The following is a 230,686-nucleotide window of genomic DNA, read 5'->3' as shown; positions in this document are numbered from 1 at the left end:
CCTCACAGATTGAACGGCCGGCTTGACGTCCCCGGCCCTTTGTGCCACGCTGGCACCTGTCATGCGATGGGACGCTGCTGCCCGTGCCTGGACCGCGCTCGCCTGCCTCATCTGCGGGTTCGCGCTGGCACGCACTCTCGGCCTCACAGATCCCACCCCCTGGCTGATCCTCGCCGCGCTGCTCGCCTTCGCTTCATGCTTCATCAAGCGCCGCGCATACGCCTCATCCGTCATCATCGCGGCCCTCACACTCGGTGCCTCATGGTGGACCCTTCGCATCAACGCCCACCTCGCGAGCACCAGCGACGAGACAACCGAACTCCGTATCGTCCGCGGCACCGTCGCCGATGAACCTCGCCTCATCGATCCACGCGGCCCCATCTCCTTCGGTCCCGCCCTCCGCCAGTTCTTCACGCTCCGCACCGATGGCGGCTCCGTTCGTGTCCGCGTCACGGGTCGCCTCGAATCGCTGCGCATGGGCGATACCGTCGAGGTCCAAGGTCGCTGGATCCCGCTCCAGGGACCTCTGAACCCCGGCGAGCCCGACGCCCGCATCCGCGCCGCGCAAGACCGACGCCTCGGCAGCATCGAGACCACGCCCACACTCGTCCAGCACATCGCGCACACACCGACGCCGCGGGATAGTCTCGCGCACCTCGCATCACGCCTCAGAGCCCGCTCGCTCGCCGCGCTGACGCCATCCAAAGACGAAGACGAGAGCCCTTCGCAAGGGCTCGCCCTGACGCGCTCGCTCCTGCTCGGAGAAGACGAGACCGCGCTCGAGCCAGCCCGAGATGCCTTCACGCGCGTCGGCCTCTCGCACGTGCTGGCCATCTCCGGCTTCCACCTCGTCGTGCTCGTCTGGTCGATCACGCTCGCGCTCCGCACCCTGGGCGACAGAGGCCCGCTCGAGCCGCTCTGCGTCGCCGCACTCGTCGTGTTCTATCTCATGGTGGTCCCCGCCGAAGCGCCGATCCTCCGCGCCGGGGCGATGGCGATCTGCTTCCTGCTCGCCGACGCGCTCGGACGACGCCACGATCGCCTCGCGCTGCTCGGCTGGATCGCGTGCGCCCTGGCCCTCTGGAGACCCGCGGACGCGTTCTCACTCGGCTTCCAGCTCTCGGTTGGCCTGACGGCAACCCTGCTCTGGCTCGGCACATCGACTCACGATCGGCTCTGGGGCCCGCGCCTGAAAGGCACCGTCACCACCCCCGACCCCACGATCCCCGGCCGCCTGCTCGAAGGCGCAAAGTCGCTCGTATCGGCCTCTCTGCTCTGCTGGCTCGTCGGGCTCCCGATCATCGCGTGGCACACCGGCAACATCAGTCTGCTCGCGGTTCCCGCCACGCTCATCGTCGTGCCGATGTGCATCATCCTCATGTGGATCGGCTTCCTCGCCGTCATGGCTGGGCTGCTCTCGCCGTCGCTCGGGCACACCCTCGGCGGCATCATCGACTCGCTCGGAGGGTGGATCACCGACGTGGTCATCTGGTTCGACGAATCACCCTTCTCGCTCGTTCGCATCGCGCCGATCTCCATCCCGCTCGCCGGAGCAGCGGCCGCCCTCGCGCTCTGGTGGTGCGCCTCGGGCCGCTGGCGAAGCACCCGCCACTGGATCGCCACCCTGCTCCTGATCGCCTGGACCGGTCTCGAACTCCGAACCACATCCACGCTCCCGCGCGGCGTCGTCCTCCGCCTCGACTCGCTCGCCGTCGGAGACGGCTCGTGCCACATCGTCCGCTCCGGACGCGACGCCCTGCTCTGGGACTGTGGCTCTCTCTCCCGCTCGGACATCGGATCACGCACGCTCCCCCGCGCCGCCCGCGCACTCGGCATCACGCGCATCCCCCTCGCCATCCTCACCCACCCGAACATCGATCACGCCAACGGGCTCGTGGATGCCGCGCGGACCATGGGGCTCCGCACCCTCCTCATCGGTGACGCAACCATCGAGCACGCCGACGCATCACCACGAGGCCAGATCGCCCGCACCCTCGCCGAGCTCGAACGCCGAGGCGTGGCGATCCGTCGTATCAGCGCCGGCGATTCCCTCACCCTCGGAGACTCAATCGTGCACTTCATCTGGCCCGAAGATGGCTTCACCTCCAGAGAACCGAACGAACGCTCACTCGTCGCAGTCGTCCACCCGTTCCACCCGCCCTCCACACCCCCCACTCCCCTGAAGGCCGAAGCGCCCGCGTCGCTCCTCCTGACCGGCGACATCCAACAAGAGGCGATCACACGCATCATCGCCTCGCACCCCGGGCTGCGAGCCCGCGTGCTCGAAATGCCCCACCACGGCAGCGCGATCCGCGAGGCCGTCGATCTTCTCTTTCACACCGAGCCCGAAAGCGTCCACCAATCAACCGGACAGAGAAGATCCGCCGACCCGCGCATGCAGCACTGGCGCGGCATCTGGCTCGACGAAGGACGATCGTGGGGCGTCACCGCCACCGATGGCTGGATATGGAGCGAATCACTCGTGAACGGCGCGACAAGATCAGGAACGAACGCCGAGGCACGCGCTCGCACACGATAAGTCCGCCCGTCGCACGCGGACCGCTCGTTCAATCACGGCACCGCGACCAGAATATCCCGATCCGCCGTCGAGCAGTGCGTCGCCAGCCCCGGCAGGGCCGCAGTCAACCGCTTCGCCAGTCGCTTGAGATACCCGCGCTCCGTGTTCGTGTGGCCCGCCAGCAGCACGCTGCACCCGGCGTTGAGCATCTCCACCACCTCGTGGTGCTTCATCTCGCCCGTCACAAACACCTCGCACCCCTCACGCACAGCGGTCATCGCCAGTTCCGCGCCCGCCCCCGCCACCACGCCCACGTGCGTCAGCGGCTTGTCGCTCTCCACCAGCGCCATCCGCAGACGCACACGATCAAGATGCCCGCGCAGCCGATCACCCAGCTCCGCGATCGTCGCCGGACGATCGAGCACAAGCCGACGACCGACGCCGACATGACGCTCGGGCACACCCGTCAACTCGTACACATCGATCGCGGGCGTCTCATACGGATGGAACGACCGCAGCGTCTCCACCACCAGCGGCACCGCGCTCCGCGAGCAGACCATCTCAAGCCGCACCTCGCGCACGCTCTCCAGCCGCCCCGGCTCGCCGATCACCGGCTTCGAGCCCTCGCCCCCCAGAAACGTCCCCACACCCTCCGCGCCGAACGAACAGACGCGGTAGTTCCCGATGATCCCCGCACCGGCTGATGCCATCGCGTTCCGCAGCTTCTCCATCGCATCGCCCGCGGGCACGAACGTCACGATCTTCATCTCCTGCGTCTCGCTCGGCACCGAGCGAGGCGTCAACGCCCTCGAGTCGCCGTGGATCACGCCCTCCCCGTCCTTCGCACCCACATTCCCGCTCAACCCCTCGCACAACCAATCCGTCAGCCCGCCCGGCGCGGCATCCAGCGACGTGTGCGGCGAATAGATCGCGATCCCCGCCCCCGCCGCACGAAGAATCACACGCCCCTTCGGCGTCTCGTCGGTGATCCGCTCCAGGGGCTTCCAGATCGGCGGGTGGTACGCGATGATCGCGCCCGCCCCCATCCCCATCGCCTCGTCCATCACCTTCTCGGTCAGATCGATGCAGAACAACACCGGCCCGCGCAGCGCCTCACGCGGCGAGCCCACCATCAGCCCCACCTTGTCCCACGGCTCGGCATTCGACAGCGGGGCAATCCTCTCCAGCGCATCGATCAGGTCCTGCACGAGCATCGTTGTTCTCCGGTCGGTGTCCCCGATCGTAGGGAAACCGCGGAGCCATCGGAGCCGAACGAACCGCCCCGACATCCCCACGAATGGAGCAATGCCGGGGCGGTCAGAAGGGCTTCAAACGATGATCCGGACGCCCAAACCATCAGCGCCTGCGTCGCGCCGCAACACACCCGGCCGCGCCCAGCAACGCCAGCGAACTCGGCGCGGGAACATCCCAGATCCGGAACTCGCTGTTGATGCACGAAACCAGCGGAGCACCGCCGAAGGCGGTCGAGTAGAAGCCGAAGACCGTATAGCCGCCCGCAACCAGCGACTCATGCGACCACGTGAGGCGGTACGTTCCGGCCGGGATCGTGCCGCTCCTGCTGAAGTATTCGACCCAGTCGCCGGATCCGTTGATCGAAGCACGCGCCTCATTGACATAAGCGAAGCCCGTCCCGAGATCGATCAACTCATGAATCGCGGAGACCTCGTTGTACGCGCCCGTGTTGTAGGTGTTCCCCTGCCACCCGCCGATCCAGGACCAGTTCATCGGCCGAGAGATAGAAAACTCGATATGCCCGTTGGCCCAGCCCCACGCCACTTCAAAGTCGTGCTGCGTGACCCCGCTGCCGATATCCGACGCAAAGACCTCCGCAGAAGTGCATGCGTCGAGGATCGCGCCACTGAACGGACCGCCGAGGCCCGGACTCGATGGGAGATATGTCGCCCCCAGATGAGCGAAACCCCTCGCCTCAAAGCCGTCATCCCACATCCAGTGGTCCTGAATCGCGGAATAGTTCGTGCCCCGGAAAGTGTCCGGGGTCAAGCCCCATCTGTCCGTGTACGGACCGCCCGCTGAGTACCGCACCCCCGCCCCCGTTCTGTTGTCGGTCCATAACAGCGTGCCCTGTGCCGATGCGAGCAAGGGCGACAAACCGAAAAACGCGACGAACAGAGCAAGTGATCGAGATCTCATTGTCAGCCTCCTGGGTAAAGACACTCCATCACGCGGCCACAGAAGGAGTTCGCGTCCCGCACCCCAATCTCTCACCCCGACGCAATAAAAACAGCCCGTGCATCGCAACGCACGGGCCGGGAAGCGCCAACCACTCTTTCCAACACCGAACCGCCGACCCGATCACTCCCGCGCCAGCAGGTCGATCTGATACCGCATGAACGCCGGCGCCTCAAGCCCCGTCACGATCCGCCAGAACGGCTCCGCGTCGTGCTCGCTGAACCATGTGCGGCACTGGCCCGAAGGGTCCTCCGCGTACATGTCCATCGCCGGCCCCCCCACCAGAACCACCCGATGGATCAGCAACAGATCGTCGCTGGCATACTCTGACTCCGCGGCAACCCCCGCCATCGCATCAACCAGACGCCCGAACAAGCGGTGGTTGCGCTTCAGAAGCGCGTCCGCATCGTTCCATATGTAGTAGCGAAACTTCGAGGCCGGACGCCCACGCAGCGTGTGCCGATGCCGGAGGAGCGCCGTCACACCCCGAGAACCGTCGATCTTCCGCTCCAGCGTCGGACCGGGAACAAGCCGCTCCAGCTGATCGCAGAAAGAATCGAGATCCGTGATGTGCTCGCCCATCAGCGGGCAAACTTCAGTGTCCCGCATGCTTCCGAGGAACTGCCCGAGCGCGGCTGCGAACTGACTTCGCCGGCGCGGCGCGTCCGACCACGCCACCAGATGGGACTCATCCATCAACTGCGTGACGGACGGCTCCCAGTCCGTGACGGCAAAGAGCAGATCGGTTTGTCGGGTGATCGCGCTCATCGCCGGTACAACTCCCCGAGGCCAGGGATTGGCGACACACCGATACCCGTCGAACCGAGCGTACACAGCCCGATCCAATCGCTTTCAGCGGACGCACCGAACGTAGTGTGCCTCACGGTTTGAGTTTGGCCACCCATATGGCCGCGCCAAACCGCAAATCCTGCCGACAAAGGTCCGATTCCGTGAATTGACCCCATCTCTTGCTGGCTCCGCCAGTTCCATCTCGCGCCGACAGCACCAACGGGCACAACCAGACCCGCTGCGCCACCGTCCCGTGCGCTCCATCGCCGAGACCTCAATCCGCGGCACATGCCGCCGAACGCGGCGACAGAATAGGGATCCCCTACCTGTCACGCAAGTTATGGGACGATGAAACCGCTTCGCCTGAGCTCGCGCCCAGCCGGCTCGACCCGTGATCAAAGGCCTTGCGCGAATGAACCCCATCCCACCGTGCGATCGCGCAACTCGCCAAGCCGTGCGCGATACGCCGACGCCGGGATCTCCCGTGCCCCGAATCGTGCCAGGTGCGGATTCCAGATCTGCGAATCCAGCAGCTCAAACCCGCGCTCGTTCAGATGGCGGATCAGATGGACCAGACACACCTTCGAGGCATCCGTTCCACCCTCACCCGGCCTCGAGAACATCGACTCACCGCAGAAGACAGCCCCGACGGCGACCCCGTACAACCCACCCACAAGCAACGCCCCCTCAGGCCCATCCACCCACGCTTCCACCGAGTGCGCGTGAACGCCGTCACGCTCGCCGCTCACATGCAGCGCGGTATACAACGCAGCAAGAGGCGGAGAGATCCACGTCCCACCCTCACGCTCCTCCGCGCACGCCTCGATCACCCGACCGAAGCACACGTCGCTCGTGATACGAAACCGGCCGGAACGCACACGCTGACGCAGCGAACGAGGGATCCGCAGACCCTCCTCCTCACGCAGCGGCACAATCGCCCGGGGATCCGCCTCATACGCGTTGATCTCCCCACGTTCCTCGTCGGCCATCAGAAACATGCCGCGCCGATAGAGATCACGCAGCATCGCGACCGCATCGCTCCTCTCACGCTCTGCGCGCTTCGGTTCCACAGCGCATGAGCGTAGCGAGCACCTCGCGGAAAGCCCCGAACTCAGAGTCGGCGGCGACTCACGCCGCGGGCGTGCCCTTCACGGACTGGGGCTTCGGCGCATCCTCCGGGCTCTCCGGCCCGGGGTCGGGCCGACCCAGCGCGCGAGCGACAAGTCCGCCTCGCGTCGAAGCGTTCAACTTGCGATGGAGCGACTTCACATGGTCATGAACCGTGTGGGGGCTCCTGCCGAGAACACCCGCGATCTGCTTGACCGACCGCCCCAGGATCAACTGCTCGAGCACCTCCTGCTCACGAGCGGTGAGCCACGGCGCACTCTCGCACGGCGCGTTCCCGAGCGCCATCGAGGCCCGGCGAGCCAGAATCGGCGCACCCGCGTCGAGCGCGTGCGCGATCTCATCGATGCTCGACGCCCCGGACTCCGGAACCGCCACAAACAGCACCAACGAACACCCTGGCGCGGCACCGGGCAGATGGATGAACGAAACCACCACGCGCGAGGCGGGCGCATCCAGCGCATCCGTCGGCAGCGGGGCTCGCGTCACCTCAGAAACCGGCAGAGCGCTCAGACGCCCGCTCACATGCCCGGACGCGGCATGCTCGCCGGGGCTGAACCCGATCGATGCCAGCCGCTCCATCCGCGACCGCGCCGAGACCTCTTCGTTTGAACGAATATTGATCGCGTGCGTCGGACAGGCCGCGTAGCCGCTCGTCTCAGAGGCCACGATCCGCCCGCTCGGCTCCACCATCGCGACGATCGCGCCTGCCCGAGAGCCGGGGCAGAGGCCAGCCGCAGCCGAAGCAACACGCTGGCACCAGTCCGGAGTCGCAACCGCTGGCAACTCGCAAAGCGTCGCGACATACGAGGCAACACGGCTGTACGCGTTCATGGAAATATCTGATGGCGTCATGGTGTAATGCGATGCGTTCAGTGTGCCTGGAACCGTGGAGAAAGCGGATGATCCGGTCGGGATATGCATACATTCCCCCATTTTAAGGTGGATGCTGATGCGGTCTTTTTTGTGGCCGCTATCCCAGATCGCGTCATCCCATGACCAGACCCGCAACGATCGGACACCTCTTTCAGGTCCAACCGCCGCCCAAGAGGGCGTTCTCCGATGCAGCCGCACCACAATAGCCACATACCGCTGCTGGTGTATGCTCGTGTGGCACCGATTGGGTACAGAACACCGAACCACGCGAAAATGGATAGGCAGGTTGGGTTATGAACGGTATTCTTCAAAATGCCTCCCGCGGCTGAGGACTGGATACCGCTCGTTCCATCGCCCCGCCCGTTCGCCAACGACCGCGCTAACCTACACACTGTCCGACACCACGGACGAGGTCAGGGGCGAGTATCAGAGGGGCCGGCGAAGGTCTGCCAGGACCGAGGCCACCCGATCTCCCCCATACTGCGGAGCAGTCATGGATCGACGTTCAGCCGGAGGCCCGGGACGGGTCGTCATCATCGGTGCTGGCCCCACAGGACTCGGTGCCGCGTACCGACTCCGTGAACTCGGACACGAGAACTTCATCGTTCTCGAACGCCACCCCTACATCGGAGGCCTCGCCTCGTCGTTCACCGACGAGAAGGGCTTCACATGGGACATCGGCGGCCACGTCATGTTCAGCCACTACCCCTACTACGACCGCCTCTTCGAGAAGGTCATGGGGGACGACTTCACGCTCAACGACCGCGAGTCCTGGGTCCGCATGTTCGACACCTGGGTCCCGTACCCCTTCCAGAACAACATCCGCTACCTGCCCAGGGAAGCCGCGTGCGAGTGCCTCGTCGGGCTCGTACAGGCCCAGTCCGGCAAGGGCAAGTTCAAGAGCCACACCGAGGCGACCAACTTCGGCGAGTTCATCGACGCCGTCTTCGGTGAGGGAATCGCCAAGCACTTTATGCGCCCGTACAACTTCAAGGTCTGGGCCTATCCCCCGGAGCGCATGAACAAGCAGTGGATCGGTGAGCGCGTCGCCGTGCTCGATGTCGACCGCGCTATCCGCAACATCGTCCTTGAGAAAGACGACTACGGCTGGGGACCCAACAACAAGTTCAAGTTCCCGCTCAAGGGGGGAACAGGCGAGTTCTACCGGCGCATCGGCGAGCGCGTGAAAGACAAGATCAGACTCAACGCCGCCGTCGCCTCCATCGACGTTGACGCCAAGCTCATCACGCTCACCGACGGCTCGCAGGAGAAGTACGACACGCTCATCAGCGCCATGCCCGTCGACGTCCTCTGCAAGGACATCCTGAAGGGCAACGTGCCCGCGAACGTCCGCGACGAATCACAGCGACTCCTCCACTCCAGCGGCTACATGGTCGGCATCGGCATCAAACGACCCTGCCCCTCCACCAAGTCCTGGATGTACTTCCCCGAATCCAACTGCCCCTTCTATCGCGTCACCTACCTCTCCAACTACTCCCCCTACATGACCCCAGAGCCATACACCACCGACGCGACGGGCCGACGCAACGGCTCGCACTACTCGCTCCTCTGCGAAACCAGCCAATCCGACGCCAAGCCCGTCGATGGCTCCCGAATCATCGAGGACACGATCACCGGCCTCGAGAACGCAGGCCTGCTGGCGCCCGGCGAACGCAACGACATCGTCAGCACCTGGGTCTACCACGCCGACTACTCGTACCCCACGCCCAGCGTCGAGCGCGACGAGATCTTGAGCGTCGTGATCCCCTGGCTCGAATCCCGCGCCATCTACTCACGAGGCCGCTTCGGCCTCTGGAAATACGAAGTCTCCAATACCGACCACACCCTCATGCAAGGCGTCGAAGTCGTCAACCGACTCATCCTCGGCGAAGCCGAAGTGACCACAGGCATCGTCTACGCGACGACGGAGGACGGGCGCGAAGCCGCGACACACGAGCGCAGCTCACTCGCCGGCTCCGGCGAGAAGAAGCTCACCGCCGCGCCACACGCCGCCCAGAACGGCCAGAACTGCTCCAATGCGTCGCAGCCGGAGATCGTCGTCAAGGCCAACGTCTCCAAGTCCCCCAAGGCCGACGCCGACCACTCCGAAGAAGAACTCGGCGTCGGGGGCGGGTGATTCACGCGCACGCCACTCGCCGCACTTCACCTACACATACCCCGCCTCGCGCATCGCCTCCCCCGCGGCATCCATCCACACGCGCTCATCCTCCGCGCTGAAATACGTCCGCCAATCCCCCGCGATCCCCTTGCGCGTCTTGGCCAGAGGGTCCGCTTCACCACGCTCGCGCTTGGTCCTCGCCTCAAACCTGTGCCGCTCAACGATCTGCGCCACCAGCTCACCCCGCGCATCCAGCCCGAGGAAGCCCAGCACCCGCGCGAGCTCCTCCGCCGTCCGCTCCAGCACGCGCTCGTAGCGAACCTCGATGAACCGCTCCTGATAGAGCGTCCGCGCCCTCGCCGCGCCGCGCACGCACGCGCCCCACACGCCCGCGAAGTACCTCAGCGACTCCTCGCAGAACAGCGCCACGCGCTCACCCTCGCCCAGCGCATGGAACCGATACGCACGCTCCATGTGCTCGCGTGCCCCCGCCGGCAGCACCTCAAACTGCGAAGGCCCCTCCCTGCTCCGGAACTTGAACAGATAGAAGCAGTGCGACACCGCCACGTCGCGCCCGTCGCGCAGCGCGTGAACGAACCTCGCATCGGGGAACAACCGATGCAGCGCATCCACTCGATCACAATAGTAAAACGTCGTCTTGTCGCCGATCGCGCGGACGCGCTTCCCCTCGTGCGCTGTCGCTGCCGCCGCCCGCATCACACCCTCGACCGCGCCCCTCGTCGCAACCCGCGCCACCTCTTCCGCATCACCGATCCGCTCGGCCCACGCGTTGTGGCCGGTGTCGCGCCAGCGCGCGATCGCGTCGCGATCCACCCAGTGCTCCGCGCCGTGCCCCTTGTCATTCAGCATCCACCCCTCGTCGAGCACGAACGCCTCCGGGTGCGCGTTGAGCATGTCACGCAGCCACGTCGTCCCGCTGCGATAACTCCCCGCGATGAAGAAGAACATTGCGTCCGGCGCGACACGATGCCGCCCGCCCCCCACGCCCCCCACGCCCTTCACGCCCTTCACGCCCTTCACGCCCTCCTCATCGCTCGTGCCCATCCCCAAGCATAGAGCCGCTTCAAACTGGGAAACCGGATCGCAAGCGATGCGTCAGCATCGTGTCAAGAGTGCGCAAATCCCCCTCCGACTTCGCGCCGTCTTGACACTCCGTCCACGCTGGCATGCTTGACTGATGCCCCTTGCCGAGAGCGGCGTGCGTGACACCGACCGGCACGGATTCGTTCCACACACGAGAGAGAAACGGAGACATAGACATGAAGAGCACCATCGCCATCATCATCGCCGCCGGAGCCGCGGCGATCGCCTCAGCCGACATCCGCATCACCGAGTGGATGTACGACGGCACCGGCGGCGAGTTCGTTGAACTCACCAACGTCGGCGCCGCCCCGATCGATCTCACCGGCTGGTCCTACGACGACGACAGCCGCCTCCCCGGCGTCTTCGACCTCTCCGGCTTCGGCACCGTCGCCCCCGGCGAGAGCGTGATCTTCACCGAAGTCTCCGCCGATGCATTCCGCACCAACTGGGGCCTCTCCGCCTCCGTCAAGGTCCTCGGCGGCTATACCAACAACCTCGGCCGCAACGACGAGATCAACATCTACGACGCCTCCAACACCCTCGTCGACCGCCTCACCTACGGCGACTCCGTCTTCGCCCCCGGCACCATCCGCACCCAGGGCACCAGCGGCAACGCCTTCCTCGCCGACCTCGGCACCAACAACGTCGCCGCCTGGTTCTTCTCAGCACCCGGCGACCTCTTCAACTCCTACTTCTCCAACGCCGGCACCTTCGGCAACCCCGGCTTCTACTACATCCCCGCCCCGGGCGCACTCGCCCTCGCCGGCCTGGCCACCCTCGCCGCGGGCCGCCGCCGCCGCTGATCGCATCGAGCACGATTCCTCCGGCCACACGCCGGTGGAGTGAGAGAGAGAACCCCACGCGGGCCGGGAGAAATCCCGGCCCGTGTTCGTTGCGCGGCTCATAGACTCGCACCATGCCCAACCCCTCGGACATCAAGCTCCTCACACCCATCCGCGCCGGCGCGCTCGACACACCCAACCGCGTCTGGATGGCACCGCTCACACGATCCCGCGCCCACATGCCCGGCAACATCCCGCACGAACTCAACGCCACTTACTACACCCAGCGTGCCGCGGGTCTGGGCGGCCTCCGCGGCGCAGGCCTCATCATCAGCGAAGCAACGCCCATCTCCCCACGCGCCCACGGCTACTACGCAACTCCCGGCATCCACACCGACGAACAAGTCCGCGGCTGGCGCCTCGTCACAAACGCCGTCCACGCAGCCAACGGCCTCATCGTCTGCCAGCTCTGGCACGTCGGACGCGTCAGTCACAGCGCGCTCCAACCCAACAATGAGCCCCCCCTCGGCCCCACCGATGTCCCCAGCCGCTCCAAGACCTACATCGACGCCGATATGAACCGCGTCGAGGCCAGCGCCCCCCGCGCCCTCCGCACCGAAGAGATCCCCGAGATCGTCGAAGAGTTCCGCGCCGCCGCGCAACGCGCCAAAGACGCGGGCTTCGACGGCGTCGAGATCCACGGCGCCAACACCTACCTCCTCGACCAGTTCACCCGCAGCGGCATGAACCTCCGCACCGATATCTACGGCGGCTCGCTCGCCAACCGGCTCCGTTTCCCCATCGCCGTCGCCGAAGCCGTCTGCGCCGTCTGGGGCGCCGATCGCGTCGGCTATCGCATCAGCCCCCTCAGCGACCATCACGACGCCCGCGACGACAACCCCCGCGAGACCTTCACCGAACTCGCACACCAACTCGGCTCGCTCGGCCTCGCTTACCTCCACGCCGTCGAAACCTGGAACCGCCAGGCACTCGACCCCAGAATCCCCGAAGTCATCCCACCGATCGCCGACGCCTTCCGCGCCGCCTCGCCACGAGCCATCTACGTCGCCAACGGCGACTACTCCGCAGACCTCGCCGAACGCTCCATCTCACGCGGCTGGTGCGACGCCGTGTGCTTCGGCCGACCCTTCATCTCAAACCCCGATCTCACACACCGCATCGGACTAGCCGCACACTCGCGAACCACCCGCAAACAGCACGCAGAGGACGCGCCACTCTCCCCCCAACTCACGCCCTGGGACCAATCCACCTTCTACGGCACGCCCCGCGGCACCGACGGCTCCAAGGGCTACACCGACTACCCCGCCGCTTCGTAAATCCACTCCCCTCTTCTCCGCGTTCCTCCGCCACCTCGGCGTCCTCTGCGTTCTCTTCTCTTCGTGCCTTCCTGACGCCGTGACTTTCGGTCTTCCTGTCCTCACTACTACGTCACTCTGTCACTGTGTCACTCCGTCACTTCCCCCAAAAAACAAACCGGGCACGGTCTCTCGACCATGCCCGTCATTGACATCGCATTCATTCCGGCGGCTCTCGCCGCCGCCACTCCGACTCAAGCAGCCGATTCACTCACGCCGCCGTCGGCCGGTCGTCCTGCGGAAACAGCGGGATCGGATCAAGCATCCCCGACAACTCGTCGAGCTGCTCCTTCATCCGATCGATCGTCCCCAGAAGCTCGTGCTCAAGATCACGCGAAGAAGACTCCGCGGCTCTCCCCGCCACACGACCCCACTCACGCGGAGCAATCCGCTCGCCGATCCGCCCCCCGATACGTCCGCCGACAGGGCCCTCAAGCCCCGACGCCAGAGAGGTCGGAAACGGGATGATGTCCTGCAAACTCGGGTCGTCCTTGATCAGACGCAACTTCGGCATGTCGCACTCCTGTCCCAGCGGCACCAGCCATGATCGGCTCTCCGCCCTCGGAGCTTGCCGCCCACACCCGCCCATCGAGCATCCATGCCCTCGAACGGTTGCGAAACCGGCACACCTTGCGCGGCTTCAGGTCCGCTTCAACGTGCTCCACCGGTTATCGGCTAACAACACCGACTCAACACAACTTGCAAAGAACCGGGTAAACGCCCGAGAACCCGCGCAAATCCGGCGCGAAGCCCCGCCACACCACCCACCAACCGCGCTCACCCACCCGGCTTCGCCTTCTTCTCAAAGCGCGGCTCGGTCCCCGCCAGCGTCCGCCTGATGTTCCCGCGGTGCTTCCACACCACCATCGCCGCAAGCCCCATCGCCACCACCAGGTGGGGCACCCTCCACCTCAGAGACTCATCGATCACCCCAAGCCCCACCACGCCGAGCGGCACCACGACCGCAGCGATCACCGACGCGATCCCCACCATTCGCCCGACCCTGAACACCACGATCCACGCCACGAGCGCGAGCAGCACCGCGCACGTCATCAAAGGCCACACACCCAGCAACGCGCCAAACGCCGTCGCAACGCCCTTCCCACCCTTGAACCCCGCGAGCGGCGTAAACATGTGCCCCAGGATCGCCGCCACACCCGTCCCCAGGTGCAGCCAGACGTGCGACTCAGGCGCATCCCCCGGCCCAAAGTCCTGAAACCCGCCCAGGCCGAACGTCCCCAGAAGCGCCCCCGCGCCCAGCGACGGCACAAGCCCCTTCAGCACATCCAGCGTGAAGCAGAGCATCCCCGGCCCGCGCCCGAGAACCCGCCACACGTTCGTCGCGCCGATGTTCCCGCTCCCGTGGGCGCGGATATCAACGCCCCGAGCCCTTGCGATCCACAGCCCGAACGGGATCGAGCCGCACACGAACCCGGCCAGAGGATAAAGAAGCCAGAGCATGCCGAAGACTCGTCCTCTCGCTCGATCGCCCGACCGCCAAAGCAACCCATCACACCCGCATCACCACACCCGGTGGCTCAGCCGCGTCGCGCGATTGTATCGGACGCTCCCCCACCCCACGAGTGCCGGCTCGCCTCGACACCGCCCCCGCGCGCCGGTTATCGCGCCCTCCTCTCGCCCCAGCAACATCACTCTGGGTGAACCTTGGGGCTCGCGCCGACGCGATCACCACCTTCGATCCCTTCTCTCCCTCCCGCGCCGGGCCTTCTCCCGTTCCTATTGCATGCTGTAGCCAGCATCAGAACCAATCCCTACAGCCACGGAGAGACGCACATGAGGAACGCACGCAACGCCATCGCCGCCATCGCCATCGCCTCGACCGCAGGGCTCGCCTCCGCCGATGTCTTCTTCGGCGATGTCGCGGGCAGCGCGGAACAGACCGGCGCAACCTATTCCGGCAACCTCGTTTACGAGCACATCGCCGGTTCCGTCGGCGAACTGACCATCACCCTCACCAACGACACCCCCGCCTCAGTCGGCGGCCGCCTCACAGCCATCGTCTTCCGATTCGACACCGTTGACGGTTCCGCATGGACCTCCCTCATCTCGAGCACCATCAGCGGGATGACGAACACAGGAACCGTCAACGGCTCTCCCTACGGCACCTTCAAGGGCGGTGCGGGCACCGGCGGCCAATTCGAAGGCGGTGGACCCGCATCAAACGGCCTCGCAATCGGCGCCACCGCCACCTTCGTCTGGAAGATCAACGCCTCCGACGCCGCGTCACTCAATGAGATGTCATTCCTGAACGCCTCCAACGCGCCCGGCATCCTCGCCCGCTTCCGAGGCCTCACCGACGGCGGCTCCGACAAGGTCCCCGGCGTGATCCCCGCCCCCGCCCCGATCGCCCTGGCCGGGCTGGCCGGCCTCGTCGCCACCCGTCGCCGTCGCAACTGATCCGAGCCACCCATCACCCTGATCCACCAACGGGCAGCGGTCTCCGAGCGAGGCCGCTGCCCTCTCCATTCTCGCACACAACCGCGCGCATCCGCACGCTTCCGATCGATTCTCGCCGACTCATCGCAACACGCTCAACTCACCCCGCCGCTCGTGCGATGAATGGCCCCGACACCTTCAGCGTTTGACTCCTTCAAGGCATGGGCAGTGCTCGGATTGGTCCCCGAACACTGCCCTTCTCGCTGGCCCTCATCTGACTCGCCGATACCGAGCCAATCCACTGCTTCACGAACAAACGGCTCCACGCGTCGCCGGAGTCAACGTTCCGAGATAACCCTGGGTCGCTCTGCGATGTGGCCGCACGACCTAACTACTTCTGGCCGAGCACCTTGCGAGCTTGCTAGAAAATTCTGGAATGGTGTTGCGAAATCTCACTTGACATCCGCTTTGAAACTGGTTCTCATACACACGGTTCCATTGCTGCGTAAGGAGGACATCACAATGCTGGATCGTCTGTGTGCGTGTGTACTCAGCTCATTTGTCACCCTCTTATCATTCGGTCAGAACGTTGTCACCGAGCGAGGGTGGGTCGCCGACCATGGCGACTGGCTGTTCTTCGCAGCTATCGACGAGACTCAGGTCGTCGGCTTCCTCGCCGTCGCGAAGCCGGGCGTGGCACAAGGCGACAATCTGAGTGTCGTGTGGTATGCGCGTGAGGACGTGAACGAATGGTCTGCGTGGACGTGGGTCGGCACCGAACTGGCGGAGATTGTTTCATACGTTCGTGGCGCAACTGCCATCCCAGATCTCTGGCAGAATGACGACGCCATGAAAGCGATGGTCGGTGACGGTCCAATCGACTTTCCTGTTGAGCCCGTTGAGCTCTTCAACGGACTCATCGAAGGCGATCCTCTGGCCACGATTCTTCCACTACTCCCAGATCCAGTCGCATCAATGCTCTCCCTTATCGAGTCCGGGTATGCTGCCGCTCCGGAACTCTCGCCCTCGGCATTGGCGTCGGGATCCGCATCCGCGTGCGAGGCCCTCGATGCCGTTGTGCCAGTCATGCGAGCGATGCTGAATCGATTGACTTGGGAGGCCGAAACAGACCACTTCGGTGGGTCCACGATCACCACTAACGAAACCTGTGCCTCGTATTGCTCCGGATGCAAGTCTGTGACGACGGTGATCACCGGTGCATGGGGGGTGACGAGCAGCGGCACCATCGGGAGCGCCAAGCACTGCAACTACTCAAGATCGGTGACGAAGATCGTAGCCAAGTCTGGACTGACCCGCGTGCTATGCGATCCGTGCGCGGCACTCGGCTACCAATGCACCGTCACACAGGCCGGCACCATCACAGTGCTTCCAGATGAGCCCTGTCCCCCAGCGCCAGCGACGGTCTTCCCGCGGCCTCCATTCCCATGCTGAACAACATCGCTCGACATGATGCCGCAGCATCGATCTTCAAGTCTCTCCTGCGAGCGGGACTTGCAACGGCCATTCTGGCGATCATTGCCGGGTGCTGCATCACGCTCCTCAGGAGTGAACCGGCCTGGAGCACTGTCTACAACGGCTTCCAAGCCCTGAACTACCACCCTCTTGGCGACAGTCTCATGGGCGGAAGCATGCTAGACCCTTCCAATGATGCGCCGGTCTGGCGAGCGAGACCTTTGGTAGGTTCGGGAATGGTCTCCCAGACCCTCCTTGTGGCCGCGTGGCTCTTCACGATTCATTTGCTCTTGCATGCCGGCATCTTCGGCCTGTACGGCTGGCGCGGGAGACCTCGCTTGATCCATTCTGCGTGCGTCGGATCTGGCGGCGTGCTCTCAATAGCCGCCAGATCTACTGTCGTATCGGCCGCGATGGGTCTTTCGATCCCCGTCATGTGGTATGCGCTGTGGATGTTCTGGGGCGCCGCGTGCGAACCCATGCGCGGCGACACCACCGTGGTTCGGACCTTCCGAGTGATCGCTATCACCGATAGCCCCACTTTCATCGCCACGTCGCTCCTCGGCGCTCTGGTATGTCACGCCCTGCTCGTCGCATGGCAGATCCGGCGGACAGCATCACGCTATCGAGCACGTCGATCCGCGGACCACCCCCAGACAGTGTGCGACCACTGCATGTATCCACTCCCGGACCAAAGGCGATATCCGTGCCCCGAATGTGGAGCTTGCCCCAGCGCTCCCAACAGCCCACCCGTTCTTTCACTCGCAACATGCCCGAGCGGATCCCGCTCAAGGCGGTGGGTCGCCACGCTCGCAGGCGTGTCGGTAGCTCTGACACTCTTGCTTGCCCCGCGACTCTCCATGCTCGCTCTGAATGCGATTGAAGACGTAACGGGCAACTCCAAAGCGATGGTCGCCGTCGGGTCGTTCACCTACAAAGCCGACGTGTTCATCGTTCGACTGCTTGGGTACCCCTGAAGATCTCAGGAGACGCGATCGGGACCCCTCCCGAACGAGACTTCGTACCCTCGGGCATCACGGGCGGCGGCCTCTCCAACGGGGCCGCTGCCCTGTCCATTCATCCCCCAATCCCGCGCGCCCGCACCCATCCAACCGATTCTCACCGACTCATCGCAACCCGCTCAACTCGACGTGCGACACGTGCGATGAAAGGGCCGCAAGACTCCTTCAAGGCATGGGCAGTGCTCGGATTGGTCCCCGAACACTGCCCTCTGCCTTTTTCCACGCCCCCCTCTGCCCCTCTACCTCCCTGTGCCTCCTACTCCGTCTCCAACCAGTCCTCCCGTCGCCATCCCACAGTCTGGCCCTTTGCCATGTGCTATTTGGCCCTTTGCTCCTCACCCTCCGCCCCTTTGCCCCTCCCCCTGTGGACACCCTGTGGAAGATCAGGGTCTCTCCCTCACCTTTCACGGATCCGTCGCCGGGCTCACCGCCGTAAGATAAAGTCTCTGCCCCGCGCCCCCTCCCGGGCCGCGCGGCACAAACGGCCCCCAGACGCGCCCCACGGCGCGTTCCAGCCCCGGAGTCCACGACCATGGCCAAAATGTTCTACACCCTCGAAGAAGCCGCCGCCAAACTCGGGAAGAGCCCCGATGATGTCAAGGCCATGGCCGAGAGCGGCCAGCTCCAGGAGTTCCGAGACCGCGACCGCATGATGTTCAAGGTCGATCAGGTCGATCTCCTCGCCGGACACCACGACGATGAGATGATCCCCCTCGCCGACGATCTCGAGCCCATGTCGCTCGCCTCCTCCGGCTCCGCTCCCTCGCTCTCCCTCGACAACCCCAAAGAGCAGACCGGCATCTCCATCTTCGAAACCGAAGACACAGACTCCGCCGACCCTATGGCGGCCACACAGATCACCACCTCACCCGCCGCCGGCTTCTCCCCCGGCGACGCGGGCGGCTCCGGCTCCGGCCTCCTCGACATGACCCGCGAGGCCGACGACACCTCGCTCGGCGCCGACCTCCTCGAAGATGTCTACGGAGGTGAGACACAGGCCGAGACCGCACTCGGCTCCACCAGCCCCGGCGGCACAGGCGAAGCCGCCGCACTCTTCGAGTCCACCTCCGCCGCCTCCGACATCACCGCCGCCGCAGCAGCAGCAGCACCCGTCATGGTCCTCGCCGAAGTCATCGACGGACCCGGCTCCGGACTCGCCGCAGGTCTGGCCATCGGCATGGTCCTCGCACTCGCCTTCACCGCCGTGGTCGTCCTCATGGCCATGACAGGCGGCGGCGCGGCAATCCTCGGCCTCGTCGCCGGGAACTTCATGGCCATCGTCGGCGGACTCGCCGGCGTCTGCGTCATCGCCGCTGTCGTCGGCTTCCTCATGCTGAAAAACGCCCGCTAACCGCTCACATCACATAGCACCCAATCAACTCTCCACCCCAGAACCCACGGATTGAATCCGTGGGTTCTTCGCTTCCGTGACCCCTTCCCGCGCCTCTACCATGCCCCATCACCCCAAAGCCAACGGAGCCCCCATGTCCTCAGCCCAGTACCTCGCCGCCGCACGCCACGCCGTCACCCAGGCCTCGCTCGTCTGCCGCGTCGTGCAGAAGAACCTCGAAGCCGTCAAGGCCGTGACCAAGGACGACAAGAGCCCCGTCACCGTCGCCGACTTCGCCTCCCAAGCCATCGTCGCCCACGTCCTCACCGAGCAACTCGGCAAGGTCATCCTCGTCGGCGAGGAAGAATCCAACTCACTCCGCGAAGACGCCACGCTCCTCGCCGCCACGCTCGCCGCCGTGCAGGAAGTCTGGCCCGAGTGCACCGAAGAATCTCTGGTCTCTTCCATCGACATCGGGCGGGGCGACACCGACCACGCCGGCTACTGGACCCTCGACCCCGTCGACGGCACCAAGGGATTCCTCCGCAACCAGCAATACGCCGTCGCCCTCGCCTACATCGAACGGGGCGCGCCCACCGTCGGCGCCCTCGGCTGCCCCAACCTCCCGATGGACTTCAGCACCAGCATGGACACCCCCGACCCCAGGGGCTGCATCTACCTCGCCCTCCGGGGCGACGGTGTCTCCGAAGTCCCCGCCAACGACCCGACCGCCCACCCCCGCCGCATCACGCGCCTCGACCACGCCAAGGGCGAGCCCATCCGCGTCTGCGCCTCCGTCGAATCCGGCCACTCCAACGCCGACGATACCGACCGCATCCTCGCCCACATCGGCGAGTCCTCAAGCCCCATCCGACTCGACAGCCAGGCCAAGTACGCCGTCGTCGCGCGGGGCCAGTCCGATGCCTACCTCCGCCTCCCCACCAAGAAGGGCTACGTCGAGCGCATCTGGGACCACGCCGCGGGCGCACTCGTCGCCGTCGAGGCCGGCTGCTTCGTCACCGACATCCACGGCAACCCGCTCGACTTCTCGCACGGCCGAGGCCTGGAAAAGAACAAGGGCATCGTCTGCGCCCCGCCCCGCGTCCACGGCCTCATGATCGGCGCGATCCGCGACCTGGGCATCGGCAAGGCCTGATCAACACGCACAAACCCCCCACCACCCCACACCCCCCCACCAAGCCACCGGCTTGAACTTCCACCCCCCTCTTCCCATACTGATGATGTGAGCCACGGCACACCAACCAGCGCGGGCCACCCCCGAAGCGAGCCACGCGCCGACCCGGCCCGCGGCACACCACTCGCCCACGCCTCCGAAACCATCCGCGCAGGCGGCCTTGTCTTCTTCCCCACCGAAACCCTCCACGGTGCAGGCGTCCGGGCCGATCGCCCCGATCCCGTCCAGCGTCTGGCCCACCTGATCGACCCCGCACCCGAACCACGCCCCTTGGGCGCAACCCTCCACCTCCCGGATGTCGGCTCGCTCCTGCGGATCGGCGAGGCGATGGCCGGCGATGGAGACGGGTTCATGCCCGGCCACCGCCGCCTCATCGATTCGCTCCTCCCCGGCCCCTTCCGTCTCCTCATCGAGATGACGCCCCAGCAACTCTCACGCGTCCGCGCCACGCTCGGCCTCATCGCGGGCGCCGCAGAGGTCGGCTCCGCCCTCGCCGTCCGCGTCCCCCGCCACCCCGAAGCCGCCGAGTTCCTCGCCGCCGCCCGCGTCCCGATCGTCGCCGTCTCCGCGCGGGCGCTCGGCACACGCACCAACGATGCGCTCGCACGCACATGGGGCGAGCCGGGGCTCGCTCGGATCGGCTCCACCGAATCCGAAGACGCCCGGCGTCTCCCCTCAACAACCGTGACACTGACCATCGCAGGAGGCGTAATCGTGAGCGAAGACGGTGCCGCCGGAGCCCGGGATGTCGCACGCGCCATGGAGCGACACGTGCTCTTTGTCTGCACCGGAAACACCTGCCGAAGCCCCATGGCCGAGGCCATCGCCAAGCGCATCGCCGACACCGCCGATCCGAGCCCCATCCGCGTCATCGTCGGCTCCGCCGGCACCTCCGCCGGACCCGGACCCGCCACGCGAGAAGCCGCCGAAGCCGCACGCATGATGGGGCTGGACCTCTCCGCCCACCGCTCCCGACCCCTCACGCGCCAACTCATCGACGATGCCGACGAGATCTACGCCATGACCGCCTCCCACGCCCGCGCTGTCGTCGCCATCGCCCCCCACGCGGCACACAAGGTCCGCGTGCTCGACCCCGACGGACGCGACGTCCCCGACCCCATCGGCTCACCCCTCGACGAATATCGCCGTGTCGCGTCCGAGATCGAGCGAATGATCCTGCGACGGTTCGCGGAGCCCCGCGCGCCACGGAGTGATGACGCATGAAGATCGCCATCGGTGCCGACCACCGCGGGTCCACCGCCGCAAAGATGCTCGCCGACAAACTCCGCACCGAAGGGCACGAGGTCTCCATCGCCGGCGCGCTCGACAACGCACCGTGCGACTACCCCGAAAGGGCGTACGAAGTCGGACACACCATCTCCTCCGGCAAGGCCGACGCGGGCATCCTGATCTGCGGCACCGGCATCGGCATGTCCATCGCCGCCAACAAGGTCGCCGGCATCCGCGCCGCCGTCGTCCACGACGAACTCACCGCCGAGCTCTCGCGCACCCACAACAACGCCAACGTCATCTGCCTCTCCGCCGACCTGCTCGGCCAGCGCATCATGGAAAAAATCGTCGACTCGTTCATCGGCTCGTCATTCCAGGGAGGCCGCCACGAGCGACGCCTCCGCAAGATCGCAATGATCGAACGCGGAGAAGACCCCTCAACGCTCAAAGAGTGAGCCCCGCCCGCGGCTCACGGCGCGGGCGCGCCGATCACCATCGTCACGCCCCCCGCGCTCACAAGGATCCGCCCGTCCAACACGCCCAGCCCGTCCGGAGGGACGAGCAGCGCAATCTCGCGAGAGGCGATCAGCCGCGCGCTCGTGTTGTCCATCACGCTCAGCGTGTACGTCCGCCTCCCCTCGGCGGACTCCGTCGCGCGCGTGTCGATCGTCACCAGCACATCCGCGCAGAACCTCGCGGGAATCAGCGAGTCCATCGCCCCGATCGCGTCCGAGCCGATCCGCCTCCCGTCCGCCCCATAGATCACAACGCCCCGCGCCGAGACAAACGCCACACGATCACCCAGAACCCGCCCCACAATCCGCTGACGCGTGCTCAGCCGATCATCCGTCCGCAGCGGATCATCCGCGATCTGGCCCGTCGCCCCGTCCGCGATCCAGATCAGCCGCGCATTATCCATCAGGAAGATGCTCCGCCCCAGCACCCACGCATCCACAAAGCGATCCGCTGGATCCCTGAACCGGACCCAGTTCCGCCGCCCGCTCTCGGGAGCCATCGACAGGATCCCCTCGTCGAATCCCGCCAAGAGGTTCGCGTTCCCGTCCACGCGCATCCACGCGACATCACCCGGCAGATCCCGCGACACGCTCAGCGTCCGCAGCGTGCTCGCATCCAGAGCCGCCAGCACCGGCGAGAGCTCCACTGGCTGATCCAGCGCGGCCTGACGCTCCGACGCCCCGCCCACCAGCAACATCCCACCCCCGAGCGCAACCTCATACACGCGATCAACCGCCGTGCGCGTCGTGTAACGAACCCGACCCGTCGCCGCGTCGATCGAAGCGATCCGGCCGCCACGCTCCGCCAGCGCGAGCGTTCCGCCATCGAGCGCAACAAGCAGATCCGTCAACGCAACCGGTCCGGCCGTCGGCGTCGGGATCGTCTGCGGCCTGCCGATCGGATCGAGCAACCGACGCTGCGCCAGCGCATCCAGCGGAAAGAGCGTGCGAAGCGTCGGCGACACCCACACACCCTCGCCCGTTCTCGGATCGATCCGCTCGATCGTGCCCCCCTCAAGGCCGCCCCACTGAACATAGATCGCGCGCGCATCGTGCCAGAGCACCCGCGGAGCCGCGTCGCAGTCGCGCTTCCAGAGCTGCTCCACGCCCGATCCCGACTCCAGCGTGCCATACCCCGCGATCGCCCGCCCATCCGCCGCCACAAGCAACGCAACCGTCGGCGAGCCGTCCCGCTCCGCCGAGATCGATCGCGCCAGCGTCCACCCGACCAGCGCCTGCGCAACATCCGCACCCGCCGGCGCTCCGACCCGCGCCAGACGCGACCGCTCCGCCGCCCGCGCGCTCGCCTCGCGAACCGCCGACTCCGCATCCACCCCCCGCCCCTGCGCCACCGGCACGACCCCGCCCCAGCGCCGCACCCGATCACGCGTCGCTGCGAGCGCATCCACCTGCTCCGCATCCGCGAGCGTCACCAGAAGCAACCCCGCAACCTCCGACGCCTCGGCGACATCGATCGGCACGCCCGTGAGCATCGCCCAGTCGATCAACCCCGCCGCGCTCCGCAGATCCGAGATCGCCCCGAGTCGATCGCCCGCCGCGAGCCGCGCCGTCGCCGCGCGACGCAGCGCGCCCACAGACGCCGCCGACGCCGGATACCTGTCCGCCGTCGCACGCAGCCGCGCCGGATCGCCCGACGACTGCGCCACCGCGCCCCGAGCTTCCAACTCAAACGCGTCATACGCCCTCGGCCCGGCCACCTGCAACACCTCGCGCAGGCGGACCGTCGCCTCCGTCGCCGCACGCAGCGAGAGCCCCGGCGTCCGGTATGTCGCCTCGGCGAGCACCGGCTCCGCCAGCACGCGCTGGTACACCTCGATCGCCTCCGAGATCCGCGACTGACCCGTCCGCAGACGCCCGAGCATCATCGCGTGCAGCACCTGCTCCTCCGGCGATGAGCAGACACGCCCGAGACGATCCACCAGCACGTCCAGCAACGCCAGATCATCGATCCGAGGTGTCGCGCCCGGCACATCCGCCGACGCACTCCCAACGTTCCACCCGATCGCGCTCGCGCCCAGCAGCGAGCCCAGCAGCGTCACGATCCTCACACGGGCCGGCTCAACCACGGGCGAACCCGCGCCGCGCTCAACAATCGTGATCGCTCGATCGAGCGCGGGCGCCACGTCCTCCCACCGCCGCGAACGCGACGCCAGACCCGCGAACGTGATCGCCGGACTCGCATCATCCCCCGCACGCTCCATCCGCTCGCGCAGCATCGCCGACGCCACGTCCCACACCAGATAGTTGTGCAACTCCCGGTGATCCGCGACGATCACCTGCCCACCCGCGATCGCGAGATTCCCGCTCCGCTCCAGTGGCACCACGATCGGCTCGCGTGGATTCGCCGGATCGATCAGCGTCAACCCCGAACGCGTCGGCACCGCAAGCAGGCCCCCCGCGTCGAACGCGCGGCCAGACATCGCCCCAGAGTCCCCCTCGAACGCACCGCTCGTCCGCACCGGCGCGCTCTCGAACATCGCAAAGTCAACGAACGCGATCCGGCGGTCCCCGATCGCCGCAAGATCACGCCCGATCCGCACCAGATACCGGGGCTGCTCCAGCGAGCCCGACGAGCGGCTCGCAAGCAGGCGTCCCGTGCGAAGATCCAGACGCACCACATCCAGCCGATCGGGCGTCAGCGTCACAAGACCCCCGGCCGACCCGTCCGCCCCCTCGTCGATGATCGGGATCACCGTCCCCCATGGCCAACCCATCATCGTGTTCATCAACGCCGCAGAAGGCGCACGCCGGATCCACACGATCCGACCGCTCGACGCCTCCACCGCGCTGATCACGCCGACCTCGTCCGTTCGATACACGATCCCGCGATGCAGCGTCGCGCCCTCCGCCGATCGCCCCCCGCGGCTCGTCGTCTGGATCCCCGCGCTCCCGATCGTCGTCGCCCACCGCAGACTCCCGTCCTCAAGATCCAGCCCCACAAGCGCAACCGACATCAGCCGCCTCTGCGGCACGTGCTTGCGAACACTCACGATCACCGTCGTGCCGTCCACCAGCAGCGGCCCGCGCACCGAACCGCCCGACAACTGCGGATCGAGATCCGACACGTCCACCGACCAGATCACCCGCCCCGTCGCCCGATCGATCGCGTGCACACGCGGATCCCCCGAACGCCCGTTGCCCGTCGCCACACCCGTCGTCGCCAGCACGACCCCGCGCGTCAGGAGAACCGAACTCCCATCATCGAATCCACGCGAGTACGCACGCTCATTCGGACGCCGACCAAACTCCAGCGGCTCGTACCGGCCCTGCGCATCCATCGGGCGCGTCCGCCAACGCTCCTCAAGCGTGAATCGATCCAGCGCGGCGATCGTCGCCCCGTCATTGATGTACACCATCTCCCCGACAATCGCGGGAAACGCCCACGCCGGCTCGACGATCGGCTGCTGCCCCGCCGCACGACGCACCGCGTCGAGCGCGCCCGCACGCTCCTCCGCGACCCGCGATGCAAACGGCGCCGAACGAATCGGCGTCCACACCATGTCGCCGATCACCGGCCGCTCCCCGCGCGTCAACGCCGAGGAGTGCCGCTCAAACAACCCCTGCGGCGCATCGATCACGCTCCCCCGCACACCCGGATCAAGCCCCGCTCGTGCGCGAAACGCGCCCGCCCACGCCCACACCTCGGGACGATCCAGATACCGCGCCACCTGAGCCGCAAGCGCCGCCGCCGGCCCCGCCACGCTCGCCGCCCTCGCGTCCGGATGATCCGAGAGCGCATCGAGAGAGATCCGCGCCGCCTCGAACCGCGCCGCCTCAAGATGCGACTGCGCCACCCGCAGCGTCGCGATCGCCCCCGCGCTCGTCAGGAAATACGACGTCTCGACCCGTGCATGCTCGCCGCGCGAGAGGTGCAGATCCGCCACCGGCCCCTGCACCTGCCGATACATGTCCAGCAACGCCGCATCGCTGCGCAGCGCATCGTGAACCCGCCGACGCACCGTCACAAAGATCTCCGAGTCCCCGGGCAGCTCCAGCGCGCGATGCGCCTCGCCATCAAGAAGCCGCTGCAACGAACGCACCGACTCGCCCAGGTTCCCCACCGCGACCAGATCCAGAAGCCGCGCCAGCGTGTCGCGGGCCGCCGTCGAGTCGTCCACATACACCGGGTTGACCCCCTGAGGCCTCGCCGAGAGAGCCCCGATCAGGATCAACACTGCGGCTATCGGACCTCGCACGCCTTCAGTCCTCCTCTTCACACACCGACACAGACCCCGCCACAACGCTAGATCATCCCATCGGAATCTCCGCAGGCCACCCTGAGACGGATCGCTCAACCCGGACTCCCGACCGCCCGAATGGCTCATCGTGACCCGCGCAGCCCAGCCACTGCCGCACCCGCCCGTCGCGAGCCGCCCCGCGGGCACTCGCGCCTCCCGCGTCCTCTGGCTCGTCGGGCTCACCGTCACCGTCGCCTTCGCCGACCTCTACATGACACTCATCCACGCCACCTCGGTCGGGCTCCACGAGGCAAACCCGCTCGCACGCGCGCTCATGCTCTACAACTGCCCGTGGGTCGTCGTTGCGTTCAGGTCGCTCACCATCATCCTCTTCGCACTCGTCCTCATCCGCGCACGAACACGACCCAGCGCAGAGATCGCGGCATGGACCTGCGCACTCGTCATGGTCTGGCTCCTCTTCCGCTGGGATGAGTACAACTCAAACGCCCAGGAACTCACCACCGCACTCGCCCTCATCGACGAGCACAACCTCACCGACTTCGTCTCCATCGGGCCCAGAGACAAGTAACACGGGCCATCTCGCCGGCTCACGCCCCGAACCATCGGGCGTGGTACCCTCTCCGGCGATGATCTCCATCCGACTCCACACAATCCCGCTCCTCGCAGCAGCACTCCTCCTTCTCACCGGCTGCTCATCCTCCAAGCCACCCACCTTCAAAGTCACTGGCGTCCAGCTCCGCGAGCAGAACGAACGCGCCAGCGAGTTCCTCTTCCAGATCGAGGCCGCCAACCCCAACGGCCGCGAAGTCCCGCTCTTCGAAGCCAACTACACCCTCTCGATCGAAGGCCGAGAGGTCTTCCGCGCCATCCGCACCCCCGAAACCACCCTCCGACGCTACGGCGTCCAACGCTTCGCACTCCCGGTCGTCATCCCCGCCGAGGACATGCCCTCTTCCTTACAAATACCATATAATCTCAACGGCACCATCACCTATCTCATGCCCGGAGCACTCGCCGAGATCCTCTTCGATCGCGAGATCCGGCGTCCGAAGGCCACCATCTCCGACAGCGGCACCCTCGACCTGACCACCGCCCTCTCACCCACACCCCCTACCACCCCCACTCATTCCCCCGACCCGGACACCTCAAACGCCCTCGCCTCCACCCCCCTCTCCACCCCCCGCTGAGCCGCGCGATCGCGCCCTCTCTGGGGCGTCTGCCCCATCATCATCCGGTTGAACAACGGGTGGATTGGATTCGACGCCTTGACGTGGCGGCCTCTTGACGCGACACTTGCCACCCCTCGGGCACATACCGCCCGGGTTCACGACGGGCGGGACGGATCCCCCCACGCATCTGATTCGTACAGTTCGCTCAGGCCCGTGTCGGACGCGGACCAGAGCGGTGTGAGATTCGCGAGGCGCGCCATCCGTTGTGGCCGCCTGTCATGAACGTTCTTCACGTCGGCGCGAACGCCGGCGCAACTCCTTCGGAGCGAGGCAGCTATGGCGGGTCGAGGCGGCGCGGGCGTGGGAATGATCGTCACGGTTTCGGTGCTCGGCGTGCTCGCGCTGACGCTGTTCGTGCTCACCGTTGTCTTCTACGGCAACTACCAGGGCGCCAAACGCGAACTCGACGCGAACGTCGCGCAGATGTCCGACTTCGTCCGCCCGGACGAACGCGAGCGCGACGACATCCGCTCGGTCAGGGCCGCTGCGAACCAGTCGCGCAAGAGCGTCGTCGGCTACCTGCAGGACTCCATGCAGGGCACCATGCGCCGCGTCACCGGCTCGCCGCGTGACACCGTCGCCCAGCTCGAAGAGCGCATCGCCAGAATCCCCGGTGCCGAGGGCTCGTCGCTCCTCCAGGTCATCCAGGACCAGAACGCGTCGATCTCCCGCCTCCGCGACGAGGTCACCCAGGCCGATGCCGATCGCCAGCGCGCCCTCGAAGACCTCCAGAACGAGTCCGAGCGCGTCGCCAGAATGCAGCAGAGCCACAACAACGCCGTCGCCGCCCTCAACGCCGAGATCGGCACCTACCGCTCCGAGGTCGACAGCTACCGCGAGGGCATCAACGACACCCGCAAGGACATGGACACACGCGTCGAGCGCCTCCTCACCGACTCACGCGACAACGAGGCCAAACTCTCCGAGCGCATCCGCCAGCTCCAGGATCAGAACCTCGTCCTCCAGAACCAGGTCTCGCAGCTCCGGGGCGAGAAGAACAAAGACATCCTCAAGCCCGAGGACGAGTACGCACTCGTCGACGGACAAGTCGCCGGGCTCGACAACGCGGGCGGGCGCGTCTTCATCAACCTCGGCCGCAACCAGAAGGTCCGCCTCGGCATGACCTTCGCCGTCTACAACAACGCCACCGAGATCCGCCCCGACGACCAGGGCAACTACCCCCGAGGCAAGGCCTCCATCGAGGTCATCGCCGTCGACGAGAACTCCTCCGCATGCCGCGTCCTCGTCGAGAGCAGGGGCAACCCCGTCGTCAAGGGCGACGTCATCGCCAACGCCGTCTATGACCCGCGCAAGACCTACAAGTTCCTCGTCTGGGGCAACTTCGACGCCGACCGCGACGGAAGACGCACGCCCCAGGAGAAGATGGACATCGAGGCCATGATCCTCGCATGGGGCGGCGAAGTCGTCGAAGAACTCACCGGCGATGTCGACTTCCTCGTCCTCGGCGAGCGCCCCATCCTCCCCCCGCCCCCGCGCCCCGGCTCCCCCATCGAGATCATGCAGGAATACATCCGCCTCGATCGCACCGTCCAGCGCTACAACGACCTGCAGAACCAGGCCGCCGCCACCGGGCTCCCCGTGCTCAACGAGAACCGCCTCTACACCCTCATCGGCCGCTACTGAAAGCTTCCCTCCATCACCACCACGATCCCCACGCGGACCCCGAGCAATCGGGGTCCTTTCTTTCCCCCAGTCGCCCCACCCGATCGCCCCGTCTTCCCGACCATACACTCGCCGAAGCAGCGCGACCGAACCCGCGCGAGAAACCCGCATGGGAAAGAAAGGGCCGCCCCAGGCCCTCCACATTCCGCTCTACTACGCCATGCGTGCCGCCACGTCGCTCCCGCTCGTCGCGGGCGCATCCAACGCCATGGGCGTTGCACGCGCCATCGGGTCCGGCTTCGCCCGACTCCCCTCAAACCGCAAACGCCTCCGACGCGCCATCGAGAACCTCGAACAGGCGTTCCCCGATGCCGCACCCGAACGACGCGAACGCATCGCCATCCACGCCTACCAGCACCTCTTCGAACTCGCCGTCGAGGTCCTCTACACCCCGCGCCTCCTCTCCGAAGACGCATGGGTCAGGCACGCACGCATCGACGGTGTCTTCGGAGCCATCCGCGACCTCGTCTCAGGAAGACCAACCCTCCTCCTCTGCGGGCACTGCGGCAACTGGGAAGCACTCGGCTACATCATGGCGCTCCTCGGCTTCCCCATGCACGCCGTCTACCGCCCCCTCGACATGAAACCCCTCGACCAGTGGGTCCGCGACGTGCGCGGGCGACGAGGCCTCGTCCTCGTCGACAAGTTCGGAGCCATGAACTCCCTCGGAGACACCATCACCGCAGGTGCGCCCGTCGGCTTCGTCGCCGACCAGAACGCAGGCGACCGAGGCATCTTCGTCCCCTACTTCGGCCGACTCGCCAGCACCTACAAGTCCATCGGACTCCTCGCCATCCACACCGACGCAACGATCGTCGTCGGCTCGTGCATCCGCACCCGCCGCGATCCGCCAGCCCACAACGCCACCGACCTCGATCCTCCCACCCCGGCCCACGACGGCACGCAGCTCGGAGGCGAGGCGTGGTTCAGCCGCGACGGACTCCGCTACGAGGTTCGCATCTCCGACGTCTTCGGCCCCGACACCTGGAAGCACACCGAAGATCCCCTCTACTACATCACCGCGCGCTACCGACGCGCCATCGAACAGACCGTCCGCTGGGCCCCCGAGCAATACCTCTGGATGCACCGCATCTGGAAGAGCCGCCCCCCCCACGAACGCAACGACAAACCCTTCCCCGACTCGCTCCGCCGAAAGATCGCCGCCCTCCCGTGGATGAGCGATGCCGACGTCCAGTCCGTCGTTGATCGCTCCGATCGCGATCGCCAGATCCTCCGCACCTCGGAACAGAAACGGTTCTGACTCCGCCCCCCCACCCCCACCACACACACCACGCTCCCCTACACAGCACCTCCTGCCCCCTCGCCCCCCGAAACCGCCGTACCATCAGCCGATCGCAGGCGATGGGGCCAACCGACCCCGGAGACGAACCCACGGGGAATGACGGAGAGGAACGATGTCGGCACCACGCCTCGAGAACGCCCGAATCCTGATCGTCGACGACGATCCCGATGTCCTCGAATCCATCGAAGCCGCCCTCGAGTCAGAGGGCGCGCTCACCATGACCGCCATGGACGGCAACGAGGGCGTCGAGCTCTGCCTCGAACACAAGCCCGACCTCGTCGTGCTCGACATGATGCTCCCCAGCCGCTCCGGCTTCCTCGTCCTCGAACGCATCAAAGGACGGGGCGACAGCCCCATGGTCATCATGGTCACCGCCAACTCCGGCAAACGCCACCAGGCCTACGCCGAGACACTCGGCGTTGACGGATACCTGCTCAAGCCCTTCCCCCTCGAACGCCTCCTCGACAAGGCGGTCGAACTCCTCAAGCGACGCGCCGACGAGCAGCGCGTCTGAACCTCAATGGCTCGCCCCCGCGCGATCGCCCCAACCCAGACCCCGTGAGGACAACGTGGCGTCAAAGCGACTACTCGTACTGGTTCCCGCACCCGAGAACGGCGCAACCGGCTCCAACACCCCCACACACGCCGCGCCCTCGCTCGGAACCGCAAAGGACATCCGCGCCACACTCGCACGCTTCAACACCGCACCCGACGGCGGCACCAAGAAGTCCCTCGGCACCGAGATCCTCCACGGACCCGGCATCCTCGTCGAACTCCCCAGCGGCCAGGACCTCGTCAACCAGGCCCTCATCACCGTCGTCGAAGAAGACATCGCCTGGCCCGTCCTCATGCGCCTCTGCCGCACACAGAACTGGGCCCTGCAAGACCCCAGCACCGGACGCATCTTCGGCGCGCAGCACATGTGATACGGACAACAGGACGCCCGGCGATGCCAGTAATATGGGTGTTGACACGCCCCCCCCCCGTTATCATGGCGTCTGTATCATCACACCATGTAAAGGGAGATCTGCTATGAAGCGTGATGGGCTGACCAAAGTCGCGGGTATCGTGTCAGTGCTTTTCTCATCGGTTGCTTTCGCTGTAACCATGGAAACTGGTGCTGACTGCGGTGATAAGAACTGCAAATCCGCAAAGAGTCAGGGCACCGTGGCTTGCTACACATGCTGCAACAACAACTGCACGGACAAAGTCGGCTGCCAGAACTGGTGCGATACCCGTCCGGCAGATCCGCCCTCAAATCCCTGATCCTTACGATGAGCGACGAGCATCTCGCGTGCGCAACCGGCCGCTGCGAGCGTTCTCGTAGTGCCTTTCTACGGTATGTGCTGTACCGAAAGGCGTGTTTTGTTATCATACATGAAGATTGAAAAGCGGAGGAATCTGCATGAAAGGCGGCACACGCTTCGGAGTCGCACTCGCGGCAATCGCGCTCGTTGTCTCCGCCGCGACGCTGGCCATGAGCATCTGGAACACAACCGTTCGCCCACATCGCCACCCGCTCCCCGCGCTCCAGAGCACCGCCGCCACTTCCTCCGGCTCCGGCTGCGGGAACTGCGGCTCAGAACCACAGGGAACCGACATCGGCGTTCAACTGACCGAGGCAGAGGTCCGCCTTGCCCACCTGCGCGACGAACTCGAACCCAGGAACAAGATCGCCCCCGACGAGGCACTTCTCTACTACGAGACCGTGCACGGGTTCGACGACATCGTCGTCAGCCGCTGGGCGCTCGCGTATGTGGCGGATCGACTCGCGACAGGACGATTCGCGCCGGATTCTCGCGCGACCCTCGAACAGGCCGTATCTGACGCGCTCGACAGCCCCGATTGGCGACTGCGAAGAGCCGCGATGAACGCCGCGATAAAGGCGGGAATGCTCAACAACCCACAGGTCGCATCCTCCATCCGTGCGCTCAGGCGAGACGAGCATCCCGAGGTCGCGGAGCACGCCAAGATGATCACCCTGCCAGGCGAGCCGCAGCCCACACCGGCTGCGCCGCTCCAGTCTGACGGGCGGCGCCAAGGAACTCCATGAATCCGAGCGCGAGAGAATCCGCGCGGTCCGCCCCTGGGTTCACCCTCGTCGAGGCGATGATCTCGCTCTCCATCATCATGCTCCTCACCTCACTCGCGCTCACGACCATCGCCGGTGCCCGTGAATCGGCCCGCCGAGCCGTCTGCCTCACGAACCTTCGCGAACTCGGACTCGCGGTCAGGATGTACATGGACCAGGAGAGCCGCGGCATTCTCCCGGTTGAGCCGAGTCTGCACGCATCCCGGCCGGACGAGCGGCTCCGCGCGCTGAGGGGCGATCTCCTGAACGATGTCCTGCGCGACTGGACCGGGGGCTTCTCAACACCCGACGGAGACCGATACCCACGCCGATCTCCCCTCATGTGCCCTTCTGATGATCGCTTCGGCACGCGATACGGGTTCAGTTACGACTACGACGTCGGCGCCTATCTGGAGCGCTGGCCCGATCGTCGCGTCGATCCCGATCTGGCGATCGAGGCGACACGGCGATACGAGCACTCCCCACCCCCGGGACTGCGACTTTTCAGCGATGCCGATGGGTTCCATCCCAACTCGCCTCCAGAGATGTACGGCACGAACGCAGTGTTCTTCGATGGCAGCGTCGGCTGGATCCACCAATACCGACGCAGGTTCTGATCGTCCGCCCACACGCCCGGCACTCGCGCTCAACTCGATCGTGCGCCGCAACGCGTCTCCACTCACTCTCGCCCCATACCATCCCACATGCCCACCTACGTCTACGAGATCCTGACCAAAAAGGGCGAAGGCACCGGCAAGACCTTCGAGATCGTCCAGTCCATCAAGGAAGACGCCCTCAAGAAGCACCCAGAGACCGGCGAGCCCGTCCGCCGCGTCCCCCAGGCACCCATGATCGCAGGCAACTGGTCCGAGATGAAGTCCAAGGGCAAACTCTCCAACAAGAACCTCGAACGCCTCGGCTTCACCAAGTACGAACGCAAGGGCAAGGGCTACATGGAACGCGTCGCCGGAAAGGGCGGCCCCAAATCAATCGGTGGCGACGAATAACCCCGCCCATCACCTCTTGCCTATTGCCCATCGCCGCATCCGGCCACTTCACCCTCCTCTGCGTTCTCCCGGCCTTGGTTGGACACACAACCCCATCAACGCGCACAGCACCGCGCACGTCTGCATGTTCGACACGATCGGATCGAACATCGCAACCAGCATCAGCCCCACGATCGCGCACGCAGGGCCCGCGTCATAACTCCCGGGGTCCACCCAGCGCCATCGCCCCTCCGACCCCACGCCCAACCCCCCCACGCACAACCCGCCCACAATCGCCCCCACCACCGCAACCATCGCCGCCAGCATCGCCGGCACACCGAACGAACTGGCAAGATGGATGTACGCGTTGTGCGCGTGCCCCTGGATGTTCCGCGTCGCCGGATCGATCCCCTGCCGCTCCAGATCCTCCAGGCACCACCGCTTGTACGCGCCCACTCCGATCCCCATCCACGGATGCGCCCGCGCCGCCTCGATCCCCTTCCATCCCATCAACAGCCGCCCACCCGTGTCGCTGTAGAAGTCCTTCTCCTCCATCGCGCGGCTCAGATCCACGCGCGCCTGCTCCACCCGGCGCACAACCCCCGGACCCATCACAACCCCCGCGCCGACCACCGCCGCCAGCCCCACACCCACCGACACCCACGCCCCGCGCCGGCGCAACCCACCCGCACGAACACCCCGAACCGCCGCCACCGCACACACGATCGCGACCAGCCCGACGCTCGCCAGCATCGCGCCGCGCGTCCCCGTCGCGAAGATCCCCAGCAGCGTCACGATCGCGCCCACGGCCCCGATCACGCGCACGCTCCCCCTCCCCATCACCGCCGCCGGCAGATGCAGCCCAAGCGCGCCCGTCAGCATCACCCCCCCCACCACCGGCTGCCACCACCCGCTGTTGCGATCCGGCATCCGCGGGAACCGCATCCACTCCACGTCAAGCCGCACGCCGATCGCGTGCCACACCTGCGACAGATTCGCCAGGATCATCCCAACCGCCAGCGCGCCGATCAGCTTCCGACGCTGATCGAGCACCGGCCACAACATCCCCGGCAGCAGCACCCACCTCGTGTTGTACGCCTCGTCGAGCCCCTGCCCGATGTCGCGCGTCCACAGCAACGAGAGCCACGCCCACGCCGCCAGCGCGAGCATCAGCACACCCACCGGCGACAACGCCGCGTACACCCAGCACCGCCACACGTTCAGCACGCGCACCGCCGAGTACGCCGCCAGTGGCACCAGCGCAAACTCCGCCACTGCCGTCCGCGAGCAGATCCCCGCGAGCGTCACCATCGCCACCCACGTATGAATCCGATGCCCCAGCCCATCCTTCCGGAACTGCATCGCGTGCGCCCGCACCGCGCCGCTCTGCGACAAGTACACACCCGCCAGAAGCCCGAGCACCCTCGCGCGCACACGCCCCATCCCCGCCCCATCGCTCCCACCACTCGGTTCGCTCGGTTTCACTTCCACCCGCCCAGTCTCTCCCCAATCGCCCGAGCCCGCAACCCCGCACGCCCATCACACCCGATCCCGGTACCCTCTCACTCACACGTGGCGACCATCCTCCACATCTCGACCCGCCTGATCCTCGGCGGCTCACAAGAGAACACCGTCCTCTCCTGCGAGGGACAGGCCCGGCTCGGCCACGCCGTCCACCTCGCCTTCGGCCCCATCTACGGACCCGAAGGATCCCTGCTCGATCGAGTCGAATCCTTCAACCGCGCCTGCGCCCAAGGCGCCGAGCGCGTCCGCTCCGTCGGAGGCCTCTCCCCGGTCCGAACCGCTGGCGACGCCGCCGCGCCCATCGGCATCCACATCGTCCCCGACCTCGTCCGCGAGCTCAGCCCCATCCGCGATGCCCGCTGCCGACGCCAGCTCGTCGCGCTCATCCGCACGCTCCGTCCCGACATCGTCCACACCCACTCCAGCAAGGCGGGCATCCTCGGACGCGATGCCGCATGGAAGGTCCGCCGCGATGCCGGCGTGAGCCGCGTCATCCACACCATCCACGGCCCGCCGTTCATGCCCATCGAAGGCACGCCCCTCCGCCGCGCACTCGTCCGCGCCAAGAACCACATCTACACCATCGCCGAACGCCACGCCGCCCACCGGTGCCACGCCATCCTCTCCGTCGCCGACGCCATGACCAGAGAGTTCCTCGCCCGACGCATCGGCACACCCTCGCTCTACCGCACCGTCTACAGCGGCATGGAAACCCAGACCTTCCTCCACGCCTCCCCAGGACACACACGCGAAGAGGTCCGCGCATCCCTCGGGCTCACCCCGAGCGACTTCGTCATCGGCACCGTCGCTCGCCTCGCCGAGCACAAAGGACACGACGACATCCTCGACGCCATCGGCAACGACCTCCGCGACAATCCCTCATGGCGCCTCCTCTGGGTCGGAGACGGATGGTGGCGTGACCGCCTCCTCGCCCGCGTCCGAGGCATGGGGCTCGAAGGACGCGTCATCGCGACAGGACTCGTCCCCCCCGATCGCGTCCCCGGACTCATGCGCGCCATGGACACCCTCGTCCATCCCTCATACCGCGAAGGACTCCCACGCACCGTCCCCCAGGCCCTCCTCAGCGGCACTCCCGTCGTCGCCTCCGATGTCGACGGCACAAGCGAAGCATGCCTCGACCCCGCGCGCGTCGGAGAGCCCGACTCAACAGGACTCCTCTTCCCGCTCGGCGACCGCAACGCCCTCCGCCAGGCGATCCTCTGGATGGCCTCCCACCCCGCCGAGCGCGCCGCCATGGCCGCACGAGGCCGCACACTCTGTGAGACACGCTTCAGCGCCGAAGCCATGGTCGCCCATCTCGAGCGCATCTGTTTCGACCGGTGACGCCGCACGAACGCATCTCAGACGCCGAGCGTCTCCGCAACGATCGCGAGCGCCTCGTCGATCCGCGACTCGACATCCTCAAGCCGCACCGCCATCGGACGCGCGATCGAGACCGTCTCCACCTTCGAAGCCAGCCCCGGACGCACCGGGATGTTCCGCGCCTCGCTCGCCGCCAACAGCCGCTCGTGCTTCTCAGAGAGCAGGAACGCCACCAGCGCATCCGCCCCCCCCACGCTACGCCCCCCCACGCCGCCTCCACGCCTGGACTCCGGACCGTTCTTGATCCGCGCCACCGTGTTCGGAATCACCAGCGGGCCGATGCTCGGAATCATCTCCGAGCCGATCGCCGGATCATCCGCACGCTCAAGCGTGAACTCCACCGGCCACCCGTTCCGCTGCCCCGCGAACACATCATCCGTGTCCGTCAGGCCGACATCGATCTCACCCTGCGCCACCGCGCGGACGATCAGCGAGTTGCCGTCGTAGATGCGCAGGCCATGCCCCTTGAGTGCCGCGAGATACGCCCGCGTCCGCTCCCCCCCGTGGGCCGCGACCAAAGCCGCCATGTGCCCGCGCGTCGTCCCGAACTGCGGGCGCGCAATCCCCACCCGCCCCCGGAACTCCTCTCGCAGCAACTCCGAGAGCGACGTCGGAGCCGCGTCCCTCGACACCCGCGCCGTGTTGTACACGATCACCCGCGCCCGCTGCGCAAACCCCACCCACTGATCACCCGCGCCGATCAACTCCGAAGGCCACCCGATCGAACGCAGCTCCGACGCGATCGACAACGGCTCCAGCATCCCCTGCCTCGCCAGCCCGATCGTGCTGAACGCCTCGTTCGACCACCACACATCGCACCGCGGGTTCGCACGCTCCGCGACCAACCGCTGCAACAGCCCCGTCGTCTTCGTCGCCTCCGTGTCCCCCACCACCAGCACGCGCCCCGAATGCTCACGCGCGTACACATCCATCACCTCGCGCAGCAGCGGCTCGTCAACGCTCGAATACAGCGAGACCTCGCCCTCCGGCGAAGCCCTGCGGCACGACGCAAGCCCCGATATCGAGATCGCCCCCCCCGCGCCGATCGCCAGCAGCCGCGACATCGCCCCGCGCCGCGTCAGGCGCACGCCCGCTCCCTGCTCGTGCATCTTCACTTGCTCCCGCTCGAACCGCCCCCGGCCTGCTCGGCCTTCACCTTCGCGTTCAACGTACCGAAGTAGTGCTTCACCACGTCGTGGTGCTCACGCTGAACCTGCATCGTCTCCAGCGCCTCGGCCGCCGCCTGGCTGCTCGCCTCCACTACCGCCGAGAACTCCGCCACCGACTCACCACGGATCTGCGACCCCTGCACCAGCTTCGTGCCGATGATCGGCCCCTGACCCGTCTGCACGTTCGCCTTCCGCTTCTCGATCGCAAAGTCGATCTGCTCCTCGGCCGGACCGCCCCCGCCACTCCCCTGCCCCGGACCGCCCGAGCCGAGCCCCATCCGCCCGTCGCTCTCGCCCGCACTCCACTCGCCGATCATCGGCATCCCCTCCCCGTTGCCGCCCCCCATGCACTGCGACAACCCGTCGCACTGCCCCGCCAACTGCCCGCGGCACTCCGACAACGCCGCATCCAACGCCTTCAGATCCGCTTGCGACAACTCCATCTCCGACAACGCCTCGGCCAACTGCTCAAGCCCCTGCATCCCCTCGCCCGTCATCCCCCGCTCGGAAGCCCCGCGCGACATCTTCGCCATCGCGTCCGCCATGTTCCCGAGCTTGTCACCCATCTCCTGCTGCGCCTGGGCCTGCTGGAGCATCTTCTCAAGCTGGCTCTTCTGCTCCGGCGTCATCTCGTTCGCCGCCTGCTCGATCGCCTTCTTCAGCGCCTCGGGATCAGCCGCCAGTCGCCCGTCCATCCCCATCTGCTCAAGGGCCTTGGACAACTCCCCGCGATCCGCCGCGAGCTTCGACAACTGCCCGGACATGTTCTCCAGTTGCTTGCGCAACTCTTCCTTCTGCTCCGGCGACAACTCGGAGTTCTCGCCCAGCTTCTGCGCCAACTTCTCCAGATCGTCCTTCGCCTGCGAGAAGTTCGCCCGCGCCATCGACCGCGCGATATCCGTCAACTCGCCGGGGCCGGGGCTCTTGAGCCGCCCCATGCGATCCTTCAGGGCATCCATCACCTGCCCCTTCTCCCCCGCGCGCAACTGCTCCAGACGCTCGGCCATGTCCGTCAGCCGGCGCACCGACTCGCGCCGCGCCTCCTCGAGCGACTTCGGCGCCTCGCGATCCGCGCCCGACTTCTCACCCTCGCCCTCCTCGAGCTTGATGTTCGCCTGCGCCAGCATCTCCTCGATCTTCTTCTTCCCCTGCTCAAACTCCGTGCGAACCTCCTGGATCTGCTGCTCCTCACGCGCCGAGTTGTCGCGACGCGCCGCAACACCCCACGCATCAACACGAGGAACCGTGAACCAGATCAACGCCAGCGCGAGCGCAGCGCAGAACGGCGCGGGCGCAAGCCGAGGCGTCTGGATCGGAATCGCCCTCGCAACCCGCACCGACGACGCACGCTCCGCCGCCTGGCGAACGATCAGCTGCGACCACGGATCCCGCTCCGACTGCACACAGATCGCCGTCGAGAGCGACTCACGCAGATCCGCACGCTCATCCAGCTCACGCGCCGCCGCGATCGGCCGCGAACGCGTCGCAAACGCCCACACCACCGCACCGATCACCGCGACGACAAACACACCCGGCACGATGTCCGCCCACGGCACCACCACCCCGCCCAGACGCTCCACCAGCCGGATCACCACCAGCAACGCAAACCCGAGCGTGATCGTGACGCACAGCGCACGCAGCGTCTCGATGATCGCAAGCCGGAACGTCGCCTGCTTCACCACTCGCATGATCTGGTCCATGGGATCCTCCGAGCGCGCACCACCGCCGCAATGACCACCCCCACCTTATACCAGTGTATACGGACAACCCCGCCCCACGATCCACAAAGATCGGCGGATGTGAGGGTGAATCTGAGGGGCGGAATCCCATCCGAAACCCTCACGCACCAAGAAGCCGCTGCCGCAGCGTCGCCAGCGTCTGCGCGTACACCTCGTCCGGACCCTGGCTCGCATCCACCATCGCGTACCGATCCGGGTACTTCGAGACCTGCTCCAGATACCCCTCTCTCACGCGGCACTGAAACTCGTTCCCCCGCTGCTCGATCCGATCCGCAAACAGCGACGGCCCCTGACGCGCCACCGGCTTCCGCCCCTTCTTCTCCACCCCAGATGTCCGCCGCGCCGCCGTCTCCGCATCCACATCAAAGATCAGCACAAGGTCCGGCTTCTTGCGCATCGTCGCAACATCCCCCACCGCCAGAATGTCCGCCTCCGGCAATCCCCCCGCGCTCCCCTGATACGCCAGCGTCGACGAGAGAAACCGATCCGCCAGAACCAACTCACCCCGAGCCACCGCCGGCAACACCCGCTGCTCCATCAACTGGGCGCGGCTCGCCATGTACAGCATCATCTCGCACAGCATCGTCATCTCGCTCGATCGATCGAGCAGGATGCTCCGAATCTGCTCCCCGACCTGCGTCCCCCCCGGCTCGCGCACCTCGCACACCGCCACGCCCGCCGCCGAAGCGTCGTCCGCCAGACGCCGATACTGCGTGGACTTGCCCGAGCCGTCCGGCCCGTCAAGGACAATGAACCTGCCGCCGAGTTGCCTGAGGAAAGTGGTGTCGGGCACGGGGCCGAGTGTAGGGTCAACCCGCCCCGCGCTCAATCAAACGCCCTGCTGATCAGGCGGCCAGTATTCCAACGCGGCCTCGACATGGGGCAGCATGTCCGGCACGTTCACCGTAGCCATCAGCCAGATCTGCTCAAGGTCAATGCCCCAATAGACATGCACGAGAATGTTCCGGGTCGCAACGATCTTCCCCCATGGAAGCGCGGGACAACGCGACCTGCCTGCATCGGACGTCCGAGCCGCGGCCTCTCCCACGATCTGTAACGCGTTCACCACAGCACGCTGACGAATCATGTCGGACTCAAACGCCTCACGCGACACGCCTCGCATGATCGTCAACACGTCTCGTCCAGCATCGCGCATGTGAAGGAAGCGCTCGCGGTCGGTCGGGCCGCCCTTGCTCGGATCACGCGGCATGCAGCGGCCTCGCCTCAGCGAGCACTCGATCCCGGAAGTACTTCGACAGCATCGGCGGCGTCGCCAACTGAACCTCACGTCCGATGATCTCCGACATCTCGATCTGCATGCCGGCAAAGTCCAAGAGACTTGGAACACAGCCCGGCAAAAACTCGACAAGGATGTCGATGTCGCTCGTGGGACGGAATCCGTATCCGCCCTCAGGACCCTGCTCGCGCAGAATGCTGCCGAACAGACTCAGTCGCTTCACGCCATACCGGCCGCAGAACTCCGCGATCCGATCCTCAGGGAAGTTGACGCCGTTGATCACCATGGTGAACGCTCGCCACCATTATACAACCGATGCCATCTCTCCCAAAGCACTACCCGACCCGCCGCAAAACCCCCATCCCATAGTTCAACGGCGACAGGTACAACTCCAGCTTCTCATACAAACCCGCGCTGATCTCGTTGATCCGGTCCAGAATCTCCCGCGGCCCATTATGCCCGCCGCACTGGTCCGGAAAGATGTCGTGGAAGACCACATACCCGCCCGTGTTCAGCACCGGCTCGATCGCCCAGAAATCCTGCACCGCCCCGTACACCCCGTGGTCCCCATCAATAAACGCAAGGTCCACGCCGCCCATCGCCTGGAACGCCTCACGCTGCTCCTTCAACTTGTGTGGCGAGTTCCCCGGATACAGGCGGCACATCGACAGCAGCCCCGCACGATCCAGCCGATCCTTCACCCACTCCTCACGCCCCGACAGCATCTCCGCATCCCGCCACGCGCCCTTCTTGATCGGACCGAAGTCATCGAAGCAGTGCAGCGTCGCACCCTCACCGTTCTCCTTCAACGCCGATGCGATCCAGTGCGTGCTCACCGAAACAAACGTCCCCACCTCCACCGCAACACGCGGCCGCGCGTTCCGCACCAGCCCGTGCAGCATCAGCCCCGCCTCCGGCGAGAGCGACGCCGGAAACGCCAGCGGATTCTCGTAGAGCTCACGCAGCGAACGCAGCCACGGCACCGCGTCATTCACAAGATACGACGGATACTGCCACCGCCTCGGGTGCTCCCCCCGCAGCCGCGGGTAATGAGCCAACTCCGGGTTCGGGATCGCCCGCTTGCCCTCCGGCACATCCGGCGCAGCAATCACCCACGGGCGTCCATCCGGTGAGACCATCGGGTTCGGCATCATCCGCTCCGCTTCATGGTGGCACCGCTCTCCCAGAGCAGTGCCCGCCCCCCATCCGCATCCGTCCAGTGTAGTTCCCCGCCCCGCGGCTGTCCCATAACCGCACACCCGCCTCCGCTCGACCCCACCGACCGCCGCTCGCCGGTGATATCCCGGACCTTCAGCAAAGTGACCCCGGTTTCCGTCCGATCTTCGCCTGTCCGGGGGCGACACGATCCCGCCGACAGTCACAAGGGAGCACAGGGAATGAGCGCAACGACACAGACCCGCGAGCAAGTGGTGGCCTCCGCAATCCGCGAGATCAGCCACATCGCCACGCTCCCCGAGATCACCCTCAAGATCATCGAGCTGGTCGAGGACCCAAAGTCCACCGCCCAGGACCTCAACAAGGTCATCTCCAACGACCCCGCCCTCTGCTCACGCATCCTCAAGGTCGTCAACTCGTCCTTCTACGGCCTCCCCGGACAGATCGGCTCCATCAACCGCGCCATCGTCCTCCTCGGCTTGAACGCCGTGAAGAACATCGCCATCGCCGCGTCGCTCGCCAAGCTCTTCCGGGGCGGCGAACTCACCCGCAACTTCTCCGCACGCGACCTCTGGATGCACTCCACACAGGTCGCCGCCGTCTGCAAGATGATCGCCGACAAGATGAAGGTCGGCCTCTCCGACGAGGCCTTCCTCGCCGGGCTGATCCACGACATCGGCGTCATGGTCGAGATGCAGTACGACCGCAACAAACTCATCGAGGTCTTCGAGCAGTTCGCCGCCGACCCCTCCACGCCCTTCCTCGAACTCGAAGAGAAAACCTTCGGCGCAACCCATCAGGACTTCGGCGCAGGGCTCTGCTCCAAGTGGAAGTTCCCCGCCTCCTTCACCTCCGTCACCGGCTACCACCACCGCCCCCTCGACCTCCCCGCCGAGGCCCGCACACTCACAGGCATCGTCTACGTCGCCGACCGCCTCTGCGCCGAGTTCGGCCAGGGCTTCACCGCCGACCTCACCTCAAAGACCATCGACCCCGCCGTGCTCGAGGCCATCAAGCTCAACCCCTCCCTCATGGAACAAATCAGAGCCGCCATCCCCGAGACCCTCGCCAACGCGAACCAGGTCTTCGGCTGAGCCGGAATCCACGCGGACCCATCGTGAAGCAGGACATTCGAGAACCCAGGGATTGCAATCCCTGGGTTCTTTCGTTCCCTCTCTCACCCCCCCATCGCACCCATCACATCCGCCCGCAGCCCCGTCGCGCACGTCTCTGTCATCCCCCCCGCCAGCGTCGTCGCCCGCCCGCCAGACTCAACCTGCAGCATGTACGACACCTGCGCCGCCATCGCCAGGTGCGCGTGACGCGCCGCCGAAGCATTGTCCCTCACGACACTCGCCTCTCGCGCAAGGTCCATCCCGTTCCGGATCACGAACTGATGGATCCGATCACTCCCGATCTTCTCGCCGCCGACCTCAACCCCCTCAGGACCCGCCACAAACTCACCCCCCGGCGCGCGACGCTTGTCCACGTTCCGCTTCCAGAACCACTTCGTCAACTTGTACCCCCCGATCCCGCCACCCACAACACCCACAAGAGACAGCAAGCCACCCCACGACAGAACAATCCCACCAAGCATCGCGCAAAGGCCGCCGACAAACACATACATACACCCCAACTTCGGCACCGGCGCGGCTGTCACCACAAACCTCACCCGCCCGCCCCCCAACTCCGTCGCCTCGTAACGCGCCTGATTCAGTTCCTTATCCAGTGCCATCGATCGCTCCGAGGACATCACCGCTCGCCTCGCCTCGCGCAGACACAGCACGAAGCCCGGCTCCCGGGTTGCCACACTCCATGCGCAACCCACGCCAGAACCCGCAGCCACAACAATCCAATGACCATCCCGCCCCCGATACGTGCCGGAACCAGCGCAGAGCTCGGAATAAAACACCCGGCAACACCCAGCAACACCCGCACAAAGCGGTTCGAGAGCAGAATCGAACAGTTCAACCTCGCAACCGACCAGCACGCACAGCCGGATCAGTTCCAGTTCCTTTGCAACGAATCAGCTCTTTGTCTGGGTGTGCGGACGAGGCGATGTAGTATGATCAACGGAACGTGGCTTCATGGATGTGGGAGAATCCGTGTGAACACACAACTCGCAGAATCCCGAACAAAATGGACAACGCTGCTCGCCGCAGCAGCGACACTGTTCCTCGTCCCCCCGAGCGCCGCCAACGCACAATGCGGCGGCTGGGTGCACGATCTGGGATCATATGGACCCGAGTTCCTGCGATTCATCAGGCCTCGCGTGATCGACCGCGACGGCCCCGATGGAGCGCAGATCCCACGAATCATCGGAACCTCCGCCGGTCGTCTTATCATGAAGACCGATGAGGACTGGGCATACCTCAGCGGCCGCCTCAGTGGTTACGCCTACCCATTGGAAGCATGGGACGCCGATGGCCCCGGCCCGATGACACCACGCCTCTATTTCGGCATCTCGACCACACCGCCCGGTGCTGCCCCGTACTTGGATTCTGTCCCCTGGCCCCAGACCGGCTCGATCGGATCTCACCCACTCACGCCACTGCCAGGCCAGGTCTATCACATGCGACTCACCGACCCGGACGGTCAAGGCCCCCAGCGGGCGCGACCGATCGTTGTCTGCGCCGGCTCGTCCTCCGCGACAACACTCGTCGTATTTGAGTGGAACGGCTCCGACTGGGAGCGGCGCGGCTCCATGCTCCTCGGAACCTGGGCACGACTCTTCGTTACACCATCGACAAGCGGTGCCGGTGACGAGTGGGTTATCTACGGAAACTTCTCCCGCTTAGGGTTCCCGCTCGCCAACGGCATCGCACGATTCGATGGCAACGACTGGGTCGCGATGGGCGATGGGCTACAGGGCGGAACTGTGACCGGCGTGACATCGTGGGACCATGACGCTGACGCCTCGACACCTCCGCGGCTTGTTGCGTGCGGGTCATTCAACAAATCAGGCGCCGCGAATCTGAATCGCGTCGCCATGTTCGACGGCGCTCGTTGGGTCTCACTCGGCGACAATGTGGGCGCTCAAGCCCATTCGATTGCCGCTTACACACACGTCACGACAGGTCGCGAGGAACTGCTCGCGGCCGCCTCAGGCCCACTTGGATACAACGACAACTCGCGATTCAGAGCATTCGACGGCTCCCAGTGGCGCGATGCCGGAGACAAGCGGGATTTCATCGCGAGTGCCGCCGCCCTCCAGAGATGGGACCCGGATGGCCCGCTCTCAGACCCGCCCGCGGCTCTCGCGCTCATCACGAATGAGTACGACACGCCTCGGGTAGAGCCGGGCCTGTTCATCTGGAACGGAGAGCAGTGGCGCGTGGTTGCGCAGGCACCGTGGGTATCGGAATCCGTGCAGGCAACTTGGAATCGTGACGGTGACGGCACGAGCCGTCCCGTCATCGCCCATGTGCGGATCAACGAGTACCAGACAGATGAACACCGAGATCTGATCCTCTGGGACGGCATCACGTGGGAGACACACTCGCTCGGATTGAAAGCGAGGTACATCAACGCCCTTGCACAGTGGGATCCCGACGGAAGCGGTCCTCAAGCACCACTCCTCGTCATCGGCGGCGCTTTCAATACCCCAATCCCTGGCGCACCGGACGCGGTGAACATCGTCGCGTGGGACGGTCAGCAACTCGTCTCGCTCGGTGAAGGGCTTCGATCGTACGGCGCCTGGTCCGGAGTGCGAGGCATCACCACATGGGACCCCGACGATGACGGACCTTTGCCGGCGGAACTGATCGCGTACGGAGCCATCCTGGGATCGGGTGCTGATTCCTTCGGGTCCGTCGCCCGGTTTGACGGCAATCAATGGATGCCGCTCGGCGACGGCGTCTTCCCGCTGTCGAGCTCAGGCAGTCTCGACATTGTCTCGAAGGCCTTGGCTTGGGACCCCGATGGTGCCGGACCGATGCCGAGTGAACTGCTTCTTCTCGGCAATTTCGCGCTCACGCCGGGTGGAAGCAAGGTACCGCTCGCGAAATGGAACGGATCGGTCCTGCAGCCGTTCCTCCCGACATCGCCCGCCATGATCGGTGGAGGCCCCCTCATCGCGCTCTCGGCTGGTATCGCGAACTCGACGCACCCGAGACTACTCGCAGGGTACACCTACACCCAGAATTGCTGGGACGACCCAGGCGGTGGAAGCGGTTACAACGGGTGCCGCACGAACTACAACCTGCTCGGCTTGTACGGAGAGTCGTGGTGGAGCTACAGATCATACACGTCTATATACGAGATCTACGGATCGAGCTCGTGGTCGTGGTCAGACGGCCCGCCAAGCGTCTTCGCCGAGTTCGACCCTGACGGACCCGGCCCCATCCCACCTCGACTTGTCGTGGGATTCAACGGCGCGAACACACCCGCCTTCAACGTTGCTTCCTACGGATTCCCTCACGCCACCGACTTCGTCGGCGGTATGGTGAACTATTGGGACAACGGCACCGGCTGGCCCGAAGACTACACCATCATGCGATCCCTGATCTCACATCCACTCCTTCCAGATCTTCAAATAGCCAGTTACTCGGGTGAGTTCTACGAACTCGTCACAACCAACACATACAACGATCCCGCAAACCCGCCCAGACCCATCGAAGGCATCGCACGCTGGATGGAAGGGCCACCCCGCATCCTCGACATCCCAGAACCACGCACAAACCACGAGACGCGCGCCTTCGCACTCACCGTCCGCGCAATCGGCGGCGGCGATCTCGGATACCAGTGGACATTCAACGGCACACCACTCAAGGTCGGCCCCACCGAACGCGGCTCCATCGTCCACTCACCCGGCGGACCCACACTCATCATCTCAAACGCCTCACATCTCGATCAGGGTCAGTACGTCTGCCGAATCTCAAACACGTGCGGCAGCACCTTCAGCCCAACCCTCTCAATGCCCGCCATCGGCTGCAAAGCAGATGTCAACCACGATGGGCTCCTTGACATCCTCGACTTCCTCGACTTCATGCACGCATTCGGCGAGTGCGATGGACTGCCGGGCCCGTGTGGCGCCACACCGAACGCCGATTTCAATGGCGACACACTCGTCGATATCCTCGACCTCCTCGACTTCGTTGACGCCTTCGGTACCGGCTGCGATGAGTGATCTCAAGACTCGGCCGCGGCACAATCGCCTGGGCTGATAACGCAGCGAGACAGCCCCGCCCCAAAGCGGCGACACAAGCGAGTCCGCCGCACTACACCCTCCGCACGCCACCCCCTCCGCGCCCTCTGTACTCTGTGGTGAATGCCTTTCTCTCTTCGCTTCACCACCCGTCTTCCTTCGAGACCTTCGCGAACTTCGCGTTCAACCTCCCCTCCCCAAACTCTTCTCTGTGATCCTCCGCGCTCTCTGCGACCTCTGCGGTCTCTTCGAGTTGTCGTCTCTCCGCCTCCGAGGTGAATGCCTTTCTATCTTCTCTTCACCACCCGTCTTCCTTCGAGACCTTCGCGAACTTCGCGTTCAACCTCCCCTCCCCAAACTCTTCTCTGTGATCCTCCGCGCTCTCTGCGACCTCTGCGGTCTCTTCGAGTTGTCGTCTCTCCGCCTCCGAGGTGAATGCCTTTCTATCTTCTCTTCACCACCCGTCTTCCTTCGAGACCTTCGCGAACTTCGCGTTCAACCTCCCCTCCCCAAACTCTTCTCTGTGATCCTCCGCGCTCTCTGCGACCCCCACCCATGCGGGTCTGCGATCTGCGGTCTCTTCGAGTTGTCGTCTCTCCGCCTCACCTCGGAACCAGCGGCCAGATCATCGGGATCAGCGTGATCGACACAATCGCCATCAGCGTGTTCATCGGCACACCCACCCGCAGATAGTCGCTGAACCTGTACCCCCCCGGCGACATCACCATCAGGTTCGTCTGATACCCGATCGGCGTCGCGAAACACGCCGACGCCGCCATCATGATCGTGATCGCAAACGGCATCGGGTCCACGCCCAGTTTCGCCGCCGTGCTCATCGCGATCGGAAAGATCAGCGTCGCCGCCGCGTTGTTCGTGATCAACTCCGTGAACAGCGTCGTCGTCACGTACACCACCGCAAGCGTCACCCACGGGTTCCCCTGCGCGATCGCGATCAACTGCGTCGCGATCACATCCGCCGCGCCGGTCACCTGCAACGCCCTCCCCAGCGCAAACCCCGACGCGATCACCACCAGCACCTGCCAGTCAACGCTCGAACGCGCCTGCGCTCCCGTGCAGCAACGCGTGAACAGCATCAAGCCCGCCGCCAACGCCGCCGCGTGGATCATCCCGATCCCGAACCTCCCGCCGAACGTCGCCAGAAGAATCATCCCCGCCATGATCCCCGCCGCAAGCACCGCCTTCTCATGCCTCGGGCGCGTCGAGTTCTCAACCGCCGACACCAGGAAAAAGTCGCGGCTGTTCCGCTGCTGCTCCTGGAAACTCTTGTGCGCCTCCAGCAACAACGTGTCCCCCGCCCGAAGCACGATGTCGCCGATCTTCCGGTTCGTGATCCGCTCGCCGTTCCTCGCCACCGCGATCACCACCGCGTTGTACACCGTCCTGAAACGCCCCTCACGCACGCTCCGACCCACCAGCGGGCTCGTGTTCGAGACCACCGCCTCGATCAGGCAACGCTGAGGACGCGGCGCATCCAGCTTCACCACCTGGTTCGTCGCCGGACGCAACCCGCGGATCTTCTGCAACTCCACGATCGAATCCACCACACCCACGAACACCAGCCGGTCCTCCGCCCTCAACTTCTCATCAGGACCGACCGCCGCAAGCAACTGCTCGCCGCGCTCGATCTCCGCCAGATACAACCCCGGCAGATGCCGCAGCCCCGCCTGCTCGATCGTCTTGCCCACCAGCCCCGAACCCGCCTCGACCTCCATCTCCAGCGTGTACGCACGCGGGTCCTTCCCCATGTCCAGCACCGGCTTCCGATCCGGAATCATGAACCGCGCCGCAAACACCAGATACAACACGCCCACAATCGCCGCAGGAAGACCGATCTTCGCGATCTCGAACAACGCGATCGCCGGACGATCCGCGAACTGGCTCGCCCACAACCCCGCAACCACAAGATTCGTGCTCGTCCCGATCAGCGTGCACGTCCCGCCCAGAATCGCGGCATACGACAGCGGCATCATCAGCTTCGACGGGCTCATCCCCTGACGCTTGCACCAATCACCGATCACCGGAATAAACATCGCCACGATCGGCGTGTTGTTCAGAAACGCCGACATGCTCGTCACGGGCAGCATCATCCGCAGCAGCGCGCCCAGCAGCGTCTTCGGACGCCCGAGCACCTTCTGCCCGATCCACCCCACCGCCCCCGTCTCCTGCAAACCCCGCACCACCACATACATGATCGCAACCGTCAGCATCCCCTCGTTCGCCATCCCCGCCAACGCATCCCTCGTCGTCAGAATGTCCGCGCCCGTCACAAGACCCACCAGCACCAGCACCGTCACCGCGCCCACCAGCACAATGTCCGCGCCCACCCGGTTCGATGCCAACGCCCCCAGCACCACCAGAATCATCCCGATCACAAGCCACGCTTCCCAGCCCATGCCATGACACTCCTCGGCACCGTCGCCGTTCAACCAAAAGCAGGACCATCCTTATCGGTCCGCGCGGACCGGAGTTCGCCCGAGAGTGCCCGGTTTTCTGTGATCGGCCCGCGAATTCCCCGACAACCGTGCGCCAGCGACCTCAGACGCCACATCGCTCCACCCGGCAACGGCTCGCCCTATCCGGAGATATCCAATTGTCTCATATAGACTTATGGAATGTGACAGAAGAACTGCCTACACCAGGCCTCAGGGAATGTCTCGCCCACGAACGCCGTCGATGGTGTGCAGCACCGGGTCCGGGCCGTTATGGATGCCAGATCCCGTCCAATGCCCGTCGCCGCGAAAGTAACTCGGCAGAAACTCCGTCGGCTTGACACTCCTGACATGGCCATCGATGAACACCGTCGGGCATCGCACGCGGCTTCGCAGAGATGCCGGAATCTCAGGCAGCGGATCCCGAGGGTCGTCCCGTGTATCGACAATCATCTCATCCAGCGCAAACTCCTCTGATCTGTCGATCATGAGCCCTTTGTGCGCAGGAAAGAGGACGGCGGAAACTCGCGTCGGCCTCCACTGGTCCGGCCCGGTGCGAGTCGTTGCGTTCCAGAACTCGGGCGCAGCGATCAGCGAGCAGGCGTAGAGATAACTCTCCATCACCACGCACCGCTCCCTTCCAGGCGGGGACATCGATCTGTGGGCCAGTTGCCCGTCGTAGCCGTAGTCCGCCATCCCGAAGTTCCAGAAGGCGTGGATGCTGAAGTACTCGATCGCGATCTCATACCCGCTGTGACGCAGCACCGTCACGGTCGCCCTTGGATCAGTAAAGTAGGGAAACTGCTCACCGTAGTCGCTCGTGTACGCAAGGAAAATCGACCCGTGCTGACGCAGGTTGGACATGCTGCCCGTGCGCCGAGCCGCGTCGCGTGCATCACCCAGCAGAGGTGTCACGAGCGCGAGAAGGACCGCGACGATTGCGATGCACAACAGCACCTCAAGAAGCGAAAAGCCCGGGCGAGTCACCACCGCCGTCGCGCCGATCGTATCTCCCTCTGTCGCCCGGTCCCTTCGCACCGGACCAGACTTCTTTCTGCGCCGCACACGCAACGCCAGAGCCAACCCGAGCAGGACGATGAGCACGCCGTTTCGCACGAGCACGCCCGATGCGGAGTCCTTCGTCGCAAAGAAAGCTGAGAGCCGCCCGAGGCACTGGCAATCAGGGGGCTTGGCAAAGAGCGCGTGCCCGGCGTACACAACCGTGAAACACATCACCAACCCGAGCGCGAGCCACTCGAACCGCTCGCGCCGCGCCGAGACGACCCACCCGACAACCACCAGCGCCTCTAGGGTCGGCACAATTGTCGAGAGCGCGGGAATGGACCATGATGGGATCCACTCCCACGTCTCAAGTGACAAAGCAAACGCGGACAGGTCAGCAAGCTTCGCGACCGAGGCGATGCCGAGCACGACGAAAGCCGGACAGGATGCCAGCATCGCGAAGTGAGATGCGCTCATTGCTGAATCTGGCAGCGATCTCATGGCTCGGTTGGCTCTCCCGGCTCACCGGGATTGCTATTCTGATTGCAACCGGCTCCTTTCGCACGAGCGCAAGAAGCCGTGTAAGTCACTGGGGACAATGGCCTGCATGTGGGTCCGGGGCTCATGAGCTTATACGGTGTGTAGACGCAATCTCTGTCATATACCTCGGCCTCAGCCAGCCCCGACGACATCTGCTGGGTCGAGCTGCATGTCCCGTGCTGGTGTATCTCCGGGCTGCACGGCCCGTTGTAGATGTTCGCCATGCTGCACGAGTCTCTGCTCGAATTCCTGGTGACGACGCATCCCGAAGTCGCAGTCGCATACACGGCCGGAACAACAGCGATCGCCAGAATGCTCGCGAGCATGATCCTGGCTTCACATCCGCTTCTTATCTGATTCATGATCTTTACTCCATATGTAAGTAAGTCCGATACGAAAGTAACGTCATCGCCTACGCCGAGCCGGTACGCGTCAGTCGAGCGAGCCGAACAGCAACAGCGATCACGACAAGCCCAGCAAGCGTCACCCACCCCGCCAGTCGCAGCGAGTCGTAGCGCCTGATCGGCGATGATGTCCTTACAAACTGACCGGTATCCGGCGAGCGTGCCCACGAGGGAGCACCAGATCGGTGGTCATAAATCGAGTCGACCGAAAGCGCCCCACGCTTGGGGTCGTCTCTATCAAGCGATGGAATCTGAGTCGCACTCTTTACAACTTCCGGCGTCACTTGCTCGCAACCGAGCAACGAATACTCCCTGTCCCTTGATCCGTCTGACGTGTGCTGCGTAACGCGCCCGGAAACAACGTGCCCCGACACAGAGTCAGCACGATGCCCACCGAAGACCAGTCGTTCGCCAACCGTATCAGGGAACCGCTCGCTCGATACCACCGTCCATACTTGTATCCTGCCCTCTCCGAGTGCATCGTCCCACAAGCCATCATATCGAAACACCGACCCCGCGGCGGAGATGGTCGCTGTCCAGTGAGGTCCATTACGAGTGAATGACGGGGGTAATTGGAGCTCCTCGGATATACCTATACCGATCCCCTGAAAGAAGAACATTTGTGCCATGACACGAATCTCATCAATGTAGCTCGCATAGCCGTAGCCCTCAGGAGGCGTCGCTGCATCAGCGATGTTCAGTTGACCCGCAGTAAGGGACCAAACCGCTTTGCCATCGCGTCCTCTGTCTATGTAGATACGTCGCTCACTGCCGAACTCCGAATCGGCTGAATACCGCCAATACATCGGATCGCCGAGGATCACCTCGACCGTGGTCGTCGTAAATTCACCGCGCGCACGCTGCTCATATAACCCGAGTTCGTGCCGAAGCGGGTGGTCCGGCTTCCCTTCCACCTGCGATCGCATCTCCTCGAGTTGCTCCCGAGACGGGACATACAACTCTCGAGTCTGGTATGTGAATCTCAGTGGTTGCGAGAGTTCGCGTGGAAACGCCCTTGACTCATTCCATAGCCGCAGGAACCACGTCTCGACATCATCCGCAGCAGAAGCCGAGGTCGCGACCGGAACAGAAGTCACCCACGCAATGATCAGCATCCTCAGCATGTCACCATGATAACCAAACCGGGGGGGGGGGGGGGGCAAGCGTCATCGCATGCGATTCTCAGATTTTCTTCCCGCGGCCGACAGACTATCACCCGCTCGAATTCCCCCACCCACACACACGCCCCCCTCCACACTCCCCCCACGCGCAATCCTTGCCGATCCCCACGCTCCCCCTTCACCCGAACTTCTTGTCCAAACGAATCCCGATTTCAGCCCACGCCCCGATTGACCGACCATAACCTACCCCCGCGCGGCGATGGCTGCCCCTCCCCGCGCAATGGTCAGGGAGACGATCGGCGTGCGAATCTTCATCACAGGTGGCTCCGGCTTCATCGGCTCATACTTCCATGACCTGCTCACCACCGCAGGCCACGAACTGGTCATCTACGACCTCGTCCAACCCCCATTCGCACTCAAAAACGCCACCTTCATCAGGGGCGATGTCCGCGACGGAGAGAAACTCAAACGCTCCATGGCCGGCTGCGACCGCGTCCTCGCCCTCGCCGCCGCACACCACGACTTCGGCATCGACCACGACACCTACTTCGCCGTCAACGAACGCGGCACCCAACTCATCTGCGACGCCATGGACACCCACGGCATCCGCGACCTCTGCTTCTACTCCTCCTGCGCCGTCTTCGGCGACTCCAAGCCCCCCCTCCGCGAAGACTCACCCACCGCCCCAAACTCCCCCTACGGCGCATCCAAGCTCGCCGGCGAGAAGGTCATCAAGCCCTGGGCCGATCAAGGCGCCAACCGCCGCGCCCTCATCATCCGACCCACCATCACCTTCGGCCCGCGCAACTTCGCCAACATGTACTCCCTCATCCGCCAGATCCACAACAAGCGCTACCTGCAGATCGGCCGCGGCTCCAACATCAAGTCCCTCTCCTACGTCGAGAACATCGTCAGCGCGACCAACTTCCTCTGGATGCGCCCCGAATCCGACCGCGCCCCCTTCGACATCTACAACTACATCGATAAGCCCGACCTCAACAGCCGCCAGATCGCCGAAGCCGTCTACGCCGCGCTCGGCCGCAAGTTCCCCTCCTTCTCCATCCCCATGGGGCTGGGCCTCCTCCTCGCACTCCCCTTCGACATCGTCATCAAACTCACCGGCAAGAACCTCCCCGTCTCCTCCGCCCGCGTGAAAAAACTCGCCGGCACCGAGACCAAGTTCGAAGCCGACAAACTCACCGCCGCCGGCTTCACGCCCCCCATCCCGCTCACCGAGGGCATCGCCCGCATGGTCCGCTGGTACCTCGACGAAGGACGCACCAAAGAAGCCGTCTGGCACCTCCCGCCCGCCCAGCCCGTCATCGTCGCGGATTGAGGCAAGCCGGCATTCGGCATCAGCCATTGGGCATTCGGCATTCGGCGTTCGGCGTTCGGCGTTCGGTACGAAGCAACGGACGGGCACAGAGGGCCTTCATGCCTCCCTGCCTTTGTGCCTTTGTGCCTATGTGCCTTCGTGCCTTCCTGCCTCCCTGCCTCCATGCCTCCGTGCCTCCGCCCCTTTTCCTATTTGCCCTCTCATCCTCTACCACTCCCCGCACTTCCACACTACCCTGCCTCTGCACGACTTCACCCCGAGGGCACCCCCATGGCCTCCGTCTGCTTCTACTTCCAGGTCCACCAGCCCTACCGCCTCCGACGCTACTCCGTCTTCGACGCCGACCCGTTCTACTTCGACAACCTCAAGAACCAGACCATCGCCAACAAGGTCGCCGACAAGTGCTATCGCCCCGCGACCGCCCTGATCCTCGACCTCGTCAAACGCCACAAGGGCAACTTCCGCGTCTCCTACGCCATCACCGGCGTCTGCCTCGACCAGCTCCAGGCCTGGTGCCCCGATGTCATCGACCTCTTCAAAGAGCTCGCCGACACCGGCTGCTGCGAGTTCATCGGTGAGACCTACTACCACTCCCTCTCCTTCCTCTACTCAAAGGACGAGTTCAACCGCCAGGTCGACATGCACACGAAGAAGATCCAGGATCTCTTCGGCCACACACCCACCTTCTTCCGCAACACCGAGCTCATCTACAACAACGAACTCGCCCAGCACGTCTCCCAGATGAAAGACGCCCGCGGCAACCCCCGCTTCCACGGCATCATCTGCGAAGGCGCCGACCACAAGCTCGGCTTCCGCTCACCCAACTACGTCTACGCACCCCCCGCCCACATGGTCTCGGGCCCGGGCCGCGAGGGCCGGCCCTTCTCCGTCCTCCTCAAGAACTACCGCCTCTCCGACGACATCGCCTTCCGCTTCTCCAACCGCGGCTGGGCCGAGTGGCCCCTCTCCGCCGAGCGCTTCGCCCACTGGGTCCACCAGATCAACGGCGATGGCTACCTCTGCAACCTCTTCATGGACTACGAAACCTTCGGCGAGCACCAGTGGGCCGACACCGGCATCTTCCAGTTCCTCGAAAAACTCCCCGAAGCCATCTTCGACGTCGCCAAGAAACACGACGGCACGACAGAAAACCACTTCATCACGCCCAGCATGGCCGCGAAACAGTTCGAGCCCGTCGGCGTCTACGACGTCCACGACTACATCTCATGGGCCGACACCGAGCGCGACCTCACCGCCTGGCGCGGCAACGCCATGCAGACAAACGCCCTCGACGACACCTACCGGCTGGAAGCCCCCATCAAACGTGCCCTCGCCGCCGCCCAGAAATCCGGCACACCCGCCGCCCTCGCCCACGCCGAGTACCTCCTCGAAGACTGGCGCAAACTCACCACCTCCGACCACTTCTACTACATGTGCACGAAGTACTGGGCCGACGGCGACGTCCACAAGTACTTCTCCCCGTACGACTCCCCCTATGACGCGTACATCAACTTCATGAACACGCTGGATAACGTAAGGACGAGGATTGCGGGATTGGGAATAATCAACACCTCTAGGTAGTTGACCATCACTTGACGCCACGGGGGCAGCATGCCGCGTATTACACTCATCCAGTTGAGCGACATTCACTTCTCCGCGACAGATCCCAACCCTCTATCAAGTAGAACAGAAGCCATCATTGGCGCTCTTCGCGAAGCCACGTTGACCTCAGACGCGTGTTTCCTTGTTCTTAATGGCGACACCGCCGACAAAGGCCACGAAGACGAGTATAAATACGCCACGCAGTTCCTGACAACGCTATGTGATTCTCTTTCTCAAGACCACAATCACATGCCGTTGGCTATATTATCCGTTCCTGGTAACCATGACTGTGATTTATCTAGTCACACACAAGTTCGTGACCTGCTCGTAGCCAATCCACCACGATCACCCGACTCCTCAGTCGTGAATGCGTGTCTGGAAGTGCAAACACCCTATCGCGTATTTGAGAACTCGCTACCTTCGTTCTCACGCGGTTTCACAGCGCCGCCGGAACGAGTCGACCACTCCATGCTTCACCATGAGTATGTGTTCACACTCGGTTCGGATCACTTGTCGTTTCACTTGCTTAACTCCTCATGGTTATCACGGTTGCATGAGCAACCCGGCACGCTGTATTTACCCGTCTCCGACACTACACCCCATATGCGGGGCGAGTCGCATACACACATATCTGTACTTCATCACCCATATTCATGGCTGGAACCAAACAACGCGTTGGCGATACGCGAGTATTTACAGTCATACTCCGACGTCATCATGACGGGGCACATGCACCGCCAAGCAGCCTACAGCGTCCTACAAGCTACGGGTGAACGCAATGAGTATATTGAAGGATCCGTCCTCCAAGACGAAGATGAATCCAGAAGTGGCTTTAATGTCATCCACCTCGATCTTTCTACATTTGAACTTAGTGTTGATACGTACTCCTTAAATGGTAGTGAACACTATGAACTGGCCTCGCGCACGCCCCCCCAACCGTTCCATCGGCAAAAGCGCCGAGTGGGCACCCAATTTGTGCACACGGACGCTTTTCGAGGCTTCCTTGAGGATGTCGGAGCCACATACCATTACGGCGGACGGCGTCCGTTACGACTAAGCTCAATGTTCGTCTATCCATTCTTGCGAGACATCAGCAAGTTTGCTGATGAGCCGTCGCTATCGATGGTGCGACAACGCGAACTCATCTCCCTTGTGCAGTTAACCCCCTGCACTCTTATCACTGGCTCCAACAAATGCGGCAAGACCGCCCTTGCCAAGACAATTACCACGGACCTCTTAAAGAACGCCAGAGTGCCCCTACACCTCAGCGGCACGCACGTCAAATCGGCTGACGCCAAAAAACTACGCTCGCTGTACGACCGACTTGTTGAAGAGCAGTATGGCAAGGATACCAGCCTTCGATTTTGGCAATTAAAGCGAGAAGAACGAGTGGCCGTGGTGGATGACTACCACCTAGTGCGACTCAATCGAAAACTGCGCAATGAGTTCATACTGAATCTGCAACAGCACTTTGGTATTGTTGTATTTCTCAGCACAGACCAAGCAATCCTTGACGAACTAACCGCTGACGAGTCGGTTCCAAGTGTGTTGTCCCAGTTTCGCCATTTGCAGCTGTTAGAATTCGGCTATTTGCTTCGACATGAATTGATTCGCCGATGGTATACATTGAATATAACAGACGAAGTTGATGACGAGGAGCTTGAGCGCAAAATATCTGAGGCCGAGCGTCTCGTATCTAGTTCGCTGCGTCATGACTTTGTCCCCTCGTTTCCCATCTTCGTGCTCATTCTGCTTCACACCATTGATACGCCGCACCGAGAGCAGTCGTCGAACGGCTCATTCGGGTACTTATACGAAGTCTTGGTCAATACAGCCTTGTTGTCATCGAGTAGCACGATTGCTTCTATCGACACCAAGCACAACTACTTGGCACATTTGGCGTTTGACATGCATACGTCGCAAGAGGAACACTGGAAGGATGCTCGCGTCGAGGACTGGCATCGGCAGCACTGCGAGTCATTTGCTCACAAACTCGACTATGCCCGCATGCGCAACGATCTTGCAGGCTGCGGCATTCTCGAGTGTGATGATGGTGAGGTCTGGTTCAAGTACAAGTACGTGCAGCTCTATTTCGTTGCAGAGTGCATCGCTAAGAACATTGGCGACGAGAGAATGCGTGCGTATATACGAGCATTGATCGATTCTGTGTATTTCGAGGATAATGCCAGTATAATCATCTGCCTTTGTCATACTAGCAAAGATCCGTTTGTTATTAATGAGATTATCGCGCGTTCAACGCAACTGTTCGCCGGTGTTGCCGAAGTTGATTTTGAGACAGATACTAAGTTCATAGGTGATATCAGCAATCTGATTCCCAACAGAGTATTCGAGAGTGCAAAGCGAGAAGAGCGGCGTCGCTTGATGCTGGAGCGTCAAGAGCAGGTGCATGCCGAGGCTTGCGCATCACACGTTCTTGTGCAGCCCCAAGACGAGAGATTCTCGAAAGCCATGGATCTCTCGACAAACATGAACTCGGCTTTCGCGATGGTGCAGATACTTGGTCAGGTGTTAAAGAACTTTGGCGGCTCCATGAGAGCGGAGCGAAAGCTCGAAGTTGCACACGAATGCTACAGAGTTGGCTTACGGGCGACTCGAGCGATGTTCGACTTTATCAGCGAGAATCAAGACATTGTCGTCGAAAGATATATTGCCGGCGCTCGAATGTCGCGTGCCAACGATCCGAGAGCGATCGATAAGTATCGAAGTATTAATGATGTCATAGAAATGGACGTAAAGAACAAACTGCTCAGTCTAATTGAGTCAGTCGCGTTGGGCACGATATGTCATATTTCGTCATCGGTGGGCATGCAGGAGCTCGAGAAAACATTTGAACAGATGGTACGTGATAGCAATACTCCCGCATACAGATTAATCGATCTTGCTGTTAGGCTGGATAACTTCACAGTGTTTCCCTCGACAGAAGTGCGGGATATCGGCAAGGATTTCAAGGATAAGTTCTTTCCTATGATGCTCGCGCGAGATCTCGTGTGGTATCACCTGCACTTGTTTAAGGTGAAGTATCGCATCAAGCAAGAGGCGTGCGAGCGACTTGATATAAAGCTACTCGGGTCAGAGTTCAATGAGAAGCTGAAGAAGGACTTGTAGACGATTCGGAGCAGGTGCCCCGTACATCACAGTGCACCGTCCCCTAGGCTTGTCCCTCGGGACGACCCTCGGCGCTCATCTCTCCTTCGGCAGGTGGCCCGACGTGCACCCCGTTTGTTGGTCGCTCTGGACGAACCTCGGTGCTCTTCTCTCCCTCACCCTCCATCCCCCGCGGCCAGTCCCGGGCCACACCCAATCGCCCACCCTTCCCCGCGCCCGAGCCGCACGCCCGTCCGCAGCCGCGGGGCGCGGTGGGGGGCGGGCCAGGGGGTGAGGCAGGCGAGCGACGGCGGCCAAGCGATGGTTGCCTGGGAACCGGTCTTCCCCCCACGCTCACATGGATTCAGACCGCGCCTCTCCTGAACATCGCCCCACGCACCCCCTCTTGCGTCACGTCCGGCACTCTTCCGCTGCGGAGCAGCGTGCGGCGGTTGCCAGGGGTCAGCGCGTCCCCCCACGCACACACAAGGCCGGACCGCGCAGCCCCTGGAGAGCGACCACACACCCCTCCCCCTTCCGCCTTGCCCCCTTCCTCACGCCCCTGTCTGCGAAGCAGACACAGAGCAAGCCCCTCTCTCCCCGGGGGTTGCAGGGAGTGCGTGTGGGGCTGCGCCCGCACCCCCACACCCTTACTCCGCACCCGCTACCCCCCCCTCCCCTCAGGTACTCACCCTTGATTTCGGGATTTAATCCGCAAAATCCATGGCCATATTCGCGGACCTGAGGTATCTCTTTACTTCAGACTCGCACGCCTCGGCCGCCCCACTCTCTGCTGTGCGCACGTGACGCACGCCGCGGCCCACGCCACCATGCTCAAAGCCGGAGTCTCTGTATGTTCCAAAGCACACTCTGCATCGCCGCGGCCGCCGCCCTCGCTCTCAACGCCAACGCCGATCTCCTCACCTTCACCAGCGCAAACCCCTCCTTCATCCTCACCGCAACCAACTTCGACGGCGGCGACATCGGCCAGTCCCTCGACATCACCCAGCCGCTCGCCAACCAGCCCGCATTCGGCACGTTCGGCCCCGCTTGGTCAGTCTTCGTGAACTACGCCGAGGGCAGCTCGCAAGACGGTGCCTGGCAGTATCTCAGAGGCCGCACACAGTCGCTCATCGCCCGCTCCTCCACACCGACCGACATGCTCGATGGCTACGACGGCCTCCCCATCGGCATCCTCGGACCCGAGACCTTCGGCCCCGGCGACACCATCGGAGCCGCTCAAGACTGGCAAAGCAGCCCGGTCCTCACGATGCGTAACCCCTTCGGCAGATGGGACACCGTCCCCACCACATCCCCCTACATCGTCGGCATCCGCATCGTCCTCTCGGGTGCCACCCACTACGGCTTCATCGAACTCGAAACCACCAACCCGCCGGGCTCACCCAACTTCCGCCTCTACCGCCCGCTCTCCTGGGGCTACGAGACCACACCCGACACCCCCATCACCATCATCCCCGCTCCCGCTGGCGCACTCTCGCTCGCCGCACTCGGACTCCTCGCCCGACGCCGCCGCTGAGAGACCGATCACGCCATCAAACCCCGAAACACACGACGGCGCGGCCACCCGGTCGCGCCGTCCTTGCATGCATGCACACTCCACACGCCCCACACTTCGCGCCTTCATGCCTCCATGCCTTCGCGCCTTCGTGCCTTGATGCCTTCATGCCTTCGTGCCTTCGTGCCTTCATGCCTTCGTGCCTTCGTGCCTTCGTGCCTTCGTGCCTTCGTGCCTTCGTGCCTTCGTGCCTTCGCGCCTTCGCGCCTTCGCGCCTTCGCGCCTTCATGCCTTCGTGCCTTCGCGCCTTCGCGCCTTCGCGCCTTCGCGCCTTCGCGCCTTCGCGCCTTCATGCCTTCGTGCCTTCGCGCCTTCGCGCCTTCGCGCCTTCGCGCCTTCGTGCCTTCGCGCCTTCGTGCCTTGATGCCTTCATGCCTTCGTGCCTTGTCTCTCCCCTCCAGGCCCCAACGGGGCCGCCGTATGTAGCCGCGGGTGAAGGTCGCGCTTCGCGGCCGGAACCCGTGGATAGCGACCCCACACCCCTCTCCTTCCTCTTCTTCCCCAAGCCCCGGAGGGGCGACAGAACTCCAGCTCTTCTCCCCCCGGGGGTTGCAGGGGGTGTCCCCCTGCACAGCACGACCTCCCTCACTCCCCCACCGCCCCACCCGTGACCCTCCCGGGCATCTTTGGATTTTCACCTAAACTCCCAGATTTCACTATACATGCCGAAAATAACCTATCACATTCCGTTCCATATCCAAATAAAAACTTGACACAACCCGCCACTGACCGTACCTTACCCGTACCATGGTCGCCGCTGCCACCAATCCCTTCCTCAACCCCGACGGCGCCCTCGTCGCCTCCATCCTCGACGCCCTCTCGCGCCCCGGCGCATCACTCCCCACCGTCGCCGCCCAGCACCGCATCTCCATCGCCGCCCTCGCACTCTGGCTCGACTCGCCCCAAGCCCGCGAAGCACTCCTCGCCATCGAACGGGGCGTGCACGCACACATACGCCTCGCCGCCGCCCTCGAACTCCCCGCGGCTGTCACAGCCCTCTCACACATCATCACCGACTTCACCGACGCCCGAAACGCGCTCGGCCTCCCCTCTTCCCCCGACTCGACTTCGCTTGCTCCGTCTTCCTCCGCCCCCCTCAGTTGTGAACCTCTTCCTCCGCGGCACACGGCGGCTCCTCGCCCTGGCGAGTCTTCGATCCGCGTTGAGCCCGCCTCCTCCCCATCACCCGCCTCCCCCTCCTCCCCTTTGCCCCTCTCATACCACCGCCACTCCACCGCCGGACGCAAGGCGATCTGGCTCCTCTACCGACTCACGCGGCTCACACCCATCGACGGCTCCGCCGTCCGCGGCTCCATCCCCCCTGCCGAGCCGCGCCCCCCATCCGACACACCCGCGCCGCATCACCTCGACGCCGATCCCTCCCATCGCGCACACACCCGCAACACAACCGAGAAACCCGCGCCCGCGCCGAACCCGACGCGACACACGCCCCAACCTCCGCACAATCCGCCCCATGCGTCCGAAGAGACTCGCGAGCACATCCGCGTCCACACCCGCTCACACATCTCAGGACCATCCCCACAACCCGCGACACCTACCGACGCCTCGACGCAGACGATCACCTCCAGAATCCGCGGCGACCCGCCGCGCACACACAAGCCCGAACGCACAAACCCAGGATAGCCGCTCCCCATCCGCCGCAAGGCACCCACACACACCCAGCCCCGCGCTCGACGGCAAAGAACATCCGAGTGACGAACGCACGCAACGCCTCCACAAAGACGGTGCGATCTCCCCACGCCGCAGCGACGACCGGAGAGGCCGCAAACACGCGGAATGAACGAGCCGCGATCGCGACCCCGATCACGCCATATTTCCGATCTCCATTGAATCCGGGGAAGTCCTCGCCGCGTTCTCGTCTACGCATTCGACATCGAGAAGGACGACCGGCGGCCGCGCGGTCGCCCTCGAGCCACGTCGGCCACCCCGCAACGACTCGGCTCGGGACGGTCCTCACTCGTGCCAATGCCGCATCGCGGGGCACTCGCTCACGCGCGTGTCAACTCGGAGGTTCACATGCTCAAGACTCGGACCATCTCCACGCTCTGCGCCGCGGCTCTCATCGCCTCCTCGGCGCATCCTCACGAAGTCGTTTACACCGCGCACCTCGACGGACCCAGCGAAGCGCCGCCCAACGCCTCGCCCGGCATCGGCTTCTCCAGGATCACCATCGATCTCGATCTCGTCACCATGCGCATCGAAGCCGATTTCAGCGGACTCATCGGAACCGTCACCGCTGCTCACATCCACGGACCCACCGCAATGCCGTTCTCAGGTGTCGCGGGCGTCATGACACCGCTCCCCTCGTTCCCAGGATTCCCCCACGGCGTCTCCAGCGGCTCCTTCGACATGACCTTCGACCTCACCAGTGCGAGCGCATACAACCCCGGGTTCATCGCCGCGAGCGGCGGCACCATCGGCGGCGCGCTGAGCGCACTCCTCATGTCGCTCGACGAAGGCAGGTCCTACCTCAATATCCACTCCACCGCCTTCCCGGGCGGCGAGATACGCGGGTTCTACGCCGTCATCCCCGCTCCGTCCGGAGTCGCCGCGCTCGCAATCGGCGGTCTCATTGCGACAAGACGACGCCGCGCTTGATCACACACTCACATCCACACGCCCGTTCGACAAGCGGGGCCGGAACTCACGCCGGCCCCGCTCAGCTTTCTGACATATCCGGCACAACACCTCCAAAGCCCTCCCACCCAAGCGCCGATAACAACGGCATGCTCCACGCCCAGGTGCCCCTTCCTTCAACACGCCCGCCGACGCACCCATACGACCGCGTCCCACTCACCATCCTCTCCGGAGTCGGACGTTCGGGCACCACCATCCTCAGACAAGCCCTGAGCAAGCACCCCGATCTCGACTCAACCGATCTCGAAAACAACATCATCCTCGATCTGCTCGAAGCCGCATCGAGAAACCGCACCATCCCCTCGCGCTTCCACGCCCTGCGCGTCCCCGAAGCGATCTACGAGGCACATTTCGCCGCGCTCCTGCTGCGCCTCCTCTGGCCCTGTCCGCGCGCCCGCACACCCGAACGCCTCCTCGCCTACACCAATCTCAGACCACAGGGCGCCGATCAACTCCTGCGCCTCTTCCCCCATGCGCGCATCATCTACATCGTCCGCAACGGCATCGAGGTCGTCGGCAGCCGCCTCCGCTTCGCGCCCTTCCAGGATCGTGATGTCGGCTCCCACGCCGAAACCTGGCGCGTCGCCCACGACATGGCCCGCTGGGGAGAGAAACGCCGCGAGTTCCTCCTCGTCCGCCACGAGTGGCTCCTCGCGCCCGACGGCCCCGAGCGCATGATGGACACGATCCTCCCCTTCCTCGGCCTCACCCGCCACCAGCCCTGCACCGACCACTTCCGAAGCGAACTCGTCCACCCCACAAGCGATCGACCCGGCTCCATCCTCGAAGCCAAAGCCCTCACTCCCGCCGATCCGACCAAGCCCATCAACCTCTCCCTCCGCGATCGCGCCGAACGCTGGAAAGATTGGAACCCCGACGACCGACTCGCCTTCGATCGAACCTGCGCCGAGGCCATGGCCTACTTCGGCTACACCGTCCCGTGGAACACCACCGCCGCCGCCTGACCTCTCTCCCGCGCCGATACCATGCCGCACCGCAGGAGCACGGTGCCCACGCATGATCGACCCCGAGATGAGCACGATGTTGACAGCCAGTCGGCCCGCCGACGGCAGCGGCTCATCAGGCAACGACAACACACCACCCGGCGACCGCCCCGGCGCAACGCCCCCGCCCGGCGGCGAACGACCCGGCGACCAGATCGGACCCTACACCCTCCTCGAACGCATCGGACAAGGCGGCTTCGGCGTCGTCTGGCTCGCCCAGCGCACCACACCCTTCGTCCAGCGCGTCGCCCTCAAGATCATCAAGCCCGGCATGGACAGCCACGCCGTCATCGCACGCTTCGAGCAGGAACGACAGACCCTCGCCCTGATGGACCACCCCAACGTCGCCCGCGTCCTCGACGGCGGCGTCACCTCCCCCGCCCTCGGCTCCCGCCCCTACTTCGTCATGGAGCACGTCCAGGGCGAAGCCCTCGACCGCTACGCCGACGCCCGCCGCCTCACCATCCATGAACGCCTCGACCTCTTCACCTCCGTCTGCCACGCCGTCCAGCACGCCCACCACAAGGGCGTCATCCACCGAGACCTCAAGCCCGCCAACGTCCTCGTCAGCCAGTCCGGCGACACCCCCACCGTCAAGGTCATCGACTTCGGCATCGCCAAGGCCATCACCCCCGCCCCCGGTGTCGAGGTCACGCAGGCCGGCTGGGTCGTCGGCACACCCATCTACATGTCCCCCGAGCAGGCCTCGGGCGACGGCCGCGACATCGACACCCGCTCCGATGTCTACGCCCTGGGCGTCCTGCTCTACGAGCTCCTCGCCGGCTCCCCGCCGGTCGATCCCAAGCGACTCGAGTCCCAGTCCCCGCTCGACATGCTCCGCCTCATCCGCGAGACCGAGCCCCCTCGGCTCCGCACCAGACTCATGCAGCCCGCCTCCCGCATCACCGAGGGGCGCGAGCCCGCCGACGCCGGACGCTCCCTCCCCTGGGACGCACCCTCGGCCGACGAACTCGCAGGCCGACGCTCCACCACCGTCGGCGACCTCGCCCGCCTCCTCTCCGGCGAACTCGAGTGGATCCCCCTCAAGGCGATGCGCAAGGACCGCGAACGCCGCTACCAGTCCGCCAACGAGCTCGCCGAAGACATCCAACGCTACCTTGACGGACTCCCCCTCCGCGCCGGCCCAGAGAGCTTCACCTACACCGCCCGCAAGTTCGTCGGACGCCACACCGGCGCAGTCGTCGGCGTCGCCGCCGTCCTCCTCGCCGTGGTCGCGGGCGTCGCCGCCACGCTGATCTTCGCGGCCAAGGAGCACGAGCAGCGCGTCCGCGCCGAGCGCAGCGAGCAGGAACTCAAGGAAGTCACGCAGTTCCAGGCCGCGATCATCTCGGGCATCGATCCGGAGTCCGCGGGCGCAGCAATCGTCGAGCGGATCGCCAGAGACGGCACGGATGGCATGAGCGAGCCCGAGCGCATCGCCGTGATCCAGAGCCGACGTGCCGCGCTCGACGCTGTTGATGCGCCCGAGGTCGCGCGCCGCGTCATCGACCAGACCATGCTCGCCCCCGCCGCCGAGGCGATCGACGAACGCTTCAAGGAGAGCCCGGCCGTCGCGGCATCGCTCAAGCAGACGCTCGCCGAGTCGTATGTCGCCCTCGGCATGCTCGACCGCGCCCTGCCGCTCCAGGAACAGACGCTCGCCCTGCGGCGCAAGCACCTCGGCGAGCAGGATCGCGCCACCATCCAGTCGATCGGGAACATGGCCCACATCCTGATGTACATCGGCGAACTGGACCGCGGCGTCGGCTACGCCGAAGAAGCCCTCCGCCTCGCTGACACCTGGCTCGGCTCAGAAGACGCCGACACGCTCGCAATCATCAGCAACCTCGGCAACGCTCGCCAGGCGCAGGGCAGACTCTCCGAGGCCGAAGCCCTCTACCAGCGAGCTTACGAGGGCGCGGCTCGCGTCTTCGGCAAGGACAACCCGGACGCGCTGCTCTATCTCAACAACATCGGCGGGCTGCAAGAGGCGCAGGGGAAGCTCGCCGAGGCCGAACGCAGCTACCGGGAGTCGATGGAGGGGTTCGTCCGCACCGCCGGCCCGGACTCGTTCGACGCTCTCATCGGCATGAACAACCTGGGAGGCGTGCTCGAATCGCTCGGGCGGATGGAGGAGGCCGAGGCGCTGTACCAGCGCTCGCTCGAGGGGCGAACGCGCACCCTCGGACGCGGGCATCCCTCTACGCTGATCGCGCTCTCGAACATGGCGTACTTCTACATGCAGAGCGACCGCAACGCCGAGGCCGAGGCGATCCTGCGCGAGGGTGTCGCCGCATCGACCGCCGGGCTCGGCGCGGAGAATCCGACGACGCTGACGCTGCGCCACAACCTCGCCTCGGCGATCGACCGCGCCGGCAGGCCGGACGAATCGCTCGCGATGACGCGCGAGGTCCTCGAAGCACGCACGCGCGTGCTCGGCCCGACCAACGAGGCCACGATCGCCACAAAGCGGAACCTCGGGCGCGCGTTGATCTCGACGCAGCGATTCGATGAGGCCGAGCGAACGCTGCTGGAAGCAGCGCATATCGCGACGGAGTCGCTCCCCCCCGGCAACGGGACGCGCCGCACCGTGGTCGAATCCGTGGTCATGCTCTACGAGAAGTGGAACGAGGCCGATCCCGGCAAGGGCCACGCCGAAAGGGCGAAGCCGTGGCGCGAGGCACTGGAGAGAGCGGAGGCGGAGTAGATGGCCGGGGATTATGCCGCGAGGTCGATGTCGTCCGGTCCGTTGTCGGCCTCGCCCCCGTCGCCGGGGCTCCCCCACTTGTGCTTGGGCAGGTGCCGATGATGGACATGGATGACGCGCGCGAGCTGGCGGCCGAACTGCTCGGAGACGCACTGGAGCAGGGGCATGAGCGTGTCGGGGAAGGGAGCCCGACGGTCTCTGAAGAGGGCGGTGACGGCGAGACACTCCCCGTCGTGGACGCAGGGAAGAACGATCAGCTCACTGTCGCCGATCCACGTCGCCTTGTCGCCGAGCGCCTCGTGGAGCTCCGCGGGCCTGCTGATATGGACGAGGCGCGTGCAGGACTCGAAGCGCGGCGCGATGACGCCGGCCAGATGATCGAGCAGTACCTCGGCGGTCTCGCGCGGGCTGTCGTAGTTCACGTACGCGCCGAGCGTGTACTCGCCGCTGGTGGCGGGCAGAAAGACCGCGGCGTTGGTCGGCCCGGTCTTGGCCAGCACGTACTCGAGGGCGACGCGGAGGAGCGATTCGAGGTCGAGTTCCTGGCGGATGAGCCCGTTGAACTCGGACGCGGTCGCGACGTGCGTCATGCGGTCGGCGAGCTCCTGGTAGGCCGTGGCCATGTCGGAGCAGAGCGAGCCGACCTGCTTGGAGACTTCCTGCCGCGCGTGGTTGAGGTGCTTGCAGAGCTTGCGGAGGCGCTCGATGCGCTCGCGATCGTGCTGGGACTTTCTGGCGCGCTGGAGCGCGGACCGCATGCGGGTCGCGATCTCGTCTGCGGGCGCGCCGGCATCGAGAAGATCCGCCGCACCGGCCTGCATCGCGCTGATCGCCAGCTCGAGCGATGCGTCGGATGAGGTCGGCGCGACCGCGACGATCGCGGCATCGGAGCCCGAGCTCCGGACGCTCTCGGCGACCTGCGTCCACCCGTCGCCGGTGATGATGAGCACGAGATCGAATGTCTGGTCGCCGAGCTGCGAGCCGGCGTCTGCGGCGTCGGTCGCGCCGGCGCATCGGATGACGAGCCCTGAGATTCGTTCGATGACGGATCGGCGCGTCTCGGCGTTGCCGACGACGAGCACGCGAGCGGGAACGGGGCAGAGCGAGAGCGGCTGGGGCGCGCTGACGGGGGCCTCGGGGAAGCGGGGCGCGGGGGCATCGGTGGGAGCCGACTCCCGCTGCAACTCAACTGGCTTCTTCCGTCGGATCACGTCTTCTCTCCGGCGCGTGTGTGCTTGCCCGCTGTGCTTCCGCTCGTTCCGCCTCGCGTCGCCAATGATCAGGCGGCCTGCCCGATCTGCTGCTCCCCGCGCCACACGGGGAGGGTGATTCGTGCCCTGACGCCGGATCCGGGTGAGCTCTCGAGCGTGACCGTTCCGTCGTGTGCCGCGATGATCGACCTCGCACGCGCAAGACCCATCCCGCGTCTCCGGCCCGCGGGCCGTTCACTGAAGAAGGGGTCGAACGCGTGCGCCAGGGTGTGCTCGGACATGCCGGGCCCCTGGTCCTCAACGAGGAAACAAAGTCGGTCATCCGCGGGGTCGATGTGAGCGTGAACTCGGACTTTCCCGTGAGGAGCGTTCTGATCCTCACTCCGGGCAGCGCACGACTGGATCGCATTGGCCACGAGTTCGGAGAGCGCGAGGGAGAACATCTCCTGATCGACGTGAGCATGGGGGAGGTAGGTCGGCACCTCGATGTCGATATCGCAATCCAAGCCCGTGCGTTGCATGGCTTTACGCACGGCGATCTCGGCGAGTTCGCGGGGGCGGACGGGACCGGGCTCGGGTGTGGGCGGGTGGGCGAGCAGGTGCATCGAGGTGATGAGGTCGGAGATCTGGGACGAACCTTGCGCGATTGCTTCTGCGGCGGCGCGGTCGGCGGGATTCGTGAGGCGTCTGAGCAGGAGTTGCGCTCTGGCTCTAATGACGGTGAGGGGGTTGTTCATCTCATGGGCTGCGCCGGCGGCCATCTCTCCGAGTCGGGAGAGGGCCTGGGCCTCGGTGAGGCGCGCCTGGGTGGCTTCGAGCTCTCGCGCGGATGCCGCGAGACACTCGCCGGTTCGGAGGGCACGCTCGATGGCTCCTGTTGCGGCGACGGCTGCGCCCCACGAGGCGACGAGGGTCTCGAAGACACCGGGCGTGAGCCCAGCTGCGGTGGCATCGAGATCGGTGAGCATGACCGTCGCGGGCTCGCCGGTCATGGAGCCGACGGGCGCGCCGATGCAGAGCGGGATCGCCCGGACCTTGAGCAGATCGGGTGCGCCGGACATGCAGTCGGTGAGCCAGGGGAGGAGGCCGAGCATGCGCGCGTCCGCGCCTGGCGCACGGAGCATGTCTGAGAGGGAGCGCGATGAGCCGTCGAGTTCCCGGGGCGAGTCGATCTCGTCGGATCGGGGCTGATCGGGGTGGTGATCGGCGGATGCGCCGAAGTACCACGCGTGCCACGTGTCGCCGGGCGTGTCCTGCACGACGAACGCGACGAAGGCGCGGCGGGCGGCATCGATGGAGCGGAGCGAGTCGGCGATCAGCGCGAGCGTCCGCCCGGTTGAGCGCGGGCGGCGCGGGTCTCTGAGTTCCTGGTTGAAGCGGCCTACTGCGGCGAGCGCGGCGCGCATCGCCTCGGCTTGTCTGGCTCGCTCGTCGAGCGCGGCGTTGAGGGAGGCGAGTTTGCGGTTGGCCTGTGCGATCGAGCCGAGCATCGATTCCTGCGCCGTGGGGATGCTCAGTCCGAGGGCGGCGCAGCGCTCGGCGACCGCCTCGTGCAGTTCTTCGGTGACGCGTCCGAGCATGCCGGGATCGAGCCCTGCTTCTTCGCAGCAACGGACGGACGAAGGTGCGCGTCCGAAGTCGAAGGAGGAGCCGATGTGGAGTTCGCGGCAGAGGGCGCGAGCGGCGGCGAGCACACCCAGCAGTGAACGGGGCGCCTCGGCGGGGAGCGATTCGAGCGGGCGGCTGTGGAACCAGACCGCGTCGCGAAGCAGCGTCGGCAGCCCCCAGCGCTCGGCGAGGCGCTTGGCGGCGGTGTGGTGGTCGAGCCCGATCACGGCGCGTTCGGCTTCTGCGCTTGCGATGCGTCGACGCTCCGCGAGCGCGATCACTCGCGCGTACGAGGCGGGGAGGCAGAGATCGAGCGAGAGCTTGCCCATGTCGTGGAGCAGGCCGCAGATGAACGCTTCGGCGGGCTTGACGCCGGAGGCCGGGTTGTGGCGCGCGAGCGATTCGGCTGCGCAGGCGACGCCGATCAGATGTGTCCAGAGGCGGACGCGATCGAGCGCGGGAGCGTCGGCGAGTTGCGCGAGCGCCGGGCCGGAGGCGAGTGCGTTGTCCTGTTCGTGGCCGGCGTGCTCGAAGAGTTCGTAGATGCTGAGCCCCAGCACGGCGGACTGGATCGCCTCGAGCCCGAGCATGGTGGTCGCGTGGCGCACGGTGGTGACGCGATCGCCCAGACCGTGTGATGCGCGCCGGATGAGCGCGAGGATCCGCGTGGTCAGTCCGGGATCGGACTCGATGAGACGGACGATCTCTTCGATGCGTGCGTTGTCGCTCGAAACGACGGAGAGAAGGCGCACGGCGACAGGAGAGAGCGTGGGCAGCGCGTCCAGTCGCTCGAGGATCAGTTCGACCTGGCGTGCGGGCGTTCGTTGGTGCGGCGGCTTTGGAGTTGCGCTGGCTGGGGGCACGGGCAATGCTCCGGCGGCTCACCCGGCCCGGGTCGCGGCGGCGAGGCCGGCGAGGGTCGCGATTCGGAGGATCAGGAAGTCGACATCGAAGGGCTTCTTGATGAACTCGTCCATGCCCGAGCGCATGAGCCCTTTGATCTCTTCGTCGCGGACGACGCCGCTCACGCAGATGATCTTGGTTCCGGCCATGTCGTCGCGTTCGCGGATGCGTCTGCAGACGATGTTGCCGTTGATGTCGGGGAGGAGGTAGTCGAGGATGACAACGTTGGGCTTGAAGGACACTGTGAGGAGGCCGGCGTCGTAGCCGTTGTTCGCGGCCCGGACCTCGAAGCGTCCGTCGCGATCGAGGACCTCTGTCAGGATGTCGATGATCTCGGGATCGTCCTCGACGATGAGCACGCGTGTGCGCCCCGATTCGAGGGCCGACGTGGGGATCTCGTTCTCGCGCATGAAACGGATCAGTTCCTCGCGCGGGATGCGCCGGAACTTGGAGCCGGGGACGCGGAAGCCGGTCAGTCGGCCGGAATCGAAGCAGCGGATGATGGTCTGCTGCGAGACCTTGCAGACCTCGGCGGCCTCACCCGTGGTGAAGATCTTCTTGCTCGCCCAGTTGGCGGGACTTGAGTTGTTCTCTTCGCCGCCCATGCAGGGTGTCCGATGACGCGAAGACCGCGCCCGGACAGTCCCCACACCGCTTGAGGGGCGCGTGTCCGAGCGGTATCACCGCTCCAGCCGTCTATCGACATCCATGTTGCCCATCTTCACGCGTAATGGCGATGTGTACGAAGTCGGGACCAGTCCAGAAGCCGTACGCAGCGGGTCGCTCGTGTTGGCGCACGGATGGGCTGGTACGCACGGGGCCGGATCCGGCATCTTCGGCTCTCTTGCAGACGCAAAGAGGTCGGCGTGCCGGAACACGCCGACCTCACCTCCGAGTGAGGAGTGCCCATTCGACAATACGGGTCAGCAGCATCGCCGAACGGACTGGAGGGATCACGATTCAGATTGTCTTGCAGCAGCGAACTCAGAGAGCAGCGCGGCAACAGAGGGACCGCACGCCCTCACTTATATGCGCAGAGTGGTAGTGGCATTGCGCTTTGATTCCCCGATACCGGCGATATTTCTTCTGCTTGCCTCCAAGTGTCGATCGAGATGGCTTCCTGAGGCCACTGACTCGGCCGAGATCTGCGTGATGCGGCCAGAGCAGGCCACCGCAACGGCGAGAAGCGTTCTTCACGACTTGCATTCATTTTGGCGCGCCGATTGATAGATCGACTCACGCTGAGAGAAGTCAGTACAGGGCATTCGTTTGCCACGTCGCTCGATCACCCGCGAGGCACCGAGCTGCATTCATCTGAAGTCCCCCCGTCGGACGACCAGCTCTCTCGGTCCGTCCGGCAGACCCCGGCGCGATCGGTTGCGCTGGGGCTCTTTCTCTCGCGGCGGGCGAAGGGCCCGGTCGGGCATCACTCACCATCGTCGTATGCCTGGGTGATCTCGGCGACGATCTCGCGAAGGCGTTTGGTGAGCCGGTTCTTGATGACGTAGACCGAATCGACGGCGATGCCGCACTGCTCGGCGACCTCTTCGGCGGGGACATTGCGGAGCGCGAAGAGCTCGAACGCGCGGAAGGTGTGCTCCTCCATGCGTGCGGAGTCTCGGAGGATGGTGATGGCCTCTGCGAGGATTGCGTGCTCGCGTTCGCGTCGCCAGACCTGGGTCAGTTGCTGCTCATCGGGCAGTTCGCCCGGCATCTGCCCGATCATGGTGTCGCCCCCGACGCGCTCGCCCCCGCCTCGTTTGCGGCGCATGCCGGAGCCGACGTTGCGGGCGATGCCGATGAGCCATGAGCTGAGGCGACCTTGTTCGCGTTGGTATCGGCCGTCGTGGTAGCAGCGTGCGAACTCGGCGAGGGTCTGCTGGGCGAGTTCCGAGGCATCGTCCTGAGAGAAGCCGAGTTTGCGGGCGAAGGCGATGAGGACGGGGCGGTAGCGGGCGTCGAAGGCGGACCACGCCGCGCCGTTGGCGGGATCGCGCAGATCCTCGATCAGCCGCGTTGTGGTGCGCGTGAGCACGGTGCGCCCCTGTTGGCGGAGACCCGAAACCGAACGCGATCATACCAGAATGCGGGTTGACCAAGAAGAGGTCGCCACAAACCGGCGTGCCGGCGGTATTCTGTTCACCCCGTCGTGTACCACACGCATCCTCGCACGGAGCCGAGCATGTCACTGCAGACGCACCCATCGCCCGCGACGACCAACGGTCCGACACACCTGTATGTAGCCGCATGGCGTGAGACGGGGGCGCGGCGAGTTCGCGTCGGGGTCCGGGCGGGACTGGCGTGGTTGTGTGTGCTGCTGGCTGGGGCATCGCAGGGGTTCGCTCAGAGCGCGGACAAGCCCAAGGCGGCGACACCCCCGGAAGTTGTGCAGCCCGAGCCGGTGGTGACGGAGCACGAGGCGACTCTTGACGGGCGCGTGCTGAGGTATCGCGCGACGGCGGGATATCTGACGCTACCGACGGAGCAGGGGAAGCCCAGGGCGCACGTCTTCCACATCGCGTACACGCTGCTCGATGATGGGAAGTCGGGCGCGCCGGCGACCGCGACGCGCCCCGTGACGTTTGCGTTCAACGGTGGCCCGGGCTCTTCGAGTGTGTGGCTGCACATGGGCGCGATGGGGCCTGTGCGTGTCGGCGGGCTCGACGAAGAGGGGATGCAGCTCGCCCCGCCTTATCACTGTCGCGAGAACCCGCACACGTGGCTGCCGTTTACGGATCTTGTGTTCATTGATCCGGTCTCGACGGGGTACAGCCGCGCGGCGGAGGGGGAGAGCCCGTCGCAGTTCCACGGGTTGGAGGAGGACCTTCGGGCGGTTGCGGAGTTCATCCGGCTGTGGACGACGCGGAGCGGTCGTTGGGGATCGCCGAAGTATCTTGTGGGCGAGTCGTACGGCACGACGCGAGCAGCGGGGCTTTCGCTGATGCTGCTCAACGACCACGGGATGGCGTTGAACGGGATTGTGCTGGTCTCGCCTGTGATCGAGTTCGGCAGCATCCGCTTCCACGAGGGGAACGATCGACCGTTTGTGGGGATTTTCCCGTCGTACGCGCTCACGGCTGGGTATCACAAGTGGCTGCCCGCGGCATCGCAGGCGAGATTCGACACCGACTTCGACGGATTCCGGCGCGAGGCGGAGCGTTTCGCGTCTGAGGAGCTTGCGCCCGCGCTCGCGGCGGGGGATCGTCTGGACGATGCGAAGCGGAAGCAGATCATCGCCACGCACGCGCGGCTCACTGGCCTGCCCGAGGAGTTCGTCGCGCGGGCGAACCTGCGCGTGACGCTGGATGCGTTTGCCAAGCGGCTGATGCTGGATGACAGGCGCACGGTCGGCCGCCTTGACAGCAGGTATGTAGGGATGGATGCCGACCAGATCCGCGCGGGGTATGAGCATGATCCGAGTTACTCGGCGATCGTGCCCCCTTACACGGCGTCGCTCTATCAGCACCTTCGCGAGAATCTCGGGTACACGTCGGATCTTCCGTACGAGATTCTGACCGGGCGTGTGCACCCGTGGTCGTATCAGGGGGAGCAGAACCGTTACGCGAACCTGGCGACGCGGCTGCGGGACGCGATGCACCGCTCGCCGACGCTTCGGGTGCTGGTCGCGTGCGGGTATTACGACCTGGCGACGCCGTACTTTGCGGCGGAGGGTGTGGCGGCACAGATGACCCTCGACCCCGCGGTGCGCAAGAACATGACGTTCACGTACTACAAGTCCGGGCACATGATGTATGTGCGCGATGTGGATCTGGAGAAGTTGACGCGGGATGCGCGGGCGTTTTATGAGGCGAAGTGATCTCGGACTCCCTCTCGATCACTGCGGATCTACCCTTGTCACATGAGCACAACATCGACGGCTTCCGGCATCGGCTCCACATCCCTCACCACCGAGACGCTCCGCCAGATGATCCGGCGTGAGTTGCCGGAACTCACGGCGATCCGCCACGACCTGCACACGCACCCCGAGGTCGGGTTCGAGGAACGCCGCACGAGCCAGGTTGTCCAGCGAGAACTGTCGAAGCTCGGCATCGCGTTCAAGGCCAACGTGGGCGGCCCGGAGCCGGGCACCGGCACGGGTGTGATCGGTGTGATTCCTCGGGCGGGCACCGCTGCTCTGGAGAGCGGTGCCACAAAGAACGAGGCGATCGGCCTGCGCGCTGACATGGATGCGCTGCCGATCTTTGAGGAGACGGGGAAGCCATACGCATCGAAGTCGCCGGGCACGATGCACGCGTGCGGACACGACGGGCACACGACGATTCTGCTGGGTGCGGCGCGTGTGCTCAGCAAGCTCCACGATCGTCCGCGGACCGTTCGGCTGGTCTTCCAGCCGGCGGAGGAGGGCGGCGCGGGGGGCGAGAAGATGTGCCGCGACGGTGCGATCGATGGGGCGATTGAGGGTGCCGGCCCCGCCGGGGTGGAGCCGATCTCTCGGATGTTCGGGCTGCACGGGTGGCCTCAGATGCCGGTTGGGGCGATCTCGACGAGGCCCGGCCCGCTGCTGGCATCGACGGACGATTTCGAGGCGACGATCGAGGGCGTGCAGGCGCACGGGGCGTTCCCGCACCTGGGCGCGGACTCGATTCTCGCGGCGGCGCAGGCGATCGTGAGTCTGCAGCAGATCGTGTCGCGGAACGTCTCTCCGTTCGAGCCGGTGGTGGTGACGACGGGGCAGGTGCGGGCGGGATCGGCGAACAACGTGATCCCGCGGGTGGCGATCTTCAGCGGGACGGTGCGGACGCTGACGAGGGAGATGCGTGAGAAGTGCCGCGGCAGGTTGATTGAGATCATCGAGACGACCGCGAGGGCGTATGGGTGCGCTGCGCGGGTGCGTTGGACGGAGGGGTATCCTGCGACGGTGAACGATGCGTCTCTGGCGGCGCGTGTGCTTGAGATGGCGCGGGGGGCGTTCGGGGCGGAGCGTGTGAGCGTGACGCCGTCGCCGACGATGGGTGGCGAGGACTTTGCGTACTACGGGCAGCACGTGCCGACGTGCTTCTATCTGCTCGGGTTGTGCCCGCCCGGCGCGGACCCGCTGAGGGTGCCGCAGTTGCACCAGGCGACGTTCGATTTCAATGATGAGGCGATCGAGGCGGGCGTGGAGATGATGGTGAGGTTGGCGCTGGAGGGTTAACTGCTTCGCTTCGTGCCGGAGTTGGCGATGGCGTGCCGCATTCCGGACACACAGTTAATGTGTCCTGTCCCGCCCCGCGAGCGAGCGGGTATGCACACTCTGCACAAGCGTGGCGGCTTGAACGACGCCAAACCACATACCGACTTGCGGCTCGTCGGATAAAGACAGGAGTCCAGAGTAACAGGGTGAATGCCAGCATGTTTACAACGAATGGTCTCATCATAACTTTGCCAGTGAGTACATCCGCCACCGTGCCCGACATCGGCCCGTCAGGCGAATGCGACTGCCACCATCTGCTCTTCGGATATTGATAGAAGATGACACTACTGGTCGGCCAGCCAAGCCGTGTTTGTCGGAATGTGATCGCGTGTGGCGTATACGCGTCCACATGATCGGCATTCAAGTAGTGCGTGTAGGACCGTGATTCTCTACCGAACGAACCTTGCACTGTTGCATGGAAGCCCGTTGAACGCTCCACGTTTGTGATCTCAATCGGACCAGATGCCAGGAAGGCGTCCACGGTTGCATACACCGTTGTGGATTCTCCCAGATATGCCGGCAAGAATCTCGCGCACAGGATCGTTACACCCAAGGCGATCCAGCCGCCCGCAGCAAGCGTGAGCAGAGCCGTGGCCGCCGATCTCCTGCGCTTCACCGCAGCGATCATGCCGGAAGCAAGCGCCCCCCAGAGCATGACATCGGCAACCATGCTCGACCAGACGATCCGCACTTTCATCGTAGAAAGCGAGTCGAGAGAACTGCTTCCAGAGTTCGGCGCGTACTTCGTGGCTTTCTGCAGGGGTGACCAGTTCTCTGCCTCGAGAGCGGGGAACGGAAAGCCGAGAACGGCTCTCGCGGGTGATCCGGAACAGACAGACATCACGCCGCCGATTCGCAGAGTCATCCATCTGTCCTGATTACAGGCAAGTTCCCTGTTCTGCGCATAGTATAAATCTGGCGTGCAGTATCCCCATGGTTCTTCTGGATTAGTTCCCCGGAGTCCCACGAGCGCGCTCGTAAGCGAAAGCAAGCAGCCGCTTGCAACGACAGTGGTCATCCACATCGCTAGAATCAGCCACAGTCTGAACTTACGCGCATCCATGCTTTAGTCAGCATGGAGCGCCAGGTGCCCATCCGCCGCTTGGCGCAGGCGCAGTGCGACAAGACGGGTCGTCGGGAGTCGTCGGACAGACATACCCGGGTGGAAGAGCACAAGGATCGATATGTATTGTGACGCTCGTCGCCTCGAACGTCTTGATCGATGTTGCAGTCTGCGTCCAAGTGCATGTCGCACAGTTTGCCTTGCGCTTCGTCCTTGTCCGAGTGTATGTACATGTAGATGTGGACTTGTGCCAGCACGTCGCTGCACATTGCCCACCAGCCACGAAGCTTGGGTTAGGTATGGCAGTGGTACTCAAGGCCCACGCCGTGCAAGTACAGCCAACGAGTGTTGGACCCGCCGTTGTCCATGTCCATGGCACACAAGCTGAGATGCAGTCTGAGTTTATGAGAGCGGTATACGCGATCAACTCTGGATTGGCGAGCGGGTCATTCTCGGCCGCGTCTACACCCTCAGCGATTGCCGGGACAACAGGATTAGGACATGCCTCTCCCCCACCAATACTTGCTGGCACGGCAGTCGCAGCTGGATGTCCCATTTCGACGAGCACTTCCAACAACTCCGTGGGGTCAGACAGGAACTGCACAACTCCTTGGAGGGGGTCTGCGGCGAGCAGCCCGTTGAAGTACGGTTCACCAACTCCTGCATCAACTGATGTGGAGCCAAACTCGATCAACCAAGCATGGTCCCAATCGCTCGTGATCGCGTACCGTGCCTTGACGTGTACCACCACATCACCAGCATCGGTGTTTGTCCACGCCTCGCCGGTCCACTGCGAGGTTGAGGCGTCACGCTCAAACAGGATGGCCATGATGTTGTCGCCAACTGCTCCTCCGTCATGCCGCGTGGCGAGAAATGCGATCGTTGTACGGACAGCTCCTTGTTCCTCAACAATTTGAACAAATGTCCACACCCCAATATCGACATGGAAGTGCGAGACCCGCGCGTCGGCCGTTGCACCCGCCGTGGATCCAAGCCCGGAAACCCAGCACAGGATAAGAGCACACCACTTTGCGTAATGACTTTTCATTGTGGACCTCCATTGACAGCGATATGAGCATACCACCATTTAGAGGGGTGTCAAACGCGATCTTGCGCTGGCGCGGAACTCGAAGCTCTACTATGCCGCCATATTGGCATAGCACATCTTCTCTATCTGCACGAAACTGCGCATACACATTGCGAACAAACAACGCCTGATGCTTGTGAGTCGCTCCACGATTCAGTTGATTACTTCGTAGTCTGGCCCGCAAATTGCTCATACCCCCAAGTTGGCCACTCGCCCCGGCAAGGTGCGCCGCTCATGGGCGGTGCCACTCTGCGAGTGGTGTGTCCGGCGGCACATCAAACCGACACCGCCAAACGGCCCGTTCGGAGGATATCGCCAATGCGCACCGACCGTCTGACAACCGCCGCCCAGCAGGCCCTCGCGGACGCACAATCCGGCGCGATGGGTCGTTCTCACGCTGAGGTAAACGGGCTTCACGTGCTTGCGGCCCTGGTCGAGGACAAGGCCGGGCCGGCGCGGTCCATCCTTGAGAAGGCGGGCGTGCGGGCCGACCGTGTGGCTCAGGTGGTTGAGGCGGAGCTCTCTCGGCAACCGACGGTCTCGAGCAATGCGGGAGCCGCGGGGCGAGCGATCATGGAGATCCTCGCGAGGTCGGAGCAGGAGAGCAAGAAGTTCGGCGATGCGTATGTGTCTGTCGAGCACCTCCTGATCGCACTGGCGACGGTGGGCGGTCCGGCGAAGGAGTTGCTCGGCGTTGTCGGCGTGAAGCCGGCGTCGATCGAGCAGGCGATCAGGCAGATCCGTGAACAATCGGGAGTGCAGAACGTGAACGATCCCGGGGCCGAGGGCTCTTTCGAGGCGCTGAAGAAGTACGCGATCGACCTGACGGAGAAGGCGCAGCAGGGGAAGCTGGACCCTGTCATCGGGCGCGATGAAGAGATCCGTCGGACGATGCAGGTACTCAGTCGGCGGACCAAGAACAACCCCGTGCTGATCGGCGAACCGGGCGTCGGCAAGACCGCGATCGCTGAGGGGTTGGCGCTGCGGATTGTCAATGGCGATTGCCCGGAGGGCATGCGCGACAAGCGGATCATGGCGCTGGATGTCGGGCAGTTGCTGGCGGGCGCGAAGTTTCGCGGCGAGTTTGAGGAGCGGCTGAAGGGTGTGCTGCGCGAGGTGCAGGCCTCGGGTGGGCAGGTGATCCTCTTTATCGATGAGCTTCACACCATCATCGGCGCGGGTGCCGCGGAGGGCGCGGTGAGCGCCGGGAATCTGCTGAAGCCCGCGCTCGCGCGGGGTGAGTTGCGGTGCATCGGCGCGACCACGCTGGATGAGTATCGCAAGCACGTCGAGAAGGATCCGGCGTTTGAGCGGCGCTTCCAGCCGATCTTTGTTGATCAGCCGAGTGTGGAGGAGACGGTCGCGATCCTGAGAGGATTGAAGTCGCGGTACGAGACGCACCACGGCGTGAAGATCCAGGACGGGGCGATCCTCGCGGCGGCTCAGCTCAGCCACCGGTACATCGCGGATCGGTTTCTGCCCGACAAGGCGATCGACCTGATCGATGAGGCGGCGAGCCGCCTCCGCATCGAGAACGACTCGATGCCGACGGAACTCGACGAGCTGCGGCGTCGGATCATGCAGTTGGAGCTCGAGCGCGAGGCGCTGAAGCTTGAGGGTGGCACTGGTTTCCAGAGCATTGGAAAGCGAGGCAAGGACACCGCTCTGGAGAGCGGTGCCACCAAAGGCACACCAAACAGAGAGCTTGAGCGCATCGAGCGTGAGTTGGCGGAGCTTCAGGAGAAGAACCGTGCTCTGACGGCGCGATGGGAAGAGGAGAAGAAGGATCTCGACGCCGTCAAGACCATCCGCTCGACGATCGAGCAGAAGCAGACGGAGCTGGAGCAGGCGCAGCGTCGGGGCGAGTTGGAGCGTGCGGCACGCATCCGCTATGGCGAGATCCCCGACCTTGAGAAGCGGATCGCTCAGACGGAGGAGGCGCACGCCGCACGGCGCGCGGGGGGCACGGCGCTTGTGACCGAAGAGGTGGATGCCGAGCAGATCGCGGAGGTTGTCGCGAAGTGGACCGGCATCCCGGTGAGCAAGCTGATCGAGAGCGAGCGCGAGAAGCTCGCGAAGATGGAGGAGCATCTGGCGCAACGCGTCGTCGGGCAGGATGAGGCGCTGAAGGCCGTGTCGAACGCGGTGCGTCGCTCGCGGGCGGGGCTTGGCGATCCGAACCGACCGATCGGTTCGTTCCTGTTCCTCGGGCCGACGGGGGTCGGGAAGACCGAGACGTGCAAGGCGCTCGCGTCGTTCCTCTTCGACACCGAGGAGGCGATGGTCCGCGTTGATATGTCCGAGTACATGGAGAAGCACTCGGTGTCGCGCCTCATCGGCGCGCCCCCCGGCTATGTCGGGTACGACGAGGGCGGCGCGTTGACGGAGGCGGTTCGCCGGCGGCCGTACTGCGTGGTGCTGCTCGACGAGATCGAGAAAGCCCATCCGGATGTCTTCAATGTGTTGCTGCAGGTTCTGGAGGATGGACGCCTCACCGACGGACAGGGGCGGACTGTTGACTTCAAGAACACGATCGTGGTGATGACGAGCAACTACGGCTCGGCGCAGATCCAGGAACTCGCATCCACGGGCGCGGAGGACTGGGAGATCGAGGCCGCGATCCGAGAGATGCTCAAGCGTGGTCCGGCGGGGATGGCGGCAGAGGAGTTCGCGAAAGCCGCGGGGTTGCCGCCGAGGGTGACGGAGGTGATGAGCAAGGCGGCGACGACGATGTCGGGCGGGCTGATGAGGCCCGAGCTCTTGAATCGCATCGACGAGGTGGTTGTCTTCCATCAGTTGAAGCGCGATCAGGTCGCGGCGATCGTGGACATCCAGCTCGAGCGTCTGCACAAGCGGCTCGCCGAGCGCGACATGTCGCTGGAGCTCACCATGGAGGCCAAGCAGCACCTGGGCGCCGAGGGGTGGGACCCCGCGTTCGGCGCACGCCCGCTGAAGCGGACCATCCAGCAGCGGATCGAGAACACGCTGGCGACGCGCATCCTGAACGGCGAGTTCGGGCCGGGCGATTCCATCTTCTGCGATTATCGTGGCGGAACGTTCGTGTTCGAGAAGAAGTGATGGAGAAGGCACCAAGGCACGAAGAACTGACTCACCACAGAGACAGAGAGGACGCAGAGAAAGGCATGACAGGGATATGAATCGAGACTGAAGTGCGCGGGCTGGCATGCCGCCAAGTGCACGACGAACGCGCGTTCGTGTTGCAACGCGAAGGGGCTGGGTCCGAAGAAGAGGGTGAGGCGCGTACCTCCGGAGGTCTCGGAGGCATCAAAGAGAGCATGGAAAGGGACAGCGACAACTTCGGGGACTCCGGCGCCGAGTCACGGGACGATGGGTCGCCGGAGTTCTCTCCGGGTGAGGATCACGAGACCGTAATTCGCACGGGCGATGAGTGGTTCGACCCGATGTGGCTGCGTGCCAATGGTGCGCGCTTGAACGAAGATGGGAGCGTGACCAGGACTGGTGCACCGGTATTGCTGTTGCTTGCATCGCCGACGCAGACCGCCTCGCCGGGTGAGGAGCTCGACGAGGTGATGCGAGTCTTCGGCATGCTGGCGTGGCTACGGCATCGGCGGCATCGCGTGCCGACGCTCGCCGAGCAGATGCTCGGTGCGGACCGGGCACGAAAGGCGTGGATGGTCTCGAATCCACTCGCGACGCTGTGGGCCGCGACGGCACGCACGGGTCCGCGTCGGCGACGGAGTTTCCGTCGCTGAGTCGCGTGCTTACGGGTTTATCAGCGGGTTGATCCCGGTCCGTGCCCGGGCACTCCGGGCTCGGGCGGTGAGCTCGGCGCGAGTGGTTTGCGGCGTGTGTCGCCGAGTTCGTCGATGACGTTTCTGTCCCAGAGCGGGACGCGGATGTAGTGTGCCGCACGGGCGATGATGTGGGCGGCGACGGGCGCGGTGAGGAAGAGGAATGCGACGACGAGGAGTGCGCGAACGGCGACGGCGAGTTCCATGAAGTGGATCGCCGCGGCGACCATGATGCAGGTCACGCCGAGCGTTCCCGCCTTTGTCGAGGCCTGGAGGCGTGTGTAGAGGTCGGGCATGCGGAGGGTGCCGAGCGCACCGAGGAGTGTGAACGCCGCGCCGGCCCAGAGCATGAGGGAGACGATGATGTCCTTCATCGCGTCACCTTCCGTTCGAGGTAGTAGCCGATGGCAACCGTTCCGAGGAAGAGCACAAGCCCGAGGACGAGCGAGGCGTAGATGTAGACCGGCTGGTGTGTTCGGATGGCGTGGATCGCGACGATGCCTGCGACGATGGTTCCGATGAGGTCGAGCGCGACGACGTGGTCCGGGAGTGTCGGGCCTCGGACGAGTCGGAAGACGGCCATCGCGGTCGCGAGCGCGAGGATCGCCATCACGGCGGGAACCGTCCAGCCGAGCATGGATGCGCCGAACTCTGTCATCGTGCGGCCCTCAGCACACGGGCCTCGAAGCCCTGCTTGATCTCGTCGCGCACCGCCTGGGCGGAGGTGATGTCCATGACATGGACGAAGAGCGTCCGCTTGTCTTTCGAGACGTCGATCGAGAGCGTACCCGGCGTGAGCGTGATCAGGTTCGCCAGCAGCGTGATCTCGGCGTCGGTCATGAAGTCCATCGGCACCGCGATGATGCCGGGCCTCAGCCGGTCGAGCGGCGAGAGGGTGTACTTGGCCATGCGGATGTTGGCGATCACCAGTTCCTTCAGGAAGAACCAGACGAGCGCGAGCACCTCGCTGATATCGCGGAAGTAATGGGAATCGCCCAGCGCGCGCCGGACAAAGACCAGGATTCCCAGCGAGACGAGATACCCGATCGTCAGGTTCATCACGGAGAAGTTCTCCGTGGTCAGGCCCCAGAGAACGGCCAGGATCAGGTTCGCGGCGAGGAGACTCATGGCGATCCCTCCGCTTGCATCGCGTCGTCGCCCAGCACCGCGCGGACGTACCCCTCTTTGTCGAGCAACTGGGCGGCGGCGCGGCTCGCGATGTCAAAGATCGGCCCCGCGAAGAGGCCGACGGCGACTGTGATTGCCGCGAGCGTTGCAACGGGGAGCAGCATCGAGGGGGGCACGGCGTCCTTTGTGACGCTCTCGGCCTCGTCCTCGCGCCGAGCGGGCCCTTTCCAGAAGGCCTCGGCCCAGATCTTCGTCATCGAGTACAGCGTGAGGATGCTCACGACGAGGGCGACGGCGATGATCGCCCACTCGCCGATCTCGAGCCCGGCACGGATGAGCACCAGCTTTGCGAAGAACCCGGAGAGCGGCGGGATGCCCGCCAGCGACATGGCCGGAATGAAGAAGAGGATCGCGACCAGCGGGGACCGCGCGTAGACGCTGACGGGGCCGATCGCTTTGAGGTCGGAGGTGCCGCGGATACGCTCGGCCAGCCCCGCGATGAAGAAGAGATTAGCTTTGACGATGATGTGGTGCATGATGTAGAAGACCGAGCCGGCGAGCGCGAGGGGCGTCGCGAGCGCGAGCCCCAGGAGCATGTAGCCGATCTGGCTGATGATGTGGAAGGAGAGGACGCGCCGGAACTCCATCTGTGCGGCTGCGCCGAGAACCCCGGTGAGCATCGTCATGGCCGCGAGAAAGAGCATGAGCGGGCGCGTGAAGCCCGGATCGATGGGGAAGAGCAGCGTGAAGACTCTGATGATCGCGTAGACGCCGACCTTCGTGAGCAATCCCGCGAAGATGGCGGAGACGGCGAAGGGGGGTGTGTGGTACGAGGCGGGGAGCCAAAAGAAGAGGGGGAAGATCGCGGCCTTGATGCCGAAGGCGATGAGGAAGAGCATCGAGAGCGTGGTGACGATGCCGGTGTTCTGCGTGGCGGCGATCTTGCGAGAGAGATCGGCCATGTCCAGGGTGCCGAAGGTTCCGTAGAGGATGCCGATCGACGTGAGGAAGAGTGCGGAGGACATGAGGTTGATGGTGACATATTTGATTGCGCCCTCGAGCTGGTCGCGTTCGTTGCCGAGCGCGAGGAGCACGAACGAGGACATCAGGAGTACCTCGAACCAGACGTAGAGATTGAAGATGTCGCCCGTGAGGAATGCGCCGCAGACGCCCATCAGCAGGATATGGAGCAGTGGAAAGTAGAGGAACGACTGTCGCCGCTTGTCGATGCCGCGGACCGAGTAGATGGCGGTTGCCGCGCCGGTGATGGCGGCGAGCACGACCATGATCGAGCCGAACAGATCGACGACGAAGCTGATGCCGAGCGGCGAGGGCCAGCTTCCCATGCGGACGACGATGATCCCTTCGCGATGGACCTCTCTGAAGAGAAGGAGCGAGACGATGACGAGCGCGAGCGTCGCGACCACGCCGACCACACGCTGCACGCGGAGCGACTTCCAGAGCAGCACGCTGATCGCGCCTGCGGCCAGAGGGAGAATCACGGGAAGGACTGCGAGTGTGCTCATCGTTCGGTGTTCACAAACTCATCGGTATCGTCGTTCCCCACTGCGTTGTACGCGCGACTGACCAGAACCATCATGAACGCCAGGACGCCGAAACTGATCACGATCGCGGTCAGGATCAGGGCCTGGGGCAGCGGATCGGCGTAGGGCTCGGGCGGGGCCGTGCTGCCGGGCGCGACGAGCGCGGGGTGGCCCTTGGCAAGCCCGCCAGCGGAGAATATGAGGAGATTCGCGGCGTGCCCGAGCAGCGCGAGCCCCATGATCAGCTTCACGATGCTGCGGCGCAGGATCATGTAGATCGCGCACGCGAAGATGCCGCCGATGATGATCGCGATCAGAATCTGCATGAACGGAGACTCCTTTCGTCAATCCTCGACAAGGGTGAGCACCATGAGCACGCTGATCCCGATCACGACGATGTAGACGCCCAGATCGAAGAGCAGGGGCGTTCCCAGATGGACGACGCCGATGCCCGGAACCATCATCTCGTGCCAGAGCCCGGTGAAGAGGGGTTGGCCCGTGAGGAGCGCTGGCAGCCCCGCGCTGAGCGAGATGAGCAGCCCGATCGCGATGATGCTGCGGAGGTCGAATCGGAGCGAAGCCCGCGTCTCTGCCGGGTTGAAGGCGAGCGCGTGGAGCGAGAACGCCGCGGCGGCGAGCAGCCCGCCGATGAACCCGCCGCCGGGCTTGTTGTGCCCCTGCAGCATGATGACAACGGAGAAGACCAGGATGAGCGGCATGAGGAAGCGCGTTGCGGTCTGGAGGATGACTGAGTTCATGTGCTCCCTCCCGCGTCTGGCGCTGCGGTCGGATGCTCGTCGTCGATCCGGTCACGGAGTTTGAGCAGCGCGAGCACGCCGAGGGCGGCGATCGCAAGCACCGTGATTTCGCCCATTGTGTCCATCGCGCGGAAGTCCACGAGGATCACGTTGACCACGTTCTTGCCGTGGCCTTCCGGGTAGCTCCGCTCGGCCAGGTCGCGGCTCACGCTCGTCGCGGACGGGTAGCTCGTCGCCATGAGCACGAGCCCGGCCATCATCCCACCGCCCGCGCACGCGATCAGCACATCTCGCAACTTTCCTGCGCGAGACGAGAGCGAGCGGAAGTCCGGCAGGCGCCGGAAGACGAGCACGAAGAGCACCACGGAGAGCGCCTCGATCGAGATCTGCGTCAGCGCGAGATCGGGTGCGGCGTAGATCACATAGAACATCGTGACGCCCAGGCCCGCCATGCCCAGCGCGATGATCGCGAGCAGGCGGTTCTTCGCGGTGACCGCCGCGAACGCCGAGAGGAGGATCAGGACCGCGATCCCGACGTCCAGCCAGTGGAGGGTGCCGAGCTCGTTCCAGACGGGCGGGCCGACGCGCGTGAGCAGCGGGTACGAGACGACACCGATCGTGACGAGGAAGATGACGATGAGATAGTCGCGCAGGCGCCCCGTCTGGATCATGCGCGTCTGGCTCTCGGCGAACGCCGTGACGAACCGAAGCACGCCGTGGTAGCACGCCGTCGGTGAGAGGCGGTCCAGCCCGGACGTGGCTCCTGCGAGCGGCATCCAGCGAGATCGCGTCGCGTACACCAGGACGCCGACGCCGGTCGCGATCGCGCTCAGCCCGAGCGCGAGGTTGAAGCCGTGCCAGATCTTGAAATGCGTGTGCGATTCGGTGCCGAGCGTCGCGGATGCGGCGGGCGCGATCAGGGGATCGGCCAGCATGCCCGGCACGAGCGCGACCGCAACGCCGAGGATCGCCAGCAACCCGGGACCGAGCAGGAGCGAGAGCGGCGGCTCGTGCGCGTGCTTGGGCGTCGGACGCTCGCCCCCGAAGAAGGGCTTGAAGGCGACGAGCCCGGCGACGACGACCAGCAACGCCGCGGAGAGCGTGAGGGCGGCGGTCAGCACCACGGCGATGATCGGCGCGTGCAGGGCGGACTCGAGCATCATCTCTTTGGCCACGAAACCGGCAAGCGGGGGGAACCCGGCCTGTGAGGCCGCGGCGAGGAGCGCGACGATCGAGAGGATCGGCATCGCCCTGCGCAGGCCCGAGAGTTTGTCGACATTCTTCTCGCCGGTCTCGTGATCGATTGCTCCCGCGACCATGAAGAGCGAGCCCTTGTAGAGCGCGTGGGCGAGGATGAAGGCGATCGCCGCGGAAATTGCTTTCTCTGTGCCGATCCCCAGCCCCATCGTGATGATGCCGAGTGCAGAGACAGTCGAATAGGCCAGGAGCCGCTTGAGATACGCTTCGCGCATCGCCAGGAGTGCGCCGGCGAGCATCGTGGCGGCTCCCGCGCCCGTCAGCAGCCACTGCCAGAGCTCGGTCGAGCCGAGCGCGGGAGTGAGCCGGGCCATGAGATAGATCCCGGCCTTGACCATCGTGGACGAGTGCAGGTACGCGCTGATCGGCGTCGGCGCTTCCATCGCGCCGGGGAGCCAGAAGTGGAAGGGAAACTGCGCAGACTTCGTGAAGCAACCGACAAGAACTAGTATGGTGATGGCGGGCGCGAGCGCGTGCGATTGCAGGACATCACGCCGGCTCAGGATCTCCGAGATTGAGTACGACCCCGCGACATGCCCCATCAGCAACAGGCCTGCAAGCATGGCGAGCCCGCCCAGACCGGTGACGAGAAGCGCCTGCAATGCCGCGGCACGGGCCTCCTTCCGCCGATGGTCGAAGCCGATCAAGAGGTAGGAGGTGATGCTCGTCAGTTCCCAGAAGACAAAGAGCGTCAGCACGTTGGCAGCAAGCACCACGCCCAGCATCGAGCCCATGAAGAGCAAGAGGAAGCAGAAGAGTCGCCCCTGATGGGGGTGCCCGGCGAGATAGCCGCCGGCATAAATAAGGATGAGGGCGCCGATCCCGCTGATCATCAGCGCGAAGAGGAGCGAGAGACCGTCCAGCATGAACGAAAGGTCGATGCCCAGCCCGGGAATCCACTGGTAGGCCACGGAGACCGTCTGGCCGGAGGCAACGCCGGAGACCTGAGAGATGAGGTAGCCCGCGATCGCAGCGGGAAGGGCCGCCAGTATCCACCCCGCGGACTTGCCCGTCGCGCGCGTGACCCACGGCGCGGCAATGGCGAGAACGAAACCGGAGATGACGATCGCCAGGAGCGTCAACGAGGGGGCCTCCCTGCCGCGAGCGGACGACGGGTACGCGAAGGTGCGTGGGCATTTTAGACCCTCGGGCAGGCCCGGCACTGGCGAGCACGCTCGCAATCGTCACCCCGATCGCGATATGCTGGCGCACCGGGCGGCCGCTGAGCCCACTGATCCGCTTCGCTCGATCCTTTATTCGTTGCTCCGCGCTCGCTCGAAGCCCCACCACGCTCGAAAGCCCCCACGGTTGTCCCCCCCACTCGAAGACCCCCACTCTGACAGACAAGGAGTTCTGGCATGCGAAACCACGGCGACCGTCTCTCGCTCTCTCGTCGCGAAGCGATCGCGGCCATCGGTGTCGGAGCCGCGGGACTGGCGGGGCTCGGTGCAGGGTCGCGTGCGCAGGCGGCATCGGGCGCGGGTGTCGGGCGTGCTTCGGGCTCGCTCCGGCTCGTTCACATGACCGACACCCACGTGCAACCCGAGCGGCGCGCGTACGACGGCCTGCTGGCGTGCATCCGGCACGCTTCGGGGCAGAGCCCGGATCTGATCATCACCGGGGGCGACCTGATCATGGATGGGTTCGAGGCGACCGAGCAGCGCACCCGCGAGCAGTGGGATCTCTTTCTCCGCGCGTGGAAGGATGCCGGGTATGCCGGCGACGTGCGCCACACGCTCGGCAACCACGACATCTGGGGCTGGAACAAGAAGAAGAGCCAGACCAGGGGCGATGAGGCCAGGTGGGGAAAGCGCTGGGCACTGGAGAATCTGGGCATGGAGAGAGCGTGGCACGCTTTCAACAAGGGTGCGTGGCGCTTCGTGATCCTCGACAGCGTCCAGCCCGACGGCGACACCGGCTACATCGGGCGTCTTGAGGACGAGCAGTTCGAGTGGCTCAAGGCCGATCTCGCGGCGAACCGCGATCGCCCGACCTGTGTGGTCTCGCACATCTCGATCGTTTCGGCGACGCCGCTGATCGACATGAAAGACAAGCCGCGCGAGGGGTGGAAGGTCTCCGGCGGGCTGATGCTGACGGACATGGCGCGTGTTGTGAAGCTCTTCGGCGAGAACCCGCAGGTGAAGGTCGCGCTGAGCGGGCACATGCACCGCAACGAGCGGCTTGACTATCGGGGCGTCTCTTACATCTGCGACGGGGCCGTCAGCGGCAACTGGTGGAAGGGCTCGCACCACGAGTGCAACGAGGGATACGGGCTTCTGGACCTCAACGAGGACGGCACGTTCGGGTATCGGTATATGAACTACGGATGGAAGGCGGAGGCCTGATGCGATCAGTACCCTGGCTTCACTGGCTCGTGACCGCATCTCTCGCGGTCGGGGGTTACGCCGCGCCGACGCTCGCCCAATCCGAGACCGCCCCCGCAGCTGTTCCCACCTCGGGCTTCGGCGCCACATTCACCAGGTACGCCGTTGCAGCGGATCATCCGGTAGACACAGGCAATGCCAACCCCCAACGAAGCCGTGCTGAGTGTCAGCGCTGGCCAGCAGCCCAGGCGGTTCTCAGGTCATCCATGTCGTAGCGGCCGCCGCACTCTGGGCAGACGAAGAGCATCGCGTCGGCATCGGGCGAGCAGCCGTCTCCGGAGAGGTCGTAGAGGCAGACCGGACACAACTGCCAGCCCATCGACTTCGCCCGCCTCGCTGCACTTGTCCATCTGATCAAGATCCACGCCAAGTACGCAAGACTGCACGCACAGAACGCAAGCAAGCACAGAATCTGAATCCGGACTCGATCCGGCGAAATAGTCGTGGCGAACCAAGAGATCAGAACAACAAAGAGGGGAGTCATGATCGCGCCGACAAAGATATGTATGCGCCGACGCACTCGAGAGGCAAGATACGACGGGGGCAGGTGGCGTGCCCAGTCATGCGCATTCAGGTTGAATCGCTTCTGCTTACTCATCTGCGATCACGATACCACACTGAGTAAGCATGCAGTCTCTGTACTCACGCTCGATGCCTCGCAATGCAGACTCGTACAGCTCGGTGACACTGTACAAGCATGCACTCATCCCAAGCCCCGTACCGATAATGCCCCCACCTATGCAGCAGATAACAGGTGTAAACGGCGGCGCGAGCCAGCCGCACGCCGTAAGGCCTGCCAGGCACCCCGACCCGGCTCCAGCCCCCGCAGCGATGCTGCACAACTTTGCGTGAGTAGTATAATTGTCGAAGGCATTCTTTCGTGCTGTTTGACGAGTCAATGCGCATTTCTCTTCACAGGTGAGCTCGACTCCGGCCGGGCCGGCATTGGTGGGAGAAGGGGATTGCGTTGCCGCCAGACGCCTGACGCTTCGCCTCGCGCTCTGCTTATCCGGCAACAGATCGCCCGGAGAGAAGACTTCGAGTTCTTCCGAACCACGGAACTCCCCCGCACTGCTCGCATAGGTTACCATGAGTCCAACCACATAGCCGTCATAGAAAGGCGTTGCCACCTCGAATGCCACCGCATCGACCGAGACCGTCACGATCATGGGCTCGCCAAAGGGAGAATCGCCCGGGTTGTCTTCAAAGAACGTATACACTGACTCTGTGTACCAAGACACCGGAAATCGGTAAGCAATGGTCGCAGCGACAAGATCAACCGCGGGCGGCGAGTTCTCGCCGTCATAATCCATGTACCACAACTCGCCGTCCGAGTATGCGATTCCCGCGGTGCCGGTCCAGTCGTATGGCTGACCAGTCAGCGCCTCGGTCGCGCCGACCTCATCCCATACCTGGGCGCTCGACGTAAGCACCCAGAAAGCAGACATGAACAACGTCAAAGAGATCACGACGAATCGAGAAAGTTGAGCACGCACAGCCATGGGTTCCTCCCTTGTTGAGTGCTGATATTGCCACTCTACCCCCCCCCCCCCCACCGGCTGTCAAGTCAGTTGTATCGGATTGTGAGAATCTTATCAGCGTGTCCGCACATATTGTCTGGTTCATGATTGGAGCTTTTATGCCTCTCGCTCATTCCCTCAGCCCGCGTTTGTTTATGCACTCTCTCATTCGAGTTGCGGTGTTCCTCCTTCTCGCACCGGCAGTCGCTTCCGCCCAATCCGAGACCGCCCCCGCTGCTGTTCCCACCTCGGGCTTCGGCGCCACCTTCACCAGGTACGCCGTTGCAGCGGATCATCCGATCGCCTCGCGGGTGGGCGCGGAGATGCTCGCCAAGGGGGGCAACGCCGTTGACGCGGCCGTCGCTGCATCGTTCACGCTCTCCGTGGTTCGCCCCTTCTCGTGCGGGATCGGCGGCGGCGGATTCATGCTCATCTCACTTCCGCCCAAAGACGCGAAGCCCGGAGCCCCCCGCGTCGAGCGTGCGATCAACTACCGCGAGCTCGCGCCGCGTGCCGCACGCAAGAACTTCTACGAGTCTCTCGACCAGGAGCGTGCTTCGCTCGACGGTGCGCTCGCTTCGGGTGTGCCCGGCACTGTCGCGGGGCTGCTCTATGCCCTCGAGACGTACGGCACGCTCGACCGTGCCACCGTGCTCGCCCCGGCCATTCGGGCCGCACGCGAGGGCTTCCAGACGGACGGCGCGTACATGCGTGCGGCCATCAACGCCACCGAGCGGTTCGTGATCAACAAGGACTACCAGACGCGCTTCGCGTTCACGTGGGAGCGATTCCTCGGTTCGGGCGCGATCGCGCTCGGCGACACCATCAAGAACCCTGAGCAGGCCGCGCTGCTGGAGGCGATCGTCCGAGATGGAGCCGATGCCTTTTACAGCGGCGCGTTCGCGCAGTCGCTCATCGAGCACGTGAACGCGGACGCGTTGGTCACGTACACAGCGGGCGGGCGAGCGGCCCCGCGTTCTGCGGCATGGTTTACCGAGGCCGACTTCAGACTCCCGCGTGTCGATGACGGCGAGCCGCTGACCGTCGAGTTTCTCGGCAAGCGGGTCCTGCTGATGCCGCCGCCGAGTTCCGGAGGGATCGCGATCGGGCAGATTCTGGGGCTCGCCGAACGCCGCGGGCTTGCGACACTCTGGTCCGAGGGGAACAGCGCGTCGTACGCGCACCAACTGGCCGAGTCGTTCAAGTTCGCCTTTGCGGATCGCTCCAACTACCTGGCCGATCCGAAGTTCACGGCCATCCCGGTGAAGAAGCTGCTCGGGGCGCAGCGTCTGGACGACTTTGCCAGGCGCATCAACCCCTCCCGCTCGTACGGACCCGAGTACTACGGCGAGCCCGGGCAGATCAAGATCGATTCCGGCACCAGCCACATCAGCGTGATCGACGGCCGGGGCGGTGCGGTCGCGTGTACCGAGACCATCAACACCGAGTTCGGCTCGTATGTTGCGGTTCCCGGCTCGGGGTTCTGCCTCAACAATCAGATGGATGATTTCACCACGCGTCTGGACAAGCCCAACGCCTATGGGCTCCGCCAATCAGAGAAGAACCTCCCCGAGCCGGGCAAGCGCCCGCTCAGCAGCATGTCTCCCACCATCGTGCTCGATGCCGATGTCCCGATCATCGTCGCCGGCGCATCCGGCGGCCCGCGCATCATCACGGCAACGGCTCAGTCGATCCTCAACATTCTGGTTCGCAACATGAATGCCGCGGACGCCGTTGCCGCCAAGCGGATGCACCACCAGTGGCTCCCCAGCGTTCTTGAGATCGAGCGCGGGTTCGACGACAAAGAGATCATGAGCGGGATGGGCGTGTCGCTCTGGCTTCGCAAGCTTCGGCACAACGTCAAGGATGCAACCAGCGGCGCGGTCGTTCAGCTGATCCACAGGACCCCCGCAGGGACGCTCGACGCCGTCTCCGACCCCCGCAAGGGCGGCGTTCCGGCGGGAGAGTGAGGGAGCGGCAAAGTGACGGAGTGAGACGCGGGTTGGACCATACCATCCGCCACCTCGTCTCTCCGTCACACTGGCTCTCCGACACCGAATCCCCCTATGGCAACAGTCTGGTTCAACGGCAGAATCGTCCCGGCGCATGAGGCGCGTGTCTCCGCGTTCGATGCGGGCTTCACGCACGCGGTCGGGCTCTTCGAGACCATGCTCGGTGGAAACGGCACGTCCGGCCCCTGGGCGGCACAGCTCACCGACCACATGCTGCGCCTGCGTGATTCGGCCTCGGAACTCGGGCTTTCCGACCACATCAACACCACCGCGCTCGGCGATGCCGTGCTCGAGACCATCGAGGCCTCCGGGCTCGACCTTGCGCGGATCCGTCTGACTTTCACGGGTGGCGATCTGAACCTGCTCTCGCGCACGTGGGACAAGGCCAGGAACGCCCCGAGTGCTTCCGACGATCCCGACGCCGCGTCGCGCGAGCCCGCCTCCACGGGCGTCGATCCGACGGTGCTCATCCTTGTGCAAGAGGCGACCGCGTATCCCGCCGAGATGTTCGAGCGCGGCGTCGCCGTCACGATCGCCGACATGCGTGCCAATCCTCTCGACCCGCTCGCGGGTCATAAGACACTGAACTACTGGGGCCGACTCCGCGAGCTCCGGGCGGCGGGAAGCAAGGGCGCGGCCGAGGCCCTTGTCATGCAGGTGACCAACCACCTCGCGGGCGGATGCGTGAGCAACGCGCTGATCGTCAAGGGCGATGCGGTCATCACGCCGCTGGCTCGTGGCGAGGAGGCGCGCGCCACGATGCCGAGCCCTGTTCTGCCGGGCACGGTCCGCGCGTGGGCCTTGGAATGGGCCGAAGAGCGGGGCATGACGGTCGATCGTCGGCTCGTCACCATTGAGGACATGCTCGGCGCGGACGAGGTTCTGCTGACTAACTCCTCGTGGGGCGTGCTGCCCGTGGTCAAGATCGAGCGCGAGGCGATCGCCGACGCGACGCCCGGCCGGGTGGCCGGACAGCTCCGGCGGGCCTGGGAAGAGAAGATCCTCGAAGAGGCGGGGATGTGATCGATCAAGGCGCGAGATAGGCCCGCGGATCGAGCGACCACCCCGCGACCCGGAAGAGCTCACGCATCTCCGGATCATCTAGGTACGCGTGCACCGCCTCGGGGGGCAGGGCGCTGCGAGACTCGCTCAGCACGCGATGCGTGTCGTGCTCCGTCGTCACATCGCGCGAGGCGTGGTGGTAGTTCGCCATGGCGTAAGCGACAGCGCGCTCCAGATGCTCATGCGTGAACGCCAGGCGCCACGCGATGAAGATCCTGCGGTACATCTCCGAGGGCTCGCGCCGGATCATGTCATAGGTGATCCGCACGCCCGCGGGCTGGGCCATCCACACCCGCGCGAACGCGCGGTACTGCTCCAGGTCGTGGTTCGGCCCGATCGGTGAGGGGTCGAGCCACCCGCGCACGTAGAGCGAGTTCAGGCGGTGCAGCGGGTTGCGAAGCAGGAAGGCGGCTCTCTGGGTCGGCCACGCCCGCGCCACCTGCCCGGGCGTCGGGACGTGATGCGGGATCTTGACCACCACGCTCCCGGTCGCGAGCCCGTGCGCCGGATCGTGCGCCAGCTTTGCAAACAACGACCCGGCAAGCGCGACGACAGGGGGCGTAAGCTCGTGCGCGCTCTCCCCGAACGTCTTCTGCAACGCGTCCTGCTCGCGCGGATACCCGTACGGCGGACCCGTCCGATCCCATGGCCCGAACGGCTCATCCGCCACCGCGTGGCCCCACGGCGCGGCGGCGGAATACGCCGCGATCGACGAGCCGCTGCGGATCAGCGAGAAAAGCCAGAGCACACGGGCTGGAGATGCGTTCACGATCCGTGATCCCCTGTTCGGTCGGGTGGGGCAGACTCTATCCCCGCTCGCCTATGCTGAATCCATGCAAATCGTGATCATCGTCACGATCGTCTTCTTCGTTCTCACCCTCGCTGGGACGTGGCTCGCCCGCAGGTCGGCGTACACCTGGGCCGACAACGAGAGGTCTATGGGTGAGGATGTCGATGCCTCGCGACCCGAGACCCGCGTCGATCCTTCCGTACCCGGCAGGAGCCCCGACCAGCGCACCCCAGGAACTCGCCAGCCGACGCGCGCGACACAGATCGTCGTCACCGGCTTCGACACACCCACCAAAGACTGACGATCACGCGACCTCCGGGCCCACAACGCGATGCCACGCTACATGCTCACGATCGCGTATGACGGCACCGATTTCTGCGGGTGGCAGAAGCAGGAGCCGCCAGCGGCACAGGCGGAGGCGACCGGCTCCGGGGCGCACGTCGATCCGACGCTCGAAACCGGCGATCCGGGGCGCGTCGCCCTTCGCACCGTGCAGGCGATCGTTGAACGCGCCGTCCGCGAGGTGGTCAGAGAGCCGGTCATGCTCTTCGGCGCGAGCCGCACCGACTCGGGCGTTCACGCGCGAGGGCAGGTCGCGGCGTTCACAGCAACCGACGACCCCGCGCTCCAGGCGCGTGGGAGCGGGTGGCCACTCTCGCGCGGGACCGACGCGCTCCGGCGCGCGATCAACGGGCGTCTGCCCGATGATGTGCTCGTCACCGACGCCCGCCCTGTGCCCGGCGACTTCGACCCCATCGGCGACTGCATCGCGAAGGGGTATTCGTACACCATCCACGCCTCGCGCGAGCGCCCGCTCTGGGATCGACGCTATGTTCATCAGGTGTGGGAGCCGCTTGAGATCCAGCCCATGCGCGACGTTGCCGCCGAGCTCGTCGGCGAGCACGACTTTGCTGCGTTCGCCGCGGCGGGACACGGCAGGCAGTCCACGATCCGCACCGTGCACGCGTTGACCGTCGCGCACGCGATCGACGCGCAGACGGGGCAGCCCCTTGAGGACCGGATCCGGATCGACATCAGCGGCAGCGGCTTCCTCTGGAACATGGTCCGCATCATCGCGGGAACGCTCGCCGATGCGGGCAGAGGCAGAGCCGACGTCGCCCGCATCCGCGACGCGCTCCGCACCGGCGATCGACGCCTCGCGGGGCCGACCTTCCCCGCCAGCGGGCTCTGCCTCGAGTGGATCACATACAAGCAGCGCAATGAGCCGCCCCACGCGGAGAGCGCGTCGTGACCCACACCGGACCGCCCCGGCCAGATCGGCTGCGCCCGCTCATCCTGATGAACAGCGCGTCGGGCAAGGGGGGATCGAACGCACTCGGCCCGCGCATCGCCGAGGCGCTCCGCGCCGCCGGGCACGAGCCCGCCTCGGTCCCTATCGGTCCTGCGTGGGAGCGAGAGGCGGAAGGGCGCAACCTCATCGTCGCCTGCGGCGGAGACGGCACCGTCAATGCCGCGGCGTCCGTCGCGCTGGAACGAGACATCCCGATCTACCACATCCCGCGCGGCACGGAGAACCTGTTTGCGCGGGAGTTCGGCATGAAGCCCGATGCCGCGTCGCTGGTGCGTGCGATCGAGCGGTGGAACGTGCGGCGGTTCGACAGCGGAGTCTGCGCCGGCGCGGGCGCGCACGACCGCGCCTTCATGCTCATGTGCAGCGTGGGCTTCGATGCCGACGTGCTGCACGCGCTGGCGGCCAGACGCAGCGGCCCGATCTCGCACGCCTCGTATGTGCGCCCGGTTGTTTCGTGCCTGCTGCGCCCGTCGATCCGCGCGCTTCGCATCGAGGCCGACGGGCGGACGATCGTCGATGGCGTGCGAGGGAACGTCGTGGTCAGCAACTGCCGCAGGTACGCGCTCGGCATCGACCCGTCGCCGAACGCGAGCATGACCGACGGCCATCTCGACATGTTCTTTGCGCCCAGCAGCTCCAGCGCGCGCACGCTCGCGTGGCTGGCGATCGGCCTTGCTGGGCTCACACACCTCTCGCGCCGCATCGTCCGCGCGCGGGCACGAGAGATTCGGATCTCTTCATCGACGAGCGGCAACGCTTTGCACGCGTTCCAGCTCGACGGCGAGGCGGCATCGCTCGATCGTGCCCACGGTCCGCTCGTGCTGAGCGTTCGCGAGCGCGCTCTTCCGGTGCTTCTGCCCGCCTGAGCACGGGCTGCGAACCATGGCGGAATATCAGGAGTCGCTCAGCGCCTGCTGGTATCGCTTCATGACTGCGGCCCTCGTCACGAGGCCGTGCGGCACGCCGCTCCCCGGCTCAACGATGCAGATGCACGCCACATCATGCTGCGCGAACTTGTCGATCACCGTGTCGAGCGTTTCCTCGGGCGAGAGGACGGGCAGGTCCGTGCGCAGCAACTCCGCAACCAGGAGGAGCGGGATCGCCTCGCGATCGATCAGCGCGGCCCGCACATCCTCTCCCGTGACCATGCCGAGATACTTCCCCGACGGATCAACCACCGGGAAGTCCGGCGCGCGATGCGCGCTGAGCAGCCCGATCACCTTCGCCAGCGGATCCGACGGATAAATCGGCTCCGGGGGGAGCGGTGCAAGCCGGATCGACGAGAGATGCACGCGGCGCATCACCGTCAGGTCACGCGTTCCGCCCAAGAGCAGCCCCGACTGGCGCAGCCGGGCCGTGTAGATCGAGTCGCGCATCCAGCGCTGCGCGACAACGGCCGCGACGATGCACGCCAGCATCGCCGGCAGCAGCACCTTGGGCTCGCGCGTGAGCTCGAACAGGAGAAGGATCGCCGTGAGGGGTGCGAACGTCGTGCCCGCGATCACCGCCGCCATCCCGACCAGCGCGTAAGAGGCGGGTGTCCCGCCCGTGGGCATCAGCCCTGCTCGCTCGAGCAGCATGCCGAACGCGCCGCCCGCCGCTGCCCCGACAAAGAGCGAGGGCGCGAAGACCCCGCCCGACCCTCCGGAGCCGAGCGTGAGCGAGGTGCCGACGGACTTGAGCACGCACAGCAAGAGGATCGCGACCAGCGACAACGAGACCACGCCCCCGGTGCTCGCCGCGCCGTACGAAGCGGGATCGACCATCGAGCGGATCGTGGCGTATCCATTGCCGAAGAACGCCGGCACCGAGTGGCCCCCATCCGGCGAGACGACGCACAACGCCCAGACAAGGCCCACAAGCCCCAGCAGTGCGGCACCGATCGACGGGCGGATGAGCGGGCTGACCCGGAGCCGCGCGAACAGATCCTCCGACAGGTGCAGCATCCGCGTGAATCCGACGCCGATGACCGCGCAGAGGATTCCGAGCGCGATGAACGATGGCATCTCCATGATCGTGAAGCCGTACCCCGTCAGCGCGACGCCGAAGATCGCCTCGTCCTTTCCGAGCAGCGACTGCGTGACGCCGACCGAGAAGACGCTCGACACGACGATGGGCGTGAAGGTCCGCAGCGAGAAGTCGCGGAGCAAGACTTCGAGCACGAAGAAGACGCCGGTGATCGGCGCGTTGAAGACCGATGCGATCCCCGCTGCCGCGCCGCAGCCGAGCAGCGTGCTCATGTCCGCGCGTCCGACGCGGAGCCCGCGTCCCATCACGCTCCCCGCCGTCGAGCCGATCTGCACGATCGGTCCCTCGGCACCGGCAGAGCCACCCGAACCGACCGTGGCGATCGAAGCGACGATCTTGACGAGCCCGACCTTGAGCGGGATGCGGCCTCCCCGCTTGTGGATCGCTTCGATCACCTGGGGCACGCCATGCCCGCTCGCGTCCCGCGCGAGGTAGTGCACCAGCGCCGCCGTCACCAGCGCGCCGAGGATCGGCGGGAGCGGGATGAGCCAGATCGGCGCGTTCGCGAGGAACCCGAACGTCGCGTTCTCCGTCGCGTGGAGCGCCTTGGCGAACCCCACCGCCCCGAGCGCGGTGATCGCGCCGACGATGCCGCCGCAGAAAATGAGGTACCACTCCCGCCCGAGGCCGATGGCATCGAAGACGCGGGACAGCTCGATCGCACGCAGTCGCGTGCGAAGGTCCCGTGCCGGCTCGTGGTGTTCGGGATCAGATGAAATCGCCGATGCACTCCTGATGCGCCGCCCGGGACGCCTCGCACGCATGCTCCAGCACCGCCCGACCGAGAGGTAGGTTAGCAGAATGACGATCAGGCCAGCGCTGCGCGGACCGGCGATCCTCGCCGCCCTTTACATGGTCGTCGCGACCGCCCTGGCTTTCAGGGCCTTCAACCACGAGTTCATCTTCTACGGGCTTGTGATGCTCGCGCTCATCGGCATCGTCTGGTGGCTGGACACACGCATCCGTCTCTCGACGCTCTCTCTGTGGTGCCTCTCGATCTGGGGGCTGGCCCACATGATGGGGGGCACCGTCCCAATCCCCGATCGGCTCACCGAGCCAGGCGAGCAATCTGTTCTGTACAGTCTCCGGGTCGCGGCGTTCCTGCCCAAGTACGACCAGGTCGTCCACGCCTTCGGCTTCTTCACCACGACGCTGGTCGCCTGGCGTGCCCTGAACGCCTCGGTCGGAGGCGTCCGACGCGAGGATGGGACCGTCGCGGGAGGTCTCTTGCCGGGAGCGTCCCTCCCTCCGACGTTCGGCCCGATCTTCGCGGCGATGATGGTCTCGATGGGGTTGTCGGCCATGAACGAGATCATCGAGTTCATCGCCACGCTCATCTTCCCGAACACGAACGTCGGCGGCTACGTCAATACCGGGTGGGATCTTGTATCGAACCTCTCCGGGTGCGTCATCGCGGGCGTGCTCATCCGTGCGACGACACCACGGAATCGACCTCGGCCCGGTCCCGATCGCGTGCCGCGGGCATCTGCCCCTTCGTGACGACGATCTCCGGCGGCTCGCGCTCGGCATCCGGCGTCGTGATGGGTTTCTGGCCGACGACGATCAGACTCAGACCCGGCCCGATCCTGAGCCAGTCCATGACTCGCGCCAGCGGCATCAGCAGCTCGTACACCCGCATCTGCAGGGGAGAGATCTCACGCTTCTTCATCAGGCCGCTGACCCACCAGCCGAGCACGCCGAGGCGGTTGAACTGGCTCGCGGAGACGACCTTGAAGCCCGCCTCGCGGAACTTGGCGGAGAGATCCTCCGGCGTGTACCGCCTGAAGTGGCCGAGCGTCTTGTCGCAGACGGTGTAAAGCCACGGATGGCACGGCACGAGCACCACGGCGTGGCCTCCCGGCTGGAGCATCTGCGAGAAGTGACGGAGCACGGCGCGATCGTCCTCGATGTGCTCGACGACGTTCAGGGAGATGATCGTGTCGAAGCGCTCGGCCTGAAGCTCCGCGAGCCCGACCGGGTTCGCCAGGTCGTTCCAGCCGACCTGCACGTTCTCCATGTGCCCGAAACGCCTGCGGATCACCTCGATGTAGAACGGGTCATAGTCCAGACAGTGCAGACGCTCCCGGTCGAGGAGCAACTCCGTGAAGTTTCCAATGCCGCACCCGGCCTCGCAGACGCGATTGCCCACATACGGGCGGAATCGCGACAGCATCCAGCGATTGAACCGCTTGGCCCGGCGCACGCTCTGGAGGATGTAATACCCATCGTGCGTCGTGAATCGCGTGTCGAGAAATCGATACTTGACGAGACACCACAGCGCCTCGAACGCATCCTTGAGGCCGATCTTCTTCCCCTCGGCGACCGTGCGCCCGTGGTAACTGATCGGCACCTCGTAGATGCGAAGGTTCCACTGTGCCAGGCGTGTCGTCAGTTCCGGCTCGATGCCGAACCTGTCGCTCTTGAGCGGGATCTGCTTGAGCACGTCCGCGCGGACGGCCTTGTAGCAGGTCTCCATGTCCGTGATGTTGATGTCGTTGAGGACATTCGTGATCCAAGTCAGGAATCGATTCGCGACCCCGTGCCAGTAGAGCAGCACGCGACGCTGGGGTGAGGACGCGAAGCGCGAACCGAAGACCGCGTCCGCCTTCCCGGAGAGAATCGGGCCGAGCATCACCGGATACTCGGCCGGGTCGTACTCAAGGTCCGCATCCTGAACGATGGCGATGTCGCCCGTCATGCTCGCGATCGCGGTCCGGATCGCCGCACCCTTCCCCTTGTTGGTCGCGTGGCGCACGATGCGGATGCGCCGATCGGCCGCCGCCAGTTCGGTCAGGATCGCCCAGGAGTTGTCGGTGCTGCGGTCGTCCACGCACACCAGCTCGATCTCGAGATCGATCGGGCTGCTCAGGACCGCCGCGACAATCCGGCGGAGCGTCCGCGCCTCGTTGTAGACGGGCATGAGGACGCTCAGGACCTTGTAGGTGGGGTGCGCTGCCAAACGGGCTCCTTCCTCTCTTGCGTGCCGCTGGCGGCTGGGAAGCAAGAACTATATACATTCTCGATCGGCGCGATCCGTGCGCCCCGGAGCGACCTCCTTGCAACTGATACTGGGCGCACTCCCCGCCGCGTTCCTGCTGCTCGCGACCATCGCGGCCCGCTCCTGTTTCGCCGGCCCGAGGCGCACCCGGCGTGAGTCGCTGCTGATCGGAGCCCTGGCGACCGGAGTCTGGAACGCCATGGGAACAGAGATCCTCAGTCTTCTCGGGTGCATCGGTTTCACGGGGTCGCTCACGCTCTGGGGTGTCGGCATCATCGCGCTCGGCGTGCTGATCGCGCTCCGGCGCACCCGCGCCGACGATCCCCCCGCGCCGACCGAGCCGCGCTCGATCCCGGTCGCTCTTGTGATGTGCGCGACCATTGCCGTGCTCGGCGTCGCGTTCGTCATTGCCGCCGCCACACCACCCAACAACGCCGACGCACTGTCGTACCACCTGCCGCGCCAGATCCGCTGGCTCCAACAGGGCTCGCTCGATCTCTACCCGGCAAACAGTCTTCGCCAACTCGTGATGCCCACGCTCTCGGAGTCGTTCGGGGTCCATCTCCTCGCGCTCTCCGACTCTGACGCCTTGCACAACCTCGTCCAGTGGGTCGCGCTCGTTGTCTGCGCTGCCGGCGCATCGCTCATTTCCCGCGAACTCGGCGGCTCACGCCTCGGGCAATCGCTCGCCGCCCTCGCCACCGTCACCATGCCCCCCACGCTGATGCAGGGAAGCAACGCGAAGAACGACGTGCTGCTGGCGGCTTGGATCCTGTGTCTCATGCTCTGCGCTGTCCGCATCCTGCGCGAGGGCAGGTGCAACTGGCAGCGAGCCGCCATGATCGGTGTCTCTCTCGGGCTGGCGATGCTCACCAAGGGAACGGGCACGATCGTCGCGGCACCGATCTGCCTGACGATCGGGATCACTCTGCTGGTCCGCCAACGCCTCCGGAGCATCCCCCACGGGGTGCTGATGCTCGCCATCGCCTGCTCGTTGAACGCCGGATACTGGGCGAGGAACATCGCCGTCTACAACGCCCCCTTCGGTCCGCCCGACCACAAGGGGGGCTTCGCCGTCACCAACGAGACCCACGCCCCGGTCCAGATCCTCTCGGTCTTCGTGCGCAGCGTGGCGCTCCATGCGGGCACGCCGATCGAGCCGCTCAGAACCGCCACAGATCAAGCCGTGCGGCGTCTGCACAACGCGATGTCCCTCGACATCAACGAACCGCGCACCACCTACCACGCCTCGCCCCCGTTCAGCGTGCCGTGGACTCCTTCGCACGAGGACGGCGCCGCGGGACCGGCCCATCTCCTGCTTGCGATCATCCTTCTGCCCGTCGCGATTGTGATCGCGCGGCGCGATCGCGATTGGGGGGGACTGATCGCGATCGCGCTCCCCTACGCGGCGTTCATTCTCATGTGTGTGCTCCTGAAGTGGCAGATCTGGAACACGCGTCTGCACATCCCGATTGCCTGCATGCTGTGCGCTGTCGCCGGCCCGACGCTCGGAAGGTGCAAGCCGGCGGGGTTCACGCTCGCCCTCGCGATGCTCGGCACCGCCATGCCCTCGCTCCTCACGAACCATCGGCGTCCGCTCATCGGCGACAACTCACTCTTCTCCGTGCCCTACCAAGACCGGATCCACCTCGGCACCCCGAACATCAAACGCCAGCGCCATCTCTCCGAGCAGATGGTGCGCCGCGTGCAGGAGCTCAACCCCAGTGCGATCGGCCTGATCATCGGGCACAGCGGGCCGGACGAGTACCTCGCGATGCGTGCCATTCGGCGCGCGGGCATACGCACCCAGTTCGTCTCCTTCGTTCCCATGTTCGGACCCTGGCCAAAGCCCGGAACCCCGGTCCCCGATCTCGTGCTCTGGATCCCCTTCAGAGGAGGCGATCTCGTCCACCGCGCCAGCCGGACCACGTATGTCCTCGATTCACACTTCGGACAGTATTGGATCTTCGTGCCCGGTGACCCGAACGCCATGTTCACGGATCCGTACCCGGCCGAGAGCGTCTCGATCAAAGACCGCTTCCGTGGCTGGACGCTCGTCGAAGGCCTCGGCAACCCCGAGGGCCCGTACCCCCAGTGGAACCTCCCGCAAGTCCGCTGGGGACTGGGGGAACGGACAGTTCTCACCATCAAGGGCGTCGGCCGCGAACTCGAGCTCATCACCACCTGCCGAAGCAACGGAAGCCCCCGGCAGGGGGTCGTGGTTCGCGTCAACGGCCGACGAGTCCACGAGCACATCTTTGCCGACCCGCGTCAGTTCGAGACGATCCGTGTGCCGCTCGGCACGATCACCGGCGAGGCCCGCCTCACGCTGCAGTACACCGCGCTGGAACCTCCCAAGAGCCCCAGCGGACGCCCGACATCCGTGCTCTATAAGTCGATCGTCGTCGTTCCCTACAGACCGCTTGAGCCCTCACCCGGCGAGCAGCAACCGGATCAGCACGCCACCGACGAGTGAGGTACCACTCACCCCCCCACTACCACCTTCCCAGTCACCCGCCATGTGCCTTCTGGGCCGCTCGATAATCGGTCGTCAGCATCCCCGCGAAGCCCCAGTTGTCGGTCTCCACCTCATCGATCACGATGTGGGTATGCTCGGGCTTCTTCCCGAGCACGCGCACCATCGTGTCGGTGAACTCCGCGACAATCCGCTGCTTCTGTTCGCGGGTGACGCCGTCCTTCGTGATCTTGAGATTGATGTATGGCATGGTCTTCCTTTCGTGTGCTCTGCTTACGATGATCGTCGACGCCCCGCCGTCACGCCAGGAAGACACTAAGGCCACCCCGCATGCCACCCCTCATCCAGATCGGCGACTACCTCGGCACGCTCGTCTTTGCGATTGCGGGGGGGCTCGCGGCCGCAGAGAAGCGCCTCGACATCGGAGGGTTCTTCCTGCTCGCGTTCGTTACGGGTGTGGGCGGCGGCACCCTCCGCGACATCATTCTCGCACGCGGCGAAGTCTTCTGGGCCGACCAGCCCATCTACATTCTTCTCAGCATGCTCGGAGCAGCGATCGCCTTCCGCTTCGGAGCATCCGTCGAACGCAAGCGCCGCGCGCTTCTGTGGGCCGACGCTGTTGGGCTCGCGCTCTTCGCCGTCATCGGAGCCGCAACCGCCACGCAACTCGGAGCACGCCCCATCACCGCGACGCTCATGGGCGCACTCACCGCCACCGGCGGCGGGGTCATCCGCGAGATCATCCGGAACGAGATGCCGATCATCCTGCAACGCGAGATCTACCTGACCGCCGCACTCGCGGGGAGTGCGGCGTATGTCGCGCTCGACGCGCTCCAGACGCCCGAGTGGGCGTGCATCGGCACGGGGATCGCCATCGCTTTTGCGCTCCGCGCGCTCGGCATGACACGCAACCTCAATCTGCCGGCGTACGCGCCACGTGTCACGCCCTGATCCGCCCCCGTCCTGCGGCTCTCTCTCTCACTATGCTGTTTCCATGCCGGTCATCACCGCTCGCACCATCGGATCCAAACGCCCGCTCTTCGCGGATTGGTCCATCCCACTCGGGCCGGAGTGGGGCGAGGAAGGTGAAGACCTGACGCTGCGGATGCTGATCGAGAAACTCGTCCGAGTCGAGGTTGAGTCATTCAAGAAGGGTGCTGCGGAGCGCCGGCTCGACCGTGTGCTCTCCCCCCGCCAGATCGAAGAGGGGCTTGAAAGGGGAAGAATCTCGCCGGAGGGACGCTCCGTCCCCCGACGCGTGAACATGGACGAGGCCATCGGTGCGGCACTGGAGGCGTTCGAGGACGGGCTCTACCTCGTGGTGATCGACGAGGAGGAGTACAAGGACCTGGACCGGGTCGTCCGACTCCGTCCGGATTCCCGGATCGTGTTCATCCGGCTCACATTCCTTGCAGGGGCATGACCCGATCTGATATCTTGTCCAGCCCGCGCAATCGTGCGGGTTTGCAATGCTGCGCCCGGGAGAAACGGACATGCGGAAGGATCGCACCGAGCAACTCGAGAAGTTCCACGCAAGCAACGAGAGCCACTGGTTGCGCGATCGTCGCGCCAACATCCCGGACGTCATACTGGACCGCACGGCGACGGTGGCCAAGATCGCGCTGACGATCAAGAAGGGGAATCATCGCAACTCGCCCTCGGACGCTGAGCACCGGGCGATCGGTAAGGAGATCGAGGGGCTCTCCGATGCAGAGCGGCTCGCGCTCTTTGAGGCAGTCTTCCCGAAACTGGCACCGGCCCTCGATCGGGCGTGGCGCGACCTGCCGCGCCGAGCCGCCTTCATCGATACCGACCACTATTTCAGTGCGCGCGTCCCGTTCCGAGCGGGCAGCGCCAAGCGACACCTGACGATCTCGCGCGGCGTCTGGTTCGTGGATGTCGTCGGGGCGCTGGTCGGATACGACGCCGATCCGGAGTGGCTCGCGGCGTGGATCACGCACCTGGGCGGGTACGACTGCCATCTCGCTGCGGTGCTCGCGGGCGCGATCGATATCGGGGACGACACCGGCAAGAAGGTCTTTGAGATCCTCAAGGCGTCCGCTACAAACTCCCATCCCATCGGCGAGATGTCGATCGATGTCATCGCTGCCCTGCTCATGTCCGCGCGACCCGAGGCGTGGGAGTTCGTCGCGGACCTCTTGCTCAACGGCAAGCGCGAAGAAGGACTTCGCCAGGCGATTCTCGAGTCCATCCACGAGTGCCATCCGGACGCGTTCATCAGGTCTCTGGACCTGATCAGAGAGGAGCGGCTTGTCCGCTTCTCATCGGTCGTGCGGGCGGCGGATGTCTGGTTCGGGCTTCGATGGGACTCGATCGGTCCCGCCGTCATCCAGAAGCAGATTGAGCGTGCACACCAGTACCTCACCGACGAGCGGGCGCGTGACAAGGCCCTCGCGTCGGGGAATGGCGAAGAAGCGTACATGGCGCTCTGGTGCATCGCGTTCCGCGACCTGGGTGCTGCGGCCAAGCGGGCGGCGGGACTTGTCAAGGATGCGGATCCGGAACGGAGATTCGCGGCGGTCGCGATCGCGCAGATGGCGTGCGCGCCGGAGTTCATGCCGGTGATACTGGCCGGATTGAATGATGCGGACGAGCGCGTGGTCGCGGGGGCTGTTCGTGCCGTTGAGCGTGCCGCGCCCGTTGGCGCACCGGAGTCTTTCAAGACCGACGCACTCTTCGATGCGCTGGCAGCTGTGTTTGATCGTGTCGCGGCTGGCAAGCCCAAGAAACTCGAGCCGATCATCTGGCCGTGGACGGGCGGGACAGTGAGCACCGCGTTCGTCGGCGGCCCGCTGGTGCGAATCGCGCCCGCGAGCCGGAAAGAGGAACTGATCCCGCGTCTGGAGAAACTCGGCCCGAGGGAACGGCGCGAGGTTGCGCTCGGCATCGGTCTGGCACAGGGCCTGAGAGTGGCGGCCGAAGCCGAGAAGGGAAAGCCAAGACCCCTGAAGCCCGAGGCGCAGGCCGCGCTCATCGCGCTCCTCGGGGATGCGGCGACAGAGACGCGGGAGGCCGCGTTCAGGGTTCTTTCTCCCCACCCGCTCACACCCGCGGAGCGAGACCGAATTGAGGAACTGCTCGCGCGCAAGGCATCGGACATCCGCTCCAAGGGGATCGAGCGTCTGCTGACGCAGAGCGATGAGGATGCGCTGGCGAGCGCGAGCCGCCTGCTCGGGGCTGCCAGCGTAGAGCAGCATCTGGCCGGTGCGGAGATCCTCGCCCAGATGGCGGGGAAGAAGCGATCGGTGGATCGTGTGGCGGCAGAGGCGACGCGTGCATCGGATGCACTCGCCGGATCAACCAAGAACAAGAAACCGGATGCCCGCGTGGAATCGCTCCTGGCCACCGCTCGCAAGGGCCACATCGTGATGCCGACACTGCGCGACTGTCTCGGGCTGGTCCCTCCGGAGCGGGTGCTGATCCCGCCGGACTCGGTGCCGAGGCCCCGGACGTTCGAGCCGCTGGTGATGACGCGCGAGGCGATCGCGATGCTCATGTCGCTGGAGCGGCTGATGCAGGCCAATCGAGATCTGCCGATCTCTGGCTCGAGAGATCCAGAGGACCCAAGTCACGAGATGGTGCTTGGCGGAGCCTACCCGTACCAGTTGTGGAATCCGGGCGATGGAGAGGGCAGACGCTCTCATTGGACGTCATACCGAACTGCGGACGGCAGTCTCGATCTTGGTGAGATGCAGCATGCGGAACTGTGGCTTGGCTGGTGGAATAGTCAGGCTACGGCCTATGGAGAAGCGGCTACACGGGTCCTCCTCCTCGCGTGGCTCGTCGACGTCTTTACAGACTGCGGCGGATGGGGAGATCGAGGCAAGTGGCACTCCAGCATCAAGGCCATCTTGCCAACACCAGCGCCGAGAGCGCCGCTGCCGTTGGCCGCACACATCATCAGATGGCTCATGTTTCGTCTGCTCGAGTCGCCGACGGTGGACACACTGCTCCATCAAGCCGAAGGCGCGATTGCCAGGGGCAGTTTCATTGATCGCATTCCGGGCAATGAGAGCGATCGTCGGACGCGTCCGAAGTCGACGGCAATCGAGTTGCCCTTCGAGTCGTGGGCTCGATACATTCACACTCTCATTCCCGCGCTCCCCGGGGATAGTGCCACAACTGCTCGACTTCGGCTCTATCGGCTCTACCGCATGGTGGATGCCGCTTGGCCCGATTATTACCAGCGTGTGCTGCGCGGTCCCTTAGAAGAGAAACGAGCGACTAATCACCACCAGAAGTGGCATAGCTGGAACAGCCACCCGGAAGGCAACATGCCCCGCCCCAGCCTTGTCGAGTTCGTGGCCGCCGCAAACGCGAACGAGGCGGATGAGATCGATTTCTTCCGCCTTGCCATCCATGAGCATGAGGGCGAAGAGTGGCGCGACCACATCATGGACAGATGGAGTCTCGGCCCGCATCTCTCAGGTCGGTACCGTTGCCAGGTCGTGATCGACGGCTTGAAGAAGATAAGAGAGCGGGCTGCCGAGATTGAGATCGCCCGAGGCGATGCGACCACCACCGCGACGCCCGTTGTGGAAGAACTCAAGCTCTTCGAAGGTTCGGCCATCGCTCTGCGCGCCATCGCCGCACTGAAGGGACGGTCGCTCAAGCGGGGCTACCTCTACGGAACAGACCGATCCACTTCCCTCTGCCGCCTCATCGTTTACTCCCTCCCCGTGTCCGAAGACACCGACCCCTCATTCAGCCAACTCGTCCGGCAGCACGACCTCTCCGAGACGCGCCTCGTCGAGCTCGCGCTCTATGCACCTCAGTGGGCCGGCCACGTCGAGCGACACCTCGGCTGGGCAGGGCTGGAGGACGCGTCCTGGTGGATCCACGCGCACGCCAAGAACAGCGAATCGCAGATGTCATACGCGGATGAAGTCCGCACCGTCTGGCGCTCCCGAGTCGCCGAACGCACCGTCGTCGATCGTGAGGACTTCAAGGACGGAGCGGTCGATCGCGCCTGGTTCCTCCGCGTCTACAAGGCCCTCGGCGAGAAGCGGTGGAACCAGGTCTACGCCCTCGCCAAAGCCGCGGCGGCCGGGGCCAACCACAAACGAGCCCAGGTCTTCGCCGACGCCATCCTGGGGCGCACCAAGGCCGCCGATCTCAAGAAGGCCATAACAACCAAACGCACGCAGGATGCGGCCCGCGCCCTCGGGCTGGTTCCCCTTCCCTCCGGCGATGCGGGACGGAAGGAACTGAAGGACCGCTACCTCGTGATGCAGGAGATGCGCCGCACCAGCCGCAAGCACGGCGGCTCCATGCTCCAGGCCTCCGAGAAACGCGCCGTCGAGATCGGCCTGGACAACCTCGCTCGCACCGCCGGCTACGCCGATCCGCAGCGCCTCCAGTGGGCGATGGAGATCGAGGCCTCCGGCGACCTCGGCGAGGGCTCACTCACGCGAAAGTCCGGCGATGTCACCGTGACCCTCTCGATCGACGAGACCGGCGGCGTGTCGGTGGCTTGCGAGAAGAAGGGCAAGCGGCTTGCCTCCATCCCCGCCGCCGCGAAGAAGGCCCCGGAGATCGCCGAACTCCTCGATCGCTCGCGTGAGCTGAAGAAGCAGAAATCGCGGGTGCGGCAGTCGCTCGAAGCCGCGATGTGCCGCGGCGATGTCTTTACTGGCGCCGAACTCCGCACGCTCTGTGCCCACCCCGTCCTGCGCCCCATGCTCGAGCGGCTCATCCTTGTCGGCGACGGGAAGGCCCCGCGGCTTGGATACGCAGAATCCGGCGCGACGCGACTTCGCGGGCGCGACGGCAAGACATCGGCACTCCGCGAGAAGGAGTCCTTCCGCATCGCGCACCCTCACGATCTGCTTGCCTCCGGCGATTGGTCGGCATGGCAGCGCGAGTGCTTCGCCGCCGAACGCATCCAGCCCTTCAAGCAGATCTTCCGCGAGCTGTATGTCCCGACGCCCGCCGAGAAGAAGGGGAAGTCAGAGAGCACGCGCTACGCCGGACACCAGGTCGAGCCCCGCCAGGCGATCGCGCTCCTGGGCTCTCGAGGCTGGGTCGTCCGTCCCGACGACGGCGTCCAGCGCACGTTCCACCACGAACGCGTCCGTGCATTCCTCTCCTTCGCCGAGTCCTTCTACACACCGGCCGAGGTCGAGGGGCTCACGGTCGAGTCTGTCACGTTCCGCCCGCTCGGCTCGTACGACGCGATCAAGCTCGTGGACGTGCCGGCGCGGGTGTTCAGCGAGGTGATGCGGGATGTCGATCTGGCCGTCAGCGTCGCTCATCGGGGCGGCGTCGACCCGGAGGCGAGCGAGTCCACCGTGGAGTCACGCGCGTCGCTCGCGCGCGAGACCTGTGCGCTGCTGAAGCTCAGCAATGTCAGAATCAAGAACAACCACGCCATCATCACCGGCGAGCGAGCCGACTACAGCGTCCACCTCGGCAGCGGCGTCATCCACATGCTCCCCGGCGGCTCCCTCGAGGTCGTCGCCGTCGGTGCCCAGCAGCGGGGCCGCCTCTTCCTCCCGTTTGCAGACGACGACCCAAAGACAGCGGAGATCCTCAGCAAGATCTTGCTCTTCGCCCGAGATGGAGAGATCAAGGACCCGTTCATCCTGGAGCAGATCCGCTCCCGGTGACAGATCCCATGAAAGTGACCCCGGCGGGATTCGAACCCGCGTGTCCACCGTGAAAGGGTGGTGTCCTGGACCAGGCTAGACGACGGGGCCGTCGTGCTCGCGGCGGTCTCTCGACCGGCAGCGAGCCCAACTGTATGCGCGAACCGGCCGCCCGATCACGCGTCCGGGCAGATCACTCCCCCCACACACGCCCCCACACACACGCCCCCCCACGCACGTCTCCACGCACGCCCCCCCGCATCACAACCCGTCCGAGAATACGACCCTGCAGCCGACCTGAGCCGATATGAACGGTGTAACCCGCGCACGCTCTGCCGGTGCGCACACCCGGCTCGCGAAGATCGTCGCATCCGCCCGGTTGTATCCGATTCTCTCTTTCACGCAGCCACGCGACGACCCGAGGAGCCGGACGATGACCTTCGATCCCCATCAGCACGACGAGACCATCGAAGGCACGCTCCAGACCGATGCCCCCCCCTTGTGCGCAGACGAGTGTGGCTGCCCCACCCACACACACCCCCACGCACCCACCCACACCCCCCCACACACATCCTCCAGCACCCCTGCCCGCGGCCGCTTCGTCTCCCCATTCAAGGTGACGCTCGCACTCGGCCTTGCCACGCTTGTCGGTTCGGTCATGGTCTTCAAGCCCGATCCGCAGGGCGTCCTCGCGGGCGATGCGGCTTCCATCCGCACCATTCCCGCCGAGCAGCTCCGCCAGATCGTGCTGGAATCCGGCGCGGTGAAGCCCACCCAGCGAGTCGCGTCCGAATCCCCCACATGGGCCGGTTCCGATTCCTGGCGTTCGATCGGCACGCTCGAAAGCGAGGGGCTGCTGATCCGCATCGAGGCCCGCGAGAACCGCTTCGGTGAGCCCGTCATCGCCTACACCGCTATCGACCGCACCGGAACCCACCTCGCCACACGCATCACCATCGAGGACCTCAAGTCCCTCTTCCCCAAGCTCGACTGGGACTCCCTCACCGCCAGCGGCCCAGGACGCCTCATGCTCGCGGACGATCCCGACCGGCGCTGACCCGAACGAACATCCACGCGCCAGTCCCGATCTGCACCACATCCAGCGCGGCTCTATGATCGCCCCATGCCCGTGATCCTCCGGTGGCTGCTGCGACTTGGCCCCACAAACCCGATCGCCGTCCGCCTCGTGCAGAACGGCTCGCGCCGCACGCGCCACATGCTGATCCGCTCGGGCTACCTCGCGGCACTCATCATCGTCCTTCTCTGGCTGATCCTTGCCAAAGCCGGCTCCGGAGACCTCGACTACCGCACGCTTGCCGCCGTGGGCGCGTCGAGCTTCACCTTCATCGCCTACCTGCAGATCGCCCTGATCTGCGTCATCGCGCCCGTCTTCATGGCTGGCGCGATCGCGCAGGAAGCCAGCCCGAGGACCTGGGAAGTCCTGCTCACCACGCCCCTCGGACCTCTTGAGATCGTCCTGGGCAACCTGCTCGGACGGCTGTTCTTCATTCTCGCGCTCCTCTTTGCTTCGCTCCCCTTGTTCGCGCTCACGCAGTACTTCGGGGGCGTACCCGGCAAGTCGATCTTCGCCAGTTATCTCATCGCGGCGACCGCCGCGCTCGTCGTCGGTTCCATCGCCATCGCGCTCGCGGTCAGCCGCGTCGTCGGCAAGCGGTCCGTCTTCTTCTTCTATGTCGCGGTCGTCACCTACCTCGCCGTCACGATTGGTCTTGACTCATACCTCCGCAACAGTGGTATCAACCCCAACGGGCAAGGCGTCACGATCCTCACCGCCTTCAACCCCTTCCTCGCGCTCCGCGCCATGCTCTCCCCCTCTTCATACCCCACCGCCCCGCTCGGCACCTTCACCGGCATCCAGCACTGGCTCTACGTCCGCCCCGTCGCCACCTCCAACATCGGCGGCCTCATCCTCTCGCTCTTCTTACTCATCGCCAGCACCATCACCGTCCGGGCCGGCGGGCTTCAGACGATCGGGTCGGGGGCAAGCGGCATTCCCCTGCATAGGCGGATCTTCCGGCTGGGGGCCAAGGGCGCAGAGCACCGCCCGCCCCGCACGCCCTGGGCGAACCCCATCGCGTGGCGCGAAGCCGCGGCACGCAACGCCTCCCTCCCCAAGTCGATCGCCCGATGGTCCTTCATCGCGCTCGGCGGCCTCTTCGGCCTCGGACTGGTCTTCCTCTATCACAGCGGCTCGATGGCGCCCGCCTCGTTCCAGCTCGCACTGCTCACCACCGTCACCGCTGAACTCGGCGTCATCACGCTGCTGGCGATCACCATGGCGGCGACCGCCGTCACCCGCGAGCGCGAAGACGGCACGCTCGACCTGCTCCTTACCACACCCATCACCCCCAGCGCGTACCTGACCGGAAAGCTCCGCGGGCTCATCGCCTATCTGCTCCCGCTTCTGGCAGTACCACTCGGCACTGTCGCCTTCGCGTCGCTCTACGCCCTGACGGGCGGCCTCGGTCGCGAGGATGGAGCCATGATCACCTCCATCGCGCTCGCCAAGCAGTTCGCCCATCCCATCGTTTTGCCCGAGGCCGCGCTCATACTCCCCATCGTCGTCGTCCCGTTCATCGCCTTCTGCGCGATCGTCGGGCTTCACTGGTCGCTCAAAAGCAAAGGAACGCTCGGCTCCGTCGTTGCGTCGGTCGGTATCGTCGCGGCGGTCTCTGCCTTCGTCGGCCTGTGCGGGTGGCGGGCCGGCTCCGAGTTCGCCCTTCTCGGCCCCGCGTTGGCCGGGCTCAGTCCGGGCTCCGCGCTCTTTGCGACCATCAACCCTGCCGACATGCTCTCGCAGACCATCTCTTCGCACGATCTCACCACCGCGCGCGTCGCGCTTGCCATCGGCTGCTTCATCAGCGCGGGCGCGTACATCGGCATCGTCTACGCGGTGCACGCCGCGCTCGTGAAGAACTTTGACATGACGGTGCGGAAGCTGGCGGGCGTGAAGTGATCGCCGCATGGCGATCGACCCGTGCGGGCTTTTAGAACGTCTTGCGCAGGCGCGCCGTCGGGATGCCCAACTGCTCGCGGTACTTGGCGACGGTTCGACGGGCGATTTCCAGGCCGCGCCCCTTCAGTGCCTCGGCCAGGGCATCATCTGACAGCGGCTTGGACTTGTCCTCCTGATCGACGACCTCGCGCAGCGCCGCTTTGATCGCGTCCCACGAGATGTCCTCTCCGCTCTCCGTCTGCGTGCCGCCGGTGAAGAACCCGCGGAGAGGGACGACGCCCCGTGGCGTCATGACGTACTTCTCGGCGACGGCGCGGCTGACGGTGGCGACGTGGATGCCCAGCTTCTCAGCGACCTGCGTCATCGGCAATGGCTTGAGCGACTGAGGCCCGAAATCGAAGTACTCGCGCTGCGCATCGATGACGGCCTCGATGACGCGGAGGAGCGTGCGTTTGCGCTGCTCGACCGCGTCGATGAGCCACTGCGCGTTCCCGATGTTCGTCCGGATGAACTCGCGGTCACGCTGCGGCATCGACCTGTCACGCGTCAGCTTCGCGTACTCGCGATTCACCTGAAGATTCGGCAGACGCGCATCGTTCAGATACGCGTAGTACCGATCCTGGTCCTCGTCATACTCAATGAACCCATCCGGCACGATCGGTGTCGCCTCTTCGGGCGCGAGCCGACGCGCAGGCGAGAGCGAGAGACGACGCAGCAGCACCAGCCCCTGCTTGATCCGATCCATCGAGAGACCGCTGCGATCGACAATGCGAGGCAGGCGGTTGTTCATCAGATCATCGAGAAAGTCCGACGCCAGGAGACGTGCCGCGTGGATCACCTGCGCTCGCTCTTCCTGATCGTCCCACGCCCCCACCACATCGTCCGCGGTCTCCCCATCCTCGATCGCATCCAACTGCAGCAGCAGGCACTCACGGGCATCGCGCGCGCCGACACCGGCGGGCTCAAGAAAGAGTTGCACGGCCTTCAGCGCACGCTCCAGAAGCTCCGAAGCTTCCGCCCGCCGGAGCGCGGGTGGCAGTCGCTCAACCAACTCCCCCGTCCCCGCCCGCAGATACCCGTCCCCATCGAGGTTGTCGATGATGAACTCTCCGTACGGACGCAGCGCCTCATCAACCTCCACCACGCCCCACTGGGCCCGCAACTGCTCGGCGATGCTCCCCTGCCTCGCCGGAGCCGACGCCATCGCCTCCATCTTCGCGTCGATCTCTCCGCCATCGCGAACGCGCGAGAGGCCCTCGAACTGGCCATCGAGCTGCGGCCCGCCCTCGTCGAACGAGTTCTCAACCGCCTCCGGGTTGCTCTCCTCAAACCCCTCCAGCCGCTCGAACGAGTCAGCATCCTCCCCCTGACGTTCCTCCGACTGCCCCTCGCGGCCATCGCCGGAAACAGACGCCCCATCCGAAGCGCCGGCACCACCGGCGTCCGCCTCGGCCGACGAGCCCGGCTCCAGGATCTCCAGTGTCGGGTTGTTCTCGAGCTCCTGCTCGATGCGCTCCTCCAGCTCCGCGAGCGGCATCTGGAGGATCTCCATCGACTGGATCATGCGCGGCGCCAGCTTCATGTGCTGGCCCATCCGCATGTGTTGTGAGGCCTCAAAGCGCATGGGAGCGGCTCATGGGGTTCGGACGCGATCCGTCGCGCCGGTCGAAGTCCGACCACCGACGCCCTCGTGGCGCCGCGCGGCTCCGACATTCGGCATCATACGTCCTTCCGAACCCGGCCCGGGCGGTTCACTGATCGTGCCCGGCGAACTCGGGAAGTTCGTGCCCCGCATCGCGCAGCGTCTTCTCACGCCGCGCCAGTTCCATGTCCGCGTCCACCATCATGCGGGCGAGTTCCTCGACCGTGGTGGTCGGGACCCATCCGAGCTTCTTCTTGGCCTTGGTGGGGTCGCCGAGGAGCAGATCAACCTCCGCCGGGCGCAGATACCGCGGATCGAACTGAACGAAGTCCTTGAAGTGCAGCCCGGCGTGCGCGAACGCCAACTCCGCGAACTCACGGACGCTGATCGTCTTCCCCGTCGCCACGACGTAATCGTCGGGCGTCTCCTGCTGCAGCATCATCCACATCATCTTGACGTAATCGCCCGCGAAGCCCCAGTCGCGCTTCGAGTCCAGGTTGCCGAGGAAGACCTTGTCCTGCAGGCCCATCTTGATCCGACCTACCGCGCGCGTGATCTTGCGGGTGACGAACGTCTCGCCGCGCCGGGGGGATTCGTGGTTGAACAGGATGCCGCACGAGGCGTGCAGCTGGTACGACTCGCGATAGTTCACCGTGGCCCAGTGCGCCATCATCTTCGCGCACGCGTACGGGCTCCGAGGGTAGAACGGCGTCGTCTCTTTCTGGGGCGTCTCCACCACCTTGCCGTACTGCTCAGAGCTCGAGGCCTGGTAGTACCTCACCTGCTGCCCAGAGCGGTCCTGGAAGTTCCGCACCGCCTCCAGCAGCTTCAACGCGCCCATCGCCACGGTCTCGGCCGTGTAGATCGGCATGTCAAACGACACACGCACGTGCGACTGCGCGCCGAGGTTGTACACCTCGTGCGGCTTCACATCGTTCATCAGCTTGTCCAGCACGTTCGCGTCGCACAGATCCCCGTAGTGCAGCTTCAGGTTCCCGCCCTTGATGTGCGGGTCCAGATAAATATGGTCGATCCGACCCGTGTTGAACGAGGACGAGCGACGGATGATCCCGTGGACCTCATACCCCTTCCCCAGCAGAAACTCCGCCAGGTAAGAACCGTCCTGGCCCGTGATACCCGTGATCAACGCACGCTTCTGCTCGCCCATGGCTCGTTCTTCCCTTCGCTTGCACGCCTCTTCAACAATCCGCGTTCGCCCCATGTTCGGGCAGTGCCGCACAACCGAGGCGGGATCATTCATAGCCCGCCCGGACTTCCCAAGTTCTCACGTTTCGGCAAGATACCGCCCCGGCTGTGGCGGATTCTCCCTCTCCGCGCCCCACAAACCTCACTCACCCTCCCGAACCACACCACGCGGCATCGACCACCCCTCCACCCGGAACGCCGGCACCTCATACAAACCCAGGTCCCGCACCGGCTTCCCACGCGACACCGTCACACACGTCAACGCCCCCAACCCCACACCCACCGCCGAAACCGCCACACCCCCCCCCCCCCCCCACCTTCCACCCCCCACACGCCCCACACGCCCGACACCCACAAGCCCGACCCCATCTCGTCCGACCACACGCGCTGCCACCAGCGTGAGCACGATCAGCACGAACGGCTCCACATACCGATGCCAGACCTCGTGCGTCCCCGCGAGCGCCGCGGCATACCCCACCACCGCAGCGAGCACGATCCAGCGATCGCGCCGCGACAACCCGCCCAGCATCAACATCAACACCCCGCCCCCGATCCCCGCGAGCACGCACAGCACGATCGAACGATCCATCACCTCCGGCCCGATCTTCACGAGGTTCCACAGCCCCGTCCACCGTCCCGCGCTCTGGTCATAGGTGCTCGGCACCGCGAGCGCGGAACCACACCCGACAAGCACGCCAAGCGCGATCGCCGGAGCGTTCGAAGCCGCAACCCGCGACAAACCGCGCCACGCCATAGCCGCGTAGGCCGGCGCAAACACGCCGAACACCGCGAGCACAAACGCCGGTGCTGCCGGGTTCAACCCCTGGTGCCTCAGAAAGTACGGGGGCGTCAGGCCCCCCCACTGCCACACCAAGGCGCCAAACGGAATCAACGCGAACGCCGCCGCCACAAGCACCGCGCCCACGCGGCACATCCCCCCCGCAAAGTCCCCGATCACGAGACCCCGCACATCCCACGCCTCACGCCGATTGGGCTCGCTCTCGCGAGAGCCGAGATACGCCGCAGCGAGCGCGGGCCCGAGCGTCCAGAGATGAACCTGCCTGACCATCACCAACGCCGCGAACGCGCAGGCAAACGCCACGAGCGACTTCCACCCCACACGCCCCGAGAGCGCGATCAGCAGACAGGCGACAACACCCAGCCACCCGGCGTTGTCCGGCAGCAGCCATACGCCGGGGAAGAAGAGATACATCGAGCCCACGAGCGGCAGCATCATCACCGCCGCGACCCGCACCCCCACGCGACGCGCCGCCGCTGCCCCCAGCACGACCAGCAGCCCGCCGGTGAAGAGCGAACCCAGGACTTGCAGCACCGCCCGTTCGGTCCCCACCACCTGCGCTGCCGCCGCGAGAACAACGTGATACCCCGGTGTGGTCGCCGAGAGATAGTTCCCGAACTCCATGCGGGGCCATTGCTGGGCGAACCGGACAATCGCCGGCTCGTGATAGTTCAACTGATCGAACGCGCCCCGCCCGCCATACTCACCAGTTGCGATCAGCACCCACGCCGGAAGCAGCGAGAGCAACGCCGCGCCAAGGCCGACCAGCAACGCCAGCCCCCAGCCGACAGGCCTGTGTCGGTCCGAAGGGCCGAGCCCGCCTGAAGGCCCGGGCCCGCCAGCACCGCTGGCCAGAAGATGTCGCTCACGATCCGCCATGCACGGACTCTATCGGTCCGCGCTGGGATACCGATCGAACAAGACCCGAGCCGAGGACCATTCCCTGAGATCCTCACACTTCCCGCTCGCCCCGTACCCCGAACGGCCGAAGAATGATCCGTAGGAGGGCCACACTGGTGCGCAATCCGGCGGGCAACCTCGGCCTCACCGTGGCGATGACCATCGCCGCGTCGATCTCTCTCACACTCCACACCTTCACGTCACACGCCGACTCCCACACCCCTCGCATCATCTCCGAGGCCGACTACACCTCGCGTCTCCGTGCCATGTGGCTCGCCGAGTCCATCGCGACGTGGACGGGGCTCCGCTCTGAGGGCAAGGTCACCGTCCCCCCGTTCCTCACCGATGCCGACTGGGGCATCAACCTCGGCAAGGGGCCGCTCGAGTTTGTTCTCTCCCTCGACCCCTGGCCCAGCGATGACGATACCGATGTCGAGTACCTCGCCCTGCACGCCATGACCCTCGGCGGCACGCCGTGGATCTCCGGCCAGACGCTCGCCGACACCTGGCTCGCCCACATGGACGACGAGTACCTCTGGGTCTCGAACCTCCGCGCCCTTGAGCTCATGCGCCGCAACGTCACGCCCCCGTCCACGGGCCTTCCCTGTGCCAATCCCTTCTGGCTGAAGATCGACGCGCAGCTCACGACCGAGTTCTACGGCGCGCTCGCGCCCGGCTCGCCGGAAGTCGCGCTCCGCCTCGCGGACATCCACATCGCCAACACCTCCCGGGGCCACGCCTCGCACGCCTCGCAGTTCCACGTTGCGCTGTACGCGCTCGCCGCGGACTACGACCCCTTGCTCCCGCTGCGAGACCGGATTCTCCTGCTCGTCGATCGGGCCAGAGCCCTCATCCCCGACACCTCCAAGGCGTCGGACATCATCGACACCGTTCTCGCCGATTACCTCGACAACCCCGACAAGAACAACTGGGAGCGCACCCGCGACCTCGTCTATGAGCGCTACCAGCTCAACGCCGAGGCCAACGGCTTCAAGTACCGCCAGTGGACCGAGTCCAGCGTCAACTTCGCGACGGGGCTCATCGCGCTCCTCTACGGCGAGGGGGACTTCCTCCGCACCATCCAGATCGGCACGCTCAGCGGCTGGGACTCGGACAACGGCACCGCCACGATGGGCGGGCTTCTTGGGCTCATGCTTGGGCGCGACGCCCTCATCACACAGATCGAGAGCACGCTCGGCCTCACGCCCGGCTCGCTCGTCCTCTCCGATCGCTACGACATCGAACGCACACGCAACAACCTGCCCGATCGGACACCCGGCGATGATGGCGCACTCGACTCCTTCGCGAGCATGGCCGAGCGGATGATGCCCCTCGTCCGCGCGGCCGTCAACGAATCGGGCGGGTACGCCGACGAACGCTCACCCGTCATCGTCCTCCCGCGCCCCGCGGAGAACCCGCCCGACCAACTCAACCCCATCACCGATCTCTGGCTCTCGAGCGCGACCACCCGCGTCCGCCTCGCCGGCGGCGTCGTCACTACCACCACCTCGCACGTCGGCGCGCCGCCATCCGGGCGCGGCTCCGGTGCCAAGGCCCGCTTTGCCAACACCATCGAGCACGACGGCTCGGGCCTCGACATCCTCAACGACAGCGAACGCCTCTTCTTCTCGACCCAGGGCGCGCCCGTCACGCCCGGCTCGCCCATCACGCTCTCCGTGCTGTATGACAGAGGCGTGCTGATCGACCGTGTCCGATTCATCGAGGGCGATCACTTCGACGCCTCGTCCCCTCCCGACGGCGGGTGGTACGAGACCTTCAACGTGCAGGTCCGCCTCGGGCTCGGCGCGGGCGCGACCTGGATCGCCATCAACGACGCCCCGCTCACCCAGCTCACGCTCCGACCCTTCGAGATCATCGATGTGCCGCTCCCCACTCCGATGGTCGTCACCGGCGTGCGCATCGTCGGCACGCCCGGCGGCTCGGCCTCCCCCTTCATCACCTGCGCCGAACTCGACGGGCTTGCGCCCCCCTCGCTCATCACGCGCGGCTCATTCGATCTCAACGGAGACGGGCGCGTGGACGCCGAGGACCTCCACACCTGGCACACCACGACCGACACCGCCCTGCGCGACCTCAACGGCGACGGCATCGCCGACAACGCCGACCGCGAGTATCTCGAAGCCGCCGTGCGCTGGCTCGAACACGTCGACATGGCTTCGGGCCGACGCCCCTGACTCGCGGCTCTTGCTGCTACGCTGGCTTCGTCATCACGACGATCTCACCCGGCGATGACGCCATCACGCGCGCGCCGTCGTCACCGGCCGCGGCGAGCAGCCGGCGGACCGGCTCGTCGAGCGGCTCATCGGAGAGTTCAAAGGTCGAGTGATGGATCGGGAGCAGGAACCTCGCGCCGATCGACGTGAACATCCGCCAGACCTGCTCGGGCGTGGCGTGCATGTGCTCCCACGGGTCGTATGCGCCGATGCCGAACGCCGCGACATCGATCGGGCCGACCAAGTCGTGTGCCCGCGCGAACGACGTTGTGAAGGCGGTGTCACCGGCGAAGAGGATCGAGCCCTCCGGGTGTTTCACGGCGTAGGCGAGCGTGCCTCGTCCGCGATCGAGCACGAGCCGCGCCCCCCAGTGGGCGGCCTCCAGGGCGTGGATGGTCGCCCCGCCCTGCTCGTACGAGGCGCCGGGCGCGAGCTCGATCACCCGCGCGAACCCGTGCGGCACCAGCGACGCACACCGGAGCGGCGTCACGACCGTGGTGCGATCCGACGCCAGGCCTTCGAGCGTGGGGCGATCGAGATGGTCGAAGTGGGCGTGCGTCAGCAGCAGCAGGTCCGAGCCCGCCAGCGACCCCGGCGCGACCGGCGCGGGCGCGCGACGCGAGAGCCCCCACGTCCGGCCGAGCAGGCGCGGGCCGATCCGCTCAGAGAGCACCGGATCGACCACGATCGTGATCGGTCCGAGCGTCGCCATCACCGACGCGTGCCCGAGCCAGATCAGGGCCATCCCGTGGGGCGCGAGTTCGGACAAGAGGTCTCGCACCTCGGCGGGCGGCCTTGCCGAGCCCGCGTTCGCCAGCACGCCCCGACGGAGGAACGAGCCGAGCAGCTCCGGCGGATAGCGCCGGAGCCCCGAGCGGATCGCCCGTGTCGAGAGTCTCAGCCCGCCCAGAGCGCCTGCGCCTCTCTGGGCGGGGTGATCCGCGCCCGCCGGGCGTCGCCGAGACTCGTCGGATGGGCGCACGGGGCTGGGCATGGCCATCTCAGCGTAGACTGCCCTTGTGATCTCCGACGTGCTGACGTGGATCTCGCTCTCGCTGCCGCTCCTCCACTGGGGCTTGGTGATCACGCTGGCGCTTCGCATCCTGTCGAAGCGCAGGCCCCCCGGCGTCTCGATCGCGTGGCTGCTCGTGCTCGCGATCGTGCCGTTTCTCGGCGCGGCGGTCTATCTGCTCTTCGGCGAGGCGTGGCTCGGCGCGTCGCGCATCAGGCGGTCGCTCTCCGCCGAGCGACCGGTGCGTAGGTTGATGGAACGCGTCGAGCGGCGCGCGGGCGCGGAGATCCATGAGCTGCCCGAGTGCGTCGAGTCTGTCGCGCTCGTCGGCATGGCGACCGATGCGATGCCGGTCGTCGGCGGCAACGCCGTCGAGATCCTCGACGGCGCGGACGAGGCATTCCCCGCGATCATCCGGGACATCGACGAAGCCCAGCGATCCATCGAGCTGCTCTTCTATATCTGGGAGCCGCGCGGGCGCGTGCTGGAGGTCGAACGGGCGATCGAGCGTGCCGCGGCGAGGGGCGTTCACTGTCGGGTGCTGGTGGACGCGACCGGGGGCGCGTCGTTCTTCGGTTCCGGCTCGCCTCGCCGGTTGCGAGAGGCGGGGGTCGAGGTCGAACGGGCGTTGCCTGTGAAGTGGCTGCGGGCCCATCTCTCGCGGATCGATCTTCGCAACCACCGCAAGCTCGTGATCATCGATGAGCAGATCGGATACACGGGCAGTCTGAACATGGCGGACCCGAAGCACTTCAAGGTCCGGGCGGGTGTGGGCGAGTGGGTCGATGTCATGGCTCGCGTGCGCGGGCCCGGGGTCGCGACGCTGTCGGCCGTGTTTGAGTCTGACTGGATGATCGAGACCGCGCGCACCTGCCCCGAGGCGATCGCGCGCGAGTCGATCGCGCAGCAGGTCGGGAACGTCGAGATGCAGGTGGTGCCCTCCGGCCCGCGTTCGCACCAGGAGACCATCCATCGCATGCTGATCCAGGGCGTTCACGAGGCCCGGCGCGAACTGGTTTTCACCACGCCCTACTTCACGCCGGATGAGGCGATGATGGCCGCGCTCGTGACCGCGGCGCAGCGGCGCGTCGGCGTGACGCTGATCGTCCCCGAGCGGGTGGACAGCCGCCTCGTCGCGCTCGCTTCCAGCGCGTACTACCAGGATCTTCTCGACGCGGGCGCGAGGATCATGCTCTATCAAGGAGGGTTGCTGCATGCCAAGACCGTCACGATCGACGGCACGATCGCGATGCTCGGGACGGTGAACATGGACCGGCGGAGTTTCGGGATCAACTACGAGTTGAGCGTGTTTCTGTATGACGCCGCGGCGTGCGCGCGATTGCGCGAGGTGCAGCAGCACTATCTGCAAGAGAGTGTGGAGATCACCTCGACGGACTGGGCTCGGCGCAGCCGCGTGAGGAGACTGGTGGAGAACGGCGTGCAGCTGCTCTCGCCACTGCTGTAGGTGGATCGTTGCGCGGCGAGAGACTCAGCCGGGTGGGGCGCGGGAGGGGGGTTGAGGCGAAGGGGCAGAAGGACAGAGGGGCAAAGGGATAGAGGGGGATGATGCAGAATCGGGTGGCATGGCTGCGCTTGCGCAGCCATGTGGGGAGTCCGGTGAGGGCGATGATGCGCTTTGAGCGCATGTGTGTTCATCGGAGCATGCCTGCACTTGGGAGTCCGCATCGTCCTTGGGGGACGATGCGGGTGGAAGGTCCTGAAGAGCGCCAGCCGGGTCAACCGGCTGGCTTGGAGACTCAGACATCCGCTCACTCACGTTCGCGGTTCTATGAGAGGACGAGGCATCGCGGTTGTTCGCGCCGGTCGGCTCAGCACATGCCTGCACTTCGTGCAAGCATGCCACCCGGGAGGGGGAGGTGGTATCCATCGGCACTGGTTCCGGTTCTTGACGCTGCGCGTCAGAACCGGGAACCAGTGGCACCCGAGAGTGGTCCGGGGCGGACCTCGATGGCACGGGGCTGGCATCGCGTTCGCGTTTGAGTGTGTGGATGAAGCGCAGTGTGGTGGGGTCGATGGGGATTGCGGGGTAGGCGCGGGCGATGCGGTAGAGGAGCCATGAGGCCTTGCGGGCGTCGGTGCGTTGGCGTTGGCGGATGTGGAGGGCTTCGGTGGAGCGGCCGAGGGGTTCGTTGGATTCGGCATCGACGTGGGCGCGGAGGGTGAAGGAGAGGGAGTTCACAGCATCGGTGAGGAGGCAGGCGGCGGAGACGCGGGCGCGGCGGTATGCGGCCTGCTCGATCTGGTCGAGCATGGTCTGGGTTTCGGCGAGTGCGATCCACGCGCTGAGTGCGTGGACGGTTGTGTTGTTGTTGGCGGCGACATCGGCGAGTGAGGCGTAGGGAGAGACGATGTCGTTGAGGACATCGTGGATCTGCTCGGGAGAGGGGTTGAAGGGGATGATGCGGGGGATGCCGCGGACGGAGACGGGGGAGCGGGAAGGGGCAGAGGGAGGGGGAGAGGGGTTGCGGGGCTTGCGGTTGGTGCCGCGGGTTTTGCGGTATTGAGGATCTGCCCACTCTGCATCGTCGAGTGTGTGGCGTGGGGGGGAAGCCGGAGGGACAGAGGGAGTGGGAGCACTGACCCGAAGCGGGTCAGTGTCACGGGAGATGGAATCACCGCTCTGGCCCGCCTCGGCGGTGCCACCCATGAGGACACCGCTCTGTAGAGCGGTGCCACCAGGAAAGGAGTCCCCAAGAGTTGTCGCGGTGTGGGCGACCATGAGTACGGGTAATGTACGTCATGGTGAGGGGTGTGTCAATGGGTTTTGTTTGGTATGTGGAAGATTGATGGAAGTCATTGGGGGGAAGGGGGATGCAGAAGGCATGGTGGGGGGAGGGAAGGGTGGCGCGAGGGTGAAGGTGAAGCGCAAGCGGGCCAGCGGGGCATTGCGGCCCGACGGGGCGTCACTTGCTTGATTTTCTGCGGTTGTCTTCTTTGCAGAGCATCTGGCAGTTTGCTGCGACGGTCTTGCCGCCTTTGCTCCATGGCGTGGCGTGGTCGGCCTCCATCTCTTCGATGGCAAAGGGCTTCCTGCATTTCGCGCACTTTCCCTTCTGCCGCTGGTATGCCTCACGCTTCATATTGGGAGTGAACGCGCGGATGTTCAGATGCCATTCATCGCCGCTCAGTACAAACGGGTAGATCCCCGGCTTGCTCGTCACGTCCTCATCTTCCATGAGGTCCGCGACCTGCTTCTCTAGTCTTTTGGGGTCCAGCGCCTTCTTTCCAAACTCGTTGAAGAGCGGCCCCCACGCCACACCCTTCATCTCTTTGCGGTAGGTCGGGAAGGTCGCCTTGGCCCAGTCGATGACGCTGCGGAAGTGGTTCCAGAGGGCGACGGCGCTGGGGTCGTGCTGGTGCTTGCCCATGTACTCTTCGATCGTCTTGACGCCCTCGGCCTCCGCGTGCCACTCGATCGCGGTTTCAAGGTATTCCTGACGTATGGCGACGCCCTTGAGGTAGTCGCCCGCGAGGCCGTAGGCGGGGCAGCCGGTCTTGCTGAAGTAGCGTTTGGCGTCGGCGGTCCACGGCCCGGCATAGACGGCGTTGCGGAGTTCCTGCTCGGTGAGTTTCTCGCCCGCGATGTTGATGGTGCGGAACCAGTCCAGGCGCTCGCTGTCGGTGCCGGAGCAGAAGTAGACCATGCACTCATAGTCGAGGATCTGCTTGCGGTGGTCGTCCTGCTGGTTGTTGAAGTAGAGCCCGTCGATGGAGAAGTCGCCGTTCACGTATTGGCAGATTGAAAGGGTACGCTGCTGGCCGTCGATGACTTCGTAGTTGCCATCGTCGCGGACGGACCAGTACATGACGTTGAGGGGGAAGTTCCGGCGGACGGTGTCGATGACGGCGTTGCGCTGCTTGTCCTTGTAGATGAACTCTCGCTGGTAGGGGGGGCGGACGTCGAGCTTGCCGCCGAAGGCGCGGACGCCCTCTTCGGCATTGTCGAGATAGCCAGCGGCGAGTTGGCGGACGGTGATGCGGTGGAGGTCAATCTTCATTTGCTCTGCTTCTTTCGGCGGATGAGGATCCGGCCGTACTTCAATCTGCCATTGATATACGGGCCATCCTTGTTGCTCGCAGACGGGATGCCTGCAAGCCCTCTGATATTCCCCGCTATCAGACCAATGATCTCGAACTGCTCAGGATTGTGGTGCTCAAGGAACGTCACCGGGACTCCCATTACGCCGTCAAAATCCATCGGTATGTTCTTGTACGCAGACACTTCCACCGCGTCATAGTTGTCGAATTTCGGATATGCTTTTTTGTCGAAAGTCTTGTACAGCGTGAGGTCTTCGTGCCGCTTGGCAATGTCGAGGTTCGTGAACCAGCAGGCGTTTCCGAGACTGCGCCAGTTGGTGCCATTCTCGTCTCGCCAGCTTCTCGTTCCGCGCATTTCGTAGTGATCTGGAACAACAAAAGCCACCGGGTGCGTGTTCCCCAGCCAAATTCTGTTATCCCGGATCAGCGTGAAGATCTCCCGATATGTGATCGCGTTGTGATTGCCAATAATGATGAACTTCTTGCCGCTTTCCACCAACTGCGCCACGTACTCCCTGAACAGGGAGAAGGGCGGGTTGGTGACGACGATGTCCGCTTCCTTCAGGAGCGCGATGCACTCCTTGCTGCGGAAGTCGCCGTCGCCGTCCAGCATCTTTTTATCGAGCTTGGTAAACCCCGGGACGCTTCCGCCCGGCGTCAACTCGCCGCTGTAGATCAGCCGAAGGCCGCGACCGCTCTCGTTCTGGCTGAAGAGGTCGGGGTCTGCGTTGCGATAGCAGGTCGTGATGAGCCGCTTGAGTTTCAGATCGTGGAACTTCCGCGAGAAGTAGCGGAAGAAGTTGCTGACTTTGGGGTCGTCGCAGTTGCAGAGGACCGTCTTGCCCGCAAAGTGCTTGGTGTAGTGCTTGAGTTCCTTCTCGATGTCGGGGAGTTGCGTGTAGAACTCGTCTTGCTTGGTTGCTTTGGCGGCGTGGAGACTGCGATTCAGGTTCTTGGGCGCGGGTGGCTTGGCTGGTGCGCGCTTTCGAGGCGGTTTCGGCATGGCGTCGATGGTACCTCATAGATTTCTATCGGGCAAAGATGGTGTGGTTGAGTACGGCCGAGCTTGTGCCCGGGGATTCCTTGAAGGCGGATGCGCTGTTGCTCGGAACGGTTGGCTCAGAACATGCCTGCGCACGCGCTGGCGTGCCACCCCGTGCGCTTGGCTGTGGATCGGGGCTGTGTGTGCGATGGAGGTGGCGGTGGGGACGGGGGATTGAAGAAAAGTCGCGTGAGGACCAAGGGGTGTGTTTGCGGGTTTCGTTGATGATGATGTCGGGGCATGTCGCCGGGAGGCGAGCCCGGGCACGCGGGAGTGTTTCCCGCGAACACACGAAGAACAACACACGGTTCCTTACCAGGAGGTCTCACATGTCCGCCAAGATGTCAATCCGTACGCTCGTTGCCGCACTCGCCATCACCACGCTGCCTCAGATCGCTCTGGCCGGCCCGCTCACTCCTCCGGACGGGATGCCCGGCCCGACGATGAAGACGCTGGATCAGGTTGAGCCGCGTCGTCCGATCAACATGGACACGGTTCCCGGCGACGGCACCGCGTTCTACATCATCAACCAGAGCGGCAGCTACTACCTGACGGGGATGGCGATCGTGACCGGGGACATCGTCGCGATCCAGGTGAATGCTCCGAACGTTGTGATTGATCTGAACGGCTTCATGGTTGTTCGGGCGACCCCTGCGGCGTCGACCAAGCCGCTGATCCGCGTCAGCAACTCGGCTTACGGCGACGTGACGATCAAGAACGGGACGATCCGGAACGCCGGCGGGCACGGGATCGAGCTTGCGGGTCCGAACTGCCGCGTCGAGAACGTGACGGTGACGACTCCGGGCGGTCACGGGATCTACGCCTATGGCGCACGCAACCAGGTCCTGAACTGCATCATCGACACCCCGAAGATGGACGGCATCAACGTCGGTGACGAGGCGATCGTGATGAACAGCCAGGTCCAGGGCTCGACCACGCACGGCATCACCGCCGGCGCGAACTCCGAGGTGCGCTCCAGCAGGGTGAAGACGGCCGGCCAGAACGGCATCAACGTCGGTTCAGGCACACTCGTGCAGGACTGCACGGTGAGCACGGCGACGGCCTTCGGCATCGCGGCCCAGTTCAACACCGGGACCCAGCGGTTCATCAACAACACGGTGACGAACTGCGGCTCCGGCGGCATGCGGATCTACTCGACGAGCCAGGTTGTCGGCAACACCGTCAACCTCACCGGCCTGAACGTGCCGGGCCTGACGATCTTCAGCGACGGCAGCCGCGTGCAGAACAACCTGTTCATCGGCGGCAGCCACGCGGTGACGATCGATGCCTCGGGCGACGACAACCTGGTGTTCGGCAACCAGGCGGTGAACCCCGGCACGGGCAACGGGTTCGGCAGCGTGAACGTTGCGAACAACCAGGTCGGCCCGATCGTGACTGCGGGCGGGACGATCGCCTCGACGAACCCGTTCGCGAACTTCAGCCACTGATCGGCTGCTGAGAGTCGAACGCCTCCCATGCACGCACCCGACGGACCTCCGCGGGTGCGTGCGTTCTTTTTGTGGGTGGATGAGCGGGGCGATTCACTCGCTGTCGGTGCGTGCCTCGCGCTCGAGTTCGAGGGCGAGGGCCTTGCCGAAGTGCTCGAACTCGGCGAGGGTGTTGTAGAGCTGGGCGGAGATGCGTGTGAAGCGCGTGCCGCAGTCGGGGAGGGCCCAGACGGGGACCTGGATGCGGTGCTCGTCGACGAGGCGGTCCTGGAGGGGATCGCCGAAGACGGTTCGTGTGTTCCTGGCGGCGGCGGGGAGCGCGGGGAGGAGGATGGTGGCCATGGAGGGGAGCATGTCTTCGGGCGCGGGGGGCGCGAGGCCGGTGGCCTTGCAGACGGCGGCGCGTCCCTTGACGACGAGGTCGTGGTTGCGCTTCATGAGGGCAGGGATTCCGCCGGGGAGGACCTTGTCGAAGAAGTCGAGTGCGGCGGGGACGGCCAGGAGCGCGGAGTAGTCGGAGGTTCCGACGTAGTCGAACTCGGCGAGGAAGGGGGCGCGATCGTCGCGGACGTTGTGGACGCGGCTGGAGAGGGAGATCGGCCTGAAGCCCTTCTGGAGCCCGGGTTGGACGTGGAGGAAGGAGGAGCCCTTGGGGCTGGAGACCCACTTGTGGAAGTCGGCGACGTAGTAGTCCGCGCCGAGGTCGGTGACGTCGAGGGTGACCTGGGCGGGGGCGTGCGCGCCGTCGATGAGGACGCGGATGCCCCGCGCGTGGAGGAGGTCGGTGAGTTTCTTGACGGGGAGGATGATGGCCGTCGGGCTTGTGATGTGCGAGATGATGGCGAGCCGGGTGCGGGGCGTAACTGCGGCCATCACGGCGTCGATGACCTGCTGCTCGTCGGTGATGGGGAAGGGGACCTTGGCCTTGACCGTCTTCGTGCCCAGCCGCTCGGCCATGCGTCCGAGCTCGTTGATGGCGGACATGTACTCGTGCGTGTTGACGAGGATCTCATCGCCGGGCTTGAAGTCGATGTTCTGGAGGACGGTGGCGATGGCGACGGTGGCGTTGGGCGCGAAGGCGAGGTCCTTGGGCGCGCAGTTGACGAACGCGCCGACGCGCTCGCGGACGACGTCGGTGAGGCGTTCGAGGTGCTGCATGAAGAAGCGGACGGGCTCGCGTTCCATCAGCGCGCGGATCTCGTTCTGCGCGTCGATCACGACTTCCGGGCATGCGCCGTAGGAGCCGTGGTTGAGGAACGTGATCGCGGGGTCGAGGCGCCAGTGTGTGGCGAACTCGGACCGAGAGGGCCGGGTGGAGGTGGTCGTCTTCACGGGTGGGCACCGGGATGTTGGACGCTCAGCCGTTCACGTCCAGGATCCGTCCCGCGTGAACCGCTGTCGCCACTGTATTCCTATCGGCGGGGTGGCGGTAGAGCGGCACAGTTTGAGAGGCGGATTGCGTGCTTGCGCGCGGCGCGGGCTCGGTGAAGTCGATGCCGCCGGGCACCTTGGCGGCGACGAGAGAGGCGAGGCGAGCATCGGTGAGGGGTGCCGCGCCGGGAGCGGCGGCGGATGCGGGAGCGGGCTTTGAGGGCTCGAAGCCGTCGGCGACGGGACCGATGCGGGCGATGGTGCCTTCCTGCTGGAGGGGCTGGCGGCGCACAGCCGGAGAGGCGGGCGCGTAGGTGCGGCCGAGCAGGCCTGGCCTTGAGAGGGGCGTCATGCCCTGACCGAGAGAAGGGTCGATGCGGTCCATCGATGGAGAGTCTACACGGCGGTGAGAGGTTGGCCACGTCCGCTCGTGGTTACCCACACGTCACGCACGCTTGAGGGGTAAAGAGGCGAGGGCGAGGGTGTATGCGGAGGTGGATCTGCCGGCGGTCGGGGTCAGTCGCGGCCCGCGCCCTCGAGGACTTCGGCGATCTCGTATCCCCGGGCGTCGTTGCGGGCGAGGGCGTGCTCGCGCGCGTCCATGCCTTCGGCGTCTTTGGTCCAGACGGCTGCGCCGTGGTCGAGGAGGGCGAAGACCATGTCGATGTTGGCCTCGGCGGCGGCGAGCATGAGGGGCGTGCGGCCCTTGTCGTCCTGGGCGTTGAGGTTGGCGCTCGCGCTCGCGAGCGTCGCGATGAGATCCGCCGGTGTTCCCTCGCGCTCGGCGGCGACGAGGAGCACGGCGGTGGCGATCTCGGCGCGCGAGACGGCGGGCACGGTCGCGAGCGCGGAGGCGAGGTCGGGCGCTTCCATCGACGCGAGGTAGTCGGGTGATGGAACCAGGGGCTTGGGTACTTCGGGGGCGGGATCCGCTTGGCGGGGCGGCTCGGAGATGGGCTTGGGATCGGCGGCGGGCTGGTCGGGCGATTGGGGCACTGGATCAGCAGGGCCGGTTGCGCTGGGGGGTGAGTCGGGGTTGTTGGACTGCTGGGGTGAGTTGTACTTGAGGGCGAGGGTGATCAGCCCGGCGACGACGACGAGCCCGACGATACCCAGGATTGGAGAGGGAACGGGCTGGCGTGATTCGGACATGGGACCTCCGTCGCGATCGCGGGCTCCGCGTGCCCGGCTGCGTTCGCGCTGACAGCGTGAAGGATAGTGCCGATGCGGGGACGGGGCGTGTGATCAGTCCTGCTCGGGGAGGAGCTCGGCGGCGGCGCGTCCGAGGGCGTCGTCGCGGCTCTGGGCCCAGTCGCGGGCGGTGCGGCCGAGACGGTCCTTGACGCTGGTGTCGGCTTTGGCGGCGAGGAGGGCCTTGATGCTCTCGACATCGCCACGATCGGCGGCCCGCATGAGGGGCGTGAGCCCGTCGTTGTCGGTGAGGTTGGGATCCGCACCGGCGGCGAGCAGCAGGGAGAGGACACCGGAAGAGTCGGGTGCGGCGGCGGCCATAGCGACGGGGGTTGCGCCGGAGTTGTCGGCCCAGTCGATGGTGGCGCGGGCTCCGGCGTCGAGGAGGGCCTTGACGCGGTCCATGCTTCCGGCCTGTGCGGCGATGAAGAGGGCGGTCTGGCCCCACTTGTTGCGTGCGTCAACGTTCGCGCCGGCGTTGAGCAGGGCGCGGAGACGGTCGAGATCGCCTCGGGCGGCGGCGAGCATGGTGGCCGTCCAGCCGTCGTCGCCTCGCGCATCGACGCGCGCGCCCTTGTCGAGCAGGGCATTGATGGTTTCGGCGTTGCCCCATCCCGCGGCATAGATGATGGCGGTGCGCCCGTCGCTGGAGCGGGTTTCGAGGGATGCGCCGAGTTCGAGGAGCTTGCGGACGGCGGGGGCGTTGGCGTTCATGGAGGCGGCCATGAGCGGGGTGATGGCGACGCGGGAGAGGCCGCCGGAGGGGAGGAGGGCGTTGATATCCGAACCCTTTTTGGTTTCGCGTTCGATGCCTGCGAGGTCGCCTCCGGATGCGGCGGAGATGATGGCGGGAGAGGCCTGGAGGCCGTAGGCACCGTCGTGTCGGAGTTCGGCGGCGAGTTCGCGGACGGTCCAGAACATGAAGCCGCCTGCGACGAGAAGAATGATGACCACGATCGAGAGAGACATGGGGCGTGACGCGGACATGCTGGACCTCCGTCAATGAAGCGGCGAGAGAAACCGGCGGAGCACGCCGGGCTCCGTATTGGACACGAAAGCGGGATGTGACGCAAGGTCTTGTGTCGAGAGGGAGAGCGCGTGGATGGGGCGTGGACGGGGATCCGGGGATGCCCGGGATCAGCCGCCACCGGGGGGTGGCGGGGGTGCCGGCCTTGGATTCGGCTTTCCGGTCTTGATGTCCTGGTCTCTCAGGTGGCGCGTCATATCGCGGAGGAAGTTGCCGACGCGTGCCTTCTGGTGTGGGGTGGAGTGACTTCCGATGCCGTTATTGAGGGTTGTGAACATGCGTCCGGCCATGTTTCCGGTCATGTTGCCCGATTGCATGAATCGTTGGTCGCGTTCGGCCTGTCGCTTGGCATCGGCGAGGATCTCTTCGTCGGTCTGGGTTGTCTCCTGTCCGGCGACCTGGGACATGAGGCGGACCATCTCGACGACTTTCTGCTCGATGAATTCGCCCTTCTGCTCGCCGGGGACGTTTTTGTAGCCGGAGGCGAAGTTGTCCATCATGTCGAGCATGAGGCGTGAGGCGTTCTCTTCGAGCTGCTCGCGGGCCTTGCCGGAGATGCCGGCTGCGAAGGCGGCCATGAGGACGCTGTCCTGCCCACCCATGCCTCGGACGCGCTTGACGAGGTCGCCGATGAGTTTGACGCGCTGCTCGACCGGGAGTTTGTTGAACTCGGCGGTGAGGAAGGTGAAGTCGAGGACCTGGGACATGGGGGCGGTTGCGTAGTCGGGGATGGGCGTGGGACGGAGCGCGAAGTAGAGCCCGGTCCCGGTGCCGACGAGGGCGGCTCCGGCGATGATCCAGGTCGCGATGCGGAAGCGTTTGTTGTTGTCGTAGCGGTTGCGGCCGGATCTCCACCAGCGGGCGAGGGTCTGCTGGAAGGATTCGGCGCGTGCTCCGGCCTTCTTTTTCTTGCCAGGTTTCGTGTCGGGGATGAGGGCGGGATCGTCGATGAGCGAGCCGAGGCCGGAGAGCGGGCCACTGGACTGCGCGATGGAGATGTTGTGGGGCGTGTTCATGGGAGGGGGAGACCTCCGAAGCGTGCGGCTTCTTTGAGGAACTTGGCGAGTTCGGAGTCTGAGGCCTGTCTCGGGGCCCAGTCGGCGCGCCCGTCGGTGAAGAAGAGGGCGCACGCACCGGGAAGATCGCCGCTGCGACCTTTGTGCCAAGCGTCTTCGCGGCTGTCCCACGAGGCATCGGCGAGCACGGGCCAGTCGCGCCGGTTCTCATAGGCCTTTGTCACGCCGAACTCGGGGCGCGGGACGGTGAGCCCTTCGAGGAAGTAGATGAAGAGACCGGGGACGTAGGAGTATGAGGTGCCGTAGACGCGCCAGACGGGCTCGTATCCGGACTCGGCATCGCTGCTTTTGCGATCGCCGGGGCAGACATAGGGCTCGACGGAGATGTAGAGGGAGGTGAGGTCGTCGGGGTTCTCGCGGCGCGGACGGGGCGCGTCGATGTAGCTGTCGAGCACGTCGAGGAGGGTTTCGTCGGTCTCGCCATCGCCCTCGGCCTGGTCTTGCAGGAAGGAGACCTTGGGGAGGATGCGGTTGTTGGTGTCCATGTAGAGGTTGAGGCCGGTGCCCATCCCTCGGAGGTTGGCGAGACAGCGGACGCGGCGTGCGGACTCGCGGGCCTGGGAGAGACTGGGGATCAGGATCCCGATGAGGACGGCGATGATGGAGATGGAGACAAGAAGCTCGATGAGCGTGAAAGCGCGGGGGCGGGGCGCACGCAGCGGGGGCTCGGATCGGTTTGGTGTGTGAAGGGGCATCCTGAGACCTCCGGGTGGCGTGCTGCGAACGGATCCGGTTCATTCCATCGGCTTGCGCGATGCTCCCAAAGCATTGTAAGGGATGCGTTTGTGCGCTCCAAGCGTTTTTGCGAGATGTCGCGAGGCGATGTTGAAAGGAACCACAACCGGGATGTCCGGTTGCGATCACTTGGGAAACCGTCGGTCTGGGTTTCGTCGGAAGTGGGATTATCGATTCGCTCTGGGTGAGCGATTCGAGTTTGTGGGGGTGTTGGAGGGGTGTGGATCAGCCGCGGGAATTGAGGTGGTGTTGCAGGGCGCGGGCTGCGGCGTGTGCGAGGGCATGTCCGGAGCGTGTGGCGACGATGTCGGCCTGGAGGCGCGGCATGAGGGGTCCGGCGAGTGCGAGGTCGCCGATGAGGTCGAGGAGTTTGTGTCGTGCGGGCTCGTCGGGGTATCGGAGGGTGTTGTCGATCGGGCCTTCGGGTCCGATGACGAGCATGTCGCGCGGGGTGAAGCTCTGGAAGAGGCCGAGGGAGCGCATGGCGCGGGCTTCGTGTTCGAGTGAGAAGGTGCGGGCTGGGGCGATGTCGGCGGCGTAGGTCTCGGGGCGTCCGTCCCAGTGGGCGGACTGTTCGCCGATGGGTGCTGGGTAGGCCAGCCGGTAGGTGTAGGAGATGCCGGGTGTGTGCCGCGGGGAGATGAGGATGGATGCGCCATCGTTCTCGATGGAGATCGGCGCGTCGAGGGTGATGGGGTCGGTGGCGGGGGTTTCGGAGGGGACGGAGCCGACAGCGCGGATCTGTTCGACGAATCGGAGGGAGGAGCCGTCGAAGATCGGGAGTTCGGGTCCGAAGGATTCGACAGTGGCATCGGTGATGCCCATGCCGACGAGTGCGGAGAGGGCGTGTTCGACGGTGGCGAGCGCGGGGCCGTCGGGTGCTGCGAGGCAGGTGTGTCTGGCGGGGTGGTGCGCGAAGGCGGGGATCGGGGAGGGGGCGAGGCGATCAATGGAGGCGGGGAAGGTGGCGGGGCCGAGGGTGAAGGCGAGGCCGGTTCTGCTTGTGGCGGGGCGGAGGATGACGGTGGAGGGCTGGCCGGTGAAGAGGCCGATGCCTGTGAGGGTTGCCGCACGGCGGAGGGTTGCGCCGATGGTCATTCGTCCTGATCCCGATTCGGGGCGCGTCCGTTGTCGGCTGGTTTGGAGGATCCGAAGACGCGTCGCTCGAGGGCGCGGACGCGTGAGAAGTACTCGACGAGGCGTCGGCTTGCGGCGCTGATGCGCATGGCCTCTCGTCCCGGGATGGCGGGGAGCCCGAAGACACTTGAAGCGGGCGGGACATCTTCGACGACGCCGGCGCGACCCGCGACCTGTGCCATGGCGCCGATGGTGACGTTGTCGCGGACGGAGGCCGCGCCGCCGAGCATGGCGCCGTCGCCGATGGTGACGGAGCCGCCGATGCCGACGTGTCCGCAGAGGATGACGCAGCGTCCGATGGTGCAGTTGTGGGCGATCTGGACGAGGTTGTCGATCTTGGTGCCGTCGCCGATGGTTGTGGAACCGAACTTGGCGCGGTCGATGGCTGTGTTGGCACCGATCTCGACGGCGTTGCCGATGACGACGTTGCCGATGTGGGGGATCTTGACGAGCGCGCCGGCCTTTGGATCGAGGCGGTAGCCGAAGCCGTCTGCGCCGACGACGACGCCTGCGTGGAGGATGCAGCCGCTCCCGACGACGCAGCGTTCGAGGATGGTGACGCCGGGGTGGAGGGTGGTCTTGGCACCGATGGACGCGCCGGGGCCGAGCGTGACGCCGGAGACGAGCACGGAGCCGGGACCGACTGTGGCGTTGCTGTCGATGTTGCAGAAGGGGCCGACGTGCGCGGTCGGGTCGATGCGGGCATCCTGGTGGACGACGGCGCTTGGGTGGATGCCGGGGGCGCGGGGGATGGGCGGGGGGGCGAAGAGTTCGAGCGTGGAGGCAAGGGCGAGGTCGGCATCCGGGACGATGATCAGGGCCTTTGCGCCGGCGTCGTGGCCGTCGACATCGAGGCCTGTCGAGACGAGCGCGGCCGATGCCCTCGCCTCTTTCCACAGGCGGGCGTTGTTCCCGTCGCGGATGAAGGTGAGTTCGCCGGGCCCGGCCCTATGGAGGGTGTCGAGGCGTTTGACCTCGATGTCGGGCGGGCCGATGAGTTGGGCGCCGAGTGAAGCGGCGATCGATCCGGTCGTGTGCACGTCGGGCCGCTCCGGATTACTTGCCGAACTCGGCGTTCATCAGGGTGATGATGTCGTCGGAGATATCGACGCTGTTGGTGGCGTGGAGGACGGTCCGCGACTGGATGATGAAGTTGATCTCGCGGTCGGTGAGCGACTCGGGGATGTTGATCGAGCGGTTGTCGAGGAGGACGAGGTCCCAGCCGTCTTTGGCGGCGACGCGTGAGATGGCGTTGTTGATCTTGAGGTAGATCTCTCGGAGGATCTCGCCGGTTTCGAGGGCGATGAGGGTCTGGAGGGCCTGCTTGCGGGCCTCGGCCTGGGCGGCGATCTCGATCTGGCGCTGCTTGATCTCGCGGAGTTTGGCGCGGTCGGTCTTGGGGGTGAGTTCGATCTGCTTGGCGAGGCCGTCGAGCTGTTTCTTGAGGTCATCGAGGGTGGCTTGGCGCTGGGCGATCAGGGCGCGCATGTCGTCTTCGCGCTTCTTCTTCTCGGTGAGTCCCTCCATGACGCGTTCGAGGTCGACGATGGCGACGGCGGTGGCCGAGGCCTTGAGCACGGCTTCGGCCTCGGCGGCCGCGCTGGCGCGACGCTCGCCGAGGAGCGCGCCTCCGAGCCCGACGCCGAGACAGAGGGCGACCACGATATAGGAACGATTCAGGGGCATGTGAGACTCCGTGGATGGGGGGCTCCGGTCCCTCCGTGCGTGACTGGGAGCCGCGGGGATGCGTGAACGAGGGATCATACGAGGGCGGGGGGCGGAAGGGGGCGCGGGGGGCCCGGACCCTTCCGGAGTCCGATCGGGGGGCGAGTATCGATTTCAATCATTTCTGAAACAAAGTGGAAGTTGCGTGCCCCGGGGCGGTACCCTTCGGTATGGCACGCGACACGACCGGTGAGGCGAATGGAGCGGGGGGCGCGGATGGCGGCGGGGCGGACGCGAGGGCGACGCTGCGCGGGGCGCAGGACCAGTTCATCGCGTGCTGGGGGAAGATGGGCTCGGCCTGGGGGATCTCGCGGACGATGGCGGAGGTGCACGCGCTGCTCTTCATCACGGGCGAGCCGATGTGCACGGACGACATCATGGAGCGGCTGCAGATCTCGCGCGGGAACGCGTCGATGTCGATCCGCGCGCTCCTGGACTGGGGCGTTGTGGCGCGGGCGCACAGGCGCGGGGATCGCAAGGAGTATTTCAAGGCCGAGCAGGATGTGTGGGCGATGTTCCGCGCCATCGTGCGCGAGCGGATGAAGCGCGAGGCGGATCCCGCCTTGGTCTCGCTGCACGAGATCAGGGATCTGACATCAGGCGTGGATGAGTCGAAACGCAGGGGGCGGCGGCGGAGCGGTCGTGAAAGCGTGCGAGAGGGCGGGGGCGCGGATGACACGGCGGTGCAGATCCTGGCGCACAACCAGCGGCTGGATGAGATGCTCAAGTTCTTCGAAACGGTGCAGACGCTGACGGATCGGTTCGTGAGCCCGAGCGGGCGCGGATTGCAGATCGCGGCGAGCATCCTCGGCAAGGCGGCATCGTGACCCATGGCATCGATCCCCCACCATCCTTCGGCGCGTGCGTGCCCCGCTGAGGCGGGGCTTTCGGCCCGTGTGCGCGTGGCGTGGACGATCGCGCCCGAGGCGATGCGTGCAGCGAGGCCCGACCTTGCGGCGATCGCCGACGCGCGGTCGGTGATGCTGGTGTGGTCGATCTCGGGCGTTGGCGAGCAGACGGGCGAAGCGACGGTGATGCTGGAGGCGGATGGACGCGACATCGGCTTTGCGCTCGCGCCGGCGGGGTTGGTTGCGGACGTGAGGCGTGATGAGGCGTCGGGGACGATCGGCGTGCGCATCGCGGGGCTGCTCGATCTCGTGCTGGATGCGTCGAGTCTGGAGCCGCTGTATGCGCGGACATCGCTGCTCGGCGTGCTCGGTCTGCGGGGCGGGTCGTATCGCGTGGCGCGTGCGTCGCGCGAGTGAGCGGGCGGGTGGCTTGCGGGTGGGCTGATCAGGGGAGCAGGTCGGCGATGCCCGCGATGCCGAGCAGGCATGAGACGATGCCGTTAAGCGTGAAGAAGGCCATGTCGAGCCCGGCCTTGCCCCTTTTGGCGAGGATGGCGTGCTCGGCGATCAGGAGCGCGGCGACGAGGGCGACGGCGATGCCGAAGATCGTGCCGAGGCGCGGATCGGCCCGCCAGGCGTAGACGAGTGCGGCGAGCGCGGCGGCGTGCAGGGCGCGGCTGCTCCATGCGGCCCAGCGCCAACCGACGGCGGCGGGGACGGAGTGCAGCCCGGCCTGGCGGTCGAAGTCGAGGTCTTGCAGCGCGTAGATGATGTCGAAGCCCGCCACCCAGCAGAGGACCATCGCGCTCAGGAACCAGACGGCGGGGGTTTCGGGGAGGAGTCCGGGTCCGACGGCGAGCGCGGCGGCGAGCGGTGAAGCGGCCAGCGCGCCGCCGAGGAAGATGTGGCAGAGCGCGGTGAAGCGTTTGGTGAGCGAGTAGAAGGCGATCCAGAGCAGGACGGGGACTGAGAGGATCGCGGGCCACCAGTTGGAGAAGAGCGGGCCGAAGAGAGCCGCGGAGCCGATGAACGCGGCGCAGCAGGCGAGGGCGAGTGTCCATGCGGCGCGGGGTGTGAGGCGTCCGGCGGGGATGGCGCGTCCGGCGGTGCGGGGGTTGCGTGCGTCGATGCGGGCGTCGGCGATGCGGTTGAAGAGCATGGCCCACGTGCGCGCGAAGAACATGCACGCGACGACGATGGGGAGCATGAGGGCGAAGTCGCGCCAGGCGATCACGCCGTTGCCTGCGCGCGGCGCGACGAGGAACGCGCCGAGGATGGCGAAGGGGAGCGCGAAGACGGAGTGGGCGAGCTTGACGTCCGCCGCGGCGGCGCGCAGGGCGTGGATGAGGGACCGAGGGTGCGCGCTGTCTCGCGTGTCGGCGACGGTCATTGTGTGAGAGGGTAGTGCGGGGGCGCGGGAGGATCAGCACCCGGTGGAGAAGTCCTCGATCATGTCGAGGAGATCGAGGATGTCGATGACTTCGTCGCGGTTGTAGTCGGCAGGGCCCGGACCGACCCCGGCGCACGGGGCGCGGGTACCGACGCACGGTCCGAAGCTGTCGATGAAGTCGAGGAGGTCGAGGATGTCGGTGACGCCGTCGGCGTTCACGTCGGAGGGGCAGTGCCCGTAGGCGGTGAGTCTGGCGTCGATCCAGAACGCGGGGTCTCCGGCGACGGGATCGGAGATGGTGACGACCCAATCGCCCTCGGCGCGTTCGCCGTTGTGGCGTCTGGATGTGAAGACTCTGGAGAGAAGGTGGTCTGTGGGGTCGTTGCGAGTGAGGGCGAGGATGGACTCGGTGCCCGCGGGGGAGCGGAGTCTGATGGTGAGGTCGCCGACGTACAACGTTGTGACGTTGAGCGTGAGTTCGACGGTCTCGATCACCGCGCTGCCGGAGACGCGGAGCGTGCGCGAGATGCCCGTGGCGTTTCCATCGGGGATCGGCGCGTTGACGGTGACGTGCGGGGATGAGGCGATGCGCTCGGGGGGGAGCGGGTGCCATCCTGTGGCGACGGCGACGGCGTCCATCGCGCGGACCGCGCCGAAGCCGTAGGCGTATGAGATGCGCCGGCCGACGCCGTTGGTCGTCCAGGTCGTTGAGGAGGGGTCGCAGATTCGGGCGGCGTTGATGAGCGCCTGCTGGACGTCGCGCCAGGTCATGTTCGGGTTTGCCTGGAGCATCATGCCGACGATGCCGGAGATGATGGGAGCGGCCGCGGATGTGCCGCCGAAGGTGATGGTGTATCCGCTGCCCGCCTTCGTTGTGTAGATCTGCCTGTCTCCGGGTCCGGGTCCGCCGGAGGAGTGGGCGACGACGAGGAGTGATGCGCCGGGCTCTGAGTAGTAGGCCTTGTCGTCGTCGTCATCGATGGCACCGACGGCGATGGCGTAGCGGGAGGATGCGTAGGGGTCGTACTCGACGCGATCGGATGCGGCGGCTCCGTTTCCGGCGGCCCATACGAGGATGGTCCCGAGGCCGTTTCTTCCGGCGGTGGACGCGACGAGGGCGTCGCGCTCGATATCGGTGATCTGTCCGAGTGTTCCGTTGTCGATCGGGCCCCACGAGTTGTTCTTGATGTGGTGGATGTCGTTGCGCCAGGCGAAGGCCTCGGCGTTCTGGAGCGCGGTGCCGTGGACGAGGGCGGAGATACGCGCGTCGGGGAGGATGCCGACGCCGCCGAGCCCGTTGTCGCGAGATGCGGCGATGATCCCGGCGACGGAGGTGGCATGGTTCGTGGGAGTGCCGGCGAGCTTGGATGCGCCGGCGTTGTGGTTCTGGACGAGGTCGGGGTGGTCGGTCTGCCACTGCCCCTCGATAACGCCGATGAGGATGCCGCTGCCGGTGTATCCGGCGTTCCATGCGTGTGTCGCGCCGGAGTCGATGCCGGGTGCTTCGGCGTTGAGCAGGTGCCATTGCTGGGAGAAGCCGGGGTCGTTGGGAGCGCGGAGCGCGATGGGCCGCGCCACGTTGACGAAGGCGTGTGCGAACTCGGGGGAGCCATCGAGGGTGTCGGCGGTGGCGATCGCCTCGGCGATGGAGGGGAGTTCGATCTTCCACCAGCCGGGGAGTCCGTCGATGGGTTCGCCGGTGAGTGCGGGGTAGTTGGCAGCGAGGGGGGCGGGCCAATCTCCTGGGGCGGCGATCTTGGCAAGGACGGTGCTGGTGACGGTGTAGCCGGGTGTCGGAGGGGGGGTGAGGCCGTCTTTGGATGCGAGGTCGTGGTTGAGGCGCGCTGCATCGCTGGTGCGGGCATTGGGATCGGCGATGAGCATGCGGTCGAAGCGCGGGCCGGCACGGAGGGTGTGGACGGGGGCATCGGGCGATGCGGACTGGGCTTGGGCTTGGGCTGTACCGGCCGCGACGAGCGCGCAGAGTGCCCACGCGCTGTGGCGGCCCACGGTCTGATCAGGCATTGTGTCCCGCTCCTCTATCTTCCAACTGCCGAGCAGCACGACGCGTAACAACCCGATTCCTCGTGTGACGGCCGCCATGCCCAGCCGAGGAAGATATGCAACGGCAAAGAGCGTACCACTTCAAACTAGAGAATGGCACCCCATAAAGCGGTGTTGACGAGAGGTTGTCTTATCGGGCCTATGGTCGGCGATCGGCTCTGGCGATCGTTCACGACGCTGAGCAGTTCGCGTCGTGCATTGAAGAGTGCGCAGCGGAAGCCAGAGATTGGTGGGATATGGCCAATGTGGGCCGCCCTGAGCGGTGGTCGGCGATGGCTGCGCCAGTGTGGGGAGGGGAATCGGGCGCGGCCCGGGTCAACGGGCGCGCCCGGAGCGAGCCGGAGATCGGAGGCCATCTGGAGGGTGATGGGCCGAGCCGGGGCGAGTGAGGGCCGCCCTTCCCCGGGAACGCACGGGGATGCCGCGGAGGGGTATACGGAGATGGGCTGTGGTTTCAGCGCGGGTGGCGGGGCACTTGGTACGCTGGGTGTGGAGATCGCATGGACGACGTGACACGGCTGGTGAACTTGTTGAAGTCCGGGCACCGATGCGTGCGGATCGTGACGCACGAGGAGTCGGAGGCGCTGGACGTTGTGGTGGAGGCGTCAAACACGCTGGGGCGGCCGCTGAAGGTGTGGAGCGCGGTGCAGGGCCTGCGCGACTGGTCGGGGGTTGAGGCGGACAATGTCCATGACGGTGCGCGTGCGGTGCTGAAGCGGTTCGCGGGTGAGGCGAGGCGGGGCGACCTGGACCGGACGATCTACGCCATGCTCGATCTGGCGGATCATCTGAACGAGCCGGAGACTCTGCGGGCTCTGCGCGAGGCGTTGCTCTCCGGGCCTGCGATCGGCGGGTCGGGGGCGGGGACGGGCGGGCAACTGGTGCTGATCGATCACTCGGATCGGATTCCGGCGACGGTGGAGCATCACGCGGTGCGGCTGGACCTGTCGCTGCCCGATGAGGAGGAGCTGGAGGCGTTGCTGCGCAAGACCGTGCAGCAGGAGCATCGGTACGAGCCGATCGAGGTGAATGTGAGCAAGCGTGAGGTGGCGCGGATCGTCGCGAACCTGCGCGGGCTGACACGGAGGCAGGCACGCCAGATCGTGCGCGAGGCGATCACGGATGATCGGAAGCTGGACGCCTCGGACATTCCGCGGATGATCGCGTCGAAGCGGCTGTTGCTGGGATCGGGCGAGTTGCTCGAGTTTGTCGAGGCCCCGACGAGCATGGACGAGATCGGCGGGATGGGGCGTCTGAAGAAGTGGCTGGCGGATCGTGCGGCGTCTTTCAGCAAAGAGGCGTCGCAGTTTGGTTTGACGCCGCCCAGGGGCGTGCTCTTGCTCGGCGTGCAGGGAGCGGGGAAGAGTCTGTGCGCGAAGGCGGTGGCGACGGCGTGGACGCGTCCGTTGCTGCGTCTTGATCCGGGCGTGCTCTATGACCGGTACGTCGGTGAGAGCGAGCGGCGGCTGCGCGAGGCGCTGCGCCAGGTGGAGGCGATGGCGCCCGCGGTGCTCTGGGTGGATGAGATCGAGAAGGCGCTGGGCTCGGCATCCGGCTCCGCGGCGAGCGATGGGGGCTTGTCGCGCCGGATGTTCGGGACGATGCTGACGTGGATGCAGGAGCATCGCGAGCCGGTGTTTCTTGTGGCAACGGCGAACGCGATCGACGAATTGCCCCCCGAGTTGATGCGCAAGGGGCGGTTCGACGAGATCTTCTTCGTGGATCTTCCGGGCGAAGAGGCGCGGCGCGCGATCGTCGAGCTGCACCTTCGCAAGCGCGGGCGCGATCCTGCGAGGTTCGATATCCCGCGCCTGGTCGCGGCGAGCGCGGGGTTCAGCGGGGCGGAGATCGAGCAGGCGATCGTGGCGACGATGCACGAGCGTTTCGCGGCACGCAAGGAGCCGACGACGGAATCGATCGAGGACGTGATGCGCCAGAGCCCGCCCCTGTCGGTGACGATGCGCGAGCGGATCGAGAAGTTGCGTGCGTGGGCGAGCGGACGTTGCGTGCCGGCGGAGTGAGCGGGAGTTGCTTGTGTTGGATCGGAGCGCGGGCGCGTGCCGGATCGGCGGCGCGGCCTGCGTCAGAGCGATGAGGAGCATGGTGATGCGGGATCGGGTGAGCGCAGCGTCGAGAGCGATCGTTCGGGCGGCACTGGCTTCGGCGCTGTGCGGATGCTTCGGCGCGGGAGGATCGATCGCGATGGGCGACGAGGGATGGAAGCCGGTCGCGGGGAAGTTGATGACCGAATGGGGCGAGCGGGTGACGCCGGAGAACGTGTGGCCTGAGTATCCGCGCCCGTCGCTGGAGCGTGAGGAGTGGATGAACCTCAACGGGCTCTGGGACTATGCGATCCTGGGGATGGACCCGGCGAGCACGGACCGCGTGCAGGGGAAGATCCTGGTGCCGTTCCCGCCGGAGTCGGCGCTCTCGGGCGTCGGGAAGATCCTTCGGCCAGATCAGACGATTCATTACATGCGCACGTTCGAGATCCCCGCGACATGGATTGGGCGGCGGGTGGTATTGAACTTCGGCGCGGTGGATTGGCGCTGCAAGGTGCGCGTCAACGGGAAGGAAGTCGGCGAGCATGTCGGCGGGTACACACCCTTCTCGTTCGACATCACCGACGCGCTCAGGGACGGCACGAATGAGATCGTCGTCGTGGCGCACGATCCAACCGACACGGGCGGCCAGGGGCGCGGGAAGCAGTGGCTCAGCCCGCACGGCATCTGGTACACGCCGACGAGCGGCATCTGGCAGACCGTGTGGCTCGAGCCGGTGAACGAGGTGCATATCACGCGCGTTCGGTTTGATGCCGACCCCGCGACCGGCGCGATCGATATCTTCCCCGAGCATGCGGGCGAGTTTGCGCCGGACATGGTTGCACAGATTTTCATCGAGAAGGGTGGAGAGCCGCTGGCGGTGCTCGAGTGTCAGGGAGGGGTCGGGCGTTCGAGGATCGTTCTCGGAGATCCGCGCCCGTGGACGCCCGATGATCCATTCCTCTACGACGTCAGCATCAGGATCACGCAGGGGGATCGGGTCATCGACGAGGTGAGGTCGTATCTGGCGTATCGGTCGGTGTCGCTCGGGAAGGATGAGGATGGTGTGCCGCGCCTGTTGCTGAACGGGAAGCCGATCTTCCACTATGGTCCGCTGGACCAGGGCTTCTGGCCGGACGGGCTGTACACGCCGCCGAGCGACGAGGCGATGCGGTTCGATATCGAGGCGGCGAAGCGGATGGGGAGCAACATGCTTCGGAAGCATGTGAAGGTGGAGTCGGACAGGTATTACTGGTGGTGCGATCGGATCGGGATCATGGTCTGGCAGGACATGCCGAGCCCGTTCTTCAGCGATGAGCCGGCGGGATCGGAGAAGAACAAGTTCGGCAACCCCGCGCTGACGCAGGAGTGGAAGGACGCGTTTGTCGCCGAGTGGATGGAGATCATCGAGGACTTCAGGCACCATCCGAGCATCGTGATGTGGGTGCCGTGGAACGAGGGGTGGGGCCAGAACGATCTGGAATGGTCCAGGCAGATCGTTGAACGCACGAAGGCCTTTGACCCGACGCGGCTTGTGAACAACGCCAGCGGGTGGACGGACATGGGCGTCGGCGACACGATCGATTATCACTTGTATCCCGGGCCGGGCATGCCACCGGTCGAGCCGGTGCGGGCGTCGGTGCTGGGCGAGTTCGGCGGGCTCGGGCTGCCTGTTGATGGGCACACGTGGGTGGACAGGGACAACTGGGGATATGTCAGTTACAAGACGAAGGAGGAGCTGTCGGACGCTTATATGGCGATGCTGGAGCAGTTCCCGATGCTGATCGGGCAGGGGCTGTGTGCCGCGGTCTACACGCAGACGACGGACGTGGAGATCGAGGTGAACGGGTGGCTGACCTATGACCGCAAGGTGTGGAAGATCGATCCGGAGCGTGTGCGCTCAGCGACGCTGAAGTTGTACGACACACCGCTGCGGGTTCGGACGGTGCTGCCTCACGCGGCGAGCGCGGTCCGCGACATCGGCGGGCTCTCCGGCGGGTGGCGTCACACGATCAACGCGCCGGGACCAGACGCGAACGGGCGCGTGTGGTCGGACGTGTCGTTCGATGACTCGGCGTGGGAACGCGGGAGCGCGGGATTCGGCACGAAGGGGACGCCGGGCGCACGGATCGGCACGGAGTGGTCGAGCGGCGAGATCTGGATCCGCCGGACGTTCACGATGGAGACGGTGCCGCGGGGCAAGGTCGCGCTCTCTATCCATCATGATGAGGATGCGGAGGTGTACCTGAACGGCGTGAGGGTCGCGACGTTGCCGGGGTACACGACGGACTATCGCGTGGTGACGCTCGACGAAGCGGGCGCGAGGGCGATGCGGGCGGGCGAGAACACGATCGCGATTCACTGCCGCCAGACACGGGGCGGGCAGTACATCGATTGCGGGATCGTGGTGGTGGAGGGTGGGCGGTAGTGAGCGGACACTCGGGACACGGAGAGCGTGCGGAGGCATAGCCATGTTGAGCGTGAAGATCGGTGGCGCGTGGCTTCTCGCTGCTGCGTGTGCGATGGGCGGCACCACGGACGCGTCGGCGCAGACGGATGCACGGATCGTGCCCGTGGCGCATGAGTCGGTCTCTGCGGGCGGGGCGTTCTGGCGGTCGAGAATGAACGCGGTGCGCGAGGGGACGCTGGGCGCGAATCGCCATCAGTGTGATGTCACGGGACGTATCGCCAACTTCGAGCGTGCGGCGGCGAAGATCGCGGGCGATCCGAACCCGGGCGCGTATCAGGGGCTGCTCTTCAACGATTCGGATGTCTACAAGATGATGGAGGGATGGGCGTACCTGATCGCGGCGGAAGAGGATGCGGGGCGACGTGCCGCCCTGGACGCGGATCTGGATGCGCTGATCGAGAAGGTCGCGCGAGCGCAGCACGCGGACGGGTATATCAACACCTATTACACGCTGAAGGCGGGGGTGGAGAACCGCTTCACGCGCGAAGAGTGGGACCACGAGACCTATTGCATGGGTCACCTCATTGAGGCGGGCGTGGCGCACTACCAGGCGACGAAGAAGCGGACGCTGCTCGACGTGGCGATCCGCGCGGCGGACTTTCTCGATGATCTCTACGGGCCGGAGACCTTCACCGCGCCGCCGGGGCATCAGGAGTTGGAGCTCGCGCTTGTTCGACTCTTCGATGTCACGGGCCAGACGCGCTACCTCGATCTGGCGGAGTTTCTGCTGGAGCAGCGCGGGCGGCCCCATCGCAAGCTGGACGGCACGATGTACGGCCCGTGGGGGGATTATGCGCAGGACCACAAGCCGGTGGCGGAGCAGATGGAAGCCGCGGGGCATGCGGTGCGGGCGGGGTATATGTACATGGCGATGGCGGACCTTGCGCTGCGCGGGCGGGGGAACTACCGGGGCGCTCTGGACGCATTGTGGGAGGATGTGACGGAGCGTCGGATGTTCATCACGGGCGGGATCGGCCCGTCGGCGCACAACGAGGGGTTCACGGATCCTTACGACATCCCGACGCACTCGGCGTACCAGGAGACGTGCGCATCGATCGCGCTGTGCATGTGGGCGCACCGGATGTTCCTGCTCACGGGCGAGGCGCGGTACATGGATCAGTTCGAGCGGACGCTGTACAACGCGGTGCTCGCGGGGCTTTCGGGGGATGGGGCGCGGTTCTTCTATGTGAATCCGATGGCGAGCCGGGGGAGTGCGGCGCGTCGCGACTGGTTCGAGTGTGCGTGCTGCCCGCCGAACGTGCTGCGGTTTCTCGCTTCGCTGGGGCGATACACGTACGCGGTGAGGGGCGACACGATCTACGTGAACCAGTACATGCCGGGCGTCGCGACGGTTGAGATCGGCGGCGAGCGGGTGACGATCGAGCAGGAGACCGGCTACCCCTTCGACGGCGCGGTGCGGATCAGGATCAACAACACGACGTCGCGGGAGTTGATCGTGGCGGCCCGCTGGCCGTCGTGGGCCCCGCGGGGCGGCGACGGCCCGAAGATAGACGCGGACGGCTATCTGCGCACGGCATCGGACCCCGGCGTGGTCCACACGGTCGGGATCCGGATTCCGATGGAGGCGCGCCGTGTGTACGCGGACCCGCGCGTGAAGGAGAGTGTGGGTCGGGTGGCGATCATGCGGGGCCCGATCGTGTATGCCGCGGAATCGCCGGATCACGCCCGATCGGTGCACACGCTGGTGCTGCCGCCCGGCGCGGCGTTGGGGCTCGGCGAGCGGGGCGTGTTGGGCGCGCCGTCGATCGTTGCCTCGGCGTTGTCGGCTTCTTCGCGCGGGGGCGATGGCTCGCTCTATCGGGACGGGCCGGTTCTGGAGGAGGCGTCGCTCTCGATGATCCCGTACTTCGCGTGGGCCAACCGGGGGAAGAGCGAGATGGTGGTGTGGTTGCCGGAGTCCGTGCAGTTCATGGATCCGCTGCCCCCGAGCGGCGTGCGGGCCAGCGCGAGTTTCGTCGGGCACGGCGAGGGCCCGGGCGCGATCATCGACGGGCTGGAGCCGTCGAGCAGCATCGATCATTCGATCCCGCGGCTGACCTTCTGGCCACGCAAGGGCGTTGCCGGGCAGGGGGGTGCGGGGGGGTCCGGGCCGGTTGCGGGCGATGACGCGGAGCCGGCGGGGCGCGAGTGGGTGGCGGTGGAGTTTGACGAGCCCCGGCGTGTGGGCGAGGTCTCGGTGTACTGGTTTGATGACACGGGGCGGGGCCAGTGCCGCGTGCCTCGGGGGTGGAGCGTGGAGGCGCTGGTGGGTGGGACGTGGAGGCGTGTGGCGTCGGTGGAGGAATCGGGGGTGGTGAAGGACGCCTTCAACACGGCGCGGTTTGAGCCGGTGAGCGCGAAGGGCGTGCGCGTGAAGATCGACATGCGCGAGGGTTTCAGCGCGGGCGTGCTGGAGATGAGGGTGAGGTGAGTGGGCGAGGGGTTTCCGGCAGATACGCGGGCGTGCCCACTGTGGAGATCGTCAGTCGGCTGCGGGGACGGTGTAGGTGATCCGGACCAGACGGACCCATGAGCTTGTCGTCCAGTCGTTGCAGATGGCATAGAGACGGTAGACGTATGTCGTGTGATCGATGGGCGTGTTGGCTCCGAAGAGCGTGAGGTTGGCGTACTCGCCCGACATGTTGTCGCTCGAGCCGGAGGCCATGATCGACTCATTGTTGTTGGAGATCGTTCGTCTGCGGAGTTCGATCGTAATCGGGCCGCCCGCGCCTCCCTGCATGCTGCACAGCAAGCTCGTGATCTGGGCACCCTGAGGGAGCGGCAGCGCGGCGTGCATCACGCCGTACGCGACACTCGCGTCGAGTTGGGCGAGGAACAACGGGCCGCCGCCGAAGTTGCCGGGTGTGCTGGTGCTGAACGCTCGAAAGTCCTCTGCCTGGATGTTGAGTGTGCGGACCTGCGGGGTGGCATAGGCGAAGCCGACCGCTGAAGTGATCGATCCCGCGAAACTCGCGTTTCCGCTCCCGTCGTCGATGGTGTTGCGCCACGACGGCGACCCGCTCGTGTTCGTCAGCGTGCCGACGCGTCCGGTGTTCTGCACGCCCAGCATCGCGCGTGTGCCGCCCGCGGGAACGACGCCCCACGCACCTGCTGTCGGGTTGTACAGGCCGAGCTGGAGCGTGCTGAAGGTGTTCTGCACAAAGCCGCCACCGACATCGTTCGTGTTGCGGATGCGCATGGCGGCGTCTGCGGCAGAGACTTCGAGCCGTGCGCCGGGGCTCGTGGTGCCGATGCCGACATCTCCGGTTGTGCGGCTGATCGCCAGCCGATCCGCGCCGTTGTGCACACGCCACTGGCCGCCCGGCTCGACGTATGTCCACGCGGTCTGCGAGTTGACGCTGTAGCCGTAGAACGGGCGCCCGCCAGCAGCATCGGTGCTGCTGATGTACATGCCTGCGTAGCCGGTGGCTCCGCTGGCGTTCTGGAGGCCGAAGACCTCGTTGCTCGTGAGGGGCGAGGATCGGTTCACGCCGGCGAACGCGTTGAAGATATTCGCCGCGGTGTAGGTGTTGAGAGTTCCGAGGCGTGGGATCGACGTCGGGATCCGCGCATCGGCCAGGGTGCCGCTGACGATGGCGCCGGCGTCGTGGGCGTGCGATGCTGCGGCGAACGCGCCGCTGTCCAGCCCGTCCAGCAGGTCGGCGTTCAGGTTCGTGACCTTGGTGCTGCTGGTCACGCTGAAGGGCGAGCCCGCCGCCGTGAAGGATGGAGAGGTGGAGAACGACTTCGCGCCGCTGAAGGTCTGCGTGCCGCTGAGCGTCGTCACGTTGGAGCTCAGCCGCGCATCGGGGAGCGTCCCCGCCGTGAGGTTGGTGGCGTTGGTGTAGAAGCTGGCGGGCTGGCCGTTCAGATTGGTGGAGTTGCCCGCGCTCAGCGCCGTCGTCGCGCTCGCGGCGCTCGTGGCGGTGGTCGCGTTCGCGGCGGTCAGCGCGTACGCGGCATAGGGTGTCGTCGCGATCCGCTGGCGTGGGGCGAGGGTGACGAACCCCGTGCCGCTGGCGCACCCCAGGCCGGTGTCCTCTCGGACATCGATCTCGAGGTATCGGGTGGAGCCGGCGAAGACGGAGCCGAAGTCGAGCTCGACGGTGAAGGTGCCATCGGCGATGGGGACGTTGTCGACGCAGAGCGAGGGTCCGACCTGGGCGCCGCTGGCGAGCGCGTCGTAGAGGCGGAAGCGAAGGTCGTAGGTGCCGTTGGCGACGATGCCGGCGTTGCGGAGCTCGCCCTGGTAGGTGAAGCCGTTGCCGACCGGCTGTGCCGCGGCGTTGGAGATGATGAGCGCGGATGCCAGCGAGAACAGGCAGAGTGAACGGAATCGACGAAGCATGGATGTCTCCCGCAGATGGTGGGCCTGGCCAGCACGCACTGTAATGGATGATGGGCTCCCGTCAAAGCGAAATTGGGGGTGTCTGCGGAGCGGGTCGCTTCAACGCAGGAGCCAGATCGCGGGGTTATCGGTTCATTCCCGCCCGGTGAGGGCGGCGTCGAGGGCGCGCTGGTCGCGCGGCTGTCGGAGGAGGGGGTGGATGGTGTGTGCGAAGGCCTCGGTGCGCCTTGGGGGTAAGGGTGGGATGAGTGGGCGAGGGGTTATCGAGAGATGCGGGAGATGCGAGGGGAGAGCATGGGGATTCGCCCGACGGGGATGCGTCCCGTCGCGTAGTCCCACGCGGCACCGACCTTCGAGTAGTTGCCGTTCCACGCAACAGGAAGGATCGCGTACCGCTTGTAGACTTCTGTCTCGCCGTCATCGTCGAGATCGGCTTCGACGATGTGCTCGCCGAAGCGGATGAAGCGATAGATATCGCCTATGCGGAGGTTCTGCGAGTTACCGCTCAGATCGTCCGGGCGCTCTCCGTCTTTGTCCGCAGTCAGGTCCAGTTCGCTGTTCGGACCGATTCCGATATAGAACTGCATGGTGGTCGGATCAAAGTTGGGCTGCTTGGCCCAACAGGGGTTGTAACGCCGCCCGATCGCCGGGCGGCCGGTTGCGGGGTTTATTCTCCACCATGGAGCGCTCGGCAGATTGGCGATGCAAAACGAGGGCGTTGCCTTTCGTGTCGCGTAGTTGCGAGTATCGACCTCGGGCTCATCGCACGGCCCCTTGGTCGGTTCGTCCCTCGGGATGTACACGCCCGTGAATGCGGTCCCGATCGGCTCACCCACGAGCGTGAACTCGCCCGCGATGTCCGCCGCGGAATCGTGCAGGATCTCGGCAAACTTCGGGTAACAGTGCGGTTGGTTCATCGAGTCGAGGATGAGACAGCGGAAGCGATCATCCCAGCCCGCCACCTCATCCACCCACTTGTCGAGCACGGCCTCGCGATAGAGGGCGGCGTTCGCGGGGGGAATGATGCGAAGCGACATGCGGGCGTTGTCGAGGACTTCGCCCGCCTCGTTGAGGCACAAGCCGCCCCCGGTGTAGAACCACCCGCGCCTCGCGAAATCGTCGGAGTAGAAGGATGCGCCCTCGCGCTCGTTGTGGTCGCTCAGCCCCAGGTCGTCCCACACGGCTTTGAGCGCGGCCATCTGCGTGTCGGTGATGATCTTGTCCGAGAGGTCGGAGGTCGCGCCGTTCAGCGAGAACGTGTTGACGTTGCCGTGGATGCCGCTGGCGATGATGTCGTCGGGGTACTGGCCCGCGGGGCGGTTGAAGAGGATGTCGTAGTCGTCGCAGCCGCCGAGGGCAAGAGCGATCGAGTCCCACAGGAACTCTTCGATCACATCCTGATCCGTGCTCCGCCATTCCTCGCGCTGGCCGAGGAGATTGGGGGGCGCGGAACTCGGGGGCGGCGGCACATACGTCGGGTCTTCCAGGTCACGATCGACGGGAATGTACAGTTGGATCGAGGCAAGGGGCTTGCAGTCGATCCATCGCTTGCGATCGAGCGTGGGCGATGGGGTGTAGGGCTGCGTCTGCTCCTCGACGGGGATGTCGCCGCCGATGGGGATGCCGGCCCTGCCGCAGGATTCGTAGAGGACGGCGGAGAGCGCAGAGTCTGAGATTCCCTCGTCGTAGATGAAGAGTTGTTCCAACTGGCCCCGGTAGGGCTCGATCCAGCCGGGGGAGACGGGAGATGCTCGCGCGCCGATCGAGACAACCCCCGTCGCGTTCGGATTGCCGCTGTTGACGTGCGCGGTCGCGACCATGCGCCGACCATCGACCCAGAACTCCGCGCCCGTGGGGCCGGGGCGGCCGCGATAGATCACGCAATGACGGACGCCGGCCTTGCCCGTCACCACCTTCACGGCGGGGATGGTTGTGCCGTTGGAGAACTGCATCCAGACCTCGGAGTCCTTCCAGTCGTTCGCCGAGGTGCCGATGCGGTTCCACATCAGGCGCCACTCTGCTTGGGAGTGATCGGGCAGCGGGTCGTCGGGTGTGCTGTAGAGGCGTCCTGCGAGCGTCTGAACAGCGGTCGCCGCGCTGCCCGACTCGGGGGTGAAGACCGCGCCGACGGTCGCGGCACTCGGAAAGAGCCGGAACGCCGGATCGGCGATCGTGTACACATCCGTGCCGGTGCCGTCGAGCGTGAAGCGGAGGTAGGGGTAGCCCCGCGTCGGATCAGTAGAACCGGCCACTGGCCCGAGGAGCATCTGGGCCTCGCGCCCGCCGACCGCCTCGGCGGACGTGCAGACGAGCCGGTTGTCGTGCATGGTCGGGATCGTCGGGGGTGGGAAGACCTGCGTCGAACTCACGCGGCTGCGCTCGGCCTGTGCATCCCAGTGGTATTGGAGCCGGGGCTGACGCTGGCCCCGGAGCGTGCAACTGCGGTCGAAGCCGGGGAAGACGCCGACGCGGGTTGCGCCGTCGGTGAAGATCATGCCGCGCTTGCTGGGGTCCTCGGCGGAGGTGAGGATGAGTTCGGGCGAGGCGATCACCGCCGGTTCACCCGCGTTCGCGTTTCGGAGGGTGAGGAAGCCGGGGCCGAAGCGTTCTATGTACAGCGGCGCGCGTTCGTCTGAGAGTTTCGTCCGAAGTCCCGCTCCCATGGCGACGCGGGCGGCGCCGCTCAGTTCAAGGAGTACGCGAACGGCGTAATCGCCCGCGGTCGACAATGGTTGAATGAAGACGATTCGCCCTCGAATGATAGATGATCGAGTCTCAGTCAAAGGCGGCCGCAACTGCCACTGCGACCTTGCAATCTCATCAAACCTCCACCCTCTGAGACGACCCCAGTTCGCAAACGCTGGTGTGCCAACTGCGGACACAATCTCTGAACCGTTCGCGACTTCCGGCGATCTGGGAACAAAGTCCGCTGGCAGTCCCAAGACTGTGAACAGCACATAAAGTCCATTGCCATCGGGCGTCACGGACGATTCAACCGGACTCACGATCCATATCGCCATTGGTACGGCCCTTCCGTTGCCGAACGACTTGATATTTTCACCTGTCAAGCCGTTGACGTCTAGAAAGAAGTGCCGAGCCAGCACCGAGGAGCAGGGCAGAAGGGGGAACGGGGATGTACGTCGTCAGGTCTTCGACGAGCACTGGCTCTCCGACTTCGCCGTAGGCATGGCCGATAAGAGTCCACTGGGTGAGAGACTGGCGCTGGATCTGCACATAGCCAAAGCGTCTGCGGTCGGCGTCTGCATAGCCGATGTACGCCATATCGCCGTCATTGAAGTTCTGAATCTGAAAGTTGCCGAACTCGTTGACTTGCTGCAGCATCGCTGGCGTCACGTCATCGTAAACTGAATCATAGCTTGGCGAGAACCAAGTCCCGCTCGAATCAAGTTCCATCCCCAAGAGCTCCAGCCCACCATCAGCGAACAGAGAAGGGCTTTGCAGTGGGAAAGCGGGGAACGGTAGATGGTTCCCGACGATTCCACCCGAGGTCACGCCCGCCTCAAAGTAGAACCCGATCCGCATGGAGTTCTCGATCACTTCGACACCCACGGGCGGGTAGTCCTGTAGCACGAGCGTCGGTCTGAATAGCCCGATGGACACATCCCCATTCGTCACGATCGGCCGCTCTGCGGGATTGTCGATGATCACGCGTGTCACGTCGGCCATGGCGGTTGCTCCTGTCAGCGTGGCGAGAGCGGCAAGCGAGAGAGCGAGCATAACGCCCTTCCGCAGCGGGCTTCCTGAAGATCCTGGATTCATCACCGGACTCCTTCTTCTGATTGAACACGGCGGCAGACCTCGAACGCTCATGGAGAGTGTGCGGGGCCGGACGCCGTGCACGTCACACAATGGCACGCTCACGCCGACGAGTGCCCGAGAGCAGAGCACCCGCGCCGATGATGAGCGAACATGACGGCACTGGGATGTACGTTGTCAGATCCTCAACAAGAACTGGCTCTCCGACGTCGCCATATGCATGGCCGATGAGCGTCCACTGGGTCAAAGATTGGCGCTGGATCTGCACGTAGCCAAAGCGTCTGCGGTCGGCGTCTGCGTAGCCGATGTACGCCATATCGCCGTCATTGAAGTTCTGAATCTGGAAGTAGCCAAACTCATTGACTTGTTGCAAGCGCGCGGGATCCACAGAGTCCGAATCAGAGTCGTATCGAGGTGAGAACCATGTGCCGCTCGCATCAAGTTCCATCCCCAGCAATTCCAACCCGCCGTCTGCAAAGAGAGATGGGCTTTGCAGGGGGAAGGCCGGGAATCCGAGATCGTTTCCGCGAATGAGGCCCCTGATCACTCCAGCCTCATTGGAGAATGCCATCCAGACAGAGTTGTCGATAGGGTTCCCGGTTGGTTCAGGGAACTCCTGCAGTGTGAGGACCGGCCGGAAGATGCCAATCGACAAGTTGCGGTTCGTCACGATCGGCCGCTCTGCGGGATTGTCGATGATCACGCGTGTCACGTCGGCCATGGCGGTTGCTCCTGTCATGGTGGCGAGAACAGCTATTGCTGCGACTCTCCAGCCCGTCAAGTTCAGTCCAAGACTCAGTTTCATGTTCCACTCCTTTGTTGTCTGTGCGGCGGCATCGGTCAGCCAGTTCGCCACCAGACGCTGAGATTCACGATGTTGCTCTCGCCTGAGGTGTTCGCGTCGATTCTCAACTGCGCGACGATGTGGGTGAAGCCCAGCGAGTCGACGACGACGTGTGCCGCGCCCTGGCTGGCGTTCTGACCCATCACGCGGATGCCGGGGGGTGTGAGGGAGATGTCGGGCGGGACGACGCGTACATCGCAGACGAACCGGTTGTTCAGTGGAATGTCGGTGCCGCTCTTGCCACCCGTGTTCCCCAGTTTCAGTTTGAGGTCGCCGAGGGGCGTTCCGGCGTAGTCATCCGAGCCGTTGAGGGGTTGCATGCCCCACAGCCGGACCGTCGCTGTTCGTGGCAGGGTTGAGAGGAAGCCGCCGGAGCGCAACTGGCCGTGGAACATCATCACGAAGATGTTCCCGAAGGGAAGCGGGCCGGATGAGCCGGTCATGATGGAGACGCTGTCGCTCCGCCCGTCCGACGGATCGGGCTCAGGGGGATAGGTCGGAGCGCCTGCCGTCACTGCGTACACGCCGTTGTTGAGCAGGACGCCCTTGTAGGACGTGTTTGGCGCGCTCGACTTGAACAGCCCGCGTGTGAATGCTCTTTGCAAGGTTCCGAGTGCGATATCCGTCGGCATCGATTGCTCCCTTTCTCAGCAATGGCGTTACAGCACGCGCCAGTAGAAGAACATCGTGGCGAGCTTCTCGGCATCGTCCGTCATGATCTGGATGATGACCGCGCGGCACCCCACGGTGTCGAAGAAAATGTCCACCTTGCCATGCTCCGCGCCCCGCCCGATGACGCGGATTCCCGGCGGCGTCAGCGCGGTGTCCGGCTGGATGACTTCGGCATCGCAGAAGAACTTCGCCGCGGCGGGGATCGGGGTGGATGCCAGCCCCGGAGACTGTCCCAGCGTGAGTTTCACATCGCCAAGGCAGAAGCCGTAGACGGGCTCATTCGTGCCGACCGCCGGTGCGTCGCTGACGGCCCAGATGCGGAGCGTGGCGGTTGTGTTGTCACCAGGAGATGCCCCGGCACCGCCGAAGAAGAAGAGACTTAGCCCATTGCCGAAGGGGAGCCCCCGATTCAATAACACTGACACCCTCAGTGTCGTCGCTCGCCGGCATATTCTCGACGATCGTGTAGTGATCACGTGGATGGAGCGGGCCTTCAAAGAGTGTGAAGGGGACGAGGCCGAAGCTGCCCGCATTCCAGCCGCCTTGCGTGGTTCCGATGTTCGCTTCGGTTGGCATGTGGTAGGTCCTCCGCTGGGGGCAGTGTCATCCGAAGGGCCGGATGTGTCCTGCCAGCATCCCATACGTCCAATATGACCCGGTTTCGCAGGGATGCAAGACGAATTCGCGGTTCTTCTGCTCTATGTGGGTGATTCGTCGTGTGCGGGGCTATTCCCGCCCGGAGAGGTCCCGCCCGGTGAGGGCGGCGTCGAGGGCGCGCTGGTCGCGCGGCTGTCGGAGGAGGGGGCGGATGGTGTGTGCGAAGGCCTCGGCCTCGGCGCGGGTGGCGTATCGCCTGAGCCAATGCGTGAGTTCGATGCCGTCGGCTCCGGGTTGGTCGGCGCGGACGGCGGTGCGGAGCGCGTCGAGCACGCGCCTGCGGGATGGGTCGTCCATCGAATGGATGCGCGATCGCGCGAGGTTCCAGAGCGGGTCGAGGATGCGCGGGCGAGCGGCATCGGCCTGTGACATCCCGTCGCGAAGACGCAGCAGCAGGTCGAGATCGGAGAGATGGAACGCGGAGGGTGCGGCGAGCGCGGCGATTGCGGGCGTCAGCGTTTCGGGGGCGTCGGCGAGCAGGGCGCGGACCAGACGTGCGATGTCTTCGTGGCGGCCGAGGAGCGCCATGCTTCGGATCGCCGGTTCCATCTCTCGGTTTCGGAGCGCGTCTTTGATGGCCGATTCCAGATCGGCAGCGCCTTCGAGGGGGAGGGGCGCGTCGGATCGTTCGGGCGGGCGCGCGGGGCCGGTTGTGATGAGAGGGTCGCCGAGGGAGGCGATGCGCCAGACGGGCGCGGCCTCGACGCGGATCGCCGCTCCCCAGGGGATGCCGGAGGCGAGGCGGCGCGCAACGTCGGGCGTGGGAACGAACGCCGCGAGGAAGGGCTCTTGCACGGAACCGGCGTAGGCGTAGACGCCACGATCGAGCCAGCGTGCGCCGACGGTGTGGGTCGCGGCGGGTGAGGTGAGCGACCAGGAGTGGACGAAGTGGAGCATCGCGGGCCTGCGGAGTGTGGGGAGATCGCCGGGGGCGCAGCGGTCCTGGCGACCGAGTTCGAAGAAGTTGGCGTTGCCCATCGTGGTGATGAGGACGAGGCCGGGATCGATGGGGCGCGAGGCGATGGTGCGCCAGTGGATGCTCGTGGCGTTCGGCGCGTCGTCGAGGCGGACGGTCCAGCCGGCGCGTTCGAGCTCGCGGGCGGCGGCGGCTCCGTCGTGCTCCTGCCAGACGCCGGGCTCGGTGTAGCTATCGAAGATCCACGCGGAGTCGGGGCGGAGGAAGAGTGCGGCCATGGCGCGGTACGCCGCGTGGTGGGCATCGCCCATGATCTGCCCGGCCCATGCCCATCGCCCTTCGGCGGCTCGCCCGGGGAGGTGCCTGCCGATGAAGTCGGTAAGGGCGAGCATCTGGCGCTCGGGCGGGGCCTTGGGATCGGTGTTCGGCGCGGGTCCGCGCGCGGGGGCCTCGGCGAAGATGAGTTTGATCGGCGCGTTGGCGCAGAGCGTGACCGCGTCGATGGTGTCGCCGAGACGCGCCCAGCGGAGCCCGTTTGCCGTGCAGAAGGCCTCGATACGTGAGGCGAGTTCCTTGGCTTCGTCGAGCGTGAGCGAGGCGTTGGGGTTGCGACCGAGTTCGGTCCACATGATCGGCTGGCCCCGCGCGGCGGCGATGGCGAGCGCGCCGGTCCATGCCGCGTCCGCAGGATTGGCGACGATCACGCCGGTCGGCTCGTGGGCACGCTCGGTCCACATGCTGAGCAGGGGTCCGACGCCGACGGGCGCATCGTCGGGGGATGCGCCCCAGGCGAGGGCGACGGCGCGATCGACGCGGGCGGAGGTGAGCGATGGGCCGCGGGCGGGCTCGATGTCGGACGCCCAGCGGAGGACCGTTGTCGGCGCGAAGGCGGCGACGAAGCGGGCGATGTTGTCGGCGGCGTCGGGGGTTCCGTCGTCGATCAGCACGGGGTAGCGGAGGGTCGGCGTCCAGCGCGCGACGGCCTCGATGTACGACCAGACATCGGGCACGATGACGATGGTGGGGTGAATGTGCGCGGCGTTGAGCGTTGCTTCAGCGCGCTGGCCGAGCGCGTGAGCCGCGGCGAGTTCCGGGCTTGGAGCGCGGGGAGGATCGGCGGGGTTGCCCGCCTGCGCGAATGGCGCAGCGATGAGGGCGGCAAGAAGCGCGAGCCAGATCGAGCCGGCCCGAGGTGGAGTTGAGGATGGGGGTGGGAACGAGGATGACGCGGGGCGTGGCCTGGTCATGGGTGATCGTACCTGTGCGCGGGGGCGGCAGGGCCGGGGCGTTGCGTACACTGGGCCTCGATGCCGAACCTGAGCGCGGGCGAGTTTGCGGGTGTTGTTCGTGAGGCGCGGGCGTCGCGGGCTCCGGGCGTGACGCTGGCCGTCCCGTTGACGGAGGCGTTGCTTGCGGACCAGTTGACGCCGGTGCTGGCGTATCGCCGGCTTGTCGCGCCGGACCAGCGGACCGCGCCATCGTTCCTCTTGGAGTCGGTGGAGGGAGGCGAGCGCCAGGGTCGGTACTCGATCCTCGGGGCGCAGCCGATCCATGACGTGGTGGCGTTTGCCGATCGGGTGACGGTTCGTGATCTCTCGACGGGGCGCACGCGTGTGACGACGCACGCGGGGGCGGACCCGCTGGATGCGATGCGCCGCATGAGCGGGATGGTGTCGCTGGTGATGCCCGCGGCGTCGGGGCATCGGCACGGGCTGCCGGCGTGTTTCCTCGGCGGGTGGGCGGGGTTCGCGGGGTACGACACCGTGCGCTACGCCGAGCCGGAGAAGCTCGGATGGCACAGCGCGCCGCGCGACGATCGCAACCTGCCGGACCTGCACTTTGCGTTCTATGACGGCGTGGTGGTGTTCGATCACGTGGACAAGCTGGTTCACGTCGTGCAGATGGCGATGGTCGCGCCGGATGATGATGTCGGCGAGGCGTACACACGCGCGATCGCGAAACTCGAGCGCAGGATCGACGAGATTCAGCGGCACACCAAGCCCCTGCCGGCGGGGCGGGTCTCGCGCGAGACACCGGTGACGCCGCTGCCTTCGAACATGACGCGTGACGAGCACGCCAGGATGCTGTCGCGCGCGATGGAGTACATCAGGGCGGGGGACATCTTCCAGGTGGTGCTGGGGCAGCGATTCGAGCGGGTGAGCGAGGTCGATCCGTTCGACGTGTATCGCTCGCTGCGGGCGGTGAACCCGAGCCCGTACATGGTGTATCTGCAGGCGGAGGGGTGCATCCTGGTGGCGTCGAGCCCGGAGATTCTGTGCCGCGTGAGGGTGCGGGACGGATCGGCGACGGTGACGAACCGTCCGCTGGCAGGGACGCGGAAGCGTGGGGCGACGCCGGAAGAGGATCTCGCACTCGAGCGCGAGTTGCTGGCGGATGAGAAGGAACGGGCCGAGCACATCATGCTGGTGGATCTGGGGCGGAACGACGTCGGGCGCGTCGCGGTCCCCGGCTCGATCGAGCTGCAAGCGGTGATGGAGATCGAACGTTACAGCCACGTCATGCACATCTCATCGACGGTGACGGGGACGCTGCGCGAGGGGCTGGACTGCTGGGACGCGCTGCGTGCGGCGTTGCCGGTGGGGACGATCTCGGGCGCGCCGAAGATCCGCGCCATGCAGATCATCGACGAGCTGGAGCCGCTCCGACGCGGGCCGTACGGCGGGGGCATGGGGTATGTCGGGCTGGATGGGAACATGGACATCGCGCTGACGCTGCGCACGATGGTGGTGCCGACGGCGATGCGCGGGCCCGACGGGCGATGGGTTTATCACTTGCAGGCCTCGGGCGGGATCGTCGCGGACTCGAAGCCGGAGCCGGAGTTCATGGAGACCGTGAACAAAGCGGCGGCACTGGCCCGCGCGATCGACATGGCGGAGCGCGCGTTCGGAGCGTGTTAGATCTGTGTGTATACTCGTTGAGTTACCCTTGACGCACATCCTCATATCGGGTAGTCTAAACGCTGCGAAGGAGGTGTCACAATGTGCCGTACTTATGCTGTGGGGTCATTGTGTGTTTTTGTCATCAGTTGCGGTCTTTATCAAGTGAGTTCGGCCCAGCCCGGATCTCCGGCACCCATTAAACCTCCGACTCTGGAAGGTTGCATCGCCGCAGGACCTGGCGTGCCCGACCCTGCGCCAGGTAGTGGATGTCTCTGGCAGTATGACGGCCATGATCCTTGGGTGGGAGCGCCCGTCGTCGTCAGACGTGTTGAAGAAGTGGAGTCATTCGGGCCAGAGACAATAGCTTATCGTTACGAGGGTTCGGTTCCGCTTCCTTGTGACTTCACCCCGCTTGTGCTGGATCTCTCGTTTCAACAAACAGTCACTCGTACACATCGTGTCCGCGTTCACGGCTCCATCGGTGTCTCTTTGAGCATCAGTGCCGAGGCGCAGGCCTCGTATCTCGGGATCTTGGCCGCTCGCGTGAAGTCCGAGTCGAAAGCGAACGTCGAACTCGGGGCGGGCTGGGAGGGTGAGTGGACCGAGGAGATTCTCAGAAGAGAGGACGCGAAGGTGCCGATATGCCACGAGCACGAACGTACGGCCAGCGTGCGCAAGATTTCTGTGACAATGGTCACTCCGTGGGAACATCGTTTGAACTGGACGGCCACATGCGGGACAACGCCGTTCAATACAACGAGCGTGTGTGAGAGCGGCAGTCTCGTTGGAAACGGCATCGGGTACTCAGACAAACACGTCCTGCATGTCGTTCGTCGGCTGCGCGATTGTCCGCTTGAATGCCCTCGATAACTCGTCCTACTGAAGCATGGGAGAACGACCATGGTGCCGTATCGCACTCTCGCGTTCGGTGGAATCGTTCTTGTGGTAGCGGCGTGCGCGGCCTCGCTCACGTGGCGCCAGAAATCGATGTTTCGAGAATCATCCCCAGTCGCGACTGCCTCCACCGAAGGAACCATCGAAGTGGGCGGCGGCTGGAGCATGCCCTCCGCCGAGGTGCTTGGCGGCCAACGCAAAGAGGTGTCAGCGTATCTGAGATCGCTTTCTCCCGCGGCAAGAAGAGCCGGTCTCGCGATGCTTGCCGACGCTCTCCGTGGCCTTGATGCGCGCCGGATTGTACCCGCTCATCATGGACTCGCTCACGATCTCGCGACACTGGCGTATGAACTCGATGATCTTGAACTCATGGCCCTGTTCTATGAGTTTGCCTCACAACCGGCTTTCCCAGACGCCCTGCGGTTCCGTAGTCTGTCACAACTCGGCTGGGTCTATCTCTATTCGGCCGGGGATGAAGCGACCAATCACGCCGCCTCTCGTTCGGCCCTTGAAGAAGCTCTCTCGATTGCCGACACACCACCGGCGGGACTGCTCGTTCGTCCAGAAGAACACCTCGATATTCTGCGTAAACTCGCGTTTCTTGATTCTGAGGCCGGCGATGCAGCCGGCGCATTCTCGCACTACTCACTCGCGATTGAGCGAATCGGCGATCAACTGACCCTACGCGATCTCGTACAGCTGATGAAGGACACTTCGCGCCAAGCAGCGAAGGCCGGCGATACTGAGGCCGCAGCGTCGCTCGCGTCGGCGACACTGGACTTGATCCGATCCGGCGGCGAAGACCAAGGCGAGTACGCGCATTGGGCGGCCGAGATGGTGACGGTCATGGATCTGCAACCACCGGATCCGCGCTATTCAGATGTGCTGGAGCGGGTCGTGCTTGACCCGCAGGCAAACAGCTCGCCGTCAACTATCATCACCCGAGTGATGCTCGCACGTTCATACGAGGCGCAGGGACTGGGTGGTGAGTCGCTCATCCTGCTAGGGGAGACATACCAGAGATTCGGCGCGGTTCGGGACGTTTCGGACGACCTTGTCTGGCCTTACGACACCTTTGCGGATGCGATGGCGACAGTGGGCCTAGAGCTGTCGCGTTCGCTGCGAAAGAGCGGGGCGACCGAGGAAGCCGGATCAATAGAGGCGGAGGTACTTGCGCGATATCCCCACACCGCCGCCGCGTCAGCCATACGAGCCCGCGCTTCCGATTGATATCGTTCTCCTCGACTTCTGTCAGATAGAGCCCTCGCATCTGTAGAACGAACCTTTCCGAGCGTCGGCCTCGCAAGCGAGAACGCGCGGTCGGCACGAGCGCGCAACCCGCCGGTCGGTCTCGGATCGGCGGACGCGGCACCGTGATCGGGCAAAGCCCTGGGTACACTTCGCGACTCGACCCTTCCTCAACCTCCCCCTACCAGCACTCCCACCCACCACCACTCCTACCCATCACCACTCCTATACCCCCATCAGGGCCAGCGCGATATGGACGACACGCCGGGACAAGGTGCCGCAGAGAGAGAGCCGGAGCGTGGTGCCGGTCCCACTTCGCCCCAGCCCCCCCACTCACCCCCCCACTCAGCCGGTCACTCGGCGGGCCCCCTCGTTCAGCGTTCGGCGTTTCGGAACTACCTGAAGCTTGCGCGTCTGCACCAGTGGGGCAAGGGGGTGTTTGTGCTGGTCGGGCCGGTGTACGGCGCGGTGGACGGGAGCGCGATCAACTGGGGCGCGGTCGGGCTGGCGTTTCTCGGGTTCGGGCTGGGTTCGAGCGCCTGTTATGTGGTGAACGACATCCGCGACCGCGAGGCGGACAAGAACCACCCGAGAAAGTGCCGCAGGCCGGTCGCTTCGGGCGCGATCTCCGTCGGGGCGGCGTGGGTGTTTGCGGCGGTGCTGCTGCTGGGTACGGCGGGCGCGGTCGGGGGGCTGCTCGCGGTCGCGCCGGGGGCGGCGGCGATGTGGACCGGGCTTGCGATCCTCGCGTACATCGCGAACGTGACGGCGTATACCTATCTCTTTAAGCACCACATCATTGCCGACGTTGTGAGTCTGGCGATCGGGTTCGTGCTTCGGGTGCTGGGCGGGTGTGCCGCGGCGGGGATCGAGCCCTCGACGTGGCTCCTGAACTGCACGCTGTTCGTGAGCATGTTCCTGGCGTTCGCAAAGCGGCTGGGTGAGCGACGGACGCGCGAGGGCGGGGATGTGTCGCGGTCTCGGGCCGTGCAATCGGTCTATACGGATGACCTGCTGCGGATGTCGGTGGTGGTGACGGGTGTGGCGGCTCTGGTGACGTATGCGGGGTATGTGCAGGCCCGGAGCGGGCTTTACACGGTCGGCTTCAACCTCTTGTGGCTGACGATGTTGCCCGCAACTTACGGGCTGCTGCGGTGTATCGTGCTGGTCGAGCGGGGCGACTACGACGACCCCACGGAACTGGCCATAGGTGACAGGGCCTTCCAGGTCGCGGGCGTCGCGTTTGTCGCCGTGACCATCGCCATTGCCTTCATCGCGGATCGCCCGCTGTGAGGTGTCCGGGTTTCTGCCTCTTCACGGGTCCGGGCTTGACCAACGACCCTTGATCGACTCAACTGATCGGCCTCTCGGCTTTGTTCGATCCTCAGGAGCACGCATCATGACGAATCGCTCTCTTCTCCGACGCTGTCTGGTGACCATGATCGGCGGCGTTCTGGTCGCCTCTCTCCCCGCGTTCGGGCAGGATGCGGAGGTTGATCGCCCGGACGGCGCGGAGATTCCCTCACCGGACCAGATCCGGCAGTTGATGACATCCGGGCGTCCGGGCGGGGGTGGCTCCGAGAGCGATCTCAAGCCGTTCGCCGAGGTGTCTCGCGACTTTGTTGAGGTGACATCCTCTGTGCAGGGTGATACGCCTCTCTTCCGGCTGTGGCGCCGCGACCGGGACCAGCAACTGATCGCCGAGCTGCCGCGCGGCTGGGAACGCCAGAAGCACTTCGTCGCGATGACCGTCTCCGGCGGCGACATCTGGGCGGGGCTTCAGGGCTCTTCGCGGTATGTCTACTGGAAGCGGTACGGCGACCGCATCGCGCTTGTGGTGCCCAACACCGACACGCGCTCGACGGGTGATCAGGAGTCCAAGTCGTCGGTCAACAACATCTTCACCGACCGGGTGCTGGTTGATGTTCCGATCCTTGCGATGGGCCCGAGCGGGCAGCCGGTGATCGATCTTGACAACCTGCTCGTGGGCGAGGGGTCGCGGTTCTTCGGCAACGCGATGGCGGGCGCGAACGCGCGGCTCGCGACGATCCGCACCGCCAAGACCTTCCCCGAGAACATGGAGATCGAGATCGAGGTGCCCGTCGCGGGAGGCCTGCTCAAGCGGTTCCATTACTCGATCAGTCAACTGAAGGACAACCCCGCGTTCAAGCCCCGCGTGGCGGACGAGCGGGTCGGCTACTTCACGACGGCGTATCGCGATCTCGGCAAGTTCAAGGAGGCGGACAAGTGGGTGCGGTACGCGAACCGCTGGCACCTTGAGAAGGCCGATCCCAATCGGCGTCTCTCGCCGCCGAAACGCCCGATCATTTTCTATGTCGAGCACACCGTGCCGATCCGGTATCGCCGCTGGGTGAAGGAGGGCGTCGAGTACTGGAACCAGGCGTTCGAGCAGATCGGGATCAAGGACGCGATCCAGGTGCTGTACCAGGACGAGGCGACCGGGGCCCACATGGAGAAGGACCCGGAGGATGTGCGGTACAACTTCATCCGCTGGCTCTCGAACGACATCTCGACGGCGATCGGGCCGAGCCGCGTGAACCCGATGACGGGCGAGATCATCGACGCCGACATCGTGCTGACGGACGGCTGGATCCGCGTCTTCTGGTACCAGGCCAACGAGTATCTGCCCCAGATGGCGATGGAGGGCTTCAGCCCCGACCTGCTCGCCTGGCTCGAGGGCAATCCCGCGTGGGATCCCAGAGTCCGATTCGCGCACCCCGCCGAGCAGGATCGGATGCTGCAGGAGCGGGCGCGGCGCGGCATACTCGCCTACGGCGGGCACCCGATCGCCAATGTCGACGCCAGCATGTACGGCGATGACGAGTTCGACGGGCTGGTCGGCACCAACATCCAGATGAACGGGATGTGCATGGCGGGTGTCGGCAAGGCCTTCGACATGTCGCTCATGCGGATGCAGATGGAACTGGAGGGCTCGCTCTCGAGCCAACCCCAGGAGAAGCCCAAGCAGTCGGTCGACGATCTGCCCCCCGAGGTTCGCGAGCTGATCAAGGCGCGGATCGCCGCGGCAAAGGCCGAGGGGAAGGAGCTTCCTCCCGAGGTGCTCGCGCTCATCGGTGACGAGCCGGAGCCGGAGCCCCCCGCTGCGGAGCCCGCGAAGGAAGAACCGAAGCGTGCGGCGAAGAAGAAGGACGAGGACCTGCTCGACGGGATACCCGAGTGGTTCGTCGGTCCGGCCCTGGCCGATCTGGTCGCGCACGAGGTCGGGCACACGCTCGGCCTTCGCCACAACTTCAAGTCGTCTTCGATCTACTCGATGTCGCAGATCAACAGCGAGGAGTTCAAGGGCAAGCGGACGTGGGTCGGCTCGGTGATGGACTACACGCCGGTGAACATCAACATGGGTGACGGCGAGGTGCAGGGCGATTACACGCCGATCGCCGTCGGGCCGTACGACATGTGGGTGATCGAGTACGGGTACGGCTTCGGAGACCCGAAGAAGGTGCTGGAGCGCGTTGCCGAGCCCGAGTTGGCGTACGCGACGGACGAGGACACGTGGGGCTCCGATCCGCTGGCCAGGCGGTACGACCTCGGGTCCGACCCGCTCGAGTTCGCGAACAGCCGCATGCGTCTGACCAAGCAGCAGCGTGCCGACATCATCTCGAAGTTCGTGAAGGACGGCGATTCGTGGTCCAAGGCCCGGCGCGGGTACGGCATCACGCTCGGCACGCAGACGCAGATGCTCTCGATGATGGCCAACTGGGTCGGCGGGAGCTTCATCCATCGCGACAAGAAGGGCGATCCCAACGGACGTGATCCGGTGGTGCCCGTTCCGGCCGAGCGCCAGCGGGCCGCGCTGAAGTTCGTCATCGACAACGCGTTCTATGACGAGGCCTTCGGCCTGACGCCCGAGCTGCTCACGAAGATGTCGCTGGACAAGTGGCTCGACGGTGGCGGCGGGATCTCCGGCATCGAGGATGTCCCCTACCCCGTGCACGATCGCATCATCGGCGTGCAGTCCTCGGTGCTCACGATGCTGATGAACCCGATCACGCTGCAGCGTGTCTTCGACAACGAGCAGCGCATCACCGCCGACAAGGACATGATCACGCTCCCCGAGGTGCTCAGCACCGTGTCGGCCGCGATCTGGTCCGAGGTCGAGTCGCCCGGGGCCGGCCCGTACACCGATCGCTCTCCGATGATCTCTTCGCTGAGGCGGAACCTGCAGCGCGAGCACGTCGAGCGCCTCATCAATCTCTCCATGCCCGGCTCGGTCGCCTCTCCGGCGTCGAGGACGATCGCCACGCTGGCGACGGCCAAGCTCCGCGACATGGGCGAGAAGCTCAAGGCCGCCTCCGGACGGGCGGGGCTCGACACCTACACGCGGGCCCACCTCTCGGAGACCGCGCTCCGCATCGAGAAGGCGCTCGACGCACAGTTCATCTACAACACCGACAGGATCGGAGGCGGGGCACCCCGCGTGATCATGTTCGGCCAGGAGGCCGAGAAGCCCAAGTAAGCGCACAACATCCCGCCCGGCCCTTTATGGCCCGGCGGCACGAAGTTCCGAGAACCCGAGGGGCACACCCCCTCGGGTTCTTCTTTGGTCCGGGTTCTTTCTGCCGTTGGGTGGACCGGCTCTCCGAGCCGATACGAGGCACGCTTGACCGCGAGGTCGTGGACCAGGACGGGAAGGTGTGAGGAGCGAGGGGTATACTTTCGGCCCTGCCGCCAGCGCGGCCGGGCACAGGGCACGCGGCAGCCGCCGCAAGTCCTTGTAGGACGGGCCAGTAGCTCAGTTGGTTAGAGCGCACCCCTGATAAGGGTGAGGTCGGCAGTTCGAATCTGCCCTGGCCCATTGACGGAGAATCAAACGCCGGCACACAACGCAGAAGTTGTGGGTCGGCGTTGTTCGTTTCTGGTGCCTCCCTCCGGGCTCAGCGAGCGATGACCTGCGCCGCATCATCAAGGATCGCGCGGGCCTCGGACTCGCTCGGTGCCTCGGCAATCAGGCGCATGATCGGCTCGGTGTTGCTCGCTCGAACGTGCAGCCACGCGCGCCGATCAACCCAGTCCACGCGCACGCCGTCCTGTAGGTCAATCGACGCCGAGGCGTATGCCTTGGCGATCTTCTCGATCGCGGGGCGCGCGGCCTCCTTCGATGCCAGATCCACCTTCCGTTTCTCGATCGCGTAGCGCGGCACATCGGCGACGATCGCCGCGAGCGACCGATCCTCGCTCGCGAGCAGGCCGAGCGTCAGGGCCATCGCCGCGAGCGAGTCCCGCACATACGTCACCCGGGGCCAGATCACGCCCCCGTTTCCTTCGCCCCCCATGACAGCCCGGTGCTGCTTCATCGCAGCGACCACGTTCGCCTCCCCCACCGCTGTTCTGACGACGCGTGCCCCGTGCTTTGCCGCCACATCATCGATCATGCGGCTGGTGGACAAGTTGGTACAGATCACCGCGCCCTTTGCATCCTCACCCATCGAGCCGAGCACCGCCAGCGCACCCAGCACCAGCGTGTACTCCTCGCCGATATAAGCACCATCGGCATCGATGATCGCGAGTCGATCGGCGTCGGGGTCTTGCGCGAAGCCGACGATGGCATGGCGCTCGGCGGTCGCCGCCGCGAGCCCTGTGAGGTTCTCGCGTGTCGGCTCGGGTGTGTGCGGGAAGATGCCTGTGGGCTCGCCGTGCAACTGGATGATCTCGGAACAGCCCAGCCGCTCCAGCAGGGCGAGCGCGCCCGGCGCGCCGGAGCCGTTCACCGAATCAACCACGACGCGATAGTGCCGATCCTTCGTTGTCACGGCCAGCCCGATCTCGTCCAGCGCGCGGATGACGGTCTCGACGTGCGTGTCGGTCGCGGTCTGGTCGATCGCGATCGAGCCGATCCGGTCCCACGCGACGGCGTCGAGCTTGGGCGCGTTCCGTTGGAACCGCTCCACGATCTTCGAAGCGGTCGTCGCGTCGGGCGCACAGGCGTCGATCGCCAGCGGCTCTGAAAGCCCCGGAGCGCGAACCAGGGCCTTCAGACCATTCCACTCCTGCGGGTTGTGGCTCGCCGTCAGGATCATCGCGGCATCGGCGTTCCGCGCATCGGTCAGCACGCCCGCCGTGGGCGTCATCGCCACACCCAGGTCGATCACGTCGCACCCGCACGAGGTCAGCCCGGCGATTGCCGCGGCATGGACCATCTGGCACCCCGCCCGCCCATCGCGTGCAAGCACCACACGCGGGCGACGACCTGCAAGATGCTCACCCAGTGAGTCGCGGAGCCAGCCGGCGAAGGCGCCGGCGTACCGGGCCGCGACGTCGTGGGTGAGCGAGGCGCCGACAATGCCGCGGCAGCCGCTGACGCCCAGCATGAGGGGCGCGTCGTTGGTGTGGTGGGTCATGGAACGGAGAGGATAGGAGGAAGTCGGGGTGTCGGGCTCAGCGCGGCGCGGCCTGATAGAGGTGGAGCGCGGTCGTGCCGTAGACGTGGGTCTCCGGACCGATGGCCCCTGGGATGGAGAGATCGATCTCGTTGCGCGGGGCTTGGCCAGTCGCCCGCGCGAGTTCCTCCTCAAAGGCCTCGAGCGCGGCGTCCGCGCTCGGATCCGAGAGGTCGATCGAGAGCTCGATCGGGGGCATCTCGGGTGGTGGCTCGCGGCGTGATCGATGACCCTTCGTGCGTCGCCCTGTCTGGCCGGCTCCTGGCAACGTGCGGTCGTCGCGCTCGGTCTCCGGCTCGTCTTCCGCCTCGGCGTTACGCGGCTCAATCGCTTCGACGAATGGCCAGGGCGTGCGATGGACGAGATACCCGCCCTCGTCGAGATGCGCGATGGCGCGCGCGAGCTGGTCTCTGGTGCGACGCCAACCGAGATCGTTGGTGACGACGGCGTAAGGCGGATCGAAGAACGCGACGTGCACCGGCTCGGGGAGACGCGCCAGGCAGGCCACGCCGAGCGCATCGCCGACAACAACCTGGCAACGGTCGTGGCAGCCGAGCGTGCGGATGTTCTCTTCGAGCACGCGGGCGACCTCGCGGTCGCGTTCGACGAAGGTGCAGTACGCCGCGCCCCGCGAGAGGGCTTCGAGCCCAACCGAGCCGGTGCCGGCGAAGCAGTCGAGGATGTGGGCATCCTCGAAGTGGCCCCGGAGGATGTTGAAGAGAGACTCCTTGACACGATCGGGGATCGGCCGCGTCATGGATTTCTCTGGGGGAGACTGGAGCTTTCTGGAGCGGTACTCGCCCGCGATGATGCGCATGGGGGAGTGTACGGCCAGCACACCGGGCGTTGCTCACTTGCTCGGTTTGCGCTGCTCGGCCCTGATCGCCTGCGTGCTTGCGAATGTCGTGACGGCGTAGGGGACGCAGTATGTGAGCAGGATCTGGAAGATCCGGAAGCCGGTGACATCCCCCTTGATGAGCGCGGGGACGTGGTTGATCGAGATGAGGATGGTCCCGACGACGAGCATGTAGGTGGTCGCGCGCCGGACGACATCGCGCCGCGTCGCGATCGAGAGCCATGTTGGTGTTTCGCCGTTGCCCACGAGAGAGGGTGCCGTCAGCGGACGGGTTCGATTGTTGCGGACATCGCGCCCGCGCAGGAGGCGATCAGGGAGTCCTTGCCGTAGGCGTGGATCTGTTCCTGCTTCAGTTCGGCGAGCTCTTTGTGGACGGTCGTGCAGATCACACGCCCGGTGGTATCGACTTCTTTGGCCATCTGGAATGCGGCCTCGAACGGCTTGCCGAACAGCTCCATCAGCATGCGGACCACGTACTCGTACGAGTGGTCGTCGTCGTCGAGGAGGATGACGTTCCAGAGTTTCGGCCGGTCAAGGCGAGGGGAGGAGGGGGCGGGGAGCACCGCGACACGGGTCTCCGCCTCGAATCCGGGCACGCTCTGCTCGTGGTCGTTCATCGATCGGATCATACTCCGCGCGATCCCGATTCCCCCTGGCATCCTGCGCGGAGGCCGCGCACCCCGATAATCTTGCGAGTTTGTCGCCCCCGCCCCTTGCCAAACGACATTCCGGAGGCACTTTGCTTCACAGGGTCGACACACGCGAATTCTGCGCCTAGTCTTGCGACTGAGTCTCAGTCTCAATTACACACCCAGAGCGATTGGTCTGCCAATCGCACGAAGGAGCGGACGGATGTTCAGAGCTTTCTATGCGGGTCTTGTCGCGGCTTCGGTCGCTTCTGGCGCGTCGGCCCAGGTTGTCGGGTTCGTGGAGGACTTCAACGCCGACGCCGCGGCGTGGCGGAACTTCAACAGCGCGAGCATCCTGGAGTGGGTGCCGGCGGGCGGCCCTGACGGGACCGCGTTCGCGCGGAGCACGTACAACCTGGTCGCGGCATCGGGGATGTTTCCGCCGATCGTGATTCGCGCCCAGTCGTCCTTCGTGCCCCCCTCTTCGAACGCGGAGTATGTCGGCAACTGGATCGAGGCGGGCGTCACGGGGGTTTCGTTCTCGTTCCGCCATGACCTCCCGGTGCCGATCTCGTTGACGGGACGCTTCGCGACGCCGAACAACATGCTCGGCGCGGCAACCGAGACGTCGTACACCGTCGAGCCCAATGTGTGGACGACGATCTCGTACGACCTGACCGAGGGGAGCTCGGACATCATCTCCTTCGGCGCGGGCTCGTACATGTCGATCTTCAGCAACGTCGGGAACATTCAGTTGGGCTTCAACGTTCCCGCCGGATACGCGGGACAGAACCTCAACGTGAACTTCGATGTCGACAACTTCACGATCGTCCCCGCGCCGGGCGCGCTCGCGCTGCTCGGCGTGGCGGGGCTTGTTGCTCGTCGCCGGCGGTGAGCGCGCGACGGCCCGTAACACGCTCTGCGGTTTCGCCCGATCTCTTCGCACCCCACGCCCCGCTGCGTGGGGTGCTTTGATATGTGCCTGCGAAAGTGTCGAAGCACAGCGAGGAGCACGCGATGCACGGAGTTCAACGAGCGGGGCGGTTGGCGGGCAAGGTCGCCCTGGTCACGGGCGCCGCCCGCGGGATCGGGCTGGGAATCGCGCGAGCGTTCGTCGCCGAGGGCGCCGCCGTCGTGCTGACCGACATACGCGACGATCTCGGACAGCGCGAGCGCGAATCTCTCGCGGGCACGCTCCCGAACGCGAGCGGATCTCGGGTTGTCTACCGGCATCTGGACGTGCGCGAGGAGCCCGACTGGATCGCCGCGACAGACTGGACGATCGCGACACTCGGTTCGCTCGACGTGCTCGTCAACAACGCGGGCATCACCGGCTTCGGCGCGGGCGATCTCGAAGGACTCGCACACCACGCGGGCGCCCACGATCCAGAGCACGCCTCGCTCGACACTTGGCGCGCCATCCACGCCACCAACCTCGAAGGCGTCTTCCTCGGCTGCAAGCACGCGATTCGCGTGATGCGCGCCGCAACAGGGCGCGGCGGCGAGCGATATGGCTCGATCGTCAACATCGGATCACGCTCGGGCGTGGTCGGGATCTCCGGTGCCGCGGCGTACGCATCAAGCAAGGGCGCGGTCCGCAATCACACTAAGTCCGTCGCGCTGTACTGCGCCGAGCAGGGTCTTCGGATCCGCTGCAACGTCGTGCAGCCCGCCGCGATCCTGACGCCGATGTGGGAGCCGCTCCTCTCGCCCGGGGGCGAGGCGACCACAGCCGAGGAGCGGGCCCAAGCGATGCAGTCGTTCGTGGGCGACACGCCCCTGCGCCGGTTCGGCACTGTCGGCGAGGTCGCGGCACTCGTCGTGCACCTGGCCTCAGACGAATCGGGGTACACGACGGGCGCGGAGTTCACGATCGACGGGGGGATCCTCGCGGGCAGCGCGGCGTCGCCGAAGTCGTGAGAGGCCGACACCGCGCCGGGTGTTGCAGCACAGCGACCATGAAACAAAGCACCCCGCGCCATCGGACGCGGGGTGCAATCTTTCAGTGATTGAAGGAGCAGATCTGCTCGTGCCTCACGCCGAGCGGCGGGGGCCGTTCGGCTTGCCGCCGCGGCTGTTGCCGCCTCGTCCGCCGCCACCCTGGGTGTTGAATGCACGACTCTGGCCGCCGGCATTCGGTCCGCTCTTGCGAGGGCCGCCGTACCCGCCACCGTTGCCGCCCTGAGTGCCGCCCTGTCCGCTGCCATAGCCGCCGGCGCGCTCGCCGCGCTGGCCGCCGGACGGAGCGCCGGCACCGACGCTTCGAGATCCGGGCTTGCCGCCCGTCGGTCCGCCCTTGTACGCGCCCTTGTGGGGCGGCTTGGAGTGGCCCGGGCCCGGCTTTGCAGGGCGGCTCGTGTGCGTGGGCGTGCCCGCGTTGTGACGCGGCGCGTGACCACTCGCGGGCGTCGTGTGACGCCTGGCGGGTGTCGAACTGAACGCGTCGCCCGCATCGGACGCGGGTGGGTCGTACGAGACGGTGTGCGTCACGTTGCTTGTGTTGTAGGTGTGCGCTGTGGCCTTGCCGGGGGCGCGGGGGCCGCCCTTTGAAGACCCGTCGAACGGCCCATCGTTGCGATCACGATTCGTGCGCTCGGCGAAGCGGTCGCGGCTCTTGTGCGAGGTTCCGTGGCTCGGCGCGCCGTGTGCCGAACGCGGCCCGGGACGCGCGCCGGAGCGTGCATCGCGGGGCTGGAACGAGCGCTCGCCCCTGGGCTTGGACTCGAACGTCCGCTCGCCGGGGCCGTTGGGATTGAAGCCGTCCTGCTCGCGTGCGGCGTACTCGCGTGCGTCGGAGACCCGCAGTTCCTGCTGGACGCCCTCGACCGACGGGAGCACGGTGGTGGCAATGCGATTCTTGATCAGGCGCTCGATCCCCTTGAGCAGCCCTTTCTCTTCTCTATCGCAGAAGGAGATGGCAACGCCCGTCGCGCCGGCCCGCCCGGTGCGTCCGATGCGATGGACGTAGGCCTCGGGCTCCATGGGGAGATCGAAGTTGATGACGTGCGAGATGCCGTCCACGTCGAGGCCGCGTGCCGCCACGTCGGTCGCGACAAGGACACGGGCCTTGCCTGCCCTGAAGAGATCGAGGGCCTTCTTGCGCGCGTTCTGGGCTTTGTTGCCGTGGATGGTCTCGGCGCGGACGCCGGCGAACTGGAGCTTCCGGCCGACCTTCTCTGCGCCGTGCTTGGTCTTGGTGAAGACGACGACGCGCGACATGGCGCGATCGCCGAGCAGCAGCGTCAGCAGCGCCTGCTTCTGGGCGCGATCGACGTGATACAGCGACTGCTCGATCTTCGGGGCCGCGGAAGCGACCGGGTTCACCGCGACGCTCACCGGATCCTTCAGCAGCGAGTCGGCGAGCTTGCGGATCTCGGGCGGCATGGTTGCCGAGAAGAAGAGCGTCTGGCGATCAGGCGGCGTCTTGGACGCGATCAGGCGGATGGGCTGGATGAAGCCCATGTCGAGCATGCGGTCGGCCTCGTCCAGCACGAGGATCTTCACCTCGTCGAGGTGGGCCTTGCGCTGGTCCATGAGATCGATGAGGCGACCGGGCGTGGCGATGATGATGTCAACGCCGTCGCGCAGGGCCTGCACCTGGCGGAGCTGCGAGACGCCGCCGAAGATCACGGTCGAACGCAGGCCCGACTCCGATCCGTAGACACTGAACGAGTCGCGGATCTGGAGGGCGAGCTCACGCGTGGGTGAGAGGATCAGCGCGCGGGCCTTGGCCGGGCCGCGCCGCGACCTGTCGATGGGCATGTCCATCAGGCGCTGGATGATGGGGAGGGCGAACGCGGCGGTTTTGCCGGTGCCGGTCTGGGCGCACCCGAGCACGTCCTTTCCTTCGAGAACGTGGGGGATGCACTGGGCCTGGATGGGTGTAGGGGTTTCGTACCCCTCCTTCGCAAGCGCGCGCAGGATGGGCTGGGAGAGACCGAGTTGTGCGAATGGCATGGGGACCGATGGCTTTCTTGTCGCGAGGACAGTTCACGCGGCGGATCAGGCCGTAAGGGTTGGGACGCGGCGGTGCACGGATGTGCGAGTCAAAGAAGCCGCGGGCCAGCAGGGATCCATTGGTGAACTGAGGGCTGAAACGTCAAATCGCGAATGGAGCTACCGGCAGATCGATCAGATCATAGGACCGAAGTCCGTTGCCCATCACGCGACAGCCGCAAGAAGTCTCCGCAAGGGTCCGCATCGAGTTATTCAGGGGGGGTGTGGCGAGTCCTGCGCGATACGCTGGGTGACCGAGCGACCGAGCGACCGAGCGACGGAGCGACGGAGCGACGGAGTGACGGAGTGACGGAGTGACGGAGTGACGGAGGCGATCATGGCCGGGCACGAGTTGAAGTGTGTGGATCTTGATGCGGCGTTCGCAACATTCAGCGAGCACTGGTCGCCGCGCGTGGTGGCGGAGCTCAACGGGCAGCACGTGAAGCTCGTGAAGTTCAAGGGTGAGTTTGTGTGGCATCACCACGAGCACGAGGACGAGATGTTCCTGGTGCATCGGGGAAGGTTTGTGATGGAGTTTCGGGATCGGCGCGTGGAGGTGGGAGAAGGGCAGTTTGTGGTTGTGCCGCGGGGCGTGGATCATCGGCCGGTCGCGGCGGACGAGGTGGAGGTGATCCTGTTCGAGCCGGCGACGACGCTGAACACGGGGAACGTGGAGAACGAGCGGACGGTGCGGGAGTTGAAGAGGGTGTGAGGGCGAGCGAAGGAGCGCGGGGCGAACGGCCAGCCAGTGTTTTCCACAGGGTTGCGGACCGGCCAGAGGGTTGGCATACTGATATGCATGGCTGCTGTACCACACCCCAGTCCGAGACGAGTTGGTCCGCGACATTTGCGCGCGGCGATCTCGATCGGTATGGCTGTTGTCGCGGTTAGCGGGCTGCTCGCCGCTGTCGCGGCCGTGGGATCTGGAAGAAAGCAGCCGGGTTCGGTTGCAACAACGATTCGTGCGACTCCCGCGGTGCAGCCCAACGGCCCAGCCGCGAGTGTTGGAAGTGAGCCCGCTCAAATACACCCGGCAACCTTGGATGAACTGCTCTCGCTCACGCCGGATGAGTTGTCGAGGGTCGACCTCGCATTGATGAATCTGCTCTGTGCCGAAGGGCTGCCGGGATCGGAGGGGCTGAGCATCCCATTGATTCTCAAGACGCTCGACCAGTGGGCCGAGCGTGTGCGGCTGGAGACGCTGGCATATGAGCCCAGGTTCCGCCGCAATCCTGCGGAGAACTTCAACTCGGAGGCGGACTTCCGGATGCTCACGCTGGTCACGGTGCTGGAGCGCGACTTGGGGGTCCGCTACAACCCGAAGCGCGTGAGGGATCCTGATTTCGGCTCGTCGAAGGATCTCTTCATCCACGGGCTTGTGGACAGCGACAACGGCGGCACATGCGCGTCCATGCCGGTCCTGAATGCCGTCATCGCGAGGCGGCTTGGCTACCCGGTGCGGCTGGTCCAGGCCAAGGAGCATCTGTTTTCCCGGTGGGACGATCCGAAGGGCGAGCGGCTCAACATCGACAGTGCCGGCATGGGCATGAACACGATGGACGATGCGTTCTATCGGGAGTGGCCCAAACCGATCAGCGATGAAGAGGTTGCGAATGGCCACTATCTCAAGTCGCTAAGTTTTGAGGAAGATCTTGCTGTCTTTCTGGCGGCGCGGGGACACTGCCTGTTCGATCACGGGCGGTTTGAGCAAGCGCTCGACGCGCATCGCGAGGCGGCGCAGCGGATGCCGACGCCGGACTACTTGATGTTTGCGAAGCGGACCGAGGAAGTGGTGGCGGGGCGACTTGTGCCGGTGAGGGAAGATGGCTCGCCAATCGTACGGTCGGGGCCGAAATGACGTTCTCTGGCGCTATGGGTTTGGGTAGACTGCGGCTGCTGTACGAGGAGGACACGATGACGATTTCAAGAACTGTCGTCTTGTTGTGCGCGTTGCTCACGCTGGTGCTGGGAGCGACGATCGGTCCCGATTCGGCTGGTGCGAACCCGATCCCGAAGCACGGGCGATATCTGCAGCGCGACCCCAACGCGAGCGGGCAGGTCGTTCTGAACGACGCCACGTGGTTCGACGGCGCGGCCCCCATGGTCGATCCGTCTTTCGTGGCCATGCGAGAGGTCTATGCCAATGGGCTGAACCTCTACACCATGCTCGGCAACAACCCAGTCATGCATCATGATCCGCTGGGCCTGTCGTGGGATCCCTTCGACATGGTCGAGGCGATCATCTTCGAGCATGAGGTGAGCAAGCGGGTCGCGCTTATGACGCTCAAGGCACGCACGAGCGATCCGGAGATGCTGCGAGCCATCCGCAGCTACGAGCACGGTGCCTTCAACTTCATGATGGACTTCGCTTGGGACAGGGATGTCGGCATCCTGTTCAGCATGGTTGGGGGGACGTTCTTCGCGCGGGCGTGCTTCGAGGAGGGCACGCTGGTCTGGACGGACGAAGGCCCCGTGCCGATCGAGAAACTCGGGTTGGGCGATGAGGTCTTAAGCCGCCCTGATCCAGATCTCGAGCCCGGTGAGGCGTTTGAGGTGCCGATCGAGCCGGGCTCGCTCTCTCTCGTGCGGCTGCGATATGCCCACTCCGACGGGAGCACCACGACCATCGAGACGCTGCGGCCGACTTCCATGGTCGCGGCACAGGGATTGGCCGCGGGCCGCACGCTGCCGATCACGGTGCTGGAACTGGGCATCGCGGGAGAAGCGGAGGTGCTCGGGATTGAGGTGTACGCGGAGCAGGTGCGGGCGGATGTGCCGGTGGTGACAACGCGGTTCGTGACGGATGCCGCGGCGGTGGTGGATCTGTACCTGGAGGGCGAGGAGCAACCGATCGGGGTGACGCCGAACCATCGGGTGTACTCGGTGGACAGGGGAACGTGGGTCGAAGCAGGTGAGTTGCGGGCGGGGGAGCGGCTGGGGTCGGCCAAACAGGATGGAAACGCGGACGAGAGGGGGGACGGCCCGGGCGTTCTGGTGGTCGCGCGGGTGGAGCCGCGCGAGGGAAGGGTCGCGGTCTACAACCTTGAAGTCAGCAGGTACCACACGTACTTTGTGGGCGAGCCGGGCGTGTGGGTGCACAATGAGTGCACGGTAACATACTCTCCGCGTATCGCACAACGTATGCGTGAAGATCCTGGAGGCATGCACAATTTCCCATTCAGCTTTGATAGACACGTCATCGATACGGGCACAAGAACCATTGGCAAAGACGGTTACAATCAATACACACTCATCGGTACCGCTACGTCAGGGAAGAGTGGGGCAAACCTCAATGGAGTATATGAAATAGGTGGTTTCTGGACGGATGATGTCTTCGAGATTACACACAGGTTCTTCCGACCAAAGAAGTAGTAGTACGTCACGATGGACAGTGATCACATCGAGTTCCTCAAGACTTCAGATTATGCCGTGTGTTCGGCATCGCCTGGCATCGACTGTCGCACATTCAGCTTTGATCAGGGCGGGGTTGTGCCCAGCATCAAGGATGGAACGTATCTGATGTTTACAGCCGACGCCGCGATCGCATGGCTTGGGTGCTTTGGGGATGGCCTCACCACATTCTCGTGTGTCGTCGAGACATTCTCTCCGTTGCATTGCTGCGTGGTAGCCGGAGGTCAATGCTATCTGGTTGACGTGAAAGAGCCAACGGGAACTATCGCGATACCTGGCGGTGACGTCGTTGAGTGTGTCAGGTGCCCCGAGTATGAGTTGGTGCTTCTTGTATCTTTGATTGATATCACTGGCATGCAAAAGGATGGCACATGGTGGCGCAGCGAGCGGGTTGCGTCGGATGAGATACGAAACATTACAATTGGCGAGGGCGTCGTTCGCGGCGAGGGCTGGCGCGCTGACGCGGGAGAATGGACAGCGTTCATGATCGATGCCCGAACCGGACGAAGTGTTTGACTGTTCTGAATGCCGGTGCCAATGGTGGCATCAGAGACTCACGCCGGTATCCCCAGGCACCAGCAGAGCGAGGCCATGCGGACGGCGACGCCGTGGGTGACCTGGCGGAGGACGGCGGAGCGCGGGCCGTCGGCGACATCCTGGTCCATCTCGATGCCGCGGTTGATCGGGCGGGGGAGCGGCTGGGGTCGGCCAAACAGGATGGAAACGCGGACGAGAGGGGGGACGGCCCGGGCGTTCTGGTGGTCGCGCGGGTGGAGCCGCGCGAGGGAAGGGTCGCGGTCTACAACCTTGAAGTCAGCAGGTACCACACGTACTTTGTGGGCAATAGAGGCGTGTGGGTGCATAACTCTTGTTGGCCAGAAGATCAGGTAGTCAAAAAGATGAAGCACGCTCCTCACTTTGGAGTATCTGACAGCCCGACCAAGGCTAATATTGCCAGCTTTATTTCCGCATTGGAAGAGCATCGTCGTACCGCAACGCTGATCACTAAGGGAACATATCGAGGAACCATCAAGGGCACGCATTATTATGAATCGACGACAGGTCTGTGGCAGTTCTTTGATGAATCCGATAAGTTTATAACTGGTTGGAAGCTCTATCCAAGTCAAATAAGGACTCTTTTGAGTGACGCCAATGTCAAGTAATGACGTTCGTAAAGCTCCGCTAAGAGGGCTTCTGCGCATCATCCGCGATGTGATGGAGCACAGGATGGATGCCATTGAAGGAAGGAACGCGTACTTTGACGAGAGGCACCGTGTGAGAGAGATCCTCGTCGCATCAGGCGATATGAAGCATGATGCCGCAATCGATGCTGCTGACGGCGCATTCACAGCGTTCGATGTCTGGCCCGACAGGGATATTCCAAGAGATCAGTGGGAGCCCGCGCTGCGACGCGACCTCGGCGAAGCGCTCCGCGTCATGGCCGAGTATGTCGAGAGCGATGAAGGATAATGGGTGTTGAGGGCTGTCGGCAAAGCGCTGCTCCTGGCGCGGGATTGCGGGTGTGGCATGGCCTCGGGCCGAGAATGAGCCGCGAGGAGGGAAGGGGAGAGCACTGACCCGGGGCGGGTCATTGGCACAGGAATCAAAAAGGAATGGGCACTGGTTCCGTTTCGCTACGCTCAACGGGAACCAGTGGCACCCCGAAACGAATCACGCCGGTATCCCCAGGCACCAACACAGCGAGGCCATGCGGACGGCGACGCCGTGGGTGACCTGGCGGAGGACGGCCGAGCGCGGGCCGTCGGCGACATCCTGATCCATCTCGATGCCGCGGTTGATCGGGCCGGGGTGGAGCACGACGGCGTGGGGCTTCAGCATGGCGGCTCGAGCGCTCGTGAGCGCGTACCCGTCGCGATAGGCACGCACCGACACAATGCTCGATGGCTTGACCGGCGCGGCACTCGCACCATGACCGGCCGCGCCGCCGCTTCCGCCACTCGCACCCTCGCCGCCGTGGCGCTCAAACTGCACGCGGAGCATCATCACGGCATCAACGGTCGGCAGCACGTTGTCGATGTCGTGCTCTACCTTGCAGCCGAGCGTGGACATCGACTTGGGCGCGAGCGTGGGCGGGCCGACCACGATGACCTGGGCCCCGAGCGCGCTGAGCGCGGCGATGTTGGACCGCGCGACGCGCGAGGAGATGACATCGCCGACGATCGCGATCGAGAGCCCGGTCAGGTCGAACGCCGCGCTGCGCCCGAGTGATTCGGCGATGGTGAGCGCATCGAGCAGGGCCTGGGTCGGGTGTTCGTGCTTGCCGTCGCCACCGTTGAGGACGGGGATCTTGGCGGGCTGGGCGATCTGGTGGGCCGCGCCGGATTGCTTGGCGCGGACGACGAGGGCGGCGGCGCCGATGGCCTCGACGTTGAGGGCGGTGTCGATGAGGGTTTCGCCCTTGCTGACCGATGAGCCACCGGAGGCCAGGTCGAGGGTGGTCGCGCCGAGGCGTTGGGCGGCCATGGTGAAGGAGAGGCGTGTGCGTGTGGAGTCTTCGAAGAAGAGGAGGCCGACGGCGCGTCCTTTGAGGATGTGGGAAAGGTCCGTGCGTCCCATCGCGGCGGGGATCATGGCGCGGGAGCGGGAGAGGAGCTCTTTGAGTTCGGCGGTGCCCATGCCGCGGAGGGCGAGGAGGTCGCGCGTCGGACGGGCCATCGTCCGCACCTGCTCCGGCGCGGCAACGGTCGTTCCCGCGTGGCGCGGGCCGGGCTTTGTCGCGCCAGTGGGATGATCGGTCGGCGCATCGGTTCGAGAGGCGACCTCTGCTCCGAGAGCGGGGCTCGTCGGTGCGTCCGTCTCGGGTGCGTCGCTCGATGGCGATGGGGAGGGCGCTCTTGGTCGTGGGCTCACGCCGAGATCGTACCCGCAGGAACCAGATGGCAGATCGACCGCGGGCAGATCGAGTCCGGACAGCCGGGGGTGCCGACCCGGGAACTTGGCAGGTCGGCGCACTGTCCCTCACGGGTTCGGATTCGGGATCTTGCCCATCGCGACCAGATCGATCCGGTCGAGGGCGATCCGCGCCTCGTGAGCGACCCGAGCGGGGCTCTTCGGATTCAGCATCACGGACTCGACCGCGCCACGGGCCGGGAGATACGCCCAGCGCGCGATCACCCGCAGCCCGAGTTCCGCCTCGCCCTCCGGCGCTGCACAGATCAACAAGGCCACACGCTCCAGAACGTCGGGCATCGGCGCGGACACGGAGCCCAGGAGATCGCGCAGGGCGATCCGCCTGACCGCGGCATCCGGATGCTCGAGTCGCGAGGCGGGGTGATCGATGCTCACGGATTGTCCGAAACGGGCTCGGCTTCGGGCTCGATCGGCTGCGATGAGGACGGTGACTCGCCGGCACGAATGAAGTAGAGCTCGGGTGTTGCGATCACGCCCTCGTTCCACTCCTGCACGCGCTTCACAGACCACGGCTGAAGACCACCCTCGAGCCAGACCGTGGATGAGCGATTGGTGCCGCGTCCCGTCGGCCAGACGATATCGACCTGTGCGCGGCTGTTCCGCACCCGCACGCCCGCGATGTGGTACGTCGGCAGCGATGAAGTCTCGACCATCACAGGACTGCCGCCCACGCGCTGGGCGACGTTCGCGTAGACGTCCGGCGGCGTGGTGATCGGCATGTTCACCGCAAAGCCGCCGCCCGCGGGAGGGTGCATCGCGAGCACGCGCTCGAGCGCGCGGACCATGACATCAACGGGGGCGCGCTCGCCCATGCTCTCGCGGGCGCGCTGCTCGGGCGTTGGGGGATACGAGTGGTAGCCGACACACCCCGCAAGGGTGAGAGAGGCCAGAAGCGAGCCACCGATTGCCGCGCGACGGAGATTGCTCATCCGAAGAACCGCCTTTCTCGAAGCCACTGGAGATGCGAGCGTGCGAACGCCCGTATCAGGAGTTTAGTCCACACAAACATCGAAGCCGCAGTCGACCGACGGTTCGGGGCTGCGATCGGCCTCGGACGACTACAGTCCACCGCTCATCCACAAGTGCTTGTGGATACGGCGGTTCGGAAGGGGATCCATCGTGCAATCCTGCCGCAAGTTCGTGCTTGGAATCTCGGGTGCTTCCGGTGCGGCGTACGCGCTGCGCCTGCTGGAGGTGCTGCTGGAGCAGGGGCACGAGGTTCATCTTGTCGTGAGCGAGTATGGCCAGCGGCTGTTGTTTGACGAGGCGGATATCCGGAAGCTCGAACTGGGGCAGTTGTGCCCTGGGCTGGCCTCACGACCTGAGGGGCCAGCAGCCGAAGCGCGGCTGATCATCCATCCGAACAAGGATGTGGGCGCGGTGATCGCGTCGGGTTCGTTCCTGCACGACGGGATGGTGGTGCTGCCTTGCTCATCGACATCGCTGGGAGCGATGGCGACGGGCGCGGGGAGCAACCTCTTGACGCGCGCCGCGATGGTGACGCTGAAGGAGCGGCGGCCACTGATCGTCTGCCATCGCGAGACACCCTTGAACCTGATCGATATCGAGAACATGCGGACGCTGACGCTTGCGGGCGCGATCGTGTGCCCGACGAACCCGGGGTTTTATCTCAACCCGCGTTCGATCGAAGAGATCGTCGACTTCATGGTGGGGAAGGTGCTGGACCTCTTGAAGGTGGAGCACGACCTGAAGACGAGGTGGGGGGTGGATGGGAAGGAGCCGGTGGTGAGGACGAATCCGGCCTGATCCTGATTCCAATGGAGCGACGGGCATCGCGGGTTCACTTCACCCCTCGTCCGTGGCTCGCATGACGTCCCAGCAGATGAAGCGATGTTCGCGCCCCGGCGCGTCATATGGCTCGACGATGCCTCGATCCACGAGTTTGTCGACGAGATTGCGTGCGCCGCCCCTCGAAACGCGGCACAACTGCTCGACGCGCGTGATAGTGAGGATCGGATGGTCGAAGAGCGCCTCGATCAGGTTCCGTAGCAGGACGCTGTCGCGCGGCTGCTGCACCAAAGCGATCAGGCGAGCGCGGACCTCCATCAGCAGCCCTATGCGGACGCGGGTGGAGATCGCCTGCTCGTGCAGTGCGTGCAGCACGAAGCCGATCCACTCTTCCCACGCTCCGCGCTCGCTCACTGCGAGAAGATGGTCGTAGTACTCCTGCCGGTGTGAGGCGAAGTACTCGCTGACATACATCCACGGCTGGGAGAGAACGCCTGCGCGGACAAGCGAGAGACCGATCAACAATCGGCCCAGGCGCCCGTTGCCGTCGTGGAACGGATGGATGGCCTCGAACTGATAGTGAGCCAGCGCGATCGACACGAGATCAGGGAGCCGCGGGCCGTCGTGCTGCCCGTTCATGAATCGCTCGAGATCGTGCATCGCGTCCTCGAGCGGCTGTCCAGGTGGGGCGGGGACGAAGCGGGCGCGAGCAAAGCCCATCCCCGCGCTGCCGATGTAGGCCTGCACCGAGCGGAACTCGCCGACACGTACGCGTGGATCGGCGGACGCCATCAGCTTGGCGTGCATCTCCTTGAGCAGGCGCGCACAAAGTGGCAGTTCAGAGCGCATGCCGTACTCCAGCGCCACGATGTAGTTCGCAACGTCGCGCGGATCATCACGATCCGCACGGAGACCGGACTGCTCCAACGCGATCTCTTCCGGCGTGGCGATCGTGTCCTCGATCTGCGACGACAGCCGCGCCTCGCGACGCCAGATCGGTGAGAGCAGGAGGTGCGGATTCGCAAAGCCCGCGGCGTCCCGCTCAAGACGCGCCACCGCTCGTTCGACATCTTGTAAGGCGGGCCAGAGCCGACCAACGAACCTCTCCCAGTCAAGGGGTGGAGGAAGGGGTCGGACAAGGAACGCGAACCCCGCGACGGCCGTGGCAACACCCTCGCCCCGCCTTTCCATCATGGCAGCGGGGACGAGCGTTCCGGGAGAGTTTGGGCCAAAGCGTGACGGTTCCATGTTCCCCCTCAGTCAGGGATAGCATAGTACGCTTTCGGCCACTAAAAGATAGTCCTGGGCTCAAAAGTATCTTTTCGACAGATGAAAGCGCACTATACAGCCACACAGAGCCACACGAGGTCCCAACCGACGCTTTTGTGCGTACTTTGTATGGTGACCTGCTTTACACTTCCGCCTCTTCCCGTTGCCGCGACTTCCACCGGGGTTTCTCCTCGGTCGGGTCGATGGTCATGCCGCCGAGGAGCCGCACCGAACCCTCGCCGAGCGAGGTGGTCACGTCGCGGACGAGGCCGGGGTCGAGCCGAACGATCGAAGGGCCCTTCGGCGTGAGGGTGACGAGTGCATCACTAGTCTCCACGACGACCTCGAAGGGGACGGAGGCGGGCGAACCCCGTTCGGCCTGGCGCGACGTGAGCGCGATCGACGCGCGTTCCGCGGCACGCTCGCCCGAGCCGTTCAAGTATGACTCGCGGAGCGTGACCCGCAGCTTGCCCCTGTCGAGCGGCACGCCGTCGATGGGCGCGAGACGATCGACGATGATCTGGGGATCGCCCCGCGACAGATCGATCCGCCCGAGCACGAAGAGCGGCGCGTCGCTCGCCAAGAGGTGCCCATACTTGAGGTAGGCGTCGGTGAAGACCACGGCCTCGGCGGTGCCGCCCAGATCCTCGATCGTCACAATCGCCATCTTCTGGCCGGCCGAGCGTCCGCTCTTGACGATCAGCGTGCGCGTGGACTGGGCGATCGCACCGACGACAACACGCTCATCCTGGCGTCGCGACGTGAGATCGGCGAGCTTCGCGGTCGCGAAAGTGTTGACCCAGTCGCTCCACTGCTGGAGCGGGTGGCTCGACACATAAAACCCCAGCTTCTCCTTCTCCTGCTTCAGCGTCTCGGCCTCGGTCCAGGGTGCGACACGGGCAAGCGGCGGCTCTTTGACCGTCTCGGGCGCGCTCGCGGCCTCGCCGCCGCCGAAACCGAACAACTGCGCCTGTCCCGCTGCCTTGTCCGCCGCCGCTCGCTGACCGGCGTTCACCGCCTGCTCGATCGTGGCGAGCATCGCGGCCCGATTCACACGCCCGTGTACCGAATCGAACGCGCCCGCCGCGATCAGCGACTCGATTGTCGCCTTGTTCACCGCGCCCTGCGGCACGCGCTCACAGAAATCAAAGAGAGAGCGGAAGGGCTTCCGGCGATTCTTGGACCCGGCGACTTCGTCAGTGCCGTCGCGCTCCTTGATGATCGCCTCGATCGCCTTCTCACCCGCGCCCTTGATCGCCCGCATGCCGAAGCGGATGTGACCACGCGAAGCAGTGCGGGGCTCATCATCCTCGTACGCAACCGCGAACTCCGACTGAGAGACGTTCACGTCCGGGGGCTTCACTTCCAGCCCGTCGCGGATGACATCGCCGGTGAGCGGGTCGATGGTGCGGGTCTTGCGGCAGTCGTCGAGGTAGGGCGTCCAATCAGCGATCTTCTGCGCTTGGCTCTCAAACGTCAGGAACGCGGCCATGTACTGCGCGGGGAAGTAGGTCTTGAGATACGCGGTCTGGTACGCGACGATGGCGTAGCCGGTGGAGTGGCTCTTGTTGAAGCCGTAGCCCGCGAACTTCAGGATCAACTCGAAGAGCTCTTCCGCGGCTTGCCTGGTCATGCCCTTCTGTGCCGCGCCATCGACGAAAATCGGGCGATTCTTACCGATCTCCTTCTCTTTCTTCTTGCTGATGGCCTTGATGAGAGAGTACGCGGACCGCAGCGGGATGCCGCCCAGTTCATGCACGATCTGCATGACCTGTTCCTGATAGACCATGACGCCGTAGGTCTCGCGCGTGAAGCGATCGACGATCTCGTGGATCTCGGGCACCTGCTCCGTACCGTGCTTACGCCGGTTGTAGTCGGGGATGAGATCCATGGGACCGGGGCGGAAGAGCGCGTTCGCCGCGATCAGGTCCTCGAGCCGGTCGGGCTTCATGTCAACGAGCAGCCGACGCATGCCCCCCGATTCAAACTGGAAGACGCCGGATGTGTCGCCCCGGCGGAACATCTGGAAGACCTTCTGGTCGTCGTAGGCAAGCCGCTCGAGGTCGAGAGGATGCGGGCCTCGCTTGGACGCCTTGTAGTCGGCCTCGCGTCCGACGGCCCGCCAGATCTCCGGCTCGTCGAGCGTCGATGTGATGAGCTTGCGGGCGCGTTCGATCACGCTCAGCGTGCGCAGCCCGAGGAAGTCCATCTTCAACAGGCCCATCTTCTCGCAGGTGGGGCCGTCCCACTGCGTGACGACCTCGTTCTCCTCCGAGCCGGACTGGCGATACAAGGGCACGATCTCGTGCAGCGGCCTTGTCGCGACGATCACGCCCGCGGCATGCACGCTCGCGTGCCTCGCCTGCCCCTCGATCGTCCGCGCATTGTCCATCACGCGGCGCACCAGATCGTCACGCTCGTACCACGCCTTGAGGTCCGGCTCCTGCTCGAGCGCGGCATCGAGCGTCATGCCGAGCTGCTCGGGGATCAGTTTGGCGAGCTTGTCCGCATCGGCGAGCGGCATGTCCATCACGCGGGCGACGTCGCGCACCGCCGCACGGGCCTTGAGCGTTCCGAACGTGATGATCTGCGCGACGTGGCCGTACTTGGCGCGGACGTAGTTGATGACGTCGGCGCGGCCGTCCTGGCAGAGGTCGATATCGATGTCGGGGTATTCGCTGCGATCGGGGTCGGTGAAGCGTTCGAAGAGCAGGCCGTAGCGGACGGGGCAGGCGTTGGAGAGGCCGAGCACGAAGCCGACCATGGTGCCGACACCCGAGCCACGGGCGTTGGCGGGGATGCCGCGCTGGCGGCCCCATGAAACAAAGTCCCACACGATGAGGAAGTACGCGGAGATGTTCTTGTCCGCGAGAATCTTGAGTTCTCGCTCGAGGCGCGCGGTGTTCGGATCGTCAACGCCCTGGCTCCCCGGCTTCACGCCGTAACGCCAGACGAACCCGGCCTCTGAGAGCAGGCGCAGGGCCCGATCACACGCCTCCTTCGCCTCGTCGAGTTCGTCGGCGGTCGGCGTGCGATCGAAAGGGACAACCTCGAACTTCGAGCAGTAGTCGTTGTACCAGGCGGTCAGGTCGTTGGCGTACCTCGCGTCGTCGTGGCGGGGCAGATCCTTCAGGTGGGGCACGCGGACCCGGACCATCGGCGCGTTGTTCTTCCCGAGGGGCAGCTCGACGTTGCACGCCTCCGCGATCCTCACGGTGTTGTCGCACGCCTCGCGCCCGATGTCGTGGTACTCGCCCTCGAACAACTCACGCATCTCGGACGGGCTCTTGACGTACAACTCCGCCGGGTAGTGCATCCGGTTCGGTTCGCTCTTGAGCTTGCCCGTCGAGATGCAGATCAGCGTATCGTGCGCGTCGTGATCCTCGGCCTTCAGAAAGTGAGAGTCGTTGTCGCACACGAGCGGCAGGTCGAACTCACGCGCGAGCGCCACCAGATGCGGGTTGATCGAGTTCTGCTCCGAGATGTGGTGCTGCAACTCGATATAAAACCGGGGAATCGGCGCGTCCCCCTGCGCAAAGACCCGCTTGTGCCACGCCGCGCTCTCGCGTGCCGCTTCCAGATGCTTCCGATCTCTCCCGCGCTCATAGTCGAGCAGGTGGTCGCCGATCTCGCTGCCGAGGTGCCCGTTGATCGCGATCAGCCCCGCCGCGTGCTTCTCCAGCAGCTCGCGATCGATGCGGGGTTTGTAATAAAAGCCGGTGAGAAAGGCCTCGCTGCAGAGGACAAGAAGGTTGTTCCAGCCCTCGTTGTTCATGGCCAGGAGCACGAGGTGGAAGCCGCCCTCGCCGCCGCCGGTGTAGGTGCGGTCGGTGCGCGGCTTGTCGGGGGGCGTGACGTAGGCCTCGACGCCGAGGATGGGCTTGATACCCGCGGCCTTGGCCTGCGAGTAGAAACTGACCGCGCCGAACATGTTGCCGTGATCGGTCACGGCGACGGCGGGCATGCCGAGTTCCTTCACGCGCGCGATCAACTTATCGACGCGATTGCCTCCGTCGAGCAGCGAGTACTCGGTGTGCAGATGGAGGTGGACGAACTGTTTCTCGCGCTGGATCTCCATTCCCGCGCTCACTCCTCCTGCCTCCTTGCCCTTCGCTTCCGCCATCGCTCGCTCCGCGTGTGTGTGAGCCGGCCCGCCGCTCCGCAGGACGCCTGATCCATTGTATCGGACCCGGCGTTCGCCCCACCCCGGTAGCGTCCCATCAGAGCGCAGTTGACAGCCCATCCACGCGGATTTCTCCGTGATCGGGCGTGTCGCGGTTTCCCCACTTTCACCAGCCCGCACCCCGCAACCGGGTTCGGCTCCGGGATCGCCCGGCAAGTGGCCGCATGCCTGTTTGCATGGCATCTCTTGGGTGTGAGCGACGGACGCTCGCGACACAATACCAAAGCACGAGGAGAAAGAACATGATGAAGACCATTCTCACCGCCGCCGCCATCGCCACCGTCGCCGGAGCCGCTTCGGCCGACATCGTCAACATGAAGTTCGTCGGCACCGGCGCGGGCCAGAACGTGAAGTGGCGACTCAACGGGGGCAGCGAGACCAGCACCTTCGCAGGCCAGTTGCGCCACGATATCTCCAGCGGCACCGGCATCGGCGCAGACTGGGTCGGCGAACACCTGACCTACTGCACCGACATCTACCAGTACGTCTCCACCTCCTACAAGACCTTCGACATCGTCTCACTCGACACCGCCCCGAACAGCAGCCCCATGGGCGCAGGCCGTGCACAGGCCCTCTATGACGTCTTCAGCATCTACGCACCCATGGTCATCGAGGCCGGCATCAACAATGAGTTCGCCGCGGCATTCCAGATCGCGATCTGGGAGATCGTCACAGACTTCAACCCCGGCGTCGGCATCTCTTCGCTCAACGTCGATTCCGGCAACTTCAAGCTGACGAAGGTGAATGGATCCTCCTCTCGCTCCGCCGCGTTCAACAACCACCTCGCCGACATCTTCGGAGCGATCGGCGCGGGTGCCTCGACCAACCTCGTCGCACTCACCAACGGCGGAGCCCAGGACCAGCTCTTCTACATCCCCGCCCCCGGACCGCTCGCCCTCGCCGGCACCGGCTTGTTCATGCTCGCTCGTCGCCGCCGCTGATCGATCGGCACAGTCCGCCCCAACAACGTCCAGATGCGTCGGCCCGACAGGGCCGACGCATCATTCCGCCCACCCCGAAACTCACGAACAGAATTCTCTTCTCTTGCGGATTCGCTTTGTGTAGACTCGGTGCGTCGCACGTCTTGCGACGCATAACCCATAGGTGTGAGTGAGCGAACCTCGCTCAACTCAGCAACGCCGGCGAAGCCGACGGACTTCGTCGGCGTCTCTCTTTGGACGCTCACCCGGGCGAAACGAGCGTGCACCCGCTGGCCCGCGACCGCCTCGCCCGTGCCCTGCGCACCCGTCGCGAGGCTCGCCGAATCGAACGCCGATCCGCGAGCGGCTCCTCAAGGGTCAACTCGACACGCGAGCTCGCCATGAGGACGCGGAGTGCGGCCTCGTCAAGTTCTATCGGGTTGCCGAACGAGTCCAGCCCCGAGGGGAAAACAGTACCAACGATGCACAAAACGCATCCCTTTCTTGCCCCGAAACGAGTGAGTAGCCGCGTTCGCGGCAGAGTGCCGCTCGCGTGTGTACGCCACACGCCCGACCCGGGTTGCACGACGCCCGACGACTTTCTCACCCGAGGCCCGTTCTCGGACGATCTCGCTTCATCGCGCGAAGCCGGCCATGAAGAGCGCGACATCGTTCTCGTCGAGCGCGCCGTCGCCCGTGAGGTCCGCGCTCATATCGCCGGAGCCGAAGGCGTCGAAGAACGTGAGGAAATCAAGAATGTCGATCTCGCCGCTCCCGTCGAAGTCCGCAGGTGAGACCACGATGCCGATCGAGGCCGCAGGCATCAGCGTCACGGGCCTGATCTCATCGAGCGCGACAACGAGGAATCGATCGTGCCCGGTGCCCGCGTCTGGTCCGTGCAGCGCAACGCGATACACCCCGCCCCCGATCGCTTCCGGCACACCGATCTCAGAGAGTTCATCGGAGCCCGATGCGTGCTCAACCAGCAGTGCGCCGGGCTCGATCGTGATCGGCTCGCCCCGCCAGTCGAGTAGTTCGATCGTCATCACCACGCGTCCATCGGTCGGCAACGCGGGCGCATCGAACCACACGCGGGACGCGACCGCATCCGGACGCCCGACGAGGGCCGCACGCCACGCGTCGTACATCGTCTGCAGCGTGAACACCGGCTCCGGGTCGGAGGCCACGGTGTTGGCGACGTTGAAGTTCATGAAGTAATCGCCGGTTGCGCATCCGCTCCCGTCGTTCCACGCCGCGGGACCGTTCGATTCCACCACGATGATGGACTGGACACCCCCGCCGACAGCGACGACATCCGGCGTTCCATCGTCGTTCATGTCCTCGAGTTCAAGGTCGAGCAGCCCGTCATTGACGGAGAACGATGTACGGAGCGCGAACCCGCCCGCGCCGTTCCCCTCGTACACGCGGGCGCGACGATCCGTCGCCGCGGTCACGACGATATCGACCAGCCCGTCCCCCGTGACATCCAACGCGCGGAGCCGCGTCGGCGCAGAGGGCGATCCGATCGTCGTCCGCGTGAACGCCCCAGCGCCGTTGTTGGTCAGGATGCTCAGCGCGTTCGAGCCGCGATCCGCCGTCGCCAGGTCAAGATCGCCGTCGCCGTCCAGATCGGCCATGCACATGTCGGTCGGGTTCTCGCCGATCGTAATCGCCGCAGAGACCGCGAACGCGCCCGCGCCGTCGTTCCTCAGAATCGACACACGCCTCGCGCCGTTCACAAGCACCGCCAGATCAACGTCCCCGTCGCCGTCGAAGTCGCCCGCGAAGATCGACGATGGCGCCGAGCCGACCGTCCTCCTCGTCTGAGCCCCGAGCGTCCCGCCGATGTTCAGATAGATCGACACATCGTTCGACAACTGGTTCGTGCACGCCGCATCAACCAGCCCATCGCCGTTGAAGTCGCCCGTGGCGACCAGACGCGGCCCATCGCCCGCAGCAAACACCATCGGCGCGCCGAACGTGCCGTCGCCGTTCCCGGGCTGCACGACCAGAGAGTCCGCGCCATACGCCGCAGCGACGATGTCGGGCACACCATCGCCCGTGATATCCGCGATCGCGACCCCTCGGGTGTCCGCGCCGGAGGGATACGCCACCTGCTCTCTGAACGTGACGAACGCGTCGCCGGGCTCGCGCGCGTTCAGCAGAACGATCGTCGTGCCGTCGGAGCACGTCACGACATCCGCGCGCCCGTCGCCGTCGACATCGCCGATCGCAAGATCGAAGGGCCTGCTCCCCGCCCGGATCACGCTGTTGCACCCCGGCGTATCGCCATCGCGTGAGATCAGCATGTACGCGATGTGCGCGCTCTTGGCGAAACTCGGGGGCGGAGCCCCGCACCCCGTCGGCCCACCCGACCCCGGGCACGAGCAACGCCCGTCGCCACCCATGGATCGCGCGGCCTCCATCGATGCCATCAGCTTCGCCGCGATATCGCCCGGCGTGTCGATGATCGCCTGCACGGCGTTCGTCACAACCGGCTCGCCAGTCAGCACGTTCCCCTGCACGGCGTAGACCAAATCTCCCAACTCACCGCCCTGCGTGATCACACCGATCTGCCCGCCCGCCCACGCGCCCGCACCCGTGCCGCTGAACGTCGCGGCTCGGCCGCGCGTGTCCGCGATCCCGTACTGGCGCGTCTGGTGACCGGAATCAAAGACCGAGAGTGCCGCAAGAATGTCGTCCGGGTGCGCCCCCTGCACCAGCATGTCCCGCACCTTCACACGGTTCTGCCCGCTGCCGTCAACAAATGACTGTGCCGTCGCGGCCCCGACACCCGGGATCAGCACCGGCGTGTTGACTCGCAAGTCAAACCCCGTCAGACACGTCGCCGAGGCAACGCCGATCTCGCCGGTCCGCGTGTCGATGATGATGATCGACCACGTCGCAGAGGCGGTGCCCGCGACCCCGAGGAGCATCGCGCCCGTCGCCATACCGACCATCGCACGCGTCTTCATATCCCACAACTCCCGCCTGGCCCAACACCTCGCACGCAACTACGGCTCCCGCATGAACCTACACCATTTCGGCACGACGGGGAAGGGGATTCGCAACAGACCTCGAAAAGTCGCCCCGGCAATCGATCCCCCTTCCCGCGCCGACCTTTGACCGAACCTTCCTCCGGCCTACCATCCCTTCCCGCTCGGGCTGCGCCCGGGCGTTGCCGCTGTAGCTCAGTGGTAGAGCGCACCCTTGGTAAGGGTGAGGTCGTGGGTTCAAATCCCACTAGCGGCTCTTCTGGTGGTCCCGCGGTCGGGCTTGGGAAGGCCCCGCCCGTGACGGCTACACTTGTCCCCCTTCCGGCGCGTGGCCGGACGGCACTTGGACGCCTCGGATTCATCACCGAGCGCCCTCGGCGTCGCGCATCTCATACACATCCCCACACCGCCGGGGTGGTCAGGCGGGCATCGGCCCGATCCCTTTCCCCCGGGCGACGAACAAACGGTTGGAGAACAGTCATGGCAAAGGGCGTCTTCGAGAGAACAAAGCCACACGTCAACGTCGGCACCATCGGCCACATCGACCATGGCAAGTCGACCCTCACCGCCGCCCTCTCCGCCCGCTCCGCGGCTCGGTTCGGCGGCATCATCAAGTCTTACGCCGACATCACCAAGGGCGGCACCGTCCGTGACGCCAACAAGACCGTCACCATCGCCTCCTCCCACACGGAGTACGAGACCGAGAAGCGCCACTACGCACACGTGGACTGTCCCGGCCACGCCGACTTCGTCAAGAACATGATCACCGGTGCCGCACAGATGGACGGCGCCATCCTCGTCGTCTCCGCGGCTGACGGCCCCATGCCCCAGACCCGCGAGCACGTCCTCCTGGCCCGCCAGGTCGGCGTCCCCTACATCGTCGTCTTCCTCAACAAGGTCGATCTCGTCGACGACCCCGAGCTCCTCGAGCTCGTCGAGATGGAGATCCGCGAACTCCTCAACAAGTACGAGTTCCCCGGCGACAAGACCCCCATCATCCGCGGACAGTCCAAGGCCGCCCTTGAGAACCCCAAGGACGACGCCATCTGCAAGCCCATCGATGAGCTCTTCGAGGCCATCGACACCTGGATCCCCGAGCCCACCCGCGAGATCGACAAGCCCTTCCTCATGTCCGTCGAAGACGTCTTCTCGATCAAGGGCCGCGGCACCGTCGCCACCGGCCGTATCGAGCGCGGCATCATGAAGGTCGGCGACCCCGTCGAGATCGTCGGGCTCCGCTCCGACAGCAAGACCTCCGTCATCACCGGCGTCGAGATGTTCAACAAGACCCTCGACTCAGGACAGGCCGGCGACAACGTCGGCGCACTCCTCCGTGGCGTTGAGAAGAACGACGTCGAGCGCGGCCAGGTCCTCTGCAAGCCCGGCTCCATCAAGCCCCACACCCAGTTCAAGGGCGAGGTCTACATCCTCACCAAGGAAGAGGGTGGTCGTCACACGCCGTTCTTCAACGGCTACCGCCCCCAGTTCTACTTCCGCACCACCGACGTCACCGGCGCCTGTGCCCTCCCGACCGGCGTCGAGATGTGCATGCCCGGCGACAACGTCACCATGACCATCGACCTCGGCGACAAGCCCGTCGCCATGGAGCCCGGCGTCCGCTTCGCCGTCCGTGAGGGTGGCAAGACCATCGGCTCCGGCGTCGTCACCGAGATCATCAAGTAAGTCTCGACCACGACTGGACATACAGTTGATTTCTTGGAAGCCCGCCGCACTCCGGCGGGCTTCTTTTTCTGCGCACGATAACGGGCCGGTCACTTCAACCCTCTGCCACGCCCTTCCATGCGCACAACGCCCTCACGCTACACTGATGAACGACACGGTCGTCGATGCTGCCCCAAAGAGGATTATCGCCATGAACTCACTTCTGCTGTGGGCTTTCGGTGGGTCATTGATCTGCGCCGCTTCGATGGGAGACACATCGCCACCTGCCATCGACCAGCGAGCAGGAGCGTCAGACCTCTCCAACCCCGCACACTTCGACCTCGTCGATTGCATCAATCCGCTCGGGTATGACGGGCTCGATCCCTCGATCCGCGAACGTGATGTCGCGCGCGTCCTCGCCGCGCTCCGAGAGCACGCAAACGTCGATCGCTGGCCGACACGCGAGGTTGCGCATGCCGTGGATCTCAAGGGGTATCCCGAGAGCGTTCAGATCGAATCGCGGCGTGAGCCAGTACCCATCTACCTGATTGTCGATCCCCGCGCCATCGACGAGGCGTGGGAACATGCCGATGCCAAGGTTACCGGCACTGCTCGATATCTTCCATTTGATAAGAAGGATGCCCACATCGTTGTCGCCTTCTTTGAGCCAGTTGTCTTACAAAGCAACCTCTCTCTGCCGTGGCCATCCTGGGGCGAAAATGCGTGGAGTTCCGAGCGCGGTCCCCGCTTCTATGGAATGCACCAGCATCGCTGGGGGGCGGCTTCCACAACTGTTGTTGCTTGGAATGTCGTCATGCGCGCTGGTCTGGAACGGCAAGGCGTGAAGCTGCACACACTCACATATGTCGCCCATGTATCTGAGAACGTCTGGAGGGTCATGCCAAACTGGCAAAGAGAGCGGCAACCCCCGGCCACACGAGGCACGCTCGTCTTCCCGCTCTGGGAGAGCGTCGGCTTGCTCCGCCCTGACGATGGCACACACCGCACCACCCCATTGAGCGCGACGGTTCAAGCACGCGAGCCAGCCGCGGCAATCCCGGAGGCCCCCGGGTTCATTCTTCCAGGTCTGATCACGAAGGCAGGCGACAGACCTAGGCGCGAGTTCGTCGTCCTCCCCGAGACCCTCGCCACCCTCCCCGTCCCGGTTGCCACCTTCACCCTCGCCCCCGGCTCACGCCCCCTTGCCGAAGACTACATCCTTGACATTGGAATTCCTCTCAACAGTGATGGTTTGGTGGCTGTCTGTATCTTCGCCACGATCACAGACGAGCAACTGGCCGCGCTCGCCGCGGCCCTGACCAAGTGAACTGCCGCCCGGGCCGCGCTTCCCGTACCGTTGATCGCCCCCTGCATGCGCCTACCATCCAGACCGGCGAAGAGTTGGGCTCTTCCCGCTCTGTCGTATTGTCAGGTCCGCGTGTCTGCGGCCCGGTTTCCCTCCGGTCCGCGTCATGAATCGAGAGTAACCATGGCGAAGAAAAAGGGCATGGCCCGCGAGTACGTCTGGCTGCAGTGCAGCGAGTGTGGCGACCTCAACTACCGCACCGAGGTCAACACCAAGGGCGGTATGCCCGAGAAGATGAAGGCCGGGCTCAGCAAGTACTCCCCCCGCCTCCGCAAGCACACACTGCATAAGGTCAAGCGGAAGTAATCCGTTCTGACTTGGCCATGTGGCCCTTTGCCATCTGGCTCTTTCGCTACGCCGGTAGCTCAATTGGCAGAGCAGCGGATTCCAAATCCGCAGGTTGCGGGTTCGATTCCCTCCCGGCGTGTTCGTTCTTCACCCGATCGCGTCGCACGCGACCACTCCGGACCTGATTCCGCCGAGCACACGCCCGCCACACCAACAGGCGGACGCACTCGCCCGGCGACGGACCACCCCGTATGAACCTTCGACTGTACAAGCCGGGACAGGGCTACTGGATGCGGGTGATCACCGCGGCGTTCTTCGGAACGCTCATCCTCGCCGCCGCCGCATGGCTCTGGAACGAGTCCAAGGCCATCGCCCTCCCCACCAAGGGCTACGTCATCCCCGTCGAAGGTGTCCCCGAGGGCGTCTCCCTCTCGACCGGCGAGACCCTGACGCTCCTGGCCGACAACTTCGAGTCCACCGGCCCCGCACGCATCACCATCGGCACCAGCACCATCGCGTCCGCCGAAACCACCTCCGCCGGCGCCAACATCATCAGCACCAAGGTCGCGGTCGAAGCCGGACGAGAGGCCTTCGACGCCTCCAGATTCCTCATCACGCCCGCCTCCGGCACGCCCTACGAGGTCCGGCTCTACGGCAACATGCAGCCGATCCCCATCTTCGATCCGCAATACCTCCAGGTCGGGCTCGCCGCAACCACCATCCTCATCGGGGCCGCGCTCCTGCTCTACTTCGTCAGCGCCAACCCGCGGACCGGCGAGTTCCTGATCGCCACCGACGGCGAGATGAAGAAGGTCAACTGGTCCACACGCAAAGAGGTCATCGGCTCCACATGGGTCGTCGTCACGACCTGCTTCCTCCTCGCCGGAATCCTCTTCGTTGTTGACTTCGGCCTGGCCTCGTTCTTCGACCTCATCGGCATCATCGACAAGTAACGCCCCTCTGAACTCCCGGCCGCGCACGCGCCAACCACACGCGTCAACCCAAGGAGCGGATCACATGCCCGTCCCACCCAACGCCGAACAGCACGAGCACGACGCCTCCGCCGCGGCTCCAGCGCCCGCGCCCGAGCGCTCCGACGTGCTCTCCGGCGAGGAGCCCGTCCGCCAGCCCGGCATGAACTGGTTCGTCCTGCGCGTCGCCTCCAACAAAGAGTCCTCCGTCCGCGAGACCCTCCTCCGCAAGGTCCAGATCGAACGCATGACCCACCTCGTCGGACGCATCCTCGTCCCCACCGAGAAGACCAAAACCATCAAGGGCGGCAAGCAGCGCATCACCGAGACCAAGCTCTACCCCGGCTACGTCTTCGTCGAGATGAAGCTCGAAGACGACGGACGCATCCCCCAGGACGTCTTCTTCCTCATCAAAGAGACCACCGGCGTCGGCGACTTCGTCGGCACCGCCGGACGCCCGACACCGATGCAGGACCACGAGATCGAGAAAATGCTCCTCGACTCGCGCAAGCCCGAAGACCAGCCGACCATCAAACTCTCCTTCGACAAGGGCGAGCACGTCACCATCAAGGAAGGCCCCTTCCAGGGATACGAGGGCACGGTCGACGAACTCCTCCCCGACAAGGGACTCGTCCGCGTCCTCGTCACCATCTTCGGCCGCCAGGCGCCCATCGAGATCGAAGAGTGGCAGATCGGCAAGACCGACGAAACCTGAGCCGGGTGCCACCAGTTCCCGTCGCGACCTTGGGGGCGCGACAGAACTGGTGCTCTTCTCTGTTCTCCGTTGCCCGTGCCGCGTCTCGTCTCGCGCAAGACCACGCAACAAACCAAGTCCGACAAAAGGGAGCCCCGGGCGCAAGAGCATTTTGCGCCATGTGTTCCAAGGGTTTCCATTGTGGAGACTTGCGCGATCTGATGGCTCATGCCATGCTCGGTCCCACTGGTGGAGCTGCCAGACAGGAGACCGAGCATGGACAACGCGAGTTGGAGGGTGTTGGCGGCGAGCGTGCGGAAGCTGGATCGGAGCCCGCGTGGCGGTCGCTTCACCTTCACCGATGCGGACATCGTGCTGACCTTTCTCTGGGCCGTCTTGCACCGACGACCCACCTCCTGGGCGTGCCGACGCGATGCATGGCCGTTGTGGCGGCGTGGTCGATTGCCCTCGCCAAGCAGGATGAGCCGGCGGCTGAGAACCACCAGCGTCCAGGCGTTACTTGCCGCGGCGGAGGCGGAGAATCTGGTCTCTGCATCGGGAGCGTTGGTGCTGGCTCTTGACGGCAAGGCCCTGCGCGTCGCCTCGCACTCCGGAGACCGGACCGCGACCTTCGGCGCATGGGGACTGCGCGGCTACAAGCTCCATGCGATCTGCGATCTCGCGGGCTCGATCGTCTCCTGGCGTCTCACGCCCATGCACTGCCATGAAGCAGTGATGGCCAAGCGGATGATGCGAGACATGGAGTTGAACGGGTATGTGCTGGCCGACTCGAACTACGACAGCGTGAAGCTCTATGAACTCTGCGCGTGCAAGGGCGGACAACTGGTGGTTCCGCGGAAGGACTGCCGCGTGGGTCGCGGCGTGCGGCGGTCCGGAACGCATCCGGACCGCCGTCGAGCCATCGACATGCTGGAGCAGAGCATGACGGGCTTCGGCAGGGGCCTGCTGTCACTCCGGCGCGTGATCGAGCGTGTGTTTGCACGCCTGGAAATGACCCACCATGTGGGGCTTATCCCGCCGCACGTGCGCGGCATCGAGCGGGTCCGTCGATGGATCCAAGCCATCATCATCCTTGATCGACACACACAGGCAATGAAGCGATGACGCAAAAAGCTCGCAAGCCCGGGGTTCTTTGTTTCGCCGCCGCGGCTGCCCGATGCAAGCACTCGCCCCCGCCTCCCACCACCCCCCCACTCACTCCCCGAGCCACACTCCCACCCCAATCTTCATCCGAGAATCCGGTAATTCACTGGCACGACCGGGAATCGTGTGGCATGCTTCCATCAGAGGTTCGGGAGGGGTGAGGGCCTGTTGGCCTCCGGGGTGACTGTCTCCGGGGGCGGGTGGCTGCTGATGCTGCCGGGCTCTGATCCTTCACGATCCTCCGGCGATGCCGCGCGGCCGTGCTGTTCCGTGGGAAGATGGCGGGCTGCTGATGCGGGGAGTGTGTGCGATGGGTGAGGTGCCGGCGTTTGACTCGATGGGTTTCCGCCGCATCGTCGCGGAACTGAGGCGATCCGACGAGTTCAGCGGCAACCAGATCAGTCTCAACTGGAGGACGGGTTGAGATGGTGTCCTCCTTTCTGAGAGATGTCTTTGGTGGCACCGCTCTCCAGAGCGGTGTCTTCACTCCAACACAATCTGGTCACACATGCGATCGACGTTGAGCCCGGGGCGCTCGCACGCGCCTCCGGCTCAACGCCACTCGGAGAACAGTCCGCTCGGAGAAAGAAGGAGAAAGCCCATGAAGAGCATCATCCACCCGCGAGTCGTCGTCGCGCTGCTCCCCGCAATGCTCGCCGCGCTCACCTTCGGAGGAACCGCCATGGCCGACATCACCAAGGTCTATGTGACACCGGAGTACGCTGAGGCCAACTTCGCCGACGGCACGCGCCAGCTCGGCATCTTCACGCCCGTGCTGACGGTGACGCCGCTGCCCGCGCCGGGGGGATCAGGTGATGAACAGCCGAACTCGGTGACTTTTTCGACTGGATATATCTTTCCAGGTTCTCTCAATGGAGCATTCTTTGGGAACAACCTTGACGGCTTCCCGCCGCCGCCGATCGCATCTCCGGGACTTTACCTTGATGGAGGGCTGAAGATTGAGAACGTCATCCTGAATGCCGCTGGTAGTTTTCGAATGCCCGGCTATGACCCTGAGTTTGGGATCGTCAATCCTGTGACCATTTCGCATGGTGTGAGCTTTGACCTTGAGTCATTCAACGAAGGAGAGTATGCCTATCTTGGTTACTGCCGCTCCGATCGGCGTCAGTTCGGGTATGTGCAATACGCATACATTGCGCCCGACAACTGGCGCTTGATCGGGTACGCGTATGGCGGCATCGACGAGCCGGTGACGGTCACGAACCTTGTGCCCGTGCCCCCAGCCGCTTTGGGGTTGCTGAGTGCTGCGCTCCTCACTCGATCCCGGCGCAGCGACAAGGAGTAGTGGGCATGGCGACATGGACATGGGGTGGAATCATCTCCTGCAATCGTCAAGGCAACCAACTCACCGTTGAGTTGCAGGTTGACGGACTCGGTTTCCTGCCTGCCGTCTCGCCCTCATCTGTCGATCCTCAGAAGGTGCGCGGCGTCGATACATGGCGAAGGAGCGAGCAGAACCTGCCACCGTTGTACCTGGTTAGATCCACATCAGCGGAGAACCGCCTTCTCGCCACGCGCATCCTGTCGATTACCGGCACGAGTTCTTCATGCATCGTTCGTATCCTGCTTCGCTTCAGTCCTTCGCGCCTTCTTTCGATCAACAGCGAGTCCACGCAGCCGCCCTCGGGAGCCGCGCCCGTTATGCTGGGCGGCTTCGCAGCGGGCTTCCTGATACTCAAGCAGGGCGGCAACTCCGAATCCTCGCCCGCGCTGAGCACCTCTCCCTTCCCCATCGACATCACGAGCATCGTCGCCGCTGCGGGCATCGGTCGCTTGCCCAGGTGGGACCAGTCGACCGGCTCGCCGCCTTTGGACCTCATGTGCAACGCGATCGCCGAGCGTGTCGAGCGGGCGCCGCCGGATGATGACCTGAACATCGATCCCCCGGTCGCCATCTCCGGCTGGTCCAACCTCAGCGTGACGGGCGGAGACCTCGCTGCCGACAGCGGGCAGGAGCCCAAACTCTCCGTCCCGGCGGATCAGGGTCTCCCGCTGCTCCTCTTCAACTCCAGCATCCTCAAACGCACCGGCAACACCAACGTCGCGGGGAACGCCTGTGCTGTCGGCGTCGTCTTCAGGGCCGATGCGGGCAGTTCCGCCGCGACACAGCACCTGATCGGACGCTGGAGCGGCCAGTCGGGAACCGACAACGCCACGACCTGGCAGTGGCGGCTGGCCTACGACCGCACTTCCGGCTCGACCCAGACCCACACCCTCAAGGCCCAGTTCGCCTCGGCGGGCATCCCGCCCTCAACCTCGTCGCTCTCGGCCGACGTGGCCGCCCCGACATCCAACACCATGCTCATCTATCGCGTCACGACCGGCACATCGCCGGTTGCGGAGTTGTGGGTGAACGGCGCACGCGTCGCGGACCAGAACGTCTTCCTGCCGGACTACAACACCGGAGGCAGGAATCTCCTCACCGTCGGTGCGCGGCTCAACGGCAGTGATGCGATCGCCGACCCATTCGCGGGGAGCATCGACGGTTGCTTCGTCTGGACCGACCGCATGAGCGACGCCACGCTCTCGCTCGTCATGCACGAGATGGGGCGTCACGCCGGGATCCCGCTCGGCCCGCCTATCCCGTCCAATATCACGCAGGCCTACGGACAGGATAACCCCACGGCCAACCGCCGCCTCCAGCGCTGGCCCGTCGCCATGATCAATCTGCTCGGTGCTTCGAGTTCCGGCAACCCGATGTCGCAGCGCAACCCGTGGTTCAACGCAAGCAGCAGCGCGCCGGAAGCCGCGGAGTTCCTGCGGACGGAGATTCGGCGCGTGCTCGCGGGCTGCCGCGACTTCGAGATCCTCTTCAATCGGCCTTCCGGCCAGTATAACGACGACTTCATCTCCATCGGCGTCTTCGGCGATGTGGACGGGCTGAGCGGCGTCAAGATCATCAAGGACTACCAGTGGGAAGCGCTCGAAACCGTCTACGACGAGTTCGGGCTGTCAGACCACAACAACCGCGACGGCGTATGCGCCCCCGGCTCGGCGGCATACGCCCATCGAGCGTGGTTCTACACGGGCAGCACGGCGATCAGCGACGACGGCGAGCCGCTCCAGAACGGACGGTCCGGGTCGCGCATCGTCGCCCCCTGCTCGGCCGAGTTCTACAAAGCCGAGTATCTTGATCGGTGGTCCGACAAGGACACACGGTTCAGATGCCTGTTCGTGGACTCTGCGATCAAGTGGCAACAGAAGTGGGTCGAGGTGATCCACACGAGTTCGGTCAGGAGCAACTACACGCTGGTTGGTGAGTCGATCCCAAGTGGGACCGATGCTCGCAACGCGGCTCCGTGGTTCTCTCTTGTGGGCATCAGCGGCGCGCCGTGGTGGAAGAACTTCTTCCGTAACAACGGTTACAACATGCAGTGGTCCGCCGGCGACTGGGACTCGACGCCGATCTACGTCGGGATCACGCCCAGCGCCAACAACGCGCCAGGCGCGACGCTCAACCTCGAGAACGTGAACGTCGGCGATGGCCGCGAGCAGGATAACCTGCGCTTCGAGGACATCTACCGCTTTGTCGACAAGGGCGTGGCCCCTGTCGCGTGGGGCGGCCAATACCAGAAGATCGGGGCTGCATGGATGTACGGCGCACGCCGCATCCCCGTCGGCCGCTACCCCATGATGTCCCCCCGCATCAGCCGAATCTGCCGGTAGCATCGCTCGGGCGCGGCCCACAGGCCGTTCGGGATCACACAAGCCACCGCTCTGGAGAGCGGTGCCACCCGATCCAAGCCACCGCTTCGGAGAGCGGTGCCACCCGATCCAAGCCACCGCTCCGGAGAGCGGTGCCACCCGATCCAAGCCACCGCTCCGGAGAGCGGTGCCACCCAATCACCCACCGCAGGGCGGCCTTCCGCCCCGCTTCTCTTTGTGCTCTTACCCTTCCAACGAAGCACCCGCCCCCGGCAGAAGCACTTCCATCGCTGCTGAAAGGACGTTCCCCATGGCCAAGCCAACCACACCAACCGGCGAGTCATGGTCCAAGCCCCAGGCCAGACGCAAGCCCCCGAAACTCCTGCGGCTCGCCCTCTTCATCGGGCTCCCCCTCCTCCTCCTCATCGTCGTCGGCATCGCCCTCATCCCCACCATCGCCTCTTCGCTCGCGCCGGGCATCATCTCCTCCGCCGCGTCCGACTCTCTCGACGGCTCCGCCTCCGTCTCGAAGGTCCGGCTCACCTGGACCGGCCCCCAGACCATCGAGTCGCTGATCGTCAAAGACAACACCGATCGCGAGATCCTCCGCGCCGACCTCCGCGCTTCGACCTCGCTCCTCTCGCTCGTCTTCGGCTCACGCAGCATCGGCGACATCCGCCTCTCAGGGAGCGCGCTCGTCGTCCGCGACAAGAGCGGCAACATCAACCTCGCCCAGCTCATCGGCGCCGACACCAAGAAGCCCGGCACAAGTGGCTCATCCGGAAGCCGCCCATCCCCCACCCCCCCCTCCACGACCCCCACCACCAACACCGAGCCGACGCGCCTGCCCAGGTCGCTCGCAGCGAAACTCGTCATCGACGAGCTCTCGGTCACCTACGTCGATGAGTCACGCGCCGGCACGCCCGGCGGGGCGATCGGCGTCTGGTCCATCCGGGGCAACGCCGACTTCGCCGTCGGCAAGCCGCTCGACCTCACGCTCAACGCCGACTTCGCCCACGGCGCATCCGCCGTTGCCGCCCTCCGCGACGGCGGCACGCTCGCCATCAAGGGCTCGATCAAGAACCTCAGCGCATCCGACGGCGAACTCACCATCCCCGACGCCTCCGGCGATGTCTCCATCGCCCTGCGCAACATCAGCACCATCGGGCTCGACGCCCTGCTCAACCAGAACGGCAACCTGACCGACGCGCTGGGCAAGCGCATCGCCCTCGAACTCAAGGCCAGCGGCTCCGCCAACGACGGCGGAATCACCCTCACCGCCGCATCCGACGCGGTCAACGCCGATCTCGCCCTCGCGCTCAAGAACAACGTGCTCTCCCTCACGCGCCGCGGCACCATCGAAGCCCGCTCCGCCCGCCTCGTCGCGCTCGCACCCGACATCCGCGCCCAACTCTCCAGCGAGCAGACCATGCTCGTGCAGTCGTGGCCCGACATCACCGCCACGCTCGACGCCCTCTCCATCCGGATCCCCAAGGGCTCCGCACCGCTCGACCTTCGCAAGGGCGCGATCGCCCTCACCATCGCGACCACCGAAACCGCCGGCAAGGTCGCGATCCCCGGCCCCGACGGCGCGAGCATCATCAGCCCCTTCTCCGTCGCGCCCGCCAGCATCGCCCTCAACGCCCCCGACCTCGCCCAGTCCATCTCCATCAAAGGCGGCACATCCGCCACCATCGGCGCCAACCCCGCCGGATCGCTCTCGATCGACACCACGATCTCCGGCCTGCTCGACGCCAAGGGCTCCCCCGTCGCCGGGCTCCCCGCCTCGATCGCCTCCGCCATCGACATCAAGGACTTCGCCACCGCCATCATCGAGCCGCTCGTCACGAACCCGAAGATCCGGCTCGCCGACGACATCGGCCCCTCCCTGAGCGCACGCATCGTCGCGAACTCGGCATCGTCGCCCGGACAGAAACTCCCGAGCGCGGACGCCGCCATCACGATCGACGCCAAGAACATCACCTCCCGCGCATCTCTGCGCCTCTCGGACAACGTGCTCGTCGCCGGACCCGACGGGCTCACGCTCACCGTTGTCTCCGCCGGCCCGCTGCTGGAGCGATTCCTCAGCAACGCGGGACTCGCGATCAACCGCGGCGCGGGAATCGACGCCTCCATCACCGGGCTCCGCGCCGATCTCTCCCGACTCGCGCCAACGCCGAGCGCGTCCCCCTCCCCCACCACCCCCGCTTCCACTTCACCCGACCTCCGCGCCCTCGCCGCCACGCTCACCGTCACCGTCGGCCAGACACAGGGAAGCATGAAACTCCCCGGCGAGCCGCAGCGCACCCCCTTCACGCTCCAGCCCTTCACGCTCCTCGTTGACGCTTCCAACCTGGCGAAGGCCGCACGCATCACCGCGAGCGGCAGCGCGTTCATGGCCGGCTCACCCGCCGGCACGCTCCGCGCCGAACTCGAAGCATCCATCCTCGACGCGAACGGCGCCCCGATCACCGGCATCCCCGACAACCTGAGCGGCACCTTCACGCTCCGCAACGCCTCGACCAAGGCGCTCCAGCCGCTCGCGTCGGCAACGGGCCTCATCCTCGCCGAGGACATCGGCGAAACACTCAACATCGAAGGATGGGCCAAGCCATCGACGCTCGCGGGGCGCACCGATGTCTCGCTCGGCATCAACGCACAGAAACTGCAACTCGCAGCCCAGCTCGATCTATCCCCCACAGAGATCCGCACCCGCGAGCAGGGCATCAAACTCACAGCGCAGGATCTCGGACGCATCCTCGCACGCCTCGCCCCGGCCGATCAGGCGTCGTTCACGCCCACGGGCATCGCCCAGATCCTCGTGCAGAACGTCTCCATCCCGCTCGACAAACAGACCGGATCGCCCCGCCTCGACAAGGCCGGCGCCCAACTCACCATCACCACGTCGGACCTCCGCGCCACGCTCAAGTCCGCAGAGGGCGCGGCACAGCCCTTCGCGCTCGACTCATCACGCCTCGCGCTCGCCCTCACGCCCGGCGGCCCGCCCACGCTCGACCTCCAGAGCCGCATGAGCATCGGCGACAAGCCCTCCGTCGCGTCCGGCTCGCTCACATTCAACAACCTCTTCAACCCCGACGGCTCGATCAACGCCACGGGCGTGCGACCCGAGGGACGCATCGAACTCGCCGACGTCCCCACCGTCCTCGCCTCGCTCGCCGGAAAGGATCTCGCCTCACTCGTCACCGAGGCGCTCGGACAGACCGTGAGCGCACAACTCGCCGCAACCCCCGAAGCCGCCAACACGGCCATCCGCGCCACCATCAACGCATCGAGCGGCACCACGCTCACCTCCACCGCGACACTCAAGCCCGATGAGATCGCCGTCGGAGCCGTGAACGCCCGGGCGAGCGTCTCGCCGCGCCTGCTCGCAACGCTCGCGAAAGACAACCCCTCCGTGCCGCGCCTCGCCTCCCCCGCCTCCTTCGATGTCGCGCTCGAACCGTTCGCCCTCCCGCTGCGAGGCGCCGCGCTCGACCAGACCAAGCTCGCGGGCAAGCGCGTCAAGGCCAGCGTCACGGGCAACGCCTCCTTCGCGGACTTCGTCATCACGAGCAGCGAGCCGAACACGCCGCCCCGTCGCACCGGACCCATCAACCTCTCCAACATCCGCCTCGTGGCGGATGCGCCGCTCGCCGCACTCGCGCCCGCGCCCGAGACCAGCAAGCCCGAACGCGCAACGGTCTCTCTCAACGCCTCGCTCGCGCAGCCGCAGGGCGAACCGATCGGCGCGATCGTCGCCAACGCAGACGTCGGGCTCCGCGGCCCGACGCCCGCCGGCCCCGCATCCGCCAGCGCACGCGTCGAGAACTTCTCCTCCGCGTTCGTGGACCGTTTCCTCGCCACGCCCGACATGCTCGCCGGCTCGCTCGGCGCACGCTTCCAGGCCGCCGCGACCGCCAACTTCGCCCAGTTCCCGAGCGGCGAAGACCTCAAGAACCTCGGCGTCAACGTCCGCATGTCCAGCGAGCGCGTCACGTTCTCCGATGTCGCGACCATCCGCCTCCGCCCCGACCGGCTCGAACTCGCCAAGCCCGTCACCATCGACTGGAAGCCCTCGCCCGCCTGGGCCACGCGCTACATGCTCGGGCAGACGCCCGACACACCCTCCGACGCGCCGAGCATCCGCTTCACCGAAGGCCCGCCCGTCACGATCGCGCTCACATCCCTCGCCATCGCCATGGGCGACAACGAAGCAACCGGCAAACCCATCGGGCCGATGCTCCCCGGTGTCTTCGCCCTCGACGCCTCCGTCGGCATCGCCAACGCCGCGCTCGCCATGGCCGATGGCAACAAGATCACGCTCAAAGACATCAACGCTAGTGTCGCCCGCGTGCCCGACGATCCGGGCGCGATCGCCTTCAAACTCCGCACGCTCCCCGTCGGCGCGAGCGCTGCGGGCGCAAAGCCCGTCACCTTCGACGGCACAATCACCAAACTCGCCGACGCCGCCGGGAACATCACGCCCGATGCCGCCGAACTCACCGCAAAGGGCAACATCGCCGGGCTTCCGACCGCGCTCGTCGATGCGATCGCCGACCAGGACGGGCGCCTCGTCGAGTTCCTCGGACCCATCGTCAACATGGATCTCGACGCCGACCGCCTCAACAAACGCGCAGGACGCCTCGCCGCAACGCTCAACGCCGACCACGCCAACGCCGTCGTGCGCGGCACCATCCGAGACGGCCTCTTCATCGCCGACGGCTCCACCGGCGCACAAGTCCGAATCATCACCCCCGCCCTCGGCCACTCGCTCACCGAGGGCGTGCCGCTCGTCGGCTCGCTCGAGAAGCGCGCCACCGATGCACCCGCAACGCTCACAACGGCACGCCTCGAAGTCCCCACCACCACCGAGAAACCCGAAGACCTCCGCCGCCTCAACGGAGACCTCACGCTCGATCTCGGCGATGTCCGCTTCGAGACCGGCGGCTCCTTCCAATCCGTGCTCAAGACCGTCGGACAGCGAGACCGAGGCACCGTCGGCAGACGCCTCCAGCCCCTCCGCGTCAAGATCACCAACGGCGTCGTTTCCTACGACCGCTTCGTGGTGCCGCTCGGAGAGTTCAACATCGATACCGAAGGAACCTACGACCTCGTGACCAAGCGCGTCGACTTCCTCACCTGGATCCCCGCCGGCGCGCTCGCCGATGAAGCCGCAGGACTCTTCAACACCGGCCTCGGCGGGCTGCTGGGCGGCTCCGTGAAACCCATCGAACGCCTCACCATGCTCCCCTGGCGCACCAGCGGCACCGTCGGCGGCAAACTCGACACCAAGCCCGACCTCCAGCTCTTCATCAAGACCACAGGCCAGAATCTCATCAAAGAGCCCGGCAAACTCATCGAAGGCGGACTCCAGGACCTGCTCAAGAACCTCCCCGGATCGAATCGACCCGGAGGAGGCGGGGGCGGCTGATCAACCCCCCACTCTCCCACAACACCCCCGATCCGCCCCACGCCCCTATCCTGTCGCCCAATGGTCGAACCCGCCCACAGACTCCCGACCGACACCGACGACGGAATGGTCCTCATCATCAGCGGACCCTCCGGCGCGGGAAAGACCACCATCACCCGCGGCGTCGAACGCGGCATCCCCGGCTCTGTCTTCAGCGTCTCCGCCACCACACGCCAGAGAACCGACGCCGATGTCGAGGGCGTCGATTACCGCTTCGTCACCGACGATGAGTTCGAGACCATGAAATCACGCGGCGAGTTCCTCGAGACCGCCGGCGTCTACGGCAAGAAATACGGCACACCCAAGGCCTGGGTCCTCGAACAGATCAAACGCGGACGCCTCGTCATCCTTGAGATCGACGTCCAGGGTGCCATCAGCGTCAAACACCAGATCCACGACGCCTTCGCCGTCTACATCCTCCCGCCCAGCGAGAACTCGCTCCTCGAGCGCCTCCGCAGCCGCAAACGCGAGTCCGAAGAGATCATCCAACGCCGCTACGAGCAGGGTCGCGCCGAGATCGAGCAGGCCCGTACAAGCGGGATCTACAACGCCTTCATCGTGAACGACGTGCTCGAAGACTCGATCAAGCAGGCAATCAAGCTTGTGAACGACGAACGGGCGCGACGCCAACGCGCGTGATATTCCACAAGCCCCGATGCAGACAACAAAGCGGCCCGGGATGGAACTCCCGGGCCGTCGCGATGCGATGACAAGATGCTCTGGCAATCGGATTGACGTGTCGCTCACGCGCTCGCCGTCGCGTCGGCCGGGCCATCCGTCGGGCAGAAGTACATGAACTCCTCCTGCACGACCTTCCCCTTCTCGACGGTGTAGACGCCGACCTCGGACATGCTGAACCGCTGGCCGCTCGCGTTGTTGGTCACGTCGAGCGTGTACTTCACGGCAAAGCCCGTCGCGCCGACGTAAGGCCCCTCGAACTGCACGCCGTGGATCTCGTGCTGAGACATCCACTCGTCGCACTTCTGCTTGACCGCCTTGACACCCTTCCATCCCTGGCCGGAACCCTCGATCGACATGAACTTCGACGAGAAGTGCGCCGACCACAGCTCGCTATCCGGCTTGCCGGACCGCAGGTGCGCCATCGTCGCCGCCGCGATCTCAGCAACCGGCTTCCCCTTGCCCGAAGAGATCGGCCTCGGGTTCTTCGGTTGCTTTGCGCCCTTGGATTTGCCGCCCTTCTTCGCCTTCGCGCCGGAGCCCTTCTTCGCGGACTCCTTCTTGGCCTTGCCGGATGCCTTCCCCGGCTTCTTGTTCTTCTTCGCCATGGACGATTACTCCTTCGATCGTTCGTGTGTCGTGGTCCCGTCGCTCCGCCGCCCGGAATGGTCAGACCCTCCCCGCTCACAATCCACTACCGAAGCCAGCGGGTGGTGTGGAAGATAGGGGCGCGAACACCCCGAAACCCACATGCAGAGTCATACCAAGAAGCCGCTCGCGAATCGACACTTTCTTATGTGAATCCTGCACGCCGTCTCGTGACCACAAGCCCAAACAATGCGCTCAAGATCCTTCAAAATAAGCACTTGCATCACGAGATCGTCAGCGTCGGCACCCGCGTCCCCCGGCGCATCTCCGCGATCGCGATCTCCTGCTCCACGCGCGTCGCCAGCTCCTCCAGCGCATCCATCAGCACCCGACCCACCACACCGGCGTCGAAGTTCTTCAAGGGCTCGCCCCTGTCCGAGTTCGCACGCAGTGCCATGTTGATCGGCACCGCACCCAGGAACGGCAGCCCAAGACGCTGCGCCATCACCTGCGCCCCGCCCCGCCCGAAGATGTCGTACTCCTTCCCATCATCGCCGATGAACCACGACATGTTCTCGACAACGCCCAGCACATCGATCCCCAGCTGTTGGAACATCCGGGCCGCACGCACCGCGTCGTCCTGCGCCACCTTCTGAGGCGTGCACACCACCACCGCGCCCGACAGCCGCAGCGTCTGCGCCAGCGTCAGCGACACATCCCCCGTCCCCGGCGGCAAGTCGATAACGAGATAATCCAGCTCGCCCCAGCTCGTCTGCTCCGTCAACTGCTTGAACGCGCCGTGCGCCATCGGCCCGCGCCAGATCAGCGGCTTCTCCGCATCCACCAGCTTCCCGAGCGTGATCGCCTTCACGCCATGCACCAGGAACGGCTGCAACATCCCCTGCATCACCACCTGCTCCATCGCGCCCAGCCCGAGCAGCGTCGGCAACGATGGACCATAGATATCCCCATCAAGAATCCCCACAGCGTGCCCGCGTCGCGCCAGCGCAACCGCGAGATTCACCGCGATCGTCGACTTGCCGACCCCACCCTTCCCCGCGCCGACCGCGATCACGTTCCGCACGCCCGGCAAGCCGCTCGCCGTGTCCTGCGGATGCTGAGCACGCGAAGCCCCACTCTGAGATCCAGTCTGCGAACCCGTCGGCGCAGGCGCCTGTCCCAATCCGCCGATCGGCCGATGCCCCTCCGTCGCCCCTCCCGCCGGCACACCCGCCGGCACACCCGCCGGCACACCCGCCCCGAACCGCGACGTGTGCACCACGCTCCCGGCCGAGTCGACATACTCGACGATCAGCGATTGAAGCCCAACGCCCGCCGCCCGCGCGTGCGCCGAGACCGCCGCGCCGATCCGCCCCGCCAGCGGCTCGCGCTCCGCCACACCCGGATCATTCAACTTCAGACTCACAAACGACTCACAGACCGAGACCCACTCCAGCAACCCCGACTGCTCGATCGTTCCCCTCCCCGCACCAACCGGAACGGGTCCGAGAACCGCACGAACTGAATCCTTTGTCATGGACATGGGGCCTTCTCCAGAGAACCTTCCGGGCTCAGCGCAAGCCCGGCGACACAACAACGCCACTTCCGGTCGATGGTAGGAATGTGCAATGCACGCCCGGCCTGAGCGTTGAGCATCGCGGAGACGCAAGCCCAACCCTGGGCACCACGCTCCCGAACAGACGCCCCGCACGAACACACAGGAGCCCCCTCATGAGCAACCGACGAGTCATCACCGCAATCTGGCTCGCTGCCGCCTGCGGCCTCGCCCTCCCCGCCCACGCCCAGCAACAGCAAGGCCGGCGCGCCCCCGAAGCCGCTCGACCCGATCAACCACACGTCCTCGAAGGACCGCGCGCCGATCGGCCGAAGCCCCCGGGCGTCGGCGGCGATTTCGGTGGCGCCGAGCGCATGGGCAAAGACCGCATCGCCCGACGCCCCGCGCCGATGCGCTCGTTCTTCAGCGCGATCCAGGTCCTCGACCGCGAGGACACGCCCGACGCGCTCCGCCTCTCCGAACAGCAGCACGAACAGATCGAATCCATCATGAGCGAGCAACGCCGGCAGATGCGCGCTCAGGCCGAATCACAGATGCGCGAGCGTGCGCCAAACGCGCAAGGCCGCGGCCCCGGAGACCGACCCGCCCAAGAGCCCGGCCCCCGCGCCCAGCGCAACGGGCCGCCCGCTGGCGAGCGACCGGCCAACGCCGAAGGCGAACGCCGCCAACGCCCGCAACCCGGTCCCCAGGCCGGCCGCGAGGGAGCCCCAGACCGACGCGCCGAGGGTGAGCCCACAGGCCCGCCCCAGCAGCGTCCCGCTCGCCCCGGTCGCCCCGCGGCTGATGGCCCCGATGGCCCGCGTCCCGCACCCGCCCGGGCGCCCAACCCGGAACTCGAGCAGCGCGTCAGAGCCCAGGCCGATGAGATGCAGACCCGCCTCTGGTCCGTCCTCAACGACGCTCAGCGTGTCATGGTCCAGCAGGAACTCGATCGCATCGAGGCCGAGGGCATGGATGCCGATCTCGACCGGCGCGTCGAGCAATACCTCAACAAGCGCCGCGAGGGCACCAAGCAGGGCGGACCCGCCCCCGTGCAAGGAGGCCCGGGCGCACGCATGAGCCCCGAAGCCCGCGAGGAGATGGCCCGTCGCCTCAGCGAGATGTCGCCCGAAGAGCGACGCGAAGCGGTCGAGAAGATGCGCACCAGAATGGAACGCGAGCGCACACGAGGCGAGCCCAAGCCCCCGCCCTCCGTCGACAACCTCCGCGACCCCGAGTGAGCGCGTCGCACGCGCCGCCCGCGTGCGTACTTTCACTGACATCCGACCTTGCTGGAGACCAGCCGCCGACACCCCTGTGTGTCGGCGGCTTTGCTGTCAAAGCGCACAAACTCTCCCGAGAGCGCAAGAGCGACGCGATTTGTGAAGAAACATGGCCGTTTCCGCGCAGGACTTGCACGAATCGCCTTTGTCTTGCGGATCCCGGTTCGCTCTCTCGCGTGTGAGGAAGCAACCCCCGATCGACGCGCCGAACCGCGCACAACCCGCCACGTAAAGATCATCGGACGCGTCAAAGTCAAGCGGCATTGTGGAAAAGACCGGAAAGTAGACGGAAAAGTTGCAACAAATGTGTGTAGCGATTCTGATAGTGGCCCGATAAGCAGAATGTTGTTCAAACAGGATCTCTCTCTCCTCCAGCGGGGCGCTGTCGAATAGATGGCGCCCTGCTTCTTTCTCAGCAAACGCCAATCGCCCCCGATCCACGCACAGCCGCTCGCCCGGTGCGTACAAATGCCTCTCTGCGAGCACAGAGACCGGAGCGGCCCATGGAATGGAATGATCGTTCGATCCTGGTCACGGGCGCAGCCGGCTTCATCGGCTCACACGTCTGCCGCGCCCTGCTCGCTCGCAACGCACGGGTCGTCGGCATCGACAACCTCGACCCCTTCTACGACCCCGCGATCAAAGAGCGCGCCGACGAGCGCACCCGTGCCCAACACCCCCACACCTACTCCTCCGTCCGGGCCGACATCAACGACACACCCCGCATCCAATCCCTCCTCAACGAGCACCGCGTCGAGGGGATCATCCACCTCGCCGCCAAGGCCGGCGTCCGCCCAAGCATCGAAGACCCCATCGGCTACGCACACGCCAACGTGACCGGCACCGCGAGCGTGCTGCACGCCGCGTCCCGCGCCGGCTGCGCCCGCGTCATCATCGCCTCGAGCAGCTCGGTCTACGGGAACAACACCAAGGTCCCCTTCGCCGAAGACGACCCGGTCGAGAACCCCATCAGCCCCTACGCCGCGACCAAACGCGCCTGCGAACTCCTCGGCTACTCCCACCACCGTCTCACCGGTACACCCATCGCCATGCTCCGCTTCTTCACGGTCTACGGCCCCGATCAGCGGCCCGATCTGGCCATCTCCAAGTTCATGAAACTCCTCCGCGCCGGAAAGCCCATCCCGATGTTCGGCAACGGCAACACCAGCCGCGACTACACCTTCATCGACGACATCGTCTCCGGCGTCCTCGCCTCCTACCAGCGCATCGACACGCACGGCTACCGCATCTGGAACCTCGGCGGCAACGCCCCCGTCACGCTCAACCACCTCATCGCCTCCATCGGGCGCGTCGCCGGCACCGAGCCCGCCATCGAGCATCGCCCGCCCCAGCCCGGCGATGTCGAACGCACCTGGGCAGACCTCACCCGCAGCGCAACCGAACTCGGATACGGTCCGAGAACCACCCTCGAATCCGGCCTGCGCGCCCAGTGGGAAGCCCTCTCCCAAACCGACAGATAACCCCATCCGCCGCCCATTTCAGCATCCTTGAAGACCGTTTCGCCGGATTCTCTGGCGGCTCGCGATCCCGCCCGTATATTCCATACGACGGCGCTCGCCCCCACCCCCGCCGCCGCACCATCCGGAGAGAGGCATGTTCCCGCGCGGCGCGCTCACACTGTTGGCATCCCTCCTTCCCGCTGTCGCGTGCGTCTGCGCCGATGCCCAGCCCCTCCGCGTCCGCCAGTCCGGCGCGGGCTCGACCGGCACTCACTCGCCCGCATCCGACACAACCGAGGTGCGAGAGCCCCTCCGCTTCGTCTTCGACGGCGCATTCATCGGATCCCCCGGACTCGCCTTCGGTGTCGATCGCCCCCAGCCATCCTGGCAATGGAACGGCGAGCCGGTCGGACCGGACATGCCGCGCTTCGCGCCGCGAACAACCATCGCCGGCGCGGTCGACGTGCAGGACGTCCGCCCCAGCTCGCGCAGCACCACCATCATCGGTTCCGGCTTCGATCACGACGGCACAACCCCGCTGCTCGTGCTCACCGATTCCACAGCCAACGTCCTCGATGTCTTCGTCGGGGCCGACGACGCGCTCATGCTCGCCGAAGCCACCGGCATCGGACGCATCCGAACACCACTCGGCGTCGGAGGCGGCGTCGACATCATGCAGGGCACCGTCACCAACCGCCGCTACGACCCCCGCGCCGGCGCCGTCTGCCACGGGCTGATCGTCCTCTTCTGCGCGGTCTCGCGACAGCCCGTTCCACCATTCAGCGCGTGGAACACCGGCGCAACCGCCATCGTCGTCTCGCAAGACCGCGGCACAACCTGGACCGTCGCCTTCGAAGACACCATCGTCCAGGAGAACCGAGACCGCGTCCGCGAATGGTCGATGCAGAACTGGTGGCCCGCCTCCGACTCTCTCCAACCGCTCGAGGCCTACTTCGCCGCCGCCGACTATCGCTCGAAGCCCGGCTGCGACGGTGGCCGCGCCTACGGCTTCCGCGCCACACGCCCCGCTCCCGGCTCACCCTGGACCTTCGAACCCCCGGTCCGCTTCTACGAAACGCCCGTCGCCGGCGCAGGCCAGCACGCCCACACCGCCGGGATCTTCCCGACCCCCTCCGGCCTCCGCGCCATCGTCGCCATCGGCGACACACAGCAGTTCAACCGCATCGTCGCCCTCGACAAGGGAGGCGAAGCCGTCACCGCCTCGGGGTGGACAGCCAACGAATCCTTCCACGGTTCCGCGGCTGGCACAGACCCGCAACCCACCTCCGGCAACCAGTTCGTCGGCCTCGCACCCGGCCCCGCCAACGGCCTCATGATCCTCGGCTCCGATCTCTGCTACGAGCAACTCATGATGCTCGACGCCACCGGACCCGTCGCACGCCACTGGCCCCTCTACGGCGGCCCGTGGTCCGACGGCCGCAACAGCCAGAACTTCGTCATCCGAACTCCGACACCCGAACGCGCCGGACCCTACGTCGCAACCTACGACCCGCAGGTCCTCTCCGAGCCCGTGCCGCCGCAGATCCGCCGCGCCCTCTACTCCGAGAACGGCGTCGATTGGGCCCAGGCCTTCGCCCCCGAGACCGGCAGCGCGTGGTCCGCCGCCGTCCACGGCTCACACATCTACATCGACTCCGACCCCGTCTCGCGACTCGGCCTCCGACGCACCACAAAGCCGACGCTCCACTCCGCACACCCCCTCGCCGTCGGACCCGGCGCGATGCAACGCCTCGTCCCGAATCCCACCTTCACTCCCTTCCCAGGCGGCAGCGTCGTGCCGCTCACAAAGGATGCCCTCGGACGCTGGGTCGATGGTGGAACGCCCCTCGACCCCCAACCCCCCTGCGCCGGCCCCGTCTGGAAACTCACAGGACTTGCCGGCTCGTCCGACACCCGCATCGGCGACCTCTTCCCCATTGGCTCTCCCACCATGGGACAGACGCTCGGCACCGATCGCATCATCGGACGCCTCTGGCTCCTGAACGCCCTCGAGTCCAAGGCCATGACGCCTCGCATCGAACTCAAGCCCAACGCAGCAGGCGTCATCGTCACGCGCTTCCCGAACGCGAACACCACGATGTCGTGGCTCCCCGTTGACCTCGCCCTCGACGCACCCATCCCCGCCGGGCAACGCCCAGTTCTCCGCATCAGGTCCGGCTCTGCCGCCGATGCGCAGTCCTTCTATCTCGCAACAGACCTCTTCGCCGAAGGCGCGGGCTTTGTCGGCTACCCCGCGCCGCCCGACACATCCCTCTCACAGACCGGCTCCGCGCTCCCCGACGAACGCGCTGTGGTCCAGGGCTTCGCCCCCGGAAGCGCGTGGACCATCTCGCTCGCGGGCATGCTCCCCGACAGCGGCTGGGATCTGGCCGTCCCCGTCGGCCCCGGTCTCCGCTGGCCACTCACATCCATCGCGGTCAGTGCCGAAGAGCGGCTCACCATCTACGCCGACACCGCTGCCCACGCCGCCGAGGCCGACATCACGAGAAACGGAACGCTCGTGGCCCGCTTCCGGCTCGACGGCGTCGTCTGGACACGAAACTCACCCGTGCTCCTCTCGATCGCGCGCCCCGGCCCGGGTGCCGACCTCCAGATCTCCGCATCACTCTGCGCCGCTCCGGTGCGCGAGATGGTCCGCGTCGATGGCGGCCCGCTCGTCGCCACGCTCCTCCATCCGCCGACCTCGATCCGCTTCGACGACGGCTCCGGCATCGATGGCCTCGGACTCGAGATCCGCTGCGCCGCCATGAACTGGTTCGGTGGACAGATCATCGAAGACCGCGCCCTCGACGCACCCGCCCGACGCGCTCTCCTCCGCTCGCTCGAGTTCCTGAGGCCATAACGAAACACCCTCACGATAGAAAGAGGGCGGGCTCCACACGGAACCCGCCCTCGCACTCATGCTTCGTTGCTTCGGCTCACTCGTTGCCGGCGACCACGACCGTGCTCTGTCTCGGTGCGCGCCCGCTGTAGATCACCACGCCGCTCGTCCTCGGAGCCAGGTTCGGCTGGTTCCCGGTACGGATCTGAGCAGGCAGGTTGGGCGAGGCCGCTGCCAGACCGCCCGTCCGGGTCATCGCCGCGCGTTGCAGGGCCCTGGCCACATCAGAGTGATTGATCGTCGGACCACGCCCGCCATTGTCCTGCATCATCAGTGACATCGGGGGCGCACCCTCGCGCTGCGGACCCATCTGAAGGCGCGAGCCCGGCGTCTCGCCCATCCCGCTGCCCGGCAACTGGTTGGACTGATCGCTCGCGAGCGTCTGCTCATCCACAAGGCCGGGTGAGCCGGACATGCCGATCGTCAGGCCCGGCGCGGGGCTCGCCCGCCACTCGGACTCGGCGATCTGAAGATCCGCCGGAACGCTCGTCAGCCACGACTTCGCCGCCTTGATGTCCTCGGTGAGCGAGCCATCCACAAAGAAGACCGGGACGTGCCCGTACGAAGCGTACAGACGCATGTCGTTGTGGATCCGCTCCTGGGTCACCTCAATCCCGAAGTAACGCGTGTGGCCGTAGTACCGGAACCCCGCCCAGAGCTCGTGACCCGGGAGAAGGAAGTCCGCCAGGTAGTGCGGGCTCTTGATCTGGTAGAGATCCTCCACCGACTCGGGAATGAGCTTGTCGTCGAACCCACGCAGCCACATCGGCGCCAGCGTGTGCATGATGTCGCACGCGACCGGCTCGATGATGAACCGCATCTGCGGGTGGATGAACTGCAACCGCTGCAGCCAGGTGTAGAGCTTCCACGTCGGCGTGTAGCGATGCGTGAACGTGTCGAGCCCGATGATCGTCGCGCCCGCCTGGGCCGCAAGACCCATCTCCTTCAGAGCCGCCTGCACGTGCGCCGGGTTGTCCGGATCCAGCGGCTCAAACTTGCCGTCGTCCCACGCGGTCATCACCTGGCACGCGCGGCCCCACCACAACCCCAGCTCCTTCTTCCCAGACTTCCTGATCAGCGAAGGCAGGCCGTTCCGCGAGTCGAGCGCGGTCCGCATGTTCTCGTTGTCGAGCCAACGCGACGTGAACTGGAACGGGAAGTTCAGCGACTGGTTGTTCTTGAACACGCCCGTCGGCTTCCAGAGCATGAACCCGCTCCAGCCCGAGCGCGACGCCAGATCATCAACCCACTTCCCCCAGCCGTGCACGTCCGGGCTGCGCTGCACGTGACGGTTCCAACCGTAAGGATTCGCATCGCTCACGGCCTCATCCACCGCGAGCGAGACCGCGTTGATCGGCGTGGGCTTGCGCTCGTAGCGAACGCCGCCGTAGTTCGAGCGGAAGAACGTCCGGTACGGAGTCAGCGTCCGCATCCACTCGTTCGACACGTTCGTTGCCCGCACGCTCACGACATACCGGCGCGTCTCGCCCGGCGGGATCATCGCCTCGTACCGCAGCCCCGAGTCCGGCGTGTCCGCCAGGTTGTTCGACAAACGGATCTCAACCCACCAGCCGATGCCGCCCTCCCCGCTCGCCGTCGCGCCCGCCGAGCGACGCATGCTGAAACGCAGATCGTGCTGGTACTCGAGCACCGGGTACTGGACCGACACGCCCACCGCGTAGCGGCTGTCACGCAGCATCCACACCGGCGAGTACATGTTCAGCGGGTAATACCGCGCGTACACCTTGTACCCGTCCGCCCTGTCCACCCGCTCGTTGCCGCTCTTGAAGCCGCCGTCCATCACCCGCACCTCGGACCCCAGCGTGAACACACCCACACGCATCTGCCCCTGCTTCTTCGGGAACGACGACGTGTTCGTGAACGTGTAGATCAAGTCGTACCCCGTCTGCTGGGGAACGAACTCGATCGTCGGCGCCAGCGACTGGCCCCCCGCGTTGTCCTCCCACAGCGGCAGGTTCCGCTGCATCACGATCGGACCCGCATCTCGCGCGTCCCGGACCGCGATCTTCCCCGCTTCATACCCCGCGCTCACGGCAAAGTCGCCCTGGGCCGCCGCACCCAGCGCGATCGCGGCAATCGCCAGCGACGCCGCGGCGAGCCGTGGTCCGAGGTTCCTCGTAGAGAACGGTTTGAGTGAGAGCATGGCACTTCCTCAACTGGTTCGATCGCGCAAACGCACGCGATGTAGACCCATCCAAAGATCAATCATCGAATACGAAGGCAAATCGTGCCCGATCTCTTGCCCATCTTGAACGCCTCATCGCAAACTCGGACCCACCTATCCCGCACAACCTTCTCCCGCTGAAAGACGCCGTTATGGGCCCCACAAACACCAACGCCCCCACAGGGGATCACTCGTCGGCATCCACCCACGTCCCAGAACGACGCCACGCGCCCACCATCCGCCTCTGCCTCCTCCTCACACCCTCCCTCTGGGTGCTCCTCGCCGCCACCCTCGCGCACCACCTCTGGATCCCCTCACTCCTGCGCGACACACTCACCCTCGCACTCCCCCTCACGCTCATCGCCGCAACAGCCGCTCTCCGCATGCGACACATCACGCCCCTCGCCCTCAACGCCGCGGCTTGCGCCTGGATCCTCTTCACCCTCTTCTCACCCGGACAGCGCGCCGCCATCGCCCCACCCGGCACCGCCCCGCCCGGCACGCTCCCATCCCTCCGCATCCTCCAGCTCAACGCCCGCGCCGACAATCCAAACCACAGCGCGATCCTCGACACCCTCAACAACACCGATCTCGACCTTGCGATCCTGCTCGAGTGCCCCGCCGAACTCTCCCGCTCCATCAGGTCGGGCACCGCCCTCAGCACCCTCCATCACGTGATCGCACCACCAAACCCGCCCTACACACAGTGGATCAAGGCCTTCTCGAAGTGGCCCATCGAGCCCTGGCCCCTTGATACACCGCCAGATCAGCAACCCCAATCCAACGGCGTGCTCGGCGCAATCCTCGATCACCCCGACGGACCCATCGGCATCGTCGCGCTCCACGCCTCGTCCCCGTGGGCACCCTCGCGCTGGCGCAGCGGCAACAAAACCGCGACACACGCCGCCCGTACCGCCCGCTCCATGCTCGATGATGGTCTCCCCGTCCTCGTGATCGGCGACCTCAACGCGACCCCGCTCGGCGCGAGAACCTCGCACTTCAACGCGACCGGCCTGCGCCGCGCCAAACAGGCGCTCACCCCCGACGGCACATACCCCTCATGGGCGCCATGGCCGCTCAGAGTCGCGATCGACGACGCGCTCGTCAGCGATCACTTCCGCATCGTCTCATGGTCAACGCGCCGCTTCCCCGGCTCGGACCACCGCGCCGTCTCCATCGAACTCCACACGATTGCCCCCTGATAACGCTTCCTCAGCCGCGCCAGGCCCCTCGCCCCCTGCCACCACGCCCACCCCCACGCCCCAACCGACGCATGATCGCGCCGCTGAAGCGCTGGCGCTCCTGCTGTGTCATCGCGAACCGCACGCACAGCACCGTCACCACCACCGCATACGCCCCGCACGTTGCCCCCAGCCACAACAGATTCCACGACGGCACGTATCGAATCGCCAGCACCAGGATCGGAGCCGACACAATCGCCACCGCCCCGGGCCTCACGATCGGAGCCGCCAACGCCCACGGGCTCACACCCAGACACCGCCCGCCGATCAGCGGCACCACACCCGCGCTGATGATCGCCGTCACCAGCGAGAACGCGATCGGCGGCCCGAGATACGCCACATCCGCCGGCATCGTCTTCGCAAGGACGATCGCCACAACCGGGTTCAGGAAACTCAGCGCCACGATCGGGAGCGCGTAACTCCGGATATGTCCCGCGCCGTACAGGATGCGGATCCACCCGTCCGAGATCGCCCGCAGCGTCACGCCGAGGACGATGATCTGCATGATGATCGTCGCCCGTGAGATCACCATCGCACGATTCTGAAGGTTCGCGCCCACCCACACATCCAGCGCGGGCTCGGCAAGAATCAGCATGCCGATCCCCGTCGGGATCGACACAAACGCGTGCAGCCGCGTCGAGTGGCGCACCAGATCGCGCACCGACTCCTCGCCCTTCTTGATCGACAGACGCGCCGTCACCGCGTCCAACCCGTCCGTCATGCCGACCGTCAGCATCCGCACATAACTCGTCAGTTGCATCGCCAACCCGAACGACGTGTTGTAGATGAGCCCGAAGAGCGAGTTGGTGATGATCTGATCCGCCCGCAGATGCAGGTTCTGGGCCGTGGACATCGCCATGTTCCACTTGCCCACCGTCACGAGGCCCGGCAGCTCGGAACGCCGCGCAAGCCACGGACGCGGACGCGTTCGCCCCTCAACAAAGAGCATCATCGTCAGCGCCGCCGTCAGGTTCGCCGAGATATACAGAATCGCCCCGACCATCGCATAGGTCTTCAGCGCCGTCGCCGGGTCGGCCCCGCTCCCGTAATAGAAGAACAACCCCAGCGCCGCCGACAGCCGCGCCAGCCGCTGCAGCATCATCCACCCGTTGAACGCACGCATCCGCTCGCTGGCGATATACACGTTGATGATCGGCGAGAGCAGCACATCAACCACGGACTCGGCCGCCTTCCACGCCACCAGCCAGTACGCGGCCTCAATCAACGAAGGCGGATCAATCTCGAAGATCCACCCCTGCCACAGACAGAGCATGATCAGCCCGAACACCGACAGCGTGATCATCGACATCCCGCCCGCGAGCAGCAACGCCGTGTTGAACACCCGCGTGAAGACCGATCGATCCTCGTTGTGCAGCGCGGATCCCAACTCCCGGATCATCGAACGCCGCACCGTCTCTTCCGTCAGGTTCGCGATCCCCGTCGTCGCGCCCAGCGTCGAAACCAGCCCGAACGCGCTGTCGCCCGCGACCTCGACCAGGATCTTGACGGAAACAAGCCCGAGCACCACATTGGTGAGAAGGCGGGTGTAGTTGGCCGCGATTCGCACCGCGCCGCGCTTGGCTTCCGAAGACACTCGAACCTCCACTGCCTACCGAGCAACAAGCCGATCAACCCGCCTGACGCTCATCTCCATACCCGGAAGAGTCCTGCGTCTCGTCGCCGTACCCCTCCCACTGCTCATACTCGTCCGAGTCCGCGTATGCCTGCTCCGACCCGTCACCCGGACGCGCCAGGCCGATCCGCTCCACAAACTTCGCGACCATGATCAGCGTGAAGTACGATCCGAACACGCCGAACACATAATTGAACAAGAACGGAGCCGTCTCGCCACGCGACAAGCCGATGATCTGGCCGAGAGCCGCGCCCACCGGCAGCACCACAAACGGCGAGTAAGGGCTCTGCCTCACGATCTCGTCAAAGAACCTCAGCACAAGCCCCGCAAGAATCCCGTAGAACACAACCGCGATCCAGCCCCCCTCCGCCGCGGCATGCCCGATGATCCCCGGCCCGACCTTCAGCCGACTCCGATCCACGCCCGAGCGATTCGCCATCGTCGCGATCCGCTCGCTCAACGCGTCCGGCTTTCCCCTCCACAGCGCCCTGGGCACCGGGAACACCACAAAGTACTTCGGCGTGTGGAACCACCGATACGCATAGTTATCCGGATACTGCTCTGAGAGCCACATGCTCACCGAGCCCGTCCCCTGCCCATCCAGAAGCATCTCGAGCCCCGCCTTGAGACTCCCGCCCGATGTGATCGCGCTCACGTGCTCGCCCACCCCGCGATCGTGCTCACGCGACGAACGCACCGACGTGAACAACGCGAGCGCAACGATCGGAACCGCCGCCACCAGCGACAACTGGACCAGCATCCGCTTCGGGTCGTTGAAGCGCCAGCGCGAGTAATACATCCCCCACAACATCCCCGCGCCCACCGCCACAAGCCCGCGCCGGCCGAACGACCCGAGGATCACCGACGCCGAGCACGCCAGAAAGATCAGCATGGCATACGTCGCCGCCGCAGGATTCAGGAAACGCTTCGCCCAGATCCACCCCGCCAGGCCGCACGCGATCGCCGCGAACGCCGTTCCCACATAGTCCGCCAGCACCGCGACCAGCGGCACACGGACCATCGTCCGCAGCGCAAGCGCCATGAACGCGAGAATCGCCGCCACGAGCCACATGAACGGCTCGTTCGGAACCGCACGAGATGTCGGCACCAGACGCACAAGCTTCGACACGCCCGGACCCAGGCGATACACCACCAGTGCCACGATCAGAAACACCGTGCAGAACGCCGCGTACTTCACCGCCGTACCCGCCGTGTCCGTCAGCGGATAGAGCGGCTGATACTCCCGGTACAACGCCAGCGACGCCGATGTCAACTGAAAGATGATGAACCCCGCCAGGCCGAAGTTCCGGATCGAGAGCAACTCCACGCGGCCCTTGATGTGGTCGCGCATCATCAGCAGCCCCAGGAGGAGCGAGAGAAACAGCAGATAGGTGGCGACTGCGACTGTCATAGGGCCCTACACCTTCTGTGACGCATACTTGCTGCGGACCTTCTCCACGTCCCACACCGGCCCGGCCTGTCCCATCAACGACGCCAGGCGCGTCGCGTCCGGCTCAAGACGCTCAATCATCCACTCGATCGTCTCCGGCGTCGGCCCGATCGGATGAATCTCCGCTTTCGGAAGCACCATCCGACGCAACCTCGTCCGCACCTCCGGCGAGAGAAGCGGACGAATGAACCGCTTGTAAGGACGCGAAGCCGTCACCACGCGCAGCGGACCGACATTCCGCACACGCTCCGATGTCTTGTTGTGCACCGCGCTCTCGTCGACAAGATCCGCACGCGGCTCCACCCCGATGAACCTGCTCACACGCTCCACCGTCCCCCGCCTGTCCCCCACGAACGATTCAAACCGAACCAGCATCACCCGCTCAGGGCCGAACACGTCCAGCCACGCCGATGCCTGCATCGCATAGCGGCTGAAATCCAGATACTGCTCCAGACGCCTCACGTCGACGTTGAAGTCCCGCTCCGTGGTATACCCCGTCGTCAACGCGTGCGCGTGATGGCTGATCGCGCGCGAGATCGGCTCGCGAAGCACATAGATCAGTCGCACGTCCTCACCCAGCACACGCCGCGCCCGCTCCGGAACCCCCGTGAACATCGGGATCTTCGTGTAGTTCGTCGACGCCTCGCCCCCGACCTGCTCCGCCCTCATCGCCGCGAACAAGGACGAATACTCGCGCAGCCCGCGCTCCGTCAGCACCTCGTCCGAACACAGATTGTTCGGCTCCTTCTCCTGGGGCATGTACACCGCCGGGTTCGCCAGGAGATCGCGATACAGCGTCGTCGTACCGGCCTTCATCGCGCCGATGATCAGAAAGCGCGGCAGCTTCATGCCCCGCCCCCCGTAGCGCCAGCGCCCGCCATCGCCCGGATCTCCTCGAAACTCGCCGGACAACCGCTTACCCACGCGCGGTCCGGCTCGTACCCCGCGCCGACCAGCGCGCTCCCGCACGATCGATCGAAGATCTCCGCCACCTCACGCGTGAAATAGTTCCGCCAGTCCCCCGCCTGGCCCTTCCGCAGGAAACTCTTCTTGTTCTCCTGGCCCGCCTTCCGCCCCGACTGCCTCGCAAAGCTGTACGTGTCCAGCGCTCTCGCCACGCGCTCATCGTCCGCCGGCTCGCCCGTGATCTTCGACACCGCGTCCGCCAGCACAACATGCCCGTTCGAGAGAAGATCCTCGTATCGCAGCATCGCCCAGTCCGAACGACGCGCGCTCAGATACGACTCCACGTGCCGACCCCAGTTCACGCGGCACGAAGTCGGATGCGACATCTGCCGCTCCAGAAACCTCGGAAAGTTCGTCGCCACGTCGTCCTTGTTCACAAGACCCGGAAAGATCGCCCGCTGGGCCTTCGACAACTGGGGCCGATCACCCTCCGGCAGGCGCCGCGCCATGTGAAAGTAGAAACTCACCAGCGCATCACGCCCATCACGGATCGAGTACACACCGCGCGGATCACGCGCCCCCACCGTGTCGTGCCCGTGCACCACCGCAGGACACCCGATCGGCAGCAGCGAGAACCTCGGAAAGGGAAGCTGCAGACACTCGGCCAGCAACTGGCACATCCACGTCGTCCCGCTCTTCGGATACCCGACAACGAACACCAGCGGCACCGAACGCTTGAACGTCCGACCGATCCACCACGTCGCGCGATGCGACGCCGCGCGCAGCACAAGCTGGGCCCTCGTGTGCCTGGCTTCTCCGTTCTGGCTCCCCAAACGCGCTCTCCGCAAGTCGTGTACGAACCGGGCCCGCCCCCATCGGAGCGGAACCAAGACTCTAGACGGACACACCCACACCCTCGGCATGGGCACAAACACTTCACAGATCGGCCGAAACCACGACGCGGACCAGACGAACGTCCGAAATCGCTTCAGGATACATACGGATCACGAACGAGCCGTTGCCGAACCCGCCGCCTCGGCGTACATCGCCACGAAACGCTCTACGACCCGTGCCGGATCGAGTTCGCGCAGCACCCACTCGCGCCCCGAAGCGCCCATCTTTGCGCGTCGCTCCGGATCCGAAAGCAAACCCTCGATCGCCCCCGCGATCGCCCCCGCCTCCTGGGCCACGATCAAACCGCCCCCGGACGCCTCGATCTCCGGCCACGTGTCCACGCCCGACGTCGTGATCAGCGGCCGCCCCGACGCCAGCGCCTCGAACACCACAAACCCGAAGTTCTCCTGGCTCGTCGGCAACGCCACCACATCCGACGCCTCGTACAGCGAGATCTTCTCCACGCCCGAGACCATCCCCAGAAACTCAACCGTCTCCGACAGGTCCAGCTCAGTCACCAGCGACCGCAGACGCTGCTCGTACTCGCGGTCCCCGCTCCCCGCAACCAATACGGAGATCGCAACCCCGCGCCCGCGCAGGATCTCCGCCGCACGGATCAGGTGCTCAACACCCTTCTTGTAATGAAGGCGGCTCAGAAACAGCACGTTCGGACGCCCGCGCGTCAACGCCGCGAACTTCCGCTCCGCAGGCCCGCGCCCCGGCATCACACGGAACGGCGAGACATCGAACACCAGCGGGATCACCCGGCCCCTCCCGCGCGGATACCACTTCACGCTCTGGTCAAACTCCGCCTGCGCCGTGCAGTGAACAAACGACGCACGCTCCATCATCACCCGCCCGCCCAGCCCGAGAAACAGCTTCTTCTTCGCGCGGCGCTGCGCCATCGACCAGTCATCAAGCATCCCGTGGATGCTCACCACATACGGCACGCCGCTCGCGCGGCACCGCGACGCGATCTGCATGTTCGAGATGTGCCACACCGAGTGCATATGCACCACGTCCGCGCCCGACATCATCCCGCCGATCTCTCGCAGCTGCGCCGCCGTGAACATCGCGCCCGGCAGCCCCGGCCTGGGAAGCCGCCTCACCCTCGGACACCCCGGCTCGCCCCGCTTCCACGGCTCCGGCACGTCCTTGTCATCGATGCACCACAGCTCGACATCGTGCCCGGCGCTCGCGAGCACCGCGCAGATATCCAGCACCGCGCGCACCACGCCGCCGTGCTCCAGCAGCATGTGCCTCATGCAATGAACAATGCGCATCGGCGAATCCGTGCCGAGTTCCGGCGTCTCTCAGGCCACCTGCAGCAGCTTCAGCGTCGCCTTCAGGATGTCCTGCGCGGTCAGCCCGCACATCTGGAGCATCTCGTCCGGCGTCTTCGCGCTCTTCGGGATCCGCTTCACATACATCTGGTGCAGCGTGAACCCGTCCCCGGACTCCGCCAGGATGTCCGCGATCGCAGAGCCGATCCCGCCCCCGTAGTTGTCCTCCAGCGAAATCACGTACCCGCCGTTCTCGTTCACGATGTCCAGCAGCTTGTCAGAGTCGAACGGCAGCGAGTACAGATCGACCAGCGTCGCCGAGATCCCCGCCTTGTCCAGCAGCTCGATCGCCTTGTTCGCCTCGTGAACCATGTACCCGGAGGCACACAGCACCACGTCGCGCCCCTCCTGAAGCACCTCGAACCCGCCCAGGTTGAACACCTGCTTGTCCGAGTACAGGAACTCCGTGTCCGCTCGCAGCGTCCGCATGTAGCACGCGCCCTCGTACTCGGCCATCACGCCCGTCAGCGCGTACGCCGCGAACGCGTCCGCCGGCTGGAGCACGTAACACCCCGGGTTCCCGCGATGATCGCGCATCGTGCTGAACGAACGGAACCACGCCACGTCCGGCAGCGCCATCTGGCTCGGCCCGTCCGAAGCAAGCGTGATCCCCGCGTGCGATCCGACAATCTTGATGTTCGCGCCCGAGTTGATCGCCATCTCGATCTGGTCATACCCGCGCGTCACAAACTTCGCGAACGTCGAACAGAACGGGATCTTCCCCGCCGCCGACAGGCCCGCCGCAACGCTGAACATGTTCTGCTCGCCGATCTTGCACTCCATGAACCGCTCGGCCAGCGCGTTCACCTTCCCGAACGCCTCCGCGAACGTCGAGTTCGACACGTCGCAGTCCAGCACCACGACCCGGTCGTTCACGTTCCCGAGCGCACGCAACGCGATCCCGTACGCCCGACGCGTCGCCAGCTTCCCCGTGTGCAGAAGCGACTCCATGTCCATCGACTTCATCGCCTCGCCCATCGGAGGCAGGTCGCCCTGCTTCGGATCCGTGTCCGGCGCCTCTTCCGGCGGCTGGATCTCAAACGCATCCGTCGCCACCAGCGTGCTCGTCAGCTCCACGCGCCGCTCGTCCAGGTCCGCAAGCGCCCGACGCAGCGCGTCGCCCGTCGCCGGCTTCCCGTGCCAGCCGCCGCCCTGCACCGTCTGAGAACCCCACCCCTTCACCGTCTTCGCCACGATCGCCATCGGAGCCGCAGATGGGTCCGCCGCATTCGCCACGAACGCGTCGAACGCACCCTTGATCTGGCTCGGGCTGTGCCCGTCGATCACCTTCACCACATACCCGGACGCCTCGAGCTTCGCCGCCAGCCGATCCGCCGACTGCTGCTGCGAGACCCGGTCCGCCTGGCCATAGCCGTTGCAGTTGAAGATCGGAAGCACATTGTTCAGCTTCCGATCGATGATGTAATCCAGGGCCTCTGTGATCTGCCCCTCACGCGCCTCACCGTCGCCGATGATGCAGTAGACGTGACGCCCGATCTTGTCTAGACGCGCCGCCTCGCCCACGCCCGCCGCGACCGACAACCCCTGACCCAGCGACCCCGTCGCCGCGTCGAAGAACGGGAAACCCTCCATCGGGTTCGGGTGCCCATCCAGCTCCGAGTTCCACGCACGCAGCGTCTTCGCATCCTCACGCGTCAACGCTCGCCGGTTCTCGGGGTCCTTCCCCACCATCACGCCCAGCTCACAAGCCGCGGCATACACGATCGGCACCGCGTGCCCCTCGCTCAGCACCAGCCGGTCGCTCGTCGGATAGTCGGGGTACTCAGGGCTCCACCGCATCGTGTGGAACATCAACACAGTCGTGATGTGCGCCAACGACAACGCCGTCGTCGGATGCCCGCTCCCCGCAGCCGCTGTCATCTCCAGCGAGATCTTCCCGAGTTCAATGGCCTGTGCGTGTACCGCGGCTTCAAATGACATCCGTCCAGCTCCCTGCCGAGTCGGCGACAAAGGACAACGGTGGCCCGAGATCGGGCTCCCGCACCCCCAACAACGTAACCAATACCATAGGTCCGGGTTCGGACCGACACCCCGAAACCACCCCGAAATCCCCAATCCACCCACAGGAAAACACGCCACCACCACAGATCGTGGCGCAAGAACCTTCCCCACAACACCTCCCACCCCCGCCGGTGTACACTTCCCGACCGCCGGGGGAGCCGTGGAACACATCCTCGCGCCCCCTTGCACCTACGGAGTGGCCCATGAAGGTCATCTGCGATCGCTCTGCGCTTCTGAACGCCGTCAACGTCGTCTCCGGCGTTGTCGCCTCTCGCTCCCCCCGCCCCCAACTCACCTGCGTGAAACTCACCGCAGAAAAGTCGGGCAAGGCCGGCTCGCTCACCCTCTCCGCCACCGACGCAGAGATCTCCATCCGCCTCCGCATCTCGCAGGTCGATGTCACACAGCCCGGCGAGGTACTCATCCCCGCAGACAAACTCCGCCAGATCGTCTCCGCCGAAGACGCCGCCCCCACTCTCTCCCTTGAGTCCGATGGCGATGCCTGCCACATCAAAGGCGACGATGCCCACTTCAAGGTCCTCGGATACCCACCCGCCGACTTCCCCGCAATCCCGGGCCTCGAAGCCACAACCGGCAAGACCGGCTTCACGCAGGACGCCGCCACGCTCGGCGGCCTGATCGCCCGCACCGTCTTCGCCACCGCCCGCGAGAACACCCGCTACGCCATCAACGGCGTCCTCCTGAAGCGCGACGGCAAGCGCATGGAGATGGTCGCCACCGACGGCCGCCGCCTCGCCCTCACACGCACGCACGTCGCCGCCGACAAAGACGCCCAGCCCCTCTCCTGCATCGTCCCCACCAAGGCCCTCAACATGCTCACCCGCCTCCTCGGAAACCCCGACGAGCAGGTCCGCATCTCACTCACCGACAACCAGATCGTCTTCGCGCTCGGCGAGACCGCCGTCCTCGCCAGCAACCTCGTCGAAGGCACCTTCCCACCCTACGAAGACGTCATCCCCAAGGACCACGACATCAAGGTCACCTTCGACCGCGATGTCCTCTCCTCCGCCGTCCGACGCGCCGCACTCCTCACCAACGAAGAGTCCCGCGGCGTGCGCATGTCCTTCAAAAAGGCCGACAAGCAGGTCGAACTCTCCAGCCGCGCGCCCGAGATGGGCGAGGCCGAAATCCGCGTCGACCTCGCCGGCTTCGACGGCGGCGATATCGAGATCGGCTTCAACCCCACCTTCATCACCGACGCCCTCAAGGTCATCCCCGAGAACCAGATCATCATGGAACTCAAAAGCTCCAGCAAGCCCGGCCTCATCAAGAGCGGCACGGACTTCGTGTATGTGGTGATGCCGGTGTCGTTGAGCTGAGCTGGCTATCTACCGGTTGAACGCGGAGACCTCAGTTGCCGCGAGGATGGACGTTGCTTTCGGCACCTTACTTTGGAGGTGTTCAAAGCGCCCGCTTCGCCGCGGCGTGTACTTGTCCGGTCGGATGAAACGAGGGGGCACCAGCGATCGCTGTTCAGGGCTGCTCCATCGCCACAGTATGATCTCTGCTATGGAAACCGACGATCCGGGCCTTCGATCGTTTACAGAGCGGGCAATCGAAGAATGCAAGCGGATCGGCTACAACCCGACTCGCTTTCAAGTCATGCTCAAACAGCACGGAGCGATTGGCGCCTTTCGGACGCTCCTTGACGCGAACGATCCTTCTGACGGCTTCGGAACCCTTCTGATGAAAGGACGACTCGATCTGAGCGTGGAGTCCATCGCGCTTCGCCCCGAGTGGCAACGACATTTCACAAAGACACAGCGCGACCGTGCTCGGGAAAGGTTGGCTGGGACACCTTACGCGCTCGCTGATGTGTGAGCCGCAGTTACCAGAGTGCTCTCTCGGCATTCTCCCCGCCCGCTTCGGGCGCACGATCGTTGCCGATGGCACCATCATCCCCAGGATCGTCGTGGCGCTCGCCCCACTGCGCCGTCCTTGGCATCTCCTTCCAGGGCCTCCGATCCTCCTCCGACTCCGTACACTTCGCGTGTCCCGACTGCGGCGCGCCGATGTGTTGGTTGCGTGTGTTCGGTTGAGCTGGTCCGGCGGATCTCTTGGAGGCGTTCGACATGGCGACACTTGTGGTATTGGAAGGCCCTTCCGTCGGAGCCCATTACTCCATCAAGGACCAGATCGTCTCCGCCGGGCGCAGCGACGAGTGCACGATCCAGCTCCTCGACGCCTCGATCTCCCGCAAGCACCTGCAGATCCGATTCGACGCGGCGTCCGGCACGCACCTCGCCGGCGACTACCGCAGTGCGCACGGCGTCTTCGTCAACGGCAAGCAGATCGTCAGGGAAACCACGCTGCGCGATGGCGATACCATCAAGCTCGGCGCCACAACACTCATGTATCTCGTCGAGGACCACGAGTCCGCGACCGCTGCAACCACTGCCGCGAAGAAGAAGGACGAGTGGAAGCGCAGCACGCTCATGTGACGCCCGCGCCGCTCCCCCGTCCGCGCTTCCCCGAATCACTCCCCCTCGCCCATCTTCGCCCGCACCTCGTCCATGAAGTTCAGCACCAAGTCGATCTTGGTGATCTGCTCGTTCGGGCCCTGCTGCACGACGAGCAGCCGCCCGTCCGGTGCCCATGTGAAGCCCGACGTCTTGAGCTCCTTGAAGCTGTAGAGCATCTTGGGCACCGACACCGACAATGCCGGCTCGGTCTGCACCTCGACGCTCATCACCTGCTTGTCGCCATCGACGAATCGGATCTCCTTCCCGTCCGGGCTCCACCAACTGACTCCGTCGTGCCCGGTCGTCGAGACCTGCACCCACCCGCTCCGCGCGTCCGCCGCGCCGGACTCGGCCCCCGTGAACCGCTGCACGTACAGCTCGTGCTTCCCCGATTCGGTCGAGCAGAACATCACCCACTTGCCATCCGGCGAGAAGCCCAGGGCGTGCTCGCTGGCGGTCGAGCTGACGTAGGGCGAGGCCTCCCACGTAGTGCCGCCCTCCTCCTGCGCGAGCATCATCACGTCTTCGTTGGCATCCGCCAGGTCAACCTGCAGGAAGGCGAGCGTCTTTCCATCCGGCGACCAGCTCATCGGAAAGGCGAAGACCTGGGGGCTGGGGCTCGCGTAGAGCTTGGTCGCCTCGCCGGACCCATCCGCACGCTTCTCCCAGATCGAGAACTCGCTCGCGGCGACGAGGGAATACGCGACGCGCTGGCCGTCCCTGCTCCAAACCGACTCCCACGAACCTCCCCCCGTGGGCAGACGCCCGAACGTGCGTCGCGCGACGTCGTAGATCCAGAGGTCGGCCTCGATCTCCGAATCATCCTGCGACATCAGGTTGATGCCGAAACGTCCGCCATCGGGCGAGATCGAGATCGCTCCATACGCCCGCGCGGGAGCGCCCGTCGGCTGGACCTGGCCGCTCTCGTCGAGCCACACCAGCCGCCGCTCAGAGAAGTCGACCGGGTTCGAGGTCAACGCGAGGGTGCCGTTCGGCGAGACGAAGAAGTTGCCGCCGCTCATCCTGCCGCTCCACACCGTGACGGGTTCGCCTCTCAGCGCGAGCGAACTCGGATCGAACCGCTGAGCGGTGATCGTGTTCTGATTCCGTCGCGCGATGAGCAGCCCGTCGCCGACGAGCTGCGCGCCCCCCGCGCCATCGAGGAGAGGCGTGCGCGTCCCGGTCGCAAGGTCCACGATCTCGGTGCGCTCCTTGATGGTCTGGCCGACCAATGCCCAGCGGCTCGCGAGAATCGACTTTCCGGGCACGAGCGGCCTGACCGTTCCCCAGTTGTCGATCTCCTTCGACTGTTCCTCGCGAACTACAACACGCGGCGTGCCGCCCGACGCCGGAACCGCCAAGATCGTCTGTTGCCACGCCGTCGCGATGATGATCTCGCGGTCCGATGACCAACAGAGATTCATTGCCGGGCTCGCCGGCAAGTCACAGAGCGTCTCAGGCACGCCGACGGCGCGTCCCTGATCGAGCGCGAGCTTCTTGAGGACGACCTTCGTCTGAGCGACATCCCTCGCGGCGGAGAAGGCAAGCCAGCGCCCGTCTGCCGAGAGCGCGGCGCCTATTGCTCCCTCGGTGCCGTCGAGCACCCTTGTCTCATCGCGATCCAGCCGCCGGACAACCAGCACGCCGCGGGGAGTGGTGCTCTCGGCGGCGAGCTTAGGCCATGCCTTGTACACCACAAATCGAGCATCCGGCGCGATCCCTTCGATGTAGTTGAACAGCGGCTCTGTGGGAACCGTCGTCGACACATGGAACGACTGAGCCGGAGCCGGTGCTTCAGGAGCGTTGATCGCCGTCGCGAGCAACCACCCCGCGCCCATGAGGATCGCACCTGCGACTGCCGCAATGCCCCAACTCATCGGGTGCGAGCCCGCCGGAACCGTGGTTGCCCCGTGCGCCCACTCGTGCCCCGCGATGGCCCGATCCAGTTCCAGCCGCGCATCTCCGATGTCGTGCAGCCGATTCCGGCGATCCTTCACGAGGCAGTTCCGCAGGAGCTCACGAACCCGGGGCGGCGTCGCCTTCGGGAGTTGGTCCCAGTCCGGATCGCGGTGCAGAATCGCGCCCAGCGAATCCGTCACCGTCTCACCCGGAAACGGCCCGCCCCCCGTCAGCATCTCGTAGAACACGCATCCGAAGGAGAAAATGTCCGAACGCTTGTCGACCGGCTTCCCCCGTGCCTGTTCAGGCGACATGTACCCCGCTGTCCCCATGATCGCGCCTGGAATAGTGGGGGAGTGAACCGGCATCGTCGGCGAGTCCGCCGCCGCGGGCAGACTGGTCGACGATATCGGCCCCTCCGCCGTCCGCGCCAGACCGAAGTCCACCACCTTCACCACGCCATCCGACGTGACCATCACGTTGCCCGGCTTCAGATCCCTGTGCACGATCCCCTTCTCGTGCGCCGCCTCCAACGCATCGGCCATCTGCCGCGCGATCGACATCGCCTCATCCACTGGGATCGCCCCGCTCCCCAGCCGGTCCAGCAGCGTCTCGCCCTCGATGTACTCAAGCACCAGGTACTGGTGACCACCGGCCTCCTCAAGCCCATAGATCGCGCCAACCCCTGGGTGATTCAGAGCGGCAAGCGCCTTGGCCTCGCGCTGGAATCTCGCGAGCCGATCCGGATCGCCGGCTAGGTGAGCTGGCAACGCCTTGATGGCGACGTCACGGTCCAGGCGGGTGTCGCGGGCGAGATAGACCTCGCCCATGCCGCCGCGGCCGAGCTCACGCAATATCTGGTACGGACCGACGCTTTGGGGGTGCATGAACCCAATTGTACAAACTCGGGACTTCACCGGGCTCCATCACCGGCGCCGAACGCCGCCTCCACCATCCCCGCACCGCAAAGATGATCGCCAGCACACACACCCACTTCAGAAACTCATCGCCGTTGTCCCGCTCCGCGCTCGGGTTCAACGTCGAAACCAGCGAGAGCGTCACCCCGCCCGACACTCCTTCTCCGTCAGCCAGTCAACTCACCGCGAGACATCCATGCCCCACTTCCTCGTCGCGATCCACCGCCCCGACGACTACAACCCCGCCCTCGCCGAAGATGACGCGATGCGCCGCGCGATCGACGCGCTCAGTCAAGAGATGGTCGCCGCCGGCATCCGCGCCCTCGTCGGCGGCTTGCGCCCCCCCCGCAACGCCAAATCCCTCCACGCCAACCCCCAAGGCCACGTCCTTCTCACCGACGCCCCCTGCCTCAACACCAACAGGCACGTCGGCGGCTTCTGGGTGCTGGATGTCGCGAACATGGACGAGGCCCTCGCCTAGGGCCGCAAGGCCGTCAGCGCCTGCTGCGCACCCGTGAGGTCCGCCAGTTCCATTGATCCGGCGCCACACAACGCGTGCTCCCTCCGCCGTTCGCGAAGCGTGAACACCACGCTCTCTCACCCGCGCCCGATCTTGCCCACGATCTTCTCGAGCTGGCTCTGCATCTTCGCCGTCGCTCCGCGCAGCGCGATGTCGTGCGATGCGCCGTAGTCGGTCGCGCTGATCGGGTCCTTCCCGGCCAGGCGAATCTCGATCAGGCACCGCTTGTCGTTCCCCCCGGACTTTCCCGTCCCGTTCTCGTCGGTCAGATGAACCTCCGCCCGCGT

174 protein-coding genes and 4 tRNA genes (1 of these 178 cut by a window edge) are annotated in these 230,686 nt (G+C 65.4%); 93 read left to right on the top strand and 85 right to left on the bottom strand.

What is annotated here, in order from left to right:
• The first annotated feature begins 61 nt into the window (after window positions 1-61).
• The gene (locus tag KF838_14035; GenBank protein QYK47896.1) at window positions 62-2,539 is read left to right on the top strand and encodes a ComEC/Rec2 family competence protein; all 2,478 of its coding nucleotides are present in this window, start codon (window positions 62-64) and stop codon (window positions 2,537-2,539) included.
• 32 nt (window positions 2,540-2,571) lie between these two features.
• On the opposite strand, the gene KF838_14030 is transcribed toward KF838_14035, so the two are convergent.
• The 5 genes from KF838_14030 to KF838_14010 form a co-directional block, all read right to left on the bottom strand.
• Window positions 2,572-3,732, bottom strand: coding sequence for a Nif3-like dinuclear metal center hexameric protein (locus KF838_14030; GenBank protein QYK47895.1), 1,161 nt, complete (start codon window positions 3,730-3,732; stop codon window positions 2,572-2,574).
• Window positions 3,733-3,874: 142 nt separating this feature from the next.
• Window positions 3,875-4,690 (bottom strand): PEP-CTERM sorting domain-containing protein, encoded by an 816-nt coding sequence (locus KF838_14025; GenBank protein QYK47894.1) that lies wholly within the window; start codon window positions 4,688-4,690, stop codon window positions 3,875-3,877.
• Between the two features lie 162 nt (window positions 4,691-4,852).
• Complete coding sequence (locus KF838_14020; protein ID QYK47893.1) at window positions 4,853-5,497, bottom strand: hypothetical protein; 645 nt, start codon at window positions 5,495-5,497, stop codon at window positions 4,853-4,855.
• A 416-nt stretch (window positions 5,498-5,913) separates the two neighbouring features.
• Window positions 5,914-6,543: a leucyl/phenylalanyl-tRNA--protein transferase gene (gene aat / locus KF838_14015; protein ID QYK49842.1), complete on the bottom strand. Its 630-nt coding sequence runs from the start codon at window positions 6,541-6,543 to the stop codon at window positions 5,914-5,916.
• A gap of 103 nt (window positions 6,544-6,646) precedes the next feature.
• Window positions 6,647-7,477, bottom strand: coding sequence for a hypothetical protein (locus KF838_14010; GenBank protein QYK47892.1), 831 nt, complete (start codon window positions 7,475-7,477; stop codon window positions 6,647-6,649).
• A gap of 535 nt (window positions 7,478-8,012) precedes the next feature.
• Between KF838_14010 and KF838_14005 the strand changes: the two genes are divergently transcribed.
• Window positions 8,013-9,656, top strand: coding sequence for an FAD-dependent oxidoreductase (locus KF838_14005; GenBank protein QYK47891.1), 1,644 nt, complete (start codon window positions 8,013-8,015; stop codon window positions 9,654-9,656).
• Between the two features lie 30 nt (window positions 9,657-9,686).
• Here the strand turns inward: KF838_14005 and KF838_14000 are convergent, their stop codons facing one another.
• A complete protein-coding gene (locus KF838_14000; GenBank protein ID QYK47890.1) occupies window positions 9,687-10,703 on the bottom strand; it encodes a sulfotransferase in 1,017 nt (338 codons plus the stop codon).
• A gap of 215 nt (window positions 10,704-10,918) precedes the next feature.
• Here KF838_14000 and KF838_13995 point away from each other — a divergent pair, with 215 nt between their 5' ends.
• Together KF838_13995 and KF838_13990 are read left to right on the top strand one after the other, a co-directional pair.
• Window positions 10,919-11,545: a lamin tail domain-containing protein gene (locus tag KF838_13995; protein ID QYK47889.1), complete on the top strand. Its 627-nt coding sequence runs from the start codon at window positions 10,919-10,921 to the stop codon at window positions 11,543-11,545.
• A 113-nt stretch (window positions 11,546-11,658) separates the two neighbouring features.
• Window positions 11,659-12,861, top strand: coding sequence for an alkene reductase (locus tag KF838_13990; protein QYK47888.1), 1,203 nt, complete (start codon window positions 11,659-11,661; stop codon window positions 12,859-12,861).
• A 250-nt stretch (window positions 12,862-13,111) separates the two neighbouring features.
• Here KF838_13990 and KF838_13985 read toward each other — a convergent pair whose 3' ends face one another.
• Both KF838_13985 and plsY read right to left on the bottom strand, forming a co-directional pair.
• A complete protein-coding gene (locus KF838_13985; protein QYK47887.1) occupies window positions 13,112-13,414 on the bottom strand; it encodes a hypothetical protein in 303 nt (100 codons plus the stop codon).
• Window positions 13,415-13,677: 263 nt separating this feature from the next.
• The gene (plsY, locus tag KF838_13980) at window positions 13,678-14,361 is read right to left on the bottom strand and encodes a glycerol-3-phosphate 1-O-acyltransferase PlsY (GenBank protein ID QYK47886.1); all 684 of its coding nucleotides are present in this window, start codon (window positions 14,359-14,361) and stop codon (window positions 13,678-13,680) included.
• Window positions 14,362-14,694: 333 nt separating this feature from the next.
• Here plsY and KF838_13975 point away from each other — a divergent pair, with 333 nt between their 5' ends.
• The 7 genes from KF838_13975 (at window position 14,695) to rpiB (ending at window position 22,002) form a co-directional block, all read left to right on the top strand.
• Window positions 14,695-15,318, top strand: coding sequence for a hypothetical protein (locus KF838_13975; protein ID QYK47885.1), 624 nt, complete (start codon window positions 14,695-14,697; stop codon window positions 15,316-15,318).
• Between the two features lie 501 nt (window positions 15,319-15,819).
• Window positions 15,820-16,749, top strand: coding sequence for a hypothetical protein (locus KF838_13970; protein QYK47884.1), 930 nt, complete (start codon window positions 15,820-15,822; stop codon window positions 16,747-16,749).
• An 839-nt stretch (window positions 16,750-17,588) separates the two neighbouring features.
• On the top strand, window positions 17,589-17,747 hold the full coding sequence (locus KF838_13965) for a hypothetical protein (protein ID QYK47883.1): 159 nt from the start codon (window positions 17,589-17,591) through the stop codon (window positions 17,745-17,747).
• Window positions 17,748-18,324: 577 nt separating this feature from the next.
• On the top strand, window positions 18,325-19,143 hold the full coding sequence (locus KF838_13960; protein QYK47882.1) for a hypothetical protein: 819 nt from the start codon (window positions 18,325-18,327) through the stop codon (window positions 19,141-19,143).
• A gap of 133 nt (window positions 19,144-19,276) precedes the next feature.
• A complete protein-coding gene (locus KF838_13955; protein ID QYK47881.1) occupies window positions 19,277-20,278 on the top strand; it encodes a 3'(2'),5'-bisphosphate nucleotidase in 1,002 nt (333 codons plus the stop codon).
• 87 nt (window positions 20,279-20,365) lie between these two features.
• The gene (locus KF838_13950; GenBank protein ID QYK47880.1) at window positions 20,366-21,541 is read left to right on the top strand and encodes a Sua5/YciO/YrdC/YwlC family protein; all 1,176 of its coding nucleotides are present in this window, start codon (window positions 20,366-20,368) and stop codon (window positions 21,539-21,541) included.
• Window positions 21,538-22,002 (top strand): ribose 5-phosphate isomerase B, encoded by a 465-nt coding sequence (rpiB, locus tag KF838_13945; protein QYK47879.1) that lies wholly within the window; start codon window positions 21,538-21,540, stop codon window positions 22,000-22,002. The genes KF838_13950 and rpiB overlap by 4 nt, the downstream gene beginning before the upstream one ends.
• Before the next feature lie 14 nt (window positions 22,003-22,016).
• On the opposite strand, the gene KF838_13940 is transcribed toward rpiB, so the two are convergent.
• Window positions 22,017-26,279, bottom strand: coding sequence for a PQQ-binding-like beta-propeller repeat protein (locus KF838_13940; GenBank protein QYK47878.1), 4,263 nt, complete (start codon window positions 26,277-26,279; stop codon window positions 22,017-22,019).
• Between the two features lie 130 nt (window positions 26,280-26,409).
• Here KF838_13940 and KF838_13935 point away from each other — a divergent pair, with 130 nt between their 5' ends.
• The 9 genes from KF838_13935 (at window position 26,410) to KF838_13895 (ending at window position 33,575) form a co-directional block, all read left to right on the top strand.
• Window positions 26,410-26,850 (top strand): hypothetical protein, encoded by a 441-nt coding sequence (locus tag KF838_13935; GenBank protein QYK47877.1) that lies wholly within the window; start codon window positions 26,410-26,412, stop codon window positions 26,848-26,850.
• A 58-nt stretch (window positions 26,851-26,908) separates the two neighbouring features.
• Window positions 26,909-27,469: an LEA type 2 family protein gene (locus KF838_13930; protein ID QYK47876.1), complete on the top strand. Its 561-nt coding sequence runs from the start codon at window positions 26,909-26,911 to the stop codon at window positions 27,467-27,469.
• Between the two features lie 318 nt (window positions 27,470-27,787).
• On the top strand, window positions 27,788-29,155 hold the full coding sequence (locus tag KF838_13925; GenBank protein QYK47875.1) for a hypothetical protein: 1,368 nt from the start codon (window positions 27,788-27,790) through the stop codon (window positions 29,153-29,155).
• 148 nt (window positions 29,156-29,303) lie between these two features.
• The gene (locus tag KF838_13920; GenBank protein QYK47874.1) at window positions 29,304-30,455 is read left to right on the top strand and encodes a lysophospholipid acyltransferase family protein; all 1,152 of its coding nucleotides are present in this window, start codon (window positions 29,304-29,306) and stop codon (window positions 30,453-30,455) included.
• Between the two features lie 154 nt (window positions 30,456-30,609).
• The gene (locus KF838_13915) at window positions 30,610-31,011 is read left to right on the top strand and encodes a response regulator (GenBank protein ID QYK47873.1); all 402 of its coding nucleotides are present in this window, start codon (window positions 30,610-30,612) and stop codon (window positions 31,009-31,011) included.
• Between the two features lie 55 nt (window positions 31,012-31,066).
• Window positions 31,067-31,423, top strand: coding sequence for a hypothetical protein (locus KF838_13910; protein ID QYK47872.1), 357 nt, complete (start codon window positions 31,067-31,069; stop codon window positions 31,421-31,423).
• A gap of 479 nt (window positions 31,424-31,902) precedes the next feature.
• A complete protein-coding gene (locus tag KF838_13905; GenBank protein ID QYK47871.1) occupies window positions 31,903-32,550 on the top strand; it encodes a hypothetical protein in 648 nt (215 codons plus the stop codon).
• Window positions 32,547-33,185 carry a type II secretion system protein gene (locus KF838_13900; protein ID QYK49841.1) on the top strand — a complete coding sequence of 213 codons (639 nt, stop codon included), beginning with the start codon at window positions 32,547-32,549 and terminating at the stop codon, window positions 33,183-33,185. The genes KF838_13905 and KF838_13900 overlap by 4 nt, the downstream gene beginning before the upstream one ends.
• An 87-nt stretch (window positions 33,186-33,272) precedes the next feature.
• Window positions 33,273-33,575, top strand: coding sequence for a zinc ribbon domain-containing protein (locus KF838_13895; protein QYK47870.1), 303 nt, complete (start codon window positions 33,273-33,275; stop codon window positions 33,573-33,575).
• A gap of 48 nt (window positions 33,576-33,623) precedes the next feature.
• On the opposite strand, the gene KF838_13890 is transcribed toward KF838_13895, so the two are convergent.
• Window positions 33,624-35,045: an O-antigen ligase family protein gene (locus KF838_13890; GenBank protein QYK47869.1), complete on the bottom strand. Its 1,422-nt coding sequence runs from the start codon at window positions 35,043-35,045 to the stop codon at window positions 33,624-33,626.
• 81 nt (window positions 35,046-35,126) lie between these two features.
• Between KF838_13890 and KF838_13885 the strand changes: the two genes are divergently transcribed.
• On the top strand, window positions 35,127-36,422 hold the full coding sequence (locus KF838_13885) for a glycosyltransferase (GenBank protein ID QYK47868.1): 1,296 nt from the start codon (window positions 35,127-35,129) through the stop codon (window positions 36,420-36,422).
• 17 nt (window positions 36,423-36,439) lie between these two features.
• On the opposite strand, the gene KF838_13880 is transcribed toward KF838_13885, so the two are convergent.
• The 6 genes from KF838_13880 to KF838_13855 all read right to left on the bottom strand — a co-directional run bounded on the left by KF838_13880 (window position 36,440) and on the right by KF838_13855 (window position 41,757).
• Window positions 36,440-37,570, bottom strand: coding sequence for an extracellular solute-binding protein (locus tag KF838_13880; GenBank protein QYK47867.1), 1,131 nt, complete (start codon window positions 37,568-37,570; stop codon window positions 36,440-36,442).
• A gap of 2 nt (window positions 37,571-37,572) precedes the next feature.
• Window positions 37,573-39,330, bottom strand: coding sequence for a hypothetical protein (locus KF838_13875; protein ID QYK47866.1), 1,758 nt, complete (start codon window positions 39,328-39,330; stop codon window positions 37,573-37,575).
• A gap of 139 nt (window positions 39,331-39,469) precedes the next feature.
• The gene (tmk, locus tag KF838_13870; GenBank protein ID QYK47865.1) at window positions 39,470-40,162 is read right to left on the bottom strand and encodes a dTMP kinase; all 693 of its coding nucleotides are present in this window, start codon (window positions 40,160-40,162) and stop codon (window positions 39,470-39,472) included.
• A 36-nt stretch (window positions 40,163-40,198) separates the two neighbouring features.
• Window positions 40,199-40,579 (bottom strand): DUF86 domain-containing protein, encoded by a 381-nt coding sequence (locus KF838_13865; GenBank protein ID QYK47864.1) that lies wholly within the window; start codon window positions 40,577-40,579, stop codon window positions 40,199-40,201.
• On the bottom strand, window positions 40,569-40,892 hold the full coding sequence (locus KF838_13860; protein QYK47863.1) for a nucleotidyltransferase family protein: 324 nt from the start codon (window positions 40,890-40,892) through the stop codon (window positions 40,569-40,571). Before KF838_13860 ends, KF838_13865 begins: the two co-directional genes overlap by 11 nt.
• A gap of 49 nt (window positions 40,893-40,941) precedes the next feature.
• On the bottom strand, window positions 40,942-41,757 hold the full coding sequence (locus KF838_13855; GenBank protein QYK47862.1) for a class I SAM-dependent methyltransferase: 816 nt from the start codon (window positions 41,755-41,757) through the stop codon (window positions 40,942-40,944).
• A gap of 246 nt (window positions 41,758-42,003) precedes the next feature.
• On the opposite strand from KF838_13855, the gene KF838_13850 reads away from it, so the two are divergent.
• Window positions 42,004-42,876: an HDOD domain-containing protein gene (locus tag KF838_13850; protein ID QYK47861.1), complete on the top strand. Its 873-nt coding sequence runs from the start codon at window positions 42,004-42,006 to the stop codon at window positions 42,874-42,876.
• An 83-nt stretch (window positions 42,877-42,959) separates the two neighbouring features.
• Here the strand turns inward: KF838_13850 and KF838_13845 are convergent, their stop codons facing one another.
• Window positions 42,960-43,517 carry a hypothetical protein gene (locus tag KF838_13845; protein QYK47860.1) on the bottom strand — a complete coding sequence of 186 codons (558 nt, stop codon included), beginning with the start codon at window positions 43,515-43,517 and terminating at the stop codon, window positions 42,960-42,962.
• A 372-nt stretch (window positions 43,518-43,889) separates the two neighbouring features.
• On the opposite strand from KF838_13845, the gene KF838_13840 reads away from it, so the two are divergent.
• A complete protein-coding gene (locus tag KF838_13840) occupies window positions 43,890-46,910 on the top strand; it encodes a hypothetical protein (GenBank protein QYK47859.1) in 3,021 nt (1,006 codons plus the stop codon).
• A gap of 620 nt (window positions 46,911-47,530) precedes the next feature.
• Here the strand turns inward: KF838_13840 and KF838_13835 are convergent.
• The 3 genes from KF838_13835 to KF838_13825 all read right to left on the bottom strand — a co-directional run bounded on the left by KF838_13835 (window position 47,531) and on the right by KF838_13825 (window position 52,448).
• Window positions 47,531-49,342 carry an SLC13 family permease gene (locus KF838_13835; protein QYK47858.1) on the bottom strand — a complete coding sequence of 604 codons (1,812 nt, stop codon included), beginning with the start codon at window positions 49,340-49,342 and terminating at the stop codon, window positions 47,531-47,533.
• A 249-nt stretch (window positions 49,343-49,591) separates the two neighbouring features.
• Window positions 49,592-50,881, bottom strand: coding sequence for a prepilin-type N-terminal cleavage/methylation domain-containing protein (locus KF838_13830; protein ID QYK47857.1), 1,290 nt, complete (start codon window positions 50,879-50,881; stop codon window positions 49,592-49,594).
• 451 nt (window positions 50,882-51,332) lie between these two features.
• On the bottom strand, window positions 51,333-52,448 hold the full coding sequence (locus KF838_13825; GenBank protein ID QYK47856.1) for a hypothetical protein: 1,116 nt from the start codon (window positions 52,446-52,448) through the stop codon (window positions 51,333-51,335).
• 256 nt (window positions 52,449-52,704) lie between these two features.
• Here KF838_13825 and KF838_13820 point away from each other — a divergent pair, with 256 nt between their 5' ends.
• The 8 genes from KF838_13820 (at window position 52,705) to KF838_13785 (ending at window position 66,433) form a co-directional block, all read left to right on the top strand.
• Entirely contained in the window at window positions 52,705-53,781 is a 1,077-nt protein-coding gene (locus KF838_13820) for an NAD(P)-dependent oxidoreductase (protein QYK47855.1), read from the top strand.
• A 270-nt stretch (window positions 53,782-54,051) separates the two neighbouring features.
• Window positions 54,052-55,362 carry a glycoside hydrolase family 57 protein gene (locus KF838_13815; GenBank protein ID QYK47854.1) on the top strand — a complete coding sequence of 437 codons (1,311 nt, stop codon included), beginning with the start codon at window positions 54,052-54,054 and terminating at the stop codon, window positions 55,360-55,362.
• 54 nt (window positions 55,363-55,416) lie between these two features.
• Window positions 55,417-58,509 (top strand): hypothetical protein, encoded by a 3,093-nt coding sequence (locus KF838_13810; protein QYK47853.1) that lies wholly within the window; start codon window positions 55,417-55,419, stop codon window positions 58,507-58,509.
• Between the two features lie 832 nt (window positions 58,510-59,341).
• Entirely contained in the window at window positions 59,342-60,025 is a 684-nt protein-coding gene (locus tag KF838_13805) for a hypothetical protein (protein QYK47852.1), read from the top strand.
• 786 nt (window positions 60,026-60,811) lie between these two features.
• Complete coding sequence (locus tag KF838_13800; protein QYK47851.1) at window positions 60,812-61,708, top strand: hypothetical protein; 897 nt, start codon at window positions 60,812-60,814, stop codon at window positions 61,706-61,708.
• 393 nt (window positions 61,709-62,101) lie between these two features.
• Window positions 62,102-62,683, top strand: coding sequence for a CHRD domain-containing protein (locus KF838_13795; GenBank protein ID QYK47850.1), 582 nt, complete (start codon window positions 62,102-62,104; stop codon window positions 62,681-62,683).
• Between the two features lie 128 nt (window positions 62,684-62,811).
• Window positions 62,812-63,687 (top strand): sulfotransferase, encoded by an 876-nt coding sequence (locus KF838_13790; GenBank protein QYK47849.1) that lies wholly within the window; start codon window positions 62,812-62,814, stop codon window positions 63,685-63,687.
• A 52-nt stretch (window positions 63,688-63,739) separates the two neighbouring features.
• The gene (locus KF838_13785) at window positions 63,740-66,433 is read left to right on the top strand and encodes a serine/threonine protein kinase (GenBank protein QYK47848.1); all 2,694 of its coding nucleotides are present in this window, start codon (window positions 63,740-63,742) and stop codon (window positions 66,431-66,433) included.
• A gap of 11 nt (window positions 66,434-66,444) precedes the next feature.
• On the opposite strand, the gene KF838_13780 is transcribed toward KF838_13785, so the two are convergent.
• From KF838_13780 to KF838_13765, 4 genes are all read right to left on the bottom strand, one after another.
• Window positions 66,445-67,644 (bottom strand): hypothetical protein, encoded by a 1,200-nt coding sequence (locus KF838_13780; protein ID QYK47847.1) that lies wholly within the window; start codon window positions 67,642-67,644, stop codon window positions 66,445-66,447.
• Between the two features lie 68 nt (window positions 67,645-67,712).
• Window positions 67,713-70,115 carry an HDOD domain-containing protein gene (locus tag KF838_13775; protein ID QYK47846.1) on the bottom strand — a complete coding sequence of 801 codons (2,403 nt, stop codon included), beginning with the start codon at window positions 70,113-70,115 and terminating at the stop codon, window positions 67,713-67,715.
• An 18-nt stretch (window positions 70,116-70,133) separates the two neighbouring features.
• A complete protein-coding gene (locus KF838_13770) occupies window positions 70,134-70,760 on the bottom strand; it encodes a response regulator (protein QYK47845.1) in 627 nt (208 codons plus the stop codon).
• Window positions 70,761-71,581: 821 nt separating this feature from the next.
• On the bottom strand, window positions 71,582-72,190 hold the full coding sequence (locus tag KF838_13765; GenBank protein QYK47844.1) for a sigma-70 family RNA polymerase sigma factor: 609 nt from the start codon (window positions 72,188-72,190) through the stop codon (window positions 71,582-71,584).
• Window positions 72,191-72,337: 147 nt separating this feature from the next.
• Between KF838_13765 and KF838_13760 the strand changes: the two genes are divergently transcribed.
• The 5 genes from KF838_13760 (at window position 72,338) to KF838_13740 (ending at window position 81,233) form a co-directional block, all read left to right on the top strand.
• Window positions 72,338-73,972 carry a hypothetical protein gene (locus KF838_13760; GenBank protein QYK47843.1) on the top strand — a complete coding sequence of 545 codons (1,635 nt, stop codon included), beginning with the start codon at window positions 72,338-72,340 and terminating at the stop codon, window positions 73,970-73,972.
• A 42-nt stretch (window positions 73,973-74,014) separates the two neighbouring features.
• On the top strand, window positions 74,015-75,310 hold the full coding sequence (locus KF838_13755; protein QYK47842.1) for an amidohydrolase: 1,296 nt from the start codon (window positions 74,015-74,017) through the stop codon (window positions 75,308-75,310).
• A gap of 629 nt (window positions 75,311-75,939) precedes the next feature.
• On the top strand, window positions 75,940-76,227 hold the full coding sequence (locus tag KF838_13750; protein QYK47841.1) for a hypothetical protein: 288 nt from the start codon (window positions 75,940-75,942) through the stop codon (window positions 76,225-76,227).
• A gap of 1,590 nt (window positions 76,228-77,817) precedes the next feature.
• Complete coding sequence (locus tag KF838_13745; protein QYK47840.1) at window positions 77,818-80,577, top strand: AAA family ATPase; 2,760 nt, start codon at window positions 77,818-77,820, stop codon at window positions 80,575-80,577.
• 218 nt (window positions 80,578-80,795) lie between these two features.
• A complete protein-coding gene (locus KF838_13740) occupies window positions 80,796-81,233 on the top strand; it encodes a hypothetical protein (protein ID QYK47839.1) in 438 nt (145 codons plus the stop codon).
• A gap of 20 nt (window positions 81,234-81,253) precedes the next feature.
• Here KF838_13740 and mnhG read toward each other — a convergent pair whose 3' ends face one another.
• Genes mnhG through KF838_13705 form a run of 7 tightly spaced genes read right to left on the bottom strand, consistent with a single transcriptional unit; the run spans window position 81,254 to window position 87,041 of the window.
• The gene (mnhG, locus tag KF838_13735) at window positions 81,254-81,646 is read right to left on the bottom strand and encodes a monovalent cation/H(+) antiporter subunit G (protein ID QYK47838.1); all 393 of its coding nucleotides are present in this window, start codon (window positions 81,644-81,646) and stop codon (window positions 81,254-81,256) included.
• On the bottom strand, window positions 81,643-81,930 hold the full coding sequence (locus KF838_13730; protein QYK47837.1) for a hypothetical protein: 288 nt from the start codon (window positions 81,928-81,930) through the stop codon (window positions 81,643-81,645). The genes mnhG and KF838_13730 overlap by 4 nt, the downstream gene beginning before the upstream one ends.
• A complete protein-coding gene (locus KF838_13725; GenBank protein ID QYK47836.1) occupies window positions 81,927-82,400 on the bottom strand; it encodes a Na+/H+ antiporter subunit E in 474 nt (157 codons plus the stop codon). The genes KF838_13730 and KF838_13725 overlap by 4 nt, the downstream gene beginning before the upstream one ends.
• A complete protein-coding gene (locus KF838_13720) occupies window positions 82,397-83,926 on the bottom strand; it encodes a Na+/H+ antiporter subunit D (protein ID QYK47835.1) in 1,530 nt (509 codons plus the stop codon). The genes KF838_13725 and KF838_13720 overlap by 4 nt, the downstream gene beginning before the upstream one ends.
• Entirely contained in the window at window positions 83,923-84,270 is a 348-nt protein-coding gene (locus tag KF838_13715) for a Na+/H+ antiporter subunit C (protein ID QYK47834.1), read from the bottom strand. Before KF838_13715 ends, KF838_13720 begins: the two co-directional genes overlap by 4 nt.
• An 18-nt stretch (window positions 84,271-84,288) precedes the next feature.
• Entirely contained in the window at window positions 84,289-84,702 is a 414-nt protein-coding gene (locus KF838_13710) for a Na+/H+ antiporter subunit B (GenBank protein ID QYK47833.1), read from the bottom strand.
• The gene (locus tag KF838_13705) at window positions 84,699-87,041 is read right to left on the bottom strand and encodes a putative monovalent cation/H+ antiporter subunit A (protein QYK47832.1); all 2,343 of its coding nucleotides are present in this window, start codon (window positions 87,039-87,041) and stop codon (window positions 84,699-84,701) included. Before KF838_13705 ends, KF838_13710 begins: the two co-directional genes overlap by 4 nt.
• Before the next feature lie 276 nt (window positions 87,042-87,317).
• On the opposite strand from KF838_13705, the gene KF838_13700 reads away from it, so the two are divergent.
• Window positions 87,318-88,304 carry a metallophosphoesterase gene (locus tag KF838_13700; protein ID QYK47831.1) on the top strand — a complete coding sequence of 329 codons (987 nt, stop codon included), beginning with the start codon at window positions 87,318-87,320 and terminating at the stop codon, window positions 88,302-88,304.
• Between the two features lie 205 nt (window positions 88,305-88,509).
• Here KF838_13700 and KF838_13695 read toward each other — a convergent pair whose 3' ends face one another.
• Window positions 88,510-88,941, bottom strand: a complete 432-nt coding sequence (locus KF838_13695; protein QYK47830.1) for a hypothetical protein — start codon at window positions 88,939-88,941, stop codon at window positions 88,510-88,512.
• The gene (locus KF838_13690) at window positions 88,934-89,845 is read right to left on the bottom strand and encodes a hypothetical protein (GenBank protein QYK47829.1); all 912 of its coding nucleotides are present in this window, start codon (window positions 89,843-89,845) and stop codon (window positions 88,934-88,936) included. The genes KF838_13695 and KF838_13690 overlap by 8 nt, the downstream gene beginning before the upstream one ends.
• Before the next feature lie 137 nt (window positions 89,846-89,982).
• On the opposite strand from KF838_13690, the gene ggt reads away from it, so the two are divergent.
• The gene (ggt, locus tag KF838_13685) at window positions 89,983-91,833 is read left to right on the top strand and encodes a gamma-glutamyltransferase (protein ID QYK47828.1); all 1,851 of its coding nucleotides are present in this window, start codon (window positions 89,983-89,985) and stop codon (window positions 91,831-91,833) included.
• Between the two features lie 96 nt (window positions 91,834-91,929).
• Window positions 91,930-92,898: an aminotransferase class IV gene (locus KF838_13680; GenBank protein QYK47827.1), complete on the top strand. Its 969-nt coding sequence runs from the start codon at window positions 91,930-91,932 to the stop codon at window positions 92,896-92,898.
• 4 nt (window positions 92,899-92,902) lie between these two features.
• Here KF838_13680 and KF838_13675 read toward each other — a convergent pair whose 3' ends face one another.
• On the bottom strand, window positions 92,903-93,706 hold the full coding sequence (locus KF838_13675; protein QYK47826.1) for a hypothetical protein: 804 nt from the start codon (window positions 93,704-93,706) through the stop codon (window positions 92,903-92,905).
• Between the two features lie 64 nt (window positions 93,707-93,770).
• Here KF838_13675 and KF838_13670 point away from each other — a divergent pair, with 64 nt between their 5' ends.
• The 3 genes from KF838_13670 to KF838_13660 are packed head-to-tail and all read left to right on the top strand — an operon-like array spanning window position 93,771 to window position 95,905.
• Window positions 93,771-94,028: a hypothetical protein gene (locus KF838_13670; GenBank protein ID QYK47825.1), complete on the top strand. Its 258-nt coding sequence runs from the start codon at window positions 93,771-93,773 to the stop codon at window positions 94,026-94,028.
• A 30-nt stretch (window positions 94,029-94,058) separates the two neighbouring features.
• On the top strand, window positions 94,059-94,979 hold the full coding sequence (locus tag KF838_13665; protein ID QYK47824.1) for a tRNA pseudouridine synthase A: 921 nt from the start codon (window positions 94,059-94,061) through the stop codon (window positions 94,977-94,979).
• Window positions 94,976-95,905, top strand: coding sequence for an NAD(+)/NADH kinase (locus tag KF838_13660; protein QYK47823.1), 930 nt, complete (start codon window positions 94,976-94,978; stop codon window positions 95,903-95,905). The genes KF838_13665 and KF838_13660 overlap by 4 nt, the downstream gene beginning before the upstream one ends.
• Before the next feature lie 27 nt (window positions 95,906-95,932).
• Here KF838_13660 and KF838_13655 read toward each other — a convergent pair whose 3' ends face one another.
• Window positions 95,933-97,831, bottom strand: coding sequence for a chloride channel protein (locus KF838_13655; GenBank protein ID QYK47822.1), 1,899 nt, complete (start codon window positions 97,829-97,831; stop codon window positions 95,933-95,935).
• A 37-nt stretch (window positions 97,832-97,868) separates the two neighbouring features.
• Between KF838_13655 and KF838_13650 the strand changes: the two genes are divergently transcribed.
• On the top strand, window positions 97,869-98,567 hold the full coding sequence (locus KF838_13650; protein QYK47821.1) for a DUF2238 domain-containing protein: 699 nt from the start codon (window positions 97,869-97,871) through the stop codon (window positions 98,565-98,567).
• Here KF838_13650 and KF838_13645 read toward each other — a convergent pair.
• Window positions 98,491-100,026, bottom strand: coding sequence for a glycosyltransferase (locus KF838_13645; GenBank protein ID QYK47820.1), 1,536 nt, complete (start codon window positions 100,024-100,026; stop codon window positions 98,491-98,493). The genes KF838_13650 and KF838_13645 overlap by 77 nt on opposite strands.
• 97 nt (window positions 100,027-100,123) lie before the next feature.
• On the opposite strand from KF838_13645, the gene KF838_13640 reads away from it, so the two are divergent.
• On the top strand, window positions 100,124-102,541 hold the full coding sequence (locus KF838_13640; protein ID QYK47819.1) for a glycosyltransferase family 39 protein: 2,418 nt from the start codon (window positions 100,124-100,126) through the stop codon (window positions 102,539-102,541).
• A 34-nt stretch (window positions 102,542-102,575) separates the two neighbouring features.
• Here KF838_13640 and KF838_13635 read toward each other — a convergent pair whose 3' ends face one another.
• Window positions 102,576-102,791: a 4-oxalocrotonate tautomerase family protein gene (locus KF838_13635; GenBank protein ID QYK47818.1), complete on the bottom strand. Its 216-nt coding sequence runs from the start codon at window positions 102,789-102,791 to the stop codon at window positions 102,576-102,578.
• 80 nt (window positions 102,792-102,871) lie between these two features.
• On the opposite strand from KF838_13635, the gene KF838_13630 reads away from it, so the two are divergent.
• From KF838_13630 to KF838_13620, 3 genes are all read left to right on the top strand, one after another.
• Window positions 102,872-103,492: a trimeric intracellular cation channel family protein gene (locus KF838_13630; protein QYK47817.1), complete on the top strand. Its 621-nt coding sequence runs from the start codon at window positions 102,872-102,874 to the stop codon at window positions 103,490-103,492.
• A gap of 43 nt (window positions 103,493-103,535) precedes the next feature.
• On the top strand, window positions 103,536-103,964 hold the full coding sequence (locus KF838_13625) for a hypothetical protein (GenBank protein ID QYK47816.1): 429 nt from the start codon (window positions 103,536-103,538) through the stop codon (window positions 103,962-103,964).
• A 70-nt stretch (window positions 103,965-104,034) separates the two neighbouring features.
• On the top strand, window positions 104,035-109,170 hold the full coding sequence (locus KF838_13620) for a DUF4132 domain-containing protein (GenBank protein QYK47815.1): 5,136 nt from the start codon (window positions 104,035-104,037) through the stop codon (window positions 109,168-109,170).
• A gap of 15 nt (window positions 109,171-109,185) precedes the next feature.
• Here KF838_13620 and KF838_13615 read toward each other — a convergent pair.
• A tRNA-Glu gene (locus KF838_13615) sits at window positions 109,186-109,260 on the bottom strand.
• A gap of 322 nt (window positions 109,261-109,582) precedes the next feature.
• Here KF838_13615 and KF838_13610 point away from each other — a divergent pair.
• Together KF838_13610 and KF838_13605 are read left to right on the top strand one after the other, a co-directional pair.
• Window positions 109,583-110,206 carry a hypothetical protein gene (locus KF838_13610; protein ID QYK47814.1) on the top strand — a complete coding sequence of 208 codons (624 nt, stop codon included), beginning with the start codon at window positions 109,583-109,585 and terminating at the stop codon, window positions 110,204-110,206.
• A gap of 66 nt (window positions 110,207-110,272) precedes the next feature.
• Window positions 110,273-112,126 (top strand): ABC transporter permease subunit, encoded by a 1,854-nt coding sequence (locus KF838_13605; protein QYK47813.1) that lies wholly within the window; start codon window positions 110,273-110,275, stop codon window positions 112,124-112,126.
• A gap of 31 nt (window positions 112,127-112,157) precedes the next feature.
• Here the strand turns inward: KF838_13605 and rpoN are convergent, their stop codons facing one another.
• The 3 genes from rpoN to KF838_13590 form a co-directional block, all read right to left on the bottom strand.
• Window positions 112,158-113,708: an RNA polymerase factor sigma-54 gene (gene rpoN, locus KF838_13600; GenBank protein ID QYK47812.1), complete on the bottom strand. Its 1,551-nt coding sequence runs from the start codon at window positions 113,706-113,708 to the stop codon at window positions 112,158-112,160.
• A 169-nt stretch (window positions 113,709-113,877) separates the two neighbouring features.
• On the bottom strand, window positions 113,878-114,936 hold the full coding sequence (gene gmd / locus KF838_13595; protein QYK47811.1) for a GDP-mannose 4,6-dehydratase: 1,059 nt from the start codon (window positions 114,934-114,936) through the stop codon (window positions 113,878-113,880).
• 180 nt (window positions 114,937-115,116) lie between these two features.
• The gene (locus KF838_13590; GenBank protein QYK47810.1) at window positions 115,117-116,652 is read right to left on the bottom strand and encodes a hypothetical protein; all 1,536 of its coding nucleotides are present in this window, start codon (window positions 116,650-116,652) and stop codon (window positions 115,117-115,119) included.
• A 137-nt stretch (window positions 116,653-116,789) separates the two neighbouring features.
• Here KF838_13590 and KF838_13585 point away from each other — a divergent pair, with 137 nt between their 5' ends.
• Complete coding sequence (locus tag KF838_13585; protein ID QYK47809.1) at window positions 116,790-118,868, top strand: ADP-ribosylglycohydrolase family protein; 2,079 nt, start codon at window positions 116,790-116,792, stop codon at window positions 118,866-118,868.
• Window positions 118,869-118,884: 16 nt separating this feature from the next.
• Here KF838_13585 and KF838_13580 read toward each other — a convergent pair whose 3' ends face one another.
• Entirely contained in the window at window positions 118,885-119,901 is a 1,017-nt protein-coding gene (locus KF838_13580) for an MBL fold metallo-hydrolase (protein ID QYK47808.1), read from the bottom strand.
• Window positions 119,902-119,926: 25 nt separating this feature from the next.
• Here KF838_13580 and cls point away from each other — a divergent pair, with 25 nt between their 5' ends.
• On the top strand, window positions 119,927-121,384 hold the full coding sequence (cls, locus tag KF838_13575; protein ID QYK47807.1) for a cardiolipin synthase: 1,458 nt from the start codon (window positions 119,927-119,929) through the stop codon (window positions 121,382-121,384).
• A 24-nt stretch (window positions 121,385-121,408) separates the two neighbouring features.
• Here the strand turns inward: cls and KF838_13570 are convergent, their stop codons facing one another.
• From KF838_13570 to KF838_13560, 3 genes are all read right to left on the bottom strand, one after another.
• Complete coding sequence (locus tag KF838_13570) at window positions 121,409-122,587, bottom strand: hypothetical protein (protein QYK47806.1); 1,179 nt, start codon at window positions 122,585-122,587, stop codon at window positions 121,409-121,411.
• 256 nt (window positions 122,588-122,843) lie between these two features.
• Window positions 122,844-123,938, bottom strand: a complete 1,095-nt coding sequence (locus KF838_13565; protein QYK47805.1) for a DUF262 domain-containing protein — start codon at window positions 123,936-123,938, stop codon at window positions 122,844-122,846.
• Window positions 123,935-124,981 (bottom strand): adenine-specific methyltransferase EcoRI family protein, encoded by a 1,047-nt coding sequence (locus KF838_13560; protein QYK47804.1) that lies wholly within the window; start codon window positions 124,979-124,981, stop codon window positions 123,935-123,937. The genes KF838_13565 and KF838_13560 overlap by 4 nt, the downstream gene beginning before the upstream one ends.
• 368 nt (window positions 124,982-125,349) lie before the next feature.
• On the opposite strand from KF838_13560, the gene KF838_13555 reads away from it, so the two are divergent.
• Window positions 125,350-126,468 (top strand): right-handed parallel beta-helix repeat-containing protein, encoded by a 1,119-nt coding sequence (locus tag KF838_13555; protein ID QYK47803.1) that lies wholly within the window; start codon window positions 125,350-125,352, stop codon window positions 126,466-126,468.
• Between the two features lie 93 nt (window positions 126,469-126,561).
• Here KF838_13555 and KF838_13550 read toward each other — a convergent pair whose 3' ends face one another.
• The 9 genes from KF838_13550 to KF838_13510 form a co-directional block, all read right to left on the bottom strand.
• Window positions 126,562-127,800 carry an aminotransferase class V-fold PLP-dependent enzyme gene (locus KF838_13550; GenBank protein QYK47802.1) on the bottom strand — a complete coding sequence of 413 codons (1,239 nt, stop codon included), beginning with the start codon at window positions 127,798-127,800 and terminating at the stop codon, window positions 126,562-126,564.
• 25 nt (window positions 127,801-127,825) lie between these two features.
• Window positions 127,826-128,224 carry a hypothetical protein gene (locus tag KF838_13545; GenBank protein ID QYK47801.1) on the bottom strand — a complete coding sequence of 133 codons (399 nt, stop codon included), beginning with the start codon at window positions 128,222-128,224 and terminating at the stop codon, window positions 127,826-127,828.
• Between the two features lie 131 nt (window positions 128,225-128,355).
• Entirely contained in the window at window positions 128,356-128,991 is a 636-nt protein-coding gene (locus KF838_13540; protein ID QYK47800.1) for an ankyrin repeat domain-containing protein, read from the bottom strand.
• 93 nt (window positions 128,992-129,084) lie between these two features.
• Complete coding sequence (locus tag KF838_13535) at window positions 129,085-130,017, bottom strand: ankyrin repeat domain-containing protein (GenBank protein QYK47799.1); 933 nt, start codon at window positions 130,015-130,017, stop codon at window positions 129,085-129,087.
• Between the two features lie 150 nt (window positions 130,018-130,167).
• Window positions 130,168-131,073: a hypothetical protein gene (locus KF838_13530; protein ID QYK47798.1), complete on the bottom strand. Its 906-nt coding sequence runs from the start codon at window positions 131,071-131,073 to the stop codon at window positions 130,168-130,170.
• Complete coding sequence (locus KF838_13525) at window positions 131,070-131,828, bottom strand: type II secretion system protein (GenBank protein ID QYK47797.1); 759 nt, start codon at window positions 131,826-131,828, stop codon at window positions 131,070-131,072. The genes KF838_13530 and KF838_13525 overlap by 4 nt, the downstream gene beginning before the upstream one ends.
• A 265-nt stretch (window positions 131,829-132,093) precedes the next feature.
• Window positions 132,094-132,966, bottom strand: a complete 873-nt coding sequence (locus KF838_13520; protein QYK47796.1) for a UDP-3-O-acyl-N-acetylglucosamine deacetylase — start codon at window positions 132,964-132,966, stop codon at window positions 132,094-132,096.
• Complete coding sequence (gene lpxD / locus KF838_13515) at window positions 132,963-134,045, bottom strand: UDP-3-O-(3-hydroxymyristoyl)glucosamine N-acyltransferase (protein QYK47795.1); 1,083 nt, start codon at window positions 134,043-134,045, stop codon at window positions 132,963-132,965. Before lpxD ends, KF838_13520 begins: the two co-directional genes overlap by 4 nt.
• A gap of 16 nt (window positions 134,046-134,061) precedes the next feature.
• Window positions 134,062-134,691 (bottom strand): OmpH family outer membrane protein, encoded by a 630-nt coding sequence (locus KF838_13510; GenBank protein QYK47794.1) that lies wholly within the window; start codon window positions 134,689-134,691, stop codon window positions 134,062-134,064.
• Window positions 134,692-134,900: 209 nt separating this feature from the next.
• Between KF838_13510 and KF838_13505 the strand changes: the two genes are divergently transcribed.
• Entirely contained in the window at window positions 134,901-135,557 is a 657-nt protein-coding gene (locus KF838_13505) for an ArsR family transcriptional regulator (protein QYK47793.1), read from the top strand.
• Between the two features lie 3 nt (window positions 135,558-135,560).
• Entirely contained in the window at window positions 135,561-135,995 is a 435-nt protein-coding gene (locus KF838_13500; protein ID QYK47792.1) for a hypothetical protein, read from the top strand.
• 28 nt (window positions 135,996-136,023) lie between these two features.
• Here KF838_13500 and ubiA read toward each other — a convergent pair whose 3' ends face one another.
• Together ubiA and KF838_13490 are read right to left on the bottom strand one after the other, a co-directional pair.
• A complete protein-coding gene (gene ubiA / locus KF838_13495) occupies window positions 136,024-136,968 on the bottom strand; it encodes a putative 4-hydroxybenzoate polyprenyltransferase (protein QYK47791.1) in 945 nt (314 codons plus the stop codon).
• Window positions 136,969-137,001: 33 nt separating this feature from the next.
• Complete coding sequence (locus KF838_13490) at window positions 137,002-138,993, bottom strand: S8 family serine peptidase (GenBank protein ID QYK47790.1); 1,992 nt, start codon at window positions 138,991-138,993, stop codon at window positions 137,002-137,004.
• A 539-nt stretch (window positions 138,994-139,532) separates the two neighbouring features.
• On the opposite strand from KF838_13490, the gene KF838_13485 reads away from it, so the two are divergent.
• From KF838_13485 to KF838_13475, 3 genes are all read left to right on the top strand, one after another.
• Window positions 139,533-141,053, top strand: a complete 1,521-nt coding sequence (locus tag KF838_13485) for an AAA family ATPase (protein QYK47789.1) — start codon at window positions 139,533-139,535, stop codon at window positions 141,051-141,053.
• An 85-nt stretch (window positions 141,054-141,138) separates the two neighbouring features.
• The gene (locus tag KF838_13480) at window positions 141,139-143,502 is read left to right on the top strand and encodes a hypothetical protein (protein ID QYK47788.1); all 2,364 of its coding nucleotides are present in this window, start codon (window positions 141,139-141,141) and stop codon (window positions 143,500-143,502) included.
• 43 nt (window positions 143,503-143,545) lie between these two features.
• Window positions 143,546-145,975 (top strand): glycoside hydrolase family 127 protein, encoded by a 2,430-nt coding sequence (locus KF838_13475; GenBank protein ID QYK47787.1) that lies wholly within the window; start codon window positions 143,546-143,548, stop codon window positions 145,973-145,975.
• 51 nt (window positions 145,976-146,026) lie between these two features.
• On the opposite strand, the gene KF838_13470 is transcribed toward KF838_13475, so the two are convergent.
• From KF838_13470 to KF838_13440, 7 genes are all read right to left on the bottom strand, one after another.
• On the bottom strand, window positions 146,027-147,892 hold the full coding sequence (locus KF838_13470) for a hypothetical protein (GenBank protein QYK47786.1): 1,866 nt from the start codon (window positions 147,890-147,892) through the stop codon (window positions 146,027-146,029).
• Window positions 147,893-148,152: 260 nt separating this feature from the next.
• Complete coding sequence (locus KF838_13465; GenBank protein ID QYK47785.1) at window positions 148,153-150,621, bottom strand: hypothetical protein; 2,469 nt, start codon at window positions 150,619-150,621, stop codon at window positions 148,153-148,155.
• 328 nt (window positions 150,622-150,949) lie between these two features.
• Window positions 150,950-151,672 carry a hypothetical protein gene (locus tag KF838_13460; GenBank protein QYK47784.1) on the bottom strand — a complete coding sequence of 241 codons (723 nt, stop codon included), beginning with the start codon at window positions 151,670-151,672 and terminating at the stop codon, window positions 150,950-150,952.
• A gap of 82 nt (window positions 151,673-151,754) precedes the next feature.
• A complete protein-coding gene (locus KF838_13455; GenBank protein QYK47783.1) occupies window positions 151,755-152,474 on the bottom strand; it encodes a hypothetical protein in 720 nt (239 codons plus the stop codon).
• 35 nt (window positions 152,475-152,509) lie between these two features.
• Window positions 152,510-153,145: a hypothetical protein gene (locus KF838_13450; GenBank protein QYK47782.1), complete on the bottom strand. Its 636-nt coding sequence runs from the start codon at window positions 153,143-153,145 to the stop codon at window positions 152,510-152,512.
• A gap of 27 nt (window positions 153,146-153,172) precedes the next feature.
• Window positions 153,173-153,604 (bottom strand): hypothetical protein, encoded by a 432-nt coding sequence (locus KF838_13445; protein QYK47781.1) that lies wholly within the window; start codon window positions 153,602-153,604, stop codon window positions 153,173-153,175.
• Between the two features lie 307 nt (window positions 153,605-153,911).
• Entirely contained in the window at window positions 153,912-156,005 is a 2,094-nt protein-coding gene (locus KF838_13440) for a hypothetical protein (GenBank protein ID QYK47780.1), read from the bottom strand.
• Between the two features lie 60 nt (window positions 156,006-156,065).
• Between KF838_13440 and trpE the strand changes: the two genes are divergently transcribed.
• The 5 genes from trpE (at window position 156,066) to KF838_13415 (ending at window position 164,637) form a co-directional block, all read left to right on the top strand.
• The gene (gene trpE / locus KF838_13435; protein ID QYK47779.1) at window positions 156,066-157,676 is read left to right on the top strand and encodes an anthranilate synthase component I; all 1,611 of its coding nucleotides are present in this window, start codon (window positions 156,066-156,068) and stop codon (window positions 157,674-157,676) included.
• An 882-nt stretch (window positions 157,677-158,558) separates the two neighbouring features.
• Window positions 158,559-159,782, top strand: a complete 1,224-nt coding sequence (locus KF838_13430) for a hypothetical protein (GenBank protein ID QYK47778.1) — start codon at window positions 158,559-158,561, stop codon at window positions 159,780-159,782.
• A 270-nt stretch (window positions 159,783-160,052) separates the two neighbouring features.
• On the top strand, window positions 160,053-161,093 hold the full coding sequence (locus tag KF838_13425) for a UbiA prenyltransferase family protein (protein QYK47777.1): 1,041 nt from the start codon (window positions 160,053-160,055) through the stop codon (window positions 161,091-161,093).
• A gap of 106 nt (window positions 161,094-161,199) precedes the next feature.
• A complete protein-coding gene (locus tag KF838_13420) occupies window positions 161,200-164,298 on the top strand; it encodes a zinc-dependent metalloprotease (GenBank protein ID QYK47776.1) in 3,099 nt (1,032 codons plus the stop codon).
• Window positions 164,299-164,563: 265 nt separating this feature from the next.
• Window positions 164,564-164,637: transfer RNA gene (locus tag KF838_13415), tRNA-Ile, on the top strand.
• Between the two features lie 79 nt (window positions 164,638-164,716).
• Here KF838_13415 and KF838_13410 read toward each other — a convergent pair.
• Genes KF838_13410 through KF838_13395 form a run of 4 tightly spaced genes read right to left on the bottom strand, consistent with a single transcriptional unit; the run spans window position 164,717 to window position 167,692 of the window.
• Window positions 164,717-166,180, bottom strand: a complete 1,464-nt coding sequence (locus tag KF838_13410; GenBank protein ID QYK47775.1) for a hypothetical protein — start codon at window positions 166,178-166,180, stop codon at window positions 164,717-164,719.
• 37 nt (window positions 166,181-166,217) lie between these two features.
• Complete coding sequence (rsmD, locus tag KF838_13405) at window positions 166,218-167,036, bottom strand: 16S rRNA (guanine(966)-N(2))-methyltransferase RsmD (GenBank protein QYK47774.1); 819 nt, start codon at window positions 167,034-167,036, stop codon at window positions 166,218-166,220.
• A 33-nt stretch (window positions 167,037-167,069) separates the two neighbouring features.
• Window positions 167,070-167,321 (bottom strand): nitrate/nitrite transporter NrtS, encoded by a 252-nt coding sequence (nrtS, locus tag KF838_13400; GenBank protein ID QYK47773.1) that lies wholly within the window; start codon window positions 167,319-167,321, stop codon window positions 167,070-167,072.
• Between the two features lie 14 nt (window positions 167,322-167,335).
• Window positions 167,336-167,692 (bottom strand): ATP-dependent Clp protease adaptor ClpS, encoded by a 357-nt coding sequence (locus KF838_13395; protein QYK47772.1) that lies wholly within the window; start codon window positions 167,690-167,692, stop codon window positions 167,336-167,338.
• A 235-nt stretch (window positions 167,693-167,927) separates the two neighbouring features.
• Between KF838_13395 and KF838_13390 the strand changes: the two genes are divergently transcribed.
• Both KF838_13390 and KF838_13385 read left to right on the top strand, forming a co-directional pair.
• Window positions 167,928-168,599: a hypothetical protein gene (locus KF838_13390; GenBank protein QYK47771.1), complete on the top strand. Its 672-nt coding sequence runs from the start codon at window positions 167,928-167,930 to the stop codon at window positions 168,597-168,599.
• Between the two features lie 122 nt (window positions 168,600-168,721).
• Window positions 168,722-169,624 carry an SDR family oxidoreductase gene (locus KF838_13385; protein ID QYK47770.1) on the top strand — a complete coding sequence of 301 codons (903 nt, stop codon included), beginning with the start codon at window positions 168,722-168,724 and terminating at the stop codon, window positions 169,622-169,624.
• 114 nt (window positions 169,625-169,738) lie between these two features.
• On the opposite strand, the gene KF838_13380 is transcribed toward KF838_13385, so the two are convergent.
• Window positions 169,739-171,661: a DEAD/DEAH box helicase gene (locus KF838_13380; GenBank protein QYK47769.1), complete on the bottom strand. Its 1,923-nt coding sequence runs from the start codon at window positions 171,659-171,661 to the stop codon at window positions 169,739-169,741.
• Between the two features lie 361 nt (window positions 171,662-172,022).
• Here KF838_13380 and KF838_13375 point away from each other — a divergent pair, with 361 nt between their 5' ends.
• From KF838_13375 to KF838_13350, 6 genes are all read left to right on the top strand, one after another.
• A complete protein-coding gene (locus tag KF838_13375; GenBank protein ID QYK47768.1) occupies window positions 172,023-172,412 on the top strand; it encodes a cupin domain-containing protein in 390 nt (129 codons plus the stop codon).
• A 327-nt stretch (window positions 172,413-172,739) separates the two neighbouring features.
• Entirely contained in the window at window positions 172,740-173,558 is an 819-nt protein-coding gene (locus KF838_13370; protein QYK47767.1) for a hypothetical protein, read from the top strand.
• 56 nt (window positions 173,559-173,614) lie between these two features.
• Window positions 173,615-175,072: a hypothetical protein gene (locus tag KF838_13365; GenBank protein ID QYK47766.1), complete on the top strand. Its 1,458-nt coding sequence runs from the start codon at window positions 173,615-173,617 to the stop codon at window positions 175,070-175,072.
• 12 nt (window positions 175,073-175,084) lie between these two features.
• On the top strand, window positions 175,085-175,627 hold the full coding sequence (locus tag KF838_13360; GenBank protein QYK47765.1) for a hypothetical protein: 543 nt from the start codon (window positions 175,085-175,087) through the stop codon (window positions 175,625-175,627).
• A gap of 92 nt (window positions 175,628-175,719) precedes the next feature.
• Window positions 175,720-176,274, top strand: coding sequence for a hypothetical protein (locus KF838_13355; protein ID QYK47764.1), 555 nt, complete (start codon window positions 175,720-175,722; stop codon window positions 176,272-176,274).
• A gap of 64 nt (window positions 176,275-176,338) precedes the next feature.
• A complete protein-coding gene (locus KF838_13350) occupies window positions 176,339-176,581 on the top strand; it encodes a hypothetical protein (GenBank protein ID QYK47763.1) in 243 nt (80 codons plus the stop codon).
• Between the two features lie 201 nt (window positions 176,582-176,782).
• Here the strand turns inward: KF838_13350 and KF838_13345 are convergent, their stop codons facing one another.
• From KF838_13345 to KF838_13335, 3 genes are all read right to left on the bottom strand, one after another.
• Window positions 176,783-177,982 carry an aspartate carbamoyltransferase gene (locus KF838_13345; GenBank protein QYK47762.1) on the bottom strand — a complete coding sequence of 400 codons (1,200 nt, stop codon included), beginning with the start codon at window positions 177,980-177,982 and terminating at the stop codon, window positions 176,783-176,785.
• Window positions 177,983-178,090: 108 nt separating this feature from the next.
• Complete coding sequence (locus tag KF838_13340; protein QYK47761.1) at window positions 178,091-178,417, bottom strand: hypothetical protein; 327 nt, start codon at window positions 178,415-178,417, stop codon at window positions 178,091-178,093.
• Entirely contained in the window at window positions 178,414-178,971 is a 558-nt protein-coding gene (locus tag KF838_13335; protein QYK47760.1) for a hypothetical protein, read from the bottom strand. The genes KF838_13340 and KF838_13335 overlap by 4 nt, the downstream gene beginning before the upstream one ends.
• Before the next feature lie 190 nt (window positions 178,972-179,161).
• On the opposite strand from KF838_13335, the gene KF838_13330 reads away from it, so the two are divergent.
• Window positions 179,162-179,809 carry a UbiX family flavin prenyltransferase gene (locus KF838_13330; protein ID QYK47759.1) on the top strand — a complete coding sequence of 216 codons (648 nt, stop codon included), beginning with the start codon at window positions 179,162-179,164 and terminating at the stop codon, window positions 179,807-179,809.
• Between the two features lie 39 nt (window positions 179,810-179,848).
• On the opposite strand, the gene KF838_13325 is transcribed toward KF838_13330, so the two are convergent.
• Together KF838_13325 and dnaE are read right to left on the bottom strand one after the other, a co-directional pair.
• A complete protein-coding gene (locus tag KF838_13325; GenBank protein ID QYK47758.1) occupies window positions 179,849-181,039 on the bottom strand; it encodes a Fic family protein in 1,191 nt (396 codons plus the stop codon).
• Between the two features lie 163 nt (window positions 181,040-181,202).
• Window positions 181,203-185,183, bottom strand: a complete 3,981-nt coding sequence (gene dnaE, locus KF838_13320; GenBank protein QYK47757.1) for a DNA polymerase III subunit alpha — start codon at window positions 185,181-185,183, stop codon at window positions 181,203-181,205.
• A gap of 302 nt (window positions 185,184-185,485) precedes the next feature.
• On the opposite strand from dnaE, the gene KF838_13315 reads away from it, so the two are divergent.
• Window positions 185,486-186,184 carry a hypothetical protein gene (locus KF838_13315; protein ID QYK47756.1) on the top strand — a complete coding sequence of 233 codons (699 nt, stop codon included), beginning with the start codon at window positions 185,486-185,488 and terminating at the stop codon, window positions 186,182-186,184.
• Window positions 186,185-186,798: 614 nt separating this feature from the next.
• On the opposite strand, the gene KF838_13310 is transcribed toward KF838_13315, so the two are convergent.
• Window positions 186,799-189,138: a VCBS repeat-containing protein gene (locus KF838_13310; protein ID QYK47755.1), complete on the bottom strand. Its 2,340-nt coding sequence runs from the start codon at window positions 189,136-189,138 to the stop codon at window positions 186,799-186,801.
• A 205-nt stretch (window positions 189,139-189,343) separates the two neighbouring features.
• On the opposite strand from KF838_13310, the gene KF838_13305 reads away from it, so the two are divergent.
• The 13 genes from KF838_13305 to gmk all read left to right on the top strand — a co-directional run bounded on the left by KF838_13305 (window position 189,344) and on the right by gmk (window position 205,079).
• A tRNA-Thr gene (locus KF838_13305) sits at window positions 189,344-189,415 on the top strand.
• 224 nt (window positions 189,416-189,639) lie between these two features.
• On the top strand, window positions 189,640-190,842 hold the full coding sequence (gene tuf, locus KF838_13300; protein ID QYK47754.1) for an elongation factor Tu: 1,203 nt from the start codon (window positions 189,640-189,642) through the stop codon (window positions 190,840-190,842).
• Window positions 190,843-191,032: 190 nt separating this feature from the next.
• Window positions 191,033-192,148 carry a hypothetical protein gene (locus KF838_13295; protein ID QYK47753.1) on the top strand — a complete coding sequence of 372 codons (1,116 nt, stop codon included), beginning with the start codon at window positions 191,033-191,035 and terminating at the stop codon, window positions 192,146-192,148.
• A 162-nt stretch (window positions 192,149-192,310) separates the two neighbouring features.
• The gene (rpmG, locus tag KF838_13290; GenBank protein QYK47752.1) at window positions 192,311-192,493 is read left to right on the top strand and encodes a 50S ribosomal protein L33; all 183 of its coding nucleotides are present in this window, start codon (window positions 192,311-192,313) and stop codon (window positions 192,491-192,493) included.
• Between the two features lie 48 nt (window positions 192,494-192,541).
• A tRNA-Trp gene (locus KF838_13285) sits at window positions 192,542-192,614 on the top strand.
• Window positions 192,615-192,726: 112 nt separating this feature from the next.
• On the top strand, window positions 192,727-193,428 hold the full coding sequence (gene secE, locus KF838_13280) for a preprotein translocase subunit SecE (GenBank protein ID QYK47751.1): 702 nt from the start codon (window positions 192,727-192,729) through the stop codon (window positions 193,426-193,428).
• A 64-nt stretch (window positions 193,429-193,492) separates the two neighbouring features.
• Window positions 193,493-194,161 carry a transcription termination/antitermination factor NusG gene (gene nusG, locus KF838_13275; protein ID QYK47750.1) on the top strand — a complete coding sequence of 223 codons (669 nt, stop codon included), beginning with the start codon at window positions 193,493-193,495 and terminating at the stop codon, window positions 194,159-194,161.
• A gap of 255 nt (window positions 194,162-194,416) precedes the next feature.
• A complete protein-coding gene (locus KF838_13270) occupies window positions 194,417-195,265 on the top strand; it encodes a transposase (GenBank protein QYK47749.1) in 849 nt (282 codons plus the stop codon).
• A gap of 286 nt (window positions 195,266-195,551) precedes the next feature.
• On the top strand, window positions 195,552-195,728 hold the full coding sequence (locus KF838_13265) for a hypothetical protein (GenBank protein QYK47748.1): 177 nt from the start codon (window positions 195,552-195,554) through the stop codon (window positions 195,726-195,728).
• Window positions 195,729-195,905: 177 nt separating this feature from the next.
• Entirely contained in the window at window positions 195,906-196,610 is a 705-nt protein-coding gene (locus KF838_13260; protein QYK47747.1) for a hypothetical protein, read from the top strand.
• A 5-nt stretch (window positions 196,611-196,615) separates the two neighbouring features.
• A complete protein-coding gene (locus tag KF838_13255) occupies window positions 196,616-198,991 on the top strand; it encodes a hypothetical protein (GenBank protein QYK47746.1) in 2,376 nt (791 codons plus the stop codon).
• A 289-nt stretch (window positions 198,992-199,280) separates the two neighbouring features.
• A complete protein-coding gene (locus KF838_13250; protein ID QYK47745.1) occupies window positions 199,281-204,401 on the top strand; it encodes a hypothetical protein in 5,121 nt (1,706 codons plus the stop codon).
• Between the two features lie 60 nt (window positions 204,402-204,461).
• Window positions 204,462-205,079 carry a guanylate kinase gene (gene gmk, locus KF838_13245; GenBank protein QYK47744.1) on the top strand — a complete coding sequence of 206 codons (618 nt, stop codon included), beginning with the start codon at window positions 204,462-204,464 and terminating at the stop codon, window positions 205,077-205,079.
• A 104-nt stretch (window positions 205,080-205,183) separates the two neighbouring features.
• Here the strand turns inward: gmk and KF838_13240 are convergent, their stop codons facing one another.
• Together KF838_13240 and KF838_13235 are read right to left on the bottom strand one after the other, a co-directional pair.
• Window positions 205,184-205,726, bottom strand: coding sequence for a nuclear transport factor 2 family protein (locus KF838_13240; protein QYK47743.1), 543 nt, complete (start codon window positions 205,724-205,726; stop codon window positions 205,184-205,186).
• A gap of 263 nt (window positions 205,727-205,989) precedes the next feature.
• Window positions 205,990-207,243, bottom strand: coding sequence for an Mrp/NBP35 family ATP-binding protein (locus KF838_13235; protein QYK49840.1), 1,254 nt, complete (start codon window positions 207,241-207,243; stop codon window positions 205,990-205,992).
• Window positions 207,244-207,437: 194 nt separating this feature from the next.
• Between KF838_13235 and KF838_13230 the strand changes: the two genes are divergently transcribed.
• The 3 genes from KF838_13230 to KF838_13220 all read left to right on the top strand — a co-directional run bounded on the left by KF838_13230 (window position 207,438) and on the right by KF838_13220 (window position 212,867).
• Complete coding sequence (locus KF838_13230) at window positions 207,438-208,502, top strand: hypothetical protein (protein QYK47742.1); 1,065 nt, start codon at window positions 207,438-207,440, stop codon at window positions 208,500-208,502.
• Between the two features lie 545 nt (window positions 208,503-209,047).
• Window positions 209,048-210,025 (top strand): GDP-mannose 4,6-dehydratase, encoded by a 978-nt coding sequence (locus tag KF838_13225; protein ID QYK47741.1) that lies wholly within the window; start codon window positions 209,048-209,050, stop codon window positions 210,023-210,025.
• A gap of 133 nt (window positions 210,026-210,158) precedes the next feature.
• A complete protein-coding gene (locus KF838_13220; GenBank protein ID QYK47740.1) occupies window positions 210,159-212,867 on the top strand; it encodes a hypothetical protein in 2,709 nt (902 codons plus the stop codon).
• A gap of 76 nt (window positions 212,868-212,943) precedes the next feature.
• Here the strand turns inward: KF838_13220 and KF838_13215 are convergent, their stop codons facing one another.
• On the bottom strand, window positions 212,944-215,070 hold the full coding sequence (locus tag KF838_13215) for a hypothetical protein (GenBank protein QYK47739.1): 2,127 nt from the start codon (window positions 215,068-215,070) through the stop codon (window positions 212,944-212,946).
• 173 nt (window positions 215,071-215,243) lie between these two features.
• Between KF838_13215 and KF838_13210 the strand changes: the two genes are divergently transcribed.
• On the top strand, window positions 215,244-216,293 hold the full coding sequence (locus KF838_13210; GenBank protein ID QYK47738.1) for an endonuclease/exonuclease/phosphatase family protein: 1,050 nt from the start codon (window positions 215,244-215,246) through the stop codon (window positions 216,291-216,293).
• A 10-nt stretch (window positions 216,294-216,303) separates the two neighbouring features.
• Here the strand turns inward: KF838_13210 and KF838_13205 are convergent, their stop codons facing one another.
• The 6 genes from KF838_13205 to KF838_13180 all read right to left on the bottom strand — a co-directional run bounded on the left by KF838_13205 (window position 216,304) and on the right by KF838_13180 (window position 224,499).
• Window positions 216,304-217,926 carry an oligosaccharide flippase family protein gene (locus KF838_13205; protein QYK47737.1) on the bottom strand — a complete coding sequence of 541 codons (1,623 nt, stop codon included), beginning with the start codon at window positions 217,924-217,926 and terminating at the stop codon, window positions 216,304-216,306.
• 34 nt (window positions 217,927-217,960) lie between these two features.
• The gene (locus tag KF838_13200) at window positions 217,961-219,376 is read right to left on the bottom strand and encodes an oligosaccharide repeat unit polymerase (GenBank protein ID QYK47736.1); all 1,416 of its coding nucleotides are present in this window, start codon (window positions 219,374-219,376) and stop codon (window positions 217,961-217,963) included.
• Window positions 219,377-219,382: 6 nt separating this feature from the next.
• Window positions 219,383-220,264, bottom strand: coding sequence for a sulfotransferase (locus tag KF838_13195; protein ID QYK47735.1), 882 nt, complete (start codon window positions 220,262-220,264; stop codon window positions 219,383-219,385).
• The gene (locus KF838_13190; GenBank protein ID QYK47734.1) at window positions 220,261-221,154 is read right to left on the bottom strand and encodes a sulfotransferase domain-containing protein; all 894 of its coding nucleotides are present in this window, start codon (window positions 221,152-221,154) and stop codon (window positions 220,261-220,263) included. Before KF838_13190 ends, KF838_13195 begins: the two co-directional genes overlap by 4 nt.
• A 171-nt stretch (window positions 221,155-221,325) precedes the next feature.
• Window positions 221,326-222,498, bottom strand: a complete 1,173-nt coding sequence (locus tag KF838_13185) for a glycosyltransferase (GenBank protein ID QYK47733.1) — start codon at window positions 222,496-222,498, stop codon at window positions 221,326-221,328.
• 30 nt (window positions 222,499-222,528) lie between these two features.
• Window positions 222,529-224,499, bottom strand: a complete 1,971-nt coding sequence (locus tag KF838_13180; protein ID QYK47732.1) for a transketolase — start codon at window positions 224,497-224,499, stop codon at window positions 222,529-222,531.
• A gap of 284 nt (window positions 224,500-224,783) precedes the next feature.
• Between KF838_13180 and dnaN the strand changes: the two genes are divergently transcribed.
• The 3 genes from dnaN (at window position 224,784) to KF838_13165 (ending at window position 227,042) form a co-directional block, all read left to right on the top strand.
• Entirely contained in the window at window positions 224,784-225,920 is a 1,137-nt protein-coding gene (gene dnaN / locus KF838_13175) for a DNA polymerase III subunit beta (protein QYK47731.1), read from the top strand.
• A gap of 190 nt (window positions 225,921-226,110) precedes the next feature.
• Entirely contained in the window at window positions 226,111-226,422 is a 312-nt protein-coding gene (locus tag KF838_13170) for a hypothetical protein (protein ID QYK47730.1), read from the top strand.
• Window positions 226,423-226,673: 251 nt separating this feature from the next.
• Window positions 226,674-227,042, top strand: coding sequence for an FHA domain-containing protein (locus KF838_13165; GenBank protein ID QYK47729.1), 369 nt, complete (start codon window positions 226,674-226,676; stop codon window positions 227,040-227,042).
• A gap of 35 nt (window positions 227,043-227,077) precedes the next feature.
• On the opposite strand, the gene KF838_13160 is transcribed toward KF838_13165, so the two are convergent.
• A complete protein-coding gene (locus KF838_13160) occupies window positions 227,078-229,849 on the bottom strand; it encodes a serine/threonine-protein kinase (protein QYK47728.1) in 2,772 nt (923 codons plus the stop codon).
• A 226-nt stretch (window positions 229,850-230,075) separates the two neighbouring features.
• Between KF838_13160 and KF838_13155 the strand changes: the two genes are divergently transcribed.
• Window positions 230,076-230,360 (top strand): hypothetical protein, encoded by a 285-nt coding sequence (locus KF838_13155; GenBank protein ID QYK47727.1) that lies wholly within the window; start codon window positions 230,076-230,078, stop codon window positions 230,358-230,360.
• A gap of 116 nt (window positions 230,361-230,476) precedes the next feature.
• Here KF838_13155 and KF838_13150 read toward each other — a convergent pair whose 3' ends face one another.
• Window positions 230,477-230,686, bottom strand: partial view of an HPF/RaiA family ribosome-associated protein gene (locus tag KF838_13150; protein QYK47726.1) — the 3' portion only. The gene runs 108 nt beyond the window's last position; only the last 210 of its 318 coding nucleotides appear in the window; its start codon lies beyond the right edge, outside the window; its stop codon occupies window positions 230,477-230,479.

The sequence above is a fragment of the Phycisphaeraceae bacterium genome, from assembly GCA_019454185.1.
Classification (GTDB): Bacteria; Planctomycetota; Phycisphaerae; order Phycisphaerales; family UBA1924; genus JAHBWV01.
This window is presented reverse-complemented; position numbering and strand designations above follow the sequence as displayed.

Excerpts from the sequence above, each read along its gene's own strand:
- KF838_13390 (QYK47771.1), top strand. The coding sequence starts at position 167,928 with ATGTTCAGAGCTTTCTATGCGGGTCTTGTCGCGGCTTCGGTCGCTTCT.
- KF838_13800 (QYK47851.1), top strand. The coding sequence starts at position 60,812 with ATGGTCGCCGCTGCCACCAATCCCTTCCTCAACCCCGACGGCGCCCTC.
- KF838_13220 (QYK47740.1), top strand. The coding sequence starts at position 210,159 with ATGTTCCCGCGCGGCGCGCTCACACTGTTGGCATCCCTCCTTCCCGCT.
- gmd (QYK47811.1), bottom strand. The coding sequence starts at position 114,936 with ATGGGCGAGCAGAAGCGTGCGTTGATCACGGGTATCACGGGCCAGGAC.
- KF838_13630 (QYK47817.1), top strand. The coding sequence starts at position 102,872 with ATGCCACCCCTCATCCAGATCGGCGACTACCTCGGCACGCTCGTCTTT.
- KF838_13925 (QYK47875.1), top strand. The coding sequence starts at position 27,788 with ATGGCGGGTCGAGGCGGCGCGGGCGTGGGAATGATCGTCACGGTTTCG.
- KF838_13555 (QYK47803.1), top strand. The coding sequence starts at position 125,350 with ATGTCCGCCAAGATGTCAATCCGTACGCTCGTTGCCGCACTCGCCATC.
- KF838_13580 (QYK47808.1), bottom strand. The coding sequence starts at position 119,901 with ATGCCCAGCCCCGTGCGCCCATCCGACGAGTCTCGGCGACGCCCGGCG.
- rpmG (QYK47752.1), top strand. The coding sequence starts at position 192,311 with ATGGCGAAGAAAAAGGGCATGGCCCGCGAGTACGTCTGGCTGCAGTGC.
- KF838_13380 (QYK47769.1), bottom strand. The coding sequence starts at position 171,661 with ATGCCATTCGCACAACTCGGTCTCTCCCAGCCCATCCTGCGCGCGCTT.
- KF838_13385 (QYK47770.1), top strand. The coding sequence starts at position 168,722 with ATGCACGGAGTTCAACGAGCGGGGCGGTTGGCGGGCAAGGTCGCCCTG.
- KF838_13215 (QYK47739.1), bottom strand. The coding sequence starts at position 215,070 with ATGCTCTCACTCAAACCGTTCTCTACGAGGAACCTCGGACCACGGCTC.
- KF838_13795 (QYK47850.1), top strand. The coding sequence starts at position 62,102 with ATGCTCAAGACTCGGACCATCTCCACGCTCTGCGCCGCGGCTCTCATC.
- KF838_13260 (QYK47747.1), top strand. The coding sequence starts at position 195,906 with ATGAAGAGCATCATCCACCCGCGAGTCGTCGTCGCGCTGCTCCCCGCA.
- KF838_13835 (QYK47858.1), bottom strand. The coding sequence starts at position 49,342 with ATGGGCTGGGAAGCGTGGCTTGTGATCGGGATGATTCTGGTGGTGCTG.
- KF838_13985 (QYK47887.1), bottom strand. The coding sequence starts at position 13,414 with ATGCCGAAGTTGCGTCTGATCAAGGACGACCCGAGTTTGCAGGACATC.
- KF838_13700 (QYK47831.1), top strand. The coding sequence starts at position 87,318 with ATGCGAAACCACGGCGACCGTCTCTCGCTCTCTCGTCGCGAAGCGATC.
- KF838_13680 (QYK47827.1), top strand. The coding sequence starts at position 91,930 with ATGGCAACAGTCTGGTTCAACGGCAGAATCGTCCCGGCGCATGAGGCG.
- KF838_13235 (QYK49840.1), bottom strand. The coding sequence starts at position 207,243 with ATGACAAAGGATTCAGTTCGTGCGGTTCTCGGACCCGTTCCGGTTGGT.
- KF838_13975 (QYK47885.1), top strand. The coding sequence starts at position 14,695 with ATGAGGAACGCACGCAACGCCATCGCCGCCATCGCCATCGCCTCGACC.
- KF838_13570 (QYK47806.1), bottom strand. The coding sequence starts at position 122,587 with ATGGGTGGCACCGCCGAGGCGGGCCAGAGCGGTGATTCCATCTCCCGT.
- KF838_13855 (QYK47862.1), bottom strand. The coding sequence starts at position 41,757 with ATGCCGAACCCGATGGTCTCACCGGATGGACGCCCGTGGGTGATTGCT.
- KF838_13295 (QYK47753.1), top strand. The coding sequence starts at position 191,033 with ATGAACTCACTTCTGCTGTGGGCTTTCGGTGGGTCATTGATCTGCGCC.
- KF838_13440 (QYK47780.1), bottom strand. The coding sequence starts at position 156,005 with ATGACCAGGCCACGCCCCGCGTCATCCTCGTTCCCACCCCCATCCTCA.
- KF838_13790 (QYK47849.1), top strand. The coding sequence starts at position 62,812 with ATGCTCCACGCCCAGGTGCCCCTTCCTTCAACACGCCCGCCGACGCAC.
- KF838_13880 (QYK47867.1), bottom strand. The coding sequence starts at position 37,570 with ATGCACGAGCAGGGAGCGGGCGTGCGCCTGACGCGGCGCGGGGCGATG.
- KF838_13620 (QYK47815.1), top strand. The coding sequence starts at position 104,035 with ATGCGGAAGGATCGCACCGAGCAACTCGAGAAGTTCCACGCAAGCAAC.
- KF838_13560 (QYK47804.1), bottom strand. The coding sequence starts at position 124,981 with ATGCCGAAACCGCCTCGAAAGCGCGCACCAGCCAAGCCACCCGCGCCC.
- KF838_13195 (QYK47735.1), bottom strand. The coding sequence starts at position 220,264 with ATGAAGCTGCCGCGCTTTCTGATCATCGGCGCGATGAAGGCCGGTACG.
- KF838_13310 (QYK47755.1), bottom strand. The coding sequence starts at position 189,138 with ATGAAGACGCGTGCGATGGTCGGTATGGCGACGGGCGCGATGCTCCTC.
- rpoN (QYK47812.1), bottom strand. The coding sequence starts at position 113,708 with ATGAAGCTGGCGCCGCGCATGATCCAGTCGATGGAGATCCTCCAGATG.
- KF838_13255 (QYK47746.1), top strand. The coding sequence starts at position 196,616 with ATGGCGACATGGACATGGGGTGGAATCATCTCCTGCAATCGTCAAGGC.
- KF838_13820 (QYK47855.1), top strand. The coding sequence starts at position 52,705 with ATGGCTGCCCCTCCCCGCGCAATGGTCAGGGAGACGATCGGCGTGCGA.
- KF838_13475 (QYK47787.1), top strand. The coding sequence starts at position 143,546 with ATGTTGAGCGTGAAGATCGGTGGCGCGTGGCTTCTCGCTGCTGCGTGT.
- KF838_13265 (QYK47748.1), top strand. The coding sequence starts at position 195,552 with ATGCCGCGCGGCCGTGCTGTTCCGTGGGAAGATGGCGGGCTGCTGATG.
- KF838_13730 (QYK47837.1), bottom strand. The coding sequence starts at position 81,930 with ATGACAGAGTTCGGCGCATCCATGCTCGGCTGGACGGTTCCCGCCGTG.
- KF838_13450 (QYK47782.1), bottom strand. The coding sequence starts at position 153,145 with ATGCCGACGGATATCGCACTCGGAACCTTGCAAAGAGCATTCACACGC.
- KF838_13460 (QYK47784.1), bottom strand. The coding sequence starts at position 151,672 with ATGAATCCAGGATCTTCAGGAAGCCCGCTGCGGAAGGGCGTTATGCTC.
- KF838_13520 (QYK47796.1), bottom strand. The coding sequence starts at position 132,966 with ATGACCATCGGCGCAACCCTCCGCCGTGCGGCAACCCTCACAGGCATC.
- KF838_13545 (QYK47801.1), bottom strand. The coding sequence starts at position 128,224 with ATGGACCGCATCGACCCTTCTCTCGGTCAGGGCATGACGCCCCTCTCA.
- KF838_13160 (QYK47728.1), bottom strand. The coding sequence starts at position 229,849 with ATGCACCCCCAAAGCGTCGGTCCGTACCAGATATTGCGTGAGCTCGGC.
- KF838_13610 (QYK47814.1), top strand. The coding sequence starts at position 109,583 with ATGACCTTCGATCCCCATCAGCACGACGAGACCATCGAAGGCACGCTC.
- KF838_14010 (QYK47892.1), bottom strand. The coding sequence starts at position 7,477 with ATGAACGCGTACAGCCGTGTTGCCTCGTATGTCGCGACGCTTTGCGAG.
- KF838_13725 (QYK47836.1), bottom strand. The coding sequence starts at position 82,400 with ATGAGTCTCCTCGCCGCGAACCTGATCCTGGCCGTTCTCTGGGGCCTG.
- KF838_13690 (QYK47829.1), bottom strand. The coding sequence starts at position 89,845 with ATGGCTGTGCGTGCTCAACTTTCTCGATTCGTCGTGATCTCTTTGACG.
- plsY (QYK47886.1), bottom strand. The coding sequence starts at position 14,361 with ATGCTCTGGCTTCTTTATCCTCTGGCCGGGTTCGTGTGCGGCTCGATC.
- KF838_13360 (QYK47765.1), top strand. The coding sequence starts at position 175,085 with ATGGACAGTGATCACATCGAGTTCCTCAAGACTTCAGATTATGCCGTG.
- KF838_13410 (QYK47775.1), bottom strand. The coding sequence starts at position 166,180 with ATGACCCACCACACCAACGACGCGCCCCTCATGCTGGGCGTCAGCGGC.
- KF838_13480 (QYK47788.1), top strand. The coding sequence starts at position 141,139 with ATGCGGGATCGGGTGAGCGCAGCGTCGAGAGCGATCGTTCGGGCGGCA.
- KF838_13710 (QYK47833.1), bottom strand. The coding sequence starts at position 84,702 with ATGAACTCAGTCATCCTCCAGACCGCAACGCGCTTCCTCATGCCGCTC.
- rsmD (QYK47774.1), bottom strand. The coding sequence starts at position 167,036 with ATGCGCATCATCGCGGGCGAGTACCGCTCCAGAAAGCTCCAGTCTCCC.
- KF838_14035 (QYK47896.1), top strand. The coding sequence starts at position 62 with ATGCGATGGGACGCTGCTGCCCGTGCCTGGACCGCGCTCGCCTGCCTC.
- KF838_13395 (QYK47772.1), bottom strand. The coding sequence starts at position 167,692 with ATGAACGACCACGAGCAGAGCGTGCCCGGATTCGAGGCGGAGACCCGT.
- KF838_14020 (QYK47893.1), bottom strand. The coding sequence starts at position 5,497 with ATGAGCGCGATCACCCGACAAACCGATCTGCTCTTTGCCGTCACGGAC.
- nusG (QYK47750.1), top strand. The coding sequence starts at position 193,493 with ATGCCCGTCCCACCCAACGCCGAACAGCACGAGCACGACGCCTCCGCC.
- KF838_13785 (QYK47848.1), top strand. The coding sequence starts at position 63,740 with ATGATCGACCCCGAGATGAGCACGATGTTGACAGCCAGTCGGCCCGCC.
- trpE (QYK47779.1), top strand. The coding sequence starts at position 156,066 with ATGCCGAACCTGAGCGCGGGCGAGTTTGCGGGTGTTGTTCGTGAGGCG.
- KF838_13745 (QYK47840.1), top strand. The coding sequence starts at position 77,818 with ATGCGCACCGACCGTCTGACAACCGCCGCCCAGCAGGCCCTCGCGGAC.
- KF838_13185 (QYK47733.1), bottom strand. The coding sequence starts at position 222,498 with ATGCGCATTGTTCATTGCATGAGGCACATGCTGCTGGAGCACGGCGGC.
- KF838_14030 (QYK47895.1), bottom strand. The coding sequence starts at position 3,732 with ATGCTCGTGCAGGACCTGATCGATGCGCTGGAGAGGATTGCCCCGCTG.
- KF838_13915 (QYK47873.1), top strand. The coding sequence starts at position 30,610 with ATGTCGGCACCACGCCTCGAGAACGCCCGAATCCTGATCGTCGACGAC.
- KF838_13240 (QYK47743.1), bottom strand. The coding sequence starts at position 205,726 with ATGGCGAAGAAGAACAAGAAGCCGGGGAAGGCATCCGGCAAGGCCAAG.
- rpiB (QYK47879.1), top strand. The coding sequence starts at position 21,538 with ATGAAGATCGCCATCGGTGCCGACCACCGCGGGTCCACCGCCGCAAAG.
- KF838_13510 (QYK47794.1), bottom strand. The coding sequence starts at position 134,691 with ATGCCCCTGAATCGTTCCTATATCGTGGTCGCCCTCTGTCTCGGCGTC.
- KF838_13540 (QYK47800.1), bottom strand. The coding sequence starts at position 128,991 with ATGTCCGAATCACGCCAGCCCGTTCCCTCTCCAATCCTGGGTATCGTC.
- KF838_13180 (QYK47732.1), bottom strand. The coding sequence starts at position 224,499 with ATGTCATTTGAAGCCGCGGTACACGCACAGGCCATTGAACTCGGGAAG.
- KF838_13670 (QYK47825.1), top strand. The coding sequence starts at position 93,771 with ATGCAAATCGTGATCATCGTCACGATCGTCTTCTTCGTTCTCACCCTC.
- KF838_13505 (QYK47793.1), top strand. The coding sequence starts at position 134,901 with ATGGCACGCGACACGACCGGTGAGGCGAATGGAGCGGGGGGCGCGGAT.
- KF838_13920 (QYK47874.1), top strand. The coding sequence starts at position 29,304 with ATGGGAAAGAAAGGGCCGCCCCAGGCCCTCCACATTCCGCTCTACTAC.
- KF838_13325 (QYK47758.1), bottom strand. The coding sequence starts at position 181,039 with ATGGAACCGTCACGCTTTGGCCCAAACTCTCCCGGAACGCTCGTCCCC.
- KF838_13830 (QYK47857.1), bottom strand. The coding sequence starts at position 50,881 with ATGAGATCGCTGCCAGATTCAGCAATGAGCGCATCTCACTTCGCGATG.
- secE (QYK47751.1), top strand. The coding sequence starts at position 192,727 with ATGAACCTTCGACTGTACAAGCCGGGACAGGGCTACTGGATGCGGGTG.
- ubiA (QYK47791.1), bottom strand. The coding sequence starts at position 136,968 with ATGACCGTCGCCGACACGCGAGACAGCGCGCACCCTCGGTCCCTCATC.
- KF838_13720 (QYK47835.1), bottom strand. The coding sequence starts at position 83,926 with ATGAGCACACTCGCAGTCCTTCCCGTGATTCTCCCTCTGGCCGCAGGC.
- KF838_13860 (QYK47863.1), bottom strand. The coding sequence starts at position 40,892 with ATGGTGATCAACGGCGTCAACTTCCCTGAGGATCGGATCGCGGAGTTC.
- dnaE (QYK47757.1), bottom strand. The coding sequence starts at position 185,183 with ATGGCGGAAGCGAAGGGCAAGGAGGCAGGAGGAGTGAGCGCGGGAATG.
- KF838_13740 (QYK47839.1), top strand. The coding sequence starts at position 80,796 with ATGGAAAGGGACAGCGACAACTTCGGGGACTCCGGCGCCGAGTCACGG.
- KF838_13625 (QYK47816.1), top strand. The coding sequence starts at position 103,536 with ATGCCGGTCATCACCGCTCGCACCATCGGATCCAAACGCCCGCTCTTC.
- KF838_13990 (QYK47888.1), top strand. The coding sequence starts at position 11,659 with ATGCCCAACCCCTCGGACATCAAGCTCCTCACACCCATCCGCGCCGGC.
- gmk (QYK47744.1), top strand. The coding sequence starts at position 204,462 with ATGGTCGAACCCGCCCACAGACTCCCGACCGACACCGACGACGGAATG.
- KF838_13895 (QYK47870.1), top strand. The coding sequence starts at position 33,273 with ATGCCCACCTACGTCTACGAGATCCTGACCAAAAAGGGCGAAGGCACC.
- KF838_13850 (QYK47861.1), top strand. The coding sequence starts at position 42,004 with ATGAGCGCAACGACACAGACCCGCGAGCAAGTGGTGGCCTCCGCAATC.
- KF838_13425 (QYK47777.1), top strand. The coding sequence starts at position 160,053 with ATGGACGACACGCCGGGACAAGGTGCCGCAGAGAGAGAGCCGGAGCGT.
- KF838_13955 (QYK47881.1), top strand. The coding sequence starts at position 19,277 with ATGTCCTCAGCCCAGTACCTCGCCGCCGCACGCCACGCCGTCACCCAG.
- KF838_13490 (QYK47790.1), bottom strand. The coding sequence starts at position 138,993 with ATGCCTGATCAGACCGTGGGCCGCCACAGCGCGTGGGCACTCTGCGCG.
- KF838_13230 (QYK47742.1), top strand. The coding sequence starts at position 207,438 with ATGAGCAACCGACGAGTCATCACCGCAATCTGGCTCGCTGCCGCCTGC.
- KF838_13755 (QYK47842.1), top strand. The coding sequence starts at position 74,015 with ATGAGCACAACATCGACGGCTTCCGGCATCGGCTCCACATCCCTCACC.
- dnaN (QYK47731.1), top strand. The coding sequence starts at position 224,784 with ATGAAGGTCATCTGCGATCGCTCTGCGCTTCTGAACGCCGTCAACGTC.
- KF838_13200 (QYK47736.1), bottom strand. The coding sequence starts at position 219,376 with ATGACAGTCGCAGTCGCCACCTATCTGCTGTTTCTCTCGCTCCTCCTG.
- KF838_13170 (QYK47730.1), top strand. The coding sequence starts at position 226,111 with ATGGAAACCGACGATCCGGGCCTTCGATCGTTTACAGAGCGGGCAATC.
- KF838_14000 (QYK47890.1), bottom strand. The coding sequence starts at position 10,703 with ATGGGCACGAGCGATGAGGAGGGCGTGAAGGGCGTGAAGGGCGTGAAG.
- KF838_13210 (QYK47738.1), top strand. The coding sequence starts at position 215,244 with ATGGGCCCCACAAACACCAACGCCCCCACAGGGGATCACTCGTCGGCA.
- KF838_13845 (QYK47860.1), bottom strand. The coding sequence starts at position 43,517 with ATGGCACTGGATAAGGAACTGAATCAGGCGCGTTACGAGGCGACGGAG.
- KF838_13650 (QYK47821.1), top strand. The coding sequence starts at position 97,869 with ATGACGATCAGGCCAGCGCTGCGCGGACCGGCGATCCTCGCCGCCCTT.
- KF838_13420 (QYK47776.1), top strand. The coding sequence starts at position 161,200 with ATGACGAATCGCTCTCTTCTCCGACGCTGTCTGGTGACCATGATCGGC.
- KF838_13900 (QYK49841.1), top strand. The coding sequence starts at position 32,547 with ATGAATCCGAGCGCGAGAGAATCCGCGCGGTCCGCCCCTGGGTTCACC.
- KF838_13225 (QYK47741.1), top strand. The coding sequence starts at position 209,048 with ATGGAATGGAATGATCGTTCGATCCTGGTCACGGGCGCAGCCGGCTTC.
- ggt (QYK47828.1), top strand. The coding sequence starts at position 89,983 with ATGCCTCTCGCTCATTCCCTCAGCCCGCGTTTGTTTATGCACTCTCTC.
- tuf (QYK47754.1), top strand. The coding sequence starts at position 189,640 with ATGGCAAAGGGCGTCTTCGAGAGAACAAAGCCACACGTCAACGTCGGC.
- KF838_13970 (QYK47884.1), top strand. The coding sequence starts at position 15,820 with ATGCTGGATCGTCTGTGTGCGTGTGTACTCAGCTCATTTGTCACCCTC.
- KF838_13530 (QYK47798.1), bottom strand. The coding sequence starts at position 131,073 with ATGAACACGCCCCACAACATCTCCATCGCGCAGTCCAGTGGCCCGCTC.
- KF838_13770 (QYK47845.1), bottom strand. The coding sequence starts at position 70,760 with ATGGGCGGCGAAGAGAACAACTCAAGTCCCGCCAACTGGGCGAGCAAG.
- KF838_13995 (QYK47889.1), top strand. The coding sequence starts at position 10,919 with ATGAAGAGCACCATCGCCATCATCATCGCCGCCGGAGCCGCGGCGATC.
- KF838_13825 (QYK47856.1), bottom strand. The coding sequence starts at position 52,448 with ATGCTGAGGATGCTGATCATTGCGTGGGTGACTTCTGTTCCGGTCGCG.
- KF838_13485 (QYK47789.1), top strand. The coding sequence starts at position 139,533 with ATGGACGACGTGACACGGCTGGTGAACTTGTTGAAGTCCGGGCACCGA.
- KF838_13695 (QYK47830.1), bottom strand. The coding sequence starts at position 88,941 with ATGAGTAAGCAGAAGCGATTCAACCTGAATGCGCATGACTGGGCACGC.
- KF838_14025 (QYK47894.1), bottom strand. The coding sequence starts at position 4,690 with ATGAGATCTCGATCACTTGCTCTGTTCGTCGCGTTTTTCGGTTTGTCG.
- KF838_13805 (QYK47852.1), top strand. The coding sequence starts at position 59,342 with ATGTTCCAAAGCACACTCTGCATCGCCGCGGCCGCCGCCCTCGCTCTC.
- KF838_13665 (QYK47824.1), top strand. The coding sequence starts at position 94,059 with ATGCCACGCTACATGCTCACGATCGCGTATGACGGCACCGATTTCTGC.
- KF838_13335 (QYK47760.1), bottom strand. The coding sequence starts at position 178,971 with ATGAGCAATCTCCGTCGCGCGGCAATCGGTGGCTCGCTTCTGGCCTCT.
- aat (QYK49842.1), bottom strand. The coding sequence starts at position 6,543 with ATGCTGCGTGATCTCTATCGGCGCGGCATGTTTCTGATGGCCGACGAG.
- KF838_13315 (QYK47756.1), top strand. The coding sequence starts at position 185,486 with ATGATGAAGACCATTCTCACCGCCGCCGCCATCGCCACCGTCGCCGGA.
- KF838_13525 (QYK47797.1), bottom strand. The coding sequence starts at position 131,828 with ATGCCCCTTCACACACCAAACCGATCCGAGCCCCCGCTGCGTGCGCCC.
- KF838_13535 (QYK47799.1), bottom strand. The coding sequence starts at position 130,017 with ATGTCCGCGTCACGCCCCATGTCTCTCTCGATCGTGGTCATCATTCTT.
- KF838_13455 (QYK47783.1), bottom strand. The coding sequence starts at position 152,474 with ATGAAACTGAGTCTTGGACTGAACTTGACGGGCTGGAGAGTCGCAGCA.
- KF838_13760 (QYK47843.1), top strand. The coding sequence starts at position 72,338 with ATGTCACTGCAGACGCACCCATCGCCCGCGACGACCAACGGTCCGACA.
- KF838_14005 (QYK47891.1), top strand. The coding sequence starts at position 8,013 with ATGGATCGACGTTCAGCCGGAGGCCCGGGACGGGTCGTCATCATCGGT.
- KF838_13815 (QYK47854.1), top strand. The coding sequence starts at position 54,052 with ATGGCCTCCGTCTGCTTCTACTTCCAGGTCCACCAGCCCTACCGCCTC.
- KF838_13875 (QYK47866.1), bottom strand. The coding sequence starts at position 39,330 with ATGGACCAGATCATGCGAGTGGTGAAGCAGGCGACGTTCCGGCTTGCG.
- KF838_13365 (QYK47766.1), top strand. The coding sequence starts at position 173,615 with ATGACGATTTCAAGAACTGTCGTCTTGTTGTGCGCGTTGCTCACGCTG.
- KF838_13350 (QYK47763.1), top strand. The coding sequence starts at position 176,339 with ATGGATGCCATTGAAGGAAGGAACGCGTACTTTGACGAGAGGCACCGT.
- KF838_13590 (QYK47810.1), bottom strand. The coding sequence starts at position 116,652 with ATGGCGGATCGTGAGCGACATCTTCTGGCCAGCGGTGCTGGCGGGCCC.
- KF838_13155 (QYK47727.1), top strand. The coding sequence starts at position 230,076 with ATGCCCCACTTCCTCGTCGCGATCCACCGCCCCGACGACTACAACCCC.
- KF838_13250 (QYK47745.1), top strand. The coding sequence starts at position 199,281 with ATGGCCAAGCCAACCACACCAACCGGCGAGTCATGGTCCAAGCCCCAG.
- KF838_13930 (QYK47876.1), top strand. The coding sequence starts at position 26,909 with ATGATCTCCATCCGACTCCACACAATCCCGCTCCTCGCAGCAGCACTC.
- KF838_13165 (QYK47729.1), top strand. The coding sequence starts at position 226,674 with ATGGCGACACTTGTGGTATTGGAAGGCCCTTCCGTCGGAGCCCATTAC.
- KF838_13605 (QYK47813.1), top strand. The coding sequence starts at position 110,273 with ATGCCCGTGATCCTCCGGTGGCTGCTGCGACTTGGCCCCACAAACCCG.
- KF838_13865 (QYK47864.1), bottom strand. The coding sequence starts at position 40,579 with ATGCCGCGTGATCCGAGCAAGGGCGGCCCGACCGACCGCGAGCGCTTC.
- KF838_13270 (QYK47749.1), top strand. The coding sequence starts at position 194,417 with ATGGACAACGCGAGTTGGAGGGTGTTGGCGGCGAGCGTGCGGAAGCTG.
- KF838_13635 (QYK47818.1), bottom strand. The coding sequence starts at position 102,791 with ATGCCATACATCAATCTCAAGATCACGAAGGACGGCGTCACCCGCGAA.
- KF838_13430 (QYK47778.1), top strand. The coding sequence starts at position 158,559 with ATGGTGCCGTATCGCACTCTCGCGTTCGGTGGAATCGTTCTTGTGGTA.
- KF838_13470 (QYK47786.1), bottom strand. The coding sequence starts at position 147,892 with ATGCTTCGTCGATTCCGTTCACTCTGCCTGTTCTCGCTGGCATCCGCG.
- mnhG (QYK47838.1), bottom strand. The coding sequence starts at position 81,646 with ATGAAGGACATCATCGTCTCCCTCATGCTCTGGGCCGGCGCGGCGTTC.
- KF838_13655 (QYK47822.1), bottom strand. The coding sequence starts at position 97,831 with ATGCGTGCGAGGCGTCCCGGGCGGCGCATCAGGAGTGCATCGGCGATT.
- KF838_13905 (QYK47871.1), top strand. The coding sequence starts at position 31,903 with ATGAAAGGCGGCACACGCTTCGGAGTCGCACTCGCGGCAATCGCGCTC.
- KF838_13500 (QYK47792.1), top strand. The coding sequence starts at position 135,561 with ATGGCATCGATCCCCCACCATCCTTCGGCGCGTGCGTGCCCCGCTGAG.
- KF838_13960 (QYK47882.1), top strand. The coding sequence starts at position 18,325 with ATGGCCAAAATGTTCTACACCCTCGAAGAAGCCGCCGCCAAACTCGGG.
- KF838_13715 (QYK47834.1), bottom strand. The coding sequence starts at position 84,270 with ATGCAGATTCTGATCGCGATCATCATCGGCGGCATCTTCGCGTGCGCG.
- KF838_13565 (QYK47805.1), bottom strand. The coding sequence starts at position 123,938 with ATGAAGATTGACCTCCACCGCATCACCGTCCGCCAACTCGCCGCTGGC.